This window comes from Methylophilaceae bacterium (assembly GCA_018398995.1).
Lineage (GTDB): Bacteria > Pseudomonadota > Gammaproteobacteria > Burkholderiales > Methylophilaceae.
This window is the reverse complement of record CP073759.1, coordinates 1,381,431-1,612,116: the sequence shown is the minus strand read 5'-3', so window position 1 is coordinate 1,612,116 and position 230,686 is coordinate 1,381,431. Positions and strand designations below refer to the sequence as shown.

Genomic DNA, 230,686 nt, shown 5'->3' with positions numbered 1-230,686 from the left:
GTTGTGCTTGGACGTCTGCCGACCAAACGGACATGGCATATTCTTTTGCCTGTTGGCTGAGCAAATCGCGTTTAGTGTGATCCTCTATCAGAGAAGCAACTTTATCTGAAAATTCAACGGCATCTTCGGTCGCAATTAATGCACCCTGCCCTTCATATAAAATAGAAGCAGTCCCTAATTCGGCGATACCTACCACTGGCGTGCCTTGTGCCATGGCTTCTAGCAATACCAAACCTTGCGTCTCACTTTTTGAAGAAAACACAAAAACATCTGCTGATTGGTAACAAGCATTAAGCTCGGTATCACGATCTAAATAACCAATAAATTTAACGTTATCTTCTATTTTTAAAGTAACGGCTAGCTGATGCAGTGACTGTTCTGCTGGACCTTCTCCTGCAACAACCAGCAATACATTAGGATGTCGCTCTGCAAGTTGTTTGGTCATTTGAAATAAAAAGGGAATATTCTTCTCAAACGCAACGCGCCCTACATAGAGCAACATTGGGCGTTTATGGTCAATCCCATGTTTTTTCTTAAACTGGAGCCCATCCGCTGGCGCAAAACTACCTGCTTGCAATCCAGTTGGAATCACGTTGGCGCTAGCATTAACACCATATTTTCTAAGCACATCCAACATAGGCTGTGATGGCACAACAATCGCATCAACCGCATTACACTGCTTTTTTGAGATATAACGTGCAAGACCTCTTGCTATACTTTGTGGTATCCAAGGCAAATAATGATGTAAATAATCTTCAAAAAATGTATGGTAAGTTTCAACACAAGGAATCTGTAATATCTTGGCTAGCTTGAGCCCTAAATAATGCGCAATAAATGGTGTATTAACATGAATAATGTCGTACTTTTGTTTTTTTAGCGCTGGCAACTGTTTTAAAGCAGCACCATATTTCATTAGCCTATCTTCAGGATCAAAATAAATACTTCTTGCTGGTATACGTTTAATATTAGGCGCATCGAATTGTTGTTCAACGTCATAATCAGGTGCAATCAAATCTACATGATGTCCCAATAACTGCAATTGATGCATAAATGTTTTGATTGAAGTCGAAACACCATTTACCCGTGGAAAATAAACATCTGATATAAATAGTATTTTCATATGTTAGTCATCAAATTTAAGATATGTTTTAAATATTATCTGCACATTGTGACACTTTGATGAATATGACAGTTCTTTCTTAATCACTTTAGCTTTTGTCATTTAAACTTCATAAAAACATGTCAAATTAGCGATATGAAAACACGTCAACTATTAAATGCTTGCTGGTGGTGTTTACCACTTAGTCTCTATTCGCTGGATGCTCATGCGTGGGGTCTCTATACGCACGTATATTTTGCCCAAACACTGTTTCTTGCATCCCCTCTATTAGATAAGCGTTTTAGAGAGGCCGTTAAACGCTTTCCTGAACTGGTGATGGCTGGCGCTTGCCTACCAGATCTAGCGGTTATTTCTAAGCAATTTAAAACCACGCATCAGTGGCGGCATGTTGAATTCTTAATTAATCATGCCACAAGCGATGAACAAACTGCTGTTGCCATTGGCTATGCAAGCCATCTCTATGTCGATGTGATTGCGCATAATCACTTTGTGCCAGCGCATGAAGCGCTGTGGCAACATGAGAGCATCTTTACCCATATAGCCGCAGAATGGGCGATGGACGTACATGTGCAACGATTATTGCACCAAACACCAGGGCAATTACTCTCAAAGCATGCCGCTTTTATTAGCCACTTTATCGCCCCGTGTTTTGATCAGCCCCAACGTTTAATTAACAGAAAGTTGCGAACACTAGGCTATGCCGACCAGCTGTTACGCGGCATTAAGTTACCGAATTTTATTCATCGGTGCATCCATTTCAATAACAATAAAAAACATAGACATTTTGATTATTACATGAACAAAACAGAAGCAGCCCTCAAAGATTTCCATAGGATTCTCAATGGGCACCTGCCTAACTGGCAACCAGAGGGAAGCGCTATTGATGATTTATCACGGGTAATGATGTGGCGTGAACATTGTCTAGCAACGCTGCATATGGACCATGCAGAACCTATTCGGTATTACAGTATTTGAATATTTTTCTGACTGAAATGTTGACAAAAAATACGTTAGGGTTGATTGTGTTTTAGATAGGTGGCAATCACTAGAACGCAATATTCATCGAGATGATAGACATCACGATTCCAATGACTGCACCAGCCAATACATCACTCGGATAATGCAATCCAAGTACAACACGAGACATAGCAACCATCATGCTGAACGGAATCACCAATAGTGCAAGTGAGGGAAAGTAAGCCAATGTCATACAAGTAAAAATAAGCGCATGCAATGTGTGTCCAGATGGGAAACTAAAATAATCCAAAGGCTTCCCAGTTAGCCAGACGTCTTGTAATACTTGATAGGGTCTTGGTCGCAATGTCTTACCTTTAAGCCATTTATAAACCAATGTGCCAGCCAAGCCAGTAATCATTATATGTAATACAGGCAACCAAGCAGACTCGCCTTGAATGACAACGATACCCAGCAACATGGTATACCAAAAGACACCATCACCTAAGCGACTCATCAATCTAAACCAGTCGCGTACGATAGGATACTGACTAGCATGACTCACTTTAATACATAAAGTACTATCTAAATGGTTCATACGATGAAGATAAACGCGCATTCTATTCGTCATCACAATCTCCTGTTGCAATTGATGTTTGCCGAAGAATGCGCTTCTAATATGACAATTTAATGAAGCTAGAATGAAGATTATATTAACTGATGAATAATAAAAACAACGCGTTATTATTATTTATTGGCTCAGCGCTTCGACCACTTTAGCAATACGCTCTGCTAACTGTTGTACTAATGCTGCATTCTGGCCTTCAACCATGACACGAATTTTTGGCTCTGTTCCAGAAGCGCGCAATAATACGCGACCCGCATCTTTTAATTCACTTTCCACCTCTTTAACCGCTAACTGAATCTCAGGTAGCTGCAAATCCAGCTTAGCTTTTGTGGTCACGTTAATTAACACTTGAGGATACAACTGCAATGCTTCACCCATTTGCGACAACGTTTTTCCACTTCGTTTCAACGCATGCAGCACTTGTAATGCCGCAATAATCGCATCGCCACTGGTGTGTTTATCCAAGGTTAAAATATGGCCAGAGTTCTCACCCCCCAATTGCCAATTTTTTTCTTTTAATAATTCCAATACATAACGATCACCAACCTTGGCACGATCAAATGGAATTTGGTGTTTTTGTAGCGCATGCTCCAACGCCAGGTTAGTCATGAGCGTACCAGCGACACCGCCTTTTAGCTTGCCTCTAGCATATAATCCCAAAGCAATAATATAGAGTAACTGATCGCCATCTAATAATTGTCCATTGGCATCAACCATCAACACGCGGTCACCATCACCGTCGAATGCAATGCCCAGATCAGCTTGATGCGCAACGACCGCTTTTTGTAGGGCTTGTGGATGGGTAGAACCAACATTTAAATTAATATTCAAGCCATCAGGCGCATTGCCAATAGCAATCACTTCAGCGCCAAGCTCATGAAATACTGGTGGCGCAACATGATAAGTCGCTCCATGAGCACAGTCGAGCACAATGGTTAAGCCACGTAAATCCATATCATTGGGAAAAGTGCTTTTGCAAAACTCAATATAACGACCAGCAGCATCATCAATGCGTTTTGCTTTACCTAATTTAGCAGACTCCATCACCTGCATCGGCTTATCAAGCTCAGCTTCAATCGCATGCTCGATTTCGTCACCTAACTTTTCGCCCTCGCTAGAAAAAAACTTAATGCCATTATCATCATAAGGATTATGTGAAGCAGAGATGACGATACCTGCCTGCGCACGAAGAGCACGTGTTAAATAAGCAATTGCCGGCGTTGGCATGGGCCCTGTTAACATGGCGTTCACGCCAGCGGCGGTTAGGCCTGCTTCCAAAGCCGCCTCTAGCATATAGCCTGAAATACGTGAGTCTTTACCAATTAAGACGGTTGGGTGTGCCCCTTTAGCCAAATTACCCCCTTGCAAGCCCACGAATACCCGTCCTGCTGCATAACCCAAACGCATTACAAATTCTGGTGTAATCGGATGCTCGCCTACTTTTCCGCGAATGCCATCAGTGCCAAAATATTTTTTTACCATCTCTAAGACTTTCTCATTTTAAGTTTATTGATAGGGGTTTTTCAGTCTCTACCAACTAGGTTGTAAACAAAACCCTCTTTTTTATTCAAGCCTATCTGCATCTAACGCCTATCATTCTGCAATGGCTGCAACTACTTTTAGCGCCTCAACCGTTGCCTTTACATCATGCACCCGCACTATGTTAGCGCCTTTCAGTACAGCAATCACAGCAGCAGCAACACTTGCATACAAGCGCGCTTCAACATGAGCGCCAGTTACTTGACCCAACACTGATTTGCGTGACAACCCAACTAAAAGCGGCAATTCTAATTGCATTAAAGCATCCAGTTGTTGTATCAGGGCAATGTTATGCGCACGCGTTTTACCAAAACCGAAACCAGGATCAATCATGAGTCTATTTTTAGTGATGCCAACTGCTAGACAAGCAGCTACACGCAATGATAAAAAGTCACTGACATCTTGCACCACATTGTTATAAGTTGGATTATCTTGCATCGTTTGTGGGTTGCCTTGCATATGCATTAGACATACGCCCACTTGCGCATTTGCCACCACGCTTAAAGCACCATCTTCTTGTAACGCTCTGACGTCATTCACAATACTGGCACCCGCATTAATGGCGGCACGCATCACCTCAGGTTTATACGTATCAATTGAGATAGGAATGTTGATCTGTTGTGCAACCAATCCCTCTATCACGGGAATGACACGGTCTAACTCTTGCTGTAAGCTTACTGGCACTGCGTTAGGCCGCGTCGACTCTCCGCCAATATCTAAGATATCAACACCCTCTTCTATTAAGCTAAGCGCATGTTGTATCGCAGTAGCAGTTTGAGAGTAATGACCACCATCAGAAAAAGAATCTGGCGTCACGTTAAGAATCCCCATGACACGAGGCCTGGTTAGATCTAACTTAAATTGTCCACAATGCAGCATCATAAAAATAAAGGGGCTGACTAATTAAGTTAGTCAGCCCCTTATTTTAACTCAAGCCTGATGTTGAAACTAAGCTTATTGTTTTTTTGCCGTTGGCTGTGGTTTTGGCGTAACCGATGATCCCGCGCTGCCACTGTCAGTCGGCTTTATTGGCGCTTGTCTTGGCTTAGGTTGGCGTACTGGAATACCAGCCATAATGTCATTAATTTGATCAGCGTCAATCGTTTCAAATTCCATTAAAGCAGCTGTCATCGCCTCAACTTTGTCACGGTTATCTTCAATTAATTTACGCGCTATTGCATATTGCTCATCTAAAATACGTCTAATTTCTGCGTCCACTTTTTGTTGTGTAGCCTCAGAAACTGTTTTAGAGCTCATGCTACCAAAGAACGAATCTTGCTCACTTCCCGCGTAAACCATAGTGCCCATGGAATCACTCATTCCATATTTAGTGACCATATCACGCGCCAATTTGGTGGCGCGTTCAAAGTCATTAGATGCGCCTGTTGACATTTGATTCACAAACACCTCTTCAGCAATACGCCCGCCAAATAAGATAGAAATCTCTTCTAACATTTTGTCTTTGTAGTTGCTGATACGATCAAATTCTGGCAATTGCCATGTTAATCCCAATGCCCAGCCGCGTGGCATAATAGTCACCTTATGCACTGGATCTGCTTTAGGCAGTAATTTGGCAACCACAGCATGTCCTGATTCATGATAAGCCGTGTTACGGCGCTCTTCTTCACGCATGACCATCGATTTACGCTCTGGTCCCATAAAGATTTTATCTTTCGCATCTTCAAAATCTTGCATATCGACCGTACGCTTATTGCGTCGCGCAGCAAACAAAGCAGCTTCATTCACAAGATTGGCTAAGTCTGCACCACTCATGCCAGGCGTACCTCTTGCCAAAATATCGGCTTTTACATCAGGATCAATTGGTACTTTACGCATGTGCACTAATAGAATTTGCTCACGTCCTTTGATGTCAGGCAAACCAACCATCACTTGACGATCGAAACGTCCAGGACGAAGTAATGCTTTGTCTAGCACATCTGCACGGTTTGTTGCCGCGATAACAATTACACCAGAACTTGCCTCAAAGCCATCCATTTCAACCAATAATTGATTGAGTGTTTGTTCGCGCTCATCATTACCACCGCCTGTGCCAGATCCACGACTGCGACCTACCGCATCAATCTCATCAATGAATATAATACAGGGGGAATTTTTCTTTGCGGTTTCAAACATGTCACGCACACGTGATGCACCCACACCAACAAACATTTCAACAAAATCTGATCCAGAGATCGTAAAGAAAGGGACTTTAGCCTCGCCAGCAATTGCACGCGCTAATAAGGTTTTACCTGTACCGGGTGGACCCACCATTAAAACACCACGTGGGATACGGCCACCTAGCTTTTGGAACTTACTAGGATCGCGCAAAAACTCAACTAGCTCAGTGACTTCTTCTTTTGCTTCGTCACAGCCAGCAACATCTGCAAACGTTGTTTGATTATTGCTTTCATCTAGTTGCCTTGCTTTGCTCTTACCAAATGAAAAGGGTCCGCCACCTTTGCCGCCACCTTGCATCTGGCGCATGAAAAAAATCCAAACACCAATTAACAATATCATAGGAAACCATGACATAAGAATTTCTAACAATACTGAGCGCTTTTCTTCAGCTTTCGCCTCAACTTCTACATTGTATTTAAGTAAATCACTCACCATCCACAAGTCATTAGGCGCATAGGTACTGAAAGGCGTATTATCGCGAGTTGTGCCATGAATAACACGACCATCAATCTGCACCTTTTGGACTTGTCCTTTTTTCACATTTTCCATAAATTGGGAATAGACAATTTGCGACCCTGCCTTGTTAGGGCTACCAAACTGCTGAAAAACAGTCATTAGTATTAATGCCACCGCTATCCAAATAGCAATATTTTTTGCGATATTATTCACTAGCTTCTTCCTTTTTTGAACACGGCCATTATTTGTCATGCTCACAAATAAATGCCAATAATTACATCTAAATACCTTACTTACGTCCTAATCCAAGCAAATAAGTTTCATTACTTCGCCCTCTTGAGGCTTTGGGCTTTCTTGTGACTACTTTATCAAACTCTAGACGCATACGTTTAATAATATCTTCAAATCCGACCCCGATAAATACTTTGACTAAGAAATTGCCGTGAGGTTTCAACCATTGTTGACTAAATTCCAATGCAAGCTCAGTTAAGTAAACAGCGCCTGCTTGATCTGCCTCTTTCACTCCACTGATATTGGGCGCCATATCAGCAATTACAAGATCAACAGGCTTTTTATCTAGCTTTTCTTCTAATTGGCTTAAGATATTGGCTTCACGAAAATCACCTTGAATAAACTCTACACCTGCAATAGGGTGCATGTCCAATAAATCTAGTCCAATAATACGTCCTTGACCTTTCAGTCGTTGTTTGACAACTTGACACCAACTGCCTGGAGCAGAACCCAAATCGACAACCGTCATGCCGGGCTTTATTAATTTGTCTTTGTCATCAATCTCAATTAATTTATAAGCTGCGCGAGCGCGATAACCTTCTTTTTGTGCGCGTTTGACATATTCATCGTTCAAATGCTCTTGCATCCATGCTTTACTACGGCTGCTGAGCTTCATGTTTTATTATATGAATTCATGATAAAATCCATTCCTTCTAAAGTTCTGAAAAAGCATGCCAATTCATGAAATTAAATCCAAAACAAATCAGTCATTTGCGTGGTTTAGCCCATACTCTCAGCCCTGTTGTAATGATTGGCAACCAAGGCTTAACAGACAATATTATTAAAGAAGTTGATATCAACCTTAATGCGCATGAATTGATTAAAATAAAAGTCGCTGGCGATGATCGTGAAGCACGCAAAACCATGTACCAGTCAATTTGTGAAACCACAAATGCCATTCCTGTACATCATATCGGTAAGCAACTGGTCATTTATCGTGCTAGTGACAGCATTAAAGAGAAAAACAAAATTCATATTCCCAAACTATAGCGCTTACTCACGCCAAGCAAGTATTACAAGCATCGCACCTAGCAAGCACTCAATCAGGTAAATAACCCCAGAAACACCGTGCCATGCGGCAAACTGTCCGGCATAAACGCTTTGCATGACATCAATCGGGTAAGCATTTTCTTTTAATTGAGCAAGGTGTGACTGAACACCAAAATAGCCGACTAATATAAGTAGGACCATGCTCATGATAATCCATACGTAACGTTGTGTAAGGCTTTGGACGCCAAACGCAATAAAACGTTGAGCAAGCAAAAGCAATCCGCTGGCTATTCCTATATAACTTACCATCTCAAATAATTGACCTGCAACATTGCCCGCTAACTGTCTGTCATCAATCGCATCAAACAAAATACTGGCAATTACCCCCGTTACCCATAGACCGCCAACCCAAAAAGTAATCAGCAGTGCTGTGAATTGACGTAACATAAGTTAGACGTACGACACTTCAATCACTTCGTATTCTTTAATACCGCCAGGCGCAGAGACTTCTGCAATATCGCCTTCATGCTTGCCAATTAATGCGCGCGCAATAGGGGAAGCAATTGATATTTTTCCTGACTTTATATCCGCTTCATCTTCACCAACGATTTGGTAGATTTTGACATCATTTGTATCCAAGTCTTCAAATCGCACTGTTGCGCCAAAAACAACACGGCCTTCAGCATTTAATGTAGAAGGATCAATAACCTGCATATTAGAAAGTTTACTTTCTAATTCTGCAATACGCCCCTCAATAAAACTTTGCTTTTCTTTAGCAGCTTCATACTCCGCATTTTCAGACAAGTCACCTTGCGCTCTGGCTTCTGCAATTGCTTGAATAACATTGGGTCTATCTTCAGACCTTAACCGTTGCAACTCTTCTTTAAGCAAGCCTGCACCACGTAGCGTTACTGGAATTTGATTCACTGCCATACAACAAACCTTTATAAAAAATAAACCACACTCGCCTGAGCGTGGTTTTTATACGATTGATTCAACTAGTTTATTTTACACAAGCTTTTTGTGCAAGTCTTGAATAGACTCTACTTGCAACTCTTGCATATACGCCATACCAATACAGGCAGCTTTTGCGCCTGCCAATGTAGTGTAATACGTGACTTTATTTTGCAAAGCACTATGTCGGATTTCGTATGAATCTGCCACAGCTTTTTTATCTTCTGTCACGTTGACAATAAAATCAACTTCATTGTTCTTAATCATATCCACCACATGCGGACGACCCTCTGCAACTTTATTAACTGCTTTGACCGACAATCCATTTTGCATCAAGGCTCTAGCCGTCCCCTTTGTTGCAAGCAATTCAAAACCTAACTGCTGTAAATCCTTTGCAATATCAACAACATTTTGATGATCTTCATTACGAACACTAATAAACGCTTTACCTGCTTGCGGTAATTTTATTGATGCGCCCAATTGAGATTTAACAAATGCTTCTGCAAAAGTAGCCCCAACACCCATTACCTCGCCAGTCGATTTCATTTCAGGACCCAAAATGGTATCTACACCTGGAAATTTAATGAATGGAAATACCGCTTCTTTAACTGAAAAATAAGGCGGTATTATCTCTTTGGTAATCCCTTGTGACTGCAAACTTTGTCCCACCATACAACGGGCTGCAATTTTTGCCAACTGCAAACCACAAGCCTTAGAAACAAACGGGACGGTACGTGAGGCACGTGGATTCACTTCTAACACATAAACCGTCGTACCTTGAATCGCAAACTGCACATTCATCAACCCTTTCACACCCAATGCTTTTGCCATCATCACCGTTTGCACACGCAACTCATCTTGTAATGCTTTACTCAAACTGTAAGGTGGTAACGAGCATGCAGAATCACCAGAGTGAACACCCGCTTGTTCAACATGTTGCATAATGCCGCCGATAACAACATTCTCACCATCGCAAATGGCATCAACATCAATTTCCAATGCGTCATTAAGAAATCGATCAAGTAAAACCGGTGAGTCATTAGAGACTTTTACTGCTTCACGCATATAGCGTTCTAACTGACTTTGCTCCTGGACAATTTCCATTGCACGGCCACCAAGCACATAACTTGGACGCACAACCAAAGGATAACCAATTTCAGCTGCTAGACGAAGCGCCTCTTCTGGTGCGCGTGCCGTACGATTAGGCGGTTGTTTCAGACCAAGCTCGCTTAACATTTTTTGGAATCGTTCGCGGTCTTCTGCACGGTCAATCGCATCAGGGCTTGTACCAATAATTGGCACGCCTGCTTTTTCTAAAGCGCGCGCCAGTTTTAACGGTGTTTGGCCACCGTACTGAACAATCACGCCCTCTGGTTTTTCTAGGTGAACAATCTCCAGCACGTCTTCCAATGTGACTGGCTCAAAGTACAATCGATCAGAAGTATCATAATCGGTTGAAACGGTTTCAGGGTTACAGTTCACCATAATCGTTTCGTAGCCATCTTCTCGCATTGCAAAAGCGGCGTGCACACAGCAATAATCAAACTCAATACCTTGACCAATACGGTTGGGCCCTCCGCCAAGCACCATGATTTTCTTCTTATCGCTCGGGTTTGATTCACACTCTTCTGCGTAACTTGAGTACATATAAGCGGTATTGGTGGCAAACTCAGCCGCGCAGGTATCAACCCTTTTATAAACTGGTCGCACATTTAGCGCTTGTCGATAAGCGCGAACTGCGTGTTGATCAGTATCTAACAATGTGGCTAAGCGTTTATCTGAAAAACCCGCCCTTTTGAGTTGATACAAGGCATCTCTGTCTAAATCAGCAATGTGTTTACCATGGAGTGCTTTTTCTTGTTTAATTAAATCTTCTATTTGCGCCAAGAACCAAGGATCAATTTTGGAAATATTATAAACGGCTTCTGCACTCATGCCTGCTCTAAACGCATCGCCCACATACCAAATACGCTCTGATCGTGGCTCACCCAGCTCTTTGGCAATTAAATCGATATCAGTTGTCAATGAATCTAATCCATCAACACCTACTTCAAGACCTCGCAACGCTTTTTGGAAGGATTCTTGGAAATGACCGCCAATTGCCATTACCTCTCCCACAGATTTCATTTGCGTTGTTAAACGGCTATCGGCTTGAGGGAATTTCTCAAAAGCAAAGCGCGGAATCTTGGTAACAACGTAATCAATGGAAGGCTCGAAAGAAGCAGGCGTTTGACCGCCTGTGATGTCATTCTTCAGTTCGTCCAATGTATAACCAACAGCCAACTTAGCTGCAACTTTGGCAATCGGGAAACCCGTAGCTTTGGAAGCCAACGCCGATGAGCGCGATACTCGCGGATTCATCTCAATCACGATCATTCGCCCATCATCTGGATTAATCGCAAACTGCACATTAGAGCCACCGGTATCGACACCAATTTCACGTAAAACTGCTAGTGAGGCATTACGCATGATTTGATATTCTTTATCAGTCAAGGTTTGCGCAGGCGCAACCGTAATCGAATCGCCAGTGTGCACCCCCATTGGATCCAAGTTTTCAATGGAGCAAATAATAATGCAATTGTCTGCTGAATCACGCACCACCTCCATCTCGTACTCTTTCCAGCCGAGCATCGACTCTTCAATCAGTAATTCATTGGTTGGCGATGCCTCTAAACCACGCTCACAAATCTCAACAAATTCTTCACGGTTATACGCAATACCACCACCGCTACCGCCCATTGTAAAAGAAGGACGAATAATAGCGGGATAGCCAATATTGGCTTGCACTTGCAGCGCTTCTTCCATACTGTGCGCAATCGCTGACTTGGCTGAACCCAACCCAATTTTGGTCATAGCCTCTTTAAACTTTTGCCGATCCTCTGCCTTATCAATGGCCTCTTTAGATGCGCCAATTAATTCCACCTGGTGTTTCTTTAGTACACCGTGCTTATCTAAATCTAATGCACAGTTAAGTGCTGTTTGCCCACCCATCGTTGGCAACAAGGCATCTGGTTTTTCTTTTTCAATAATCTTCTCAACCACTTGCCATGTAATTGGCTCAATGTAAGTAGCATCAGCCATTTCAGGGTCGGTCATGATGGTGGCTGGATTAGAGTTGACTAAAATAACGCGGTAGCCTTCTTCGCGAAGCGCCTTACATGCTTGCGCGCCTGAATAATCAAACTCACATGCCTGCCCAATCACAATTGGACCTGCACCAATAATTAAAATTGATTTTATATCTGTACGCTTAGCCATTAGCTAGCCTTCCTTTCTTGCATCATGCTAATGAAGCGGTCAAACAAATAAGACATTTCTGTTGGTCCAGGACTTGCCTCAGGGTGTCCCTGAAAACTAAAAGCTGGCTTGTCTGTCAGTGCAATGCCTTGCAAACTGCCATCAAATAAAGAGATATGTGTCACTTTTACATGAGCAGGCAAGCTGCTCTTATCCACCGCAAAGCCGTGATTTTGACTAGTAATATAGACGCGTTTACTCTCTACATCCTGCACTGGGTGATTAGCGCCATGATGTCCAAATTTCATTTTCATTGTTTTTGCGCCGCTAGCCAAAGCCAACAATTGATGCCCCAGACAAATACCAAACATTGGTAACTGTGCATTCAGCAAGTCACCAATTGTTTTAATCGCATAATCACACGGCTCAGGGTCTCCAGGGCCATTAGACAAAAAGATACCATCCGGTTGATAACTTAATGCATCATCAGCTGTTGCTTGTGCAGGCAAAACAGTCACTTTACAGCCGCGTGAAACGAGCATACGCAAAATATTTCGCTTAACCCCATAATCAAACGCCACCACATGAAAAGGTTTATTTTTGGGTGAAACAAAGCCCTCACCAAGCACCCACTCGCCATCTTGAAACTCATAAGCGGATTGACAGCTCACTACTTTCGCCAAATCCATACCAGCCAAACCTGGGAATGCTGTTGCTAACGAAAGTGCCTTTTCATTATCATCGCCAACCAAAATACAGCCCGCTTGCGCACCCTTCTCTCTCAATATACGCGTCAACTTACGCGTATCAATATCAGCAATCGCAACAATATTGTTTGCTGTTAAATAGGCTGAAAGCGTTTGCTCACTTCTAAAATTACTTGCTAATAAGGGCAGATCGCGAATCACTAGCCCAGATGCACATACTTGACCCGATTCTACATCTTCACTATTCACACCCGTATTGCCGATATGGGGATAAGTCAGGGTGACAATTTGCTCAGTATAGGAAGGATCGGTAAGAATTTCTTGATAACCTGTCATTGAGGTATTAAAAACCACCTCGCCAACGGTATGTCCTGAAGCGCCAATTGAAGTGCCTCGAAACACTGTTCCATCTGCCAACACCAGTATCGCTTGTGTCTTTTTTACAGGGCGTGTCTGCGACAATTGTGACTCCTTAATATTCAGTTTCGTTTTTTTCGCGCGCTTTGCAACAGTCAATCATGAATGCTGGCGCTAGACATGCAAAACGGGAAAAGTGGTGTACTCTTCCCGTTTCAAGAATTGCCGAATTATAGCGGAATTAGACTGCCCTTTCAAGCTTAGCAAGTTGTTGATTATGGCAACCATTCAGAAATATTTGTGCGCAAGCTGAACCCACTAGAGCAGTGAACATATCCCATTGTGTATCCCAGACATCGCCTTGTGTACCGAGAAAAGCCTCTGCTGACCCACCAGCAGCTACCGCAACCCACCATTCAATAAATTCATAACTGGCACTAATACTCAGACAAATGCAACAGACGATAAAAAATAACCAGCTTTCTTCTTTTACTACGCGTTTGCGCAACAAGACCTCACGCGCAATCATGGCAGGAATAAATCCTTGGGCAAAATGGCCTAGCCTATCGTAATAGTTGCGGCTTAAGTCGAAGTAATCTCTTAACCAATTAAATAAGGGCACTTCTGCATAAGTGTAATGCGCGCCAATCAGCAAAATAATGGCATGCACTAATATCAAGATATAGAGCAATGGTGTGAGGGGAAATTTTTGATAGGTAAGCAACAGCACTGGCAAAGCAATGAGTGTTGGCATTACCTCCAACAACCAGGTAAGCCGATCAAGCGGATAGATTGCCGACCAAACAAAGAAAATAAGAAATAGCACTGATAGCGATAGTAAAAAGTCAGCATATCGCTTTTTAGGTGGTGATAAATCAATGGTCAATTCAACACTTACCGTAAACCAAGTACATCTCTCATATCAAACAAACCTGTTGGCTTATCAGCCAAAAATTTAGCCGCTCTTAGCGCCCCCAATGCAAAGGTGGCTCTGCTGCTGGCTTTATGTGTAATTTCTACTCGCTCGCCAGTACCTGCATAAATGACAGTGTGGTCACCAACAACATCGCCACCGCGTAAGGTTGCAAAACCAATTTTTCCAGCCTCACGTTCGCCAGTCACGCCTTCACGCGCATACACTGCACAATCTTTTAGATCTTGACACAGGCCCTGAGCAGCCGCCTCACCTAAACGCAAGGCCGTTCCAGAAGGCGCATCAACTTTATGACGGTGATGCATTTCCACTACTTCAATGTCATATCCCTCATTTAATACCCGAGCGGCTTGCTCGACAAGATTAATCAATAAGGTCACACCCACACTCATATTTGGCGCAAACACTACTGCATTTTTATTTGAAGCGCCTTTAATAAGTGCTTTTTCCTGTTCGCTAAAACCCGTTGTACCAATCACCATTTTTACGCCAGCATGCTGACATGCTGCCAAATACTCCATGGCAGCTTCAGGGCGCGTAAAATCAATCAATACATCCGCATCTTGCAAGGCACCAGCTACATCGCTAGTAACTTTTACGCCCGTTGCCAGCCCAAATGAGGCCCCAGCATCTTGGCCAATCTGTGTACTATTTGGACGATCAATAGCCGCGTGTAAAGTAAGCCCTTCATCAGCAAAAATACCTTCTAAGAGCGCAACACCCATGCGGCCAGAAGCACCAGTAATAACAACTTTCATATTCATGTGCGATTAAAAACCTATCATTTTCAATGTGCGCTCAAAAAAACCTGGTTCTTCTTCATTTCGCAACGAATCTTGTTGTTTCTGAGCGCGTTGTTGCATCTTCGCTTTTTCTGAATTAGCCTCATCACCCATTACAGGCGGCGTTGGAATTGCAGATTGCGTAGGGGTGACACGATACCTCGACCTTACCTCAGGTGGCGCAGGAACCATGACTCTATCCATTTTTAGTTTAGGTCTCACAATATTTGTGGATTCCACTAACACCGGTACTGCACGCTCCGCTTCAGCCGCCATATCAACTTCTTGCATTGCCGATTCATAGCGCTTCTCTACGGGCGTATCAATTGGTGCGTCTAGATTTGTGCTCGCTTGCAAAGGTGTCGATTCAACTGTTGGTACGCTAGCAACAGGCATCTCAATCACTTCTTGCTCTGCTTGAACGACGGAATCGGCTGTCGCTTCAACTCTCTCCGTCTCGGCTAATGAGGACAGTTCCGGGTTGACAGCTGCTTCAGCCGCTTCCATAGTTGGCATCACCTCAGCAGTTGACTCCACTTTAGTGGCCTCTGTCACTGGTGCTACCGTTGCGCTTTCTGTCAAAATCGCTTCTGAGGAAGTCACTGATTGTTCAGATTCTATTAATGGCGCTTCTATTGGTGTTGTCACCAACCCTACATTTTCATCTGTTTCGGTAATGGGCATAGCTGGCTTAGGCGCAGATTGCGCTTGCTGCACAAGTGCGTCAATATTCGTTCCTTGTGGCACAACATCACCGCGCACACGCGCCAATGCGTCTCCATCAAAATCTAAAATAACACGCCGTTGACTCACAATCTCACCTTGCTTGCGTAATTGATAGAAGTAATCCCATCGGTCAGTGTGAAAGCTATCAACTAATAATGGTGTACCAAGAATAAATTGCACTTGTGATTTAGTCATGCCGGGTCGCAATTTGAGCAACATCTCGGAAGTCACGACATTCCCTTGTTGTATCTCCAGCTTAAAAGGCTTAATTGTACGTTCACCGCCACAACCAACAACTGTTACCATCATCAACAATGTGAGAAATTTTAGATTATTGTTCATAGTTTTCATCGTTTTAAATGTTAAGGGAGACAGATGCCTGAATTGCCGTTAATATAACACGATGGCGAAAAGCCTAAAACTAAAAAGTTCGAGAAATGAGTAAAATTATGCATGATCAAAAAGATTTAAAAAATGCCGGGCTAAAAGCAACACTACCTAGGCTAAAAATACTAGAGCTCTTTGAAAAAAGTGATGAACGGCATTTGTCTGCAGAGGATGTTTACAAGGTGTTACTGAATGCTGGTGATGATGTTGGTTTAGCCACTGTATATCGAGTGCTCACACAATTTGAAGATGCTGGACTACTCGTACGGCATCATTTTGAAAGTGGCAAAGCTGTTTTCGAATTAAACGCAGGCGGCCATCACGATCATATCGTTTGTGTTAAATGTGGAAAAGTAGAAGAGTTTTACGATGAAGAAATTGAACGTAGACAGCGAGAAGCAGCAGAGTCGCGTGGATTTAAAATTCAAGAACACTCACTGATTATTTATGGCGTTTGTAATGGAAATTCTGAGAACTGCTCGAAAGAATAAACCAAATAGCGAGATGAAAACAATCCCCTTTAAAAGGGCATTCTTCATCAAAGCGCAGTGCCAACAATATGCTAGGCTCGCAATTATTTTTATTGCATCACTTGTGTTGGTGAGTTGTGGTACCAATCCTGTCACCAAAAAAACAGAGTTCCAGTTTGTTTCTCAACAAAAAGAAATTGCAATTGGCACGCAAAACTACTCACCAACACGTCAGTCACAGGGTGGGGATTACATACTTGACCCAGAACTAACCGCTTATGTACAAAACATTGGCAAACGATTAGCCGCCGTTTCTGATCGCCCAGATTTGCCTTATGAGTTCGTGGTGATTAATGACTCTGTTCCAAACGCTTGGGCGATGCCTGGTGGCAAGATTGCATTTAATCGTGGACTACTTTACGAACTGAATAGCGAGGCAGAGCTTGCTGCAGTGATGGGGCACGAAATTGTACATGCTGCTGCGCGCCATGGGGCAAAAAGTATGGAGCGCGGCATCTTTTTACAAGGCGCTATGATTGCCGTTGGTATTGGTGCGCAAAATTCGGACTATGCTAACCTTATCGTTGGTGGTTCTCAGCTTGGTGCGCAGTTAATTTCCAGTAAGTATGGTCGCGATGCCGAGAGCGAATCTGACTTTTATGGCATGCAGTACATGAAAAAAGCAGGTTATGATCCTAGTGCCGCAGTGCGCTTGCAAGAAACGTTTGTCCGGCTTAGCCAAGATAAAAAAAGTGACTTTATTAGCGGTCTGTTTGCGAGCCATCCGCCGTCTCCAAAACGCGTAGTGGATAATCAAGCGACACTTGCCACGATAGGTGCGGGTGGAGAAATTGGTCAAGAAACTTATGCAAAAAAAGTGGCGTATTTAAAAGCAACGCAACCAGCTTATAAAGCTTACGACGAGGCTTTGCTGGCACTAAAAAAAGGTGATCTATCAACAGCGAGCGCATTAGCCAAAAAGGCGATTGCTGGTGAGCCACGTGAAGCGCGTTTTCAGGAGCTATTAGGGGATATTGCACTCACGCAAAATCAATCTGAAACTGCTTTGGGCTTCTATGCCAAAGCGATTAATATGCAGCCAGATTACTTCAAACCACACATTCAAAGTGGCATCGCATTATTTAATATGGGCAAAAAAAAAGAAGCAGAGCCCTATTTAAAGCGAGCAAATGAATTATTACCAACAGCGCCAGGCCATGCGTTTCTTGGTCAAATTGCAGAAGAACGTGGGGATACCCGTCTTGCACTACAGCATTATCAAGTGGCAGCAAGCTCCAATTCCGATATTGGCAAAGAGGCGTCTTTTCGGGCAATGCGTCTTGATTTCCCTCGCAACCCCAATCAATATTTACAATCTGGCGTGCTTGCGGATAACCGCGGCCATTTAATTGCCATCGTGCAAAACAATACTACACTTCCAATTGAAAACGTTCAGGTGCGTGTTATTCGGTATGACGCGCAAACGGGACGCGCCTTATCGCGGAGCAATCCCTTGCAAATTAGGGGGATAATTGAAGCGGGCAGACGTGGGCAAGTGAGCACGGGTATACGCATCAGTGAGCCAGAAGAAACAAGACTGTATAAAGTAGCAATTGAAGCGGCTCGTTTGGTGCAATAAATGATTAATAAAAGATTGGGTGAAAGATGAAATTGCTAAACGCCGTATTATTTATTGTCATTGTTACATTGTTTGTGTTTGCCGCTCTCAATTGGGCCGCCATTATCAACCCCGTACCACTCTCACTTTTGTTTACCGACATACAAGCGCCGCTAGGTCTTATTTTATTATCGTTAACAGGCATACTCACATTACTTTTTATTAGTTTTGTGGTCTATATGCAATCTTCAACGCTCATCCTTAGAAAACGCCTTAATCGTGAGCTAGAAACCCAACGCCAATTAGCCGATCAGGCAGAAGCATCTCGCTTTACTGAATTACGCAATTATTTAGAAACCGAATTACAACTGCTCAATACACAAAACATGCAAAGCCAGCAACAGCTTGAGGCTCAACTAGCTGAAACAGAAACAGCCCTTAGGGCGGCAGTAGAAGAAACAGGCAGAACACTCACAGCTTATATAGGCGAGTTAGAAGACAGGCTAGAAAATAAATAGCGGCTATTGATTCAATAATCCTAACATTTCTTTGGCATGGTTACGCGTTGCATCCGTAATCTCCAAACCGCCAGACATTCTAGCAATCTCTTCAATGCGCTCTAGTTCATTTAAACATCGAATATGACTGAGCGTCTTTTCATCGGTTTGTGTTTTACTTACCTGTAAATGCTGTTTGGCTTGTGCGGCTACTTGGGCAAGATGAGTAATCACCAACACTTGACGACTTTCACCGAGTTGTTTGAGTAACTTACCAACAACCTCTGCAACACCACCGCCAATTCCAACGTCCACTTCATCAAATATCATACAGGGCACACTGCCTTGTGCGGCTGTTGTAACATGCAAAGCCAAGCTGATACGTGACAGCTCGCCGCCTGAGGCAACCTTATTCAGTGGCCGCGCTTCTACCCCCGCATGACCTGCAACTAAAAAAGTAACTTGCTCTAAACCATTTACTGACTGCTCGCAAGGCTCAAGTGCCACTTGAAACTGACCGCCACTGAGGGATAAACGTTGCATTTCTGTGCTAATTTTGGCGCTTAACGCTTGTGCCGCTTTTAGCCGTATCGTACTCAATTGACTAGCTGATTGCCTGTAATGCTCTAATGCGGTACTAACCCGTTTTGCTAAATCACCATCATCGGCAAATGCAGCCAGTTCGGCCATACGCGTTTGCCATGTCTCTAACAATTGCGGCAACTCATCAGGTCGAACACGATATTTTCGCGCAACGCCGTGCACTGCCTGAATACGACTTTCCACTTCCGATAATCGTTCAGGATCCATATCATCACGTTGTAAATAGCGATTTAAGCTACGCGTCGCTTCTTGCAGTTGAATAACCGCCGAATCAATGGTTTCTGATGCCTCTGACAACTGGTTATCCAAAGCGACTAATGACAATAATTTTTGCTGCACATGCACCAGCATCGATAGTGCATCGTGCTCACCTTCGCTCAGCAAATGCAAACTTTCCTGTGCGCCTGCTATTAATTCTGCGCTATTACTCAGGCGCGCGTGCTCTAGCTGTAACGCATCCCACGCTTGCGCATCAAAATCTAATTGCGTCAATTCACGTAACTTATCGCGCAACTCTGCCAACTCATCGGCGTAAGCGGAGGCATTTTTTTCAATTTCAGCTTGCTGCATATGCAACTGATGCCAAATTTTATATTGTTCACCCACTTGTTTGGCCAACGTTGTACTGTCAGCAAATGCATCTAATATTTGTCGCTGCGTATTGCCATTTAATAAAGAATGATGCGCATTCTGGCTATAAATATCAACCAAATACTCGCCAATCTCTTTGAGTTGCCCTACCGTTGCCACAGCACCATTTATAAAGCCTCGACTACGTCCATCGCTATAAATAACGCGGCGCAAAATCACATCATTGGTCGCTTCCATCTCATTATCACTCAACCATAATCGAGCCAGCTGATTATCTTGAATGTCGACAGTCACACTGATATCGGCTTTATCACATCCTTTGCGAACCACCTCGCCCTCATTGCGCGCCCCCAACGCCAACGACAACGCATCAATTAAGATAGACTTTCCTGCGCCTGTTTCGCCCGTCAGTGTTGTAAAGCCTTGGCTAAACTCTAAATCTAGCTGCTCCACAATTACAAAATTTTGAATGGATAATGCTTGTAACATAGGTTAATTATTTAGTCTTTATATCATCGTTTTTAATAGATCAATTTAGTGCTTTTTTGCTTTAGCATGGCGTCAATCACAAGACAGCGAACCAAAGACAGCATGCCTCGTGTGGCAAGCCGAACTAAAGGCGCAACACCATACTAAGGCCAAAAATCAACCCCAGTGAAGTTTGTTGCGCAGCATATCATAATAACAATACTCGCTAGGATGCAACAATGTCACACTTTCGTCGGCACGCTCCACCTTCACACGATCACCCAAGCTAAGCACTAACTGCGATTGTCCATCAAAGCTAATCTGTGCATCATCTACCTGCATGACCGTAATCTCAATCTTGGCGTTACTGTTCACCGCCAATGGGCGATTGCTTAATGTGTGCGGACAAATCGGTACCAATGCAATTGCGTCCAAGCCAGGGTGTAAAATAGGGCCACCAGCCGATAAGGAATAGGCCGTCGTGCCCGTTGGCGTGCTGACAATCAAACCATCTGCCCGCTGTTTGTGGATAAATTGATTATCAATGGTGACTTCTAGCTCAATGAGGCGCAAACCACTTTTTAATACAATGTCGTTAAAAGCGTGATTCTGTAGAATCGTTGCACCATCTCTTATTACACTAGCATTCAGCACCATGCGCGACTCGGTTTGGTACTCTCCCGCTAGAATAGCATCAATTGATTGCAACATTTCTTCAGCGCGCAAATCCGTTAAAAAACCAAAGTGGCCGCGATTGATTCCAACCAATGGTACTGCACTATTCTTCAAGGCACGTGCTGCGCTCAGCATGGTGCCATCTCCACCCATCACAATCACTAAATCAGCTTTTTGCCCAATTTCATCAAGCGCTATGGTTTTAAAATGATCAATTTGCGCATGCTCAGCAGTATTTACTTCAAATAAAACGGTCATGTTTTTGGCTTGTAAATGCTGTGCTAAATCAGCCAAATCTTTGCGCATTAGCTGAACAGCAGACTCACGCATAAATTTTCCAATAATCGCAACGGTGTTAAATTGTGTTTGCATGTCAGAATTTAATCACAGATACGCAATTACAACCAGTAGCAACTACGCACTAAATCAGGCAAAATGCCAACTTAAGAGTCATTAGAGAATAACCAAGTTGGACGAACGCGCACAAATATTATTAAAAACCTTAGTTGAACATTATGTCAGTGATGGTCAACCGATGGGCTCAAACGCGCTGTTGCAGCACTCTGGCTTAGCCTTAAGTCCAGCAACGATTCGTAACATCATGAGCGATTTAGAAGCACATGGCTTTGTTACTAGTCCGCATACCTCAGCTGGCCGCATTCCAACCCAACGGGGCTATCGTTTTTTTGTTGATACCTTGTTGAGCGTTAAACCATTAGAGCTGCATCAAGTCAAACAACTGGAAAGCACCTTACAATCAACAGACCAAAAAGAACTCATTAACAATGCCGCCGACATGCTTTCACAGTTAACACAGTTTGCCGGCATGATATTGATTCCAAAGCGTAAAACGTTGGTATTTAAACAGCTAGAGTTTATGCCTTTGTCTGACAAGCGTATTTTGGTGATTATTGTTGCAACCGATGGCAGTGTACAAAATCGTATTATTTTTAGCGATACGTCATACTCAACTTCCGATCTGACACAAGCCAGTAATTATTTTAATACACATTATGCAGGTCAAACATTTGAAGAAGCCCGCCACAAGTTACATAGTGATCTTAAAAAAATACAAGCGGATATTAGTCGATTAATGGCTGCCGCACTGGATAGCGATGAGAAAAAAGACACCAAAAACAGAGATGATGTGATTATTTCAGGTGAGCGCAATTTATTAAATGTAGACGAGTTAGCCACTAACGTCACCACCATACGCAAACTATTTGATGTATTTGAACGTCGTACTTCACTGATGCAATTATTAGACAACAGCCAAAAGGCAGAAGGTGTGCAAATATTTATCGGCGGCGAAAGTGGCTACAGCCCGCTAGATGAATGCAGCATGGTCACCTCACCTTACAAAGTAGACGGACAAGTTGTTGGCACATTAGGCGTCATTGGCCCAACCCGCATGGCGTATGAACGTGTGATTCCAATTGTCGATATTACTGCTAAACTGTTGTCTAATGCATTATCAAAATAACGCACTTTTTTATTAATGAAATCTATATATGTCCTTTTACAATACTGAACCAGAATACACACATGGCGACCAACTAAAAGTAGGCATTCTGCTTGCCAATTTAGGTACGCCAGATGCGCCAACAGCGAAAGCATTACGGCCTTATCTAAAACAATTCTTAATGGATAGACGGGTAGTTGAGATTCCACGCATAATTTGGTGGTTGATACTCAATTGTATTATCTTGGTCATTCGCCCAAAAAAATCAGCAGAAAAGTACGAGCAGGTTTGGATGCAAGAAGGCTCCCCGCTACTGGTACATGCAAAAAATCAGACACAATTATTGCGCGGTTATCTGGCCCAAAAAATTAACTCACCATTTGCTGTTGAGTTAGGCATGAGTTATGGCAACCCAAGCATGCAAAGTGCAATTGAGCGATTGAAAACACAACACTGCAATAAAATATTGGTATTTCCTTTATACCCGCAATACGCGGCCAGCAGTACTGCGGCTAGTTTAGATGCTGTTTGGCAAACTTTACTGAAAATGCGTAACGTACCTGCAATCAGAACAATTAAGCATTACCACGATCATCCTGCTTATATTCAGGCGCTTGCTGCAAGTGTGAATGCGTTTTGGCAAACCAATGGTAAGCCAGAAAAATTAGTGATGAGCTTCCATGGCGTTCCAAAATTTCACCTAATGAAAGGCGACCATTATCACTGTGAATGTCATAAAACAGGCCGATTGCTGGCAGAAGCATTGGGTTTAAACGACAGTCAATATCAAATTGCCTTTCAATCACGTTTTGGTAAGCAGGAATGGCTAAAGCCTTATTTAGCCAGCACCTTAGAAACGCTTGGTAAACAAAAAATCAAACGAATTGATGTCATTTGCCCCGGATTTAGCAGTGATTGTTTAGAAACGCTAGAAGAAATTGCAATGGAAGGTCGGGAGATTTTCCAAAGTAATGGCGGCGGTGCATATCATTACATTCCAGCATTAAATGAAAATGAAGCGTGGATACACGCGATGACAACAATTGCATTAGAAAATTTGCAAGGCTGGGTCTCATCTGAATGGGATGCAGATGCTGCAAAACAAATGGGAAGAGACACCGCAGCTCGCGCAAAAACTTTGGGAGCAAATCAATAAACGGTATAATCCCCCAATTGATGTATTTATTTACTATTGAGGGTCTTTTATGGTTGTGATTACTGGTGGCGCTGGCATGATAGGTTCAATCGTTGCTTGGCATCTCAACACACAGTGCAAACAAGAAGATCTGGTCATTGTTGATGACATCACACACGAATCACAATGGCAAAATCTAGTCCACCGCAAATACAATACTTACCTAGATAAAGAGCAGTTATTCGATTGGCTATATGACAATGAAGGGGTAACAGCCGTTATTCATATGGGCGCTATTAGCGCAACCACAGAGCGCGATTTTAACAAACTCGTTGAATCTAATATTCATTATTCACAAGATTTGTGGTCATGGTGCGCTGTCAATAAAATCCCTTTTTTCTATGCCAGCTCTGCAGCCACTTATGGTGATGGCAATCAAGGCTATGATGACGCTTCTATCGAAAAGTTACGCCCATTAAATGGTTACGGCTATTCCAAACACTTTTTTGACCAATGGGTGTTAAAGCAAGTCGCAGATAATAAACCTTGCCCACCAAGCTGGGCTGGCTTTAAATTCTTCAATGTCTATGGTCCGAATGAATATCACAAAGAGCGCATGGCGAGTGTTGCTTTTCACACGTTCAACCAGTTTAGCGAAACTGGTACCGTGAAGCTGTTTAAAGGTACAAAAGCAGGCGTTGAAGATGGTATGCAAATGCGCGATTTTGTCTATGTCAAAGATGCCGCAGCCGTACTGGCACACTTTTACACCACAGCTTTAAGCGGCAAACCAACCGCGAATGGCATATACAATATTGGCACTGGCGAAGCGCGCAGCTTTAAAGATTTAGCTACCAACGTCATGAAAAGTATGGGGCACGAACCAGATATCACTTACATTGATATGCCGCAAGATTTGCAAGGCAAGTATCAATACTATACCGAAGCAACGATGCAAAAGTTACGCAATGCGGGATACACCAAAGCTTTTTATAGCCTAGAAGAAGGCATTAAAGATTATGTGCAACACTATTTAATGCAAGAGGATCAATACTGCTAATGGATTATATTAATTACCTCAAAGGTGAACATGCTGCGCACACCGACATGTTTAGCGCGCTAGGGCCACTTTTTCCGCACATTAGCGATGTTGGCATTGCTATGCAAAACTGTATCAAATCGGGCGGTAAAATTTTACTAATGGGCAATGGTGGCAGCGCCGCAGATAGTCAACATATTGCTGCCGAGATTGTTGGGCGCTTTAAAAAAGAGCGTAAGGGACTGCCTGCCATTGCACTCACAACCGACACTTCCATCTTGACGTCAGTTGGCAATGATTATGGCTATGACTATATTTTTGCGCGCCAGGTAGAAGCATTGTGTCGGCCAGAAGACTTGGTGATTGGCATTACCACATCAGGCAATAGTGCCAATGTAGTCAATGCGATGCAAGCGGCCAAAACAATCGGCGCGTTTACTGTCGGTTTAACTGGCGGCACAGGCGGCAAATTAACTGCTATTTGCGACTATAATTTAATCATGCCCTCTAGTGTTACCGCACGTATTCAAGAAGCCCATATTTTTATCGGTCATTGCTTGTGTGAAATCTTAGAGTCAGACGTATAACATCATGCTCCAACATTTATTAAACACTGTTAAATCGTTTGGTAGCCAAGCCGGCCACGCCCTTGTGATTGGTGATGTGATGCTAGATCGCTACCTAATAGGCAATGTTGGTCGTATCTCACCTGAAGCGCCAGTGCCTATTGTGCTATTAAATGAGCAAAACGAACGTGCCGGCGGCGCCGCAAATGTGGCAGCCAACTTAGCTTTGCTGGGTATTAAAACACATATTATTGGTTGCGTCGGTCACGATACAGAAGGCGACACCCTGCAAAAGCGCATAGCAGCGATTAATGTCGATACCAGCGGTATCGTGCGTTCACAACATCGCCCCACTATCGCCAAAACACGCATCCTTAGCGGCCATCAACAGATGCTGCGGCTCGATCAAGAACTTACAACTGCTTTCAATAGCGAAGAGAACGAGCAACTCATCTCGAGTATTGACAGTGCGCTTGCACGTCAGCCTAGCATCGTCGTCTTATCTGACTATGCAAAAGGCTTGCTGAGCAATGTGATTTGTCAGCATATTATTACCTACTGCCGCGCACACAACATTCCCGTATTGGTTGATCCAAAAGGGCTTGACTATAGTAAATACAAAGGCGCAACCGCGCTAACACCAAATAAAAAAGAAACGGCAGAGGCTTGTGGAACACAAATAGAAGACGCCGCTTTAATTGATAAAGCCATAACACTAAAAAATTGTTTGGGTATTGATTTTTTAGCTGTTACTCGTGGTGAAGAAGGTATTACGCTCATTGAAAATGAAACTCACCAAATTGCTGCAACTGCACAACAAGTATTTGATGTTTCTGGTGCTGGCGACACCGTTATCGCCACACTAGCCGCTGGTTTATTTTATGCACTGTCACCGTTAGAAAGTTTACAACTTGCAAACTTAGCTGCTGGCATTGTTGTTGGCAAAGTAGGCACGGTGCCTATTACCCGCGAAGCCTTAGTTGAAGCACTTGCCCTGCAACAAAACAGCACGCAAGTCCATAAAGTATGTGATTTGACTCAACTGATTGAACGAGTGATTAATTGGAGAAAAGCCAAGCAAAAGATTGTATTTACCAACGGCTGCTTTGATTTACTGCATGCAGGACATGTGACTTATTTAGAGGCCGCTAAAAAAAGAGGTGATAAACTTATTTTAGGGCTCAATACCGACCGCTCTGTGAGTGCGATTAAAGGGCCAACAAGGCCAGTAGTGAGCGAAACTGATCGAGCGCGCGTCTTGGCAGCACTCGAATCTGTCGATGCGGTGATTTTATTTGACGAAGACACACCACTGAACTTAATCAATGCCATTAAGCCCGATGTCATTGCCAAAGGGAGTGATTACAGTGCCAATCAAGTGGTCGGTGGTAAAGAAGTTGAATCTTGGGGTGGAGAAATTGCGCTGATTGATTTAGTCGCAGGCCGCAGTACTACCAATATCATTGAAAAACTCAATAGCTAACCAGTCTATGTCACCTGAGAAAATATTAGTAATGGGCCCTTCATGGGTCGGCGACATGGTCATGGCGCATAGCTTATTTCAATTACTTAAACAAAAAAATCCATCCATACAAATCGACGTTGCGGCACCCGCTTGGACATTACCACTGCTAGAGCGTATGCCTGAAGTGTCAAATAAAATTGCTTTGCCGTTCAAACATGGCAAACTCAGTTTAATCGCGCGCATTCGGTTTGGATATCGCTTAAAACGTGAGCATTACACCCAATCTATTTCACTAGTTAACTCTCTAAAATCGGCTGTTTTACCTTTCGCGGCTGGCATCCCAAAACGCACTGGTTTTTTAGGCGAGATGCGTTATGGACTATTAAACGATATTCGGCCATTAGATAAAAAAACATTACCCAAAACAGTAGAACGATTTGTTGCGTTAGGTTTAGATAATGGACAAGTCTTGTGCTCAATTCCACAGCCAACATTACTAGCGAACAAAGCGAATGCTCTCAACGCGCTGTCAAACTTAGGCATCAACATTTCTGATCAAAAAATCCTAGGTCTTTGTCCTGGCGCTGAATACGGGGAAGCCAAACGTTGGCCAGCTGAACACTATGCAGAGGTGGCCAGCCACGCATTACAAAACAACTGGCAAGTCATCTTATTTGGCTCAGATAAAGACATACCTGTGACCAGTCAAATCAACCAACTTACGCAAAATAAATGTATAGATCTGGGTGGAAAAACCAAACTTGGCGACGCCATCGACATCATGTCGCTATGCCATACCGTCATCAGCAATGACTCTGGATTAATGCATGTCGCAGCCGCATTAGATAAAAAGCTGATTGCCATTTATGGCTCAAGCGACCCGCACCATACACCACCCATGCATCCAGATGCCGTAATAGAGTATTTAGCATTGGAATGTAGCCCTTGCTTTAAACGAGAATGTCCGCTTAGCCATTTAAACTGCCTGAAACAAATAACACCTGAAAAAATCATCAAAGATCTGAACCAAGAATATGCAGAAAATGTTAGATAAATTAGAAAAAGCCTCGCTTAATCAGTTACATTTTTGGATTATACTATTGGGGATGCTCATCTGCGTGCAAGTACAATACATTCAGCATGGTGCGATAAGTCCTGATTCTGTATTGTATTTAGAAGCTGCCAAATTATTCAGCATGGGTGACTGGCAGGCAGGTTTTGAAATTTTTAACTGGCCTTTTTATGCCCTATGCATTGCACTAGTCAACAAAATTAGTCAATTGGGTGTACATAGTTCAGCACAACTATTAAACATCATCTTTTTTGGCATTGCCAGTTACAGCTTTGTAGCAATCGTAAAGCTTGCTGGTGGCAAACAAAAGCAAGTCATTGCAGCGGCGCTTATTTGGCTAAGCGCACAATATATGATTGGCAGTGTGCTAGAAATGCTGATACGTGATGAAGGCTTTTGGGCGTTCTTTTTATTGAGCATCGTGTTTTTTATTCGGTTTTACCAAGAGTCTCAGTTTAAAGATGCCTTACTCTGGCAACTATCCATTATCGTAGCAACCTTATTTAGAATTGAAGGGATTCTGTATTTGCTGTTTTTACCACTCTCTCTACTATTCCAAACAGAATGCAATATCAAACAAAAATGGGGTAAATTATTAACTGCCAATGTCATCAATATTGGCTTAGCAATGATTATTTTGCTCATTTTTGCATTTAATGATGGTCTATCTACAAAAATTTTAGGTCGTCTAAACGAGGTATTCACAATCAATTTATGGCAACAATTGACAGCTAACTTAAATGAAAAATCAGTAATTATGTCAACTCAAGTATTAGGAAAGTATTTGGAAGAGTTTGCAACTATTGGTCTATTACTCACTTTATTGTTTGCCATATTTGCTAAAACAATTAGTACCACTGGTTTCATAGTTGTATGCTTAAGCGCGTTTGGGATTAAAAATAATCAGCGTTTATTCAATCACCAATCTTTCCAAGTATTAAGCGCCGTTGCCATCATTGCAACTATCAGTATGGGTTTGATTATTACAAAAGTATTTGTATTATCTGGCCGCTACGTACTCGCGTTTAGTTTTATCTTAATGGTATTTGCCGCGTTTTACTTTGCAGAACTCTTATTTCAGAAAACAAAAAACAACAAAATGCACTGGTTAGCGCTACTACTCGTACTATTTATGTTTGGTGGCGGTTTAAAAAATATTCTGCCTAAAAAACAAGGGCATAACTTTATGCAAGAAGCAGTGGCTTGGGTAATTGCAGATAATGTCAACAATAAACCCGTTTTTTATGACCAGGCTAGAATGCGCTACTATGCAGGCGCCGACTTTATCGGCACTTTCGAGAACTTATCTTATATACAAAGCATGATTGATAATAATAGCATTACTCATCATGACTATCTTTTAATTGAATCGTCCAAAAAAGATAATAAAGCAAAAGTTCTGATTGAAAGTCAGTTACCTGACTATCAATTGATTAAACAATTTAATGACGCAAAAGCCAAGAAGAGTGTACTCATCTACCTCAAACAGGAAATGCGATAGCAAGATAATGCCTAATATTCAAGCACCTGTAATTAGCATTATTATCCCAGCTTACAATTATGCGCACACACTAGAGCGGGCAATTATATCCGCTCATAAGCAGTTAGATGAGAACTGTGAGCTAATCATTATAAACGATGGTTCTACCGACAAAACGGCGGATTTACTAGCTAGTTTAACTTTAAAATATAACAATATACTCGTAATAAATAAACAAAATGGCGGCCTAGCCTCAACTAGAAATGAAGGTATTCGTCTTGCAAAAGGGGACTATTTAATTTTTCTGGATGCTGATGATGAACTACACACCGACGCTATATATAACATTCGATTGCATTTAAAACAAAATCCAGAAAGTCGATTTGTGATTGGTGGGCACGTTTCAATCAATCAAAATAGCAAGAAAAAGATGCACCTTCCCAACCAATTACCAGAATCATCTTATGATAAATTAAAGGCATACCTGATAGACAAAACCATCAGCATCTCAAATGGTGCCTGTGTCATGCATAATTCAATATTCACCAATTACGTCTACCCAGAACATTTTAGGAATTCAGAAGATTTAGCTATGTTTGCCTATACATTGGTTAACTTTAATTGTAGCACTTTAAGTTTTCCACTAGCTAACATCCACAAACATGATGATAGCTTAAGGCATAACGTTGAATATTCAGAAAGTGTTGGTTTACACCTTGTAGAAGAAGTGTTTAACATTAATCGCATACCAAAAGCGTTACAATCATTAAAAAAACCATTTTTAGTTCAAAGGCTCCTATCACTATCTAGGGTGAGTCATGAAAGTAATAGGCATTTGCAAAATAATATTTTCTTTGTCCAAGCATTTAAGCTTGATAAATCAATTATTTTAAGATGGCCTTATTTTAAAAAGTTTATAATTTCTTTCTACAAACACCATCAAACAAAAGCAATATACTAAATACTGAAACCGACAAAATGAATTTATTGAGCAAATCTTTTACACTTAAACTTAAAGCCTTTCAAAAAGCCATCTCAAGCAAAGTACAGACTCGTTATTGCAATAAAACAGGGTTTTTATTTCAGATGGTGGGAAATAGTAGGGTCTATCTGAGAAATCATACCGAATATCTAAGCGAGAAAAGTCTTCATAAACTTTGCACACGCTACTATTATCAACATTACATGCCAAAAGAAAATGATGTTGTTGTCTGTGTAGGGGCTGGCCTAGGCCATGAGGCTATCTGGTTGGCTAATAAAGCGAATGATATTCGCTATATTGGTATTGAAGTACAGCCTTATTTATACGAGCTTTTAAGTAACACTTTCAATCAAAAAGACACTTACACTGCTTGTAATCTGGCAATAAATGCTAATCATGAGAGTTTGTTTTTAAATAGCGCAATTAATTACACTGCAGTATCTACCAGTGAAAGAGGATACATTGAAGTACAAAGCATCGATTGGCCTACATTTTTATCCAAATACCAAATTCAGGAAGTTGACTTACTTCAAATTAATATAGAAGGTGGGGAAAAATTTTTGTTACCGATGATAGCTGACTATAGTAACATTAAAAGGATCATTATTTCAGCCCATGATTTTCGCGCAGACCGCGGTGATGGCGAGCAATTTAGAACCCGTGAGTTTGTAAAAGACTTTCTCACCAGAGCTGGATATAAAGTTAGTCATTGCGGAGCCAAACCAAGACAAATGGATTGGATGTTTGCAGAAAAATTAACTGATCTTCAATAGTTACATTCAACCTAAAATACATCAATCAAAATATGATTCTAATCACAGGCGCAGCAGGTTACATCGGTTCGCATACTTGCATTGAGCTTTTAAATGCTAACGTTGAAATTGTGGCTATTGATAACCTCTGCAACAGCAAAGCTGAATCCTTAAAACGTGTGGAGTCGATTACTGGTAAAAAAATTATTTTTTACCAAATGGATGTGCGCGATAAATCTGCGTTACGCGAGGTGTTTAATAAGCATAAGATTGAAGCTGTCATTCATTTCGCTGGTCTTAAAGCGGTCGGTGAATCTATGGCCGAACCTTTAAAATATTACGATAACAATATCTTAAGTACGATTACACTATGCGAAATCATGGACGAGAACAAAGTGTTCAATTTGGTATTTAGCTCTTCTGCTACCGTATATGGGGCACCTAATAAAATGCCGATTAATGAAACTTCTGCAGTTGGGGCAACAACAAACCCTTATGGTACTAGCAAGCTGATGATAGAGAGAATACTGAATGACATACACCAATCAAATGCAAAATGGTCTATTGCTGTTTTGCGCTATTTTAATCCAGTAGGCGCTCATGAGAGCGGTCTAATAGGTGAAGATCCAAATGGTTTGCCCAACAACCTAATGCCATTTATTACTCAAGTAGCAATTGGAAAACATGACTATCTTAATGTGTTTGGTGGTGATTACGATACCGCAGATGGAACTGGTGTTCGAGACTATATCCATGTAGTAGATTTGGCTATTGGTCATTTGTCAGCACTTGATTATGCAACAAAGAATCATGGCATAGTGACACTCAATTTAGGTACCGGAATCGGTTATAGTGTACTTGACGTTATTCATGCTTTTGAGAAAGCCAGTAATAGAAAAATTGCATACAAAATATGTCCGAGGCGTCCTGGTGACATCGCCTCTTGCTACGCAGATGTCAATCTTGCAAAAGAGTTACTAAACTGGACTGCAAGGTTTGATATCCATCAAATGTGTAGAGATGCTTGGCGTTGGCAATTTAATAACCCTAACGGCTATCAATAATCTGTGTTATTTAAATGCAAGCGATTGATTGGTTGGCGCTTCGTGTTTTTCTCGCGCGTTACATTTTTAATTGTTACTGTGCACTAAAAGATAGATTCCTGACGACGTTGTCGCTGGTGTCGTTGCCACAATCAACTAGAAAGCACTTCAAAAAGCCGACATGTTTACTTCGTTAAAGCATTAATATTCTGTAGCACTTGAATACCATGTTCACTAGTGAACACTTTCCAGTCTGGCACATCTGTCCAGTCACTTAAAAAAACAAAATCTAACCCTGCGCGTTTGGAAGAGGCGTAATCGTATTTACTATCTCCGATAAATAATGCTGGAAAGACAATATTGCCACTTTCTATCTCGCGTGTGAGTATCGTGTCTTTATTATCGGGGCTGCCAAACAAACCACTATCAAACAAGTTGGCTAGCTCGCGTTTGTGGAACAAGTCTCGGATTTCTTGTTGATCGCCACCTGACACGACCAACCATTTGGTGTTTGGATACGCTTCGCGCAGCGCTTGTAAGCCATCCGCTATTTTGCAACGCATCAACCCTTTGCTCACTGCTAGACTAAATGCATCCAAATACTCTTGTACAAGCGCTTTTGTAGGCTCTTGTTTCAGCACTTCTGTAATATACCAAACAAACTTTGGATAACGTGAAATACCACCAAATTCGACATGATGATCCACTAAAGCCTGCGCTTGCGCATCCGTCGCACCTAATTTTTTGGCGGTTCGAAAATAAGAATCTATCTTTGTAATATTCGAATCTAATATAACGCCATCACAATCAAATACAATTGTTTTATATTTTCCTACTTCTACAGTCAAGGTGATTACCTCTACACAAAACAGCTTTGAAAATATATTTTTGTTTTTATTAAGAAAAAAGTTTTGTACCTTTTGGTACAAAACTTTTGTATTACCGTTGAGAAACTTAAGCAGCTTTAATTGCACTGGCCTCTTTGGCCAATTTGGTAATGTGTGCCCAGTCTTTATTCGCTAATGCGTCAGCTGGGGTTAACCAAGTGCCGCCGCATACAACCACATTCGGTAACGCTAAAAATTCTGGTGCAGATTCTACTTTAACACCGCCTGTTGGACAGAACATGACATCCGCAAATGGACCTGCAAAACCTTTAAGCAAATTAATGCCACCAACAGCCACCGCTGGAAATAGTTTTAAAAAGTAATAATCATCTGCATTTGCCATCATGATTTCTGAACCAGTTGAAACCCCTGGCAGCAACGGCAAGCCAATTTCACGTGCATACTGACCAAGTGCTGCTGTATAACCTGGACTGACCGCAAATTTGCAACCTACTTCTAGTGAGTTTTTCGCATCTTGCAAGCTGCGCACGGTTCCTGAACCCAAAATTGCATCAGGCACATGTTTAGCAATTTGCTCCATTGCTTGTAATGCGACTGGAGAACGTAGTGTTACTTCTAACACTCTGATACCCCCTTCAAGCAATGCTTCAGCCATTGGCACAGCATCTTCCACTTTGTTAATCACAATCACTGGGATAACTGGGCCTTCTTTTGCTAAATCTAATGTATTCATATTTCTCTCAATATTGATTTAATAAATTCTTTATAACCATTAAAGTAGTCGAATTAGCTTTAAAATCAATCGAGGCAAGGCACTTGAGCGAAGGCAGTACGATAAGTACGACTAGCGAATGCAATGCGGCATCAATTGTATTTTCAAGCTAATTATAGCCAGGTAATAGCGCCTTCTTCAGCAGACAATACATTTTTACGCATGCCACCAAATAGCTCGCGTCCGATCCCATGTTCGTTAGCATGACGTTTTTCATCGGAAAGTGCTTCGACTTCACGCTCTTCCCACACATCCTCATCCACCAACACATTGACCATACCAACTTTGGCATTCAAACGAATAATATCGCCAGTACGTACTTTTGCTAACGCGCCACCCGCAGAAGCCTCAGGTGTTAAATGAATTGCCGCAGGAATTTTTCCTGATGCACCACTCATGCGTCCATCTGTGACAATCGCCACCATAAAGCCTTTATTTTGTAAAACAGCCAAAGGTGGCGTTAATTTATGAAGCTCTGGCATTCCATTGGCTTTTGGTCCTTGGAAGCGGACAACCGCAACAAAATCTCTCTCAAGTTCACCTCTATCAAATGCTTCAAGCAATTCTTCTTGCGCATCAAATACAATGGCCGGCGCCTCGATAATGTGACGATCTTCTGGCACTGCTGAAATTTTAATCACACTTCGTCCAAGGTTGCCTTTCAGCAAACGCAAGCCACCAGAAGGGTCGAATGGATGTTCTGCATTGCGCACAATCAACTCATCTTTACTCTCTTTTGGTAAATCTTTCCACACTAATTTATTTTCTTCTTGAACTGGCAATTTGCCATAATCTCGCAACCCGCCATAAGAAACGGTAAATACATCTGGGTACATATAGCCTGCATCAATTAATTCACGAATTATAAATGCTGGACCACCGGCATCTTGAAACTGATTCACATCGGCTATCCCATTAGGATAGACCTTAGCAAGTAATGGCGTTGTTTTTGCCAAATGGTAGAAATCTGTCCAATCGATGATAATGCCTGCAGCACGCGCAATAGCCACCCAGTGAATTAAGTGATTGGTTGATCCCCCTGTCGCCAATAATGCCACCATGGCATTGACAATCACATGCTCATCGACCAGTTTACCAATCGGTGTGTAATGTTTTTGTTTGGTATTTTCCAACACCATTTTTACTGCCTCACGCGTCAACAGCTCTCGCATACCATCATGCGGGTGAATAAAAGCCGAGCCTGGCACATGCAAGCCCATAGCCTCCATTAACATTTGATTACTGTTTGCTGTACCATAAAAAGTACAGGTTCCAGCGCCATGATAAGCAGCAGATTCAGACGCCAATAATTCTTCTCTTCCAATTAAGCCTTGCGCATATTGCTCTCTCACTTTTGATTTTGAGGTGTTATCAATACCAGTACTCATTGGACCAGCAGGGACAAAAACACAGGGTAAGTGACCAAAGTGCAAAGCACCAATCAACAATCCGGGCACAATCTTGTCACAAACGCCTAATAATAAAGCGGCATCAAATACATCATGAGACAACGCAATGGCAGTGCTCATTGCAATGGTGTCACGGCTAAATAAAGATAATTCCATGCCAGGCTCACCTTGCGTAATACCATCACACATAGCAGGTACACCACCAGCTACTTGGGCGGTAGCACCCAACTTAGAAGCCTCATCTTTAATAATGCCTGGATATGACCAATAAGGCTGATGCGCAGACAGCATATCGTTGTATGCCGTCACAATACCAATATTTGGCGCTTTTTCTGCCACAACCTTAAATTTATCATTTGTTGGCATGGCCGCAAAAGCGTGTGCCACATTTGCGCAACCTAGTCGATCTGCACCTCTGTCGCGATTCGCTATTTCATCTAATCGTTGTAAATAGGCAGTACGAGTAGGACGGCTTACTTCAATGATGCGTTCTGTCACTTCTACATGGGATTGTTTCATACTTGATTCAACTCACTTATTTGATACTGCAAACTATGCAGAATTTAATTAATTAACGTCTGATTATCGCTTAAAAGAGGGATTTTCGTCAAATAACATAAATAATCAGATGCAATTTCTTTTTAAAAAATAACCACTTACATCTTAAAATAAATCATTTTTTTGTTACCAAAATATCTTCTAACATTAAATACTCTAAGTCACAGCCATAAAACATATTCAATGCATCAGTCGGACTACAAATCATAGGCTCACCACGGCGATTGAGCGAGGTGTTGAGAACAACGGCATTGCCACGTAACTTTTCTAGATGTTCGATTAATGCATAATAGCGCGGATTGGTCTCGCGTGTGACCACTTGCGCACGGGCAGTACCATCTTCATGCACAACCTCAGGAATGCGATCATTCCATGCCGGATTCACATCAAAGGTAAAGGTCATATAAGGTGCAGGATGGCTAGTTTGCAATAAATCCTCTGCCACCGTATCTAGCATACTGGGACAAAATGGGCGCCAGCGTTCACGGTATTTAATTTGTGCATTTATCCGATCAGCAACACCAGGGTAACTAGGGTCTCCTAGAATACTACGACAACCAAGTGAGCGTGGTCCAAATTCCATTCGCCCCTGAAACCAAGCCAGAGGATTGCCCGCTGCTAACAATTCAGCTGCTTTTTTAGGGCCCTCTTTAACACGGGTAAACACTGGTTTTTCTGGATGTGCTTCGCAAGCTGCAATACATTCTTCATTTGTAAACGAAGGGCCAAGATAAGCGTGTTCCATTTTATGGATAGTTTCGCCAGCCAAATGTGCCGCGTATGTGGCGGCACCAAGTGAAGTACCATTATCACCTGAAGCGGGTTGCACAAACAGCTCTTTGACATAGGGCAAGCTAATAATACGTTGATTGAGTTTCACATTCAGCGCCACACCGCCCGCCATTGCGATCTTGCCTGTTTCACGAATAATATCGCCTAGGTAATATTCAATCATTTCTAGCGCTAATTTTTCTAACAGCGCTTGAATAGAAGCCGCGTAATGGATATAGGGATCGTCAATTTCATCGCCATGCCGTTTTGGACCAAGGCGTTTGATGAGTTCTGGGGTGAAATAATAGCCTTTGCCATTTTCTTTGTAGCGACGTAAACCCACCACATTGACTAGTTTCGTATTAACAATCAACTCGCCATTTTCAAACTTAGCCAAATCAGATAAATCATACTTAGTTGGGTCGCCATACGGTGCCATCCCCATGACTTTAAATTCGCCGTCCAACATATCAAAACCTAAATATTCCGTCATCGCGCCATATAAACCGCCTAAGGAATCTGGGTCATAAAACTCTTTAATTTTGTGAATGTTGCCATGTTCACCGTAGCCAAAGAAGGTAGTCGCATATTCACCTTTACCATCAATGCCGATAATGGCGGTTTTTTCTGTAAAGCCACTTAAATGATAGGCACTAGAAGCGTGTGACAAATGATGCTCAACAGGTACAAATTTAGCATTGGTTAAGCCCAACTCTTTCATTAATGCAAGTGATTTATCACGATTACGTCTAAAACGGCGATTACCGTTAAAAATCGCATCTAAAGCGCGATCTGGCGCATACCAATGCCGCTTTGCAAAGTGCCAGCGTGCTTTGGTATTTAATGGAATTTCTGCATAAGGAAAAGCAACAATATCAACATCCTCAGGGTTCACACCCGCTTGCTTGAGACAAAACTTTGCCGCTTCGTATGGAAACTTATTTTTAGCATGTTTATCGCGAAGAAAGCGCTCTTCTTCTGCTGCTGCGATTATTTTTCCATCAACCAAAATAGCGGCAGATGCGTCATGGCTTAAAGCGCCAGATAAACCCAATACAATCATGTTATTTAACTCAGTGTGATTATTCTAAAATTTGTGCCATTCGCAATGGTGCGTGATCGACATAAACAACTTGAAATACTTTCATAAACGCATTATACAGTGAAGGCGTGTCTTTCCAATTTTGCATAAACCGCTTAATGTCGCGTGCATGATTTTTTTTTGCAAAAAAAGTATACCGATGTTGGCGCATACTATCTAAATCAATCAACAATGGCTTGCCATCTGACAGCACTTTTACATTACTTGCTTTCATGTCGCCATGCGATAGCTGTAATAAATACAGCCGATAAAACAATTGTACAGCTTGTTTAATTGCTTCTGATCGTAGCTGCTTATCCTGAGTATTTGCAAAAAAGTCTGCTATATCTGGAGCATCTACATATTCGGTCAAAAAATAAGCCTTATCTTTAAAGATGAATCTTTTTGTTTCTACCAAGGCTATCGGTCTTGCTGTAAGCAAACCTAACAGTTGCATGCGATGTGCGTTTGACCAAGAAATAGAGGCTCGAGAGCGCCTCAGTGTGCGGCTAATTCTGTGCCAAATATGCTTAATATTGTATCGTTTAATCACCACATCAAGCGCGCCTATTGGGGCAGATACGACTGTGCAAGTATTGCCATTTTTTATGAGATGCGCAGGCGTAAAATAAGCGTCTAGCGCTATTGCAGTTTGTGGAAAATCAGGCGTTATAGCGTCCGCACTGATCGCAACAAATGTACCGCTTCTATTACTGACAGTCACATCAGTACATTGTCTAAATACTTTTTTATCCGCATAAGCCGATGCTATTTTTTTTCTTGCCGCATCAATCAATAATTTAAGCTTATTCGGATTGATTGGTGGATGCCATGGTCGAGCATTTGCATACTGTTCTAACAAAGAAGAAAGGTGCCCATCAAGCGTTAACACATCAAATTTTGACAATAGCTGGCAAAGGTTATGATGCGTTTTCTTTAAAGACAACTTTTTAAAAGTACGAATACCATCCCCATCAATGGTGTAAATAGCATCATATTGAATTAAAAAGTTCTTCAAATACATATCCGTTTGTAATAAACCAGCTTCATGGTGTTGGGCTATAGTTTGTATTAGCTGATGCGCTAGTTCAATACGCACAAAATCGTTGGCATTTTTCCAAATGTCTTCTGCATTTTCTGAATGTGCAATAGCTTCAACAATAACGATATAGGCTTGATCATAAGCCAGCGCACCTTGCTTTAATATTGCCGGGGTTAATATTTTTGCTTTTTGAAGCGCCTCAATACCCTGCACATCTCGCAAAGCATAATGTGCAGCTTTTTGACCAAAAAAAAGCTTGGCATACACCGGCTTCCCACGCCAAATCGCCTTGCAAACACAACGACGTTTAGGCACATAACGTACCACTTCTAAAGCAGTTAAACTACTGGCATCATCTAAGGTAAGCATGGATGTGTGAATGCCAAAACTGGCTAACAAACTGGCATTCTCTTTTTTCGCTATTATCTGCATAGTATTTAATCAACTTTTAACATCATACTGTTCGCACTAGTGTAAGCATTTTTTTGTTGCGGCATGTTTTGTCGATTGATAAACAATCGTTCAATAATAAAATCCAATGACTGAATATTTAGCAATATCAACCGCCCCAAATCATGCATTTGATGTTGTGTAATAATTGCAAGTAATGTTCACACTGAAACGATGATTTCATCGCATATCTATTCTGATGTTGGCATTATATCAGCCATCAATCAGCAAATGATGCGTTAATCTTGTTTGCGCTTATAATGGCAAACGTATGTTGAGACTTATCCTTAAACCGTTATCCTTACTACCTTTATCTATATTGCATTTATTAGGCAGTGTATTGGGCCGCACGCTGTTTTTGTTTGCGCTAAAGGCAAAATCTCGCACGGTTAGTAATATTAAGCAAAGCCAGTTATTTTCAAATCAAATCAATACATCGGTCAAACAAAGCTTTATTGCAATCGGCAAAGCAATTTTAGAAACACCTTTTATTTGGTATAGCAATAATCAAAAAATTGCGCAATTGATGCGGCATGTTGAAGGTTGGCAACAGGTAGAGGCCGCAATAAAACGCAATAAAGGTATTATTTTCCTTACGCCCCACATGGGTTGTTTTGAGATTACTTCTTTGTATTATGCATTACATCACCCAATCACAGTCTTGTATCGTCCACCCAAAAAAAAATGGTTGGTCCCGCTTGTTAGCAATCGTAAACGCCACAACATCACCTTAGCAGAAGCCAATACCAATGGTGTAAGAAAACTACTTCAAGCCTTAAAAAAAGGAGAGGCGATTGGCATATTGCCCGATCAAATTCCAGCAGCCGGGGAAGGTGTTTGGGCAGATTTTTTTGGCAAACCAGCATACACAATGACATTAGCTAGCAAGTTAGCAGAAAAAACAGGCGCTACCGTCATCATGGCTTTCGGTGAGCGCCTATCCAATGGCAAAGGCTATATTTTACACTTAAGCCATGTAACCTCTATTGCAACCCCAGACTTACTGAACAAAGCGATTGAAACCCAAATAGCACAACATCCAAGTCAATATTATTGGAATTACAATCGTTATAAAATAAGTAGGAAATCTAAAGTGAATCGATGAACGCGCAATTGGGAATATAAAAAACCGAACACAATAAGTTCGGTTTTTTGTTTATTGAACATTTAATTAGTTGCTTGTGGCTTCTGATGTCACAGACTCTTTAACATAAATCTCAACACGGCGATTTTTAGCCATGTTCGCTTTTGTATCGTTCGCAACCAATGGTTCGCGCGAGCCACGTCCTTCTGTTGAGATGCGGCTAGATACAACGCCTTTAGTGCCCAAGTAATCTCGCACACTATTTGCGCGCCTTAATGATAGTGGATTATTAACAGCGTCTGAACCAGAGCTGTCTGTGTGCCCAATAATCGTGAGCGTTGTAACTGGATTTTGCACCAATCCTGCGGCAAAAGTATCTAGCACAATTTGAAAATTTGAATCCACTCGCGCACTACCAATTGCAAACGAAATATCACTCGGTATTTCAAGCTTCAATTGATTGTCCGCTGTTTGTGTGACTTGTACGCCAGTGCCCTGTGTTGCGGCCTCCATTTCTTGCTTCTGTGCTTCCATCTTTTTAGACCACACATTACCAGCAACAGCACCAACACCTGCACCTACCGCAGCGCCAATCGCAGCGCCTTTACCCTTACCAGCAACAGCGCCAACTACAGCACCAACACCTGCACCAATCGCAGCACCTTTAGTTGTTCCCTTTTGTGTTTCTGACATATTGGCACACCCTGTTAATGCAAATGCAGCAATAACTGTAGCGATGATTGTTTTGTTTACCATTTTGATACTTCTTTTAAGTTAATCTTATTTTTATCGCACACTCAAAACAATTAGATAACGCCTGCACCTTCAAAAAAGACGACTGACCACTCAATTTAATTTACTGCGCTGTTGCCTGAGTTTCTTTTGAAACTTTTCACTTTTAAATTTGAGATAAAGCTTGCTTGCTCTCGCTTCTACGGCATGCCAAAACTGACTCGATTGTTGCTGATAATACCGTTTGAAGCGAAGATAATCTCTCGCTGTCAAACCAGCATCTAAACTAGAAAAATATAAAGCAGCGATGTCTTTCATATTAGCTTTTATTGATGGTCTGTTGTGAATAATCACACGATGTAGATCTATCAAATAAAGCTTAATCTTTGTTAAATCTTGATCATGGATGTATTGAGCATCCAAGCAAAGATGACATAAATAAAAATCACGATGATTGACGCCGTTTTCATGAATAGTCTTTGCTAATTTAGCAGTGGCAATAATCAGCTTACGCTTTAATTCAGGCTCTGGTGGATTATTTTTCCAGTCGGCACATAAATCCTCTAAAGAAATAATATCCCCCAAATCTTCTGTCATCACAAAAGATTGTAGGCTTGCAGGACTGCAGCCACGCTGTCCATAAGCCACTAAAGGGGTTGTTGCAATACCTAAAGAAGTCACTTTTTGAATTGCCTCAACTTCAGTCATAGCACCTAAAATTGGTTTTTTAAATGATAGTATATTTTTAACTATCTCGCCCCAGCCCACGCCAAAATGTTGCTTGATAAAATAGTGCTTGCCCTGTAGCTTCACCTGACTGGTCTTGCGGCCTGGCACGTCACGAAATGCTTTGCCAGCTAATTTCATCGCTTTTTCGAAAGTGTCAGACGGTTGTCCGTTACCCAGTGCTTTACGCAAACTGATTGGCATTTCAAATCGTATTTTTTGCTGAAATCTCATTCTTTTATTCATGCGCCTTATTCAACTTCTTTTGCGCCAGATCGATTAGAATTCGCGCCTCTGCACTGCCATCATTTGCGGCCATAATAGCAGTCATGTATGTTAATCCGTTTTCTGCCCACTTTGGTCTAGATTTAACGTCCATGGCTAATGCTTCGCGCATCATCAACCATTCCGCATTAAATTGCTGCTGACTAAAAGGCATTTTAGACACAATACCTGCCTCTGCCGCCTCAACATGATTGGCATAGCCACAGCTCTCTGTCACCAACATAGGCGCACCACAAGCCATGCCTTCCAATATAACCAAACCAGTATTTTCTCGATAAGCTGGATGCACACAAACATCAGCACCTTGCATCAATCTTGGGATATCTGTTCGTCCTTTGGCGATAATCACGTTTGATTGCACACCCAGTTTTTTTGCCATATTGGCAAACTGCTTTGGATTATCTTGGCCAACAGCTACTAGCCTAGTGTTAATACGCAACTGTTCCGGCATTGCAGCTAAGGCTAGAATAGCGCGATCTAAGCCTTTTATTGAAAAGCCAGAGCCTGTTAATAAATACACAAAATCAGCGTCGCCAAAACCAAAAAGAGTTCGCAAATATTGTCGCATTTTCACTTTGTTTTCTAAGGCAAATCGCTCAGATGAAAGATAGGGTGGTATATAGTGAAATCGTTCGTCTTGCAAACCATACCATTGTTGAAAGTGGCGCTTTTCAGCCAGCGAAACTGCCAAAATATGTGTTACTGATGTCACTGAAAAAACTGCTTTTTCACATGCCAAAAACCACCGCGTCCTTGGTATTAAACGATATAAAAAACTACGTTGCGTGTGTGCCTTTTCAATAAAACAAGGGTCAGCCGCAAAGTGTGCATCCAGCCCCGCCATTCGGTTATAGCCAATAATATAGTCAAAGTTACCTTGTTGAATCCTATCAAAAGTGGCTTTAATAAATTTTTGATATCGCCGATAATTGAACCAACCAGTTTGCGGCAATAGGTGTACTGCCATCTTTTCAGGGACCTCTCCCTGCCAACTCAAAGTGAACACTTCCACTTTATGTCCACATTTAACCAGTTCATTAGCTGTACGTAGCATGTCGCGTTGCATGCCTCCGAACGGAAAGTACTTAAAAATTATGAATGCAAATTTCAATGACTCGTTAATCCAGCTAGAAAAGTATTGATTGTATGCGAAAATAGCGCCATGAAACGCATTTTACTGGTTAAAACATCGTCGTTAGGTGATGTTGTTCACAATTTACCTGTTGTGTCCGATATTTTAAAACAGCATCCTGATGCCCATATTGATTGGCTGGTTGAAGAGGCTTTTGCTGATATTCCTAGGTTGCATCCCGCCATTAAGCAGGTATTTACGGTTGCTGTAAGACGTTGGCGAAAACAATTGTTTAGTCAACAAACGTGGTGTGAGATAGCCAGTTTTAAGAAAAAACTATCTCAACAGCCTTATGATTTAATCATTGATACACAGGGATTGATTAAAAGTGCGCTTATGTCATCTTTTGCGCAAGGCCGTAAAAGTGGTATGGATAAATCTTCTGCACGTGAATCTCTGGCAAGTTACTTTTACGACAACCAGCATCCTGTCGCACGCGATCAGCATGCGGTGACACGCAATCGTGAACTGGCTGCACAAGCTTGCGGCTATCTGCTGGTTGATAACGCGCCCAACTATGGTATTACCGCGCCTAGTCATGTGTTTGATTTTGCTTTACCCCAATCATTTGCAATGGGCTTACACGGCACCAGTAAAGATAGCAAGCTTTGGCCAACTTCTCATTGGATAATGTTGGCGAATGCACTGTCAACGCAGCAGCTGTGTCTGGTGATGCCGTGGTCAACGGAAGCAGAACATCAGCGTGCGCAAACAGTGGCTAGCGCGACTGATAATGTTGTTGTGCTGCCAAAGCTGCGTATTGGGGAGTTGGCCAGCATTATTGAAAAGGCACGTTTGGCGATTGGTGTGGACACAGGGCTTTTACATTTAAGTGCTGCGCTAAATAAGCCAACTGTAGCTATTTATACGGATACAAATCCTGCACGCACAGGTGTTATGGCTTCCATTCATAGCAAGGCTATCAATTTAGGTGGCGTGCAACAAACGCCTTCTGTTGCTTCAGTACTAGAGGCTATTTTGAAAGTCACTGCCTAAAAAGTCATGCGTTATCAGCAATATCATCTTAGAACAAAATAATACTCACTATTTGCTTAGGTGTTTTACAACAAAATAAGCAAAGCCCAACATTGCAACAATGATTACGAGAATAACGATAAAGCTCATTAGTCCATAATCAGTTGATAATAAATCTAGCCATACTTTCATTTTATTTACCTCGTGGTTAAAAAATGTGACAGTAATTAATCATCCCACCGATGAAGAATCGACTATTTGACCTATAACAAATAATAGTGAAATAACTGAATCCTCTATTAAGCACATAAAAATGAGGTAACTGCCTTGAAATTAATGGTTGTATCTCCATATAAAAGTCAGGATTAATTTAAGAACAGGGAAACCAATGTCAGACGAACAAAACACACAAGACGAAAATATTGAATCACAAGCGGAAAACACCGAAACAGAGGCGCCTGAATTAACACTAGAGGCGCAGATTGAGGCATTAAAGGCAGAACTAGAAGAGGCAAAAGCGCAGGTGCTTTATGTAAAGGCAGAAGGTGAAAATATTCGCCGTCGTTCTTTTGAAGATGTGGATAAGGCACGTAAGTTTGCACTGGAGAAATTTAGTGGTGAATTGCTAGCAGTTAAAGATAGTTTGGATGCGGCGCTGGCAGTGGAAAGTGCAACAGTGGACAGCTATAAAAACGGTGTTGAGCTAACAGCAAAGCAATTACTCAGCGTATTTGAAAAATTTAATATCGCAGAGGTCAATCCGGTAGAAGAAAAGTTTGATCCGAATAAACACCAAGCGATTAGTACAATTGAATCTGAAGGCGAGCCTAATACTGTTTTATCGGTATTGCAAAAAGGTTATACGCTTAATGAGCGCGTGTTACGCCCTGCTTTGGTGGTAGTTTCAAAAGCAAAATAGCCCTGAATTAATGAGGGTCTTGAAAAAGAAAAAACCGACCCAATCTCTGATGCAGGGCAACAAAAAAGAATACCTATTTAACGAATACACATTATTAAATATAGCAATTTAGAAAGATAAGGAATAGAACATGGGCAAAATTATTGGTATTGACTTGGGCACAACGAACTCTTGTGTTTCAGTAATGGAAGGCGGCAAACCGCGTGTGATTGAAAACGCTGAAGGCACGCGCACAACACCATCAATTATCGCGTATCAGGAAGATGGCGAAATATTGGCGGGCGCACCAGCAAAACGTCAAGCTGTGACCAATCCAGAAAACACGCTTTATGCAGTAAAACGTTTAATTGGTCGCCGCTTTGATGAATCTGCGGTACAAAAAGACATTAAATTAATGCCTTACAAAATTGTTAAGGCAGACAATGGCGATGCATGGGTTGAAGTGCGTGGCGAAAAAATGGCGCCTCCACAAATATCTGCAGAAGTATTGCGCAAAATGAAAAAAACAGCTGAAGACTATTTGGGCGAAGAGGTAACAGAAGCTGTGATTACTGTACCCGCTTATTTTAACGATAGCCAGCGCCAAGCAACCAAAGATGCTGGTCGTATTGCAGGTTTAGAAGTAAAACGAATCATCAATGAACCAACAGCGGCGGCTCTTGCATTTGGTTTAGATAAACAAGAAGGTGACCGTAAGATTGCGGTGTATGACTTAGGTGGTGGTACATTTGATGTGTCTATCATTGAGATTTCTAGCATTGATGGTGAACATCAATTTGAAGTACTTTCAACCAATGGTGATACTTTCTTGGGCGGTGAAGATTTTGATAATCGCATTATTGACTTCTTGGCTGATGAATTCAAAAAAGACAATGGTGGTTTAGATTTACGTAATGACTTATTGGCGAAACAACGTCTTAAAGAAGCAGCTGAAAAGGCAAAAATTGAGCTTTCTTCAAGTACGCAAACAGAAGTGAACTTGCCTTACATTACTGCAGATGCAACAGGACCTAAACATTTAGTCGTGAAAATTACACGTACTAAATTTGAAAGTATGGTTGAAGATTTGATTGAACGTACCATGGCGCCTTGCACCACAGCCATGAAAGATGCCGGCGTTTCTGCTTCTGATATTACTGATGTGATTTTGGTTGGCGGTCAAAGCCGTATGCCTAAGGTACAAGCGAAAGTGCAAGAGATTTTTGGCAAAGAGCCACGTAAAGACGTGAACCCTGATGAAGCAGTTTCTGTTGGTGCTGCTATTCAAGGTGGCGTATTACAAGGTGATGTGAAAGATGTCTTGCTACTAGATGTTACGCCATTATCTTTGGGTATTGAAACACTGGGTGGTGTGATGACTAAACTCATTAAAAAGAATACAACCATTCCTACTAAGGCATCACAAGTATTCTCAACAGCAGAAGATAATCAAAATGCGGTAACGATTCAAGTGTTGCAAGGTGAACGTGAAATGGCAAATGCCAATAAATCACTTGGTCAATTTAATTTAAGTGACATTCCACCCGCACCGCGTGGTCAGCCACAAATTGAAGTGACTTTTGATATTGATGCCAACGGTATTTTGCATGTTTCAGCAAAAGATAAAGCAACAGGCAAAGAGAATAAAATTACGATTAAAGCCAACTCTGGCCTAAGCGAAGAAGAAATTCAACGTATGGAGCAAGATGCTGAAGCGCATGCTGAGGAAGATAAGGCATTACGCGAATTAGTCGATGCCCGTAACAGTGCTGACGGTATGATTCATAGTGTGAAAAAATCACTTGATGAATATGGTGACAAGCTTGAGGCTGATGAAAAAGCGAAAATTGAAGAGGCTATTAAAGATTTAGAGTCTGTAATTAAAGACGGTGATAAAGAAACGATTGAAGCTAAAAACAATGCGCTAATGGAAGCTTCTCAAAAACTTGGCGAAAAAATCAATGCGAATGCACAAGCAGAAGCCAACACAGAAAGTGCTCAAGCAAGCAAAGATGGTGAAAAAACGATTGATGCTGAAGTGGTTGATGCTGAGTTCGAAGAAGTGAAAAAAGAAGACTAAGGCATGATGTAGTCACTCGAGTCGTTAGCGTCATCATTGGTGCTAACGACTTTTATATTTAAAAATAATGTAAACAAAGTAGATACATATGGCTGAAAAAAAAGATTTTTACGAAATATTAGGCGTTAATAAAGATGCGTCGGCAGATGAAATCAAAAAATCTTATCGCAAATTAGCGATGAAGTATCATCCTGACCGCAATCCAGATAACGCTAAAGCAGAAGAGAAATTTAAAGAAGCGAAAGAGGCTTACGAGATTTTATCTGATGACCAAAAACGTGCGGCATATGATCAATATGGTCATGCTGGCATTGATCCGAGCATGGGTGGTGGCGGTGGATTTAGTGGCGCTGGCGGGTTTAATGATGCGTTCGGCGATATTTTCGGCGATATTTTTGGTGGTGGGCGCGGACAGCAACGCAGTAATGTCTATCGCGGCGCCGATTTACGTTACAACATGGAAATATCGCTTGAGCAAGCCGCTAAAGGAACCGAAACTAAAATTCGTATTCCTGTTATGGCCACTTGTGAAACTTGTAATGGCACTGGTGCAAAAGCCGGAAAATCAGCGTCAACCTGCAGTACCTGCGCCGGCCATGGGCAAGTGCGTATGCAACAAGGCTTCTTTTCTGTTCAACAAACGTGTCCTAAATGTCATGGCACAGGCAAAACCATTGCTAAAGCAGATGAATGTCCTAGCTGTCATGGAGATGGCCGCACAAAACAACATAAAACACTGTCTGTTAAAATACCTGCGGGTGTGGATGAAGGTGACCGTATTCGGTTATCAGGTGAAGGAGAAGCTGGCGTCAATGGTGGCCCAACTGGTGATTTATATGTGGTTGTCCACATCAAAAAACATGATATGTTTGAACGAGATGGTGGCAATTTACATTGTGAAATGCCGATTAGCTTCACCACTGCTACATTGGGCGGCGAAATTGAAGTGCCTACCTTAGGCGGCTCTGCTAAAATGAAAGTGCCTGCCGAGACCCAAACAGGCGCTGTATTTAGATTGCGTGGCAAAGGTATTAAACCACTGCGCGCTAGCGAACCAGGTGATTTAATGGTGCATGTTGTTGTGGAAACGCCAGTCAAATTAACCGAGAAACAAAAAGAGTTGCTGCGTGAATTTGAATTAAGCACACAAGCCGATGCTGGCAAGCACAGTCCCAAAAACAAAAGCTGGTTAGATAAAGCAAAATCGCTTTTTGAATAACTCAAGCTACAATGGGGCATAATCAATGCCCCATTTTTTTATCTTTACAAATCAGTTACATAGCTGTCATAAATCTGCAACAGCTTCTTGATATAGTGTTGACTCTTTCAACAAAAAGAGGAGTTTAAAAATGAATCAAAAGTTCATTAAAAAGCAATTAGTCAGTAGTTTAATGATTGGTTTATTTGCTTTTAGCAGTATCAATGCAAGTGCAATGGGATTTCAAAAAAATATCAATGATAATGGCACCGTTAATCTGAATGGTTTGGTTGTTTCTGATGTTGCATTCTATCAAATGCTAGAAAATACCAGTCCAGATAAAGTGTCACTAAAATTTGGTATCCCAGATAGCATGACTACCCTTAAAGCTGCCAATGGCGAGAAACAAGGTGTAGTTTGGACTTATAAAAATGCAGTCAAGAAAGATGCTGCTAACCTTGATGCAAACTTTGTGTTTGTAGCAGGTCAATTTAAATACGTTACGTTATCTAACAGCTAACCGAACAATTAGCTTATCCAGTAAAAAAAGCCTGTCCCTGCAGGCTTTTTTTATATTCATTTTAATGAGCGTTTAATACGGCTTGTATGGCGTTTAGTTCACTGATAGTGTCTGCATAGTCTGTATATTGTTTACCAGCGGTTTTTTGATACCAATAATTGCTATTCCACTCATCGCCTTCAACTTTATGAAGCAGTGCATGTATCCAATTTGCCGTAACATCAGAATGCGCTTGCACAATTTGATGGGCAGCATCCCATTCACCGTCTATCGCCAATGCGACTGCTTGCATTAATTGTGCTTTGTGATCACGCATGGTTGTTTAACGTGGATATGTCATTGTACCTTTTTGAATAAATTCAATTTTATAACCATCTGGATCTTCAACAAAAGCAATCACAATGGTACCGTGTTTCATAGGGCCTGCTTCGCGAACCACTTTTCCACCCTTGGCTTTCACTGACTCGCATGCTTGATAGGCATCTGCAACTTCAATTGCTATATGTCCGAAGGCATTGCCCATTTCATACGCGGTTGTTCCGTAATTGTAGGTGAGCTCTAATACCGTATGATCATATTCATTACCGTAACCAACAAAAGCCAATGTAAACTCGCCGTCGGGATAATCGTGTTGTCTAAGCAATTTCATGCCTAATACATTGGTATAAAAATCGATAGAGCGTTGCAAATCTCCCACGCGCAACATTGTATGTAACATTCTCATAGCGTCTCCCTAGTCTCCGACAATTCGTTTAAATTTTGCTAATAACTGTTCTTTTGTTTCTACCACATTGGGATTGAGCGGAATACAATCAATTGGGCACACAGTGACGCATTGTGGCTCATCAAAATGCCCAACGCATTCTGTGCATAAATTGGCATCAATTTCATAGATTGTGTGCCCCTGATAAATGGCATCATTCGGACATACTGGCTCACAAACGTCACAGTTAATGCATTCATCGGTAATCATTAAAGCCATGTGCGATTAACCTAGCTTCTTTTTAATCGCATTTTCAACATTGGGCGAGACAAACTGATGCACATCGCCACCCAAATAAGCAACTTCACGTACCAAGCTAGAGGATACAAACATATACTGCTCTGATGGTGTTAGAAAAATCGTCTCCAATTTAGGATACAGCTTACGATTCATGCCCGCCAACTGAAATTCATACTCAAAATCACTCGCCGCACGCAAGCCACGAATCACCATTTGCGCACCTTGGTCTTGCACAAACTGCATAAGCAAACCAGCAAAACCAACTACTCTCACATTGGGCGCATCAAAACTTGTTATTGCTAAAGCTACCCGCTCTTCAAGGCTAAAGAGTGTGGTTTTAGTAGTGCTACCTGCGACAGCGACAATGACTTCATCAAATAAATTGGCTGCGCGACGAACGACATCTTCATGTCCTAAGGTAATCGGATCAAATGTACCTGGGTATACTGCTATGCATTTTTTCATGGTTGTGCCTTAACTATTTGTCACATTTTAACAAATGATAATATACATTGCCTGCTTTACCTTGCTTGATTACATCCCATCCAACTGGTTCTGTTAGTCCATATTCTGCTTCTATATAGACACACCCTTCTGGTGATAAATGTGGACGCAGCAATGGCAACACTTTGTCCACCCAACCATGTGCATACGGGGGGTCGCAAAAAATAATGTCATACTGCTGTTGATTAACCGCTAAAAACTGCAAAACATCTAGTTGCATAATCTGTGCATTTGTTGCTTTAAGCTCACGCTGGTTATGCAGCAATGCCTGATATGGCATTTTGGCTAACTCCACCAATGTGGCAGACTTAGCATGACGCGATAAGGCTTCAAAGCCCATAACGCCCGTGCCGGCAAATAAATCCAAACAATGCTGATTGGTTAAATCTTGTCCTAGCCAATTAAATACTGTTTGTCTAACGCGATCGGGGGTCGGACGTAGGCCTTCTGCATCAGGAAACTTAAGTAAGCGGCTTCGCCATATGCCAGCGCCAATACGCACCGTATTCTTTGCCTGCATTTTTGGTGGTCTAAACTGTTTCAAAAAAGTATGTAGCGTTAATGGTAAACAGCTATTTTAGCGCAATACTGCTTACTTTGTTTCGCCACCACTTGTCAGTGATACAGTTGGTGATGGCAAAATAGAATAATGGGCATCATAGTCGCTAAAAGATACGCAGACGTTATTATGTCAATCGGATTTTCACCAACACACTTTTTTCATCAACACACTTTTTTGACCACAAAACTGGCGTCAGATGGCTGAGATTATTGCTACTCTTGCGCACCAACAATCACAGAAACGAATTGATTCAATTGTAAGCGTTTATTAAATGCCGCTTTAATTTGCGCTGCAGTGACTTTGTTCACTGCTTGATTAAAGTCATCTAAATAAGTGAGTGGCAATTGATAAAAACCAATCATCGCTAGATAACCAATAATCTTACGGTTGCTATCAATTCGCATTGGAAAGCCACCAGTAATATTAGATTTAGCCGCTTTTAATTCGGCATCTGTAATGCCTTTTTCCATGAATTGCGTCAGTGTTTGATTCACCACATTTAACGCCTCATCCGCTTGCTCTTTTTTGGTTTGCAAGCCGATAAGAAAAGGCCCTTGCTCCGCCATTGGCATAAAATAACTATACACGCTGTAGACAAGTCCGCGCTTTTCTCTCACCTCCTCTGTAAGTCTAGACACAAAACCACCACCGCCTAAAATGTAGTTACCAACATAAAGTGGAAAGTAATCCGGGTCACTGCGCTTAATACCAGGATAACCCATCAAAATATGGGCTTGGCTTGCGGGATGTGGAATCACTTGCTTAATTGCTTTCTGAGGCAAATTAACTGACTGTAGCGCTTGAACAGCTGGTGTTTGCGGAAGGCCCACTGACAGTTGTTCGGCAATAGACTCTGCTTGCGCTCTTGTCATATCTCCCATCAATGCAATGACAGCACTTTTTGCACTGTAATGTTGCTGATAAAAAGTTTGCAATGCTTCACGTTCGATTGCATTAATGCTGTTCACTTCACCGCCCTCGGCTATGCCATAAGGATGCGATCCATATAACGCTTGCATAAACACTTTTTTTGAAATGCTTTCAGGTTGCGTTTCCGCCTCTTGTAAGCCCGCAACAAAGCGCGACTTTTCGCGCGCCAACACATCCACAGGGAAATCGGGTTGATGCAATATTTTCTTAAAAACATGTAAGGCTTGATCTTGCTCACTGGTGAGTGTGCGCAACGTAAACGATGCCTGATCTGCATCCAAAGAACCGCCAGTTTGAGCACCAATATCAGCAAATGCATTGGTAATATCTTCCTCCCCCATACCGGCCGCGCCAAGACTCATCATATGTAATGTCATCTCAGCTAAACCTGCAGTATTACTCGTATTACGCGCACTGCCTGCAGGAAACCCAACACTCATATCGATAATAGGTAAATCATGATTTTCAACAAAGTAAACACGACTGCCAACACTGGTTTGCCAATGCGCTATATTCACCGCCGCATGACTAGTGCTTGCAATGACACTGGTGATTAACAAAATAAAAAAATGAAATGTCTTCATACTACACCTTAAAAAAATATCTTCACTATCAAAAAACCTAAGCCAATTTTAACAACGCAACCACGAAATACGCGGTGCATACGTGCTATTTAGCTTAGTGTGTATGGGGTATACCAACAGGCTTTGCATTCGGATCAATGGGCTGCGGATCCAATGTGGCAACGGTCATATTGTCTTCAATCAAATACTTTTTAGCGACTGCCTGAATTTGTTCGGAGGTAATGGCTTTCAACTTTTCTGGGTATTCTTTTGATAAGCGCCAGTCATAGCCCATGGTTTCCAGCTGTCCGATTTGCATACCTTGATAAAACATGGAATCACGCTCGTAAACATCTGCTGCAATCACTGCTGCTTTGACGCGATTCAGCTCTTGTTGCGTAACGCCATCTTTTTTAATTTTATCAATTTCAAGCAATAGTGCCTGCTCAAGCGCTTGCACTGTCTTACCTTGCGAAGGAGCGCCTACCAATTCAAATAGTGATGTACGCCCACGATTAGCACTGTCATAGCCAGCATCGACCTCAATCGCCAATGCTGTTTCTCGCACCAGCGTTTGGTTCAATCGCGCAGAAGCGTTTCCGCTTAATACACCTGCAAGCACATCTAATGCATAAGGCTCCCACGCATTTTCTGGTGTTGTTTCACTGTTTAAAGTTGGGGTATGAAAACCCATTGCCAAGTATGGTAACTTGGCTGGTGCTTTAATCACTGCGCGACGCACACCAATTTGTGCTGGCTCAACTTGCGGTTTACGTACTGGCAAGGCTTTTGGCTTCAGCGGTCCAAAATATTGCTTAGCCAATGCCAACACCTCTTTGGCCTTAACATCCCCAACCACCACCACCGTTGCATTATTGGGCGCATACCAATTGTCGTACCATTCTTGGGCATCTGATGCAGTCATGTTCTCTAAATCGTTCATAAAACCGACTACTGGTCGTCCGTATGGATGGGCTCTGTAGGTTAATGCTTGAAACTGCTCATTCACTTTCGATTGTGGTTTATCTTCTGTGCGCCATCTGCGTTCTTCCATGACCACTTTTATCTCTTTTGCAAACTCTTCTTTACTGATGATTAAATTAGCCATTCTATCGGCCTCTAACTTAAAAGAAAGCGGCAAATGCGATTTTTCTAACTGTTGAAAATAGCAAGTATAGTCCATGCCTGTAAATGCATTTTCTTTACCCCCGGCTGCCGCAATCATTCTAGAAAACTGACCTGCTGGCACTTTCTTTGTGCCTTTAAACATCATATGCTCTAGCACATGCGCTACACCAGTTTTACCATTTACCTCATCTAATGCACCTGCCCGATACCAAACTTGTGACACAACCACTGGCGAGCGATGGTCTTCTTTGACAATCAGCTTTAAACCATTATCTAACAAATATTCTTGCGTAGCTGTTTCTGCCAAACCAAGCGCAGGACTGATAAGTACCAATACTAATAAAGCTTTTATCAACAATTTATTTTTCTCCAGATAGTCTTTAATATTACACAAACTTGTTTAGTCATACACATTGTTATGTCATAGACAATGATAGACCAAATTGTTAATGATGTTGTGTGACCCTCAATCGCTTCAGCAAGTTCAAAGCAAAAGACATTGTATGCGTTCTTTAGCTAAATATAGCCAATTAATCTATAATCACAGCATTAATAGCATCCATTTGGCTATCAGTTTTTACTTAGCTACAAATTTAAACAATCATGAAAGCAACTTGATAAGATAGTTACTATGTTTGATTTCTTCAAAAAAGATAAAAAGCAAAAACAAGCATTGGCAGACAACACAGCCAAAGAGCAAGATATCAATACGTCTGATAATCGGCCTGTCTCTAGCCCTCCCACCCTTGAAGCTAATCTTCCTGAATCTAAATTAAGCTTTGCTGAGCGCCTTAAACAAGGCTTGAGCAAAACGCGTCAACAATTGGGTGGCCAGCTCAGTATATTATTGAATGGTGGCAAAATTGACGATGCAATTTATGAAGAGCTTGAGTCTATTTTATTGACTGCCGATGTTGGTATTGCCGCGACAGAGAAACTGTTAGACAAGCTAAAATCACGCGTAAAGAAAGAACGTTTAGAAGATACAGTTGCATTAAAAAGCGCACTTAAATCTGAATTGCTTGCCATATTATCACCGTTGGAAATCCCATTAGAAACACACACAGATACACCTTTTGTTATTATGCTGGCAGGCGTGAATGGTGCTGGTAAAACGACTTCTATTGGCAAACTCGCTAAGCGATTTCAATCGCAAGGAAAATCTGTTTTAATCGCTGCTGGCGATACATTTAGAGCAGCCGCCAGAGAGCAACTACAAGTATGGGGTGAGCGTAACAATGTCCATGTTGTGGCATCTGAAGGCGCTGATCCAGCCGCCGTTATTTTTGATGCGGTTAGTTCTGCCATCTCCAAAAAAATTGATATTGTCATTGCCGATACAGCAGGTCGGCTACCAACACAAATGCATCTGATGGATGAAATTGCTAAAGTCAAGCGCGTCATTAATAAGGCCCATCCGGGTGCACCTCACGAAGTCATATTAGTGCTCGATGCCAACACAGGTCAAAATGCAGTTAGTCAAGTTAAAACATTTGATGACGCACTTGGTGTGACCGGCTTGATTTTAAGTAAACTAGACGGCACGGCTAAAGGTGGTGTCGTTGCTGCGATTGCAGAAGCAAGGCCCATTCCTATTCGTTATATCGGTGTTGGAGAGGGAATAGACGATTTACGTCCATTTAGCGCCAAAGAATTTATCGATGCGCTGTTTGATGAATGACCTATAATATTCATATGACAATAGTGAGCTTGATGAATCAATGATTGTTTTTGATAACGTAACTAAGCGCTATCCTGGTAGCCAAGAAGCCTTAAGCAATGCAAGCTTTAACATAGCGCAAGGAGAAATGGTTTATGTCACCGGCCATTCTGGCGCTGGTAAAAGCACCTTGCTCAAGCTCGTTGCCGCCATTGAGCGTCCCTCCAACGGTACCGTTCTCATTAATAATCAAAATGTTAGTCAACTACGTGACGCTGCATTACCTTATATTCGCAGGAAATTTGGGCTCGTTTTCCAAGACCATAAGTTACTTTACGACCGTAATTGCTACCACAACGTTGCATTACCGTTAGCCATCAATGGTATTACTGGTGCTGATGCGGCAAAACGCGTTCGTGCTGCACTAGACAAAGTCGGTTTATTACATAAAGAAAAAGTCATGCCAATTACGCTCTCTGGTGGAGAACAGCAACGTCTAGCCATAGCGCGCGCAGTGGTCTCTCGGCCATCTATTTTGATTGCAGATGAACCAACAGGTAATTTAGATAAAAATTACGCAACTGACATACTTGATCTATTTAGCGCGTTTCAACAAGTAGGCGTCACTGTGATTATCGCCACGCATGATGCTTTAGGAACAACAGGCCACAACCATAAACTGCTGCGTTTAGATCACGGCAGATTAGTAACGACACAGGCAACAACCTCATGAACGCTTGGCTAACGCACCATTCCCAAGCGCTAAGATTGGTTATTACGCGCTTCAAAAACAATCTATTGGGCCATTTATTCATTACATTCACCATTGCAGTCAGTCTCGCTTTGCCGATGATTGTCTATCTCGTGTTGAGCAGTTTTAGCGGCCTTGTAAATGCAATTAAAAGTGACGCTCATTTAAGTTTATTCTTAAACACAGACGCAACGCCAACAATGATTGATAGCATCCACAACACCTTAGCCACCCGAGAAGCCATCAAACAATTTCACTTTGTATCCAAAGCAGATGCGCTCACGCAATTAATGCTCGACAATAATAATCATGATGTCCTGAGCACACTGTCGGAAAACCCACTGCCCGATGCTTTTTTTATTGAACCCAATTTATTAGATACAGCGATTATCCAGCAGCTAAAAGATGAGCTTAGTCAGCTTGATGGTGTAGAGCATGTACAAGTGGACGATGCTTGGCTTAAACGGCTAGGTTATTTACTTGCTCTTGGCAAAAAAGCTTTGTTTGTGCTTGCCATGTTACTAGGCTTTGCTTTGTTTACTGTGATAGGTAATACCATTCGCATGCAAATACTCACCCAACAAGATGAGATTGAGGTGAGTCAACTTATTGGCGCAACCCACAGTTTTATTAGACGGCCTTTTTTATACTCAGGTGCTATCTATGCTGTTATTGGCACTCTATTTGCCATGATGATTACTGCTATGGTGATTTGGCTATTGAACTTATCCATCCATGCATTAGCGATAGAATACCAAACAGACTTTAGCTTACATTTACCAGGTATGAGTGTCTTTTTAGTCAGTGGCATTACCGCCATGACTATTGGCCTTGTTTCTGCCTATATTGCCGTTTCTAAGTCTCTATTCAAATCGATTAATTAAGCACTAATTGCAACTTTTGCCAGCACTAGCACTCTCATACCAAGAGTGCTAAAATAAGATTTATATTAACAAGTTTAATAAGGAGTAGAATCATTACCGCTTTAACATTGCCTTCAATTTCATCGCTAGATAGTTACGATCAATACATGCGTACTATTAAAGCCTTTCCTATGCTCACCGCAGAGGAAGAATATGAGTACGCCACACGTTTAAAGAAATTTAATGATTTAGAAGCGGCGCAAAAGCTGATTGTTTCACATTTAAGGCTTGTCGCAAAAATTGCCCGTGGTTATGTGGGATACGGATTACCGCAAAGTGATCTTATTCAAGAAGGTAATATTGGCTTAATGAAGGCGGTAAAACGTTTTGACCCAGACCATGGTGTTCGCTTGGTTTCGTTTGCGATTCATTGGATTAAAGCAGAGATCCATGAATATGTGATTCGCAATTGGCGTTTAGTGAAAACAGCAACAACAAAAGCCCAGCGCAAATTATTTTTTAATTTACGTAGCATGAAAAATAGCAACAGCACGCTCAATCCTGATGAAGTCGCAGCGATTGCAGCCAAGCTTAATGTAAAGCCAGAAGAAGTAATGGAAATGGAATACCGTTTAAATGGGCAAGAAATTTCTTTAGATATGCCTGTCGATGCGGATGAAGATGATTCGTATAGTCCGCTTGCCTATCTTGAAGCTGACACACTAGAGCCTTCAGATTTCTTAGAAAATGAACAAAATGAGCGTTTACAATCAAGCGCATTAAGTCATGCTTTAGATAGCCTTGATGACAGAAGCAGACGCATTTTAGAAGCGCGATGGTTAAACGAAAAAGATAACAGCACGCTACATGACTTAGCTGGAGAGTTTGGTGTTTCTGCTGAACGTATTCGCCAGATTGAGCAAAAAGCCATGCAGAACGTAAAGAAATCAATGCTAGCCTCTAATTAACAGACGAGCGCAATAAAATAGCCGCTGAACGCGGCTATTTTTTTAACATTATCCGGCTTACGCTGCTTCTGATAACAAAAGACTTTCAAACGTTAAAGCATTAACGATATGCTGCTTTAAAAGCTGCAAATCATCTATTTGTATACGGATATTGTTCTCTATTGTTTCAAGCTCTAGAATTCGCTCTTCTAACGTATCAGTCGCTTTATAAATGCGCTTAATACTTTCTAAACGACGCCGCAGTTGTAATTGATGTTCGCGCACTTGAGATTCCATTGGTGAAATAACCGCTTTCAGCCAATGTTCAACATCTCGATTAGCCACTTCATACACATGCACAACACGATTAGCCAGCGTACCAAAAAACATAGTGGTTAAATTGACCTTCTCATGCATAATCATGTTAAAGGTGGTGTTAAATTGCTCTTTGTATGCAAGCTCAAGTTTTGCCAACTCTTTCTGATAACGTAGCGTTGAAAGCACTGGCGGCTCAGATTTAAGGAGTCCATGTTCTTTAGAAAACTTCTCATACATCACATCCATCATGGTTTTAATTTCACTAATTTGCGCATCTGAAGCAACCAATCGCGTCTTTAAATCGTCAAAAAAACTGTCAGTTGCATCACGCATGGTTTTAGTGAATTTAGCAGAAACCATTTTATGGCGGGTATCATGCACTTTAAGCTTCAGCGCATCCATGCCAAGCAAAGTAAATAGTTTGTTTGTTTGCTGTGAAAATACACTTCTTAAGGCCTGAAAACGCTGCAACCCTTTTTCAAAGTTCTCCTTATCTTGCTTGACCTTAGTCATCATATGTTCGACTACATCTTCATTTTTGCCACGTAAACCACGTAATTCCTCAATCTGCTCAATAATGCCAGACAAACGTGCTTGTAAAATCATATTGGCATTGTTCACAATATCGTCAACTTCACCCTGCACATTGTCATACAAAATGGCTTTTTTGGATGGAATCAGCTTCTCTGACAGTGCGTGCTCCAATGCCATTAATCGACTGCGCGCCAGCAATGCTTCATCATGATTAATTTTTGCTAACAACCCTTTTTGCGCAGAAGCAGGAAAAATATATTGCTTATCTAACCCCAATAGATCAGATGTGATATCAACCTGCTGAATCAATTCTGCTTCAACCTCAGACTCGGTCTTAAGTGCATCCCATAAACCATCAATTTTGTTCAATACAGCAATGCGGCCTTTTTGTTTCCAGCGCGTATCGCATATATATTGGCGCCAAATCTCAATTTCAGATTTGGTGACACCCGTATCTGCTGCTAATACAAATAAAACAGCGTGCGCATTGGGTAGCATATTTAGAGTTAGTTCTGGCTCAGTGCCAATCGCGTTTAAGCCAGGAGTATCAAAAATAACCAAGCCTTTTTTCTAATAGCGGGTGCGGTAGATTGATGACAGCATAACGCCAACATGGAATCTCTATTAAACCATCCTCATTGATATTCAATGCATCATCATCACTACTTGCATCAAACAGCTTGTATTTTTCTGCCTCTTCAATTGTCACATACCTTTTCTGACTCACCTGCTCGAAAGCAGTGGCCATACTTTCACTCGAATTAATATCGAATTCAATAACCGTCCACTCTTCAGGATAACGTTTATACTCTGTGGTGCTTGCATCAAATGCACGGGTAGCGATAGGGAGCAACTGAATGGCGTGCGGCTTTGAGGCATCATACAGCAGCTCAGTTGGGCACATCGTGGTGCGCCCAGCACTTGAGGGCAGCAGGCGCTGCCCGTACTCAGCAAAGAAGATGGCATTAATAAGTTCAGATTTACCGCGAGAGAACTCAGCAACAAAGGCCACAGTCAGCTTATCCTCATTAAGACGTGCTAGTAATGTATTGATACGCTGATCGATTTGCGCCTCGTTTAGATCCTGCTCGTTCAGCCAATTACGGTAATCGCCGATGCTATCAACAAGCCCAGCTCTCCATTCAGAATAGGCGCCTAGATGACTTTCTAAATTAGTATCTGCCATAATGAATATCCTTAACTGGCTTTATTATCATTACCACTCTATCATGACGGTCAATAAATTCAATCGATACCACCCCTTTTCAGCCGCATCCCATCTAGATTCTGACAAACGGTAGCTTTTCCGCGACAAATGGAGCTGACCAAGAATGATGGTACATAAACATGTGCAATACAAACTTGCCGTACAATGTTCTGCTATCATTCTATTTAATTCAACACATTACGGTAAAATAACCATGAGCGGTCTAGATGCTAACACGCCTAATCCAATAGATATCAAATTGCACCAAAGTTCTAAACTGTTAGAAATCAAATTTGATAACAATACCGAGTGCAAATTGTCATGTGAGTTTTTACGCGTTTACTCTCCGTCAGCAGAAGTGAGAGGCCATGGCGCAGGACAAGAAGTGTTACAAATTGGCAAAGAGGACGTCAATATCACGGCAATTGAGCCTGTTGGTAATTATGCAATTAAACTCATCTTCACAGATGGCCATGATACTGGTTTATATTCATGGGACTATTTGTATTATTTAGCAGAGCATTATGAAGCGCTGTGGTTAGAGTATATTGGTAAATTAGATGCCGCCGGCCATCAAAGAAAGCCAACAGCCTAAAAGGAAATGAGATGAGCGACAAAGAAACACATTTTGGCTTCCAGTCTGTTAAAGAGGCAGAAAAACAGAAAAAAGTAGGTGAAGTTTTTCATTCGGTTGCGCAAAAATATGACATCATGAATGATGTAATGTCAGCTGGCATGCATCGATTGTGGAAGCGTTTTACAGTCAATACCAGTGGCGTCAAAGCTGGCGATAGCGTGCTTGACATTGCAGGTGGTAGCGGTGACTTATCTAAGCTTTTTAGTCAAAAAGTGGGGCTTACAGGTCAAGTTATTCTGACAGATATTAATGCCTCCATGCTGGCAGTTGGTCGTGATAATATGGTGGATGCTGGCCTTCAAGTGCCTGCCGCACAATGTAATGCAGAGTTTCTGCCGTTTGCAGATCATTCCTTTGATTGTGTTATTGTTGCTTTTGGTTTGCGTAACATGACACACAAAGAGCAAGCATTAAAAGAAATGTACCGTGTGCTTAAAGTGGGCGGTCGGTTATTGGTGCTTGAGTTCTCAACAGTATGGGCACCCTTAAATAAAATCTACGATGCTTACTCTTTTAAATTGTTGCCCTTTATGGGAAAGCTCATTGCCAACGATGCACAAAGTTATGAATACTTGGCAGAATCTATTCGCATGCACCCTGACCAAGAAACACTCAAACAAATGATGACAGACGCTGGCTTGAGCAAGGTGGACTATTACAATTTAAGCGCTGGCATTGTCGCCTTGCATAAGGGCTATAAAGTTTAACTAACTGCCTATGTTTAAACCACTAGCCGCTGCATTTTTACAACATATAACCAACCAAAATAATTGGTCCAGACAGCATTTACTCGCCTTTTCTGGCAAAGTTGTACAGTTTAATATTGCCTTTATCTCAACCAGTTTGCTTATTTTAGAAGATGGCAGCTTGGGTATTGCAAGTAACAATGCAATTGCTGATGCAATTATTCATATTCCACCAAGTCTTGCTTTGCGCCTTTTGGCTAAGGATGAGGCCGCAAAAATGCTTATCAAAATTGAAGGTGATATGCACTTAGCTTCTGAGCTAAGCAAAATCTTGCAACACATGCGTTGGGACATTGAAGAAGACATGAGCAAGCTAGTGGGTGATATTCCTGCCAACAAAATTGCCTCATTGAGTAAAAAAACAGCAACGATAGCCAAACAGCAAGCAATAAATATAGCAGAAATGCTGACCGAATACTGGCAAGAAGAAAAACCCATATTGGCCAAAAAATGGCAAGTTGAACAGTTTAATGCCGACGTCGATACGATACGTAGCGACTTTGCCCGTTTACAGAAAAAACTAGAAAAACTAAAGAAAATGGTTCAAGAAAGCGGTTTATATTAAGATGCATTACCTTCGTCTAATTTACATTATCTGGGTAGTCCTTTGGTTTCGTCTTGACGAATTCATTCATCAAACAAATGGGTTTCAGCCTTTACTTTCGTTCGTTAAACTCTGTCTTTTTTGGCGTAGCAAGACGTTAGCACGTGGGGTGCGTTTACGCCTAGCCTTAGAAAAGCTTGGTCCTATTTTTGTAAAGTTTGGTCAAGTATTGTCTACGCGCAGGGATTTATTGCCAGAAGATGTTGCCAATGAGTTAGCAAAACTTCAAGACCAAGTCCCTCCAATTGCCTATGCAGAAATAGAAAAAACCATCACAACGGCATTTAATCAGCCGCTTGATGCAATTTACGCAGAGTTTAATGAAAATTGTGTTGCTAGTGCATCTATCGCACAAGTTCATTTTGCTCGTTTAATCAGCGGTGAAGAAGTAGCAGTAAAAGTATTGCGTCCTAATATTGACAAAGTGATTGAACAAGACTTATCCATTCTAAAGTCGCTGGCATGGTTAATTCAATGCATCTCTAGCGAGAGTAAACGTTTAAAGCCGCTGGAGATTGTTAATGAGTTTTCCCGACATACAAAACATGAATTAGACCTAACTTTAGAAGCGGCTAATTGCTCGCAATTAAAACGTAATTTTGGTCTGCATAAACGCAATAAACCACTTTTAATCCCTGATGTTTACTGGGACTACTGTCGCACATCCGTCATGACAATGGAGCGTATGCATGGCACATCGATACGAGACAAAAAAACATTATTAGCCAAAAATATCAGCCTGTCACAGCTGGCGCATGATGGTGTGGATATATTTTTCACACAAGTTTTCCGTGATGGATTCTTTCATGCAGATATGCACCCAGGCAATATTCAAGTGACAGACGACGGCAATTATATTGCGTTGGATTTTGGCATTATGGGTAACCTCAACGAGGCAGACAAGTATTATCTAGCCCGTAATTTTTTGGCTTTTTTTAACCGAGACTATCAAGATGTTGCGCAAGCACATATCGATTCTGGCTGGGTACCAAAAGACACTAATAAAGAAGAGTTAGAAATTGCAATTCGTGCAATTTGCGAACCTATCTTCAACAAGCCATTAAAAGACATTTCGTTTGGCCGCACTTTGCTGAGTCTATTTCAAATGTCACGCCGCTTTGGGGTTATCATACAACCGCAACTGATTATGCTACAAAAAACTTTACTCAACATCGAAGGTCTAGGTCGTGACTTGGATGAAAATATTGACTTATGGCAGACTGCACGCCCTTTTCTAAAACGATGGATGAGTGAACAATTAGGTTGGCGTAAGATAGCAAAATCAATCAAAGACGAATTGCCTTTTATCCTTAAAACTGCGCCAGAAATGCCACGTCTTGCATACCAATTTCTAACCCAGCAAACAAATGAGGAGCAAACATCTCCCTTGCGGGCAGAAATTAACGCATTAATCAAAGTACAAGAGCAACAAATTAAATGGCAAAAAATATTCACAGCCAGCTTAATCACTGTGGTCATTTCTCAATCTGCTTTTATTGTCTTCATCTTTCTAAGTTAATAACACGCTTTTAATCAACTTAATTTAATCTATTCCATTAGATAGACCTATCATTAGTTATGGTAAATTTATAAAAAAGATGGTGCATTTTTCTCTACAAATTAAAAAGAATAAAACAAAGTGGATGCAAAAGAACAATATATTCTCGCCAAAAAAATAAGGCTACTTTATTTAAATAGTTTGACTCCCGCCATCCTTAGTGGGGTTATTGGTATTTGTCTGGTCGCAACACTTTGGCAGAGCGTGAATCACATAGCACTATTAACTTGGTTATGCATTACCATTTCCCTGTCTTTGCTGCGCGTTTGTTTAATGATTGCTTTTGAAAACAGAGTGGTAAATGGTTCACAAACGCTCAAATGGGAAGCGCCCTATGCCATCTCTTTATTTGCTGTTGTTGTTAATTGGAGTATTGGTCTACTAATTATCCTGCCAAACGATAATATAAACGTTCTTTTTATTGTCAGTATTTTCTCGATTGGCCTTGGCTCAGCATCCACTTCTTGGTACAGAAAAATTCGTTATCTGCAGATGGGTACAGTCTGCCTTTTTTTTATGCCAATTATCATCTCGCTACTGACATATAACGCACATGAAACATTTTGGCTTGGCATTACTGCCTGCTTTATGTTTTTTGGTTGCCTTAGCACCAGCCATTTGTCTCAAAAAATATTGACTGACCATTTCGAGTTGGCTTATGAATTAAGGAAATCAATTAAGAAAACTAGAATTCTTGCGCATACAGATGTATTAACTGGTTTAAATAATCGCCGGGCATTCTTTGAAATGGCACCAAAGATACTCACAACATGTCAAATACATGCATTGCCTGTTTGCCTAGTGACTTTTGATATCGACTACTTTAAAAAAATAAATGATGCTTATGGGCATATCGCTGGTGATATTGCACTACAACGCATCGCATCATTACTGATTAAGAACCTACGATCTTCAGATGTTTGTTGTCGATTAGGCGGTGAAGAGTTTGCGATGCTGCTCCCCAATCTCAATCTCAAAAAAGCAATGCACACTGCTGAAACATTGAGAAAAATAATTGCAGGAATGTCTATTGCGCTTCCTCTTCAGAACCATATTGCAATTACTGCTAGCTTTGGCGTTTCAGATATCGGCGATACGATAGATGAATTACTTAACCACGCTGATCAAGCAATGTATAAAGCAAAAAATAGCGGACGCAATTTAGTACTAGCTTATACGCCAGAGCTAAGCGCGCGTTCTAATCAAATAAAAACCAGAAAGAATCTACGCCTTTAACTTCTGGCAATTTTGACAATAAAAAGTCGACCGTTGTCCTAACTTAATGTTGTTGATGCAATTGCCACATACTTTACAGGGTTGATTTGCACGACCATAAACAAAATAGCTTTGTTGAAAATAGCCAGACTTTCCATTGACAGCAATAAAATCTCGCAAACTACTACCACCAGCCTTCAACGCATCTGTTAATGTGGCTTTAATTTCAATAACAAGCTTCTCACATGCTTGTTGACTCAGTTGGTTGGCGGGACATTCTGGATGAATACGGGCACGGAAGAGTGATTCATTTGCATAAATATTGCCGATACCAACAACTAAATGCGCATCCATGATGGTATTTTTAATAGCAGCCTGACGTGAGCACATTTGCTGGCGCAAATATGTTGCATTAAATCCTTCTTCTAGCGGCTCAGGCCCCAACGCCTTCAATAAGACATGGTCATCTGGATTGGAGCCTGCCCATAAAACAGCGCCAAATCGCCTTGGGTCATTTAAACGTAATATGTATCCATTATGAAACTGAATATCAAAATGATCATGTTTTTCTGGCGGGTAGTTTCTATCAAGCAAAGTAATGTGCCCAGACATACCAAGATGAATAAGCAACGTACCATTTTCAAAGTGAGCCAATAGATATTTAGCACGGCGCTTTAAACCCATTAGCCGTTGATTACTCAAGGTATTAGGTAAATGATCTGGGATGGGCCAGCGCATTGACGGATTGCGTATCACAACAGCTTTAACTCTCTGCTCAACAAGTGGCAGCAAGCCTTGGCGCGTTATCTCAACCTCAGGCAATTCTGGCATTTAGCGAGGCTATTTGATATTAAGTGGGGGATTGAGCATCGTAAAACCCACGTCATTATTATAGTGATAAATTAATCCCTCATCAGGTCTTGCCAACAACAACTCTGGCGATTCCATCATTTTTTCAATACGCACTTTTTTACCATTGCGCATTTTAAGCGTCAAGGAAGGATAGCTTGCGTTGCGATCTGGTGTATAGGTTTCAACCTCTTTTGCAGGGTTTTGTTTCCAGCTAAATTCCAACCACTCATTTAAATCGTTTTGCGTAGGTTTAGCTTTTGCCACATTGGTTTTCCATTGACCATTATTATCCATATCAAGATTCAAATGCAACGCTTCCCACTGCTCTAATAGCGAGAAGTCAAAGCCTGTCAATTGCTTAGTCTCAGCAGGTGAAAGTATATTTTTATCCACCATTTCAATTGGCTGCGTACTGGCTGCTTCTGAATAACCCACACTTAGTAAATAAACGCCATCTTGGTAAGCAATATACTGTTCATTAGTCACTGTATTGTACGCACCATAACTAAACACTTCTTCACCACCTTCATTCGTAATTGTCACTCGAACCAATGGATTATCTAAACCAAATTTAGCTAAATCTGAGATGGGAAATTTATATTCACTTTTTGCTGCAATAATAGACAAAATGCGCTGAACTGATAGCTGATCAGCCCGCTGTTTGTATGGCGCTTTCATCAGCCAATACCCGTCCAACTTCTCAAACATCACTGGCGACTTTGCTGGAAACTCAACTTTAACCGCGCGGATATCTGCAAGTTTTAACTGAGAAACTTCATAATTGGCTTTTTCTTCAACATCTGCTTGAGGTCTTAAGTAAAGAAAAGCAACCAAGCCAGCCACTACGGCTAGCATGATGATGTTCAATATCCATCTTTTTTTCATTGTCTATTATGCAATCTATTGAAATTAACTATTAAGCTTTTCTGCGTCTCCACCATAGCCAAAAACCCGCAATGACAAAGCCCAGTGGAATGAAAAACTGAAAACCATGAAATACCGTCCATGCCACCATGCGGCCAGCATCAGTACTCGGTATGGCTATATTTGCATCTTTAAGTGGCATTGGTTGGATGGTAATTAGCTCATCATCACCAGCTAACCAATTAACAATATTGATACCAAAATCAAGGTTACCGCCATTGGTTACAAAGGTATTAGAGAGAAAATTAGCATTACCCATGACCACCACGCGTTGACCTTTTTTGCCGTAGATGCGCTCCAACGTAATACCAACGTTAATTGGACCGCGTTTATCTGTCTCAACATCAAAGCTGACTTTTTTATTTTGTACCCCAGCCTCTATTCTTTCAGACTCTAACCAACCATTGGGAGCAACATCAACCAAACGGCCCACCTTCCAACCTAACTCGTAAGAGGCTTGCGCATCCACTTCGTGTGCTTCAGGAAATAAGGTACGCAACTGAAAGTTACGCGTAATCGCATGATCGCCATACATACTATTGAACGCAACTTTCGCATCTGCACCATACTGAGTAGCTGACATATCAACCACAATACCAGGAGACACTTGAATGCCTAAATAGTCAGCCACTTCATCCAGTCCGCGCAGATTGTCATCATCAAGCAACCACAATAAGTTGCCGCCAGATTCGATGTAGGCCTTAATTTTTTTGGCCTCAACTTCACTGACATCCACCTGCGGACTGGCAATCACCAACATCGCACCGTTTCTTGGCACTTCTTGTGCAATCGTCAAATCAGGATTAGCAAACTTAAACCCTTTTGTTTCTAGCTGTTTACCAAACTCGCCTAAATCGTGGTTTTTAATCCCCTGCAAGTGGCGTTCGCCATGACCATCTAAAAACATCACTGGCTTGGTGTTCGTGCGCGACAAGCGAACCAGCAGATTCGTCATATCTTGTTCTACGATGGGCGGAAAAATATGTTCAGTCCGCTTGTTATACTCAACTACCACTTCGCCATCTTGCTTAATATTGGCTTCTTGAACCAGTTTAGGCTCTTCAGTTGGGTTAATAAAGGTGAGTGTAATGTCTTTTTTCTCACGCTGATAACGAGCAACAAAATCCAACATTCCCTTACGAAACGTATCGCCGCGACTAGGATCATCGTTTGTAGCAAATACCGTAATATTCACAGGATCTTTCATTTGCGCAAGCACCTCAATACTGCCTTGCGTCAAAAGATTACGGTTGGCTTGGGTAATATCAACAGCGTATCGATATTGGTGTGCAAGAAAACCTAAAATGATCACTAATGCGATGAATAAAATAACAAAAAACCAACTTTGCGCCAGCATCTGGAGCTTTAAACTGCGATTCATTTTCATACTGTAACCTGATTAGCCTCTTAAACGGTCTGCATCTAGCCGACGAATCGTTAAAATTAAAAAAGTAAGAATAAATAATAAAAAATAAACAACATCTGCTGTGTCAATTAAACCAGCAGCAAACGATTGAAAATGCTTCATAAAAGAAAGTTGCGCCATTGTACTGCTGGGATCACCAGCAAAAAAGCGATCTAAAATCATCAGCACAAACAAGGCAATAAAACTAAAAATAGCCGCCACAACAGGTTGCGAAGTTAAGCTAGAAAAATACAATCCTAAAGCGGAAAAACTAGCTATCAATAAAAACAAGCCAATAGAATTGGCGGCAATATAACCAAAATCAATATCTGACCAAAGATTAAGCGTAGAAAGCATGACAGCAATATAAATAATCAAAATACTTAAAAACGTTATCAAACCAACAAACTTACCAACCACGATTTCGATAATTGATAAGGGCGCACTAAAGAGGAATGGCAAGGTCTGATTACGGCGCTCTTCTGAAATCAAGCGCATTGATAGTAATGGCACTGCGAATAACATAATGAAAGACGCTAAACCATAAACATTTTGACCAACAAACTGGGTGACACCATAACGCTCAGCAGGCCGAATAGCGCCAGACATTACTTCAAAGTAATTATTGACTCCATTTAAATAGTAAGTGCCAAATGCAAACATTAGCAACGCTAAAATAATCCAGCCCATTGGGGATGCAAACATACTCTTTAATTCTTTTCTTGCAATACTAATAACCATGCTCAAATTCCTCCAAAGCAGCCACTTTAAGCAGCTTGTTCTTGCGAACTCTCTTGATAAGTGAGTTGAATAAATACATCTTCTAAGCTCGTTTGATCTGGCGCTATTTGATACAAGCCCCAACCATTTTTAACTGCGGCCTCTACAATTGCCTCATGTGGTTCAGCACCATCTTCTATCCGAATGCGAACCATATGATTGTCGGCCATCTCCACCTCAGCAACACCTTGAATACGCGCTAACACAGCAAGTTCGGGTAAGTGTTTAAAACCAACTAATAATTTATTACCCATCCGCTGGCGTTTTAGCACATCAATGTCACCATTGAATACTAATTTTCCTTGATCAATAATTTGCACATGATCACATACCATTTCAACCTCTGGCAGAATATGAGTAGAAACAATCACACTATGCTCTTGCCCAATTTCTTTAATTAATGCACGGATATCACGGATTTGTACAGGATCCAAACCAACCGTAGGCTCATCTAAAATCACCACCATAGGATTGTGAATAATCGCTTGTGCAATACCAACACGTTGTTGATAGCCATTTGATAAATTTTCAATCAAGCGCTTACTCATATGTCCTAAACCGCAACGCTCTTTCGCAATTTCAACTGCTTTTTTAATTTGCTTACGTTCCACATTGTGTAAGCGTGCCGCAATAGTCAAATATTCGTCTACGGTAAACTCTTTATATAATGGTCGCATTTCAGGCAGATAGCCGATGAGCTTTTTCGCCTCTTTGGGATTTTCCATCATATCAATCCCACAAATTTTAACGCTACCTAAGCTTGGTGCTAAATTGCCTGTTAGCATTTTCATGGTCGTCGATTTACCTGCGCCGTTGGGACCTAAAAAACCCAATACTTGACCCTTGGCAAGATTGAAACTCACATTACTGACCGCAGCGCGCCCACCATAAAGACGCGTTAATTCAATTGCTTCAACTGTAAAATGATTCATAAAGTCTAATCCACGATATTTTTTATTAATGCCTAATTGCATAAAACAAAATCACAGAACCTAAATCGCTGGATAAGTTTCATGCAAAAAGTTATAGTATGTTTAATTAAGCGCTGCTTTTTAAAGCCAAATACGCAACAACCTTTAATTATGGATGAACTTGTATGAACTGTCACGGACTAAACAAGACATTTATTTCAATGTGTTGAATATATTAGCAAAATGAAAAACATGAAAAAATTATTTTTAATGACGTGCATAGCCATAGCCAGCATTGGTTCTGTCTTTGCAGAAGCAGATGGCGCAGCCAACCCAACCATCACCACCGCAAATCCAGAATTTATCTATAAATACTTATTAGGTGAAGTGGCTGGTCAGCGTGGCGACTTATCTTTAGCCAGCCAACTATTTTTAGACCTTGCCAACAAAACCAGAGATGCGCGTTTAGCAGAACGCGCGGCTAAAGTGGCCGCTTATGGTCGCCATCAAAAACTTGCGCTAGATGCAACAACACTTTGGGCAGAGCTTGATCCCTCATCTTTAGAGGCACAACAAGCATCCAGCCAAATGTTGATTTCTACGGGTGATGTTGAAAGTGCAATGCCACATATCAAAAATTTGCTCAGCAAAGATGATACGCGCAGCAATACTTTTTTATATCTCAATGATTTACTCAGCAATCAAACAGACAAAAAACAAACCCTGGCTATTATCAAGAATTTAGCCGAGCCCTATCCAACATCAGCTGAAGGTCATTTTGCAGTTGCAAAAGCAGCTTGGCTAGCAGAAGACCCTATCATAGCTAAAAATGCCATTGCCACTGCGATAAAATTACGCCCTGATTGGGAGGTTGCTGCATTAGTAAAGGGTCAAATATTAGGACAAGAATCCTCAGACAAAGCCATTACTTTCTACAAACAATATCTAAAAAATAACGCCCAGGCGAATAATGTGCGTATGGATTATGCCAAATTGCTCGTCAGTTTGAAGCGCTATAGTGAAGCAAAGCCAGAGTTTATTAAACTGACCGATATCGAAAAAGACAATCCAGACACGAACGCCGTTGTAGGATTGTTGTCGTTAGAAGCAAATGAATTTGACATGGCCAATCAATATCTACAGCAAGCACTGGATAATGATTTTAAAGATCCAGAACAACTTTATATTTATCTTGGCATTATTGCTGAGCGCAAAAAAAATGATAGCAAGGCATTGGAATGGTATTACCAAGTACCAAAAAATAACCCCCATTTCTTAGATGCAAGACTGGCTGTTGCGAGCGTAATTGCACGTACAGAAGGCACAGATGCGGCAATTAGCATGTTAAACAAATTAGACGAATTAACATCAATGCAACAAATTACTGTTGCTCAGGCGCAAGCAAGTCTGCTCGCACAAGAGGACCGTCATCAAGAAGCGTTTAATCTCATCGAAAAAACAATAAACACTGTCTCCAATACACCACAATTAATTTACGACTATGCGATGGCAGCTGAGCGTATTGGCAAACTTGATTTAATGGAAAATGAATTGAGAAAAGTGATTCAGTTGCAACCAGACTTTGCCGCCGCCTATAACGCGCTAGGTTACTCTTTTGCAGACCGCAATATCCGTTTGAATGAAGCCAAAATATTGATACAAACAGCGCATAAATTGTCACCAAACGATCACTATATTTTAGATAGTTTAGGCTGGGTGGAGTATCGTCTAGGTAATTATGAATTAGCCATCGAATATTTACGCAAGGCGCACAGTATTCAACCAGATCCTGAGATATCAGCGCATTTAGGCGAGGTTCTATGGAAGCAAGGCTTGCAAGAAGAGGCAAAAAAAGTATGGAACGAGGCACTAAAACTGTTCCCAACCAATAATATCCTAGTTAGCACAGCTAAAAAATTCAAAGGTTAATCGCAAGCGTAAGACAACATGACAGCCTTTCACAGTAATACGCTTGTCTTGTGCTTTCTTGCGCTTTCATTTACTGGATGTGCTGCATTCAAAACCCAAAACACGCCCAGTACAACAACCACAGCCTCTGAGGCAGCTATTTTGCATGCGCATCATATGGTATTGGTTTCCAATATCGAGCAGTTTTCTATTACTGGCCGTTTAGGCGTCACAACTCACCCCAAAGGATTCTCGGGCAGAGTAGCATGGCAACACAAAGCAGATGGCGACAATATTGATATCTTCTCTCCAATAGGTGGAAAAGTTGCCCATATCATCAAAACAGATGACCAAATACTGCTGACTAATAGCAAAAATGAAACCATCACTGCACCTGATGCTGAAACACTAACAGCACAATCGCTCGGCTTTAAATTGCCATTAAGCGGATTAAGTTATTGGGCTTTGGGGCAACCTAGCACAATAGGCCTAGCTGCTTACATAACATGGGATGATGAAGGCCGAATTCAACATTTAAAGCAAGATGGCTGGGATATTACTTATCGAGACTATGTATTCAATGATGGTTATTTTTTACCTAAGAAAATAACATTACGATCAGACGAATTAATCATCAAGTTAATCGTTGAACAATGGTCTGACCTACAAAGTAGATAACGCAATGTCTGATTTTCACGATTTTCTTGCGCCCGCAAAAGTAAATGTATTTTTACATGTTACTGGACAACGTCCAGATGGCTATCACACCTTACAAAGCGCTTTTCAACTCTTAGATTTTTATGACACCGTTTCATTAAAACCAACCACCGGTAATCAGATTACACGCATTACACCTATGCATGGCATACCTGCACATGACGATTTATGTGTAAGAGCAGCACAAGCCTTGCAACAAGCATCGGGTTATCAACATGGTGTAGAAATTAAATTGGAAAAACATATCCCAATGGGGGGTGGCCTTGGTGGTGGTAGCTCAGATGCAGCAACGGTATTACTTGCGCTCAACCAATTATGGGGACTTCATTTAACACGTGACGCACTAATGAAAATTGGCTTATCATTGGGTGCTGATGTGCCATTTTTTATTTTTGGGCAAAATGCATGGGCAGAAGGCATTGGAGAAATCCTAACACCATTGACCTTACCAGCGGCATACTATGTTGTTTTAACACCGCAAATCCAAGTATCCACTGCTAAAATATTTACACATTCTAGATTGACAAAAGACACGAAACCATTGAAAATAGCGGACTTTTCAAACGGTGCAAATTCTAGTTTGTTTAGAAATGACCTTGAAAAAGTAGTTTGTGAAGAATTTACAGCAGTTGCGTCTACCCTTGAGTGGCTTAATCAATATGGTCAAGCGCGCATGAGCGGATCGGGTGCATCTGTATTTGTAGTGGTTGATTCACTAGCAAAGGCAAAGTCAATTTTTGCAAAAAAGCCAACCAGTGTACAAGGCTTTGTTGCAAAAGCGTTAAATCAGCATCCTTTGTATGAGTTAGCAACATAAAGTTTTTTGGGGAGTCGCCAAGTTGGTTAAGGCTCAGGGTTTTGATCCCTGCATGCGAAGGTTCGAATCCTTCCTCCTCAGCCAAGATTTAAACAGTCAAAAGCGTGTAGATTCATTAGATTTACACGCTTTTCAATTTTAATAAGGATGCATGTGGCAGCGAATAGCAACATGATGGTATTCACAGGGAATGCGAACCCAATTCTAGCCGAAGAAGTTGCTCAGAACCTTGGTATTGAGCTTGGCCGCGCAGACGTTGGCCGATTTTCAGATGGCGAAATTATGCTAGAAATCCTTGAGAATGTGCGCGGCCGTGATGTGTTCGTGTTGCAGTCAACTAGCCATCCAAATAATGATACCCTGATGGAAGTCATGGTCATGGTTGACGCCTTGCGTCGTTCATCAGCTGGCCGCATCACCGCCGCTATCCCCTATTTAGGCTACTCAAGACAAGACCGTCGTCCGCGCTCTGCTCGTGTAGCCATCACAGCTAAAGTAGTCGCCAATATGCTTACTAGTGTTGGCGTGAATCGTCTACTAACCATGGATTTGCATTCAGATCAAATACAAGGCTTCTTTGATATTCCTGTCGATAATATCTACGCAACTTCTATCTTGCTAGACGACTTAAAAAAATATCAATATAAAGATTTGGTCGTCGTATCGCCTGACATTGGTGGTGTGGTTCGTGCTCGCGCTGCCGCCAAACAATTAGGTGCAGATTTGGCCATTATTGATAAGCGCCGGCCTAAACCAAACGTGGCAAAGGTGATGAATATTATTGGTGAAGTAGCTGGCCGTACTTGCGTGATTATGGATGACATGGTCGACACTGCAAACACACTTTGCGAGGCAGCGGCAGCATTAAAAGAACAAGGCGCACTAAAAGTATTAGCTTATGCAACGCATCCCGTATTATCGGGTTCTGCTGCAGAACGCATTGCCAACTCTGCGCTAGATGAATTAGTCGTGACTAACACGATTCCATTGAGTGAGGCATCAAAAAGCTGTCAAAAAATCCGTCAGCTCAGTGCTGCCGTATTGTTAGCAGAAACCATTCGCAGAATTAGTAAAGAAGACTCTGTTTCTTCTTTATTTATGGATTAATGAGCATCGTTTTCCTGTTATCTGGTCGCGGATAACAGATTTTTATGTAGTAAATTAAGGAGCAATACAATGAGTATTAATATTAAAGCAACCAAACGTGACGTAAAAGGTACGAGTGCGAGCCGCCGCCTACGTCGCGCTGGCAGTGTTCCAGGTGTCATTTATGGTGGTGAGAGCCCAGCTATTCCATTATTATTTGATCATAAAGCGTTATTTATGGAATTTCGTCATGAAGCATTCCATGCGTCTATCCTAAACCTAGAAATTGATGGTAAAAAAGAAGATGTTTTATTGCGTGACTACCAATTACACCCAGTTCGCAACACCATTCAACACGTTGATTTTCAACGTGTTTCTGCAACTGAAAAAATTCACGTTAAGGTACCTTTCCACTTCATCAATGAAGAGACTTGCCCTGGCGTTAAAACAGGTGGCGGTAATATTGCCCACATCTTAAACGAAGCGGAAGTAAGCTGCTTAGCTAAAAACTTACCAGAGTTTATTGAAGTAGATTTAGGCGCACTAGAAGCAGGTGAATCAATTCACCTGTCAGAAATCAAATTACCTGAGGGTGTTGAGTTTGTGCAACTAGCACATGGCGCAGACCCTGCAGTGAGTTCAGTCAATAAACCACGTGGCGCTAGCGCAGATGGTGAAACAGCCGCAGCAGCACCAACAACATTGGTTGGTGGCGAAACAGCTGAGGGCGACACAGCTGCAGATGAAGCTGAGTAAGCAATAAGTAGTAAAATGACGCGTGCTCTAGTAATAGAGTACGCGTTTTTATTTGTATAGGCCATTAATTAACATCATGAAAAATGCCATTAAATTATTTGTAGGGCTAGGCAATCCTGGTGATCAATATATCACTACCCGCCATAACGCCGGCTTTTGGTGGGTTGATTTAATTGCTAATCAAACCAGCAGCAAATTAACATTAGATAGCAAAATGTTTGGCATGGTTGGCAAACTTAATCCTCATCGGGATAAATGGTTGCTTAAACCAAACACCTATATGAATGCAAGCGGAAAAGCCGTTGCCGCGCTGGCAAACTATTACCACATTACGCCAGAAGAGATTCTGGTGATTCATGATGAGCTCGATTTGCCAGCTGGGCAAAGCAAGCTTAAATTTGGCGGTGGGCATGGTGGGCATAACGGTCTAAGAGATATTCATGCCGCATTAGGCAACAGCAATTACTGGCGCTTACGCATTGGTATCGGCCACCCTGGCGATAAGCATGAAGTTGTCAATTATGTATTAAAAGCGCCAAATAAAGATGAGCAAAATGCAATAGACGAAAGTTTGATGCAAAGTAGCCAAGTGCTCAACGAGATTTTGAGCGGAGCGTTTGAAGCCGCCATGTTAAAATTGCACACCAAAAAATAACCGTCAGCTGTCATTCCGTGCGTGACACGGAATCCAGTGACTTGTAATGACGTAAGACGCTGGATTCCGACTTTCGTCGGAATGACGAGCTGGATAGCATGAAACTGCAATCTAAATGGAAACAAATTTCGTGCAAGGTCAAGACGAAGCCAACGCAGTAATCGATTGAAAGACAGAGAGAAAAGATATGAAATGTGGAATTGTTGGACTACCTAACGTAGGCAAAAGCACCCTATTTAACGCCATTACCAAGGCTGGTATTGCAGCTGAAAACTACCCTTTTTGCACAATTGAGCCCAATGTCGGCATTGTAGAAGTACCCGATCCGCGCATGCAAGCGCTGATTGATATTGTGAATCCACAAAATGTACAACCTGCCATTGTTGAGTTTGTAGATATTGCTGGTTTGGTTGCAGGCGCCTCAAAAGGCGAAGGTTTGGGTAACAAATTCTTAGCCAATATTCGTGAGACCGATGCCATTGCCCATGTTGTACGCTGCTTTGAAGACAGCAATGTTATCCACGTTGCTAATAAAATCGACCCGCTTTCTGATATTGAAGTGATTAATACAGAACTTGCACTAGCCGATATGGAAACAGTAGAAAAGACGCTACAACGTGAAAGTAAAAAAGCAAAATCTGGCGATAAAGATGCCATTGCAACCGTCAAACTATGTGAAAAAGTACAGACACACCTAGATTCAGGTGCGCCCGTGCGCACGTTAGACTTAGATGAAGACGAAAAACAACTACTCAAACCACTTTGCCTAATCACCGTAAAACCCGTGATGTATCTGGCCAACGTAGACGAAACTGGCTTTGAAAACAACCCGCATCTAGACAAAGTCGTCGAACTCGGTAAAAAAGAAAACGCCCCTGTCGTGTGCATCTGCGCAAAAGTTGAAGGCGAGATTTCAGAGCTAGACGAAGAGGACAAACTCCTCTTCTTAGAAGAACTAGGTCAAGAAGAACCTGGCCTAAACCGCGTCATTCGCGCCGCCTACAGCTTATTAGGACTAGAAACCTACTTCACTGCTGGCGTTAAAGAAGTACGCGCATGGACGATTAAAAAAGGCTTCACCGCCCCGCAAGCAGCCGGCGTCATCCATACCGACTTTGAACGTGGCTTTATTCGCGCAGAAGTCATTGCTTATGATGAATATGTAAAAAACAAAGGCGAAAAAGGCGCACAAGAAGCAGGCAAAATGCGCCTAGAAGGCAAGGAATATATCGTGCAAGATGGTGATGTGATGCACTTTAGATTTAACGTGTAATTACCCCAAGCCGCCAAACGCTAAATTATAGACAATTCATGGTTTTTACTTTGACAACTCGCCTTCAAAACACTAGAATTGCGGGCTTGCTGAAATCTAACAATTTCATAGCAAAACAGTTTCACGGTGATGTAGCTCAGCTGGTTAGAGCACAGGATTCATAATCCTGGGGTCGTGGGTTCAAGTCCCACTTTCACCACCAATACAAGCGGCTTACAGCAATGTGAGCCGCTTTTTTCTTTGTTGCACACTCGTTGCACATTTCTTATTGTTCTTTTTGTCATAAAAGCGCATAGTTAACATCATACTGTTTAAGCATGTATTTTTACTAAATGGCACAATTATCAGCTAGTTCTATACAAATATTAGATGGCAAAATTACGCTTACTAAGCGTAGTCACAGCAGTGCTTGGCAAATGCGCTACAAAATTGGCAGTATGTGGTTGCGACAAAGCACAAAAGAAATAGACTTAAAAGAAGCGAAAGCTGCAGCAGAAGAAGCATACGTTATTGCTAAAGTAAGGCATAAAGAAAACATGCCAATCATTAGTAAACGCTTTGACGCTGTAGCACGACTAGCAATTAATAAAATGCGTGTGCAGTTAGATGCAAAGCAAGGTAAAAAAGTATACGAAGACTACATACGTGTTACTAACAACTACCTTATCCCATTTTTTGGTAATCACAATATTACCAACATCACTTATCAACTAATCCATCAATACGCAGTTTGGCGTGATGAAAAGATTGGGCACAAAGCAAAAGCTAGCACCATTAGTACGCACAACTCAGCACTTAATAAAATATTTGACGAGGCGATGCTGCACAACTATATGAGCAAAGCGCAAATCCCACAGCTTGTTAATAAAGGCGAAAAAGGCACAAGACGCAGTGACTTTACATTAGACGAGTATAGATACTTGATTACGTTTATGCGCACTTGGGTTAATGAGTTTGAAGGTAAAAGAAAAAAAAGCATAGAGATGCGTGAGCTACTACGTGACTATGTATTAATACTTGCTAACACAGGAATGCGACACGGCACTGAGAGTTATGGACTTAAATGGAAGCACTTAAGTTGGCATAACAAAAATGGTAACCAAGCATTAATGTTAAGTGTTGATGGCAAAACAAATCAGCGTGAATTAGTAGCACGTAGGAATTGTATTGCATACTTCAAACGCATACACAGCAGAAGTGAAGATATACGACATTTAACATTTGAGGAATTGATGGAAAGTGGTATGGACAAATACGTGTTTAGGTTAAGTGATGGCACACGCACTAAAAACTTGTCACAAACTTTTGAAATACTAATGCGTGATAGTGATTTGCTAGTAGATAGAAGAACAGACACAAACAGAAGTTTATATAGTCTGCGTCATACATACGCTACATTTGCTTTGTTATATGAAGACATAGATGTGTTTACTTTAGAAAAGCAAATGGGCACTAGCGTTGAAATGATTAGAAAACATTATGCACATATTACCGCACGTATGTATGCAGATAAATTGAGTGGTACTGATTACGAAAAAATTAAACGTGAACGCGAAGAAGGGATTAGATTATTGAATGAAGCTGAAGAAGATGACAAAGCTGACTAAAAAATAAAATTTAATGCTAACTACTTTTTTCTAACCCCTACCACTTTTTAACAGCAATAAAAACTCAGTAGTTCGATTCAAATTAGCAATATATTGGTGGAGAATAAGACATATTCTTATCTGCACAGTATTGAATGATAAGGCATAGTTAAAATAGTCTACAACGCATTTGATTTTCAAACACTACTCAGCACTAGAATATTACTAAAATAATAGCTATTTGATAGCTTAATGTTAGCGACAGACTATTGAATTATTTAAATTAGTAGCGCATTATTTGATTAAAGCATTTCAACACTAACAAAAGGAGACATAACGTGGTAACACGCAAACGTAGAAGCATTGATGAATTGATTGCAGCACAAGAAGCAAAACTTAAAGAATTGAAAGCAGCTAAGCGTAATGCAGCTAAAAGTAAGAATAAAGAACTGACACGTGAAAGTGAAGGTATGGAAGCATTATTAGCAATGTTAGAACAAGTGGCTAGTGCTAACAAAGTTAAGAAGCCTATGCTGATACGTGCTATTGCGCAGTTTACACGTAGTGGTTTGAAGTTTGTTGATATTAAAACTAAATCAAATAATCAATAAATCTAAAATAATAGAAAGATAAAAATAAATGAAAATTAAAATTGGCAGTATTATTCTTTTATCTATTTTAATTTTTCTCACTGCTTGTAAGGGTGAACGAGACAAAGATGAATTAATATCTTTTGTACAAGATAATAAATTTAAAGGTTCACCAATTGTCTTTATGGAAAGATATGGGGAGTATTTAGATGAATGGTGGAAGGTAACAATATATTTTGGTTATGGTGATAATTATAATTGGGAGACTTGTTTAATGGATGCAGAACGCTTTAACTTGGAAGTTAAAAAAGACTCTTTTAGATGCGTCTTATCAAAATGATATTTGAATAATATTATTAATTTAATAACTCCTTATTTAATTTTTGATAAATTTTAACGGTTATTTTTTTATATTAATCATTAGTCTTAATGCCAAAAATAAACAACCTACATAAAACAGAACGATTGCAGCAGCGTATTCAACAGCTTAAAGATGGTGAAGATGTTGCGATAAGAGAAATAAACTCTTTGTTGTCTGCACAGCAACAGCAGTTAGTAGATAGCACTTGGCGTGAACACTTGGCACAGCGCAAAACAGATGCACTAGCAAAGAGTGAATATAAAACAATACGTGATATACGTATTGCAGTGCTGACTGACATATTGGATGAAATGCATTTGAATGCATTAGAAGATATTCAGCACTTACAGCATAAGGGTGAAGTGAAAGCAGCGAAGGTATTTTTAGATGCTTATTTTGAAGCTGAAAAGAATGGTAAGAACGCAATGTCAAGTGCAAACATTGCACTGCAGCGCAATCACTTCAACACTGTAAAGAAACGATGAAATTGCAGTTTAAGTAAATGCTGACTTTTTTGTGTTCGCTGTCCGTTTATTCAGTTGTTCGTTCGTTGTTCGTTCGTTGTTCTTTGTTCGTTCGCTGTTCGTTCGTTCACTTGTTCGCGCTGTTCGCGCTGTTCGCGAGCATTAGAAAAAAGTCTGCATTTCGATAAACCATCATTAAACTAACTCTACTGCTGCACGTTTCATATCAGCAGTAACATCAATGTAACGTTGTGTTGTCTGCAAGTTTCTATGTCCAACCATCTCCATCAACACTTTAAGTGGCACTGACTTGTTGCTGAGCTTAGTAATAAATGTTCTGCGTCCACTGTGACTGCTGCATCCATACAATCCACTGTGCTTATATAACATAGTCATAGTGTAAGTTAATGTGTTGGCACTAAAGCCTTCACTTTTTTGTGTCATAAACAATGGCTTGTTGTATATGTGGCTATATGCAACTGCAGTTAATTCCTTTTCACTAAATCTTGTCAATAAGTAATCTTTAATCTCTTTACGTAGCTTTTCAGCTAATACTACTGTGCGTGCAAATCGTCCCTTTGTTTGTTCAGCAGTCAAATTGATTTCATTCTTAACAGTGCCATCCACATTCACAACATCTTTAACATTAAGTGCAGCAACTTCACCAATACGCATACCACTCCAATATGTCAGCAATACTATAGCCCTATCACGTGCAGCATATTTACGAGTGCTGATGTATAGCAGAAGTAAGTTAAGTTCTTTATCATCTATAGTGCGTGCTTGTTTCATATCAACTCCTAATAAACAAATAATTTAGTAGTAGTTATTGTGTTTTCTTTGTTTCTTTTTTCCTACCACTATTTGTCATTGTATTTAGTAGTATTATTTCCTGTTTATATATAATAGGTTAGCTGTGATATTGGTTGATAAACAAAGGTATTGTAGAATAGCTTTGGTTTAAGTAAGAGCAAGCTAACGCTTGCTTGCTTGCACAAAAGCTATCGCTTTTGTTTAGCACTTATCTTCTTTCTTCTTACTCTTTTAGTAGGGCTCACAAGCCACGCCGTTATTACGGCGTAGCACATTGATTACCTTTTAGTTAGGTGTTACAACTGATATCACACAACTTGATTAAACAAGATAGGTAGGTTTTGCTATCACCTATTACGTGCACGTCATACGCAACACTAATGCAGCCATATCAGTAGCTATTGCATTTGTGTTTGTGGGTTAAATTGTGGCAATCCCACTCACTTCAGCTTTAAATTAAAGCCTATATTCATACATCTCTGTATTACCAACCATATACAACATCACAAACGTCATTGCACATAGGTGCTGCGTTTAAGGCATCCAAAAAGGGTAGTGTGATGAGGCTGAGTGCAAGCGACTCATTGCATACCGTCACACATTTAAGAACGGACTCTGCAGCACTATTACATTCGGCGTGCTAACCTTATGCTTACTGTTATGTTTATTTATACAAACAAAAGGAAATGTGAATTAAATTGGTTTTGGTAGGAATTAGTTTGTGCTGACACTACTATTTGTGATTTAGTGTGAGGGCAAATACTATGAACACGTATAAATGTTTAGTTAAAGTAGAAGTGACTAAAGTGATTAAGACAACTAAAGATGTGGTAATACAAGCTAATGATGCACACAAAGCAAAGCTGCAATTAGAAGCTATGTATGGACGAGTGAATGTTGTGACTTATCCAACATTAGTTAGGTAAGGTGGTTATGACTGAAGATAGATATATACGAATTAAAGAGCTTGCGATAATGCTAAGCATTTGAAGAAGCACAATATATAAACTAATGAAAAAAAATCAATTCCCACAGCGAATCAAACTTAGTGAAAGAACTGTTGTTTGGCGATTAAGTGTGATTAACGAATGGATAAAGGAAAGAGAAAAGTTAGATAGATAAATATTTGTATGAGATTTTACGAATTTACTATTAAGCCACTTACGCCACAAAAAGCACAAATTAATGCACTAAAGCAGCAGAAAGAAAGAGCGACAACTGCATTAAAGAATGAGCGAGTAAGGCAACAGAAACAAAAGGCTGTTGCTGCTATACAAAAAAATAATCAAACTATTGCTAAGCTAAACCGTAACGTCTAATTGTGCGTTTTTTCTGCATGTATATTACTGCATAATACTTGATTATTCATTACACATTCTATTACACACCATTTAATAATCACTTTTAAGTCAATTTAATTAAAGACTTATTACTAGTATTCGCAATTCATAATCCTGGGGTCGAGGGTTCAAGTCCCTCTTTCACCACCATTTTACGGGGCTTACAGCGATGTAAGTCCCGTTTTTCTTTGTTGCACACTCATTACACATTTCTTGTTGTTCTTTTTCTCATAAAAGCGCATAGTTAATATCATAACTTTTAATCACGTATTTTTACTAAATGGCACAATTATCAGCTAATTCTATACAAATATTAGATGGCAAAATTACGCTAACTAAGCGTAGTCACAGCAGTGCTTGGCAAATGCGTTTTAAGATTGGTAATAGATGGTTAAGGCAAAGCACTAAAGAAAAAGATTTGAAAGAAGCCAAAGCTGTAGCAGAAGAAGCATACGTTGTAGCCAAAGTTAGGCATAAAGATAATATGCCTATCATCAGCAAACGCTTCGATGCTGTCGCACGTTTAGCTAACAATAAAATGCGAGTGCAGTTAGATGCTAAACAAGGTAAAAAAGTATATGAAGATTACATACGTGTTACCAACAATTACCTTATCCCGTTTTTTGGTAATCACAACATTACCAACATCACTTATCAATTAATCCATCAATACGCAATTTGGCGTGATGAAAAGATTGGACACAAAGCAAAAGCAAGCACCATCAGCACACATAACTCAGCACTTAATAAAATATTTGATGAGGCGATGCTGCACAACTATATGAGCAAAGCGCAAATCCCACAGCTTATTAATAAAGGCGAAAAAGGTACTAGACGCAGCGACTTTACATTAGATGAGTATAGATACTTGATTGAGTTTATGCGCACGTGGGTTAACGAGTTTGAGGGCAAAAGACAAAAAAGTATTGAAATGCGTGAATTGCTACGGGACTATGTGTTGATATTAGCTAACACAGGTATGAGACACGGAACTGAAAGTTATGGACTTAAATGGAAGCATTTGAGTTGGCACAACAAAAACGGCAAGCAAGCATTGATGCTAAGCGTTGATGGAAAAACAAAGCAAAGAGAGCTTGTAGCACGTAGGAATTGTATTGCATACTTTAAGCGCATACACAGCAGAAGCGAAGACATACGACATTTAACATTTGAGGAATTGATGGAAGGTGGTATAGACAAGTACGTGTTTAGGCTAAGTGATGGCACACGCACTAAAAATTTGTCGCAAACTTTTGAAATACTAATGCGTGATAGTGATTTACTAATTGATAGAAGAACAGGCACAAACAGAAGTTTGTACAGCTTACGTCACACCTACGCCACATTTGCTTTGCTGTACGAAGACATTGATGTATTTACACTAGAAAAACAAATGGGCACTAGCGTTGAAATGATTAGAAAACATTATGCACACATCACTGCACGTATGTATGCAGATAAGTTAAGTGGCACTGATTACGAGAAACTAAAAGCTGAAAAAGAACGCGCGCTTGAAGTATTGAGTAAAAGTGAAGATGAAGAAGACAAAAAATAAGCGTCAAAAAAAGCAAATAAATTTCTGTCCATATACTCACACCAGCCAAACTATCAAAAAATAGTAATTTGACAGCCAAGCGCAAGCTATAGGAGTATATTGTTTATTATTTCTACGTCTAAATTAATCTATGCGTCAGCTAAACAAAACAAAACTAGAAAAGCTCATAGCTAAGCTGGACGCAGGCAAAGCTGTTAGCTTACGAGATTTAGAAAATGTATTAGGTTTGGACGGTTTGGTTGAATATGAACGACTTTGGAATGAAGAACTTGCTAGACGTAAGTTTTTTGAAGTAAAGCCAACAGCACTAGCAGACTACGAGGCAATGCTAAAACGTGCTGATTTACTGACTATACGTGCAGAAAAAACAGTTACAGTAAATAGTGCAAAAAATTTACGTGTATTGGCTAGTGCAGAATATGACGCTGCACTAGCACATTTGCAGGCTTATATTACAAAAAACGAGGCTGATAAGTTTTGGTTGGATAGAGATGCATTTGGGGTGTTTGGGGTACTTGGATTAATAAACCAAGTGCCACGTTTAGTTACTAGCAGAAGTGTACACAAGCTAACGGAAGGTGCTAGCGCAAAAACTAGCAAAGAGGATATTAAAAGGATTGTATTACAAACAGCATTAGATAAGATTGTGGCTGAACAAAAGACTTTTAGTGAAAGTGCAGACGGAATTAAGCTAAAGGCTATGTTGGCTAAGTTAATGAAAGACGGAAGGTGATACACGTTAAAATTTTGCACAGTTTACTGTATTTACTATTTGCAAACAGAGTGAAATAAGTTCAATATCATATTTACAATTAGCAATTGAATGCAGAATGCTGCATAAGATGAGGCAAAGTAAAACAGTGTTTGAGTTATATTTTAATAAATATTAAATCCTAAAAACCTAAAGCCATACAAAAACTTGCACGTGAGAGCTTAGCTAAAAATTTTAAGAATTGTAGAATAAACAAATGACTATGAAGAGAATAATAATATTTTTTGTGATAACAGTTTTTATGAGTATAAACGTCTATGCAGCAGATAGTACAGATGATGGTGAAAATGCTGTTTTAGACGGCGACTATGCGCGAGCAGCTAAGATATTTAAGCCGCATGCATTGAAAGGAGATGCTTTTGCACAATATATGTTGGGTACTTTGTATATTTTTGGACAAGGCGTTACGCAAGATTATGCGGAAGCTGTTAAGTTATTTATGTTAGCTGCTCAACAAGGACTTGCTCAAGCACAACATATGTTGGGTGATATGTATTATTTTGGACGAGGTGTTACACAGGATTACACTTTGGCGCATATGTGGTATAACTTATCGGGTGCACAAGGCACTAAACTGTCAATTGCTAATAGAGATTTAGTAGCTAAAAAACTTACCCCTCAACAATTAACTGAAGCACAAAAACTTGCACGTGAATGTGTAGCTAAAAACTATAAAGGTTGCGGCAGCTAAACTAATTCAACAGCAGCCCGTTTCATATCACTAGTAACGCTGATTTAGCGCATTGTAGGTAGATAATTGTATGCATATATGCTGTGATTTTTACAAGGAGATTGAAATTGTTAAAAAAACAATATTATTTGAATCTAATTTGGATATTTTTTTCTTTGCTAATAATAGGATGTGGAAAAAAGGCAGAACAAAACCAAGCAGAAAAGTCTGATGATAGGATTGATGTTAGAGCTATGATTGGAGAATATAGGCAATTGCAAGATAGGTGCAGGGGTGGTAGTGGCGATGATTCTAATACTATCCAAGCATGCAGAGAGCGTGACTCTATGTTCGAAAAAATTACTGCTGCTGGATGGTGCTATGGAAAAGAGGGGCAAGCTGAATATGAGAAAGATTGGCATTCTTGCAGTAATGACAAAAAAGACGTTAATACGCCTTCAAAATCAGCCAATAATTCATCTTCAAATAATGCCTCACAACTTTTAGATATGGATTGGTATGCTCCCAATAACATTACAAACGAATGCGAAAAAAATGAAGGGCCTAGCAAAACTATTGAGTTATTGTTAGCACTGCATAAACCATATACAGCCACAGATGAAGAAGTGGTTGCAGGTACTGTTACAGTTGTTAGAATAGATATACCTGAAGAGGGTGGTGGAGTTAGGTATTTAAGGGGAAAAGATAGGTGCAATGCTTATGTAAATGCTATTAAAAAATCCAACAAAGCAAAGGTTGACAAATACAAATAGTAAAATTTATTTCTTGCATGATTAGATTGTTACAACAAAGCAACAGCCGCACGTTTCATATCCTGCGTCACATTAATATAGCGCATTGTCGTTTGCGCTTGTCTATGCCCCGCAAGCTCCATCAGCACTTTAAGCGGCACTGACTTAGTGGATAAATGTGTTAAAAAACTACGTCTACCACTATGGCTACTTGCACCATCCAAAAAGCCAGCGTCTTTATATAGCATGTGTATTGTGTAAGTCAGTGTGTTTGCAGTAAACCCGTTATCGTTTTTCTGAGTAGTAAATAATGCTTTGTTGGCTAAATCGCTGTAAGTAATTGCAATCAGCTCAGCTTTACTAAAGCGCGTCAGTAAGTAATCCATCAGCTCTTTACGTAGCTTTTCTGCTAATACTACAGTCCTACCGTATTTGCCTTTTGTCTGTTCAGCTGTTAAGTTAATCTCAAGTTTAATTGTGCCATCTGCAGCTAAGATGTCTTTTATGCGTAAAGCTGCAACCTCACCAATACGCATGCCACCAAAATATGTGCATGCCAAAATAGCTCTATCGCGTGCTGCGTATTTGCGTGTGGCTACATATCTAAATAATGCGTTTAATTCCTTTTCGTTTAATACTCGTGCTTGTTTCATTTTCCGCCTCTTAAACCAATGTTTATCAATAACTGCAGCATAATTTCTTATGTTTATAATTCCTACCAGTTTTTGCCAAGTGTTTAGTAATTGCATTTTTATACCAATAATCAACTATTTAGCTTGATATAAGACTTGAAAACAAAGATATTATGTATTAGCTTTGGTTTAGTGTTTAAATTTGATAGTATGCTTGAAATGAAATATTAATAAGGGAGGGACACAAATGGAAACTAAAAGAATTTTTGCAATTATTGGTATGGTTGTTGGTGTTATATGGGCAATTTATATTTTAGTTGGATGGGCAGCTTACAATGAAATGAATCAATACAATACTCTGGCTATTTTTAAAGATGTGAGAGAAAAGGCATTTGTTGGCTTGATGTTACAAACAATAATTGATTTTGGTCTTATTCTTGTTTCTGCAATACTTCTTAAGCCAACCACAGCTTCGTCAAGCAATTGGCAAGAGGACAGTTATGATTTAAATAGCGATTCTTTTAAGATTTTTTTGACTAAAAAGTATGGTATTGAAAAAAATGAGGCATTAGGCAAAGTTATTTGTAACAATCAATTGTTTAATACAATTGATGAAGCACTAAAACATGCTGGAGAAATTGAACAGAAAAATCAAAATTCAAATACAACACTTTCCTCAGCGCCATTTATATTTTTTGTGATTGCTTACTTTGTTCTAGTAATCTTCATTCTTATTTAACTTTAAGGGTTGCTTCCAATTTAAAATTATTTAAGCAGCAAGCTAACGCTTGCTTGCTTTCACAAAAGCTATCGCTTTTGTTCAGCATTTTTTTAAGTTTTGTTTTTTGAATTGACTGGTTTTGGAAGCAAGCAACGGCTATGTCTTATTGTTTAAAAATAAGAACACGTCGTTGCTTTGTATAACTGGTTCAGTGTAGCTATACAACTGTAGATAGTTTTTACGTAAGACAATCGTATTAAAACTTACAACTCGCTTTAGCATTGATTTGCTTGGCAAGTAAACTTGCGGCACTTACTCATTTGTTATTCATCATCTACAGCAGCGAATAACGAGTGCGAGGGCATTAGCCGTTATATTCCACCTCGCGTTTTTGCACTTTGTTCAAGCAGTAGCTTATCTGCTTTTGTTAGCCTTAAATCCTTGTCGCCTAATCTTTGCGCCTATATTCATCACTTCATATGTCATTCGTTTTGTAATGCCTTGTCGCTGCTTGCTATTAAACATTAGCTGACAGAATGTCATTAGTTTTTGTATTTGTTCGTCTGTTAATAAGTTTGCTTTGTTTTTAAGTAAATTGTGTGCTGTCTTTTGTGCTTGTAGTTGCCATATTTCTGCCTTATTAAATTGCTTCTCTGTAATGCCATTATTTTTAAGCCAAGTGTTAGTTAATTTTTCAGTCTTGTTATTTTGCATATTTTTATTTATGCAGAAAAAACAAAGGAAATAATTAATTGGTTTTTTGCGCCAGTTGCACTAGCTGATGGCAGGTATATTGAGGTAGGAATTGTTTGCTACTGAAGTTAAACTAAAAGGTTAAGCTGAGGTTTGGCGACGATTAATAGAGGCATTAAAGGTAGGAAAAATGCACACAAGACTGTAACGTTTAGTTTTAGACTGAGGAGTTACAGCTATGAATACGTATCAATGTAAAGTTAAATTAGAAGTGACAAAGACGATAAAAACAACTACTAATGTGCAGGTGTCTTTAAGTTAATTTGCGCTTAAATCTTAGTTAAATTAGACTAAAGATTTAAGCTTAAAAATGATACATCACACTTATTTGAGTTGAGTGCATGTCGATGTTGTTGCGAAAATTACTATTGTAGATTGTTTCTCTGTATGTTTCTGTTCTAAAATCAACATAATTATACTCAACTCTAGCAGTTATATTTTGAGTCAAAAAATGTTCAATACCAACACCCAATAAATATCCATCCTGCCATTGTGAATTAGATCCACTTGGATCAAAGGCACTATCAACAGTCATGTTTTTGGTTTCTATTTTACCTGCTACGTAGCCAGCTGTTAGGAAGCCTAATGTTTGATTGTTATTAAATATATACCCTAATCGTGCTTTTAGTTCTGCACTTTGTTCTATGTTTGTCTCAACACTATAATCAGTGTTAACAATACCATTCAATTTCTCAAAATCTTCGCCATTAGCCCCATAAAAACTATAAGTTGCTTCAATGCCTAACAAAATATTCTTTGTAGTTACATAATTGAATCCAACAAATCCTCCTGCTTTGATACCTTCAGCTTTAATTTTTGACGTATAACCACTCTTCTCCCCATTCAAAATTTCAGCGTATTTACTATCTGCACTAACTGCGCCAACACCAGCGCCCACATAAAATCCTCCAAAATTACTTTGATTGGTTTCCGCAGATGCCGTGTGATTAGCTATTAGTAAAAGGCTAACTAGTATTATTTTGATAAGCTTCATATAAGCAAATTTCTATTTATGTAATTAATTAAAAAATAATTTTACGATGTCACTTATAGTTTGACAAGTAATTCAAAGATTAATACTAAATAACTACATGCGCATACAAGAAATAACCACCATAAAACCAATCAAACCGCTTACTCCACAGCAGTCAAAAATCAACACACTCAAACAACAAAAAGAACGTGCATCAATACAGTTAAAAACTGAACGCGATAGGCAGAAAAAGCAGAAAGCTTTAGCAAATATCAGTCAAAATAATCAAGTGTTAGCTAAACTGAATAATTACTAATAATTAGAGATTATTGATAGTAAATTGTGTGTTTTTTGAAAGAATATACGATGACACTTGATAGATATATTAGAATTAAAGAGTTAGCTGTGATGTTAGGCATTAGTAGAAGCAATATTTACAAACTAATACAGTTAGGTAAATTCCCTCAACAAATTAAGTTAGCAGAAAGAACTAGTGTGTGGCGTTTAAGCACTATTGAGCAATGGGTAAAAGATAGAGAAGTTAATAATTAGCCACCCCACTTTGTTACACATTTTATTACACATAATTTTATATCACGCTGTAAGCTATATTTAACAAGCATTCTTGTCTTAACTAAGCAATTCATAATCCTGGGGTCGAGGGTTCAAGTCCCTCTTTCACCACCAAATAAAGACGCCCCTTTCGAGAGATTGGGGCGTTTTTCATAGCATATTTTCAATGAGTGTATGCAGAACCTCACTAGGTTAATCTAGGAAATCACCGTATAATACTTGCTTGATTGCAAAATCAAATCGCCTTGGGGTGGCTTTACTGCCTGAGATCTCTTTTTTAGAGGGACCCAATGAACCTGATCCAGTTAATACTGGCGTAGGGACAGGCAGAGCATATTTCAAAAGCAAATTTTTTTGGTTGTTATTTTGATGCAACTTCATTAATACTTATCTCTCCTGTCCTTTTTATGATTGTTATAGAAAGGATAATCTTGAAACCGATTACCAAAAGTTTGTCGTTAATTGGTCTTTTATTTGCAACTCCTGCACTTGCCGCAGAGGGTATCGACATTAAGATCGCTGATGTGATTGTGAGTGCTGATTTTAGGCCTAGCACGGCGGCAGAGACGGCTGTTAGTTTGACAGAAATTGATGCAGAATCGATAGAGTCGCGTGGTGCGCAACACTTGGAAGAGGTGTTAAATCTTGCGCCAAATGTGAACATTTCTAGCGGTGCTTCTCGTGGTCAGTTTGTTCAGATTCGCGGTATTGGCGAGCGTAGCCAGTTTAGCGCGCCACTGAATCCATCGGTTGGTTTAGTGATTGATGGTATTGATTTTAGCAGAACGGGTGGTGCTGCAACTTTGTTTGATATTGATTCAATTGAAGTTCTGCGAGGTCCACAAGGTACTAAATTTGGTACTAATGCTTTAGCTGGTACCATTAATATGCGCAGTAAAGCGCCTACTGAAGCATTTGATATGCGTGTTGAAACAGGCTTAGCCGAATACAATACGCGCAACTTTGGTATTGCCGCTGGCGGTACGATTGTTGAAGATCAATTACTAGGCCGCGCTTCATTGTATAGCCACAAATCTGATGGCTATATGAATAACGATTTTTTAGGCCGTAACAATACGCAGAATCAAGATGAATTGACCTTTCGTAGCAAGTTTAAGCTATTGGCTACTGAAGACTTAACATTCGATTTTACTTATATGCACTTGGATATAGATAATGGTTATGATGCATTTACTTTAGACAATAGTCGTAATAGTCTCTCTGATCAGCCTGGTCAAGACAAACAAAGAACGAATGCATTTGGTGTGACAGCTAATTGGCAAGCTTCTGATGCCGTGATTATTCAATCTGAAGCCACCTATCTAAAATCCGATATTGTTTATGCTTATGATGCTGACTGGGGGTTTACAGGCCAGTTTGATCCGAGCCTGTTTCCATATTCAGCCACTGAGCGTTTTGACCGTGAGAGAGACAACTATTCTTTTGAGTTACGTGCATTATCTGATAAAGCAGGGCGTATTTTCAATGACTCGACTGATTGGACTGTTGGTTTTTTTCACCTAAACCAAGATGAAGCTTTTTTAGTCAATTCTGATTTTATTCCAGCACCATTAAAAGGTGATTATGATACTGAAAATACGGCGATTTATGGCCAGCTCGATTCACATTTGACTGACAAACTCACACTCGTTACAGGCGCAAGAGTTGAATATTTTTCGGCAATTTACGACGATTCAACCGCCTTGGGGATTAAGACCAATGAAACACTTTTTGGTGGGAAAGTTGGTTTAAATTATCAGGCAAATAAAAACCATTTGTTTTATACCAATTTATCTCGTGGCTATAAGTCTGGTGGCGTCAATAACGATCGTGCATTGGCTGCCAGTCAGCGTGTGTTTGATACTGAATATAACATTAGCTTGGAAGCTGGTGCCAAATCAAGTTGGATAGATGGTCGTCTAATTACTAACTTCGCTCTGTTTTATACTGACAGACGGAATGCGCAAGTCAAAAACTCTGTTCCAGTGGGGGTAGGTACTTTTGTTGATTTTATCGGTAATGCATCAACCGCTACACATAAAGGCATTGAAGCCAGCCTTGATTGGTTTGTGACTGATAAAGTACGCATACTGGGTGCGTTGGGTTTACTGGATGCAACATTTGATGAGCATGCGGTACAGGGCATTAACTTTGATGGTCGACAAGTTGCACATGCACCAAACTATACGTTTAGTTTAGGTACAGAGCTATATCCAACTAGCGCATGGACAATTCGTGCTAACGTAGAAGGTAAGGATGATTTTTACTTCTCTGATAGCCATAATGCTGAGTCTAACGCTTTTGCTGTTGTGAATGCTAGTGCAGATTATCGTCATAGCAAACATTGGAAAGTGAGCGTTTGGGCGCGGAACTTATTTGATAAAGACTATGCTACTCGTGGTTTTTTCTTTGGTAATAATCCAGCAAAAGACTATATCAATGAGACCTATGTACAACTCGCAGAGCCACGTGTTGCTGGCATGACAGTGACGTATGATTATTAAATAAAGGAAAACAATATGCGTATTTCAGTCGATATTAGTCTTTACCCATTAACCGAAGGTTATGAAAAACCTATCTTGGCGTTTATCGCTAAATTAGAAACCAATGCCAAATTGGTGGTTAAGCGCAATAGTCTTAGCACGCAAGTGTTTGGTGAGTATCGTGAGGTGATGGATTGTCTTGATGCGGAAATGGAAGCTGTTTTTGCCGTGTTGCCACATAGTGTGTTTGCCATCAAGTTTATTGGTACTGATCGTGCAGATGTTGTGGATGTTTGACCATTAAGCCAAACTACCGACAATGGAAAATATAACGCTCAGTAGTTTCATGACTGCTTTTAGCCAATTATCTGGCTGGGAAGTGACCGCCGCTTTAATGGGTGTGGCTTATATTTTATTGGCGGCAAAAGAGTCTCAATGGTGTTGGTTGTTTGCCTTTATTAGCACGGTAATTTATACCGTACTATTTTGGGAGGGGCAGCTTCCTATGCAGGCGTTGCTTAATTTTTATTATATTGGCATGGCCATATATGGTTTTTGTTTGTGGCAACAACATGGTAAAGCCGATGAGAATCTAATGATTACCAGTTGGCCCTACTCTAAACATCTGCTGTTTGTGATGATTGGTGTGGCTATTAGCGCTTTAGCAACTTATTACCTTGCGTTAACGCAGCAATCGCAAAGCCCTATGTTGGATGCCTATACCACAGTATTTGCGGTGATGAATACGTGGCTCATGGCGAGAAAGATTTTGCAAAATTGGTTGTATTGGGTAGTAATTGATGCTGCGGCAGTGGTGCTTTATATTCAAACAAACTATTACGCTACTGCCGTTTTATTTGTAATTAACACGATACTTGCTATTGCCGGCTATCTCAACTGGCTAAAGTTACATCAAAAACAGTCCGCCACTTTTTAACTGCTACGCTAGTTGATTCATCCAGCTTGATAATTTGGTTTCACCCAATACTTGCATCAAAAACAGTAGCAATTGATAACAAGCTTTTTGTTGGGTATATTCTGGCCAATCATTTTTTTCTGTATAGGTCGCTTTAAACAAAGCGAACTGTTGCGCTGTTAATACATATTCAAGCAATACCAGCTCTAAACTAGGCGGCCCAATCACAAAGGCATCCAAATCAATTAAAGCCAATGTATGGTCCTGGTCTAAACTTCTCAACTGATCCCACCGCAAATCAAGCATAATCGGCACAAAAGTGGTTTCTTTTATCATGCTAGCTTGATCAATGATGTCGTTAAGATGCTTGGCTGATATTGCAAATGCATTTTTTTGTTGGTGCGTTAACAATACTTGCTGCAAGCGTGAAGACCAATCTAGCGCGCTAAGTGCTGGTTTTTGAACATGGCCCCAGGTTGTATATTGGCACCCATGCAATTGGCTCACATGATTAGCAAGCTGTATCACCATTTGATTGCTAGCTTGGCTTTTATTGACATCAAAGCCAGCCAAAAATCGTGTCATTACAAATGTGTTTGCTTGGGATGCAATCAATTCTGGAACGCGTAACGTGCCCTTTTTTGCTAAATATGAATACGTTTTATCCGCCTGCTGTAAATTATTCGGGAAATCTGCCTCGAATAATAAATTCAGTATTTGCCAAAAACCTGATTGTGCAATTGCGTGATGATCACATACCTTTAACACCATCGCACCATCCTTCGTTTCACAATGCCAAAGCTGATGCGTACTATCATGAAACTTGCGCTGCATTACTTTTGGTTCAGCTACTAATGCCGGCAGCGCCAGCTGTTCATTGGCGGTTAGAGAGGGATAGGTCAGCATATAAAGTAGGTCATCAATAGGATTCATTGCCATGAATAATCAAAGCGTACACTCAGCGAATTGTGCCAAATACGCGTCTAAACTCCCCATTACTTGATGACTATTTTCTAGCACAAATTCACTTGGGTCTTTTAAATCTGGCACAACAACCACTTTTAGACCTGCTGCAATCGCAGCTCTGGCACCAGGCTCGCTGTCTTCAAACGCAACACACTCATCTATTGCCACGCCCAATCTTTCAATGGCGAGCAAATAAATATCAGGGCTAGGCTTACCATTAGTAACTTCTTGACCGCTAGTAATGCTACTAAAATATTGAAGCACACCAACACAACTTAAACGATGCTCAATATGTGCGATAGGAGAAGATGAGGCGACGCTACAAACGACCTTGTTTGCTTGATAATATTGCAATAACTCCACAACGCCAGACTTGAGCGGAAACACATGATTGCGGGCTTTTAATATTGCTTCTACTCCCTGCCCCATTTTAGCTACGTTTTCCGTACCGTTTAACTGTTCTGCCATGATGCGACTGGCGTCTTTTGATGACCGGCCAATCAGTTCGACAAACTCAGCTTGACTATAGGTGATGCCAATGTCTTTGGCAGCTTGAATACAGGCTTGCATAATGATGCGCTCTGAATCGATTAATAGGCCATCCATATCAAATATTGCTGCTTTTACTGCCAGTTTTGTCACAAGATACTTTCATGCAAAAAATGTGACTTTAACACAGACATATCATTATTAGCGCGCACAAAAAACCCCAGCATTTAGCTGGGGTTTGTATAAGCATGAAAGCTTATTTGTTCATTACGTACATTGTTACTTCAAAGCCAAAACGCATTTCAGTAGCTGCTGGTGTTGTCCACATAATATTTCTCCATGTATTAAATCGTTAAGTTTTTTAATTCAAACCTACATCATTGCTGATGTGTTTCTATGACTACAATCATATCGACATGTTTCATTAATCGCCTGCGTGTGTCACGTAAAAATCACTAATGATTTTACGTAATGCCGTTTTGCCTATTTATTTTATTGATGTATGTCAGCGCTTTAAACATCGATAGGCATGATATAGGTTTCTTCATAATGGCTTTTTTAATCATCTTCATCATCCAGAGCATCAATCTAATTTAAATGGCGCTCGCGCCTCAAGCTCTGTCGTATAGGCAGCGACACCACTTGCCTCTCTATCTAAAAAATCTTTAATGGCATGCTCAAAATCAGGATGGGCAATTTTGTGAAAAGAGCAAGTGGGGCGCGGCTTAAAGCCACGTGCTAGCTTATGCTCTCCTTGTGCCCCACCTTCAAAATATTGAATATTCTCGGCAATACAAAATTGTTGTGCTTGATAATAACAAAGCTCAAAGTGTAAACCCGAGATAAATTGCGTAGCGCCCCAATAACGACCATATAACGTATCATTGCTATAAAAATTGAGCGTACTAGCGACTCTTTCGCCAGCCACCGTTGCTATCATCAACAAAATAGATTGCGGCATGTTGCGACTAATTTCATCAAAAAAAGCGCGGGTGAGATAGGGTGTAGAGCGATGCTGCTCATAGGTGATGCAATAACATTCATAAAAAAAATCCCAATCCGCTTCGGTTGTATCTGCACCTTTAATCAACTGACAGCTAACACCGGCTTGTGCCACTTTTTTGCGTTCTTGATGAATCCTTTTGCGTTTGTTATGGCTTAGGTTTTGCAAAAAATCTTCAAAGTGTTGATAGCCCTCGTTTTGCCATCTAAATTGCACACCCATGCGCTTCATCCAGCCAGCATTCTCCAGCAAACTCGCATCCACCTCATCTGGGAATAACACATGTGCACTTGAGAGCTGATGCTGTTGCATCACTGTTTCTAGCGCTTCAATCAACAATTGTTTTGCTTGAGGGTTATTTGCCAGTAAGCGCGAGCTGGTAATGGGCGAAAATGGAATGGCTGCAAGTAACTTTGGATAGTAGCGCAAGCCATTTTGTGCATACGCGTCGGCCCAAGCCCAATCAAATACATACTCACCATAAGAGTGACTTTTGATATAAAGTGGTATGGCGCCGATTAACACATTGCGCTCTTGCATGACGATGATGCTAGGGGTCCATCCGGTACCCTCACCGACAGAACCTGATGCCTCTAATGCAGCTAAAAATGCATGCTTCAGCAACGGCATATCGGTCGCCAGCGCATCCCATTGCTGGGCATCTACTTCTTGAATAGAACCTATTATTTGAATCACAACTTGCGAAACATCATCCATGCGACAACTTTAGCGCATATGAGTCAAAAATCAAGGTAGTTTGTTTGAGAAAAATAAAGTGTGAATGAGCAAAGAAATGATGGTTGATGACTAACTTGGGTGTTGCCCTGCTGTGGCTGCTTGCTTGCTCTCTTTTGGCTGTGCTGCCTTGCTTTTAATTTCGGCTTCTGCTTCTTTAATACGTTGCAACTCTAATTTTGCTTCAGCCGCTTTGTGGCGCTCTCTCCATTTTGCTTGTGCTAATTCTAGCTCATCAAAAGTAATAACATTATTTTCATCAATATCGACAGCATTAAAGTGGCGTGCAATTTGTGGTAAACATTCGGTGACTTCTTGTCGATCTAATGAATCATCTAAATCTTTATTACACTGGGCAAATCGCTCTCTAAGACTGTCTCGCATTAATTGGCGTTGGCGTTTGATTTTAATATGCTCAGGATCATTATTTCTAGCATAATCTGTGAGTGCTTTGCGCAGAAGCGCACGATCAACAGGGCTAAAATTATACTCAAGTGTTTTTTGCAATCCATCATTCACTTCATCGAGCTCATCTGCTGTTGATGGTTCACTTGAGTTACCTGACTCTAGAGAGGCAATTGTTCCGGCAATTGAAGGAAAAACAAAAGCAGCGCTAGACATGAGTAGCACTAGAGTTTGTGACCATAAAAATACTTTATTTGTCAGCATATTAATTGTTTTAACTCCAAAACAAATCAACTCTCTCAGCAAGAGCGGAGGAGTATAATGAATCAACTTTGTAAGTGGAATGTTTCATCTACACATGGAATTGTAAAAAATTGTAACCAATTATGCAGTATTTTCACTTCTGACTTAGAGCTAACTTTTTGAATAAAAGTTCGCCTAATTCTAGATTTATGTATCACGAAGACCTATACTAATTCATTGTCATACGACGATACGAAAGTAACCTAATTTATAAAGAGCAATTAACATGGCTGATAACAAAAGAATATTAATGGTAGATGATGATTTGCGTATGCGTGAATTATTACAACGCTACTTAACTGAGCAAGGTTTTGATATTAAAGCAGTCTCTGACTCTAAAGAAATGGATACTGTTTTAGAAACAGAACAGTTTGACCTCTTTGTATTGGATTTAATGTTGCCTGGCGAGGATGGTTTAGCCATCTGCCGTCGCTTGCGCGGCAACAACATTATTACGCCCATTATTATGCTAACGGCACGTGGTGATGAAGTAGATCGCATTATTGGGTTAGAAATGGGTGCGGATGATTATTTACCAAAACCGTTCAATCCGCGAGAACTATTAGCACGTATCAATGCGGTCATGCGTCGTCATGAGCTCAGCCCAAATGCTAAGCAAGTAGCGAATCAAGATACGTTTAACTTTGGTGAATTTATTTTTGATGCTGCAAATCGCAGCTTAACAAAAAGTGGTGAGAATATTACGATTACTAGTGGCGAGTTTGCACTACTAAAAGTATTTACAGAGCATCCAAGACAGCCATTATCGCGTGATCGCCTTATGCAACTGGCGCGCGGCAGAGAGTTAGATGTTTTTGATCGTAGTATCGATGTGCAGGTCTCTCGGTTACGCCGTTTAATAGAACCCAATCCAGCGCAACCTCGCTTCTTAAAAACCATGTGGGGTTTCGGCTATGTATTTATTCCTGATGGCGAATCTAATCACTAATTGTTTAATGCGCATTGCTAAATGCGCTAAAAACAATCCAGCAAATTGAGACTACTCCCGCGTACAATTTTAGCAAGGCTCATGTTGCTTATTGCTATTTTATTGGCTATTAGTATTTATGGCTCGCTAAAAATATTTGATTATTTTGATCGCGAACCACGCGCTGAAATGGCGGCATTACAAGCAGTTACTATTGTTAATTACACCCGCGCTTCATTAATTGCATCTCATGAAAACAGAAGAGGTGCTTTGCTTTCTGAATTATCCGGTCGTGAAGGTGTACGCGTTTATGCGGCCGATTTCATGGAGCAAATTGAGCCCTTGCCAGAAGACCCATTTGTAGCGCTAATTGCAAGAAAAATTCGTGAGCGCTTAGGCGAAGAAACCATCATCACCATCAATCATTATGGCATTCCAGGTTTATGGATTAGCTTCAATGTTGAATTAGATGATTTTTGGGTTGTTATTCCTAAGATTCAAGTTGATAGGCCCTTCCCTTTGCATTGGCTTGGCTGGGCTGCATTAATTGGTCTTTTATCACTTGCGGGTGCTTACATTACTGCTGCCCGCATTAACCGCCCACTTAATTTATTAGCCTACGCTGCCGATAAATTACGTAATGGAGAACCCGCTCCCAAACTACCTGAAGATAGCTTGGATGAGTTGCGCGAAGTTAATCAAACCTTCAACGAAATGGCAGATGCTTTGGTCAGACTTGATAGTGAGCGGACACTACTGCTGGCTGGTGTATCTCACGATATCCGCACACCATTAGCACGTTTACGGCTTGCTGTAGAGCTGTTACCTGATAGTGAGTCGTCACAAATGAAAGAAGGCATGATTGAAGATATTGCAGACATGGATAATATCATTCATCAATTTTTAGATTTTGTGCGCGGCGTTGAAGGCGAGTCAACCAAAATGATGGATATCAACGTATTATTAAGATCATTAGCTGATCGTCAAGCGCGCGCCGGGCGAAAATTAGAAGTAAGGTTAAGTCCGACTTACTTTATTCCATTACGTCCGCTGGCAATGCAACGACTACTAGACAATTTAGTTGGCAATGCCTACGCCTATTCAAAAGGTGAGGTTATTGTAGAAAGTCGCATTACCGCACAAGAAATCATCATTAGCGTATTAGATCGTGGCCCGGGCATTCCTGCCGAGCAAGCCGAACGCTTACTTCGACCATTTGAGCGTTTAGATAGTGCGCGCACAAAAAATGAGGGGGGTAGCGGCCTAGGCTTGGCAATCTGCAATCGGATTGCCAAGTTGCATCAAGGTAAACTACAATTAATTAATCGCGAAGATGTGGGCTTAGAAGCCCGCCTATCACTGCCTATTCAACATCGTTAGTCTTGTTTTTAGTCATCTCGCCTAAAGGTTGCCCTTCTACACGGTTACGCCCACCTTGCTTAGCCAAATATAGCAGCCTATCTGCTTTTACCAACATCTCATCTATGTTTTTTCCAATATGACTACTGACTCCAATGCTACAGGTATATTGAATCATGTGTCCTTTGATATTTAAGCGTTGTTTTGCAATTTTTTCTCTAAAGAAGTGAATGCGCTCAAAACTGTGCAAATATTGTGAGTTGGTAGTTAATACAGCAAATTCTTCACCACCCATTCTGGCGACCACATCTTCAGAAAAGTGTTGCTGAAGCGCGTTCGCTATATTTTTAATTACCTCATCACCAACATCGTGCCCATAAACATCATTAATTATCTTAAAGTGATCTATATCAATCATCATCACTGTGAGCACATCCTCTTTTTTTAGCCCGCTCACAATTTGATTGCCGCGCTCAAAAAAGTAGCGCCGGTTAAACACATTGCTTAGGTAATCGATATTAGATAATTGTTTTGCATACTCTACAGCATCTAACATATCTAAATGTTGATTAATTCGACAGAGCAACATTTCATAATTAAATGGCTTATGAATAAAATCATTCGCACCTGCTTTAAGAAACTTTACTGCTAATCTATCATCGCTTGATGAAGACATGCCAATAATGAGCATTCTATCTTTTGGGTAATGCGCTCTCATTCTTTTGGCAAAGGTAATACCATCAATTAATTGCATATCATAATCAACCAATATCAGTTTGATATCTGGGTTTTTTTCTAACACGTCATCGGCTTCTGAGACGTTATTCACTTGCAATACTTGAAATTTTTGTAGGGCAAGCTCTCTAGCAATGACAAACTGTGAGACTTTAGAATCATCAACCACCAATACTTTAATGGCTTTATTTTTAAAGACACGGGTAACTAAATCACAAATATAAGCAGTATCTGTACTGGTTGTTTTAATCACATAATCCAATACATTCTTTTTTATTAACGCATCACGCAAAGCATCTTCAAATTGATCAATGATAGCAATGACAGGAAGATGAAATGATTGAAGCAAATCAATTTGCCTAAGATCTGCACTCACGCTACTGATACTCAAAAAGAATTTATGTGGATTTCTTTTTAGCAATAATCGCGCGGCACTTTGAGAGTGAACTATCACCACACTCATTGGTAAGCGCTTTTCTAAATTGATTTTAAGGCTATGCGCAAAGGCAATATCTCGCTCTAAAACCAACACAAAAAATTCTGCTGGTTTTTTTGGGCGGCTAAGCTTGCGCGTATGTTTTGCTACCATCGCTACACAATATGACTAAAACGCTATTCACTCGGCTGGATTGAACCAATTTAATTTTTCTCTCAATAAAACGACTTCACCAATAATAATAAGACAAGGCGCCTTCAGCTTCGCCAACTTCACTTTTTCAGGCATATCATCCAAAGTGCCTGTTACCACGCGCTGTCGTTGTGTTGTTCCCTGCTGAACAATGGCGATCGGCATACTTGCCGTCATACCGTTTTCAATCAATTGCTGACAAATACTTTCTAGGCCAATTAAACCCATATAAATCACCAATGTTTGCTTAGGGCGCACCATTGCAGCCCAATCCAAATCAACAGAACCATCCTTTAGATGGCCCGTGATAAACAAACAAGCTTGTGCATAATCGCGATGTGTTAGCGGAATACCCGCATAACTAGCCACACCACTGGCCGCTGTAATCCCTGGTACGACCTGAAATGGCACGTTATGTTGCATTAATGTCTGAATTTCTTCACCACCGCGACCAAATATAAAAGGATCACCACCTTTAAGCCGCAACACACGCTTACCCTCTAACGCCAATCTGGCCAATAATTGATTAATCTCCTCTTGCGGCAAGGTATGTTGATCACGGGCTTTCCCAACATAAATTAATTCTGCATCACGTCGCACCAGCTCCATTACTTCAGGGCTAACTAACTTGTCATACACACAAACATCACACTGCTGCATTAAGCGCAATGCCCGAAAAGTGAGTAAATCAGGATCGCCAGGCCCACCTCCGACCAAATACACCTCACCCTGCTGCTTTGTATTGTCAGCTTCTGCGATCTTATTTTGAAGAAACGTGCGCGCGGCTTGATCTTGGCCGGATAATACACGCTCTACTAAAGGGCCTTGCAAGATGCCTTCCCAAAAAATCCGCCTTGCCTGTGTTGTGGTAAATTTAGCTTTAACTTGCTCACGAAACTCACCTGCAATTTCAGCAATCCGACCATAAGCGGCAGGCAACATTGTTTCAATTTTTGCGCGCACATAGCGTGCCAAAACTGGCGCATTTCCTTCAGATGTAACCGCAATCACAATGGGACTGCGATCAATAATTGAGCCCATGGTAAATGTACATAATGCTGGCGCATCCACTACGTTCACTGGAATATTAGCCGCTTGCGCCGCCTTAGAGACGGCTTCGTTTATCCGTTCATCATCTGTGGCAGCAATGACTAAACGCGCACCAAGTATATGATCTGGTGTGAATGTTGTATTGATATGCTTTATTTTATCTCTATCAATCATGGCTTGCAGTTCGTGGCAAACCGCAGGCGAAATCAAGGTTATCGCCGCCTGCGCCTTGAGCAACATCATCACTTTGCGTGTTGCAACATCCCCACCACCAATCACAACACAATGCTGATTGACGATATTCATAAAAATAGGTAGCGCTTGCATATCAAAATTCACTTCAAAAAGATGTCATTATTTTACCTTGCTAATCGGGTTTCCCCTATCAATCAGCGATTGACAAAATGCGTAGATGCAGTAAATGCGTTAAAATAGTATTCTTATATCACTTTCTGTTAAGCCTATTTTTTGTGACAAAACCAAACGTTAAAAAGATATTTGTAAAATCCTTCGGCTGCCAGATGAATGTGTACGATTCGTCTCGGATGAAAGATATGCTAGCAGCTAGCGATGGCATGGTAGAGACCGACTCGCCAGAAGATGCAGATGTCATCTTACTGAACACCTGCTCCATCCGCGAAAAAGCAGAAGATAAAGTATTCAGCCATCTTGGACGGTTTATCCCATTAAAAGAAAAAAATCCAGGTTTAGTCATTGGTGTTGGTGGCTGCGTTGCTTCGCAAGAGGGCGATAACATCATCAAGCGTGCGCCTTATGTAGATGTTGTTTTTGGCCCGCAAACCTTGCATCGTTTGCCGCAAATGATTAAAAATCGCCAGCAAACTGGTGTATCTCAAGTCGACATTAGCTTTCCTGAAATAGAAAAGTTTGATCATTTGCCTCCCCCAAGAGTAGAGGGTGCAACCGCTTTTCTCAGCATCATGGAGGGTTGTAGCAAATATTGCAGTTTCTGCGTTGTGCCTTATACGCGTGGTGAGGAAGTTTCCCGACCTGTTGAAGATATCCTTACTGAATCCGTCCAATTAGCGCAGCAAGGTGTCAAAGAAATCACCTTACTCGGGCAAAATGTCAATGCGTATCGCGCTGAGTACGAAGATGTAGAAGCAGATTTGGCAATGCTAATAGAAATCATTGCTGAAATTCCACAAATTGAACGCATTCGCTTTACCACTAGCCATCCAAATGAAATGAGCGATCGTCTAATTGATTGTTTTAAACATGTGCCGAAACTAGCAGTCCAACTGCATCTACCTGTGCAGGCGGGTAGCGATCGCATCTTAATGGCCATGAAACGCAATCACACTGTTTTGCAATATAAAAGTATTATTCGCAAATTAAAAGCCGCCAATCCCAATCTCACCATTACGTCTGATTTTATTATCGGCTTTCCAGGAGAAACAGAAAAAGACTTTGAATCAACAGTTAAGTTGATGCAAGATGTTGGGTTTGATTATAGCTTTAGCTTCTTATACAGCCCGCGACCAGGCACCCCTGCTGCCTTTCTTGAAGACGACACACCACAACAGATAAAACTGGAGCGCCTTAACAAGTTACAAGCCATCAATAATTTACAAGGCGATGCGATTAGCCACGCGATGTTAGGTACAACGCAGCGAATATTGGTCGAAGGTGTTTCTAAAAAAGAGAGTACATTATTGGCTGGCAGAACGGATAATAACCGTATTGTCACTATTGCAAAAAATGAAGCCTTAATCGGCAATTTCGTGATGGTAAAAATCACCAATACAGATAACCCCAAACGCTTACAAGGTGAATTGATCGAATAGACAATTCAACACTATGGAAATTACATTACAACCAGAAGACAATACGCGCCTCGCCAACCTTTGCGGCCCTTTAGACGAAAATATCAAACAGATTGAAACAGCGCTTGAGGTAAATATTAACCGCCGTGGCGGCACATTAAGCATTACTGGCAAGCAGGAAAATAGGCGTATGGCAGCGCAACTGATTGAGAATTTTTATATTCGCGCAAAAAAACCAATTGAACTAGAAGATATTCAGCTGGGATTAGTCGAAATTGAAAAACTCAGCCCAGATGAAGTGGATACCAGTGCAGGTATGCCCGTACTCATGACAAGACGTGGCGATTTACATGGCCGCACACCCCGTCAAATTGAATATCTCAAACAAATTCAAGATTACGACATCACTTTTGGTATTGGACCAGCGGGAACAGGCAAGACTTATCTAGCCGTTGCTAGCGCAGTTGACGCAATGACGCGCGATCGCGTTAAACGCATCGTACTCGTTCGCCCCGCGGTGGAAGCGGGCGAACGCTTAGGCTTTTTGCCTGGTGATTTAAACCAAAAAGTAGACCCCTATTTACGACCACTATACGATGCTTTATATGATTTAGCCGGCTATGACACCGTCAATAAAATGTTTGAACGCAACGCCATTGAAGTCGCCCCGCTAGCCTACATGCGCGGTCGCACCCTTAACCAAAGTTTTATTATTTTAGATGAAGCGCAAAACACGACTCCAGAACAAATGAAGATGTTTTTAACCCGTATTGGCTTTGGTACGAAAGCGGTGATTACAGGCGACGTGACGCAAATTGACTTACAACGCCATCAAAAAAGTGGGTTAATTGAAGCGCAAAAAATCCTCAAAGATGTCAAAGGTATTGCCATGACACACTTTTTAGCAGCTGATGTTGTGCGTCACCCTTTGGTGCAAAAAATTATCAATGCCTATGAAAGTTACGAAGCCAATAACCAACCATAACGAGTCTCTATTCGGCAAAGGGCGTGAGATGATTCGCTTATCAATTACCCTTATCTCTATCTTAAAGTTAGATAATATGGTTTTTCGCACCAGTAGCATGTCTGCCTATTATTAAGATTAACGATCAGTATTAATTGGCAATGACTTTGATTTAAATTTCTGTATAAGCTTCTACACGATTTCTACCATTGTTTTTGGCCATATATAATGCAGCATCAGCCTGCATCATCAACGCTATCTCATCAGTATCTTGACTAGGCATTATATTACTCACGCCAATGCTTGCAGTCACAACGCTTTTATTGGCACTTGGAATAGCGAGCTGAGCGATTTTTTTGCAAAGCATTTTAGCGATGTTCATGGCTTCTACTAGCGATGTTTCACCCAATACGACCACAAACTCTTCACCTCCGAATCGCGCAGCTAAATCACTAGAACGTCTTGTACATGCTTTAATCACATCGCTAATGCGGATTAAGCAAATATCGCCGAGGATATGTCCAAATTCATCATTGTAACGTTTAAAATAATCAATATCGATTACCAAAATACTGAGCGATTTCTGACTACGCATACCGCGAGTCCACTCTTGATGCAGAAAATTATTCAAATGATGGACTTCCCAGAATTCAGTAGACATTCAATAATGTCGAAACTGAACTGGAGAGTAGTAAATGAGAGGTACAAGATATACAGCTGAATTTAAGGCTGAAGCAATAAAACAAATCACTGAGCGTGGTCATGGTGTCGTTGAAGTATCAAAGCGCTTAGGTGTTTCAGATATAAAGCCTATACGCTTGGCTTAAGCAAAGCCAACTAGGTGATTTACCAAACTCAAAAGATATTGTTGCACTCAAACAAGAGTTGCAAAGGATGAAAGCAGAGCTCAAGCGCACCACTGAAGAGCGTGACATCCTAAAAAAGGCCGTGGCGTACTTTGCCAAGCTGTCCGATTAAAGTACGCATTTATTGACCAGCATCGCCAAGTGTTTCGCTTAATGAGTATGTGTCGTGTACTAAAAGTGCATCGTAGTGGTTCATACGACTGGAAATTAAAGCCACTATCCAACCGAGCAATTGAAGACGCTGCACTACTTGTTGAAATCAAGCGATCCTACGAAGACAGCTATGGCATTTATGGCAGTCCACGTATTCACTACGATTTACGAGAGGCTGGCATTATATGCAGCGAGAATCGCGTGGCTAAAATCATACGTAATGCTAAGCTCAAATCTATTTGAGGCTATCGTAAGCCACACTATAAGTCTGGACGACCATCTATAGCATCACCGAATAGACTTGGGCAAGTGTTTACAGTACCGCAGTCTGACTTAACTTGGGTGACAGATATTACTTATATCCGCACCTATCAAGGCTGGTTGTATCTTGCTGTGGTGATTGATCTTTATTCAAGGTCAGTGGTTGGCTGGTCAATGAAGCCTACGACGGCAACAGAAATCGTATTAGATGCCTTAACGATGGCCGTATGGAGACGTAAACCAAAACAGCCAGTGATTATCCATTCCGATCAAGGCAGTCAATTTGGCAGTGATGATTTCATTAGATGGTGCAAAGACAATCGTTTAGAGCCAAGCATGAGTCGCCGTGGCAATTGTTATGATAATGCAGTAGCAGAATCCTTCTTTAGTAGCTTGAAGAAGGAGCACATCAAACGAAAGATTTACGTATCAAGGCAGGAAGCTAAATTAGAGATATTTGAATATATTGAAGTGTTTTATAATCGTAAACGTCGGCACAGTCATCTCAATCAGATGAGTCCGATGATGTTTGAAGAGTTACAAAAAGGAAACTAGAAAACGTCTACAATATTCTGGGAAGTCCAGTTTTTATTGTTAAGGGAAACATGATTCACTTGATTTATTGTTATTGCTTAGTGATTATTATGATTTACGACTGATATCTATGCAAGTTAAACGCTGTCCTGGTGCGGAAATCAAGCTGAAGATAAATTACGTTTTCGCGTGACACTATTGGCTATCAGAGAATGTATGTTTCATCTATTCATTGCCTCACGTTACCCTGTTTTAAGGTGTAACTCATATTGAGCAGCATATTGAAAAGTTTAATCAACGACGCGTTTGATTATATAATGTCAACACCCATGCCAAGTATTCAATTTAATCTACAAATTGCTAGCGAACAAAGCAATATCCCCACGTCATCGCAATTTAGAAAGTGGGCAAAAGCAGCATTGCGCGTAGATACTGAAGTGACTATTCGTATTGTTGATGCGCTAGAGGGGCGTGCACTTAATCTTGCCTATCGCGGTAAAGATTATGCAACCAATGTATTGACGTTTCCATTGGCAGAAGAGCCGCATTTAATGGGCGATATTATTATTTGTGCGCCTGTGGTTGAAGCTGAGGCAAATGCGCAAAACAAAAAAATTGAAGCGCATTATGCGCACTTAACCGTGCATGGTGTTTTACATTTGCATGGTTATGATCACGAAATTGAGGCGCAAGCGGCATTAATGGAGTCTATTGAGGTGACAACATTGATGCAATTGGGGTATCCTAACCCTTATCTCATTACATAGGGTGCCCTGCATGGCTTCCGACTCGGAAACAAGTAACAAACCAAGTTTATTAGAACGTTTAAGTCACTTTTTACTTCGCGAACCAGAAGACCGCGAGCAACTTGTGGAACTCCTGCACAGTGCTTACGAAAATCATTTAATGGATGGTGACTCGCTTGCGATGATAGAGGGTGTGTTACAAGTGAGCGAAATGCAAGTGCGGGATATTATGATTCCGCGATCGCAAATGGATGTAATTGATATCACCGATTCGCCAGAGACTTTTATTCCATATGTGATTGAAACAGCACATAGTCGTTTTCCTGTGATTGAAGATGATAAAAATGATGTGATTGGCATCTTACTCGCTAAAGATTTACTCCGTTATTATGCAGGTGAAGATTTTGAAGTGCGCGATATGCTTCGTCCTGCTGTTTTTATCCCAGAATCTAAGCGTTTAAATGTGCTGCTCAAAGAGTTTAGAAGCAACCGTAATCATATTGCGATGGTGGTGGACGAATATGGCGGTGTGGCCGGCATGGTAACGATTGAAGATGTGCTGGAACAAATTGTGGGTGATATTGAAGATGAGTATGACTATGATGAAGATGAGGACAATATTATTCAGCAATCTGCAAAGCATTATCGTGTAAAAGCGCTCACAGAAATTGCTGTTTTTAACGAGACAATGGGCACCACGTTTAGTGATGAAGAGTTTTCTACTATTGGTGGTTTAGTGGTGAATAAGTTTGGCCATATGCCAAAACGTGGCGACCATATTGTGATTGATAATTTAAGCGTTACAATTGTTCGGGCTGATAGTCGACGTTTACACGCAATTTTGGTTGAAATATTACCAGATACTGCTGATTTGGTTGAACCAATTTAAACCACCTAACTCTTAGTTTTACTATTTTTGGAGTAACCAATATGAAACGATTAACAGTACTTGCTTTATTGGCTTTTTGCACAGCTTGCTCATCAGTTAACACCAAGCCATCCGATTCAGCGCAGACAGATTCTCCAACAAGTGTTACTAGTGAATCGGCTGTTGTTAAGACATTGCCAACAGAAGAGCGCGCATTCGTTGATGCGATTGAATTGCTTGATAAAAAAGCAATTGTGGCGCAATTAGGCGAGCCGGCTAAAGCAGATGATGTGAAGATTAAAGGGACTAATCGTATTGTGGCTTCTATTTGGCATTACCACAACATTAATACAGATGAAAATGGTGTTTATTACCAAACAACAGAACTAGACTTTATTGATGACAAAGTCGTACAGGTTGTTTTTTTGAATAATGATGGTTCTGAAACAACTAAAGACCCCGAACGTACGTATGAATTACCCAAATAAAATCTCATACTAAAATGTTTGAAAGTGACAATAAAGGGCGAGTAAATCGCCCTTTTTTATTACTTATTTTATTGATCTAATGGCGCTTATTTTTTCTTTAGTGCATCACGTATTTCTGTCAGCAACACGATATCTTCTGCCGGCGCTGCTGCCGCTGGTGCTGGCTCAGCTTTTTTCAATTGGTTCATCACCCGTACCATTTGAAAAATGATAAAGGCCAAAATGATAAAGTTAATCGCAACTGTAATAAAACTACCGTAAGCTAATACAGGTACGCCGGCTTCTTTTAATGCCGCCAAATTATTGGCCAAGCCTGCTGGCATATCACCTAAAACAATATACATATTCGCGAAATCTAGGTTGCCAACAATACTACCCACAATAGGCATCATAATATCTTGAACCATCGAATCAACAATCTTACCAAATGCTGCCCCAATTATCACACCAACGGCTAAATCCATTACATTGCCTTTAAGTGCAAATTGTTTAAACTCTGAACACATACTCATTTTTTTACCCTCTCTATTTAGTTGTAGACTGCAGCGCAATAGTCTACTGTCATTAAATGAATGTCAAGAAAGATAGACCCAGTCGCAACTTCATTAACTTTTTTAACATTCTGCCGGTTTCACTTATACTGTGTAAGCTAAGCATTCATCAACCATCATCAACATCTATGCATAAACAACTTCAACCTTTATTGGCTTTTTCTCTTGGTGCGCTTGCAGTGCTCGGTTATGCGCCTTTTTACCTTTTTCCGGCAACCATTGTTGCACTTATCGGTATCATTTACTTATGGACAAAAGCGCCATCAGCAAAATCGGCTTTAATGCTTGGTTTCCAATTTGGACTGGGGTTATATACGGTTGGTATTTATTGGATTTATATCAGCCTGCATGATTTTGGTGGAATGCCTTGGTGGTTTGCAGGTTTTTGTACTTTTTGTTTATGTGCATTTATGGCTTTGTTTCCCGCCCTAGTTGGCTATTTGAGCAAACGCATCGGTTATTTAAGTGTGAGCACTGCCATCCTATGGGGATTATCTGACTGGGTGCGCGGCTGGATTTTTACCGGCTTTCCTTGGCTCACAATCGGTTACAGCCAAACACCATATAGTCCATTAGCCGGTTATATGCCGATTATTGGCGTCTATGGTGTATCAACGATAACAGTTGCTATTGCAGCTTGTATTGCCATTTGGTTTGCGAATCAACATCAAGCAATTAACTTCGTGTGGCGCCGAAACGTCATCACAGCAATCACACTGCTAATTGCAATCGGTGGCATAATAAAAGTCGTGCCATGGTCATCACCAATTGGTGAACCATTGAGCGTAAGCCTTATTCAAGGCAATATTCCGCAAGCCATTAAATGGTCGCCAGATTCGGCAGAACAAACCATCGCTCAATATATTGCCATGACGAAAAGTAGCCAAGCCGATTTAATTGTGTTGCCAGAAACAGCTTTACCAGTGATTGCGAGCCAACTCGACCCTCGCGTTAAAGAGACATTAAGCGCACATGCCAAACAGCTCAATAGCAATATTATTGTGGGTATGGTTGATTATAATCGAGATACACAAGAATACTTTAATAGTGCATTCAGTATCGGCACTGCACCAACCCAAAGCTACAGCAAAAATCACTTAGTACCTTTTGGCGAGTTTATTCCATTAAAACATATGCTTGGCTGGATATACCGTGATTGGCTCAACATGCCGCTCAGCGATTTGTCGCGAGGTGGCGCACATCAAACACCCATGTTATTAAACAAGCAAAAAGTCGCCGTTAATATTTGTTATGAAGATGTATTTGGTGAAGAAATCATTCGCCAATTGCCAGAAGCCACCCTATTAGTAAATATCAGCAACGATGCGTGGTATGGGCAGTCCTATGCGGCTGATCAACACATGCAATTTTCTCAAGCACGCGCATTAGAAACTGGCCGCATGATGCTGCGTTCGACCAATACGGGAGCAACCGCCGCAATTGACCAGCATGGCTATGTGATTGCGCATGCCCCACACGACACAACCACTACGCTCAATGTGATTGCGCAAGGCTATTCAGGTACAACGCCTTATGTGCTTTGGGGTAATTGGCCATTTATTATCTTCAGCTTTGGTGCAATTGCCTTTGTGATAAGTCGCAAAAAACAGTAAAATCAATCCTTTGCAATTTCAAAAGCATTCAGATGTTAACCTTTCAACAAATCATTTTAAAACTCCAAGATTATTGGGATAAACAAGGTTGCACCTTGTTACAACCTTACGATATGGAAGTGGGCGCTGGCACTAGCCACACCGCGACTTTCTTACGTGCATTAGGCCCAGAGCCTTGGAAAGCCGCTTATGTGCAACCAAGCCGCCGCCCAAATGATGGTCGTTATGGCGAAAACCCAAACCGTTTACAACATTATTATCAATTTCAAGTGGTACTAAAACCAGCACCAGCAAACATCATGGACTTATATTTAGGTTCGTTAGAAGCGCTTGGCTTTGACTTAAAACAAAATGATGTGCGCTTTGTAGAAGATGATTGGGAAAATCCAACCTTAGGCGCCTGGGGCTTGGGCTGGGAAGTATGGCTCAATGGCATGGAAGTGACGCAATTTACCTATTTTCAGCAAGTGGGCGGGATTAACTGCAAGCCCATCACCGGTGAAATCACTTATGGTTTAGAGCGTTTAGCGATGTATTTGCAAGGCGTAGAAAATGTATATGATTTGGAATATTCACCTGGCGTGAAATATGGCGATGTATTTTTACAAAATGAAAAAGAACAATCTGCCTACAACTTTGAGCATTCTGATGTTGAATTTTTGCTAGTTGCCTTTAATGCGCATGAGAAACAAGCGCAACATTTAATGACAGAAAAACTAGCACTTCCCGCTTATGAGCAAGTATTAAAAGCAGCGCATACCTTTAATTTATTGGATGCACGTGGTGCAATTTCTGTAACGGAACGCGCCGCTTACATTGGCCGCATTCGTAACTTAGCACGAAGCGTTGCTGCGAGTTATTTAGATAGCCGTGCGCGTTTGGGCTTCCCGATGGCGCCTAAAGCTTGGGCAGATGAAGTGTTGACAGAGATAAAGAAAAAACAAGCGGCATAATCGTCATTCCGACGAAAGTCGGAATCTAGCGACTTTAAAGACAAAACTAAAGACACTGGATTCCGTGTCGAGCACGGAATGACAGTAGTAAATATATGGAAACTAAATGACCACGCAAAACTTATTAGTCGAATTATTTTTAGAAGAACTGCCACCTAAAGCGCTTAGAAGGCTGGGTGAGTCCTTTGCAAGAGTAATTGCCGAGGAATTGTTTAATCAAGGGCTATCAGCAAAACCGGTAGCAGACTCCAGGTCAGATGGCATTAAAAGAGAAGCTGTTGGCTCCTCAGAACTATCATTAATTACAGTATATGCTTCACCTCGTCGACTAGCAGCACATATTACTAACGTTTCAGCCAAGGCCTCAGACAAGCAAGTCGCGCAAAAACTTATGCCCGCCAGCGTTGGTTTGGATGCCAGCGGTAACGCAACACCTGCGTTGGTGAAAAAATTAGAAGCCCTAGGTTCGACCGCACAAGATGTTAGCAAATTGCGCAAAGAAAACGACGGCAAGGCAGATATTCTATTTTTGGATGCCACGCAAACAGGCGCGACTTTGCAAGAAGGCTTGCAAAAAGCTTTGGAAGAAAGCTTGGCAAAGTTGCCGATTCCAAAGGTCATGACTTACCAAATCAATGATGGTTGGGAAACAGTCAATTTTGTGCGTCCTGCGCATGGTTTAGTGGCGTTGCATGGTAGCGATATTGTGCCTGTCAGCATCTTAGGCTTAAACGCTGGCAACACAACAACGGGCCACCGCTTTGAATCAAACAAAGCGGTCATTGCTATCAATGACGCAGACAGCTACGAACAGCAACTAAAAACAGAAGGTAGCGTGATTGCCAGCTTTGAAGCACGCAAGGCCGATATTGCTGCCCAATTAAAAGTAGCGGCTGATAAAGAAGGCTTAACTGCGATTGAAGATGAAGATTTATTAGACGAAGTAACGGCATTAGTCGAGCGACCTAATGTGTTGCTTGGCCAATTTGAACCAGCGTTTTTGGCAGTGCCGCAAGAGTGTTTGGTATTGACCATGAAGTCTAACCAAAAATACTTCCCATTATTAGATAGCAAGGGCAAGCTCACCAACAAATTCTTAATCGTTTCCAATATTCACCCTTCTGACCCAAGTGCGGTGATTGGTGGCAATGAGCGTGTGGTGCGCCCGCGTTTAGCTGATGCAAAATTCTTTTTTGATCAAGACCGTAAAAAGACCTTGGAAAGCCGCATTGCGCACTTAGATAAAGTGGTTTATCACAACAAATTGGGTTCACAGGGTGAACGCAATCAGCGTGTGGTTGCCATTGCAAACGCCATCGCCAGTCAGTTAGGTGATGCCAGTTTGGTGGCAAAAGTAGCGCAAGCCGCTCGCTTATCAAAAGCTGATTTAATCACCGATATGGTGAATGAATTTCCAGAGTTACAAGGGATTATGGGGCGTTATTATGCGCAGCATGAAGGCTTGGATGATGATGTCGCTTTTGCGATTGAAGACCATTACAAACCGCGTTTTGCCGGAGACGATTTGCCTAGTAGCAAAGTCGGTATTTGTGTTGCATTAGCCGATAAACTTGAAACATTGGTCGGCTTATTTAGTATTGGCGAAAAGCCAACGGGCGATAAAGACCCTTTTGCACTACGCCGTCAGGCTTTAGGCATCATTCGGATGTTGATTGATGCCAAACTGCCATTGCCATTTGATAATTTAATCAAGCTAGCATTACAACCATTTGATGCTGATGCAGCAGTATTAGCATCGATTAAATCTTTCTGCTTCGACCGTTTAAGTGTCAATTTAAAAGACCAAGGTGCAAGCGTTCAAGAAGTAGATGCGGTCGTATCACTAGCGCCTACGTTATTACTTGAAATTCCTCAACGGCTTGCAGCTGTAAAAACATTTGCTACTTTACCTGAAGCCCCTGCCCTTGCCGCCGCCAATAAGCGCGTCGGTAATATCTTGCGTAAGGTTGAGGGTGAAGTTGCAGCTAAAGTAGACAATGCATTACTACAAGAGCCAACTGAAATCGCATTAGCTGCGGCGCTCAACACGTCAAAAGCAGAAGCGGATAAACTATTTGAAGCAGGTGATTACACTGGTTCATTACAAGCGTTAGCCGTACTAAAAGCGCCTGTTGATGACTTTTTTGATAATGTCATGGTGAATGCAGAGGACCCCGCACTTAAAGCCAATCGTTTAGGTTTGCTGGCAATCTTGCACCAAACCATGAACCGCGTTGCGGATTTATCTAAACTAGCGAGTTAGACACTTAAAATGAAACTGGTGATTCTAGACCGTGATGGCGTCATCAATAAAGACAGCGATCACTTTATTAAAAATCCTGATGAATGGATACCGATTCCAGGTAGTTTAGAAGCCATTGCGTTGCTTAATCAACATGGCTTCCGCGTGGTAGTTGCCACGAATCAATCTGGGGTTGCTCGCGGTTTATTTGATATGGTTACCTTAAATGCCATTCACGATAAAATGCACCATGCAGTTGCGCAAGTGGGCGGCCATATTGATGCGATTTTTTATTGTCCGCATGCGGCTCTTGATAACTGTGAGTGTCGAAAACCAAAAAGCCAAATGATAGAAGATATTGGTCATCGCTTTTCAGTCGATTTACACCACGTATTTGCTGTGGGAGATGCTTTGCGAGACTTGCAGGCTTTTGCCAATGTCGGTTGCCAACCAATATTAGTTAAAACAGGCAAAGGTAAGGCTACACTAGCCGCTGGTAATATGCCAAAAAATACCTTGGTTTTTACTAATTTAGCCGAAGCTGTTGACCATATTATCGATCATCAATAAAGACAAAAATGGTTTATTTTCGCTCGTTTATCTTTAATCTTGGTATGTGGATATTCACTATTCCCTTTACTACCATTGGTCTGCTTACGTTTCCTCTCGCTCCACCAACACGTTATCGCTTTCTGAGTTTATGGGCGCGTTGTATGTTGTGGTGGTTACGCATCAGTTGCGGCTTAAGCTTTGCCGTCAAAGGTCGCGAGAATATCCCTAATAGCCCAAGTATTATTCTGTGTAAACATCAATCCGCTTGGGAGACATTAGCATTACAACTGATTTTTCCACCACAAGTATGGGTACTCAAACGTTCACTTTTACGCATTCCATTCTTTGGTTGGGCACTGGCCTTAACGTCACCAATTGCGATTAACCGTGCCGCAGGTCGTGAAGCATTAAAACAATTGGTGTCGCAAGGCAAAGATCGTTTGGCCAAACAGTTTTGGGTAGTGATTTTTCCTGAAGGCACGCGCACCGCGCCTGGCGAACGTGGAAAATATCATATTGGTGGCGCTTGGTTAGCCACGCACACACAAACACAAGTAGTGCCAGTCGCGCATAATGCCGGCGTGTTTTGGCGTAAAAACTCTTGGTTGAAACATCCAGGCGTCATTCAAGTGAGCATTGGCAAACCAATTCAATCTGCAGGTTTAAAACCTGAAGCACTGAATCGGCAAGTGGAAGATTGGATTGAAACTGAGATGCTAACCTTTTCGCAATAATGGCAAAAAAATCTGTTCAATTGAGTAATGGTAAAACCATTGCTTATCAACTAGAACGTAGAGCGCGTCGGACTGTTGGTCTAAAAATTACGGCAGATGGTTTGATTGTTCATGCACCTCAATACATTTTAGAATTTCAATTAAAAAAACTCATCCAAGAAAAATCAAATTGGATTCTAAGCAAACTAGCAGCACGAGAACAAAATGCTGTTCAACCAATGAGTTGGCGAGATGGAGAAACGTTACAATTGCTAGGCAATACAATCAGCTTGCAGGTTATAAAAGATGCAAAAAACAAACAAGCACAATTTAATCACACGAGTTTGGTTATCACCTCACCCCAAGCTGATGATGAAATCCTTATCAAAAAAAAGGTTATTCAATGGTATAAAAAGCAAGCCGAACTTGATTTTGGCAGACGCTTGGCGATTTTGGCAGCAAAGTTAAACGTCAGCACACCACCGCTTAAACTATCCAGCGCTCAATCACGCTGGGGCAGTTGTAGTAGCCGAGGCGATATTCGCCTGAACTGGCGTTTATTACAAGCTCCACCCTCGATTATCAACTACGTAGTCTGCCACGAGTTAGCACATTTAAAAGAAATGAATCACTCAGCCAAATTTTGGGCAGTCGTTGCCAGCATTTATCCAGATTACAAACTGGCAGAAAAAGAATTGAAACAACTATCTTCTCAGTTGCACCGAATATAAAGCATATCCAATAATAGCAAGTGCTATTCAGTCAACTGGCTGGTTAATTTATAGTAGCTTTTGCACATCACTCGCAATATCTTCTGCTTTTTGTCCGTAGCCTAAATACAACCTGGCTTTACCTTGTTTATCAAAGGCATACATGCCTGCACTATGATCAATCGAGTAATCGTTTTCGCTATTACCTGGCACTTTTGCATAATAGATTTTAAAATTTTTCACTGTCTCTGCTGTTTGTTGCATATCTCCTCGCAGGCCAATAAAACGGCTATCAAAAGAGGGTACAAACTTAGCTAACACTGCTTGCGTATCTCGCTCTGGATCAACTGTAACAAACAATACTTGCACTTGATCTGCTTGATCCCCGATAAGTTTCATGGCATTTTTTAAATCTAACATTGTCGTCGGACAAACATCGGGGCAATGGGTAAAGCCAAAAAACAATAAGACTACTTTCCCCTTAAAATCAGCCATGGTACGTGCCTTACCCGTATGATCAGTGAGTGCAAAAGATGTGGAGAAATCTGCGCCGGTAATGTCTGTAGCAACAAAGCCCTTGCCAACCGGATTTGCATCACACGCAACTAATAAACTCAATGTGATCATGAGCAATATCGTTCGACCTAGGTTAAAAAATGAGGAAAACATAGCAAAAGCTCCAATAAATATAATATTTTGATTTTAACATGCTGAGAAAATACCAGCCTTTAGTTTACAATAGGGTTTTATGTATATTTAAGGTAGTCGCAACATGGCAATACCAACCTCGATGTCTGACCGTGATGGTTTTATTTGGTACGATGGTCAATTAGTAAACTGGCGCGATGCCACCACCCATGTGTTAACGCACACTTTGCATTATGGCATGGGCGTATTTGAGGGTGTGCGGGCTTATGAAACAGATAAGGGCACGGCAATTTTCCGCTTGCAAGACCACACGGATCGATTATTCCGCAGCGCGCATATCCTAGGCATGAAAATGCCATTTGATAAAGCAACCATTTCAGAAGCGCAAAAAACAGCGGTGCGGGAAAACAAATTAGCCTCAGCGTATATTCGACCGATGGCTTTTTATGGCTCAGAGGCAATGGGCATTTCTGCCAAAACGTTATCAACACACGTCATTTGCGCGGCGTGGAGCTGGGGCGCATACATGGGTGACGAAGCGCTCACCAAAGGCATCCGTGTTAAAACATCCTCTTTTTCACGTCATCATGTGAATATCACCATGTGTAAAGCCAAAGCCAATGGTAACTATATGAACAGCATTCTTGCCCATCAAGAAGCGGTGCAGGATGGTTATCATGAAGCACTTTTATTAGACGTTGATGGTTTTGTTGCTGAAGGTTCTGGTGAAAATGTTTTCATTGTGCGTCGTGGTAAGTTGTATACCCCTGATTTAACCAGCGCGCTAGAAGGTATTACAAGAGATACTATCGTGCAACTTGCGGCTGAAATTGGCTTAGAAGTGGTTGAAAAACGCATCACGCGCGATGAAGTGTATAGCGCTGATGAAGCGTTTTTTACCGGAACAGCGGCGGAAGTGACCCCCATTCGTGAATTAGATAATCGTGCGATTGGTAACGGCTCGCGCGGCCCAATTACTGAACAATTGCAAACCATGTATTTTGATATAGTCAAAGGAAAATCAGCTAAGCACGCAGATTGGCTAACGCTGGTTTAAATAGACACCACATAAAAAGGATGTTTTGATGTCTGATGTTAAAGAATTTGAAGTTACGGCAAAACAATTACCACTACATTGCCCAACTAAAGAAGTGGCGCTTTGGGCATCGCATCCGCGTGTTTTTTTAGATATTGCAAAAACAGGGGAAGTCACTTGCCCCTATTGCGGTACAAAATATAGACTTAAAGCGGGTGAGGTTGTTGGCCAACATTAATTGCTATATGGTCAATTGTTGAATGTTAACTGGGTGGCCATACAACGTTTGCATCACAGTTACCGCTGTTGCTAATTGACTATTTGTCCAAAAAACGACCTCTGCATCATGATTGTTTTGTACCAATAGTTTTTTTTCTGCTAATTTTTTCTGAAGTTGTAGGCTAACCGCATCACCCGTATCAATCACGGCAATATCTGATCCGACAATCTCTTCAATTAATGGGCGTAAAAATGGGTAATGTGTACACCCCAATACAATAGTATCTGCATTATTATCTAATAAAGGCTGTAGGTAACGTGCTAACAACTGACGCGTAGATGCTGTTGCTAGCGCTCCACGTTCAACACACTCAACCAATCCGACACATGCTTGCGCTAGCACAGTAACGCCAGTGCCATAATTGGCTAATAGTGCCGCATACTGCGCGCTTTTAATGGTGCCAACCGTTGCCAATACACCAATCACTCCATTACGACTTGCATTCACAGCAGGTTTCACTGCTGGCTCCATACCGATAATAGGTAAATCATATTGCTCTCGCATGGCTTGAATGGAGGCAGCAGTTGCTGTGTTGCAAGCAACCACTAACGCTTTAACACCTTGAGCAATCAGAAAATCGCCAATAGCAAAACAGCGCTCAGTAATTTCTGTAGCGGATTTGTTACCATAGGGTGCATACAAGCTATCGGCAACATAATAAATAGATTCATTTGGCAATCGTTTGCGAACGTGATGCAGTACGGAAATGCCGCCCACGCCAGAGTCCATGATACCAATCGGAAGAGAATATGATGGTTTATTGTTCAATAAATGGTTATGCATGATTTATAATGACCGATTATATTAGAAATGCAACCAATGGGTAATCGATTAAGTAAGATTTACACACGCACTGGAGATGATGGCACAACAGGGCTAGGCGATGGCACTAGAGTGGCAAAAAACAGTTTACGGGTGCAAGCAATGGGCGATGTGGATGAGCTGAATGCAGTCGTTGGCCTTCTGCTCACAGAGCCTGTCTCAGACAGTATTCACGCTTGCCTGACAGAAGTGCAGCATGATTTGTTCAATCTTGGTGGTGAAATCTGCATGCCAAACATGACGCTAATCAAAGCTGAGCGAATTGAAGCATTAGAGGCACAGTTAGATTCTTGGAATGAGCAACTGACTCCACTGAAGGAATTTATTTTGCCAGGCGGTAGTCGCGCGGCTGCCTATTGTCATCTTGCTAGAACGGTTTGTAGACGTGCAGAGCGCACCATGCACGCACTTGATGCAGAAGAAAAGTTGACTGGTGTTTCTTTACAGTATATCAACCGTTTCTCAGATTTATTGTTTGTCTTATGTCGCGTTTTAAATAAGGAGGCAGGCATCAATGACGTACTATGGAACAATACGGCCAATCAATGATTAAAAAATTTCTTAATCGCGTATTCAAAAAAAAGGGGAATGCAGCAGTCGCTATTAATGAAGCCGACCTACGCTTATCCAATACTGCAAAGAAAATTTCTGTTAAGCAACACAAACTTAATCAAAATTTAATCAGTGATGCAGCGCTTAATACATGTGAAGCGCTACAAAACGCTGGTTTCGATGCCTATATTGTTGGGGGTGCAGTTCGTGATTTATTGCTAGATTTCAAACCTAAAGATTTTGATGTGGCCACCAATGCAGAGCCAGAGCAAGTGCACAAGCTATTCCGTCGCTCGCGTATTATTGGCAAGCGATTCCGCCTTGTGCATGTATTATGGGGCAGAGAAACCATTGAAGTCTCCACATTCCGTGGTCACCATGATAATAAAGGTGACGCATCAACAAATGATACTGGTCGCATTCTGCGTGATAATATTTTTGGTAGCTTAGAGGATGATGCCGTCAGGCGCGACTTTACCGCGAATGCACTCTATTACAATCCTAAAACGCAAGAAGTGCTCGATTTTCATCATGGCGTTGCTGACGTCAAAGCCCGATTATTGCGCATGATAGGTGAGCCAACAATTCGTTATCAAGAAGATCCTGTGCGTATGCTTCGCGCGGTAAGGCTATCAGCTAAACTAGGATTGAAAATTGATAAAGCCACAGAAAAGCCGATTGCTGAATTAGCCCATCTGCTTCAAGACGTACCACCAAGTCGCTTATTTGATGAAATGCTAAAGCTGTTTTTATCTGGGCATGCCATCGAAAGTATTAATATTTTGCGTGAGCAACATTTACATCACGGGTTATTACCGTTATTAGATGTGGTCTTAGAACAGCCGCTAGGCGAAAAATTTGTCATGTTGGCGCTTAAAAATACAGATGACCGCATCATGCAAGGTAAGTCATCCAACCCGAGCTTTTTATTTGCCACTTTACTCTGGCACGAAGTACTCAAGGCATGGCAAGTGCATCAGCAACAGGCGCCCATCATTCCCGCTTTGTACCATGCGATGGATGAAGTGATTCAGTTACAAGCTAATAAATTAGCCATTCATAACCGGTTTGTTTCTACCATGAAAGAAATTTGGGCAATGCAACCACGTTTTGAACAGCGTGCTGGCAAGCGCCCTTTTGCACTCATTGCCCACCCACGCTACCGCGCCGCTTATGATTTTATGTTATTACGTTGCGAGTCGGGTGAGATTGCAACTGAAATTGGTGAGTGGTGGACAACATTTGCCCACGCCAATACTGAACAGCGAACAGCCATGTTATTGCCAGAAACCAATCCACACAAAAGACGTAGACGAAAACCAAAAAAACCTGCGCTTAAGGGCCTTGATGGTGCATAGAGCCTATGTCGCACTTGGTAGCAACTTATGCGAGCCAGCATCACAGGTCAAGCACGCACTTATTGCGCTAGAAAAAATCCCTCAAACGATGGTATTGCAACACTCCAGTCTTTATCAATCAGAACCTGTTGGCTATGATAACCAGCCTGATTTTATTAATGCAGTAGCTGAACTTGACACTGACTTATCGCCAGAGTCTTTGCTAAGTGCATTACTTGATATTGAGCAGGCATTTGGGCGTGAACGTCCTTTCCCAAACGCGCCTCGCATTCTTGATTTGGATTTACTGCTATATGACCACCTTGTCAAGCAAACAGATTTTTTAACCTTACCGCATCCACGTATGCATGCACGTGGTTTTGTTTTATTACCGCTAGCAGAGATTGTTCCCACCATGGTGATTAACCACAGTGATGTTATTCCTAAAGACACTAATGTTGTAAAATTAGCAGAAGCTTTTCAAAACCAAGGCATCCAAAAACTGAGCAATGATTGAGCATGAGCATTTTTAACAAATATCCATTTATTGTTGTTGAAGGACCTATTGGTAGCGGGAAAACGACTCTTGCACGTATGCTATCAGAAAAATTTTCAACACAATTACTGTCAGAAAAAGCAGAAGAAAATCCTTTTTTGGCGCGTTTTTACCACGATCCAAAACGTTACGCTTTACAGACACAAATCTTTTTCTTATTTCAACGCGCACGTCAAATTGCTGACATCAGCCAAATTGATATGTTTTCGCAGCCCATTACCGCTGATTTCTTTTTGGAAAAAGATCCGCTTTTTGCACGCTTAAATTTAAATGATGAGGAATATGCGCTCTATCACCAGATTTATCATCACTTACAATTAGAATCACCTAAACCCGATTTAGTGATTTATTTACAAACGCCTAGTGCGACATTGCTGGATCGTATTGCAGAACGTAATATTGATTATGAATCGAATATGCCGCCACAATATATTGAGCGCTTATCTAGTGCATATAGTGAGTATTTTCATAGCTATGATGCAGCACCAGTGTTGATTGTTAATAACGAAAAACTCAATATTATTAAAGATGCGGCAGCACTGGATTTATTAGTCGACCGCATTCATCAATTTCAAGGTCGCCGTGAATATTTCAATCCCAATTTCGAATAATGCCTATGCAATCGACCCATAGCAATAAGCTAGACAAACTGAACAAGTTAACCTCAATTGGCGAGAAAATTGCTATGTTAACTTGCTATGATGCGACCTTTGCCAAATTAATGGCGCTAGCTGATATTGATGTTTTACTGGTTGGCGACTCTTTAGGTATGGTGTTACAAGGGGCGGAAAATACGCTCAATGTCAGCATGCACCACATGACTTACCATACCAAAAACGTGGCTGCAGGTGCGCCCAATACACTCATTGTTGCTGATATGCCATTGGGCAGTTATGAGCATGACAATGAAGCGGCGCTTAAAAATGCGCAGTGGCTGATTAAGTCTGGTGCGAGCATGGTGAAATTTGAAGGCGGTGGCAACCGCATTGAAACTGCACGATATTTAGTATCTCATGGTGTGCCTGTCAGTGCGCATTTGGGCTTTACCCCACAGTCTGTGAATCAACTTGGTGGTTATAAAATACAAGGCAAAACCCAAGAATCGGCCCAACAAATGATCAACGATGCAAAAGCCATGGATGCGGCAGGCGTGAGTATGGTTGTGCTGGAAATGGTACCAGCTGCGCTTGCCGCACAAATTACCAATCTCATCAAAGCGCCTACGATTGGCATTGGTGCTGGGGTGGATTGCGATGGTCAAGTGCTGGTGTTGCAAGACTTACTTGGCATCTATACCGGCCCAGCAAGCAAGTCTCCTACAGCGTTTAAATCACCTCGTTTTGTGCGTAATTTTTTGCAAGAAAACAATAGCATACAAGAAGCAATTACAGCTTATATTCATGCAGTTAAAGACCAGTCATTTCCTGGACTTGAACACAGTTACTAATGCAGCTACAGACTAGTACACGTTAATCAGATGCAAATTGTTCACACCAGTGCAGCACTAAAAAACTGCTTAAAAGATTACGCTAAGATTGCCCTTGTGCCCACAATGGGCAATTTACATGCGGGTCATTTACAATTAGTCGAACTCGCCAAACAACAAGCTGATTGTGTGGTTGTGAGTATTTTTGTGAATCCTCTACAGTTTGATTCCCTCATTGATTTAGAGAAATATCCACGTACTTTAGTAGACGATTGCAAACGGTTAGAACAAGTTGGTGCTTCAATTGTTTTTGTACCCTCTGTAGAAGAAATGTACCCTGATTTTGATGGTCAATCGCTCAATCAAAGCATGATGGTGACACCGCCACCAATTGCAGCTGAGTTATGTGGCGCTAGCCGCCCCGGTCACTTTACAGGTGTCACAACTGTAGTGGCAAAATTATTTCATATGGTGCAACCTGATATTGCTATATTCGGTAAAAAAGATTTTCAACAGCTATTCATTATTCGGGAGCTAGTTAAGCAACTTAACTTTGCCATTACAATTATTGCAGGTGATATTGTGCGAGAAGCGAGTGGACTTGCGATGAGTTCACGCAATGGTCACTTTAATACGCATCAGGCAACACAAGCTGCCCAGCTGAATCATGCTCTGAGAATGGCCGTCAAGCATGCACAATCATCTAACATTGATTACTCAACTATTGAAACCAAAACAGCTGAAGCGCTGATAAAGCAAGGCTGGCAAATTGATTACATCTCAATCCGAGATGCTTTATCTCTAAAACCAGCCACAAAATATGACACGCAATTAGTCATTTTGGCTGCCGCTACCCTTGCCAATGTTCGTTTAATTGACAACATTGAGTTTTGCGCTAAACCTTTCAATTGATTACAATGCTACCTTTGTAAGATTGATTGGTCATACCTAATGCAAAGAACGATGCTTAAATCTAAACTTCACCGTGTCCATGTGACGCATAGTGAACTGCATTATGAAGGCAGTTGTGCGATTGATGAAGTACTGCTAGAAGCCGCTAACATTAGCGAATACGAAAGAATTGAAATCTATAATGTAACTAATGGGGAGCGTTTTAGCACTTATGCAATTCTTGCTGACCGGCATTCAGGCATCATCTCAACTAATGGTGCAGCAGCGCATAAAGCCAAACCTGGTGATATTGTCATTATTGCTACCTATGCAGAATATAGTGCTTTAGAACTTGAAACATACCATCCAGAGTTGGTGTATGTTGATGAACAAAATCGAATAAAAGCAATCAAAAATAAAATCCCAGCGCAAGCTGCTTAATCCATTATCTAAAGGTCATCATTTGTCAGATTTAATCGCAATGAAAGATGCGGTCGTTAACGCAATCGAAAATATCAAAGGTTTTGATATCACTGTTTTGGATGTTTCAAAACTCACCTCCATGACCAATTACATGATTATTTGCAGCGCAAATTCCACACGTCAAACAAAAGCCATCGCCGATAATATCTATGTCGAACTGAAAGCAAAAGGTTATCACCCTCGCGGTTTAGAAGGCGAAAAAGATGGTGAGTGGGTGCTGGTTGATTTAGGTGAAGCGATTGTTCATATCATGATACCGACCACGCGTGCTTACTATAACTTAGAGCAATTATGGGGCGGCGAAGCCAAACACGTCAAAGCCGATAAGCTAAATCCAGCTTCGGCATAACCCCCGTTTTACCATCGCATGAAACTCAAAATTATCTCAGTTGGGCATAAAATGCCAAGCTGGGTAGAGGTTGCTTGTGCTGAATATACCAAACGGATGCCGCGTGAATTAACCATAGAAATCATTGAAATAAAGCCAGACAAACGTGCTGATGGTAAGAAAAATCCTGCAGTGCAAGCGGCTGAAGCCGATCGCATACTTAAGGTGGCCAATAAAGATTATCTGATTGCCTGCGACGAACATGGTAAAGCAACAACCACAGTGGAGTTAGCAACCATGATGCAATCTTGGCAAGAGATGGGTCGCGATGTCAGTATTGTGGTTGGTGGCGCTGATGGTTTAGACCCCGCGTTAATTAAGCAAGCCGATTTTTGCTGGGCTTTGTCCAAACTCACATTGCCGCATGCCTTCGTACGGGTTTTATTAGCAGAGCAACTCTATCGCGCCTATACAGTCATACAAAATCATCCTTATCACCGAGAGTAATCTAAGGCCCCAAAACCGATGCAATATATCAACTCTTTAGTTTGGTTTCGCCGAGATTTGCGCGATTTTGATCACGCTGCGCTTTATCATGCATTAAAAGCATCGCAGCAAGTCTATTGTGTGTTCGTTTTTGATACTGAAATTTTGGATGCCTTAACTAACAAAGCAGATCGACGTGTCGAATTTATTTGGGAAAGTATTCGCGAACTTAAATTAGCACTACAACAGCGAGGCGGTGACTTACTGGTGCTGCATGGTAAAGCAACTGACCTAATTCCCATCTTGGCAAAACAGTTAGCCATTGACGCCATTTTTGTTAATCATGATTATGAGCCCAGCGCGATAGCAAGAGATGAAACAATTAAAACAATACTAAAAGCCAGCCAAGTAGATTGGCATGACTTTAAAGATCAAGTGATCTTTGAAAAAGATGAAATACTTAATTTAAGCAATAAACCATACCGTGTATTCACGCCTTATCGTAATGCGGCAATTAAAAAGCTGAATGATTTTTATCTAAAAGCCTATGCTGTTGATCGCTATTTCAATCATTTGGCGAAAACAACACCTACCGAGTTACCCAGTTTAGAAAACTTAGGCTTTAAACCAACCAATTTAAAAAGTATGCAATTACCTACCGGGATGTCTGGTGGCAAGCAATTATTAGACGATTTTATTGCTCGTATAAGCCAATACAAAACAGCAAGAGATTTTCCCGCAATTAAAGGGGTGTCTTACCTATCAACTCACTTGCGATTCGGTACTGTTTCTATCCGCCATTTAGCACGCACTGCGCGGAATATGGACAATCTTGGCGCTGAGACATGGTTAAATGAGCTTATTTGGCGTGACTTTTATTTTCAAATTTTGCACCACAATCCAGAACTGGCATTTGGTCGTGCTTTTAACCCCCAATTTGAACAGTTAGCATTTCCTAATAATCAGCAATATTTTGCTGCTTGGTGCGAAGGAAAAACCGGCTATCCACTAGTTGATGCAGCCATGCGGCAAATCAATCAAACAGGTTATATGCATAATCGTTTACGCATGATTGTTGCTAGTTTTCTAGTCAAAGACTTGCTGATTGATTGGCGCTGGGGAGAGCGTTATTTTGCAGAACATTTAATTGATTTTGATTTCAGCGCCAATAATGGCGGTTGGCAATGGGCAGCGTCTACTGGCTGTGATGCGCAGCCTTGGTTTCGTATCTTTAATCCAGTAACGCAAAGTCAACGATTTGATTCTAAAGGGAACTTCATCAGAAAATACATTCCCGAACTAGCAAAGTGCAATGATAAAGAAATACATGAACCATGGAAAATACCGCCTTCACGCCAACAAATATTGATGATAAAAATGGGTGATGACTATCCTGAACCTATTGTGGATCACCCGCAACAAAGAGCACTAGCACTAGCGCTATATCAGGAAGCGAATGATGCCATCTTGCCTCCATAAAGAGGAGCAAAATGAAATTTATTTTGCACTGGATAGAAAAAGTTGTTTTTTTACAACAGTTATAATCTGATAAAAATAGACCTTGCTTATTTGATAGACAGCAATCGCAGTATTAAGGATAATCATCCTTGTTCGGGTATGCAGGGCTTCAAAAAATCCGCCTGTAGTAAAATTATAATCGAAAGATAGCAAATACATATGCAGTCAACACTCATCAAGTTATTATTCAGCTGCCTGTTAGTCATCGTAGCAACTGGTTGCGCCACACTTGACAATAAAGATCCATTAGAATCCTTTAACCGTGGTGTTTACAAATTCAATGATGTAGCTGATAAAGCAGTCATAAAGCCAGTAGCGACGGCTTATAAATCCGTCACCCCATCTTTTTTTAGAAAAGGAGTTAGTAATTTCTTTTCTAACCTGTATTCAGTAACATCGGTATTAAACAATATACTGCAATTAAAATTTGCCAATGCATTTTCCGAAGCAGGTCGATTTGTGATTAATAGTACCTTTGGTATCGCAGGGCTAATTGATGTTGCCAGTATGGATAATATTCCGCGTTATCGCGAAGATTTTGGGCAAACCCTAGGTCATTGGGGCGTTAGTAACAATACTTACTTAGTGTTACCTCTGCTTGGGCCGAGCACCCTACGTGACGCTACTGGTATTATTGTTGATAGTATTACCACCGATCCAATCACTTATACCCACAATATTGGTCAAATCCGATTACATAATCAATTACGATCAGCACAACTGATTGATCAACGCACGCAGTTATTAGATGCTTCAGATATTTTGGGTAATGCTTCACTAGACCCTTATGCATTCATAAGAGATGCTTATTTACAGCGCCGAGCCAGTCAGGTACAAGACGGCTTGGTACCATTAAGCCTTTTAAACGATGAGTTCGAGCCGGCAGATGAAGACGCCACCGAATCCCCTAAAGCGCCCTATTTACCAGCGTTAATCCCTTAGCAATATCACTATCATCAGCCTCTATAAAGAGGCTGATATATTTAATTCTTAATACAATCACCCACCTGCAACGGTCATACTCTCGATGAGTAGCGAGCCAGTCTGCTTAGCACTTGGCACCACCGCATCATTGCCGACAGCAATAATTTGATTCAACATTTGTTTTAGATTGCCTGCAATTGTAATTTCTTCAACTGGATATGCAATAACGCCATTTTCAACCCAGAATCCTGCAGCACCACGTGAATAGTCACCTGTTACCATATTAAGACCATGACCCAAGAGCTCAGTCACAACTAAACCTGTGCCCATCATCGCCAATAGCGCCGCAAATGATTGCCCTGTAGGTTGCACGACTAAATTATGTGCACCACCAGCATTACCTGATGTTTGCATGCCTAACTTGCGCGCAGAATAACTAGATAAAATGTAGCCTTGCAATACGCCATTTTTGACTAACATACGCGGCTGGGCGACGACGCCTTCATTATCAAATGGACTACTTGCCAAGCCTTTTTGTACATGTGGCAGCTCTTCAATATTCAGCAATGAAGAAGCAACCTGCTTTCCCAAGCTGTCTAGTAAGAACGAAGATTTTCGATATAAATTACCGCCTGAGATAGCACTCACTAATGAAGAGATAATGCCGCTAGCTAGGGGCGCTTCAAATAAGACTGGGTATTGTCCTGTTTTGATCGGACGAGATCCTAAACGTCGCACTGTTCGCTCACCAGCTAACTGACCAACAAATTCAGGCGTTCGCATATCACCAATATCTCTTGCTGACGTATACCAATAATCGCGCTGCATAGCGCCTGCTTCCTCTGCAATCACCGAACAACTGATACTGTGTCGAGAGCTAGGATAGCCGCCAACAAAACCATGTGTGTTGGCATAAACAAATAGCCCTTCATTAGTCGAAACACTGGCGCCTTCTGAGTTGGTGATACGCTTGCTATCAACAGCCAATGCTGCTGCTTCACAACGCTTTGCAATCTCACTGGCCTCTTCTACAGGCAAAGACCAAGGGTGATATAAATTTAGATCAAGAACCGTTTTAGCCATTAAATGTGCATCAGCAAGGCCACAAAATGAATCTTCTGCTGTAAATTTTGCAATATTACAAGCCGCATCAACTGTGTCTTTTATTGCCTGACTGCTAAAATCAGAACTGCTGGCATAGCCCTTTTTATGTCCAAAATAAACGGTGACGGAAATACCTTTATCTCGATTGTATTCTATGTTCTCAGTTTCACCTTTGCGTACAGAAACCGTTTGTCCTGTACCAAAGCTCACATCGACTTCTGCATGTGATGCCCCCGCTTGTTTGGCTAATTTAAGCGCATCTTCAGTCATTTGTTTTAAAGCGTCTTGGTTCATCATATCTCGACTATTACAGCAATCCATTATAAGTAATCATTAAAACTGTTATCATACCGTGCATCGGTAGCATCCAAAGCAAAGTTATTAAAAACATGCAAGAAAAAGATCTCGAACAAACCTTTATTAGCAAAACCAAGCGTAAAGCTGAAGCAGATGCGCAGCAAATGGTGGGTAAAAAATTAATAGCGCTAACAAAAGGGCAAATTCATCAATTAAACCTAGAGGAACGTTTATACGACGCGGTAATAGAAGCTAAACGCCTGACTGCCAATGGTGCAATCCGCCGTCAATTGCAATATATTGGTCGCCTAATGCGCGATACCGATATTGAGCGAATTGAGGCGCAACTTGCGCGCTGGGAGGGCAAAAATAATGAAGAAAATGCTCGCTTCCATCAATTAGAGCGCTGGCGAGATCGATTAATAGAAGAATCATCTGAACCGCAATCAGACGCGCTGCAAGCGTTTCTAACCAGTTATCCTGATGCTGATGTGCAACAAATTCGCACCTTGTGCCGCAATGCGCACAAAGAAAAACAAAATAATAAACCGCCCAAAAGCACAAGAGAGCTATTTAAGTTGCTGCGTCAAATAACAGAATCAGCATAGCCATACGACATACTGGAACGTATGGCTAACGACTCGCTCGCGATTAATGTACTTTTAATGTTGCTGTCGTGTCCGCTAACACATCATTTCTACTATAAATAATCTTAACCGTCTTCCCTTTATGTTGACCAACCAATTGCGAAAGTTGCGATGGTGTCTCTAGTGCAACATCGCCTATTTTTAGCAATACGTCACCGCGTTTTAAGCCCGCTTTAAATGCCGAAGAGCCTTTAATAACAGCCAACACCTTAAGACCCTCATCCTCAACTATTTCACCACTCTCTTTTTGTTTATGTTTTAGTTTAAGCACATGCAAGCCAAGTAACGGCATGGGTAATTTCGCCCAATAACTTGCGTAGTATTTATACTGCTCTTCATCACCCGCCAGCGCTTCGGGGTCAATTTCACCCGTTGTTTTTGCAGCCTCTTTAATGGTTTGTAATTTAGAAAGTGGTGATTTTTTAGCAGCGTATTTACTGTAAACCAAAACAACATCCGCTTTAATGGCTTTAGCATGCGCTAATGCTAAATCAGGGGCAATACTGCCGGCTTCAAAGCCACTACTACCCATCATGTCATAACCACTTTCCAACATACTGATGTTGTCATCATCAAAATGATTGCTGACATACATTTTAGTGTCAGGGCTGGCTTGCATCGACTTTAAGTGACCACTATTTTGTTCCTTATAATTTTTTTCATACAAATTTTCAGTGGCATATGCTGTTTGCATGCACAACGTTACCAAAACCACATACAACATTTTTTTCATCATCGTTCCAAGTCCTTGAGTATTTATCGTGATAATCTATCACTGTCATTGACACAATATTAAACAAACAATTCACATGCAAGACAAAATAATCAAAATCGGCTTAGTTTCCATTAGCGATCGCGCATCCCAAGGTGTGTATGAAGATCAAGGTATACCAAATTTGCAACACTGGCTTAAACAAGCGTTAATCTCACCTTTTGTTACAGAGCCCCGTTTAATAGCGGATGAGCAAGCCACTATAGAGGCTTGCTTAATTGAATTGGCAGATGTAACAGCTTGTCAATTGATATTAACAACGGGCGGCACAGGACCGGCTTTACGTGACGTGACGCCAGAAGCAACGCTGGCTATTGGTGATAAGATCATGCCAGGATTTGGTGAACAAATGCGTCAAATTAGTTTGCATTTTGTGCCAACCGCCATTTTGTCGCGCCAAGTTGCGGTCATTCGCAAGCAATGTTTAATCATCAACTTACCAGGCCAGCCAAAAGCCATTGCACAAACACTTGAAGGACTAAAAGATGACGATGGCAATACCTTGATTCATGGGATTTTTGCCGCTGTACCTTATTGTTTAGATTTAATTGGTGCCCCTTACATCGAAACAAATGAAACGATTGTGAAAGCATTTCGTCCCAAGAGAAAATAGGGCATGCAATACGCTTTGTTATATTTATAATATTGTTTTATAACAACAAATCAATTCTACTATCACTGCATGATGTCGACAGAGTTTAATCTTATTAAGCAATATTTTACGCGTCCCACAGCGCAAACAGCGTTAGGTATCGGTGATGATGCTGCGCTTATTCAAACTAGCACAGATCACCAATTAGCAATATCAAGCGACATGTCTGTGGTGGGCACTCATTTTTTTCAGAATACCGCGCCTTATGACATTGGATGGAAGTCACTTGCAGTGAACGTTTCAGACCTAGCAGCCATGGGCGCCAATCCAAAATGGGCCACATTGGCAATTGCCCTACCTGAAATAAACCCAGATTGGCTCAGCGCTTTTTCAGCTGGTTTTTTTGATTGTGCTGATGCATTTAACATCGACTTAATCGGAGGCGATACAACGCGTGGCCCTCTCAATATCAGCATCACGATCATGGGCGAAGTGCCCATGGGCAAAGTGCTAACTCGTCGTGGTGCACAACTAGGTGATGACATTTGGGTAAGCGGTTATTTAGGCCATGCAGCATTAGGATTAGCGCATTTACAACTAAAAATTAAATTACCTGACGAGATTCGCGATACCGCGATTGCCGCATTGCATCAACCGCAACCTTGTGTGGCTTTGGGTTTAGCCTTGCGTGACGTTGCCAACAGCTGCATTGATATTTCTGATGGATTACTGGCAGACTTAAGCCATATACTAAAAGCATCTCGCGCTAATCTAACGGGCAATGAGGCGATGGGTGCCACCTTGCAATTAGAAAAAATCTCCTGCTCAGCTACGCTACAAAATCGCTTACAAGAGCCCATAATACAACAAGCGATATTAGCTGGTGGTGACGATTATGAACTGTGCTTTACTGCCTCATCCAATCAAAGAAACACAATCGCAGCGATTGCAAAGCAATTAGATATCAACTTAACGCGTATTGGCGAAATAAATGAAAGTGGCAATCTAACCGTACAGTTTGAGCAACAAAACATCAATATAACCACATTAGGATATGACCATTTTGCCTAAACAACCCGACTTTAACTTTTTAATCACACACCCCGCACATTTTTTAGCGCTTGGTTTTGGTAGTGGCTTAGCGCCAAAAGCGCCTGGCACCATTGGCACAATCGTAGGATTGCCTTTGTTTTACTTAATTGCCAATGACGCGATATACCTACAAATCATGATTATTACGGTTTTGTTTATCATTGGCATTTATTGCTGCGATGTAGCAGGAAAAGCCTTAGGCGTTAGCGATCACGGCAGTATTGTTTGGGATGAAATCGTGGCGATGATGTTGGTGCTTACTATCACACCCAATCAATGGTGCTGGTGGTTGATCGCTTTTGCTCTATTTAGACTATTTGACATTTGGAAGCCTTTTCCCATCCGCCAATGTGATGCCAAACTAAAGGGTGGCTTTGGCGTCATGTTTGATGATCTGTTAGCGGCCATTTATGCCGTGATTAGTTTAAAGGGCTTGCTATGTATAACCTCATAACCCTCAGTACACAGCTAGGTCAATCCCTCAAAGAAAAAAATGCCATGCTGGTGTTGGCTGAATCATGCACAGGCGGATTAGCTTGTGCAACAATGACTGACATCGCAGGCAGCTCCGCATGGTTTGACCGTGGGTTTATCACTTACAGCAATGCTGCCAAACAAAGCATATTAAACGTCACCAACCAAACCCTCACCCAGTTTGGTGCGGTGAGTGAAGAAACCGCAAAAGAAATGGCATTAGGGGCACTCAATAATAGTGATGCAGATATTGCAGGTAGTATTACTGGAATTGCCGGTCCTGATGGCGGCACAATTGACAAACCAGTCGGCACAGTCTGTTTTGCCTACGCGACGAAAAGCGGTTATTTAACGACCATGACCAAACATTTTATTGGCAATCGCCAACAAATTCGACAGCAGTCTGTTATCCACATCATGAATGGGCTAATCTCATTAGCATCCAATCATTTAAATAAGTAAGCTAGTGCCCGCCTCGACCACTTTCGCCTAGACGATGTTGGTATAAGCCACCATCTCGGCGAACAGGTGGCAGATTGTTAACATTTGGTTGGTTTTGTTGATAAAGCAACTGATCATCATTGTAGGGAATGAATGGCATCATATAAATAATAGCTTGCTCGGCTTGGGTCCCAATTTCACCATTGTTTCCAAATAGTATTGGCGCACTGCGATGAGTGCCAATCGAATGCGGCGGATAGGCCGCTCTATTTTCTTCATCTTTTTCTGCACGCTCAAGAATATGTTCAGATGTACCTTGCGCAAGTGCCGTTGATGTTATCGCAACCGTCATAACCACTAGCGCAAGTGTTTGAATGATTTTCATCTGATGCCCTCCTTATCTGTCGCTGCAAACCTAGTGACTAAACGGTGAACGATTGATATCGTTGACATTGTTGACTGCATATCGATTACACCCCATGAATGATATTATCTTCTCATACCAAGCCACCAACACACAACCTTAACGCTTACCTTAAATGACAAACTGTGAAATAATTACACGTTAATTAAAGTCGCTAAAACAAAGGGAAAAGCACATGGATGATAATAAAAGCAAAGCACTGGCAGCCGCGCTTTCTCAAATTGAAAAACAATTTGGTAAAGGCTCCATTATGCGTATGGGGGATGGCGAGATTGATGCAGATATTCAATCTGTATCAACAGGTTCACTAGGCTTGGATATTGCTCTTGGCATTGGTGGTTTACCGCGCGGTCGTGTGGTTGAAATTTATGGTCCAGAATCTTCTGGCAAAACAACCCTCACACTGTCTGTGATTGCACAAATGCAAAAAGCGGGGGGCACTGCTGCTTTTATTGATGCAGAACATGCATTAGATCCACAATATGCGGCCAAATTAGGGGTCAATGTGCCCGATTTGCTGATTTCTCAACCTGACACTGGTGAGCAAGCATTAGAAATTGCGGATATGCTTGTGCGCTCAGGTTCAGTGGATATTGTGGTGGTGGACTCTGTTGCCGCATTAACGCCACGCGCCGAAATTGAAGGCGACATGGGCGATTCGCACATGGGCTTACAAGCACGTTTAATGAGTCAAGCTTTGCGTAAGCTCACTGGCAATATCAAACGCACCAATACCTTGGTTATTTTTATTAACCAAATTCGGATGAAAATTGGCGTGATGTTTGGTAATCCAGAAACAACAACTGGCGGTAATGCACTGAAGTTCTACTCATCTGTACGTTTAGATATCCGCCGCACTGGTGCCATTAAACGTGGCGATGAAGTGGTTGGTTCAGAAACCAGAGTGAAGGTGATTAAAAACAAAGTAGCGCCCCCATTTAAACAAGCTGAGTTTGATATTCTGTATGGCGAAGGCATTTCACGTGAGGGTGAAATCATCGAATTAGGCGTCAATCTAAAATTTGTCGAAAAAGCGGGTTCTTGGTACAGCTATAACGGTGAAAAAATTGGCCAAGGCAAAGATAACGCACGCCAATTTTTAAAAGAAAATCCAGATATTGCCAATGAGATTGATGCAAAAATTCGTAGCAATGCTAAAGTTTTGTTGGATGGCATGATTGCCCCACGCGAAGAAGGTGACGAATAAGCTGAAACAGCCGCAACAAAAATCGTTGCGCCAACGTGCACTTGAGTATTTAGGTAAACGCGAATACTCAGCGATTGAACTGGGACAAAAGCTTAAACATTACGCAGAAGAATCAGATGACATCCCTGCATTATTGGCCGATTTTAAAACCCGCGGCTGGCTGTCTGATGCAAGATTTACTGAGCAACTGATTAATGCCAGAAAAGTAAAGTTTGGTAGCAATAAAGTAGCGCATGAATTAAGAGAAAAAGGCATTGCAGATGATTTAATTATTGATGCAGTATCTGCAATGCAAGAAACAGAATTGGAACGTGCGACAGAAGTTTGGCGCAAAAAATTTAACCAAGTAGCAACTGACCGTAACGAATGGGCAAAACAAGCCCGATTCTTACAAAGCCGTGGCTTTAGCTTCGATACGATAAAAAAAGTACTCAGTAAACAAGATAATGACGATTAAATTAAGCAACAACCCAAGTAGCAATGAAATCAGAAAAGCCTTTCTGGACTTTTTTGTCTCTAAAGGTCACACAGAAGTACCGTCTAGCTCACTTGTGCCGCATGACGACCCTACGCTGCTATTTACCAATGCGGGCATGAATCAGTTTAAAGATGTGTTTTTAGGCTTTGATAAACGTCCTTACACCCGTGCAACCACCAGCCAAAAGTGCGTGCGCGCTGGCGGCAAACACAATGACTTAGAAAATGTTGGTTACACCGCCCGCCATCACACTTTTTTTGAGATGTTAGGTAATTTTAGCTTTGGTGACTATTTCAAACGCGATGCAATCAAATACGCTTGGGAATTGCTGACAGAAGTATACCAATTACCAACAGAAAAACTCCTAGTCACTGTTTATGCCGAAGATGATGAAGCCTATGATATCTGGCTAAAAGACATTGGTGTGCCTGCTGAAAAAATCATTCGCATTGGTGATAACAAAGGCGCACGTTATGCATCGGATAATTTCTGGATGATGGGCGATACTGGCCCTTGCGGCCCCTGCTCCGAGATTTTTTATGACCATGGAGCGCACATTCCAGGTGGCCCGCCAGGCAGTCCAGAAGAAGATGGCGATCGCTTTATTGAAATTTGGAACAATGTATTCATGCAATTCAACCGCGATGAAGCGGGCGTGATGCACCCATTACCAAAACCAAGCGTGGATACTGGCATGGGCTTAGAGCGCATTTCAGCCATCTTACAGGGTGTGCATGCCAACTATGAAATTGATTTATTTCAAAAGCTGATTAAAGCAGCGGCGCGAGAAACCAAAACCACCGACTTAGACAGTCCAAGCCTTAAAGTATTAGCCGATCACATTCGTGCTTGCTCATTTCTAATTGCCGATGGCGTCATTCCTGGCAATGAAGGCCGTGGTTATGTGTTGCGCAGGATTATTCGCCGTGCGATTCGACATGGTTATAAATTAGGTGCTCGTAATGCATTTTTTTATAGCATGCTAGCTGATTTAGTTAGCGAAATGGGTGACGCTTATCCTGAGCTAGTGAGTGAACAAAAGCGTATTAGCGCAACATTAAAGCAAGAAGAAGAACGGTTTTTTGAAACCATTGAAAACGGGATGGCAATTCTTGAAGCTGAACTTAAAAAAACCAAAGCTGCATTTGATGGCGAAACTGCATTTAAACTACACGACACGTATGGTTTTCCATTAGATTTAACTGCCGATATTTGCCGCGAGCGCAATGTTACTGTTGATACTGTTGGTTTTGACGCCGCCATGGCCCGCCAAAAAGAACAAGCCCGTGCTGCTGGGAAATTTAAAATGGCGGCCAACTTAGAATACGATGGTGTTGCGACTACTTTTTATGGTTACGAACAACTAGAGACCAACGGCAAAGTGACCGCTTTATACAAAGATGGCGTATCTGTTTCGCAACTGACAGAAGGCGAGCAAGGCGTAGTCATTCTTGATAACACGCCATTTTATGCCGAATCTGGTGGTCAAATTGGTGACTGCGGCGAGCTTAAATTGACCAGTGGTTTGTTTGCTGTAGAGGATACACAAAAAGTGCAAGCCACTGTCTTTGGTCATCATGGTATTGTAAAAACGGGTTCATTAACGGTCGGTGATAGCGTTGTGGCAAAAGTGAATATGGCCGCGCGAACAGCAACCATGCGCAATCATTCCGCCACGCATTTGATGCACAAAGCCTTACGCGAGGTATTGGGTGAGCATGTGCAACAAAAAGGCAGTTTGGTCGATACCGAAAAAACCCGTTTTGACTTTGTGCATAATGCGCCCATGACGAATGAGCAAATCCGTGAAGTGGAACGTATTGTGAATGCAGAAGTATTTGCAAATCTTGAAACACAAGCGCGTGTAATGGATATTGATGCCGCAAAACAAACGGGCGCCATGATGTTATTTGGCGAAAAATATGGCGACGAAGTACGTGTATTGGATATTGGCTCATCTATTGAGCTTTGCGGTGGTACACATGTAAAACGTACTGGCGATATTGGTTTATTCAGCATTGTTGCTGAAGGTGGCGTTGCAGCCGGCGTTAGGCGTATAGAAGCGGTAACTGGCTTAAATGCATTACATTATCTACAAAATATGGAAACCACTTTAGGTGGAGTTGCTGGCACATTAAAAGTATTGCCTGCCGAAGTCGCAAACCGTGTCGATCATTTAATTGATCAAGTGAAAAAGCTTGAGCGCGAATTAGCTGTTGCTAAAGGTAAACTAGCCTCATCTCAAGGTGATGATTTGGCAACGCAAGCAATCGACATTAATGGCATTAAAATATTGGCAGCCACATTGGAAGACGCGGATGCCAACACTTTGCGCGAAACCATGGATAAACTAAAAGATAAACTCAAATCTGCTGCGATTGTATTAGCGACTGTCAATGGCGATAAAGTCAGCATGATTGCTGGCGTGACAAAAGACTTAATCACACAAATAAAGGCGGGAGATTTGGTCAATCATGTAGCAAATCAAGTTGGCGGTAAAGGCGGCGGCAAGCCTGATATGGCAATGGCAGGCGGCACCGATGCAAGTCAATTACCCTCAGCACTCAATAGTGTAGAACATTGGGTCAAACAAATCATTCAACCTTAATCACAGCACAAATTACTCATTATTTAAATTATGGCTTTAATTGTACAAAAATATGGCGGCACCTCGGTTGCAAATGCAGATCGCATTCGCAATTTAGCAAGCAGAGTTGGGCGTTTTAAGAAAAAAGGACATCAAATTGTTGTCGTGGTGTCTGCCATGTCTGGCGAAACCAATCGTTTAATTAATCTTGCCCACGAAATCACCGCCAACCCAGATCCGCGTGAGTTGGATGTGATTGTATCAACAGGTGAGCAAGTGACGATTGGCTTAACTTGCCTTGCATTGCAAGAGCTTGGCTTTAAAGCAAAAAGCTATACAGGCACACAAGTAAAAATTTTAACCGATGACGCCTTTGGTAAAGCCCGTATTATTGATATTAATGGTCAAAATATGCAAAGAGACTTAGATGATGGCTATGTGGTTGTCGTGGCGGGGTTTCAAGGGTGCGATGCAAACGGCAACATTACCACGCTAGGACGAGGTGGCTCCGATACCACTGGCGTGGCTTTAGCAGCCGCACTTAAAGCAGAAGAGTGCCAAATTTACACAGATGTTGATGGCGTTTACACCACCGATCCGCGCATTGTGCCGGAAGCAAGACGATTGGATAAAATTACATTTGAAGAGATGCTAGAACTAGCCTCTCAAGGTAGCAAAGTATTACAAACCCGCTCCGTCGAGTTTGCTGGTAAATATCAAGTTAAATTGCGTGTACTTTCTAGCTTCCAAGAAGAAGGCGAAGGCACACTCATTACATTCGAAGAAGATAGCAAGGATAACAACATGGAAGAACCCCTTATTTCTGGTATTGCGTTTAATCGTGACGAAGCAAAAATAACTGTACTTGGCGTGCCAGACAAACCAGGCATTGCTTATCAAATTCTAGGGCCTGTTGCAGACGCCAATATTGATGTTGATATGATTATCCAAAATCAAGGTGCCGATGGCACCACCGACTTTACGTTTACTGTGCATAAAAACGAAATGAAAAAAGCACTTGAGATTTTACGTAACAAAGTGCAACCTGGCATTCATGCACGCGAAATAACTGGCGACGATAATATTGCAAAAGTTTCTGTAGTGGGTGTTGGCATGCGATCACATGTTGGCGTTGCCAGCCAAATGTTTCGTACACTTTCAGAAGAAGGCATTAATATACAAATGATTTCTACCAGTGAAATAAAAATAGCCGTCGTGATTGAAGAAAAGTACATGGAGCTTGCAGTACGCGCTTTACACCAAGCATTTGAATTAGAACAAGCATCAAGCATTGCCTGATTTTTTCATTGATTTTAATGCAGGTTTCGCGTAACATCGCGCCCTTGTAAAGTAATAAAAAAGTGTTAAAACGGAGAGCTGGCCGAGTGGTCGAAGGCACTTCCCTGCTAAGGAAGCATACGGGGTAGACCTGTATCGAGGGTTCGAATCCCTCGCTCTCCGCCAAAATAAGAAAGCACCCTATTGGGTGCTTTTTCTTTGAATAAAGGCGTGGCAAGCCGCTGCAACAACAGAGATTTAACTCACTACTTGAGGAATTGGTTAAGCAAGCTAGCTGCAAACATTTTGCCAATTGCCGTTTACCTGCATATATTCACATTTTGAAGTGCCAAGTGGCGGCAATTCTAAAGATGGAAGTGGTTTTATTTCTATTGATGGAAGAGGTCTGAGTGGAGCAATGTCTACAGATGGTAAATCAAGTGCACTGTCACATATGTCTTGGGCACTACAATTGTTTCCATAGTCATCGCAAACCTGAGACATCCTGCAAGCAGCAGATGAAATGTTGACGAATGCAAAAGCCATCATCATTGCAAATAATGTTTTCATAATACATTTCATCTTATCGCTCATCTTTCTTTAATATGCAAAATTCCAAAGCGTACTATGCCGTTAATCGTTTTAAGTCAAAAGCGACATAGTGCTCAAAAACCTAAGGACGTGTATTACTTTTAGACCGCCTAAAATTCCATGGTTCAATAGGGGCTTCATCAACCCATAAACCTAGTTTATTCGCTTTAGCTTCTTGTTCTGCTAAAGCATAATCAGCTTGATCTTGAATGGGTTGTTGTTTTTGATATTGCCGATAAAACCACGCCATGCCTGCTTTAATTTGTTCAAGATTCATATCGACGTCATCAAGCATTACTTTTCCAACAATGCGGCCATAGCTGTCACGTTTTTGCCAGTGAATAATGACTGCTCTATTAAAAATAAGATTTGATAGCGACTGCTTTGAGGCAGTACCAAACGGTTGCTTCTTCTCTGGCGCATCAATGCCAGACAAACGAATCTTATACAGTTCATTTGATGCGTCTAACACCGTGATTGTATCGCCATCAGCAACACCAACCACGCGACCAGCAATCTCATTAGCACCAACATGACTGGCCAATAGAAATAAGAATAATACCAGTAAGGATTTAACCATCCACCCATCCTTTATTAGTCAAATAATAGATTAATTCTAAAGTCACATGAAACACTATTTTAGATTGCTTTAGCTTGGTTGTAATTTAATACAATTAAAAGCGGCATCATGTATAGGCATACTAACTTGTTGCAATTAAAAAAGTCAGCCAGACCCCACGCTAAAGATTGCGTATTAATCCAATTTTAATCTTCTATGCCGAACCGCTGAGGCAATAATGAGCCTAGTATCATGCTGACCATGCTGACAGCTAGACCAAATAATTGCGCTGGGATTAATAAGGTTTCAGCCCAGATTAGTTCTATTAACAACCAACTAGCAATGCCAAAAACAATGGCAAATAATGCGCCTTGACTAGTCGATTTTTTCCAAAATACGCCAAATACTAATGGCACAAAAGCGCCCGCCAGGGTGACTTTATAGGCAGACTCCACCATGCCAAAAATAGAAAGATCAGAGTTAAGCGCATAAATTAAAACACAAATGGCAAAGCCGATTAAACTTAAACGCATGACTTTTAACATTTCACTATCCGTCAAATGGGGCATTAAATCTTTGACGATGTTCTCAGAGAATGTCACAGAAGGCGCCAATAAAGTTGCAGATGATGTACTCATAATGGCGGCTATCACAGCACCAAAAAAAACAACCTGTGCGAATAAAGGCGTGTGTTGCAAAATAATAGTCGGCAATACGCGTTGTGAATCATCTGCTGCTAGCTGACCGAACACAGCCGGATCGATAATGGTCGCGGCATAAGCAATAAACATTGGAATAAACGCAGAACAAAAATAAAGCGTTGCGCCAATCACTGATCCCCATAAAGCAACTTTTGCACTTTTTGCCGAGGTAATACGCTGAAATACATCCTGCTGTGGAATAGACCCTAGCATCAGAGTCAACCAACCGCCAATAAAAGTTAAATACATCGCAACGTCTGCATGATCAGGAAAGAAATCTAACTTACCAGCCGCTTCTGCATGCGCGACAACTGGTGCCACACCCCCTGTCATACCTGCCACAATATATGCAATGTATAGCAAGCCTGCAATAATCACGATCATTTGCACAAAATCTAATATCGCAATAGAAAGCATCCCGCCCAAAGTAGTATACGTAAGCACAATTAAAGTGCCAATTACCATCCCCATCTCTTGACTCACAGCACCTTGCGTTAAGATATTAAACACCAGCCCAAGTGCAGTAATCTGTGCCGCAACCCAGCCTAGATAAGAAATAACAATGGCAATAGTTGTCAGAATTTCCACTGTGCGGTTATAGCGCATGCGGTAAAAATCACCCAAGGTAATGATATTCAGCTTGTATAGTTTAGTAGAAAAAAATAAGCCTGCGACAATCAAACACATACTGGCACCAAAAGGATCCGCCGCTAATCCGTTAAAGCCCTCTTGCACAAACGTAGCCGATACACCAAACACAACTTCGGCACCAAACCAAGTAGCAAAGACTGTCGCAATCACTATCGGTAACGGCAAATGCCTGCCTGCAACCGCATAATCTTTCACATTATGGACACGCCTAGCAGCGAACAAGCCTATCGCCACTGAACCGATGAGATAAGCAATTACAAACCAAATGAGCACGTGCCAACTCCAAGCAAATTAATAAAATGATTCAACAGCGAATTATTCCATAAATATATTTATCAATCTATGCAGAATAAACGCTTAACTTAATTCTTTTTTATTGTATAATGCACGCCTCAACGCGCCCGTAGCTCAGCTGGATAGAGTACTTGGCTACGAACCAAGGGGTCAGGAGTTCGAATCTCTTCGGGCGTACCAAACAAAACAAAGGCTTACAGTTTAACGACTGTGGGCCTTTTTGGTTTTTTCAAGCCTATGCGCTCATCATGGCTACACTGCAAGAAAGCTAGTCATCTTATTCTCGCTCAAGTGTTCTCGTTCATTCACGCGGGCAAATTTGGCATTGAATCATTACTCACGGTCATGATTTTAATGAGGCTTATCTCATGAAGAGCAATAGTATTGTTTTTGGTTGTTAATGTACTATAAACATATCGACAAGCAAGGTGCTTGTTAATTAAACAACTGAGGAGATTTATTATGTGGACAACACCAGCAGCTACTGAAATGCGTTTTGGCTTTGAAGTTACTATGTACGTAATGAACAAGTAATCTAGCGTAAAGAATACATAAGGGAGCTTAGGCTCCCTTTTTTGTTATATAGAATTCACAATCAGATCTGGCAGTTCTCTTGAGCAATTAGTTATGTTTTGGATTTAATCTGAATCCATCTGCGGTATCTGAATAATCTCCGGATTTTTCTTATTCAATGTTTTAAGTATGAGTTTGTAACTATCCAAATCAAAAGCAAAGACCGTCTTCATTTGCATCATTTCATCAAAGTCGGCTTCGTTATTCACTGTGCCTAAATGACACCATTGATCAAAGACATGAATGTCTGTTAGCCCAGTGACAGCGCTGTGTTCTCTAATGCCAATCTTATGTTGATAAGGCCACCGTTTAAGACGATCTTTAGCAAGCGCTTGTTGAAGCTTTAAATGGTGAATGACTTTATCTTCTTTGTCACAACAGGCGCCACTGCATCGCTTGAGTTGTGAAGCAAAGCAAGGACCTTTGCCAGATTCTAATCCTAAGAGTTTTTGGCAGAGTTGATACTCCGTTGCGATGTTTCTTAATGCTTCTGTGGCTTGTTTTTTGGATCTAAATGTTCCAAACAAATCGCCCATCATTTCAGGAGACATCTCGTCTTGATTAATCAGTTTGACTAATGGAACTGCAAATGGATCAGTACTGATTTGCCAAGCGCATAACTGGCGCTGACGTCGTAATTGTCTGTTATGAATAGGTAGACGCTCTTTTACCAAACGTGACTCTAATAACAATGCACCAAGTTCACCTGCTGTTTCAATCCACTCGATGCGTTTAAGTTCTTGTGATAAACGCATCTCTTTGGTAGAGGCGTGATCACTACTGAAGTGAGAGAACACCCGCTCTCTAATATTAATACTTTTACCTACATACAGTAGACAATTGCTCTCGCCATAAAATAAATACACGCCACTACTTTCAGGCAAGTCATCTAGCATGGCAGGGTCAATACCAACAGGAACACTCGGTTGCTTTACTAGCTGCTCAGCAGTGCTTTGTACTTTCTCAAGTCCAAGTTCATGCTGTGCTACCTTAACAAAGCCGATCATCAGTTCCACATCACCCATGGCACGATGGCGCATTTCTGTCGTGAGATGATGTCGCTCCATAATCGCATTAAGACTATGTTTGTGATATTGCGGATAGAGCTGTCTTGACAGCTTAACCGTACACAAGACTTTTTGTTTTAAGGTATGCCCTAGTCTTCGGTATTCACTTTTTAAAAAGCCTAAATCAAATCTGACATTATGTGCAGCCATGACTGAGCCTTCTAAGTAGAGCGCTAATTCATCTGCCACTTCTGCGAAGGTCGGTGCATCTTGCACCATCTCATTCGTAATGCCAGTTAGACCCTGAATAAAGGATGGAATTGTGGTTTCTGGGTTGACCAAGGTTTGCCAGCGACATACTTCAACCCCATGCTCAAAGCGTACCAATCCAATTTCAGTAATACGATCGTTAAGTGGCGTAGCACCTGTTGTTTCTAAGTCTAAAAAAGTAATGATAGGTAGCATAAATAGATTGTAACGGTATATTGATTATTGTTACAATAATCAAATGAATAATGCATCTACAACACAATCAAATCGAGGCGGTAAACGCGCTAATGCTGGTCGTAAAACAGGTACAGGTAAGTTTGGTGAAGCAACAGAGGTGCTACGTGTTCCCGCCAGTCAAAAGCCTGTCATTGTTGATTTCTTAGCAGCATATCAGCATAAGCAACAATTAGAGGACGTCATTGATATTAGTTCATTGATGTTACCAGCTTTAAACCAAAAAACGCTCAATATTCCGCTGTTTAATTCAAAAGTACCAGCAGGCTTCCCTTCGCCAGCCGATGATCATGTCGAAAAAAGATTAGATCCTAATGAGTTTCTGATTGATCAAGCTGATGCTACTTTCTTTGTGACGATACAAGGTGAGTCTATGGTTGATGTTGGTTTAATGCCTGGTGACAAAGCCGTTGTGGATCGGTCTAAAACGCCGACTATTGGCGACATTGTATTAGCGGTTGTTGATGGTGACTTCACCATTAAAATTCTTAATCGCAAGAAGGATGGTAGTCCAAGGTTATTGCCTGCGAATCAATCAGGCAAATATCAACCAATCGAAATCAAAGAGAATATGACTTTTGAAGTTTGGGGTGTTGTGACAGGTTCATTTAGACGTTTTAAATAAAACCAACCATATAGAACAACATCATGCGTAGCATTGCTTTAATTGATGTAAACAACTTTTACGTTAGTTGCGAGCGCGTATTCAATCCTAAACTAATCAACAAACCTGTCGTCGTTCTATCAAATAATGATGGCTGTGCAGTTGCGCGCAGTAATGAAGTGAAAGCATTGGGTGTGGCCATGGGAGCACCTTGGTTTAAGCTCAAAGACCTAGCAAAGCAGCACAATATTTTAGCTTACTCATCAAACTATGCGCTCTATGCTGATATGAGTAATCGGGTGATGTCGATACTCAATCATTACTCACCCGATCAAGAAGTCTATTCAATCGATGAATCATTCTTAGACCTCACTGCATTTAAATCAAAAGATTTAGTTGAATATGGTCAAGACATGCGACAGCGGATTAAACAATGGACAGGGCTTCCTGTTTGCGTCGGTATCGGTTCAACTAAAACCTTATCAAAGCTGGCTAATCATTGTGCAAAAAAGCGTCCAGCATTTAATGGCGTTTGCAATTTTAATAGCATGGCATCTGAAGCAGTTAACCAAATATGTAGCGAAATTGATGTTGCAGAAGTCTGGGGTGTTGGCAGAAAGCTTGCACCAAAACTAAATGCGCTTGGCATCAATACCGTATTAGATCTCAAACGGGCTAATCCAGAACGCCTACGCGAGCAATTTAGTGTTGTGATGGAAAAGACTATTCGTGAACTCAATGATACTGTTTGTATTGAGCTGGAAGAAATAGCGCCGCCCAAAAAACAAATACTAAGCTCAAGAAGCTTTGGTTATCCTGTGACTGATTACAATAGTTTGGCTGAATCAATCACGCTCTATATGAGTCGTGCTGCTGAGAAATTGAGACGACAACAATCTTATGCTGGATCGGTTTACGTTTATATTAGAACAAGCCCATTTAAAGAAAATGAACGCTTTTATAGTAATGGCAGAACAATCGCATTGCCCAGCCCAACCGATGACACCAGACAATTGGTAAACGTCGCACTATGGGTCTTAAAACAGATATATGTGCCCCATTTAAACTATGCGAAAGCAGGTGTTATGCTGGGTGAACTTGCTTCACTACAGGGAATACAAACTGACTTGTTTTGCATACAATCCACTTCGCCTAAATCGGATCAGTTAATGGCTACGTTGGATAGCATTAATAAGAAGATGGGTAAGGAATCAATCAAGTTGGCCAGTGAAGGATTTAAAAGGCCGTGGAAGATGAAGCAAGAGAACAAGAGCCCGTGTTATACGACTAATTGGCGTGATGTTATTAGCGCCCAATGAGTGATAAGAAACCGCTAGAAACAAGCGCTAAATAGCCATGTTCCTATTCCAATCTTATTCTCGTTCATTCACGCGGATAAATTTGGCATTGAATCATTACTCACGGTCATGATTTTAATGAGGCTTATCTCATGAAGAGCAATAGTATTGTTTTTGGTTGTTAATGTACTATAAACATATCGACAAGCAAGGTGCTTGTTAATTAAACAACTGAGGAGATTTATTATGTGGACAACACCAGCAGCTACTGAAATGCGTTTTGGCTTTGAAGTAACAATGTACGTAATGAACAAATAATTCTTTACCCGTTAAAGATACCAAAGGGAGCTTAATCGCTCCCTTTTTTGTTATACCGAACATACGAATTACCCGCCGTTTTATGATTAGTCCATTTTCGGCTCTGATTGGAAAAGTCATCATCACCGCAGCCCAACCAATCGTCTCCCTAGTGCCTCTGCAGACAATCCCATTGTAATGGCAGTAGCACACGCAATATTGACGGCAAAAAAAGATTTACTCGGTTGAACTGGTGCATTGATGATAATGTCCTAGGTGTTGTAATGCTTTGAACGGTTAGCGATAGGGTGCTAGATGAAGGTATTGCAGCATTACACGTAATAGCGCGCACCAGCTAAACCAACAATTACATTAAACCCGCATTTACTTTAACACGCGCTAATGTTAAGTTAAGTGCACGTCAATGATTAGGTTGCAAAATGAAAGCCTTAGTTAAAAAACATCCAAAAGAAGGATTGTGGTTAGAAGACATGCCTATGCCAGAAGTAGGCAATAATGACGTATTAATTAAAATTAAAAAAACCGCTATCTGCGGCACCGATATTCATATTTATAATTGGGATGAGTGGGCGCAAAAAACCATCCCCGTACCGATGATTACCGGCCATGAATATGTAGGTGAAATTGCCGATTTTGGTTCAAATGTAGATGGTCTTCAGGTGGGTGATATCGTTTCTGGTGAAGGCCACCTGACTTGTGGACGTTGCCGAAACTGCTTAGGTGGCCGTACGCACTTGTGCCCAAACACCATTGGTGTTGGTGTGAATCGACATGGTGCTTTTGCAGAATATTTGGTCATTCCGGCCAAAAACGTATTTAAACCAAGCCGCCCAATTGATACCGATTTGCTGTCATTTTTTGATGCATACGGCAACGCGGTACACACTGCACTTTCATTTAATATGGTGGGTGAGGATGTACTGATTACTGGTGCAGGGCCTATTGGTAGCATGGCAGCTTTGGTCGCCAATCATGCTGGCGCACGTAATATTGTCATTACTGATGTCAATCAATATCGCCTCGATTTAATTAAAAGTATTTTACCCAGCATTGTCACTGTGAATGTTGCCAAAGAAACCATCACAAAAGAAATGATGGATGCTTTGGGTATTTTTGAAGGGTTTGATGTTGGCTTAGAAATGTCTGGCTCACCCAAGGCGTTTGGCGATATGTTAAGCAAAATGATTAATGGCGGCCATATTGCTATGTTAGCGATTATGCCAACTGGATCTGGGATTGATTGGGATATGGTGGTGTTTAAAGGTCTTACGATTAAAGGGATATACGGTCGTGAGATTTTTGAAACGTGGTATAAAGGCTCGATGATGGTACAAAGCGGATTGCCTTTAGACAACATTATCACGCATCGTTTTCATTACACCGACTTCCAAAAAGGCTTTGATGTGATGCGCTCTGGCGAGTCTGGTAAAGTGATTTTAAATTGGGAAGATTAAAGGTAAAACATGAGCTTTAAGCATGCAAAAGCGAGTATCGCAGCAGATTTAGCCGACATTAAAACAGCTGGATTATGGAAAACAGAGCGATTCATTAGCTCTGACCAAAAAAATAATATTACGCTAGCTGATGGTAGTGAAGTACTGAATATGTGCGCTAACAATTATCTTGGCTTAGCCAATGATCCCGATGTGATTGAAGCTGCTAAAACCAGCTTAGATAGATGGGGATTTGGCTTAGCGTCTGTACGGTTTATTTGCGGCACACAAACATTGCATAAAACCTTAGAACAAAAAGTCAGTGACTTTTTGGGTATGGAAGACACTATTCTATATGCCGCTTGTTTTGATGCAAATGGTGGTTTATTTGAATCCATCTTAGGCGCAGAAGATGCCGTGATTTCGGATGAATTGAATCATGCTTCTATTATTGATGGTGTACGCTTATGTAAAGCAGCGCGTTATCGCTATAAAAATAACGATATGGCAGATTTACGTAGCAAGCTAGAAGAAGCAAAAGCCAACAAAGCTCGCCGTATTTTAATTACCACCGATGGCGTATTCTCTATGGATGGCACAATTGCTCAGCTCAATCACATTTGTGATTTGGCTGATGAGTTTGATGCCATGGTGCATCACGATGACTGTCATGCAACTGGGTTTATAGGCAAAACAGGACGTGGCGTACATGAGTACTGCGGTGTGATGGATAGAGTTGATATCATAACCAGCACCTTTGGCAAAGCGTTAGGTGGTGCATCTGGTGGCTTCACCTCTGGACGCAAAGAAATCATTGATATGTTGCGCCAACGCTCTCGCCCTTATTTATTCTCTAACACGGTTGCACCTGTAATTTGCGCTGCTTCATTATTGGTATTAGAACGGCTTGAGCAATCAACAGCACTGCGCGACAAATTAGAACACAATACCTATTACTTTAGAAAAGGCATGCAAGCCGCTGGCTTTGCTGTTGAGGATGGCGACCATCCAATCGTACCCGTTATGCTTGGAGATGCCCACCTAGCGCAAGAAATGAGCAAGCGACTGTTAGAAAAAGGTATTTATGCGATTGGTTTCTTTTTTCCTGTTGTGCCAAAAGGCAAAGCACGCATTAGAACGCAAATTTCAGCTAAGCATACCTTGGAAGATTTGGATAAAGCGATTAAAGCCTTTAGTGAAACGCGAGACGAGATGGCTATATAAGTTAGTTCTTGGTCAGCTTCAGCGCGCGATACCCCACGCCAGCTATACTTATTCACACATAAGTAGCTGTTCTAGATCTTGCGCATGTTGACAAACCAACCAATGGGGTTGCAATGCCTTCACTGCTTGATCGGCATAACCCCATGTCACCATGGCAAATGCCAGCTGATTATGATCGGCCGCTACACCATCCTCATAACGATCGCCAATATAAATCGCTTGTGCTGGATCAATTTGATGATCTGCCATGATTTTCGCCACCATCAATGCCTTTGAGGCTAACGGGGGTTGATAGCTATCTAAAGCAAACACACCATTAAAATAATGATGCCAATTGAGATATTGTACTAATTTTTGCGTTGGGAAATCACGCTTATTGGTTGCAATATAAAGTGTGTATTTTGCTTGCTGAAGCTTGTCAAGTAGGTGTTGGATACCAGGATATACAGTCGCTTTTTGGTAAGCCGCACAATCATAATGTGATTTAAATTGAGTCGCCAAATTTTGTAACAATAGTGCATCATGCTCACCCGCGAGTATGGCCAATGTAGGCATAAGGGGCGGTCCGATTAGCTCAGCTGTAATGGCTTTAGATGGCACGATACGCAGCGAAGAGAATGCGTACTCAAAACTTTCTACAATACTGGGGGCCGAGTCAATTAAGGTGCCATCTAAATCAAATATAATAGTGTGCTTCATCAAATGCTTTATTTCTCTACCAACTTAAACCTAACATCGTATCACATCATCATGCTATTTTAAGCCCCCTGATAGAAGAGCGCGCACAAGTACCCGAGTTAGTGAAAGCAGCATTATTGAATGGCATGGTCACTTTAAAGCAAGATGGTATTAAAAAAGTGCTACAGGGGAAAAACGGATATCGCACAAGTACGTGCAATCTGTTCCTAGCCAGATATTGCATGGTATGCCTGATGAAAAGCGCAATCTAGCCAGACTTAACATGGCACTCACTTTAAACAACAACACCGTCAGCTACGAAAACGCATTTGGTCAGCTCGTTAGCGCTGTTGGTAATAAAACTAACGAACTAAAAGTAACAGGCGCAGCAGCACGATCATTGATGCAACAAAGGCAAGCTGCCCAGCAAGCCGAATCTGGCGTCAATTTAGATGAAGAAGCAGCCAACCTGTTACGTTACCAACAAGCCTTCCAAGCCGCCGGTGAATTCATGCAAATTGCCAGTACACTATTCGAAACATTGCTCACCATAGGTCGATAAGTAGTGATCATGCGCATCAGCACCAACACAATTTACCAAACAGCAATAGGCAAAATAAGCGAGTTACAAGCTGGACAATCAAGATTGCAACAACAAATTGCAACTGGCAAACACATCCTAACGCCATCAGACGACTCTATTGCAGCATCACGCGCACTTGAAATTACCAAATCGGCAAGCATGAATGCCCAATACGCCAGCAACCGCCAAATAGCAAACACACACTTAACTGGCTTAGATAACTCACTAGCGACTATCACTGAATTATTGGTGAGCTCACGCACCCCCCCTTGTTGGCAACGCCGGCACCATAAGCACAGGTCAACGCGTTGCGCTTTCAACCAATTTAAAAGCCACATTAACCCCTAGTTGGCTACGCCAATATAAAAGACGCGCTAGGCAACTATATGTACGCCGGCTTCCAAAGTGATAGCAAACCATTTACCGCCACAGCAACAGGCGCAAGCTACTATGGCGACAGCATATTTCAAGCAGGTGGTAACGATATTTTTAACACCTACAGCGATTTAATAGCAATCTTAGACAACCCAGCCTCAACCGACACCGATGTTACCAACGCCGTAGCCGCCGCGCTCAGCAGCATAGACTGCGGCATCAGCACCGTCAATAACACCCGATCCGCAGTAGGCACCAAACTCAACGAACTCGATGCACTCAACGAATCTGGCGAAAGCCGTAAATTACAATACGCCTAAGCACTATCTGAATTACAAGATGTAGATTACGCACAAGCACTATCCGATTTATCACGACAACAAACCATCCTAGAAGCCGCACAAAAATCATTCATACAAACCACCGGCCTATCGCTGTTTAACTTTATTAGATAAACACTCTCCCCATATCAAACTCGTCACTGCGAGCGTAGTGCGGCAGTCTATACAACCCTTCATCTTGCATCAAATAACAGGATAAAACCGTTACCTTACAATCAAATATATATATTGATCAGATTTGTTCAGTGCTTTTTTCTGAGGCAATAATCGTGTCTGACCCCATTTTTGCTATTCTAGTAACAACACTAGACAACTAGCCTAAAATTACCGAACGGTAATATTACTTGCAACAGAATACCAAAAGACTACAAAAGTTACCTAACGGTAACTTTTTATTGCAATGTGGCAAAAATAATGTAATATATTACCGTTCGGCAACATAGGGATGAAGTGATGGTAAACCAACCAACCAACAAGAATCTCTCTAAAAAAATAAGAACAACAAATGATTTAGGCGAGTTTGTTCGTGAATTTAGAAGCGCTCAAGGAATGACACAGATAGATATTTCAGGCTTAGCCAATACAGGCAACCGCTTTATTATTGAACTAGAGAATGGAAAACCTACAATACAACTTCAAAAGACATTAGATGTATTGGATGCACTTGGTTTAGAAATGGCAATCCAAAAAAAAGGCACCCTCTAAATGAGTGAAGCTAAGAAGCTGGATATTTATAGAGATCACCAACTTGTTGGTACGCTATTCAATCAGGAGCCTATAAAGTTTGTGTACAGCTCATCTTATAAAGATAAGGGACTTTCGCCCAACTTACCTTTATCAGAAGCAGTGCATTCAGGACTGGCGGTAGAGTCCTTTTTCGAAAACCTACTACCTGAGTCCACTATTCGAGATGTATTAAAGCTAAGGCATCAAGTGACCACTACATTCGGACTTCTTAGCGTCATTGGTGGAGACACTGCAAGTGATTTAACTATTCTAACTGAAGGTGAAACACCTCAACCATCACAATCAAAACCAATTACTTGGCAAGATGTTGCGGATGAGTTTGCCCAAGAACAAGGCGTCATTCAAGAAGTTCGTGAAGAAGATCGAGTGAGAATATCACTAGCAGGCGCACAAAGAAAACTCAGCATTTGTATTGATGCCAATGGAGACCCACAACTACCACTTGGAAACTCACCATCCACTTATATTCTTAAACCTGATATTAAAGGTATTGAAGGCGTTTGGGCTTCTGCAATTAATGAAACTTTTGTGATGACACTAGCGGATGAAGTATCGCTTGGTGTGGCTAAAGTAAGCTATCAACCACTTGCAAAAGCCTGCATGATCAAAAGGTATGACAGAGTAGAAGGTAATGATGGAATTATTAAAAGATTACATCAATTGGATTTATGCCAGTTAGACGGAAAACCATCTACAGTTAAATATGAATCAGATGGTGGGCCAACCTTGTTAAGGTGTCGAGAGTTACTCAATGAAAATGGCGTGATAGCAGCTGATATGAAGCGCTTTATTCAATGGATATTTTTCAATCTATTCGTAGGCAACAATGACAGCCATGCAAAAAATATATCCATCTATTTTCTACCAAATGAAGGTGTCAGAATCACACCATTTTACGATCTAATCTCCACCTCACTTTATTCTGGATTATCTCGTAAATTTGCATTCAAAATTGGTGATGAAAACATCCCGTCGAATATCACAAAAGAACATATTACTGCCATGTCTGAATCGCTTGGTTTTAAACCTAAATATGTGCAAAAAATAGCTGAAGAAACTTCAAATACTATACTTGCCTCACTAGAAGAGACCGCAGAAAAAATAAATGGAATAGCAACACCTGGAACTGAAAAAACAATGGTTAAAAGATTACATCATTATATCCTTAGCAATACAAGACGAATCCAAAACCGTTTATTTACAAACCAAAGCAACATTAGCTCAAAGTCATTAAAACCCTATTAAAGCAGTACCCGTTGCAGGTGAACACGTACCTATTACTAAAAAAGCATCCAACCAGATTTCTAGTAACAACACTAGATAACTGGCCACCTTTATCAGGCCAGATGGACAACATCATTGTCTAAGCAACATAGGAGATAAAACTTACCTATGCAACTTATCAAACTAAGCCCACCATCTTTAACGCCTTTATTTCACGCTAACAGTCTGGACCACTGCAATGCTTGGAGGGCATAAGCCCTCTTTAATAGCTGTCTCACTAATGGGGAAGTTGACAGCTAACACTTGTTGCATAAATTGATGCAAATCTGCATAGTCAATATAGCGATACTATTAAGTAGAGCATGCGTTATTATGAGAAAAAAATGGCAAAGTTGATGCCAAAATAAAAGCTAGAAAAGTAGCTTAATTAGGCCAAGGGATTAATCGACAAGATTATTTTTGATTGCATAATGGGTAAGATCTGCATTATGTTTGAGTTGCATTTTTTCGAGCAATCTTGTGCGGTACGTGCTGATTGTTTTAACAGATAAGGACAATTTATCTGCGATTTCGCTAACTGAAAAACCAGAAGCAATTAATATTAATGTTTCATATTCGCGATTAGACAAGCTTTGATGTAATGCTTTATCGCCTACACCAAGAACCTGATTAGCCAAAATTTCGGCGACAGCGCTACTGATATACTTTTTCCCTGTTGCCACCACATGGACAGCACCTACCAACTCACCCGAGGCGCTTTGTTTGCATAAATAACCAGAAGCGCCTGCTCTTAAAGCCCGTAAGGCGTATTGATCTTCACGGTGCATCGACAGCATCAGCACAGATATGTGTGGATTATCTTTTTTAATATATTGCAAGGCCTCAATGCCACTTCGATCAGGTAGCGAAATATCAAGCAAGAGCACATCAACATCAAGCTCTCGGCACTGCCAAATAGCCTCATTGGCTGTGCCAGCCTCTCCAATGACTTCAATATCCCCAGCCTCAGACAGCACTTGCTTCAGACCTGCCCTCAAAATGGCATGGTCATCCACAATGATAATATTAATTTTCTTTTCCATAGCGCTTTACTTAATCAGTCAGCCATTCGTTTGATGGCAGTCCATCGGATTGAATATTGGGTAAAACAACTGTCACACGCGTTCCTTGCGTTGGCAGCCGTTCAATCAAAAACTTTCCTTGCAATGCGGCAACACGCTCCTCCATCCCGCGCAATCCAAACGCATCAGCTTTCATCACATCACTCGGCTTAATACCAACACCATCATCGGTAATCAATAACTGAATTGCATCTGAGCTAAACAATAACGCGACATCTACTTTGCTTGCTTGTGCGTATTTTGCAATATTAGACATTGCTTCTTGGCATATCCTAAACAATGTTGTGGCTTGCTCTGTTGTGCCTTTTTCATCATGGCGATCTGTATTAAATGAACAAGGAATATCAAACTGCTTCTCAAATTCTTTTGTCTGCCACTCTAATGCAGCAACAATACCGAGCTCTAAAATATTGGGTCTTAAATCACCAGAAATACGATGCACCGACTCAAAGGTTGCATCTACAATAGATTTTAATTTTTGGGTTTTTTCAACTAATAGGGCTTGATCATCAGGCAAATGCTTATGTAATGATGCCAAACCAATTTTAATGACTGTTAAATTGCCACCCAAATCATCATGTATTTCACGGGCAATTCTAGTGCGCTCCTGCTCTTTTACAGAATTTAAATGCGCAGATAGTTCCGCCAAACGTTGACGAGATTGTTCCAGCTCAATTTTTTCAAGCTTGCTCTGCGTGATATTCGTCATAATGCCAGACCATTGAATAACGCCATTCGATAGCTTGGTAGGGCTCGCTCTCAGATTGACCCATTTGGTATCTTGCCATTCATGAATCCAAAATCGCCCTTCCCAATTCAACATTGTTAGACTCGTGACAGAGGATTGAATATCGGCTTTTAGTCGTGCGAGATCGTCTTTATCCATAAAGTCAAAAAATTGTTGAGGCGATTGTTTTAACGCGTTTGCTTCCATCCCCAATAGCGCCCTGCAACCATCACTTAAGTAATTAAAACTGATGCCATCATGTTCATCCATCTGAAACTCAAACACCAAACCCAGTGTATTTTGTACTAATACTTTAAAACGACTATCGTTTTCATCTACAGTCGCATTGTGTGCTTCATCACTACCCGATTTAATCAATAGCAAGTATTGACGATGATGCTCTTCAATGAAGGTGATATTAAAACGGTCAAAAACAAGAAAATGGGGGTTGCTGGACGTGCCAGAAGAAAATGCCTTGATGAATGATGGCGACTGCACAAAAGCCAACAGCGCCTGCTTGCTAACGCCAAGCGTTTGCTCAAGTGGTTGCTGTTGCAAGACTTTTAATTCACCATCTAGTACCACGCAAGCACGGTGACTGGCGGAAATCAATTGCATGAATCTGGCATCTAGCAAGAACACTTGATCTTGCGTACCCAACATCAACCCAGCCAATAATCGGTTGCTAGCTAATTCGTGTAACAAATCATTCACCTTTAGCTAGCACCAAAGCTTGGCGTTCGAGATTAGTCACATATTGCTGAACAGGTCTTTCTTGTTCACGAGACAATCCAACAAAAGCAAATCCTACTCGGAATTTTTTGGTGCCATTTAACAGCATCGTCTCGGTAATATGCTTCACGCACAAACTGAAGTGAAGCACGCCAAAATGAGGTAATGTGATCATGCAATTTGAGAACACTTTTTCCACCGCCAGCAAAGAAAACAAATGATCAGAGATAGTACCAATACCACCTAAACTGGCATCTACTATCGTTATCGCTAAGCTTTCTTGGGCATGATCAATAGGATTGACATAAGGGATATAACAAATAATAGGCTCAATTGTTGGTGTTAACGATCGGAAGAACTCTCTGCGCTGAAAGCGATATAGCTGAGTAGGCAAGGCCATCTTAAGTGCTTCACCATCTTTTAAGCGCACTTCAGTTAATTGCTTGGTATGCCACCTCATTTTAATACCATCAGTTTTAGAAAAGGCAATCGAATCACTATTTAACAATCGTTGGTTAAACCCAGGATCCAAACTTTTATCCATATAAACAAATTTTTTATCTCGACTCACACCAATAACAGTGGTCAAGCCTTGGTCTTTGCCATAATTAAATGACAAATTTAAAGTTGTTTTTTTCTAGCTCAGTCAATATTTGCGCAATTTCTACTGAATGATGGATTAAGAACTTATCATCATTGTGTACAGTTTTTTGATTTGCCATTGGCTCAACATTTCCTTTTCAATCGTTATTCCGTCTCAAGGGCTTAAACCCATATCACTATTCTAAATCAAGATCGCTCGAAATGCAGATATAAAGAGACTTTCAAATATTATTTGAATCAGAATAACCCGCAGTTTGACGACATGCAAATTTAAAACAACTTTAATCAAAAACGAAGTAATTATGATTGAAACGCTTATAATACTGTTCCATTTTTACCCCTTTAAAATACGAAGCAACCATGATTAAAACCCTCTGGAAAAGTGTAGGCCTTTTTGGTCCTTATGCGCCATTTATTGCCATGTATATAATGGCATTGCCCCTACTGTCACTCACGCGCATCGGGCTATTACTGTGGCAAGCAGAGCGCGTCGCCGCTACCGGCGCTTGGGCAAATATCCTATTGCAAGGTGTAAGAGTCGATGTCATTCAACTTGGCTTGCTTACGATTATTCCATTAATGATTGCCCCAATTTTCTTTCATCAAAGCATGTGGCATCGATGGAAAAAACTGTGCTATATCTGGGTGTTTTTATCGCTGGTATTATTGATTTTCTTAGAAGCAGTATCACCCGCGTTTATCGCAGAATATGCAACGCGTCCAAATCGTTTATTTATTGAATACTTGCAATATCCCAAAGAAGTCATTCCAATGCTTTGGAATGGCTTTCGCCTAGCCGTATTGAGTTGTGTCAGCGTCAGTATTGTAGCGATATTTTGTATAAAAAAATGGTTGCAGCCATGGCTAAGTCAGCCTCGTCCATCACCCATGTTGCGCCATTGGGTAGCGCTACCATTCGTCATTTTGCTGGTGGCATTGTCAATCCGTTCAACCACCAATCACAGGCCAGCTAACCCAGCCATGTTTGCAATTACCAATGATACTTTGGTGAATTCACTCACCATCAATTCAACGTGGTCTGTTTTTCATGCGATTTATAATTTAAAGCATGAAAGTAAATCGAGTGAGATATACGGCAAAATGCCGCTTGAAGACATCATGCAGCAAGTACAGATGACGCGTGACAAGCTACAAGATAAACGCCCTTTGCTTAAGCATACTGATATCCCCACACTCACGCAACAAGTGGCGAGTGTGCAACGCGACAAACCACTCAATCTGGTGATTGTATTAGAGGAAAGTTTAGGCGCCACATTTGTGAAGTCTCTTGGTGGCCTGCCAGTTACGCCAGAATTAGAAAAGCTAAAGGCTGAAGGCTGGTGGTTTGAAAATTTATACGCCACTGGCACACGTTCGGTCCGTGGCATTGAGGCTGTCGTGGCCGGCTTTCCTCCTACACCAGCACAAAGCACAGTTAAATTATCTTTATCCCAACAGCATTTCTTCACACTGGCAAGCTTACTGCGTAAACACGGTTACACCAGCGATTTTATTTATGGCGGCGAAGGCCACTTTGATAACATGCGTAACTTTTTTCTTGGCAATGACTTTAACAGTGTTGTGGATCAAGACGACTACACCAACCCAATTTTTACTGGTAGCTGGGGCGTATCAGATGAGGATCTTTTTAATAAAGCACATGAACAACTGATGCAACACCACGCAGATGGCAACCCATTTTTTACCTTGATTTTTAGCTCCAGCAATCACACCCCTTTTGAATTTCCAGATGGACGTATTGACTTACACGAACAACCCAAAGCATCAGAAAACAATGCTGTCAAATATGCGGATTATGCTTATGGTGAATTTTTCAAAAAAGCAAAAGTCAGTCCTTATTGGAAAGACACCCTATTTTTAATCGTTGCTGACCACGACATTCGCATCAGAGATGATGATCTAGTGCCAATTGCAAACTTTCATATCCCTGGATTGATTGTAGGTGCAGATATTCAACCACGCACGATCAACACAGTCGCCAGCCAAATTGATTTACCAACCACACTCATCTCACTCATGGGGATTGATGCCCAACACCCCATGATAGGACGTGATATTAGCTCAGAACCAGATGAGATAGCGGGTAGAGCCATGATGCAATATCAAGACAATTATGCTTGGATGGAGGGTGAGCAAGTGGTCGTTTTAAGAGAAGATAAACAACCTTATCATGCTACTTATGATCGCACTATTAAACAACTAGTGCCAACCAAAAAACCCAGGAATGCTTCTCAGATCTATCAAAGAGCATTGAGCCACGTATCTCTTCCTTCATTGCTCTATAGAAAGCAAAAATATAGTTTGCCAAAAGAGTAATATTGTAATTCTGTCTTGATGTCAAAATGGTCAATCTTAAAGTAGCGGTGCGGCAAATACACACCGAGATGCATGCGACATATGGTAGCCGCAAAATGCGTGCTGAGCTCAACGCACAACGCTTTACTGTTGGACGCCACAAAGTACGCAGTTTAATGCGCACACTATCGCTGAAGGCTAAGCGACCTAAGTAACACCGCTATCCTGTTGCAGGTAAGCCTAGTGCGGTTGCGCCTAATGCACTCAATCGGCAATTTAATCCACCCATGGCGAATGTTAATTGGGCAGATGATATTGTCAACTTCCCCATTAGTGAGACAGGTTTAAATTAGAGTTTTCCATTTTTGCGCGATACACCGCTGGCGGTAAATCGCCCAAACTTTCATGTGGTCGCTCTTCGTTATAATCAAGCCGCCACACCCACGCCATCTCTCGTACCTGCGATAGCGTTTCAAATAAATACACATTTAGGAACTCGCGGCGGAATGAACCGTTAAATCTTTCCACGAAACCATTTTGTTGCGGCTTGCCTGGTTGGATATAAACTACATCAATACCATGGCTCTCACACCAATCGTGAAACTCAGCAGCAATTAATTCAGGACCATTATCAACGCGGATTTGTTGCGGTAATCCGCGCTCGTGTTTTAATTGCTCCAGCACGCGAATCACTCTTGCAGCAGGCAGACTCGTATCAACCTCTATCGCTAAACATTCACGTGTGCCTTCGTCAATAATATTCAGTGTGCGAAACCGTTTTCCACAATACAGTGTGTCATGCATAAAATCTAAAGCCCATTGATGATTCGGATACAAACTTACCTCAAGCGGTTGTGCAATCCGCTTTGGCAATACTCGTTTAGTACGTCTGCCCAAATTCAAGCCCATCTGGCAATAAACACGGTAAACACGCTTGTGGTTGAATATATATCCAGCACGACGTATACGCTGATAGCATTTCCAGAACCCCGCACGTGGCGACTTCTTTAATTGTTGATTAAGCGCATCAATGACAGCCGCATCTGCTATACGCCAGTTGCGTGGTGCTCGGTAATAACTCGCACGACTCAAGCGTAAAGTGGCACAGGCCTTGGCAATTGATAGTCCAAATTGCACTAGATCAACCACTGCATCGCGTTTTGCGTCTGTCACCAACCCTTTTTTTCGATTAAGCCTTTTAACGCTGCATTTTCTAAACTCAGATCAGCAAACATCCTCTTGAGCTTGTCGTTTTCTTCTTGCAGCTCACGTAGCTTCTTAACATCAGAAGCCTCCATACCACCGTATTTGCTTTTCCAGTTGTAATAAGTGGCGTTACTAATACCATGCTTGCGGCATATGTCTTCTACCTTAAATCCAACATCAACTTCTTTTAATATCGATACAATCTGTATTTCCGTAAATCTTGCTTTCTTCATCTATAGTCTCCTGAGTTATTGATATCTTCTCAGAATACTCTAATTAGTTGTGTCTCAGTTTATGGGGAGTTGACACTGTGAGCTTGATGTGGTAAGGCCTGAAAATATTATACACTTTTTATGTTACAAATTACTCTAGACATAAAAAGGAAGAATCATGGCAAAAGGCATTCGTTACACAGACGAATTTAAACAAGAAGCAGTCAATCAAATTATCAAACACAGCTATGACATAGCTGAAGTTTCCAATAGGCTGGGCGTCAGCACCAAGAGCCTCTATAAATGGAAGCAAGCTTTTTCCAAGCCACCCAAAGCCCGCGAATCGGAACCAGATCTGCAGGGGTAATCCCCCCAGCAAAAAGTAACGAATAAAAGTAGAGCTTAGGCAACACGTTGTAATTTCTGCATTGGAGTCATGCCACCGATGCCCATGTTTGGCCTTTCATGATTGTATGTCCAAAGCCAATGTGTAGCAAACGCCTGCACTTCTTTAATCGTATCAAACAACATATGTGCCAACCAATCATAACGGACTGTACGATTGTAACGTTCTATATAGGCATTTTGCTGTGGGCTACCTGGCTGAATATAATCAATCCTAATCCCTCGCCTTGCCGCCCATTCTGTTAGCGTTGCACTGATATACTCAGGGCCATTATCACAACGGATGATATTTGGTCTGCCACGCCATTCAATAATCTGATCTAGCGAGCGCACCACACGCGCTGAGGGTAATGAAAAATCAACTTCAATGTTAAGCCCCTCGCGGTTGAAATCATCAATTACGTTAAATAGCCGAATACTACGCCCATCCGATAGCTGATCATGCATAAAATCCATTGACCACACCTCATTGATGCGCCCAGGTACAGTCAGTGCCAAGGGCTTCTCTCTAACTAGCCGCTTACGCGGCTTAATACGCAGATTAAGCTCTAAAAGACGATAGATGCGATATACACGCTTATGATTCCAGCCAAAGCCTTTCACATTGCGCAAGTATAGAAAACATAAACCAAAGCCCCAGTTACGCTGGTGCTGCGTCAATCGTAGTAACCAATCTGCAATGTCATCATTCTCTGTGGATAGCATAGCGCTATAGCGGTAGCAGCCTTCACTTAGGGCAAAGGTATTGCAGGCCAATCGAATACTCAGACTTTTATGCTCAACCACCCAGCGTGCCATCTCTCGACGCTGAGATGGCTTCACCACTTTTTTTGCATCAACTCTTTGAGTACGTCTGCTTGAAGCTGAACTTCGGCATACATTTTTTTAAGGCGTCGATTCTCATCTTCGAGCTCTTTCATGCGAGACACCATGGACGCATCCATGCCACCGTATTTAGCACGCCATTTATAAAATGTGGCGGAGCTCATTCCATGCTCACGGCACAAATCAGGTACTGGCGAACCGGATTATGCCTGTTTCAATATGTTGATGATCTGACTCTCGGTAAATCTTGATAGCTTCATGTAAAAATTCCTTTAAATCTAATTAAGAAAATTCTACTTCTAAATGCTACTTTTATGCGGGGGGATCCTATCAAGGCTCAAGAAATTTTCTAGTTCTGTGACTTTAAAACTTCGTTTAAATAGCTCTTGATCAATAAACCTTCTATTAGTTGTAACCAAGTCAATCAACAGCAACTTATTAGTACTTGTGTGTACGTAAATAGAGTTTTCAGACAATTCTACAGCTTCCATATTGGGAACCTGATATTGATACACTCTACCTGTGACTCTATTGACAACTATAAAAAAACAAGTGGATAGGCAAACTTTCTTCAATTTCCATGGTGAACCAACTTGTATTTTCATAATGAATCATCCAGTCAAACAATTAATCTAGTTAACATATTGATTTTAGTTGTAAAATATTACAATAATTTTATTATTTTTACTATATTTTTAATGTGAAATATTTAAATACAAAAACCTGAACCACATCGACCTGTCCCTAATAACACTGGACTTCCCAGAATTCAGTAGACCATTACAAGTGGTACTTCTGGATCTGTACAGCCGTCAGGCGGTTGGCTGGCAGATGAGTACGCGCATTGACCGCAAAGTAGTATGCGATGCTTTGCATAATGCAATAATCACACGCGGCAAACCAGAAGGTGTGATGGTGCATTCCGATCAAGGGTCGCAATATGCGTCGAAAGATTACCGCGCACTTATCACGCAATACAAACTCACACAAATCATGAGTCGTCGCGTTAATTGTTGGGATAACGCCGTGGCGGAAAGCTTATTTGCAACATTGAAGAAGCAAGCCATTTTATGGTGTACGTTTTTTAACCAAGCAAGAGGCGCAACAGCATATATTTGAGTATATTGAGTGTTATTATAGTCGTGTACGCAGAAACTCAACAAACGGCTGGCTTAGCCCGGTCGATTATGAGGCAGAGTATTATAATTAAATCGAGGGGATGCCTATTCATTTAATTGACTAGGTCCACTCAAGAACTAGCCACCAAACGGCTTTGGACTTAAAATAATTAGCAACCTCACCAGATATTGGCGGCGCACCTCCAAGACGCTTAATTGAGCCTAGTTTAAGCCCTAGTTTTAGTTGAGAATAATAGTTGGGGGATTACAATTTTTTAATATCAATCAAGATTATGAATCTTGGTTATAATATTTAAGTTTGAATACATGATGAGAAAGAAAAGTCTACAATCCATATCCAAACAAAAAGTTTCCGAAAAATCAAAACGTTCACTATCAGTGCATACTTCAATTGAGGAGGCTTTAATTGATCTGGTAAATTTATATCGTCTACTAAAATTTCGAGAGGTTACTGATAAAGCAGCCGATCTAGTAAAAAACCATCCAAAATCATTAGGGCTTTTGAATATCTACGGAGCAGCACTTTTATCATCTAATAAAGTAAATGAGGCACAAGAAGTGTTTCAGCAAGCACTTAGGCTAGCGCCAGATATACCAGAAATACATAATAATATTGGTTTATGTAAGCAAAAACTAGGGGACTTCTTAAATGCCCTTGATGCATATAAACGAGCGATAAAAATTAAACCATCTTATGTTGATGCAATATTTAATCTTGGGAATCTTTTGCACGACACTGGAAAGTTTTTTGGTGCCATAAAAGCTTATAAAAAGGCATTAAAACTTGAGCCAAAACATAATAGCTCACTAATTAATTTAGCAATTTTATTTTCGGATCTAGGTTACATAAAAAAATCAATCGAAATATATAAGCAGTTACTTCAAAATGAGCCTAATAACTCCCAGTCATATGTAAATTTAGCCGGAGTTTACAGCAAATCAGGACAAGACTCTGATGCAATAAAATGTTATGAAAAAGCCATTTCACTTGATCTTTTGAATGAAAATGCAGTTTGCAAGAAGGGTGACTTTCTACAGAAAAAGGGGGACTTTCAGCTTGCAATCGAGTGTTTTTCTAAGGCACTAAAAATAAACAAAGATTTTGAATATGCAAAAATTCAACTATATTTTTTTAAAAGATACATCTGTAAGTGGAGCAAAGCTGTCAATAATAGAGTTGATTTAAAAATTTCAAATAATATCGAAAAAGCGGCTTCACCATTTTCAGCGCTAGCCCTCGAGGATAATCCAAACAATCAGCGCATTAGATCAGAGCTTTGGGCTAAAAGGAGATACAATAAAAAATACAATACACTCAATTTAACACTCTCTGCAAATAATAAACTAAGAGTAGGAATATTTAGCGCTGATATTCACGATCATGCAACTTTATATTTAATTTCTGGATTATTTAGATCTTACTCAAGTTTAAGTATCGAGCTCTACCTTTTCAGCTATGGGCAATTTAAAAATCTTACAGTTCGTGAAGAGCTTCAAAGAATTGTGACAAAATTTTTTGATTGTTCAACTACATCAGACATCGGTATTGCAAGGATTGCATCTGAGCTTGAATTATCAATTGCAATTGACCTAAAAGGCTATACACAATTTACAAGAACAGAGATATTTCAATATCGACTTGCGCCAATTCAGATCAACTATCTAGGCTACCCTGGTACAATGGGCGCTGAATTTATCGACTACATTATTGCCGATCCAATTGTAATTCCTGCTGAACAACGGAAATTTTACACTGAAAAAGTTATTTACTTACCACACACCTACCAGCCTAATGATAATACAAGGGCTATTGCACAGCTTCTCCCAAGTCGTGAAACTTTATGTCTTCCTGAAAATAGTTTCATTTTTTGCTGCTTTAACAATAACTACAAAATTAGCCCATCAGAATTTGATATATGGATGCGCATTTTGCGAAAAATACCTAACGGTGTCTTATGGCTATTAAAGTCTAACAAGTGGGCGGAAAGTAATTTACGAAATGAAGCTAAAAATCACGGCGTTAATCCGGCTAGAATCATCTTTGCCGAAAGAGTGCCACACGACGAACATCTAGCAAGACACAAATACGCCGACCTATTCCTAGACACGTTTAACTACAACGCTCACACTACGGCTAGTGATGCTTTATGGGCAGGGCTGCCGATTGTTACTAAGCAAGGAAAGCAGTTTGCCGCCAGAGTCGCCTCCAGCCTACTACACGCCGTCGGGCTTCCCGAGTTGGTCACCACTACCGAAGAGGAGTACGAAGCACTCATTCTCGAGCTAGCAACTAATCCGGAAAAACTACAGACAATCAAAACAAAGCTGGAACAAAATCGCCTAAAAGAGCCGTTGTTCGACACCCATCAGTACACCCGAAACTTCGAAAAAGGTCTTTGGCAGGCCCACCAACTCTACTTACAAGGCAAACCAGCACAGGATATCTGGGTTGAAGACTCTAGTATTTCTGAAGTTTTTCAAGCCTCTGAAGTGGGTTCAAATAATACGCAGAAGAAAATACAAATTACCCATTCGAGCACGGCAACAAAAGCGGAGCGCAATCCACCTAAAGAGATATTGGATGATCTCATTACGCTATTCGGAAACAGACGCTATGAGCAGGTTATTCTAGAATCGAGAAACCTGCTTAAGGACTTTCAAGACTCGCCGCTACTCTGGAATATTTTTGGTGCAGGGAATCAAGCTATCGGTAACTTAGATGAAGCGGAAAAAGCATTTCAAAAATCTATTGAACTAAACCCAGAACTCCCGGAAGCATACAATAATCTCGGCATTATTCTTAAAACAAAGCACCAATATCCGGAAGCGGAAGAAGCTTTCAAACAGGCCATCCGTAAAAAACCGAACGACTATGATTCCTACAACAACTTAGGAAATGCCTACTTTGATCAAGGCAAATACGAAAAGGCAATCAAAACCTACGAAAAAGCTATTGAGCTCAAGCCAGACTCTGTTGTTCAGTATATCAATATAGGTAATGTTTTTCGTACTTTGGGCAGATATGTCGAATCGATGAGCTCTTACGAAAATGCTCTCAAAATTGATCCTAATTGCGCTGAAGCACTTGAGAAAATTGGGCATTTATACTACGATAATCGTGGCTTTGAGAAGGCGCGAGCTGTATATAAAAAATTAATTGACATTGGATGGGAAAAAGTAGATGTGTATCTTAGTCTTGGTAATTCCCTAGAGGAACTTGGTAGATCGTCTGAGGCAATACAAGCCTATGAGAAAGAGATTGAACTCTATCCAGACAATTACAAAACGTATAGCAATCTAGCAAATATATATAAAGACACGGGAAACCTATCAAAGGCTATTAAGCACTATAGTCGATCAGTTAGCTGTAACCCCACTTTTTCTCCTGCGAAAGCAATGCTCCTCCATGTTTGTGGGCAGACTTGTGATTGGTCAACACTACAGCAATTCTCTGTCGAGGAAAGGTTCCTGGGCATAAAGACGAGTGCAATATCACCTTTTCTAATGCTGTCGGTTGAGGATGATATGGAGAGGCAGCTGCTAAGATCCAGGAACTGGGTGAAGGAAAAGCTTAAGGCGGAACCCCTACCTATTCAACCGTCTTCAAGAGTGAAGAAAGATTATCTGAGAGTTGGGTTATTCAGCGCTGACTTTAATAATCATGCAGTGATGGAAGTTTTGCAGGGTTTTTTAAGGGTACACAACAAAAAATCTGTCGAAATTTTCTCTTATAGCTTCGTCAGTAAAGTTGATGAAATGCAACAAAAAGCTCAAGCGTTTTCAGATAATTTTTTTGATGTTTCTAAAATCTCAGATATGGAAGTTGTAGAGCATGCCAGAGCAGATCAGTTAGATATTGCGATTGATCTAATGGGATATACAAGCAAAAACCGATCCGAGATATTCCAGTACCGGCTTGCGCCAATTCAAATAAATTATCTGGGATACCCTAGCTCAATGGGCGCTGATTTTATGGATTACATTATTGCCGATCCAATTCTCATTCCAACAGAACAGCGAAAGAACTATCACGAAAAGGTTATTTATCTTCCACACAGCTATATACCCAGTGATAATGAGCGTGCTATTGGATCTACTTCTACTAAACGCTTAGATTTTGGGCTTCCTGAAACGCATTTCGTCTTCTGTTGTTTTAACAACAGCTACAAAATTAGTCCGCACGAATTTGATATATGGATGCGCCTGCTTCAAAAAGTACCAAACAGTGTTCTGTGGCTTTCAAAATCGAACGAAAGTGCAGAAACAAACCTACGTAAGGAAGCTGAATTAAGAAGCATCAGCCCATCCCGACTTATATTTGCTGAGAAAATACCCGATATAAAAGAACATCTCGCTAGACTAAAACATGCGGATCTTTTCATTGATACGTTTAACTACAACGCTCACACTACGGCTAGTGATGCTTTATGGGCAGGGCTGCCGATTGTTACTAAGCAAGGAAAGCAGTTTGCCGCCAGAGTCGCCTCCAGCCTACTACACGCCGTCGGGCTTCCCGAGTTGGTCACCACTACCGAAGAGGAGTACGAAGCACTCATTCTCGAGCTAGCAACTAATCCGGAAAAACTACAGACAATCAAAACAAAGCTGGAACAAAATCGCCTAAAAGAGCCGTTGTTCGACACCCATCGGTACACCCGAAACTTCGAAAAAGGTCTTTGGCAGGCCCACCAACTCTACTTACAAGGCAAACCAGCACAGGATATCTGGGTTGAAGACTCTAGTATTTCTGAAGTTTTTCAAGCCTCTGAAGTGGGTTCAAATAATACGCAGAAGAAAATACAAATTACCCATTCGAGCACGGCAACAAAAGCGGAGCGCAATCCACCTAAAGAGATATTGGATGATCTCATTACGCTATTCGGAAACAGACGCTATGAGCAGGTTATTCTAGAATCGAGAAACCTGCTTAAGGACTTTCAAGACTCGCCGCTACTCTGGAATATTTTTGGTGCAGGGAATCAAGCTATCGGTAACTTAGATGAAGCGGAAAAAGCATTTCAAAAATCTATTGAACTAAACCCAGAACTCCCGGAAGCATACAATAATCTCGGTATTATTCTTACCGACAAGAGAAGTTTTGAAGAAGCTCAGAGCCTTTATGAAAAAGCCATAGATCTTAAACCCAATTATATTGATGCGTATTTCAACCTAGGGCGTCTTTTTTCCTTAGCAGGTCGCGACTTCAACGCATTATTAACTTATAAAAAGGCGCTAGAGCTTGACGAGAATCATCATGACTCTTTATTCAATATTGGGGTCATTCTTCATCAAGTCGGAAACATTGACAGTGCAGTTTCATTCTACCAGCAAGCTTTTAAGATCCGACCGTATAATCCTTTTACCCTAAGCTATCTTCTTTTCTTAGAAATGAAGAGATCCAATTGGAGCTCTTGCTGCGAACTGCTGGAACAGTACCGAAGCAACCAGAACAAAGATGCACCAATATTACCTTTTCTAATGCTGTCGATTGAGGATGATATGGAGAGGCAGCTGCTAAGATCCAGGAACTGGGTGAAGGAAAAGCTTAAGGCGGAACCCCTACCTATTCAACCGTCTTCAAGAGTGAAGAAAGATTATCTGAGAGTTGGGTTATTCAGCGCTGACTTTAATAATCATGCAGTGATGGAAGTTTTGCAGGGTTTTTAAGGGTACACAACAAAAAATCTGTCGAAATTTTCTCTTATAGCTTCGTCAGTAAAGTTGATGAAATGCAACAAAAAGCTCAAGCGTTTTCAGATAATTTTTTGATGTTTCTAAAATCTCAGATATGGAAGTTGTAGAGCATGCCAGAGCAGATCAGTTAGATATTGCGATTGATCTAATGGGATATACAAGCAAAAACCGATCCGAGATATTCCAGTACCGGCTTGCGCCAATTCAAATAAATTATCTGGGATACCCTAGCTCAATGGGCGCTGATTTTATGGATTACATTATTGCCGATCCAATTCTCATTCCAACAGAACAGCGAAAGAACTATCACGAAAAGGTTATTTATCTTCCACACAGCTATATACCCAGTGATAATGAGCGTGCTATTGGATCTACTTCTACTAAACGCTTAGATTTTGGGCTTCCTGAAACGCATTTCGTCTTCTGTTGTTTTAACAACAGCTACAAAATTAGTCCGCACGAATTTGATATATGGATGCGCCTGCTTCAAAAAGTACCAAACAGTGTTCTGTGGCTTTCAAAATCGAACGAAAGTGCAGAAACAAACCTACGTAAGGAAGCTGAATTAAGAAGCATCAGCCCATCCCGACTTATATTTGCTGAGAAAATACCCGATATAAAAGAACATCTCGCTAGACTAAAACATGCGGATCTTTTCATTGATACGTTTAACTACAACGCTCACACTACGGCTAGTGATGCTTTATGGGCAGGGCTGCCGATTGTTACTAAGCAAGGAAAGCAGTTTGCCGCCAGAGTCGCCTCCAGCCTACTACACGCCGTCGGGCTTCCCGAGTTGGTCACCACTACCGAAGAGGAGTACGAAGCACTCATTCTCGAGCTAGCAACTAATCCGGAAAAACTACAGACAATCAAAACAAAGCTGGAACAAAATCGCCTAAAAGAGCCGTTGTTCGACACCCATCGGTACACCCGAAACTTCGAAAAAGGTCTTTGGCAGGCCCACCAACTCTACTTACAAGGCAAACCAGCACAGGATATCTGGGTTTGAAAGTAATCTTTTGCATTCTCTTGGGTTAAATAACTAACCCAAGAGAAAATATTTACACTGGCGCAAATGGCGAGAGCATGATCTGTTCGTCTTCCATTATTAAAGTGGATGTAGCCACATCAAGCAACATCAACCCTATATCGCCTGCTGGATTACCTTGAAAAACAAAGCTCCCTGCATCATTACCTGCTCCAAAATTAAAGTTAAATACAACAGCCTCATTATCAGCTATAACACCATCATTAGCTAGGTATCGCAAAGCATTTTCAAGCTTCGCGGAGCTATCGATGAAAAGCTGAGTGCTGTCATCAAGTCCAAAGAAACTTAGCACCCCTCCACTCACCGTAATCATCCCGATTGAACTTGCGGCAGTTGTGACGTCATCCACAACAGAGTCTTGTCCATAATTGCCATTCAACTTAATCACTGAAGAAGTATCAATAGATAAGGTATCGAAAAATGGTTGAAAATTAGTTACAACATCATACTGATTAAGAAGCGCCGGTGAGTCATTGGCACTTATAGAAAAAGTTGTTCCTGAACTATCTGCCGTTATGATGAATACGTCGGCAGTAACGCCATTCGATGCTGACACAGGCTCAGAACCAAGTGTGATTGCATTTACTAAAGCATCTCGAATCTGTTCAACTGTATCTCCAGGAAGCACATCATAAATAAATTCAGTACCATTAATCGAAACCGATATCGAGTCATCTGGGACCTCGAGAATTGTTACCTGAACTTGCTGTTGACTTGATCCAACGTTCCCGGTGTTAACTTCCGACAAAAACGCCGTTCCTGGGGCGGTGGCTGTTAAGGTAACTGTCCGATCTGTCACACCCGCAGCGGCAGTCACTATCGGTGCGACCGTGCCTGAGTTGTTGATCTCTGTAATTAGGTTGGCGCGGATATTATTTAGCGCGGTTGTACTATTACCCGCCACAGGGCCGCCTGTGCCATCACCATTTGCGCTCAGATCCTGCAGCACTACGGTGTAAGTCACAGTATTTCCATTGACCGTTACCTGGATCGCATCACCGATCTCATAGGTACCAGACAGGGTAATTGTGTCGAATTGAGCTATATCTTGCGCATTCTGCGCCTGCACCGATAAAGTAATCACAATACCAACTTGTTTAGCAGTTAGCGTAATACCTCCAACCCCACCTGATGCCGAAGCAGTTACATCGCTCGAACCAGTAACGGGATCATTAATCACATCAATCAAACCGTTACGTACTTGGGTTAGCGTCTGGCCAGCAGAGCTTGTATAGGTATAAGCCACCCCATTGATCGTTGCGGTGTATGTGTCTCCTGCCTCAACATTTCCCGCAATTGAAATCAGATCAATCTGTTCCGTACCCGCACGGTTACTATCCGTTGCCGTTGCCGTAAAGGCTGTGCCCGGAGAGTCTGCCGTCAGCGTCACAACACCAGCACCGCCCGTTGCCGCCGTCGCCGTTACAGGCAACGACGTGTTGGCATTAATCAGTCCGATCAATCCATCGCGAACCGCATCCTCATTCGCATCACCTGCCGTAGCCGTATACGTAAAGGCTGTGCCGTTGACGGTGATCGTAAATGAATCACCCTCCTCAATGTTACTAATCGTCACCGTATCAACCTGCTCTAACGCCGCACGGTTACTATCCGTTGCCGTTGCCGTAAAGGCTGTGCCCGGAGAGTCTGCCGTCAGCGTCACAACACCAGCACCGCCCGTTGCCGCCGTCGCCGTTACAGGCAACGACGTGTTGGCATTAATCAGTCCGATCAATCCATCGCGAACCGCATCCTCATTCGCATCACCTGCAGTAGCCGTATACGTAAAGGCTGTGCCGTTGACGGTGATCGTAAATGAATCACCCTCCTCAATGTTACTAATCGTCACCGTATCAACCTGCTCTAACGCCGCACGGTTACTATCCGTTGCCGTTGCCGTAAAGGCTGTGCCCGGAGAGTCTGCCGTCAGCGTCACAACACCAGCACCGCCCGTTGCCGCCGTCGCCGTTACAGGCAACGACGTGTTGGCATTAATCAGTCCGATCAATCCATCGCGAACCGCATCCTCATTCGCATCACCTGCCGTAGCCGTATACGTAAAGGCTGTGCCGTTGACGGTGATCGTAAATGAATCACCCTCCTCAATGTTACTAATCGTCACCGTATCAACCTGCTCTAACGCCGCACGGTTACTATCCGTTGCCGTTGCCGTAAAGGCTGTGCCCGGAGAGTCTGCCGTCAGCGTCACAACACCAGCACCGCCCGTTGCCGCCGTCGCCGTTACAGGCAACGACGTGTTGGCATTAATCAGTCCGATCAATCCATCGCGAACCGCATCCTCATTCGCATCACCTGCAGTAGCCGTATACGTAAAGGCTGTGCCGTTGACGGTGATCGTAAATGAATCACCCTCCTCAATGTTACTAATCGTCACCGTATCAACCTGCTCTAACGCCGCACGGTTACTATCCGTTGCCGTTGCCGTAAAGGCTGTGCCCGGAGAGTCTGCCGTCAGCGTCACAACACCAGCACCGCCCGTTGCCGCCGTCGCCGTTACAGGCAACGACGTGTTGGCATTAATCAGTCCGATCAATCCATCGCGAACCGCATCCTCATTCGCATCACCTGCCGTAGCCGTATACGTAAAGGCTGTGCCGTTGACGGTGATCGTAAATGAATCACCCTCCTCAATGTTACTAATCGTCACCGTATCAACCTGCTCTAACGCCGCACGGTTACTATCCGTTGCCGTTGCCGTAAAGGCTGTGCCCGGAGAGTCTGCCGTCAGCGTCACAACACCAGCACCGCCCGTTGCCGCCGTCGCCGTTACAGGCAACGACGTGTTGGCATTAATCAGTCCGATCAATCCATCGCGAACCGCATCCTCATTCGCATCACCTGCAGTAGCCGTATACGTAAAGGCTGTGCCGTTGACGGTGATCGTAAATGAATCACCCTCCTCAATGTTACTAATCGTCACCGTATCAACCTGCTCTAACGCCGCACGGTTACTATCCGTTGCCGTTGCCGTAAAGGCTGTGCCCGGAGAGTCTGCCGTCAGCGTCACAACACCAGCACCGCCCGTTGCCGCCGTCGCCGTTACAGGCAACGACGTGTTGGCATTAATCAGTCCGATCAATCCATCGCGAACCGCATCCTCATTCGCATCACCTGCAGTAGCCGTATACGTAAAGGCTGTGCCGTTGACGGTGATCGTAAATGAATCACCCTCCTCAATGTTACTAATCGTCACCGTATCAACCTGCTCTAACGCCGCACGGTTACTATCCGTTGCCGTTGCCGTAAAGGCTGTGCCCGGAGAGTCTGCCGTCAGCGTCACAACACCAGCACCGCCCGTTGCCGCCGTCGCCGTTACAGGCAACGACGTGTTGGCATTAATCAGTCCGATCAATCCATCGCGAACCGCATCCTCATTCGCATCACCTGCAGTAGCCGTATACGTAAAGGCTGTGCCGTTGACGGTGATCGTAAATGAATCACCCTCCTCAATGTTACTAATCGTCACCGTATCAACCTGCTCTAACGCCGCACGGTTACTATCCGTTGCCGTTGCCGTAAAGGCTGTGCCCGGAGAGTCTGCCGTCAGCGTCACAACACCAGCACCGCCCGTTGCCGCCGTCGCCGTTACAGGCAACGACGTGTTGGCATTAATCAGTCCGATCAATCCATCGCGAACCGCATCCTCATTCGCATCACCTGCAGTAGCCGTATACGTAAAGGCTGTGCCGTTGACGGTGATCGTAAATGAATCACCCTCCTCAATGTTACTAATCGTCACCGTATCAACCTGCTCTAACGCCGCACGGTTACTATCCGTTGCCGTTGCCGTAAAGGCTGTGCCCGGAGAGTCTGCCGTCAGCGTCACAACACCAGCACCGCCCGTTGCCGCCGTCGCCGTTACAGGCAACGACGTGTTGGCATTAATCAGTCCGATCAATCCATCGCGAACCGCATCCTCATTCGCATCACCTGCAGTAGCCGTATACGTAAAGGCTGTGCCGTTGACGGTGATCGTAAATGAATCACCCTCCTCAATGTTACTAATCGTCACCGTATCAACCTGCTCTACCGCCGCACTATTCGTTGCCACAGCACTGCCAGTAAAAGGCGTATTATCCGCATCTGCAAGCAGCTCGATCTGCCCTAAACCACCTGGAGATGATGCAGTTACCGGCACCACTCCTGGACTGTCATTGTTTATTCTGTCAATTAATGCGTCACGAATGTTGTTTAACCCATCGCCAGCAATCGCCGTATAAGAGAAAGTTACTGCATCAATCGTAATACTAAATACGTCCCCGGCCTCAACAACACCCGAGATCGACACAAAACTCCTCTGCTGATCACTAACGCCTGCTGCAGTATCAAGAACATAAGTTGCTGTTTGAGTGCCATCCGAACCCGCAGCAACATTCGCTACCGAAGTTGCCTGCACCGCATCCTGATTAGTAGCTCCAGCTGTGACATTGGCGACCGAAGTTGCCTGAACCGCATCTTGGTTAGTAGCCCCAGCCGTAACATTAGCGACCGAAGTTGCCTGAACCGCATCTTGGTTAGTAGCCCCAGCCGTAACATTAGCGACCGAAGTTGCCTGAACCGCATCTTGGTTAGTAGCCCCAGCCGTAACATTAGCGACCGAAGTTGCCTGCACTGCATCTTGGTTAGTAGCTCCCAAAGTAACGTTGGCCACTGAAGAAGCACGTGACGCCTCTTGGTTATCTGACGCACCGGCCGTCACATTGGCTACCGAAGTTGCCTGCACTGCATCCTGGTTAGTCGCACCCAAGGTAACATTGGCCACTGAGGTTGCCTGCACCGCATCTTGATTAGTAGCCCCAGCCGTAACATTAGCTACTGAAGTTGCCTGCACCGCATCTTGATTCGTCGCACCCAGCGTAACGTTTGCCACCGAGGTTGCAAGCAATGCCTGCTGATCAGTCGCTCCCGCAAGCGTCGCAGGTGTCGAACCCAAAAACGCCATCACCTGCGTGTCGTCAATACCAAGAGCGGCACGATTAACCGATGTAACAGAAGCTGTAAACGCCGTTCCTGGGGCGGTGGCTGTTAAGGTAACTGTCCGATCTGTCACACCCGCAGCGGCAGTCACTATCGGTGCGACCGTGCCTGAGTTGTTGATCTCTGTAATTAGGTTGGCGCGGATATTATTTAGCGCGGTTGTACTATTACCCGCCACAGGGCCGCCTGTGCCATCACCATTTGCGCTCAGATCCTGCAGCACTACGGTGTAAGTCACAGTATTTCCATTGACCGTTACCTGGATCGCATCACCGATCTCATAGGTACCAGACAGGGTAATTGTGTCGAATTGAGCTATATCTTGCGCATTCTGCGCCTGCACCGATAAAGTAATCACAATACCAACTTGTTTAGCAGTTAGCGTAATACCTCCAACCCCACCTGATGCCGAAGCAGTTACATCGCTCGAACCAGTAACGGGATCATTAATCACATCAATCAAACCGTTACGTACTTGGGTTAGCGTCTGGCCAGCAGAGCTTGTATAGGTATAAGCCACCCCATTGATCGTTGCGGTGTATGTGTCTCCTGCCTCAACATTTCCCGCAATTGAAATCAGATCAATCTGTTCCGTACCCGCACGGTTACTATCCGTTGCCGTTGCCGTAAAGGCTGTGCCCGGAGAGTCTGCCGTCAGCGTCACAACACCAGCACCGCCCGTTGCCGCCGTCGCCGTTACAGGCAACGACGTGTTGGCATTAATCAGTCCGATCAATCCATCGCGAACCGCATCCTCATTCGCATCACCTGCCGTAGCCGTATACGTAAAGGCTGTGCCGTTGACGGTGATCGTAAATGAATCACCCTCCTCAATGTTACTAATCGTCACCGTATCAACCTGCTCTAACGCCGCACGGTTACTATCCGTTGCCGTTGCCGTAAAGGCTGTGCCCGGAGAGTCTGCCGTCAGCGTCACAACACCAGCACCGCCCGTTGCCGCCGTCGCCGTTACAGGCAACGACGTGTTGGCATTAATCAGTCCGATCAATCCATCGCGAACCGCATCCTCATTCGCATCACCTGCCGTAGCCGTATACGTAAAGGCTGTGCCGTTGACGGTGATCGTAAATGAATCACCCTCCTCAATGTTACTAATCGTCACCGTATCAACCTGCTCTAACGCCGCACGGTTACTATCCGTTGCCGTTGCCGTAAAGGCTGTGCCCGGAGAGTCTGCCGTCAGCGTCACAACACCAGCACCGCCCGTTGCCGCCGTCGCCGTTACAGGCAACGACGTGTTGGCATTAATCAGTCCGATCAATCCATCGCGAACCGCATCCTCATTCGCATCACCTGCAGTAGCCGTATACGTAAAGGCTGTGCCGTTGACGGTGATCGTAAATGAATCACCCTCCTCAATGTTACTAATCGTCACCGTATCAACCTGCTCTAACGCCGCACGGTTACTATCCGTTGCCGTTGCCGTAAAGGCTGTGCCCGGAGAGTCTGCCGTCAGCGTCACAACACCAGCACCGCCCGTTGCCGCCGTCGCCGTTACAGGCAACGACGTGTTGGCATTAATCAGTCCGATCAATCCATCGCGAACCGCATCCTCATTCGCATCACCTGCAGTAGCCGTATACGTAAAGGCTGTGCCGTTGACGGTGATCGTAAATGAATCACCCTCCTCAATGTTACTAATCGTCACCGTATCAACCTGCTCTAACGCCGCACGGTTACTATCCGTTGCCGTTGCCGTAAAGGCTGTGCCCGGAGAGTCTGCCGTCAGCGTCACAACACCAGCACCGCCCGTTGCCGCCGTCGCCGTTACAGGCAACGACGTGTTGGCATTAATCAGTCCGATCAATCCATCGCGAACCGCATCCTCATTCGCATCACCTGCAGTAGCCGTATACGTAAAGGCTGTGCCGTTGACGGTGATCGTAAATGAATCACCCTCCTCAATGTTACTAATCGTCACCGTATCAACCTGCTCTAACGCCGCACGGTTACTATCCGTTGCCGTTGCCGTAAAGGCTGTGCCCGGAGAGTCTGCCGTCAGCGTCACAACACCAGCACCGCCCGTTGCCGCCGTCGCCGTTACAGGCAACGACGTGTTGGCATTAATCAGTCCGATCAATCCATCGCGAACCGCATCCTCATTCGCATCACCTGCAGTAGCCGTATACGTAAAGGCTGTGCCGTTGACGGTGATCGTAAATGAATCACCCTCCTCAATGTTACTAATCGTCACCGTATCAACCTGCTCTAACGCCGCACGGTTACTATCCGTTGCCGTTGCCGTAAAGGCTGTGCCCGGAGAGTCTGCCGTCAGCGTCACAACACCAGCACCGCCCGTTGCCGCCGTCGCCGTTACAGGCAACGACGTGTTGGCATTAATCAGTCCGATCAATCCATCGCGAACCGCATCCTCATTCGCATCACCTGCCGTAGCCGTATACGTAAAGGCTGTGCCGTTGACGGTGATCGTAAATGAATCACCCTCCTCAATGTTACTAATCGTCACCGTATCAACCTGCTCTAACGCCGCACGGTTACTATCCGTTGCCGTTGCCGTAAAGGCTGTGCCCGGAGAGTCTGCCGTCAGCGTCACAACACCAGCACCGCCCGTTGCCGCCGTCGCCGTTACAGGCAACGACGTGTTGGCATTAATCAGTCCGATCAATCCATCGCGAACCGCATCCTCATTCGCATCACCTGCAGTAGCCGTATACGTAAAGGCTGTGCCGTTGACGGTGATCGTAAATGAATCACCCTCCTCAATGTTACTAATCGTCACCGTATCAACCTGCTCTAACGCCGCACGGTTACTATCCGTTGCCGTTGCCGTAAAGGCTGTGCCCGGAGAGTCTGCCGTCAGCGTCACAACACCAGCACCGCCCGTTGCCGCCGTCGCCGTTACAGGCAACGACGTGTTGGCATTAATCAGTCCGATCAATCCATCGCGAACCGCATCCTCATTCGCATCACCTGCCGTAGCCGTATACGTAAAGGCTGTGCCGTTGACGGTGATCGTAAATGAATCACCCTCCTCAATGTTACTAATCGTCACCGTATCAACCTGCTCTAACGCCGCACGGTTACTATCCGTTGCCGTTGCCGTAAAGGCTGTGCCCGGAGAGTCTGCCGTCAGCGTCACAACACCAGCACCGCCCGTTGCCGCCGTCGCCGTTACAGGCAACGACGTGTTGGCATTAATCAGTCCGATCAATCCATCGCGAACCGCATCCTCATTCGCATCACCTGCAGTAGCCGTATACGTAAAGGCTGTGCCGTTGACGGTGATCGTAAATGAATCACCCTCCTCAATGTTACTAATCGTCACCGTATCAACCTGCTCTACCGCCGCACTATTCGTTGCCACAGCACTGCCAGTAAAAGGCGTATTATCCGCATCTGCAAGCAGCTCGATCTGCCCTAAACCACCTGGAGATGATGCAGTTACCGGCACCACTCCTGGACTGTCATTGTTTATTCTGTCAATTAATGCGTCACGAATGTTGTTTAACCCATCGCCAGCAATCGCCGTATAAGAGAAAGTTACTGCATCAATCGTAATACTAAATACGTCCCCGGCCTCAACAACACCCGAGATCGACACAAAACTCCTCTGCTGATCACTAACGCCTGCTGCAGTATCAAGAACATAAGTTGCTGTTTGAGTGCCATCCGAACCCGCAGCAACATTCGCTACCGAAGTTGCCTGCACCGCATCCTGATTAGTAGCTCCAGCTGTGACATTGGCGACCGAAGTTGCCTGAACCGCATCTTGGTTAGTAGCCCCAGCCGTAACATTAGCGACCGAAGTTGCCTGAACCGCATCTTGGTTAGTAGCCCCAGCCGTAACATTAGCGACCGAAGTTGCCTGCACTGCATCTTGGTTAGTAGCTCCCAAAGTAACGTTGGCCACTGAAGAAGCACGTGACGCCTCTTGGTTATCTGACGCACCGGCCGTCACATTGGCTACCGAAGTTGCCTGCACTGCATCCTGGTTAGTCGCACCCAAGGTAACATTGGCCACTGAGGTTGCCTGCACCGCATCTTGATTAGTAGCCCCAGCCGTAACATTAGCTACTGAAGTTGCCTGCACCGCATCTTGATTCGTCGCACCCAGCGTAACGTTTGCCACCGAGGTTGCAAGCAATGCCTGCTGATCAGTCGCTCCCGCAAGCGTCGCAGGTGTCGAACCCAAAAACGCCATCACCTGCGTGTCGTCAATACCAAGAGATGAATTAATCCTAGTTATTGCGATCGTAACATCTTCATCTTCTCCACCAGCTAAAATGTTTTGGTTCAATTGCGTATAGGCTCTTGCAGCAATCTGAGAATCTTCACCAAGCACTACATTGTCTACTAAAAAGTTAATATCTACGTTTTCAGTTCCAATTACAATTCTATCTTCTCCGCTATCTTCTCCGAGATTAATCTGATCCGCCCCGAAACCTGTTTCGATTATAGACCCCCCGTTATTAAAAATATTTAACACCTGAGAATTAGGACTGCCTAGCATCTCTAATGATCCTGGACCATCAAAAATTGCATTATCAGCATCATCAGCATTTATGATGAAGTTCAATCCTTGAGCAACAGAAGTAGTTTCCGCTGCCGCCAAATGGAAAGATTGACTAAAGGGATTGCTTTGATTTCCGGCCGCATCAGTTGAGATTGCTGTTAAGGTATTGTTCCCACCAAATATTACGTTTAAAGAGCCAGAAGTTGGTGGTATCTCCGACGTATTTACAGACCAGACACCAAAGTTAGAGGTAATGGCGGAATAGGTAGCTCCGGAAATTGTTAAGGTAACAACTGAATCAGCCTCGGCTGTACCAGTTATAATTGGAGAAATTTGATTACTGAGATCCACAACCGTAATTGCAACAGTCGGTGATACAGTGTCCACAGCATAGCTATTTGAGGTACCCGTACCTGTGCCCAAATTGCCCGCAGCATCAGTAAAGTTTGCACCCGTCAGACTAACAACATTCGCAGTATCTTCAATAGTAGCATCCGGTGTTAGCGTTAAGGTCGCAGACAAACGATCTTCCGCTACCGACAGATCGCTTAGCACACCATTCTCAGCAGAAAAATCTTGCAATACCAGCGATTCAGGAGCAATCGCCTCCGAAAAACTACCGTCACAGTCGTCGTTTCACCAATTATCAGGCTCGAGTCAGCAACCGTAATCGAGGTCACTGTCGGTGCAATCGTATCGGCACTAGATCCATTAGAAACTGAAGACAACGTTTGAGATGCAGCTGGATTACCGACAACATCAGTAACCGAGTTAACCGCACCTGCATTAGCTGTATAAATCAGGTTAGTCACTACGCTACCAGATTGAATCGGAGAAGACAATGTTAGCGTAACCTTATTAGCGTCAGAATCAGTTCCAATAACTGCAGCATCAATGGTCCCAGAGTAAGCTTGACCATCGATTGTCACAGCATAGTCAGCGGGCTCCAGTGTACCACCAACTAACTCGCTGTATGTAATGACTATACTCAAACCGTTCGAAGACACCACAGCCGAATTCATCGTAGGTGATACAGTGTCCACAGCATAGCTATTTGAGGTACCCGTACCTGTGCCCAAATTGCCCGCAGCATCAGTAAAGTTTGCACCCGTCAGACTAACAACATTCGCAGTATCTTCAATAGTAGCATCCGGTGTTAGCGTTAAGGTCGCAGACAAACGATCTTCCGCTACCGACAGATCGCTTAGCACACCATTCTCAGCAGAAAAATCTTGCAATACCAGCGATTCAGGAGCAATCGCCTCCGAAAAACTACCGTCACAGTCGTCGTTTCACCAATTATCAGGCTCGAGTCAGCAACCGTAATCGAGGTCACTGTCGGTGCAATCGTATCGGCACTAGATCCATTAGAAACTGAAGACAACGTTTGAGATGCAGCTGGATTACCGACAACATCAGTAACCGAGTTAACCGCACCTGCATTAGCTGTATAAATCAGGTTAGTCACTACGCTACCAGATTGAATCGGAGAAGACAATGTTAGCGTAACCTTATTAGCGTCAGAATCAGTTCCAATAACTGCAGCATCAATGGTCCCAGAGTAAGCTTGACCATCGATTGTCACAGCATAGTCAGCGGGCTCCAGTGTACCACCAACTAACTCGCTGTATGTAATGACTATACTCAAACCGTTCGAAGACACCACAGCCGAATTCATCGTAGGTGATACAGTGTCCACAGCATAGCTATTTGAGGTACCCGTACCTGTGCCCAAATTGCCCGCAGCATCAGTAAAGTTTGCACCCGTCAGACTAACAACATTCGCAGTATCTTCAATAGTAGCATCCGGTGTTAGCGTTAAGGTCGCAGACAAACGATCTTCCGCTACCGACAGATCGCTTAGCACACCATTCTCAGCAGAAAAATCTTGCAATACCAGCGATTCAGGAGCAATCGCCTCCGAAAAACTACCGTCACAGTCGTCGTTTCACCAATTATCAGGCTCGAGTCAGCAACCGTAATCGAGGTCACTGTCGGTGCAATCGTATCGGCACTAGATCCATTAGAAACTGAAGACAACGTTTGAGATGCAGCTGGATTACCGACAACATCAGTAACCGAGTTAACCGCACCTGCATTAGCTGTATAAATCAGGTTAGTCACTACGCTACCAGATTGAATCGGAGAAGACAATGTTAGCGTAACCTTATTAGCGTCAGAATCAGTTCCAATAACTGCAGCATCAATGGTCCCAGAGTAAGCTTGACCATCGATTGTCACAGCATAGTCAGCGGGCTCCAGTGTACCACCAACTAACTCGCTGTATGTAATGACTATACTCAAACCGTTCGAAGACACCACAGCCGAATTCATCGTAGGTGATACAGTGTCCACAGCATAGCTATTTGAGGTACCCGTACCTGTGCCCAAATTGCCCGCAGCATCAGTAAAGTTTGCACCCGTCAGACTAACAACATTCGCAGTATCTTCAATAGTAGCATCCGGTGTTAGCGTTAAGGTCGCAGACAAACGATCTTCCGCTACCGACAGATCGCTTAGCACACCATTCTCAGCAGAAAAATCTTGCAATACCAGCGATTCAGGAGCAATCGCCTCCGAAAAAACTACCGTCACAGTCGTCGTTTCACCAATTATCAGGCTCGAGTCAGCAACCGTAATCGAGGTCACTGTCGGTGCAATCGTATCGGCACTAGATCCATTAGAAACTGAAGACAACGTTTGAGATGCAGCTGGATTACCGACAACATCAGTAACCGAGTTAACCGCACCTGCATTAGCTGTATAAATCAGGTTAGTCACTACGCTACCAGATTGAATCGGAGAAGACAATGTTAGCGTAACCTTATTAGCGTCAGAATCAGTTCCAATAACTGCAGCATCAATGGTCCCAGAGTAAGCTTGACCATCGATTGTCACAGCATAGTCAGCGGGCTCCAGTGTACCACCAACTAACTCGCTGTATGTAATGACTATACTCAAACCGTTCGAAGACACCACAGCCGAATTCATCGTAGGTGATACAGTGTCCACAGCATAGCTATTTGAGGTACCCGTACCTGTGCCCAAATTGCCCGCAGCATCAGTAAAGTTTGCACCCGTCAGACTAACAACATTCGCAGTATCTTCAATAGTAGCATCCGGTGTTAGCGTTAAGGTCGCAGACAAACGATCTTCCGCTACCGACAGATCGCTTAGCACACCATTCTCAGCAGAAAAATCTTGCAATACCAGCGATTCAGGAGCAATCGCCTCCGAAAAACTACCGTCACAGTCGTCGTTTCACCAATTATCAGGCTCGAGTCAGCAACCGTAATCGAGGTCACTGTCGGTGCAATCGTATCGGCACTAGATCCATTAGAAACTGAAGACAACGTTTGAGATGCAGCTGGATTACCGACAACATCAGTAACCGAGTTAACCGCACCTGCATTAGCTGTATAAATCAGGTTAGTCACTACGCTACCAGATTGAATCGGAGAAGACAATGTTAGCGTAACCTTATTAGCGTCAGAATCAGTTCCAATAACTGCAGCATCAATGGTCCCAGAGTAAGCTTGACCATCGATTGTCACAGCATAGTCAGCGGGCTCCAGTGTACCACCAACTAACTCGCTGTATGTAATGACTATACTCAAACCGTTCGAAGACACCACAGCCGAATTCATCGTAGGTGATACAGTGTCCACAGCATAGCTATTTGAGGTACCCGTACCTGTGCCCAAATTGCCCGCAGCATCAGTAAAGTTTGCACCCGTCAGACTAACAACATTCGCAGTATCTTCAATAGTAGCATCCGGTGTTAGCGTTAAGGTCGCAGACAAACGATCTTCCGCTACCGACAGATCGCTTAGCACACCATTCTCAGCAGAAAAATCTTGCAATACCAGCGATTCAGGAGCAATCGCCTCCGAAAAAACTACCGTCACAGTCGTCGTTTCACCAATTATCAGGCTCGAGTCAGCAACCGTAATCGAGGTCACTGTCGGTGCAATCGTATCGGAAGGTGATGGACTAGAGCCGCCTCCGCCTCCGCCTCCGCCGCCAGCAGCAGCGCCTATACCAACAACCCCAAGAGCACCCAAGCCTAATAAACCATAAGACGTAGATGAGTCGGACTCAACACCCTCATTTTCATCATCCTCATTTTCTTCTTCTTTAACATTGTCACTAGCTGTATCCGCTGTCATTGCATTTTCTGCTTCTGCTAACAATATAATCTCTGAATCAAAAATTTGATCTATTAGACCATCTTCCGACCCTTTTGGATGCTGATTATATTTAATAGGTTCTTTAGCTGTTATTTTCTTTGGATTTTTAGCTGGAGTTAAATCACCAACCTCATAGTTTTGGGTTGATATGTTTGATGTAACATCATTCGAGCTAGAAGAAATGTCGAGAAGTTTTGTTGCAAGTAATTTAATATAATCAAACATTGTGCGAACCTAAAAAATAAATATTTGTATAACATTATATATTGAATAAAATTTTTTGTGTAAATCATTTAATAGTTAGTTCCATCTGTCAATTCTTTCGCAACAGATTGTTAGGTCATTACATCATTCTCATTTTAATGGAATGAGCCGGCGTGTGAAGATGTCAGGCGCAAAATACTCTAAGCGGATACAAAATCGTAGTCTATTTATATGCATTTACTGGACGATAAAGCCAATCTCGATAGCCGCTAGAGCTGAAAATCAATGCTTCGCACAGCGATTCAACCCGGTATTGCGTGATGAGTTGTTCCATGAATGTCTACTTTATCAGCCTTGGTTGTTAATGAAGTAAACATGCGGCTTTTTTGGCACCTCGTTGAATGAAGTCGAATTAGAAACCAGCTTTTCTAATTAGCGCATGCGTTGCTGTTCTGTGCTCTTCAATTCTTACTTTTCAACACCCATACTTTTAAGGCAGTGACGAAGCCAACTATCTAAAATACTAATATATTTTAACCAAAGCCTAAATGTGAACCTACACCAATATTTCGGGCCGTTTAAAAGTAGAATTTTCGATTATATTAATGCCATATTAAAGGAGACGCGGCATGAAGAAGTCGAGATTTACCAAGGAGCAAATTGCATTTGCACTTAAACAAAATGAATTGGGTGTATCTGTTGAAGAAGTAAGCCGCAAGATGGGCATCAGCGAAGCGACTTTTTACAATTGGAAACAGAAGTATGGTGGATTAGGCCCATCTGAACTCAGGCGACTCAAACAACTGGAGGAAGAGAATAGTAAGCTGAAGCGTTTAGTAGCTGACCTATCATTAGATAAAGCGATGCTACAGGATGTCTTATCAAAAAAGCTTTAACGCCCGACCGTAAGCTAGGATTAATCGCTGATTTAATGGCACGATTTGGTGCCAGTCAGCGTAAAATTTGTAGCCTAATAGGTTTATCACGCAGCAGTTGGCACTATCAGTCGATTGCACGCGATAGCAGTGCCTTACAAATGCGTATCAAAGAAATCACGGAAACACGTAGGCATTATGGATATAGACGCGTCCATGTCATGCTCAAGCGTGAGGGCTGGAAAGACAATCACAAACGGGTATATCGTTTGTATCAAGAAATGCGGCTATCACTAAGGCTAAAACGTCCGCGCAGACATAAATCGTGTCAGGAGCGACTTCCAAAATATGTTGCTCAACACCCGAATGAAGTGTGGAGTATGGACTTTGTAGCAGATAATCTGTTTGACGGACGTAAGCTACGGGCATTAACAGTGGTAGATCAATATAGCCATGAGTGTCTTGCGATTCATGTAGGACAGCGTTTAACAGGAGAAGATGTGGTTCAAGTGATGCAGCATGTGGCATTCAAGCGAGGACGTCCAAAGTTTATAAAAACTGATAACGGCTCGGAGTTTATTTCCAAAGCTTTAGATAAATGGGCTTATGAGAACCAAGTGACAATGGACTTCTCAAGACCAGGCAAGCCAACTGACAATGCGTTTATCGAATCATTTAATGGCCCCCTGAGGCAAGAGTGTTTAAATAGCCATTGGTTTTTATCGTTAGATGATGCAAAATTCAAAATTGAAGCATGGCGCAGGGAGTATAACGAGAGTCGACCCCACTCATCATTGGATTGGATGACACCTTCTGAATACGCCCAAAAATACTTGAAATCAACCCAAAATGCCATTGCTATTAAGGCCGAAATTTCTATTTAAGTTTGGCTCGGTTATTGGTGCAGGGTCAATTATTATATTATGTAATTAATTTTTCTCTAATTTTTGTTATGTTAGACTGATATTAAAATATTGTATCATATAGCAGTAAAATGGATTGTAGCTTTAATGCGTCTATGGGCTTTACTTAACCATTTATCTAGATCATTATACTGACAGCAAAACCTAGAGCAATTATAAAATACATTCTATTTTATTAATATAACAGAATTTTATTAATCATAAAAAGTTGGGTCTAGATGATTTATTTGCCATTTATTTTTACACTAACCATCAATTTAACACCTAACTATATGAACATTTTGGATTACTGCCTAAAACAAAAAAGAATATTCTTCGCATTTCTGTTATGTTGCAATAGCTTATTAAGTCATGCAGAGCTTGCGACCCTTCAGGGAGTTTTGCTTCAAGCTGTTAGTAATAACCCCCAAATTGTTAACAAAAGAAATGCCTTAGTATCGGCTGGCTATTTGCTTGATAGCGCTGAATGGGGTCGATTTCCATCATTTAGTACAGATATTAATACACTGGAAACTGGCGGTAGCAATACTACTATCCGAATTGAGCAACCTTTGTGGACAGGAGGAAGAATTACCGGTCAGATTGGTTTAGCAGAAGCTACTTTAGAAGCAGCTCGTGCGTCTCTAGGCGATACCGAGCAAAAAATTTTATTAGAAACCGCCACAGCTTATTTCGATGTTTTACGATTTGAAGCGAAGCTCAAAATAGCATTACAAAACGAGATAGAACATCTTCGCTTGGTTGAAAGTATGTCTAGACGTGTGGAGTCTGAAATTAGCCCTAAAGCAGATCTCATACAAGCAGAAACACGTTTACGTCAAACAACCGCAGAACGAATTCAGCTAGAAAATCAAGTAGCGGTTTCACGTATTACGCTAGAACAACTAACTGGCTTTCGTGTTGAAGAGATTGAAAGACCCAGTAGATTTAATACAGAAATAGGTACTATTACGGAAATTCTAGAGACTGCCATAGCATTTTCTCCAGAGCGCGCTCGACTTGTATTTGAAGCGACAATTGCAGAAGAAGAAATTAAATTGAACCGCTCGCAAGCTATGCCAAATGTTGTTCTTGGTTATCAGCGTCGCATGGGCACAGTCTTTTTTACGCCAGACAACAACCAATTATATTTGGGATTGCGTCTTGCGCCTGGCGCTGGCCTTTCTAGCCTTTCTAACATTAACGCTGCAAAAGCAACAAAAGATGCCGCTTTAAATGTGATTGAATCATTTGATCGAAGGGTTGCAAAGGAGGTGCAGTCTGTCTGGTCTGAAAGAAATGCACTACTATCTCAAGCAAAACAGGTCCGTGCATCGGTGATGGGGGCGGATGAAGTCATAGAATCCTACTTACGCCAGTTTCAAGTGGGTAAGAAAAATTGGTTAGAAGTGCTCAATGCCCAACGAGAAAAGGCAGTGGCATATTATGCTTACACCGATGTGGAATATCCATTAGAATTAATGTCCATACACCTATTGATTTTAACTGGTCAACTACAGGCTAAGCAGCTAGATATGTCCAAATTTTTTAGCCGTGATGTACCGATTGAGCAAGAGCAAAAGAAATTCGACTTCAATATTATTATGAATCAATCTACCATTCCTAGCGTAAACAATGCGACCTTCAGTTCAAAAACTAAAAAAAATATTGAAAAAAAGCCATGGCTTGAAGTATTTAAGCCTACACTCACTAGAAAACTACTCAACGTAAAATAAGAAGGCAAAAGTAGAATGAACAATATTGACCAAACTACACCTCTGGAACCTGAACTTAGTCATACTGACTACGCTTTTGAGGAAATGATTGAAAATTTGGCAGTTTTATTGTCAAAAATTTCTACTCACCAAGGTATTTCCACACCAACGCACCGCTTTTCTATGATGGATAAAACACAAGATGGTGTTGCGTTAAAAGATTTATCGCTAGCAGAGCAAGCGCAAGCGATGTGGTTGTCACGCTTTAAACATGGTTTAGTAAGTGAATTGACGTTTGATGCATTGAGTCGCAAGGACTTTCCTATTCTTTGGGTTAGCCAAGCGCAGGATGAGTCGCTGCTGATTAAAGGACGTTTGAGTAATGGTAAATTAGCATGCGAGGATGTGGCTGGAAGTGCGCGAGAGTTAGAGCCAGATGGCATATTAAATGGCAATCTATTGCGTTTTAAAACTGAACAATTAGATGCCGATGATCAAATTGTATTTCCTGTTACTGCACGCGATTGGTTTAGTTATACGCTGCGTAAGCATCGCCGTATTTTTGGTGAGGCAATTTTTGCCACCTTTATGATTAGCAGCGTGGGTTTGTTTTCAGCAATGTATACCATGCAAGTGTATGATCGTGTTGTTCCAACAAAAGGCTACTCGACTCTTTGGGTATTAACCATTGGCGTGGTGATTGGCGTATTAATTGAATTTACAATTAAGCAAGTTCGTGCACGAATGCTTGATCGCACTTCCAAAGCCATTGATTTGGAATTATCATCGGTGTTTTTTGGTAAGGCGATGGATATTCGCATGGATGCGAGGCCAAAGACTGTAGGCACATTTGCCTCTCAAATTCGTCACTTTGAGTCTGTTAGAAACTTTATGGCATCAAGCACGCTTTATATTTTGGCTGATGTGCCTTTTGCCGTTTTATTTATCGGCGTTATCGCTTTTTTAGCTGGCCCTATTGCTGTAGTGCCGATTATATCGTTGTGCCTTTCTTTAATCTCTGGCTTTTACTCGCAAAAAGAAATAGAACAACTTACTCAAGAAAATATGACTGAATCTAATAAGAAAAATGGTCTGCTGATTGATTCAATTGATGGTATTGAGTCAATTAAGGCTTCTGGTGGTGAATGGAAGATGTTAGATAAGTATCAATCCTTAACCAACACAATGGCAAAAAACGAGCTGGCTTTGAAATTCATCTCAACTCGTGCAGCTAATATGGCACAATCCATACAGCAGTTTAATTATATTTGCATTATTGCAGTGGGAGCTTTACTAATTGGTAACGGCGATCTCAGTATGGGGGCATTAATTGCCTGCTCTATTATTTCTGGTAGAGTATTTAATCCTATTACCCAATTACCAAACATGATTATGCAATGGAAAAATGCAATAATTGCACTGAAGTCATTAGATGACATTATGTCTATGCCGAGCGATAGAAGTCATGATCAGCGCTTGGTCATCCCTGAGTCCTGTAAAGGCAAACTGCAATTGCAAGATGTGTCTTTCTCTTATCAAGAAGATATGCTGTCTATTGAAATAGAAAACCTTGTATTTCAGCCTGGAGAACGTGTTGCAATCATAGGTGCCGTGGGTTCTGGAAAGTCCACACTAATTAAAATGTTGTCAGGCCTTTATAAACCACAAAAAGGAACTGTTTTTTTAGATGACATAGACATATATCAGCTTGCACCAGAATTTGTGCGTGAGCATATTGGGTATTTGCCGCAGGATGTAAGACTCTTCAACGGCACCTTAAGAGAAAATCTGACCATCGGCATGCCTACACCAAGTGATTCTAAAATTCTTGAGGCTGCATCGTTAACAGGACTAGATAACCCAATCAGACAACACCCCAAGGGGTTGGAGCTAGAGATTAGCGAGGGAGGACGCGGCCTTTCTGGTGGCCAACGCCAATTGGTAGGACTGACGCGACTGCTGATTGCGAAGCCAAAAGTAATTTTATTAGATGAGCCAACTGCTTCGATGGACATGCAACTCGAGTCCAAGGTAATGAAGCACTTGTTTGAAAAAATTCCCAAAGACCACCTTATCATTGTCGTCACACATAAGTTTTCTCTATTGCCCAAAGTTGACAGAGTGATTGTTATCGACAATGGAAAGATTGCAATAGACGGTCCAAAAGAGAAAGTTCTATCAATGTTTAAAAACGTCAAAGACAAAAATACTCAGGAGCAAAATAAAGCTACAATCCAAACTGAAAGTGCGCCTGTCGATCTAACTCAGCCTAATACAACTTTGGATATAAAGAAAAAGAAAGTATCATGAATTTATTCTGGTTTCTGACTAAAAATGAAAAAACATCAAAACAAGCGCTTTCATTTGAGGAAAATCGTGGCTCAAGATGGGTTTTATGGTTGACTTTTATCACAGTAGGCACTTTTTTACTTTGGGCATACCTTGCTGAAATTGACCAGATTACTCGAGCCCCGGGCAAAATTATTGCCAGCTCACGAACACAGATTATCCAATCTCAAGATGGTGGTGTACTTGAGGAACTATTAGTAAAGGAAGGCAGCAAAGTTGAAGCTGGTGATGTCTTATTTAGAACTAATCGTACACGAGCTGAAGCGGCTTTTATGGAAATTCGCGCTAAAACAGTTGCGCTTTCGGCAACTGCAGCCAGACTGAGAGCGGAAGTATTTGGTGGAAATCCTATTTTTGAGCGCGAAGTCGATAATTATCCCGGCTATAAAATGAATCAGCTTTTATTACTTAAAAAACGCCGTGATGCTTTAAATCAAGAACTTGCATCGTTAGAGAAAATGCGTGTCTATGTTGTTCAAGAGCTAGATATGAATTTACCTCTGGTGACGTCTGGAGATGTGAGCCGTACTGAGGTGCTTAGACTGCAGCGACAAATTGCCGATTTAGACGCGCAAATAAATAATAAACGGAACAAGTATTTTCAAGACTCTCAGTCAGAGTTAAGTAAGGCGGAAGAGGATCTAAACGGTGCAAGACAAGCGCTTGCACAAAAAAAAGATCAACTACTACAAACTGAAATACTTGCCCCAGTAAAAGGTATTGTTAAAAATGTACAAATCACGACCCTAGGAGGCGTGATTAGGCCTGGAGACGAGGTAATGCATATTGTGCCAGTTGACGATGAATTAGTCATAGAGGCGAAAGTTTCCCCTGCAGACATAGCTTTCTTAGAACTTGGCCAAGAAGCAACTGTAAAAATAGATACTTATGACTTTACAGTGTATGGTGGCATGATGGGGGAGCTTGTGTTCATCAGCGCAGATACATTAAGTGAAAGATTACACGAAAATGAAGAGCCCTTCTATCGCATTCATGTGCTTATAGCAAAACCTATATTTAGTGCTAAACCTGACGTGAAACTCGAAATATTACCTGGTATGACAGGTATGGTGGAAGTTAAAACTGGTAGAAAAACAGTGCTGCAATACTTGACAAAACCAATCGTTAAAACAATTAGCGAATCACTAGGTGAAAAATAAAGAGCAAAGCAATACTAACTAAATGACCCACTTCATGTAATGGTCTAACTAAATGATGGACTTCCCAGAATTCAGTAGACATTCAATAATGTCGAAACTGAACTGGAGAGTAGTAAATGAGAGGTACAAGATATACAGCTGAATTTAAGGCTGAAGCAATAAAACAAATCACTGAGCGTGGTCATGGTGTCGTTGAAGTATCAAAGCGCTTAGGTGTTTCAGATATAAAGCCTATACGCTTGGCTTAAGCAAAGCCAACTAGGTGATTTACCAAACTCAAAAGATATTGTTGCACTCAAACAAGAGTTGCAAAGGATGAAAGCAGAGCTCAAGCGCACCACTGAAGAGCGTGACATCCTAAAAAGGCCGTGGCGTACTTTGCCAAGCTGTCCGATTAAAGTACGCATTTATTGACCAGCATCGCCAAGTGTTTCGCTTAATGAGTATGTGTCGTGTACTAAAAGTGCATCGTAGTGGTTCTTACGACTGGAAATTAAAGCCACTATCCAACCGAGCAATTGAAGACGCTGCACTACTTGTTGAAATCAAGCGATCCTACGAAGACAGCTATGGCATTTATGGCAGTCCACGTATTCACTACGATTTACGAGAGGCTGGCATTATATGCAGCGAGAATCGCGTGGCTAAAATCATACGTAATGCTAAGCTCAAATCTATTTGAGGCTATCGTAAGCCACGTTATAAGTCTGGACACGTGGTAAGGCCTGAAAATATTATACACTTTTTATGTTACAAATTACTCTAGACATAAAAAGGAAGAATCATGGCAAAAGGCATTCGTTACACAGACGAATTTAAACAAGAAGCAGTCAATCAAATTATCAAACACAGCTATGACATAGCTGAAGTTTCCAATAGGCTGGGCGTCAGCACCAAGAGCCTCTATAAATGGAAGGTAATCCCCCCGCATAAAAGTAGCATTTAGAAGTAGAATTTTCTTAATTAGATTTAAAGGAATTTTTACATGAAGCTATCAAGATTTACCGAGAGTCAGATCATCAACATATTGAAACAGGCATAATCCGGTTCGCCAGTACCTGATTTGTGCCGTGAGCATGGAATGAGCTCCGCCACATTTTATAAATGGCGTGCTAAATACGGTGGCATGGATGCGTCCATGGTGTCTCGCATGAAAGAGCTCGAAGATGAGAATCGACGCCTTAAAAAATGTATGCCGAAGTTCAGCTTCAAGCAGACGTACTCAAAGAGGTGATGCAAAAAAGTGGTGAAGCCATCTCAGCGTCGAGAGATGGCACGCTGGGTGGTTGAGCATAAAAGCCTGAGTATTCGATTGGCCTGCAATACCTTTGCCCTAAGTGAAGGCTGCTACCGCTATAGCGCTAAGCTATCCACAGAGAATGATGACATTGCAGATTGGTTACTACGATTGACGCAGCACCAGCGTAACTGGGGCTTTGGTTTATGTTTTCTATACTTGCGCAATGTGAAAGGCTTTGGCTGGAATCATAAGCGTGTATATCGCATCTATCGTCTTTTAGAGCTTAATCTGCGTATTAAGCCGCGTAAGCGGCTAGTTAGAGAGATGCCCTTGGCACTGACTGTACCTGGGCGCATCAATGAGGTGTGGTCAATGGATTTTATGCATGATCAGCTATCGGATGGGCGTAGTATTCGGCTATTTAACGTAATTGATGATTTCAACCGCGAGGGGCTTAACATTGAAGTTGATTTTTCATTACCCTCAGCGCGTGTGGTGCGCTCGCTAGATCAGATTATTGAATGGCGTGGCAGACCAAATATCATCCGTTGTGATAATGGCCCTGAGTATATCAGTGCAACGCTAACAGAATGGGCGGCAAGGCGAGGGATTAGGATTGATTATATTCAGCCAGGTAGCCCACAGCAAAATGCCTATATAGAACGTTACAATCGTACAGTCCGTTATGATTGGTTGGCACATATGTTGTTTGATACGATTAAAGAAGTGCAGGCGTTTGCTACACATTGGCTTTGGACATACAATCATGAAAGGCCAAACATGGGCATCGGTGGCATGACTCCAATGCAGAAATTACAACGTGTTGCCTAAGCTCTACTTTTAGCGGCTACTAAAAATGGGGGGATTACCATGGGAAATGCTAAAAAACTAGCTGCTAATTAGTTTCGTTCTTAATAATAAACAATACGGCTATTCTAAAGTGTAGCTCAATGAAAGGTAATCTAACCTAACTATTAGTTGAAACTTAGGGGAATTTCGTGCTATTTTTTTTATGAATAACCTCACCACCTATAGAGGAGCCCTGCTGTATTTTGATACTTGCATATTGAATGACGCCATCAACATTGGAACCAGAATTTAGGGTCAAATCTTCGCATAAGACCTCCCCTTTAATTTCACCAAACACAACCACAGTATTGGCTTGAAACGTGCCATCCAGTACGCCGTTTTTGCCAACCGTTATTTTATCCACTTTAATGGTGCCCTTGAATTTACCATCGATATGCAGCGTGCCATCAAATACTAGTTGTCCTTCAAATAATGCACCTTCACTGATGATGGTTGGTTTTTGTGCAATGTTCATAATTTTACTTGGCAAAATGCTAGTCGATACATCGTTACTTTCCGCTGTTAATTCATTCAAGTGCTCATCAAAATTGTTTGAGGAGTCGGTTTTAGCTGTTTTGCGTTTATTGAACATTTTTTGCCATCGCTGTAATAATTGAAGGGTTTACTTTTACGCCATCAACGGATACTTCGTAGTGCAGGTGCCTGCCAGTTGAAAATCCGGTATTGCCTATCTTGCCTATTGATTGACCCGCTTGCACTTTTTGTCCATGCTCAACAAAAATACTATCGAGGTGAGCATAGAGTGTTCTGACATTATTTGGATGTAAAATAACCACCATATTGCCATACCCAATAGATGAATGTTGCACCTTCTCAACCACGCCGTTGATGACTGCTTTAGCGTTAAAATCTATAGTAGGCATAAAATCAATGCCTTCATGTTTTATTTTTCTATTCGTAATAGGATGAACTCTAACACCGTATTGGGAAGTAGAAATTGCATTATTGGCTGGCTTACGACTAGGAAAAATTAATAATACATTCTTCAATTTCTGCAATTCATCTAAGTTTTTTTTATAATTGACTAATACTTCTGTATTAACACCTGCCGATTTGATAGATTCTATGTTGACAGCTAGCTTTGTGTTGGTATTAGCGTTGTCTTTTTTTAGCTTCTTGATCATGCTTGGTGTAATGCCAGAAACTTTGAGGCCTTCTTCCAACGCACGCGAAGCAAGCTTTAGTTCTTGTGTAGAGTAGTTAACTAATAGCTCTAGTTTTTGTAAACGTTCACGATAGCGATTCGTTACGCCCAGTAACTCAGTCTCAGTAATACCTTCGTCTAGTAAGGCACCAGAATCTGACAAAGAAGCTATTGCAGATAATGCTTGTTGACGCTTTTTTTCCGTCTCAGCCTTTGATAACTCAAGTGCATTGTAGCGCCAAACAGTAACGCAACTATGAAAACTAAGCCCTAATAATATACACATTAAAGTTAGTACAGTTATTAGTATCGCTCGCGTAATAAAGAGTTGAGCTTTGGCCCACACAAGAAAATAATGCAACTCATCAGATTGCTCAAGAATTAATCTGAAATCTTGGAATTCATAATTCCATACTCGCTTTATAAAAGATAAGGGCTGCAACATTACAGGAAGAAGAATAGAAGCAAGAGACCGCACAATTATATAACAGGTTCAATGTTATCAAGTTGATGAGTTGCTGGGGTTAAAGGAGCTTTACTTTTTACAATATTGCCGTCAATAATACCACCAAGCTCAATCTCTAAAGACTGATATGATGTAGTGCCAGAAATTTTACCAGTAGACCTGACAATTAATGTATCTCTTACTTCAATGGAATTGGTCACCTCTCCCTTTATATCGGCAATGTTGACTTTAATCTCACCATGCACCTTGCCTGTTTCGCCAATATAAATTTCATTTGCTATAATTTCACCATTAACGTTGCCATGCACATGCACAACTCCCTGCACTGAAATATTGCCAGTGATGTTAACTCCATCACCTAATAACAAACTGTCTTTGATGTTTTCCATAGCCACCTATTTAATTAATTATATATGCGCAAAAAGTACAAAACTTTATTTGTTAATGATTAACTTCAATATTAAAGTAGTTCAACAATAAATAGCCCTTACACTTTAACAATATTACATAGAAAGCATTATAGAATTAATGTATACAATAGTTATATATATACTTTTACTCATAATATAATACCATTTTTTTAATATATATATCAATATCATTGATATAACTGAGAACAGTATGTAATAGCTTCTTTCACTTTCTTCATAAACATAAAAAATCTCTTATATGGGTAATCCCCCCATTTTTAGTAGCCGCTAAAAGTAGAGCTTAGGCAACACGTTGTAATTTCTGCATTGGAGTCATGCCACCGATGCCCATGTTTGGCCTTTCATGATTGTATGTCCAAAGCCAATGTGTAGCAAACGCCTGCACTTCTTTAATCGTATCAAACAACATATGTGCCAACCAATCATAACGGACTGTACGATTGTAACGTTCTATATAGGCATTTTGCTGTGGGCTACCTGGCTGAATATAATCAATCCTAATCCCTCGCCTTGCCGCCCATTCTGTTAGCGTTGCACTGATATACTCAGGGCCATTATCACAACGGATGATATTTGGTCTGCCACGCCATTCAATAATCTGATCTAGCGAGCGCACCACACGCGCTGAGGGTAATGAAAAATCAACTTCAATGTTAAGCCCCTCGCGGTTGAAATCATCAATTACGTTAAATAGCCGAATACTACGCCCATCCGATAGCTGATCATGCATAAAATCCATTGACCACACCTCATTGATGCGCCCAGGTACAGTCAGTGCCAAGGGCATCTCTCTAACTAGCCGCTTACGCGGCTTAATACGCAGATTAAGCTCTAAAAGACGATAGATGCGATATACACGCTTATGATTCCAGCCAAAGCCTTTCACATTGCGCAAGTATAGAAAACATAAACCAAAGCCCCAGTTACGCTGGTGCTGCGTCAATCGTAGTAACCAATCTGCAATGTCATCATTCTCTGTGGATAGCTTAGCGCTATAGCGGTAGCAGCCTTCACTTAGGGCAAAGGTATTGCAGGCCAATCGAATACTCAGGCTTTTATGCTCAACCACCCAGCGTGCCATCTCTCGACGCTGAGATGGCTTCACCACTTTTTGCATCACCTCTTTGAGTACGTCTGCTTGAAGCTGAACTTCGGCATACATTTTTTAAGGCGTCGATTCTCATCTTCGAGCTCTTTCATGCGAGACACCATGGACGCATCCATGCCACCGTATTTAGCACGCCATTTATAAAATGTGGCGGAGCTCATTCCATGCTCACGGCACAAATCAGGTACTGGCGAACCGGATTATGCCTGTTTCAATATGTTGATGATCTGACTCTCGGTAAATCTTGATAGCTTCATGTAAAAATTCCTTTAAATCTAATTAAGAAAATTCTACTTCTAAATGCTACTTTTATGCGGGGGGATTACCCCTCCAATATTGCATGCGTAACTATTGACTAACCCATCATCCACTCTGCACGTTTTTTTATAAGCTTTTGCGACTATTGCAATTCAATAGTTTACCCACTCATTAATTGCGCAGTATAAAATTTAAGAGTAATCAAATATAACCAAGTTTCGTAAGCTGAATTAGATTGATGCGAGTACAGAGCTCAACATGGTGTTTTTCCATTTTCTCTTGCCAAGGTTTTCCTTCTTTATTTACGAACTTCCCATCGCTTATTTTATCTCTGGGCATCATTTTATTGTTTAAAACTTCCACACCAAGAAAATTCGATAATTTAATTAAAGATTCATCTAAATTATCTCTTAAATCTTCGTACTTTAGAATAAGCTTTTGCTCTGAAGTATCACGCGTCCAATTTTCTACATGATCTGCCCAAATTCCCCAGCGATGTTTCCCTTTTATAACATCCTCTAACGATATCTCATAATTAAAAAATTTGTGCAGGCTTAACATAACTGAATATGCGTCCCGTACCACATAGATCGATTTAGCGTCAGTATGATTAAGTTCATGAGTTTTGATTAAAAAAGGCTTATTTAGAAAGGGCTTAGTGGTAATCTTTCCATTCTCTATGAGCTCAACGTGACCAACCAATTTTTCTAAAGCTGCATTATCGGCTAGATCATTTGGATAGACAGACGCAGATTTTAAGTCGAAACATTGATTTAAAATAGTCCTTAAGTATGTGTTCCCAGATCTAGGGTATGACGCAAGGAAAAGAGGTTTCATTTCTTTTTGCATCCTTCAGCAAGCATACCCTGACAAGCCCTTAGTTTTCTAAAACTTAATAGACTCTCAAAATAAAGTTTATCGGTTTCATTAGGCGATTTTCTGAAGTGGTAGGTAGCTTTGGCTGTAAAGTCCAACACATCCAAAGGACTGCAAATGCCCAAAACGACTCTCAAGTTCTTTTCGTGTTGGCTACTTTTTTTTGTCCCATGTAACAACTCAGACAAAGTAATTACCGAGATAGCCTTACGACTAGCACTCTGGTTGAAGACTTCCATGACCTCTACCGGACGACGCTTAATGACGTCAATCACCATATTGGTATCAAGCAAATACTTAATCACCTAGAGTGTCTCTCTCGCCGATTGCTCTTGCGTGGCACGTATTACCATAAAGTCTGCCGTTGCCACCAGATCAATATCAGCTGCAAAAAAACTAGTCCAAGTTTCTGTAAGCGGCGAAAGAATACGATCTCGACCAAGAACTCTTACTTGAACCTTTTTAACTACCTCTGGCAAACTTAATTCCACAGGCAATCTCACCGCCTGCGTGCGATTATTAATTAGAATGGTAAATGTTGCTATAATCCCCTCCAACACTTAACTTCTATACAGCTCTAGCTGTAGCACATTTTTAAAAAAATACTGTAAAAATGCAGTAAATTTGAGTAAATTCTTTATAAAAAACTGCATAACGTCATGATCCACATCATTAAGTTTAAACCTTTATCAAACCTAGCTTGTATTAAGATTACCTGAGTCAAATTTGAATGCAATATAACAAACAAAGTTTAAATTATCTATTTTCATTTAATATAACACATATATAAAATAAATTTGAAATCAACCTTATGGTATCAAAAAATATTCATTTCCAAAAAATTAAAATTTCACAGGAAGATCGTGAAAAACTCAAGTCTCAAAAAGGGACTGTTATATGGCTTACAGGCTTATCTGGAGCAGGGAAGTCTTTTCTTGCAAATGCCCTGGAAAATAAATTACATCAATTAGGCAAGCATACCTATCTTCTAGATGGTGATAATTTAAGATTAGGTATAAATAAAGATTTAGGATTTAGCGAAGGGGATAGAAAAGAAAATATTCGACGTGCTGCAGAAATATCTAGACTTATGGTGGATGCTGGTTTGATTGTTATTGCAGCATTTATTAGCCCATTTCGAGCCGAACGAAAGATGGCAGGAGATTTAATCGGCAAAGACCACTTTATCGAGGTATTCTTAGATACTCCTTTGGAGATATGCGAACAGCGTGATCCAAAAGGTTTATACAAAAGAGCCCGAACTGGGATGATTCCAAACATGACAGGCATTAATAGTCCTTATGAACCGCCTACTAATCCAGACTTTATATTTAAAGAGAGTAGTAAAGTTAAGGATTTAATTAAGTTAATTGAGACGAGGGTTGGTACGGCCTGAGTTTTCTAAACACTTTCTAGATTCTCAAAATAAAGTTAATCGGTTTCACTAGGCGATTTTCTGCCATTGTGAGTATGCCGACGTTTGGATTATAAAACAATTCGATGTAATTTGACCTGCCCCGGTAATCCCCCCAGCAAAAAGTAACGAATAAAAGTAGAATTTCTAGTAATAGGAGATCTACAAAATGAAGCACTCGAAATTCACAGACAGTCAGATTATTGATGCATTAAAACGTGTAGAAAGCGGTCTACCGGTTCCTGAGCTTTGTCGAGAAGTTGGTATTAGCTCAGCTACTTTTTACAAATGGCGTGCAAAATATGGCGGCATGGAAGTTTCCATGATGTCACGCATGAAAGAGCTTGAGCTTGAGAATGCGCGCCTTAAAAAGATGTATGCAGAGGAGAGGTTAAAGTCAGAGATACTGCAAGAAGCCATCACAAAAAAGTGGTGAAGCCATCTCTGCGACGTGAGATGGCGATGAAGGCGGTGATTGAGAAATCAGTATCGATACGCTTGGCTTGTACCATTTTCTGTATCAGCACAAACTGTTACCGCTATCAGCCATTACTCGATGCTGAAAACCAATCGATTTCGGATTGGCTAATAAAGCTCACGGATAATAATCGCAACTGGGGCTTTGGTTTATGTTTTTTATATTTACGTAACGTCAAAGGCTATTGTTGGAATCACAAACGTGTCTATCGTATTTATAAGGCACTGGAGCTCAATTTAAGGATTAAGCCAAGAAAGCGGCTCAAGCGTGACAAGCCAGACGCATTGATGGTGCCGATTAGCATAAATCAAGTGTGGTCGATGGACTTTATGCACGATCAGTTGCAAGATGGCAGAAACTTTAGATTGTTTAATGTGATTGATGATTTCAATCGGGAGTCACTGGGTATTGAAATTGACCTATCCCTACCGTCAGAAAGAGTTATTCGCGCATTAAATCAGATCATTGAGTGGCGAGGTAAGCCAAGAACGCTGCGCTGTGATAACAGTCCAGAGAACATCAGTGGTGTTATTCAAGCTTGGGCTGCAAGACATGGGGTAATCCCCCCGCATAAAAGTAGCATTTAGAAGTAGAATTTTCTTAATTAGATTTAAAGGAATTTTTACATGAAGCTATCAAGATTTACCGAGAGTCAGATCATCAACATATTGAAACAGGCATAATCCGGTTCGCCAGTACCTGATTTGTGCCGTGAGCATGGAATGAGCTCCGCCACATTTTATAAATGGCGTGCTAAATACGGTGGCATGGATGCGTCCATGGTGTCTCGCATGAAAGAGCTCGAAGATGAGAATCGACGCCTTAAAAAAATGTATGCCGAAGTTCAGCTTCAAGCAGACGTACTCAAAGAGGTGATGCAAAAAAAGTGGTGAAGCCATCTCAGCGTCGAGAGATGGCACGCTGGGTGGTTGAGCATAAAAGCCTGAGTATTCGATTGGCCTGCAATACCTTTGCCCTAAGTGAAGGCTGCTACCGCTATAGCGCTAAGCTATCCACAGAGAATGATGACATTGCAGATTGGTTACTACGATTGACGCAGCACCAGCGTAACTGGGGCTTTGGTTTATGTTTTCTATACTTGCGCAATGTGAAAGGCTTTGGCTGGAATCATAAGCGTGTATATCGCATCTATCGTCTTTTAGAGCTTAATCTGCGTATTAAGCCGCGTAAGCGGCTAGTTAGAGAGATGCCCTTGGCACTGACTGTACCTGGGCGCATCAATGAGGTGTGGTCAATGGATTTTATGCATGATCAGCTATCGGATGGGCGTAGTATTCGGCTATTTAACGTAATTGATGATTTCAACCGCGAGGGGCTTAACATTGAAGTTGATTTTTCATTACCCTCAGCGCGTGTGGTGCGCTCGCTAGATCAGATTATTGAATGGCGTGGCAGACCAAATATCATCCGTTGTGATAATGGCCCTGAGTATATCAGTGCAACGCTAACAGAATGGGCGGCAAGGCGAGGGATTAGGATTGATTATATTCAGCCAGGTAGCCCACAGCAAAATGCCTATATAGAACGTTACAATCGTACAGTCCGTTATGATTGGTTGGCACATATGTTGTTTGATACGATTAAAGAAGTGCAGGCGTTTGCTACACATTGGCTTTGGACATACAATCATGAAAGGCCAAACATGGGCATCGGTGGCATGACTCCAATGCAGAAATTACAACGTGTTGCCTAAGCTCTACTTTTAGCGGCTACTAAAAATGGGGGGATTACCCATCACTGAATTGAACAAATGCAAAAATCATTAGTGTCTGACAAGACTTAATGTGGCAACACACATGATTTATGTCACGTAATAGTAGATTACATTATTCACCTGGATCATTATGGAGTTTAAATAAAACAACAAACTCTCAACCACTTTAGTCCCAAACTAGTTGCCAAGTTCAGACAAACCTTAGATACTTGATTTATTCATTGCAATTTCAATGTCCCTTAATATAGCACTACCAAGTCGACTCAATCTTCCATGTTTTCTTATCACCGTGAGGGAGTCATTGAAGGATAAAGTTGAATCTGCTAAAGTGTCTTTAAAATATAAATCTAACCAATCAAAACCTGATTCCTTTTTTTTCTCACAGGAATTACTAATAATTTTTCTCATCGCTAATGCCTCTCGTGCCGAAACGAACGCAGCGTGATAAATACCATCAATCGGCCTTAATTCTTGTCTCAATGGTGAATAGTACCGCTCACTTGGGTCATTTAATACTAGCGGTTCATTTCTTGCAATTCCAAAAAGTAAGTTATGTGAGTACTCGTGTATAAGCCGCGGAATATAGAGCCACCAATATGGATGCGCCTCAGAATTCAAAGCGAGCGCGCCCCATAGTAAGAATGACGAAGCACCACCAAAGGTTAATTTTTCATTCCCAGATGGCTTTGCGAAAATTATTTCAGATGTAATTGCAATCATTTCCTCCATAAAATCAGGTAATAAAGTTTCTATAACATTCAGTGCTCTGTGGAGATTTTCGGACGCCTGAGCCAGCTCTCTATCGTCAAGAGCTATTAAGTTCATTTGATTTTCTGGCTCCATATCAAGCCATCTAATGATACAATCGATCTCTTCAGAATTAAACCAAGGCGTCCTAAGGGTAGTAATTTTTAATCTGTTGTTTTTCTTGTCAAAAAACATAAACTGTGATGCGTAAGGACTAAAATTATCATTTAAACGTTTTAATATATATGGATAAGTGCCTGTATTAAAGGGCTGATTGCTATGAACAGATAATAGCAAATCGTAATACCAACCAAAATCCACGGGCCTGGCATTCCAGCTATCATAAGGAAGATGTAATAGTGAAGTGATTTTATTTTGCTTTGCTAGCCAACTTAGACTATCAGCCAAAGAAGTCCTCACTTCATTGTTAATTAAGCTTGCAGTTTTTCCAGAAGGCACACTGAAATCAACCATAACATTTGAAGGTTTCTTTCATAATTGATTTCAGTTATATTACTTAAGATAATTACTTAGCAACTTTTACTGTTGGTTTAGCGCCAACTTTTGTGGATAACATAAGGTATTTAAGTGAACCATATGGGGCTAACATTTTTACTATAGACATGAAAAACTCCTAAAATTTATGAAAAAATCAGAAAACATAAAAGCAACAAACTTTAATAATAAATACCAAATATTTCCATCATATTACCTTGGATTGAAGCAACTGTCCATACCAATAAATGTTGAATTTATTTTACCGGATTCCTTAAATTTGACAGAACTCAGGGAGGAGTTTCAAGAGCGTTTTAATATGGACTATTCACCCATCAATACATTAATTGTACGCAAATTAAGTAATGATGAGTATACGGCTCAAGATTTTTTTTGGTTAGCAATGTTACTCTCGAGAAGTCTGCTGCAGGCATTAAAAATTCCTTCGATTTCCGCAGGTCTTATTAACGAAATAAAGACTATCGATAAAAACAAACATTCCTATTTAATAGCATGTCGTTTTCCCTTTGTCGAAAATCATTCACTTTCTATTATCTACAAATCCTTAGAAATTGCATGTCGCTTAATTAAATACTTCTCTAATACTACTTTGACTGAAACAGATATATCAGCTCAATTTGAAGAATTGCATGAAAAATTCATAATTACAGCCAAACAACAAGTGCCTGGAGGAGAGTCAACAATACCAATCTTAAAAACTGCATTTAACCTAGATATTCCTTTTATGCATATAGGAAAAGGCGTTTACCAGCTGGGGTGGGGTTCTAGAAGGTGCATGTCTCATCGAAGTACGACGGAGCTTGATTCAGCAATTGGTTCAAAGTTGAGCCAAAATAAGGTAGCTTGTTCAGAGGTTTTAAGATTAGCGGGATTACCAGCTCCATTCCACTATTCAGTCGCCACATTTAATCAGGCACTAGAAGCAGCCAATCTGATTGGCTATCCAGTAGTAATAAAACCTGCTGATAGAGACCGTGGTGAAGGTGTAACTACAAGCATTAATAATTCTAAATTTCTTAGTCATGCATTCAATCATGCTTCAAAATTCTCAAAAAATATCTTGGTAGAACGTCAGGTTTCTGGCGTCTGTCATCGCATTCTCTTAGCAGGTAATTTACATCTGTATACTGTTGCTCGGCTTCCAAAATCTGTTAAAGGTGATGGAAAGCATACGGTAAAAGAACTGTGTATGCTTGAAACAGCAAAGGAAAGTCGTAAGGCTAAGCACCTTCGAAAAAAGCCCTGTTTACTGGATGAACTAACAGAGAAAACATTAAAAGATCAAGGGTTAAATTACCACTCCATTCCTGAATCTGAACTATTAGTTTTTTTACGCCCTATTGAGTCCACTGAATGGGGCGGGTCTCCCAATCTTTTAACTGAGCAAATACATCCTGAAAACATTAGAATAGCCTTCCAGGCTGCACAACTTATGAGCTTGAATATTGCAGGAGTTGATCTAATTACAGAAGATATCAGTAAGCCTTGGTACGAAAATGGAGCAATAATCAATGAAGTAAACTTTGCACCTTTTTTAGACCAACGATATGATTATCAACGTAAAGGTGTTGAGGCACTGGTACAAAGTCTTGTTAGCGGTGGAGGGCGCATACCGATTGAGGTTTTCATTGGAAATGACCAAGCTTTGAATAGAGCACGTCTCCGTCAACAGGAGCTTGCTTCCGAAAGTCAGGAGAGTTTTTTGACCACTCATTTACAAACATTTGACGTTTCAAATGAAATTATATTCGCACTTCCTAGTGTGGGATTATTCGATCGTTGCAGAATGTTGTTAATGAATAAAGATGTAGAATATTTGCTAATAGTTGTGCAAAATGATGAGCTCCTCTATACTGGTTTACCAGTCGATTCGATAAATGCGATTACTTTGGTTAACAATAACTTATTTACAAAAATACCTTTAACTCAGCATTCAAGAGAAAATACTGCGGAAATGATAGTGGGGCTACTAGAACCATATTGCAAAACCTAAAATAGTATAGAGACGTACCTCACCTCATATACATAAGGATCTTTTACTATTAAATACTTTTTTGTAATTTCCCGTTAAAATTAGCCGCATTTATAAATAAAAAATCTCGTAAAAAATTAAAAGTTTATTCTAGCAGCGATTGAGCCAGTATGACTTTCAAAACCATTACTTGCATCCAAATCATAGCGCACCTGAATTGTTGTTAACTGACTAGCTTCAACATTTAAACCAAGGCCTAGATTCACAAAATTGCGACCAATATAATCCGTACCAGGCGTCACAAATTTCTCCCCGCCGCCAATATATGATGCAACTACGTCTTTATTAAGTGTTCCCGTATCTCTATACCAACCTAAGTCAATTTCTGGGCGATAAATTATTTCAGTGCCAAGTTTAGTTGTTAACCTACCACCAAGACCATATCGAGTACGACTATAGGACTGACTGTCTACATTTAATCCAATAGCACCTGCATCTTTTTCAGTATAAGCATCTTGCTCTAATCGACTGTACTCAATGGAGGCCATTGGAATAAATGTCGTATTATTACCTAAACTAATCTTATATCCTGCACCCAACCTACCGCCATATTGATTCCCGTCAAAGTCATAGCGGGCATTTCTTCCAACTGCAGTTGCTCTATCGCCTCTGTATTTATTTTCAGTATAGTTTATGACACCCTCTACATAAGCCTCATTACTAAGATTGTAACTACCATAAATCATGCCAGAATAGTTGTTGATTCGAGCATCATCAGCACTACGGAAATCATGTTGATCAACTCTTGCAGTCACAGCAGCAAGACCAAACCCAAGAATGAGGTCATCTGTGACATTATGATCCAATCCAAAAGCAGCTCCATAAGTATTAGTTCTATAACCATCATAGCTCTTACGTTGATCTTGCTTAGCAGTTGAGCCAAGCGCCCTCATCCAAAAAGCTGAATCAGGCTGTGCATTCCCGGATGATATACCAGTCAAACTATTAGCCAATACTATATCTCCACGTAATCCAGCCATACGCGAATTTGCAACATCAAGCGCCAATGTATTAGCAGCGACAGCTGACCTGGTTAAGGATCCATTTGAAATAGGAGCCAACCTCTTAACCTCATTTGCTAAATTAGCTTGATTATTACCATAACCCCACTGATCAAGATCTAGCTGATTAAATACGACTTGCATATCACTACTATAACCAGTACCTAAAGCACCAAGGCCAGCAAGCGTAGTTGCAGCGTTATTAGAGAAATGACCAAGTGTATTGGATTTATTTACATAGGTATTCTCATCACGACTAGTTGTTAAAACTAAATCACCATTTGAACGAGACAGTATAGTGTCAATTACGTAGCTGTTGTCAATAAGCGTTGCGGCTTGATTTGCATTAGTATCTCCACTTGCAACATCAATTAATGTATATGAAACATTATTACGCAAACTGCCAAGTAAGCTAATGTTAACTTTCTCATTACCGTTCATTGCTAAAGTCGACCCTGTACCACCGCTAACTTTACTTGATTGCGTGACGTCCGAGCTTAGCTGCCCCCCGCCAAAACTATTATTGTAAGCTTCACTAGCCACCGCAAAATTTAATGTACCGCCATTTGTAGTAAATACACTTTCTCCAAAAGTTGACTGTGTGACAGTTGCAACATTAGTCAAAGTTCCATCTGCATTTTTACTATGATTAAACACAACGCTGCCACTTAATGCATCAACAGAACCAGCTGTATTTAAGGTGGTAGTGGAAGTTGATACAGTTGTTCCTGCAGACAGTGTTAATGCGTTACCCAAGAATACATTCGCCGTAACATCACCAACAGTTGCATATCCAAGATCATTACCAATCGTTGTAGTGGTGGCGTAAATATTTTTATTAAGTGTTTGCGTTACTGAACCCACATAAAGTGGACTGTTTGTAGTATCACTCGTTGTGTTGTGAAAGTTAGCCGCTAAAATATATGCACTTGATGTACCAACATCCCCAGAAAGCGTTGTCCCACCCACGAAATTGACTGTACCTTTACCTGCTGAAGAAGTGCCGTAAGAGGTCACTTGCGGGCCACTTGAAACAATAATAGATTTATTATTAGCAATATTTACGGATCCTTCAGAAGGACTGTCAAACGTTAATGGACCGTACAAATCGCCACCTAGGTTAACCACACCATCTCCTGTTACGTGGAATGTTGATGCACTCACATAAACATCACCCAAGAAGGTTACAAACTTGCCAGTCACACCCGCGTTAATAGTTTTGAAAACGTTATTATCATCATTTCCTGCGCTACCAATATTGCCTGTCACAGTGCTTGAACCATTAAACGTTAGCGTTGCATTATTAGCATCTTTGAAGTTAATTCCAGTTGCACCCGTTGTTAAATTTACACCATCACCAACTTCTAAAGTTCCTGTGTCTGTGATTGCATTAGTTCCAAAATCTACAGTTCCTTTTAATCCCGCAACAGGATTTGCACTGTTTGTTCCGTTTAGTACGACTGTACCGTTACCGGTAAACTGAAGGGTATCGGCATACGTCATACCATTTAGCGTTGTGGTAGAACCGGTGGCACCTGCATTGACCGTAGTCAGAGGCGCGCCATCTGAACCGATAGTGCCACTGACTTGCTGTTCGCCACCAATCATTGTCAATACGCCTTGGCTGTAGCCAGAAGCTCCCGTAGTTACATTACCAATTAAATTTTTACCACTTGCAATTGTAACTGTGCCATTCTCAGACGATACGTTATTAACATAGTCCAAGTTCCCAACCAAACCTCCAGAAAGATTGACTAAACCATTACCAGTCACTTCCAATGTATTGGCATATACTGCAGCGGTATTGGTAAAGTTAGTTGTCGCCCCATCAGCACCTGCTGTGATTTTATTTAAACCCAATGAGGCTGCGCCTACCGTTGCATCAACAGTTTGAGTGCCACCCAACATATTCAGATAGCCAGTCCCATCGGTTGTTGTTGAAATAGCAGTTCCTACAAGGTTTTTATCTGCTGCCACATTGACTGTTGCATCATTTCCAGCATAATCAATGTTGGTAAATGTCATTCCTTGATTAAGATTGGCCGTACCATTACCAGTAAAATTTAAATTAGTGCTCGAGGTTGTACCACCTACAGTATTGAAATGTCCTGTACCTGTTCCAATTCTTGTGGTAGTTGCATTCACTGACTGATTGAAATAAGACGTACCAGCATCAACGTTGATATTAGTTGCAGTCACATTACCGTTGAAATTAGATGTGCCAGAACCAGTATTCGTCACATTAACTGAGTAAACATCGCCTGTAATGGTTGAATTTGCAGAATCAGCGCCGGAATTTACTGTATTTAGCCAAGCACCACTAGCGCCAACACTAGCTGTAACAGTCTGATCGCCACCTTGCAAAGTTAAAATACCTTTATTAGCATCAGCTGTTGTGACAGAAGTACCTGTAATATTTTTCCCAGTTGCTAAAATCAATTCAGAACTTGCAACAGATGAGTTATTTAAAACAGTGCTAGTAGCAAACACATCACCATTGACGGTTGTAGTTGAATACACATCGGTAGACACATCAAAACCTAAGCCTGTATTAGCACCGCCGATGTTTAAAGTATTAATTTTGTTTGAATCGGTACCAATCTGCCCGTTCATTGATTGCGCGCCAGATACAAAAGTTAAGGTACCAAGATTGTTTGCGCTGTTGATAACATCGCCATATAAAGAAGAGTCATTACCAATTTGTACAGTACCGTTGTAGTTTCTAAAATTCACGAGGCCGTTATCGCTGTCAGAAAAACGGGTATCCAATCCTCCGCCAAAAGCGACTGTACCTGCAGCATAAAGATTGACCTCAGTTGCGTTTGTTAAGCCGTTAATTTGCACAACACCTGTACCATTAGCACTGACCTCTTCAATTGCTGAGGTAGAGCCAATAGAACCAGTCACAATACTATTATTTTCAAAAACTACTGACCCAGTCCTGCTTGAAGATGTATCGATGCTACCAGCAACATCACTTCCATCACTTAAAGTCAAAAGACCATTATAGCCACCAAAGTTAATATTTCCCGTAACATCACCGCCACCAGCAACCGTGAGTGAACCCGCATTGTTAAAAGTTATGTTGGCATCAACATCACCATTCATAAAATTACCAGAACCTAGAACATTAACACCACTATCAGCACGCGTATCACCATTAATGTAGTTACCCCCATTCAAAGCAAGAGATCCAGATGTTTCAACAGCATAGGAAGTAACAGTCGATGAACTACCAATACTGCCAGTCCAATCTGTAAAAGTATTGGTGACTGTGTAAGAAGCCTTACCTATTGTACGAATTTCATAACCTGCACCTAAAACTACCGTCCCACCAACAGTTTCACCAGAATTAGGAGTTAAACCTGTGTAAAGAGAAGAAGTTCTTGCAGAATAACACGTATAAGCACCAAATGGATCGCATGTAAATGGACTACCAGAACCGTAAGTAGAAACAGTACCCAGAGGAGTTGTAGTTGTAAAAGAAGCAGGACCACCAGAAGTTCCGTTAAGATATTCATTACTTGACCAATCAACATCGAGACCTGCAGTCAGCACCATGTCTCTAACGTAACGATTCATTAACTCAGAATAATAATAGAGCGTCGGACTATACTGGCCGGAAGCAGGTGTGCCAGTGGTTATCGAATTAACAACAACTCCAGAGCCCAATACAAAACTATCGCTTCCAGTAAATTCCCCACCACTAACTCCAAGAGCAGCAAAATTGTTGACGGTAAAATTGGATTGACGTATTGAACCAGTTAAGTAGGTTGTATCCTGATATACACTATTTTGAATAGTGGTTTGCGGCGTACCAAGCAACGACCCATAATTATAAGATTGAACATTTGAGTTATAAATTGTTGAGCCAATTGAATCACTACCGGCTATAGTTGTTCCCAGTTCGTACGTAGCCGCAGATAATGATGATGAAAAAGCAGCAAACGCAAAGAATGCAGCAGAAATTACTACATGCCCGATCTTAATAAATTTAAATGTAAGAGATTTTTTTTCCATCATTATTCATTCTTATAAAATTAAAAAATTAAAAAATTAAAAGTTTATTCTAGCAGCGATTGAGCCAGTATGACTTTCAAAACCATTACTTGCATCCAAATCATAGCGCACCTGAATTGTTGTTAACTGACTAGCTTCAACATTTAAACCAAGGCCTAGATTCACAAAATTGCGACCAATATAATCCGTACCAGGCGTCACAAATTTCTCCCCGCCGCCAATATATGATGCAACTACGTCTTTATTAAGTGTTCCCGTATCTCTATACCAACCTAAGTCAATTTCTGGGCGATAAATTATTTCAGTGCCAAGTTTAGTTGTTAACCTACCACCAAGACCATATCGAGTACGACTATAGGACTGACTGTCTACATTTAATCCAATAGCACCTGCATCTTTTTCAGTATAAGCATCTTGCTCTAATCGACTGTACTCAATGGAGGCCATTGGAATAAATGTCGTATTATTACCTAAACTAATCTTATATCCTGCACCCAACCTACCGCCATATTGATTCCCGTCAAAGTCATAGCGGGCATTTCTTCCAACTGCAGTTGCTCTATCGCCTCTGTATTTATTTTCAGTATAGTTTATGACACCCTCTACATAAGCCTCATTACTAAGATTGTAACTACCATAAATCATGCCAGAATAGTTGTTGATTCGAGCATCATCAGCACTACGGAAATCATGTTGATCAACTCTTGCAGTCACAGCAGCAAGACCAAACCCAAGAATGAGGTCATCTGTGACATTATGATCCAATCCAAAAGCAGCTCCATAAGTATTAGTTCTATAACCATCATAGCTCTTACGTTGATCTTGCTTAGCAGTTGAGCCAAGCGCCCTCATCCAAAAAGCTGAATCAGGCTGTGCATTCCCGGATGATATACCAGTCAAACTATTAGCCAATACTATATCTCCACGTAATCCAGCCATACGCGAATTTGCAACATCAAGCGCCAATGTATTAGCAGCGACAGCTGACCTGGTTAAGGATCCATTTGAAATAGGAGCCAACCTCTTAACCTCATTTGCTAAATTAGCTTGATTATTACCATAACCCCACTGATCAAGATCTAGCTGATTAAATACGACTTGCATATCACTACTATAACCAGTACCTAAAGCACCAAGGCCAGCAAGCGTAGTTGCAGCGTTATTAGAGAAATGACCAAGTGTATTGGATTTATTTACATAGGTATTCTCATCACGACTAGTTGTTAAAACTAAATCACCATTTGAACGAGACAGTATAGTGTCAATTACGTAGCTGTTGTCAATAAGCGTTGCGGCTTGATTTGCATTAGTATCTCCACTTGCAACATCAATTAATGTATATGAAACATTATTACGCAAACTGCCAAGTAAGCTAATGTTAACTTTCTCATTACCGTTCATTGCTAAAGTCGACCCTGTACCACCGCTAACTTTACTTGATTGCGTGACGTCCGAGCTTAGCTGCCCCCCGCCAAAACTATTATTGTAAGCTTCACTAGCCACCGCAAAATTTAATGTACCGCCATTTGTAGTAAATACACTTTCTCCAAAAGTTGACTGTGTGACAGTTGCAACATTAGTCAAAGTTCCATCTGCATTTTTACTATGATTAAACACAACGCTGCCACTTAATGCATCAACAGAACCAGCTGTATTTAAGGTGGTAGTGGAAGTTGATACAGTTGTTCCTGCAGACAGTGTTAATGCGTTACCCAAGAATACATTCGCCGTAACATCACCAACAGTTGCATATCCAAGATCATTACCAATCGTTGTAGTGGTGGCGTAAATATTTTTATTAAGTGTTTGCGTTACTGAACCCACATAAAGTGGACTGTTTGTAGTATCACTCGTTGTGTTGTGAAAGTTAGCCGCTAAAATATATGCACTTGATGTACCAACATCCCCAGAAAGCGTTGTCCCACCCACGAAATTGACTGTACCTTTACCTGCTGAAGAAGTGCCGTAAGAGGTCACTTGCGGGCCACTTGAAACAATAATAGATTTATTATTAGCAATATTTACGGATCCTTCAGAAGGACTGTCAAACGTTAATGGACCGTACAAATCGCCACCTAGGTTAACCACACCATCTCCTGTTACGTGGAATGTTGATGCACTCACATAAACATCACCCAAGAAGGTTACAAACTTGCCAGTCACACCCGCGTTAATAGTTTTGAAAACGTTATTATCATCATTTCCTGCGCTACCAATATTGCCTGTCACAGTGCTTGAACCATTAAACGTTAGCGTTGCATTATTAGCATCTTTGAAGTTAATTCCAGTTGCACCCGTTGTTAAATTTACACCATCACCAACTTCTAAAGTTCCTGTGTCTGTGATTGCATTAGTTCCAAAATCTACAGTTCCTTTTAATCCCGCAACAGGATTTGCACTGTTTGTTCCGTTTAGTACGACTGTACCGTTACCGGTAAACTGAAGGGTATCGGCATACGTCATACCATTTAGCGTTGTGGTAGAACCGGTGGCACCTGCATTGACCGTAGTCAGAGGCGCGCCATCTGAACCGATAGTGCCACTGACTTGCTGTTCGCCACCAATCATTGTCAATACGCCTTGGCTGTAGCCAGAAGCTCCCGTAGTTACATTACCAATTAAATTTTTACCACTTGCAATTGTAACTGTGCCATTCTCAGACGATACGTTATTAACATAGTCCAAGTTCCCAACCAAACCTCCAGAAAGATTGACTAAACCATTACCAGTCACTTCCAATGTATTGGCATATACTGCAGCGGTATTGGTAAAGTTAGTTGTCGCCCCATCAGCACCTGCTGTGATTTTATTTAAACCCAATGAGGCTGCGCCTACCGTTGCATCAACAGTTTGAGTGCCACCCAACATATTCAGATAGCCAGTCCCATCGGTTGTTGTTGAAATAGCAGTTCCTACAAGGTTTTTATCTGCTGCCACATTGACTGTTGCATCATTTCCAGCATAATCAATGTTGGTAAATGTCATTCCTTGATTAAGATTGGCCGTACCATTACCAGTAAAATTTAAATTAGTGCTCGAGGTTGTACCACCTACAGTATTGAAATGTCCTGTACCTGTTCCAATTCTTGTGGTAGTTGCATTCACTGACTGATTGAAATAAGACGTACCAGCATCAACGTTGATATTAGTTGCAGTCACATTACCGTTGAAATTAGATGTGCCAGAACCAGTATTCGTCACATTAACTGAGTAAACATCGCCTGTAATGGTTGAATTTGCAGAATCAGCGCCGGAATTTACTGTATTTAGCCAAGCACCACTAGCGCCAACACTAGCTGTAACAGTCTGATCGCCACCTTGCAAAGTTAAAATACCTTTATTAGCATCAGCTGTTGTGACAGAAGTACCTGTAATATTTTTCCCAGTTGCTAAAATCAATTCAGAACTTGCAACAGATGAGTTATTTAAAACAGTGCTAGTAGCAAACACATCACCATTGACGGTTGTAGTTGAATACACATCGGTAGACACATCAAAACCTAAGCCTGTATTAGCACCGCCGATGTTTAAAGTATTAATTTTGTTTGAATCGGTACCAATCTGCCCGTTCATTGATTGCGCGCCAGATACAAAAGTTAAGGTACCAAGATTGTTTGCGCTGTTGATAACATCGCCATATAAAGAAGAGTCATTACCAATTTGTACAGTACCGTTGTAGTTTCTAAAATTCACGAGGCCGTTATCGCTGTCAGAAAAACGGGTATCCAATCCTCCGCCAAAAGCGACTGTACCTGCAGCATAAAGATTGACCTCAGTTGCGTTTGTTAAGCCGTTAATTTGCACAACACCTGTACCATTAGCACTGACCTCTTCAATTGCTGAGGTAGAGCCAATAGAACCAGTCACAATACTATTATTTTCAAAAACTACTGACCCAGTCCTGCTTGAAGATGTATCGATGCTACCAGCAACATCACTTCCATCACTTAAAGTCAAAAGACCATTATAGCCACCAAAGTTAATATTTCCCGTAACATCACCGCCACCAGCAACCGTGAGTGAACCCGCATTGTTAAAAGTTATGTTGGCATCAACATCACCATTCATAAAATTACCAGAACCTAGAACATTAACACCACTATCAGCACGCGTATCACCATTAATGTAGTTACCCCCATTCAAAGCAAGAGATCCAGATGTTTCAACAGCATAGGAAGTAACAGTCGATGAACTACCAATACTGCCAGTCCACTCATAACCAATACCATCAAATATAGCGCTATATTGCCCTGATGCTGCAGAGCCTAACGTAACAGAATCAACAACAACTCCAGAGCCCAATACAAAACTATCGCTACCAGTAAATTCCCCGCCACTGACCCCAAGCGCAGCGAAGGTGTTGGGGGTGTAGTTAAACTGGCGGATGGAGCCAGTGAAATTGGTGGTGTTACCATAAATATTAATTATCAGTGTGCTTGGGGCACCCAACAACGACCCATAATTATAAGATTGAACATTTGAGTTATAAATTGTTGAGCCACTTGAATCACTACCGGCTATCGTTGTTCCCAGTTCGTACGTAGCCGCAGATAATGATGATGAAAAAGCAGCAAGCGCAAAGAATGCAGCAGAAATTACTACATGCCCGATCTTAATAAATTTAAATGAAAATGTTCTGGATAGCATATATTAGGTCTCTCTTTTTTCTTGATTAATTGATTTAAAAAGAAAAAATTTAGTTAAAAAAATATTTTTTTTATATTATCTTAAAAAATATCTGAAAGATACTATTTTGTAATAAAACTAAAAATTAATTCTTAAATTATTCAAAAAAAATTGTAATGATCAGATCCTCCTATTAAGATCACTTCAATATTGGCAAAACCTGTACTTTTTTCTATGTAATTCTTGAAATATTTAGAGAACAGCTTTATGAAACCCAGTCAAACAATGCCTCTCGGGTAAATTTGTAATTTTCTTAGCAACATCGAGAAGATTTAATGAGCCAAAGAGGACTGGAAAGAAATGAAATTTATTCAATGCATTTGGGTCGGTACCCCCCCATTTTTATCATTAAATAAAAGTAGAGTTAAGCGGCTATAGCCAACCGCTGTATTGGTTTTATCCCGCCCAAGGCCATGTTTGTACGTTCGTGATAATAGCGCCAAATCAATTGTGTGGCATATTCTTACCTCACCTAAATCTTGCCAGTGATATTGCGATAGCCATTCATAACGCACTGTATGGTTAAATCGCTCAACATAAGCATTTTGCTGTGGACTGCCTCTTTGAATATAGCTCATGGCAATTCCACGCCTTGCTGCCCAAACTTGAATCACATTGCTGATATAGTCAGGGCCGTTATCACAGCGCAACGTGCTTGGCTTACCTCGCCATTCAATAATTTAATTTAATGCGCGAATGACTCTTTCAGAAGGGAGGGACAAGTCTACTTCAATCCCCAATGATTCCCGATTAAAATCGTCAATCACATTAAATAACCTAAAGCTCCTGCCATCTTGTAGCTGATCATGCATGAAATCCATTGGCCATACTTGGTTAATCTTAAACGCTACAGCCAATGCGGCTAACTTTTCTCACTTAAGTAGCTTTCTTGTGACCTGCCCCCAATAACACTACCAGTTTATTCTGTAAAAAGTCCGTTTAAAAATCATTTAAATTGCCTAAGTTTTTGCGCATAGATTGCTGGTGGGATTCGGCCGCAGGTAATCTTTGCTTGTTGTAAATCCAGATGGATATTGCGATAGCCATAGTGACCACCGCTCTCAAGCCAAAACTGTTTGATGTAACGCAATAAATGCTAGTCTTCTTTTGTTCGTAAACTTAAAGGGGATTTTAACCAGGCATAGTAACCACTAGGATGAATGTCTAATGCAGAACACAGCAACCTAACAAGATAGGCATTGCTAAGAGCTTTTATGAACACATAGCGTTCTTTGACTCGTTTGCAAAGAAAACTGCGGCCTCCTTTAATATATCCCTTTCTTGTTGAACTCGCTTGAGCTCACGTTTCAATCGAGCTACTTCCACCTGCAGATCTGGTTCCGATTCGCGGGCTTTGGGTGGCTTGGAAAAAGCTTGCTTCCATTTATAGAGGCTCTTGGTGCTGACGCCCAGCCTATTGGAAACTTCAGCTATGTCATAGCTGTGTTTGATAATTTGATTGACTGCTTCTTGTTTAAATTCGTCTGTGTAACGAATGCCTTTTGCCATGATTCTTCCTTTTTATGTCTAGAGTAATTTGTAACATAAAAAGTGTCTACTGTTCTCAGGCCGTACCAGTATTAAAATACGGTTAGACCACACCGTTTCAATGGTGGGCAAATACCCACTAAAGTCGAGGCGCTTTATTATCAATATCGCCTCTTAAGTTGTGTCCTGATTTAGTAAGCTATTACAGATGACCAAAAAGTGCAAGCGGGAGGAATCAAAAAGCTAAGCCAGCTGTATCTTGCTGTTACATTAATCAAATACTCAGCTCTATCGGCACTTATAAAAAAAGTAAGTCCGTTCACCAAACACTTTTGACCCTCCCTTCACAATGGTATCTGCATTGGCTTCTACTGCAGAATTGCGCGCCATTTGTAAAAGATTCTGCTCAACACTTTCTTTACCACGGTTAATAAACCAAACCTTAGCCAACACGCTGGCAGTCATTCTACCTTTTGATTCACAGCCCAAAACTTTATTAGCATCTACAACCGCCACCCCCTCCGAACCTACTTTTTTTTCAATTAGCGTACTAGCACAACCAGATAGCAACACTGCAGAAACCAATGACATTACTACTAACCCTTTAAAAGATATTGGCATCAATCGCCCTTTCATAATTATTGAATGAATCGGTAAAATTTATTTTAGTATTATACATCTGCGAACCCATCTAACCATCCCCTCTACACACTGACAATAACAATACACATGCGCAGAAAACTACTAGAGCCACTGTGTTATTTTTTGATTATGAGGTGGTTTATGAACCCTAATTTATTGACGATAATTTAAACAAGCTAATAGCAGGACAGATATCTAAAATATCTAAATAATAAAAAATAGGCTACCCTCTCACGTAACTGCTTTGTTTAATAAAAATAAGCATTGATGATTGTTAGTTAGAAAACTACTTATTCGTCCCTAACAACAAAAATATACTATTTTCACTATTCTTAAATACTTCAAAAGGTCGGCTAGATTTTTGAGCATTAAAACTGCTAGAACTCACGTTAATATTAAAAATAATATACTCAAAAATAAAAAAATAGTAAAAGTAGTAATTAAGTTTATCTGCTAGTGTTGTAGGGGCAGATCAGTTGTCTCTCAGTTGGCGGGAAGTGGACATAAACACCTTTCAGAAAGCCTGTTCAGTACCTTAGCCAAGTCTTGTTGACCTAAATAAATAAGTTCTTCATTTTCACTATCACTTTTATATTTGATGACATCTTTAGCAACGGTGTGCAGTGGGTATGAAGTATTTTTTTGACAAAAAATAGGTGACAACTGCTTGTAAGCTATTGTTTTAATAATAAATTGGTTAGGGAGTACGCAGATAGAACACGCGAAAAACGGATTAAACGTGTCGAGGCGCTGCTCTAGCGTGCACTACTTGATTCAAATTTTGGTATTGATTGAACCGTGCTAAAAAGTGCTCTAAATTGCCACCTATCCTTGCGCTGGATTTTGAGAGCGTCAGCGCCTGATTTTAATCGTAAGATTTCAGTTGGTTTAAGCGCCTGTTTTCGGGGCGTTAAAAGGTGTGCGGATAGGATTGTAAACAACAAAATCAGGCGGCCATTCTTTTGACGCTCATTGACTACATCAAGGTTGGTTGAAGGTATAGCCTGCTTCTCGTTGATGCCTAATAGCCAAAATCAAAATAACATTCTTATGATCTTCAACACTATAGAGTGCGACGTATCCAGTTGCACCCCTTGAGATCACAAGCTCCCTGATTTCCTCGTCAACAATTCGACCAATAAGCGGATGACGATCGAGAATACTGACAGCTTCCTCGATAAGATCTACAGTCTCTGAAGCGCCCTTAATGTCTGCCGCAATAAGAAAGTCTGTTAATCGAATAAGATCGTTAACAGCATGTTGAGAATAAACGATTTTTACCAAGAGTTAGCTTTTAGTGATGTTACTTGTTTACCAGCAATACGTGATCGCAAATGATCAAACACATCTTTAGATTGGTAAATTTCCTTATTTTTAAGCGTCGCTTCTCTTGAAGCTCTAGCTTCAGCAATAAACTCACTACGGTATTCTGTGTTTATTGATGCCTGTCTAATTGCTTCAACCATAAAAGCGTGCGCCGAAATACCGAGCTCCTTGGCAGCGTTAGCAGCTTTCGCTTTTATTTCATCCGATAATTTTAGTGAAGTAGTACTCATGACAAAGTCCTTAAGGTGTTACTAAAGTAACACTAACTCTAATAGGCATTAAAGACATTGTCAATCAATATCAGAGAAGTTTGATGCCCAACCTAACGTCGACTTAAAACATCTAAAAAAGCCCCACCGTGACATTAAGATAATAATGTTTAACTGAGCAAGGTTTGTCGCGAAAAATGCCCGCAAAAATAGACGTAAAAAAAGCTTATCAATTGTTAAGCTTTTAATTTAATTAGTGCAGGAGAGAGAATGGAGCTCTCACGCTTTTACCAGCGCCTGATTTTAATCGTAAGACTTCAGTTAGTTTAAGCGCCTGTTTTCGGGGCGTTGAAAGGTGTGCGGGTAGGACTGTCATCAGTTTTTACGCAGTAATAATATGAGCAAAGTTCGATTCCCAAACTAGGCGTCAATTGTTTTGACAGTGTCTTGATGAACAATCGTGATTCCCAACCATTTAGATTTGTCGGAAATCACGTCAAGTGACATTAAACCAACACCTGCAGCAAACAAAACTAGGCGGGGTTAAACAGTCGATCAAGTCAAAGCTGCTACGTATGCAGCTTTTTTAGCTGCGCTAGTGCGTTAAATCAAGCGTTATTTACAATAACAAATAGGGAGTGCTTCAAATCAAGGCTTCAAATCAAGGCTTAAAAGAGGTCTAATAGAGTAGAGGAGGTTCAGTGCACAAACAATTGACTGACATTGCCTCAAACTTTTTTAACTGTGTTTATTTTCTTAAAAAATAGATAAACTGCGGCCTTAATATTTACTTATGAATTGGAGTTGAAAATGAAGCATCTATTGTCAATGCTATGGATTAGCTTCTTAATACCGACATTAGCGCAATCAGCCGATGCACATCCAGTAGAAACTGGAATCAAAGTGACTCAGATACTTAAAGCCACTAAACAGTGGGACGGTAGCCTGCTACCGCCTTACCCACTAAACAATCCGGAAATCACTATTTTGCAATATGAAATAGCACCAGGGACAAAATTGCCAATGCATAAACATCCAGTCATTAATGCGGGCATGATGCTTGAAGGGGAGCTAACCGTTAATGCTGAAGATGGCAAACAATTGATTCTTAAAGCTGGAGATACCATTGTCGAGCTGGTTGACAAGTGGCACTTTGGTATCAATCAAGGAACAACAACTGCAAAACTCATCGTGTTTTATGTGGGCGAAGTTGGCGTTCCTTTAAGTTTCTGATCACCGATATTGCATGGCGTTTGGTACGAGAATGCCATATAGAAGTTAATATCTTCAATGTTTGCACATCAATAATTTGCTGAGCCATGAATGGCATAGTAAACCAAAGAATGTGATGTCTACTTCCCCATTAATGAGACAGCTCTAAATTAAAGTTTTCCATTTTTGCGCGATATACCGCTGGTGCTAACACGCCTAAACTCTCAGTTCCAGTGGTGAAATACACCCAAGGATAGTTGGTTTTAAATCTGACCTGTTAGCGGCTACTGCGCGGTCTTTTGTAAAAAGTAGCTCCATCTAAAATGAATGTTGTTTCGGGCAATAGCTTCACAGAAACGAGTTGAGTTTCTTGATTGGGGATTGGACAATCTATCAATTTTAAAGCAAATGATTTAAAGTTTGCCTATGAAAATATAGGCTAGCAATCATGTTTGATCATAACTCAGTAAACAATATAGGCAGTCTATCGGATCAATTAACGAATAAGTTTAAGAATAATTCTCGTCAACCATCAGGGCTAAAAGTCATATTTTTTGCAGAAATGTGGGAGCGCTTTAGTTACTACGGCATGCGCTCACTTCTTGTTTTATATCTGATTAACTCACTTTCTTATACAAGAGATAATGCGCTTGCATTATATGGGATTTATACAGGCCTTGTTTACCTTACCCCAATTTACGGCGGGGCAATTGCTGATAAGTATTTAGGCAAAAGAAGAGCCATGTTAATTGGCGCTTTTTTAATGGTGCTCGGACATTTTTGTATGGCTTTTGAGTCATTGCTATATGTGGCCTTAGGTTTGCTGATTGTGGGTAATGGATTTTTTAAGCCAAATTCATCATCACTGGTCGGTGATCTTTACGGTCCTGGGGAAGAGGGTAAAAGATCTGCTGGTTATTCTATCTTTTATATGGGCATTAATTTGGGCGCCTTTTTGGCTCCTTTAGTTGCTGGCACCTTGGGTGAGAAAGTCGGTTGGCATTATGGTTTTGCATGCGCAGGTGTAGGCATGACAGTTGGCGCTATTCAACTTCTGATGGGACAGGATAAGCTTGGCCGCGCAGGATTAAAGGCGCATCAAAATCCAGTTGATTTTTCTGATACCAAATTAATTTTGGCATGGGTGGGTGCTTCAGTCGCTTTTGTTTGCGCAGTCATTTACGGCTTCGCGTTTTTTAGTCCATGGTTGGATTTACTCTCTAAAACCCAAAAGGTGATCCTTGAGTTATCGTTACTTGGCGGCGTCTTAGTTTATTTGCTTAATTCAAAATCAAATTCTCCTCCAACACTCTCTTCGAATAATCCTGAATCAAACGACACAATGAGCAAATCAGATTGGTCTAGAGTGATTGCTATCTTAATTGTCATGCTTTTTGTGATTATCTTTTGGACAGGGTTTGAGCAAGCTGGCGGCACCATGACCCTATTTGCAGATAAAAATACAGATCGGGAATTATTTGGTTTTTTAATTCCAGCATCATCATTTCAAGCCATAAACCCTGCTTTGATTATTTTGTTGGCACCTCTGTTTTCAATCATATGGACCACGTTAGATAACAGTAAATACGCATTAAGTGATGTCGGTAAACAATCCCTTGGAATGATTGTTCTTGGCCTTGGATTTGTGGTCATGTCTCATGCTCAAAACCTATCGGATACGTTGGGGCGCGTAGGACCTGAGTGGCTTTTGATGGTTTATGCAATACACACACTTGGGGAATTAATGCTCTCACCGATAGGCTTAGCTATGGTATCAAGAGTGGCACCCGCCAAATTAAGTGCATTGTTAATGGGAGTTTGGCTTCTTTCTAGTGCTGTTGCGGGCTACATGTCTGGCACACTTGAATCCATTCTAAGAAATACGGACTTCTCTTTGTATCCTTTTCTTGCCACCATCAGCATATCGGCTGGTGTAATTCTGTTTATGTTAAGTCCCTTCTTAAACAGAATGATGAATAGTGACAATGCTAGATAACGCTTTTATTGCCAAGATCAAAACTGCCTGGATAGCAATAGCTATGCTCTACGCTATAACGAGACATATCTTTGGTTGTGCGATGATTGAGTATTTTTAATACCAATTCAGTAGAATGATCATAGACCAATCTAAATATTGAAAGTCGAATATTTGACGCGCAAGTTGAAAGCTGTGAATCCCGACAAGACGGTGTGCAGTTGTTGTGTATTGAAATTACGGACAAAAAAATAGGTTACAATTTCTTGTAACCTATTGTTTTAATACTAAATTTGGTAGGGAGTACGCGGATCGAACGCGTGACAAACGGATTAAAAGTCCGCTGCTCTACCAGCTGAGCTAACTCCCCATTTTTACTAACGATTTTGGGTTGTTGCCCAAAAATGCAAGACCGCGATTATGATGCAAACACGCCATCAGGTCAAGATCGTTTAGCCATTAATCTTTGATTTTCTGAAAAAAATATTATTCATATTGGTCTATTGAGAGCAATTATCGCATCCCTGGCAGTTTTCCACCCATTAGGCCGCCCATGCCGCGCATCAGCTTAGCAATACCGCCTTTACTAAACATTTTCATCATTTTCTGCGTCTCTTCAAACTGTTTAAGCAGACGATTCACTTCCTGCACTTGTACACCACTACCGGCAGCAATGCGCTTTTTACGCGTGGCTTTAATCAACTCAGGTTTACGCCGCTCTAAAGGCGTCATACTATTAATAATGCCTTCTATGCGGCGTAAAGATTTCTCTGCCTCATCGCTGCTGACTTTTGACGCCATTTCAGCTACTTGTGATGGCATTTTATCCATCAGCGCACTCATACCGCCCATTTTACGCATTTGTACCATCTGCGCTTTAAAGTCCTCTAAATCAAATTTACTACCTGATTTGATTTTATCAGCGACTTTTTTCGCTTCATCCATATCGACATTTTTATGCGCTTGTTCAATCAAACCCAGCACATCGCCCATGCCTAAAATGCGGCCTGCCATGCGATCGGGGTGAAATGGCTCTAAACCATCAACCTTCTCACTAACACCTATAAATTTAATTGGCTGACCAGTCACGTGGCGTACAGATAGCGCTGCGCCGCCACGCGCATCACCATCTAGTTTAGTGAGGACTACCCCAGTAAGTGGCAATGCTTCACCAAAAGCTTTGGCGGTATTCACAGCATCTTGACCTTGCATGGCATCAACTACAAATAAGGTTTCTGCTGGTTTCAGTTGTGCGTGTAAGGCTTTAATTTCAGCCATCATGGCTTCATCAATACCCAATCGACCCGCAGTATCGAAAATCACCACATCATAGTAATTGACTTTGGCATACGCTATTGTTTTCTCGGCAATTTCGGCAGGTTTTTGCTCAATATGACTGTCAAAACAATCAACCTCTAATTGATTCGCCAGCGTTTGCAATTGGGTAATTGCGGCTGGACGGTAAACATCTGCACTAGCAAGCAACACTTTTTTCTTATCCGCTTTAAGCAATTTAGCTAACTTGGCGCAAGTGGTTGTTTTACCTGAGCCTTGCAACCCCGCCATTAAAATCACTACCGGCGGAACAGCGGCCAGATTAAGTGCGACATTTGCCTTACCCATCAACGCCGTTAGTTCTTCGTTAACAACTTCAATAACCGCCTGTCCTGGGCTTAAACTTTGTAACACCGCTCGGCCATTAGCGCGTTCTTTTACTTTTGCAATAAAGTCTTTAACCACTGGCAACGCCACATCTGCCTCTAGTAAAGCCATGCGCACCTCACGCATCGCATCGGCTATATTGTCTTCTGTTAACCGTGCTTGCCCACGTAGATTTTTAATAACGCCCTGCAAGCGTCCTGTTAAATTGTCTAACATTTGTTCACTGTCCTAATCGGCTCGTTTGAATATGAACCATTGAATTAATTTGGGCTAATTTTACATCATGCTATGCGATTGACGCGAGTTTTGACATAATTGCATGATGTTACATTTAATCCCTTATTTAGTTGTTGCGTTTATTTATCTTGCGGTCGCCTTTGATTTTTGGCGAATTGCCAAGTTAAGCAACGCTTCTAATGAACAAGCACAATCGCTAAAATTACATTCAGCCATGATTGCATTAGGTTTAGTGCTTCATGCGGGATTGTTGTATACCGATATATTTGCCGTGGGTAATTTCAATTTTGGACTATTTTACGCAATTTCTGCCATTCTGTGGCTGACCGCACTTATTTATTGGTTGGCCAACTTGAAGCATAAGATTGATATTTTACAGTGCTTTGTTTTGCCACCTGCCGCTTTGTTTGTTCTACTTTCAGCACTATCCATTCATGATTATATTGCGCCTTACAACGAAGCTTCTTGGTTTATGGCGCATGTCGCTATTGCCATATTGGCCTATAGTTTGTTTACCTTTGCTGCCATGCATGCCTTAATTATGGCGATTGCTGAGCGCAGCTTACACAACAAGGCCACTTTCATCCAATTGCCAAGCTTCCCACCACTGATGGTGATGGAAAGTTTATTGTTTAAAGTCATTACATTAGGCTTTATCTTACTCACATTAACCGTTGGCAGCGGTATGATTTTCTCAGAACAGATTTTTGGCAAACCATTAGCGTTTAGCCATAAGGTTATCTTTTCTATTGCATCGTGGTTTATTTATGCAGGGCTTTTATATGGCCGTTATCGCCATGGTTGGCGTGGCTTAAAAGCTATCCGCTGGACACTGGTTGGCTTTGGATTGCTGGTGTTATCTTATATCGGCTCAAGAGTGGTTTTAGAATTACTCCTGCACCGTCAATATTAAAATCAGCAATATTACAAACAACCTTACTAACGCAAGCTCATTAACGGCCAATCATGATTTTTTGCATATTCGGTTAGTTGCGGATCAGCATCAACAGCCACTGGGTTCGTCACTAGTTTCATCAATGGTAAATCATTGTGTGAATCACTATAAAAATAGCTTACAGCAAAATCTGCTAATGTTTGCCCACGCTCTGCAAGCCATGCATGTAATCGGGTCACTTTCCCTTGCTGGAAACTTGGCTCGCCACTGACATTACCCGTAAACTGTCCATTGACCATTTCAGGATCTGTACCAATTAAATACTCAATGCCAAAAGCAGTGGCAATGGGCCGGGTCACAAAACTATTGGTTGCTGTAATCACCATACATAAATCACCATTCGCCTTATGTTGATTGACCAAAGCTTGGGCTTTTTCCGTCATCATTGGACGAATCACTGTTTGCATATATTGAATATGCAATTCATCTAAGAATGTCTTGGGATGTTGCGATAATGGTTGCAATTGAAATTTTAAGAACGCAAAAATATCTAAACAACCATTTTTATAATCTTGATAAAACTGCTCATTTCTATCGTGATGCGTTTTCGCATCCAACAAGCCTTTATTAATCAGGAACAAACTCCAGTTATAATCACTGTCACCAGCCAGCAAAGTATTATCTAAATCAAATAAAGCTAAATGTTGTGTCATATTCGTTTTTATACTTTCTATCTACTATTTAATCTCGTCTATATTCTTTGACGTTAAAATCAAAGCCACGCCGATTAAAATAACCGCCAAGGCAATATACTCATTCTGCTTAATCTGTTCATTGGCAAACCAAATACCAACCGCGAATGCCACAATCGGATTCACAAACGTATTACTACTAGCGACCATTGGGCGCACCGTTTTCAATAAATATTGGAATGCACTATAGGCAATCAGTGAAGAAAGTACAATCAAATATAGCATTGCACCCCAAGATTTCACTGATACTTCACTAGGCCATGACTCATTGAAGTAAGTGCTTGCTATCATAAGAAATAAACCACCTGAAATCATCTGGCAAGCTGCGCTCATCAAGCCTGTTGGCATTACCATGTGTTTACTCCAGATTGAGCCTAGCGACCAACTGGCGGCCGCAAAAATCAATAATAAAGCACTGATATAATCGCCATGCAAACTTCCCCCGATATTGAGCAAGCCAATGCCAAAAACACCAAGAAAAATACCCAGCCATTCCTGACGTGTAATATGATGCCCCCAGGCGCCAGCAAAAATCGCCATCCAAATTGGTGTCGTTGCTATGGCTAACGCCGCCACGCTAGAGCTGACGGTTTGCTGCACATAGCAAACCGTTCCATTACCCAACGCAGGGAGTAATAATCCGACAATCGCTGCACCTTTCCACTCTGTCCATGTTGGATTTTTACTGCCTAAAAAACGTAAGACGGTGTACAGAATCACGCCAGCCACTAAAACACGCCCACCTGCCATTAAAAAAGGGGGGAAACTTTCAAGACCAAAACGTATCGCTAAATAAGTGGAGCCCCAAATGAAGTGGGTGCAAAACAGGGCTGCGACAATCAGGATTGTTTGGTTTTTAGTCGGCATTTAGAGGCTCAAAAGTATACAAGCACAATGAGTCATTATTCTTTATATTTTTTATTCAATTGAGCAAAAAAAAGCGCACTGACGCTGACAGCGCGATTAATACGGCAATAACGTCCAACACCAAATTAGCCCGATTTTACACAGCGTTAAACTTGCGGATTGAGCTTTTCGGACTTGGTGTATAACTTATTCAAGCCATTCAAATAAGCCTTAGCCGATGCAATCACAATATCGGTATCTGCACCTTGCCCATTCACAATTCGGCCACCTTTTGATAGACGCACAGTCACTTCACCTTGTGCATCTGTTCCACTGGTAATATTGTTCACTGAATAGAGTTGCAACTCCGCGCCACTATTAATCATTTTTTCAATTGCTTTAAAGGTCGCATCCACCGGACCGCCACCATCGGCTTCATCACGTTTTTCAATGCCATCTGCTGATAAAGCAATCTCCGCATGAGGCGTTTCACCTGTTTGCGAAGCGACATGTAAATAAACCAATTTGAAATGCTCACTGGTTTCGCTATCAAACTCATCGCTAACCAAAGCATGTAAATCTTCATCAAAGATTTCAGACTTTTTATCAGCCAATGCTTTAAAACGTGCAAACGCAGCATTCAAGGCATCTTCGCTACTTAACTCAACACCTAGCTCTTTTAGGCGCGTTCTAAATGCATTGCGTCCAGACAATTTACCCAAAGTTAACTTATTGGTATTCCAGCCCACATCTTCAGCGCGCATAATTTCATAGGTTTCACGATGTTTTAATACACCATCCTGATGAATACCGCTTTCATGTGCAAAGGCATTGGCACCCACAATTGCTTTATTTGGCTGTACTGGATAACCCGTGATAGTAGACACTAATTTTGAAGCTGGCACAATTTGCGTCGTATCAATACGCGTATCTACATTAAAGTAATCACGGCGGGTTTTGATTGCCATTACCACTTCCTCTAAACTCGCATTACCCGCACGCTCGCCTAAACCGTTGATGGTACATTCCACTTGACGCGCACCATTGGCAACAGCTGATAACGAGTTGGCGACAGCCATGCCTAAGTCATTATGACAATGCGTACTCCACACCACTTTATCTGCATTTTTAACCCTTTTGATTAAGCTTGCCATACGCTCGCCCCATGGTTCTGGAATACTATAACCAACCGTATCAGGCACGTTAATCGTGGTAGCACCAGCCGCAATCACCGCATCAAAAACTCGGACTAAAAAATCTTCCTCTGAGCGCACAGCATCTTCTGCAGAGAACTCAACATCATGCGTATATTCCAACGCCCATTTCACCGCTTGCACTGCACGTTCGACTACTTGATCTTCCGTCATCCGCAATTTGTTTTCCATGTGAATTTTGCTGGTAGCAATAAACGTATGGATACGCCCATTTTTTTCTGCATGTTGCATGGCTGGTGTGATCGCTTCCCCTGCACGGCGCACATCATTCTCACTCGCGCGTGCAAGTGAACAAACGGTAGATTTGGTGATTAAACCGGCAATGGCATGGATAGAGTCGAAGTCGCCTGGACTTGCTGCAGCAAAACCTGCCTCAATCACATTCACACCTAATTTTTCTAATTGGCGCGCAATCCGAATTTTTTCTTCTTTAGTCATGGCTGCGCCAGGACTTTGCTCGCCATCACGCAAGGTGGTATCAAAGATAATAACTTGGTCTTGTTTCATGTTGTATTCCTAAATCAATGCACTAGATTATAAATGGTTTTACTCGTGGCATGTGATATGCGCGAGCAAGTTGAGGCTATCGGGGAGGTAAAATTAATGTGCGCTGACGCGCAGCAGTAGTGCTAGGTTTGCGCATAACAAACCTAATAATGAAGTAAAGAATCGAACTGTGAAATCAACTATCATGATTTTATTATAATCACTTTTTCAATTTTTTCAACAAGTTAAACGACTATTTGAGTGCTTTGGTTTTCAGCGATTTGAACCACAAATAATAGCCTGACAATGCATAAACAAAAACAACCGTAAATAATACTTCAGGCGGACTGTATGAAACCAATACAAAAGCCAACATAATGGCTAAAACGGCAACAAATGGTACACTTTTTTTCAAGTTAATGTCTTTGCCACTGTAAAAAGCCAAGTCACTCACCATAGAACCCGCAGCAAAAACGGTCAAACCCCAAGCCAGCCACTTAATTTTAATCGCGCCAAAAAATATTTCTTTACCAGAAATACCATATTCATAAGACACCCATACAAACCCTGCTAACAATGCTGCTGCGGCTGGACTAGGCAAGCCTTGAAAAAAACGCTTATCTTGAAACGGATCGTCTAATTTTGTATTGAACCTTGCTAGTCTTAATGCTGCGCAGGCGCAGTAAATAAAGGCAGCAATCCAGCCTATTTTACCTAATGGTTTCAGCGCCCATACATACATAATGAGCGCAGGCGCCACGCCAAAAGAGACCATATCCGATAGGCTATCATATTCGGCACCAAATGCACTTTGCGTGTTAGTTAAACGTGCAACGCGGCCATCCAACCCATCTAATACCATTGCAACAAAAATGGCTATTGCCGCTTGTTCATAGTTAGCATTCATTGCACTAACAATGGCGAAAAAACCAGAAAATAAAGCGGCAGAAGTAAACAAATTGGGCAGTAGATAAATACCTCTCACTCGCAAGCTTGGATTGTCTATATGATCTTCTTCTCGTCTTGTTAAGTTTGTTGGTTGTTTTGCCATATTATCCAGTTACCAGAACGTATTAGCTTTAGTATAACAAAAGCAGACCAATTATTAAGTTGTATTTACAGCACTTTCATCCCTTCATTATCTAATGATACAAATAGAAAGTGTTATTCGCCTTTAATCGTTCAATAAAAATAGCTGGGGTTTCCGTATGCTATTGGTTCGTCATATGAATGATGGAATAACGAATTGATGGAACAACAATATAGTCCCACTGAAATTGCTAGACGCACACTTGTTCAGCTAGCCAAGGAAAGCTTGCCCCCAACACCCAAAAACTATGAGGCTACCTACAATAAAATCATTGGCAAAACAACCGACACGACTGCAATTGTCAGCCAAGCATTAATGCTGGTTTTGGCAAATACAAACAAAAAAACTGCCACTTTTATTGCACAAGAAAAAAAATATTAGGCGCTATTGAAAATCAAGACTGGGGTGTTTTTGAAAGCGAATTACAACTACTGCTTGGCCAAAGCAGCCCTAATCCAACCATGCAGACTAATTGGGCGCTATTGATTCGCGCACTGCTGCGACAATTGGAAGTCAGCCATAAAGGCACAACATTAACCCGTAAAAAAGAGGGGCTTAACCGTGTATTAACAAGCTTTGCAAAAGACCCTGCTGTATTATCTGAAAAAATCCAAGCCTTAATCAGCTCCTGGGGTAATGAAACCACCACGATAGACGTTCAAATAAGGGATACCACCCATCCTACATACCCTGGTCAAATGACATCGCCAGCCACCAATCTGACGACGTCGGCAGAAAACAACACTGCCACTCAACTAAGGGACATGCTAATGAGGACAGTCAACCTAGTATTAATACCGCTAGTTAGTGAGGTTCCTAGCGCGCATCAAAATGCGCAAGCGTTGCTGAGAGAATTACGGAGCGAGGATACACAACCATTATCAAATAAAAGTCTGGCGTCATTAAAAAATATTTTATTCACAATAGAAACTGAGCGAGAAAATCAACAGAGTATTTATCAAACACTCATTGATTTACTCAAACTCTTGGCAACAAGCATGTCAGGTCTCACGATTGAGGACACATGGCTTCAATCACAATTGGCAATTGTTAGCGATGTATTAAGCAAGCCTATCGATATCAAAAGCTTAGATAATGCGGTCGCCAGTTTAAAAGCGTTAATACACAAACAATCCAACTTAAAACCAGCCATCAACGATGCGCAGGATTTAATCAAGAAAATGGCTGAAACATTCATTTCAAGACTGGTCGATATGACTGAATCGACTGATGAGTATCATCACAAAATTGAAAGCCATCAAAATAAATTAAGTGATGTCAGTAGTATTGATGAATTAAATAATGTACTAAACAATGTTCTTGAAGACACCCGCATGATCGGTTTGACGGTACAGCGGACACGAGAAGAATTCAATGACAGCAAAGCAAAAGTCACGCAAGCAGAACTAAAAATCCAAGAACTCACCTCAGTGCTTGCGTATATTAATGAAGTGGCTAATGAAGATTATTTAACTGGTACACTTAATCGCCGTGGCATGGAGCAAGCATTGGAGCGTGAGTTTAGTCGTGCCGATCGCCATAACACTGCTCTTTGTATTGCGATGATTGATATTGACCACTTCAAAAAACTGAATGATTCACTCGGCCATAGCACTGGTGATGAAGCCCTCACCTACTTTGCCAACGTCATTAAAGATGTTAAACGAACGACTGATGTGCTTGCTAGATACGGCGGTGAAGAATTTATTATCATCCTACCAAATACGATACAAGATGATGCAGTAAAAGTGATTGAACGCGTGCAGCGCAAGCTCACTAAAGCATTTTTTATGCATAGCGATGAACGGGTGGTAATTACCTTTAGTGCTGGTGTGGCGCAACGTATAGCGGGAGAAACACCAGAAGAAATCATCCCGCGTGCAGATGCAGCGCTGTATGCTGCCAAACATGCTGGTCGCAATAGAGTGTTAGCAGCTGATCATATCGAGCCAGAGCCAATCAAATCGCTCAATTAACCCCCTCTTAAAAAACACCTTAGCATTATCTGCTTAGCATGATTAAGCTTGTGTTAATATCTTGCCAAATCAATCTGTTTTAAACTTACCCTTTTATGAAATTCAGCTTACACCACACGGATGGTCAGGCCCGTCGCGGTACTGTGCACCTTAAACACGGTAATGTGGAAACTCCCGCCTTTATGCCAGTTGGCACTTATGGCACCGTTAAAGCCATGTCGCCATTAGAACTGGATGACATTAATGCACATATTGTCCTTGGCAACACCTTTCATTTATGGCTGCGTCCTGGTTTAGATGTGATTGCAGCACACGGTGGCTTACATCAGTTTATGGGCTGGGACAAACCCATTTTGACAGACTCTGGCGGCTTTCAAGTATTTAGTTTAGGGGCCATGCGTAAAATTAGCGAAGAAGGTGTGAAATTTCAAAGCCCCATTAACGGCGACACTTGTTTTTTAACACCAGAGGAATCAATGCGTATTCAGCAAGTATTAAATGCTGATATTGTGATGATTTTTGATGAATGTACGCCTTATCCAGCTACGCATAAAGAGGCTGAAGACTCCATGCAATTATCATTGCGTTGGGCACAACGGAGTAAAGATGCACATCAAGGTAATGACAATGCTTTATTTGGCATTATTCAAGGAGGCATGTATGAAGATTTACGTGACATCTCACTGAACGGCTTGACCGCGATTGACTTTGATGGCTTTGCTATCGGCGGCTTGTCGGTTGGTGAACCCAAAGAAGATATGAAACGTATTCTTGCCCACACTGCACCTAAAATGCCAGTTAACAAACCGCGCTATTTAATGGGTGTTGGTACCCCTGAAGATCTTGTCAATGCAGTGAGTCAAGGTATTGATATGTTTGATTGTGTGATGCCAACACGAAATGCGCGTAATGGTTGGCTATTTACCCAATATGGCGATGTTAAAATCAAAAATGCTACTTATAAAATGGATATGCAGCCATTAGACGCTGATTGTACATGCTACACCTGCCAACACTTTACACGCGCTTACCTACATCATTTACACAAAGTAGGCGAAATATTAGGCGCCCGTTTAAATACCATTCATAACTTACATTATTATCAAGTGCTCATGCAAAGCATGCGTGATGCAATTGAAGCCAATCAATTTGATGCCTTTAAAGCTGACTTTATCAAAAAACGCGCACAAATCACAAGCTAACTAGGAATGATTGCTATTGGCGTTATCATTAAAATTCCATTTAAAATCAATAACTAACGATAAATTTTGATTGCCTTTTTTATCAAGTTTACGTAGCATAGTCAGTTATTGGAAAAGGAGAGTTTTAATGAAGGGCGATAAAAAAATAATTGATGTTTTAAATCACCTGCTTACTGGCGAGTTGTCAGCGAGCGATCAATATTTAATCCATGGCGAAATGGTTTCTGATCTGGGTTTACCACAGCTAGCCGCACACATGTTACATGAATCAGAACATGAACACCTGCATGCAAAATTGATTATTCAACGTATTTTGTTTCTAGAAGGCACGCCCAATATCGCGAAGCGCGAGCCGTTGAATATTGGTAAAACCGTTCAAGAAATGCTTGAAAACGATTTAGCGTTGGAATATAGCGTAGTAAAGCATCTAAAAAAAGCGATTGAAGCCTGTGAAAAAGCAGAAGATTTTGTAACACGCGAGATGTTAGTGTCGCAATTGGATGATACGGAAATGGATCATGCATATTGGCTAGAAAAACAACTTAAATTGATCAAACTAGTTGGTTTAGAAAACTATCAGCAAAGTCAAATGCAAGCCAAACAAGGAGTCTAAATGAAAGTTGATAAAAAAATACTTGCTACTTTAAACACAGTTTTAAAAAACGAGCTCACTGCAATTAATCAGTATTTTTTGCATGCGCGTATGTTTCGTAGCTGGGGATTAGAAAAGCTTAACGATTACCAATACAAGCAATCAATTCGCACCATGAAAGAAGCAGATAAAGTCATTGAGCGCATTTTGTTTTTGGAGGGCTTACCTAATTTACAACTATTAGGGAAATTGCTTATTGGTGAGAATGTGGTCGAATGTCTAGTTGGCGACTTAACTTTAGAGCGAGATATTCATCGCCCAGCTTTAGTTGAGGCAATTGCCTTGTGCGAGGAAATGCAAGATTTCGTTACTCGTGAATTATTCGAAGAATTGCTAGCGGCATCGGAAGAGGCAATAGACTGGCTAGAAACTCAACAGACACTGATTAATGATGTCACCTTACCTAACTACCTACAATCACAAATTGAATCTGATGATTGATTGGCTTTAGGTTTCGCATGTAGTATGAATGAATCAAGCCGCGCCAGCGGCTTTTTTCTTTGTTAGCAAATAACAATGCTATTGCAAAATTGTCTTGACAACAAACTTATAAACGATAATAATTCTCAATATCGTTCCTGTTTATGGAGTTGTCAATTGTACGTTTGTATATGTAACGCGGTGACTGAACATGAAGTTAGCATAGCGATTGATGCTGGCGCAACCACAGTTAAAGCACTCAACCGCCAGCTGGGCATTGGGACCCAATGTGGCGCGTGTGTCAGCTGCGCTAAGGATTGCTTGTCTAAAAAACAGTCACTACATACCCACTATCATGCAATGCCAATCAATAACGTATTCCCTATCATCAAACAAGAGCAAGCCGCATAAATACCCTTTTTAATATTGGGAAAATTTCACAATATCTTGTTGATTTAACTGCTTCATAAGCAAACCCTTCACACAGCATGCCCAGCCTGATAAGTCTGTGTTAAAATCCTGCCTTAATTTTAGTTACCCATTTCATTTTTTAGGAATCTAACATGTTCATTTCTAACGCGTATGCAGCAGCAGCTGCTCCAAGTAGCGACTTATTTAGCCTGGCACCAATGTTAATTATTTTTGTTTTATTTTACTTTATGTTGATTCGCCCACAAATGAAACAAGCCAAACAGCATAAAGCCATGATTAGCGCATTAAAAGTAGGTGATGAAGTAGCAACAACTGGTGGCGTTATTGGCAAAGTGACTAAAGTCAGTGATCACTTTATTGCGATTGAAATCGCGACCAACACGATTATTAATGTGCAAAGACATGCTGTGCAAACATTATTGCCACCTGGCACATTAAAATCCGTATAAATATTAACATACACTATTTTTCATTTTAAAAGCATGAAGCGAGCCTCAACATGAACCGCTATCCTACGTGGAAATATATTTTAATCGCTGCATCTATCATCATTGG

207 protein-coding genes, 5 tRNA genes, 12 pseudogenes and 1 riboswitch (2 of these 225 only partly in view) are annotated in these 230,686 nt (G+C 41.4%); of the genes and pseudogenes, 133 read left to right on the top strand and 91 right to left on the bottom strand.

Annotated features, from left to right (window positions below; genetic code table 11):
- Positions 1-1,120, bottom strand: partial view of a glycosyltransferase gene (locus KFB94_08250; protein QVL45239.1) — the 5' portion only. It extends 83 nt beyond the left edge of the window; 1,120 of the gene's 1,203 nt are visible here — the first part of the coding sequence; it begins with the start codon at positions 1,118-1,120; its stop codon lies beyond the left edge, outside the window.
- 135 nt (positions 1,121-1,255) lie between these two features.
- Here KFB94_08250 and KFB94_08245 point away from each other — a divergent pair, with 135 nt between their 5' ends.
- On the top strand, positions 1,256-2,095 hold the full coding sequence (locus tag KFB94_08245; protein QVL45238.1) for a zinc dependent phospholipase C family protein: 840 nt from the start codon (positions 1,256-1,258) through the stop codon (positions 2,093-2,095).
- A 70-nt stretch (positions 2,096-2,165) separates the two neighbouring features.
- Here the strand turns inward: KFB94_08245 and KFB94_08240 are convergent, their stop codons facing one another.
- The 5 genes from KFB94_08240 to KFB94_08220 form a co-directional block, all read right to left on the bottom strand.
- Positions 2,166-2,705, bottom strand: a complete 540-nt coding sequence (locus KFB94_08240; protein ID QVL45237.1) for a phosphatase PAP2 family protein — start codon at positions 2,703-2,705, stop codon at positions 2,166-2,168.
- Positions 2,706-2,825: 120 nt separating this feature from the next.
- Positions 2,826-4,184: a phosphoglucosamine mutase gene (gene glmM / locus KFB94_08235; GenBank protein ID QVL45236.1), complete on the bottom strand. Its 1,359-nt coding sequence runs from the start codon at positions 4,182-4,184 to the stop codon at positions 2,826-2,828.
- Between the two features lie 111 nt (positions 4,185-4,295).
- The gene (gene folP, locus KFB94_08230; protein QVL45235.1) at positions 4,296-5,123 is read right to left on the bottom strand and encodes a dihydropteroate synthase; all 828 of its coding nucleotides are present in this window, start codon (positions 5,121-5,123) and stop codon (positions 4,296-4,298) included.
- Between the two features lie 72 nt (positions 5,124-5,195).
- Positions 5,196-7,088: an ATP-dependent zinc metalloprotease FtsH gene (gene ftsH, locus KFB94_08225; GenBank protein QVL45234.1), complete on the bottom strand. Its 1,893-nt coding sequence runs from the start codon at positions 7,086-7,088 to the stop codon at positions 5,196-5,198.
- A 76-nt stretch (positions 7,089-7,164) separates the two neighbouring features.
- Positions 7,165-7,782 (bottom strand): RlmE family RNA methyltransferase, encoded by a 618-nt coding sequence (locus KFB94_08220; GenBank protein QVL45233.1) that lies wholly within the window; start codon positions 7,780-7,782, stop codon positions 7,165-7,167.
- 65 nt (positions 7,783-7,847) lie between these two features.
- On the opposite strand from KFB94_08220, the gene yhbY reads away from it, so the two are divergent.
- Complete coding sequence (yhbY, locus tag KFB94_08215) at positions 7,848-8,156, top strand: ribosome assembly RNA-binding protein YhbY (GenBank protein QVL45232.1); 309 nt, start codon at positions 7,848-7,850, stop codon at positions 8,154-8,156.
- Positions 8,157-8,159: 3 nt separating this feature from the next.
- Here the strand turns inward: yhbY and KFB94_08210 are convergent, their stop codons facing one another.
- The 7 genes from KFB94_08210 to bamE form a co-directional block, all read right to left on the bottom strand.
- Entirely contained in the window at positions 8,160-8,603 is a 444-nt protein-coding gene (locus tag KFB94_08210) for a DUF4149 domain-containing protein (GenBank protein QVL45231.1), read from the bottom strand.
- A gap of 3 nt (positions 8,604-8,606) precedes the next feature.
- A complete protein-coding gene (gene greA, locus KFB94_08205; protein ID QVL45230.1) occupies positions 8,607-9,089 on the bottom strand; it encodes a transcription elongation factor GreA in 483 nt (160 codons plus the stop codon).
- Positions 9,090-9,164: 75 nt separating this feature from the next.
- The gene (gene carB / locus KFB94_08200; protein ID QVL45229.1) at positions 9,165-12,368 is read right to left on the bottom strand and encodes a carbamoyl-phosphate synthase large subunit; all 3,204 of its coding nucleotides are present in this window, start codon (positions 12,366-12,368) and stop codon (positions 9,165-9,167) included.
- On the bottom strand, positions 12,368-13,516 hold the full coding sequence (gene carA, locus KFB94_08195; protein ID QVL45228.1) for a glutamine-hydrolyzing carbamoyl-phosphate synthase small subunit: 1,149 nt from the start codon (positions 13,514-13,516) through the stop codon (positions 12,368-12,370). Before carA ends, carB begins: the two co-directional genes overlap by 1 nt.
- A 136-nt stretch (positions 13,517-13,652) precedes the next feature.
- Positions 13,653-14,165: a DUF2238 domain-containing protein gene (locus tag KFB94_08190; GenBank protein ID QVL46636.1), complete on the bottom strand. Its 513-nt coding sequence runs from the start codon at positions 14,163-14,165 to the stop codon at positions 13,653-13,655.
- A 140-nt stretch (positions 14,166-14,305) separates the two neighbouring features.
- Positions 14,306-15,109 carry a 4-hydroxy-tetrahydrodipicolinate reductase gene (gene dapB, locus KFB94_08185; GenBank protein ID QVL45227.1) on the bottom strand — a complete coding sequence of 268 codons (804 nt, stop codon included), beginning with the start codon at positions 15,107-15,109 and terminating at the stop codon, positions 14,306-14,308.
- Between the two features lie 6 nt (positions 15,110-15,115).
- Positions 15,116-16,195, bottom strand: coding sequence for an outer membrane protein assembly factor BamE (gene bamE / locus KFB94_08180; protein QVL45226.1), 1,080 nt, complete (start codon positions 16,193-16,195; stop codon positions 15,116-15,118).
- Positions 16,196-16,302: 107 nt separating this feature from the next.
- On the opposite strand from bamE, the gene fur reads away from it, so the two are divergent.
- The 3 genes from fur to KFB94_08165 are packed head-to-tail and all read left to right on the top strand — an operon-like array spanning position 16,303 to position 18,846.
- A complete protein-coding gene (gene fur, locus KFB94_08175; protein ID QVL46635.1) occupies positions 16,303-16,731 on the top strand; it encodes a ferric iron uptake transcriptional regulator in 429 nt (142 codons plus the stop codon).
- A 13-nt stretch (positions 16,732-16,744) separates the two neighbouring features.
- The gene (locus KFB94_08170) at positions 16,745-18,349 is read left to right on the top strand and encodes a M48 family metalloprotease (GenBank protein QVL46634.1); all 1,605 of its coding nucleotides are present in this window, start codon (positions 16,745-16,747) and stop codon (positions 18,347-18,349) included.
- Positions 18,350-18,375: 26 nt separating this feature from the next.
- Complete coding sequence (locus KFB94_08165; protein ID QVL45225.1) at positions 18,376-18,846, top strand: LapA family protein; 471 nt, start codon at positions 18,376-18,378, stop codon at positions 18,844-18,846.
- Between the two features lie 3 nt (positions 18,847-18,849).
- On the opposite strand, the gene recN is transcribed toward KFB94_08165, so the two are convergent.
- Both recN and KFB94_08155 read right to left on the bottom strand, forming a co-directional pair.
- Entirely contained in the window at positions 18,850-20,508 is a 1,659-nt protein-coding gene (gene recN, locus KFB94_08160; GenBank protein QVL45224.1) for a DNA repair protein RecN, read from the bottom strand.
- Positions 20,509-20,664: 156 nt separating this feature from the next.
- Positions 20,665-21,534: an NAD(+) kinase gene (locus KFB94_08155; protein ID QVL45223.1), complete on the bottom strand. Its 870-nt coding sequence runs from the start codon at positions 21,532-21,534 to the stop codon at positions 20,665-20,667.
- Between the two features lie 97 nt (positions 21,535-21,631).
- Between KFB94_08155 and hrcA the strand changes: the two genes are divergently transcribed.
- From hrcA to galE, 10 genes are read left to right on the top strand one after another with little or no spacing between them, the layout of a single operon-like run.
- Positions 21,632-22,645: a heat-inducible transcriptional repressor HrcA gene (hrcA, locus tag KFB94_08150; GenBank protein ID QVL45222.1), complete on the top strand. Its 1,014-nt coding sequence runs from the start codon at positions 21,632-21,634 to the stop codon at positions 22,643-22,645.
- Between the two features lie 28 nt (positions 22,646-22,673).
- A complete protein-coding gene (locus KFB94_08145; protein QVL45221.1) occupies positions 22,674-23,780 on the top strand; it encodes a ferrochelatase in 1,107 nt (368 codons plus the stop codon).
- A 49-nt stretch (positions 23,781-23,829) separates the two neighbouring features.
- Positions 23,830-24,819 carry an ADP-glyceromanno-heptose 6-epimerase gene (rfaD, locus tag KFB94_08140; protein QVL45220.1) on the top strand — a complete coding sequence of 330 codons (990 nt, stop codon included), beginning with the start codon at positions 23,830-23,832 and terminating at the stop codon, positions 24,817-24,819.
- Positions 24,819-25,385 carry a D-sedoheptulose 7-phosphate isomerase gene (locus tag KFB94_08135; protein ID QVL45219.1) on the top strand — a complete coding sequence of 189 codons (567 nt, stop codon included), beginning with the start codon at positions 24,819-24,821 and terminating at the stop codon, positions 25,383-25,385. The genes rfaD and KFB94_08135 overlap by 1 nt, the downstream gene beginning before the upstream one ends.
- A 4-nt stretch (positions 25,386-25,389) precedes the next feature.
- Positions 25,390-26,847 carry a D-glycero-beta-D-manno-heptose-7-phosphate kinase gene (gene rfaE1, locus KFB94_08130; protein ID QVL45218.1) on the top strand — a complete coding sequence of 486 codons (1,458 nt, stop codon included), beginning with the start codon at positions 25,390-25,392 and terminating at the stop codon, positions 26,845-26,847.
- A gap of 7 nt (positions 26,848-26,854) precedes the next feature.
- On the top strand, positions 26,855-27,883 hold the full coding sequence (gene waaF, locus KFB94_08125) for a lipopolysaccharide heptosyltransferase II (protein ID QVL45217.1): 1,029 nt from the start codon (positions 26,855-26,857) through the stop codon (positions 27,881-27,883).
- Positions 27,864-29,402, top strand: a complete 1,539-nt coding sequence (locus KFB94_08120; protein QVL45216.1) for a hypothetical protein — start codon at positions 27,864-27,866, stop codon at positions 29,400-29,402. Before waaF ends, KFB94_08120 begins: the two co-directional genes overlap by 20 nt.
- Positions 29,403-29,409: 7 nt before the next feature.
- Positions 29,410-30,342: a glycosyltransferase family 2 protein gene (locus tag KFB94_08115; GenBank protein QVL45215.1), complete on the top strand. Its 933-nt coding sequence runs from the start codon at positions 29,410-29,412 to the stop codon at positions 30,340-30,342.
- 17 nt (positions 30,343-30,359) lie between these two features.
- Positions 30,360-31,136, top strand: a complete 777-nt coding sequence (locus KFB94_08110; protein ID QVL45214.1) for an FkbM family methyltransferase — start codon at positions 30,360-30,362, stop codon at positions 31,134-31,136.
- A gap of 32 nt (positions 31,137-31,168) precedes the next feature.
- Complete coding sequence (galE, locus tag KFB94_08105; protein QVL45213.1) at positions 31,169-32,179, top strand: UDP-glucose 4-epimerase GalE; 1,011 nt, start codon at positions 31,169-31,171, stop codon at positions 32,177-32,179.
- A gap of 164 nt (positions 32,180-32,343) precedes the next feature.
- On the opposite strand, the gene KFB94_08100 is transcribed toward galE, so the two are convergent.
- The 5 genes from KFB94_08100 to KFB94_08080 all read right to left on the bottom strand — a co-directional run bounded on the left by KFB94_08100 (position 32,344) and on the right by KFB94_08080 (position 39,071).
- Complete coding sequence (locus KFB94_08100; protein ID QVL45212.1) at positions 32,344-33,006, bottom strand: HAD family hydrolase; 663 nt, start codon at positions 33,004-33,006, stop codon at positions 32,344-32,346.
- 106 nt (positions 33,007-33,112) lie between these two features.
- Entirely contained in the window at positions 33,113-33,739 is a 627-nt protein-coding gene (gene eda / locus KFB94_08095; protein QVL45211.1) for a bifunctional 4-hydroxy-2-oxoglutarate aldolase/2-dehydro-3-deoxy-phosphogluconate aldolase, read from the bottom strand.
- Positions 33,740-33,891: 152 nt separating this feature from the next.
- Entirely contained in the window at positions 33,892-35,706 is a 1,815-nt protein-coding gene (gene edd / locus KFB94_08090) for a phosphogluconate dehydratase (protein ID QVL45210.1), read from the bottom strand.
- Between the two features lie 154 nt (positions 35,707-35,860).
- Positions 35,861-37,579, bottom strand: coding sequence for a carbamoyltransferase (locus KFB94_08085; protein ID QVL45209.1), 1,719 nt, complete (start codon positions 37,577-37,579; stop codon positions 35,861-35,863).
- Positions 37,580-37,598: 19 nt separating this feature from the next.
- A complete protein-coding gene (locus tag KFB94_08080; protein QVL45208.1) occupies positions 37,599-39,071 on the bottom strand; it encodes a hypothetical protein in 1,473 nt (490 codons plus the stop codon).
- Between the two features lie 289 nt (positions 39,072-39,360).
- Between KFB94_08080 and KFB94_08075 the strand changes: the two genes are divergently transcribed.
- On the top strand, positions 39,361-40,194 hold the full coding sequence (locus KFB94_08075) for a lysophospholipid acyltransferase family protein (GenBank protein ID QVL45207.1): 834 nt from the start codon (positions 39,361-39,363) through the stop codon (positions 40,192-40,194).
- Between the two features lie 66 nt (positions 40,195-40,260).
- On the opposite strand, the gene KFB94_08070 is transcribed toward KFB94_08075, so the two are convergent.
- From KFB94_08070 to KFB94_08060, 3 genes are all read right to left on the bottom strand, one after another.
- Positions 40,261-40,929, bottom strand: coding sequence for an OmpA family protein (locus KFB94_08070; GenBank protein ID QVL45206.1), 669 nt, complete (start codon positions 40,927-40,929; stop codon positions 40,261-40,263).
- A gap of 90 nt (positions 40,930-41,019) precedes the next feature.
- The gene (gene rfaP / locus KFB94_08065; GenBank protein ID QVL46633.1) at positions 41,020-41,835 is read right to left on the bottom strand and encodes a lipopolysaccharide core heptose(I) kinase RfaP; all 816 of its coding nucleotides are present in this window, start codon (positions 41,833-41,835) and stop codon (positions 41,020-41,022) included.
- A gap of 34 nt (positions 41,836-41,869) precedes the next feature.
- The gene (locus tag KFB94_08060; protein QVL45205.1) at positions 41,870-43,027 is read right to left on the bottom strand and encodes a glycosyltransferase family 4 protein; all 1,158 of its coding nucleotides are present in this window, start codon (positions 43,025-43,027) and stop codon (positions 41,870-41,872) included.
- 51 nt (positions 43,028-43,078) lie between these two features.
- Here KFB94_08060 and waaC point away from each other — a divergent pair, with 51 nt between their 5' ends.
- On the top strand, positions 43,079-44,044 hold the full coding sequence (waaC, locus tag KFB94_08055; GenBank protein QVL45204.1) for a lipopolysaccharide heptosyltransferase I: 966 nt from the start codon (positions 43,079-43,081) through the stop codon (positions 44,042-44,044).
- Positions 44,045-44,092: 48 nt separating this feature from the next.
- Here waaC and KFB94_08050 read toward each other — a convergent pair whose 3' ends face one another.
- Positions 44,093-44,215 carry a DUF3149 domain-containing protein gene (locus KFB94_08050; GenBank protein QVL45203.1) on the bottom strand — a complete coding sequence of 41 codons (123 nt, stop codon included), beginning with the start codon at positions 44,213-44,215 and terminating at the stop codon, positions 44,093-44,095.
- Between the two features lie 196 nt (positions 44,216-44,411).
- Between KFB94_08050 and grpE the strand changes: the two genes are divergently transcribed.
- The 4 genes from grpE (at position 44,412) to KFB94_08030 (ending at position 48,719) form a co-directional block, all read left to right on the top strand.
- Positions 44,412-44,942, top strand: a complete 531-nt coding sequence (grpE, locus tag KFB94_08045) for a nucleotide exchange factor GrpE (protein QVL45202.1) — start codon at positions 44,412-44,414, stop codon at positions 44,940-44,942.
- A gap of 130 nt (positions 44,943-45,072) precedes the next feature.
- Positions 45,073-47,001, top strand: coding sequence for a molecular chaperone DnaK (gene dnaK / locus KFB94_08040; GenBank protein ID QVL45201.1), 1,929 nt, complete (start codon positions 45,073-45,075; stop codon positions 46,999-47,001).
- Positions 47,002-47,089: 88 nt separating this feature from the next.
- Positions 47,090-48,220, top strand: coding sequence for a molecular chaperone DnaJ (gene dnaJ, locus KFB94_08035; protein ID QVL45200.1), 1,131 nt, complete (start codon positions 47,090-47,092; stop codon positions 48,218-48,220).
- Between the two features lie 130 nt (positions 48,221-48,350).
- Complete coding sequence (locus tag KFB94_08030; protein QVL45199.1) at positions 48,351-48,719, top strand: hypothetical protein; 369 nt, start codon at positions 48,351-48,353, stop codon at positions 48,717-48,719.
- Between the two features lie 61 nt (positions 48,720-48,780).
- Here KFB94_08030 and KFB94_08025 read toward each other — a convergent pair whose 3' ends face one another.
- The 7 genes from KFB94_08025 to KFB94_07995 form a co-directional block, all read right to left on the bottom strand.
- Positions 48,781-49,035 carry a hypothetical protein gene (locus KFB94_08025; protein QVL45198.1) on the bottom strand — a complete coding sequence of 85 codons (255 nt, stop codon included), beginning with the start codon at positions 49,033-49,035 and terminating at the stop codon, positions 48,781-48,783.
- A 6-nt stretch (positions 49,036-49,041) separates the two neighbouring features.
- Positions 49,042-49,443 carry a lactoylglutathione lyase gene (gloA, locus tag KFB94_08020; GenBank protein QVL45197.1) on the bottom strand — a complete coding sequence of 134 codons (402 nt, stop codon included), beginning with the start codon at positions 49,441-49,443 and terminating at the stop codon, positions 49,042-49,044.
- A gap of 9 nt (positions 49,444-49,452) precedes the next feature.
- Positions 49,453-49,701 carry a YfhL family 4Fe-4S dicluster ferredoxin gene (locus KFB94_08015; protein QVL45196.1) on the bottom strand — a complete coding sequence of 83 codons (249 nt, stop codon included), beginning with the start codon at positions 49,699-49,701 and terminating at the stop codon, positions 49,453-49,455.
- A 6-nt stretch (positions 49,702-49,707) separates the two neighbouring features.
- On the bottom strand, positions 49,708-50,187 hold the full coding sequence (gene coaD, locus KFB94_08010) for a pantetheine-phosphate adenylyltransferase (protein QVL45195.1): 480 nt from the start codon (positions 50,185-50,187) through the stop codon (positions 49,708-49,710).
- A 13-nt stretch (positions 50,188-50,200) separates the two neighbouring features.
- On the bottom strand, positions 50,201-50,746 hold the full coding sequence (gene rsmD, locus KFB94_08005) for a 16S rRNA (guanine(966)-N(2))-methyltransferase RsmD (protein ID QVL46632.1): 546 nt from the start codon (positions 50,744-50,746) through the stop codon (positions 50,201-50,203).
- Positions 50,747-51,000: 254 nt separating this feature from the next.
- Positions 51,001-52,302, bottom strand: a complete 1,302-nt coding sequence (locus KFB94_08000; GenBank protein QVL45194.1) for an insulinase family protein — start codon at positions 52,300-52,302, stop codon at positions 51,001-51,003.
- Between the two features lie 94 nt (positions 52,303-52,396).
- Entirely contained in the window at positions 52,397-53,767 is a 1,371-nt protein-coding gene (locus KFB94_07995; GenBank protein QVL45193.1) for an insulinase family protein, read from the bottom strand.
- 273 nt (positions 53,768-54,040) lie between these two features.
- On the opposite strand from KFB94_07995, the gene ftsY reads away from it, so the two are divergent.
- From ftsY to rpoH, 4 genes are all read left to right on the top strand, one after another.
- A complete protein-coding gene (gene ftsY / locus KFB94_07990) occupies positions 54,041-55,090 on the top strand; it encodes a signal recognition particle-docking protein FtsY (GenBank protein QVL45192.1) in 1,050 nt (349 codons plus the stop codon).
- A 40-nt stretch (positions 55,091-55,130) separates the two neighbouring features.
- A complete protein-coding gene (gene ftsE / locus KFB94_07985; GenBank protein ID QVL45191.1) occupies positions 55,131-55,802 on the top strand; it encodes a cell division ATP-binding protein FtsE in 672 nt (223 codons plus the stop codon).
- The gene (locus KFB94_07980) at positions 55,799-56,704 is read left to right on the top strand and encodes an ABC transporter permease (protein QVL45190.1); all 906 of its coding nucleotides are present in this window, start codon (positions 55,799-55,801) and stop codon (positions 56,702-56,704) included. Before ftsE ends, KFB94_07980 begins: the two co-directional genes overlap by 4 nt.
- An 89-nt stretch (positions 56,705-56,793) precedes the next feature.
- On the top strand, positions 56,794-57,651 hold the full coding sequence (gene rpoH, locus KFB94_07975; GenBank protein ID QVL46631.1) for an RNA polymerase sigma factor RpoH: 858 nt from the start codon (positions 56,794-56,796) through the stop codon (positions 57,649-57,651).
- 57 nt (positions 57,652-57,708) lie between these two features.
- Here rpoH and KFB94_07970 read toward each other — a convergent pair.
- A pseudogene (locus KFB94_07970) lies at positions 57,709-59,668 on the bottom strand (dynamin family protein).
- A gap of 235 nt (positions 59,669-59,903) precedes the next feature.
- Here KFB94_07970 and KFB94_07965 point away from each other — a divergent pair.
- The 5 genes from KFB94_07965 (at position 59,904) to KFB94_07945 (ending at position 64,470) form a co-directional block, all read left to right on the top strand.
- Positions 59,904-60,284, top strand: coding sequence for a DUF971 domain-containing protein (locus KFB94_07965; GenBank protein QVL46630.1), 381 nt, complete (start codon positions 59,904-59,906; stop codon positions 60,282-60,284).
- Between the two features lie 11 nt (positions 60,285-60,295).
- Positions 60,296-61,033 (top strand): bifunctional demethylmenaquinone methyltransferase/2-methoxy-6-polyprenyl-1,4-benzoquinol methylase UbiE, encoded by a 738-nt coding sequence (gene ubiE, locus KFB94_07960; GenBank protein ID QVL45189.1) that lies wholly within the window; start codon positions 60,296-60,298, stop codon positions 61,031-61,033.
- 10 nt (positions 61,034-61,043) lie between these two features.
- Positions 61,044-61,637, top strand: coding sequence for an SCP2 sterol-binding domain-containing protein (locus KFB94_07955; protein QVL45188.1), 594 nt, complete (start codon positions 61,044-61,046; stop codon positions 61,635-61,637).
- 1 nt (position 61,638) lies between these two features.
- Positions 61,639-63,195: a ubiquinone biosynthesis regulatory protein kinase UbiB gene (gene ubiB, locus KFB94_07950; GenBank protein QVL45187.1), complete on the top strand. Its 1,557-nt coding sequence runs from the start codon at positions 61,639-61,641 to the stop codon at positions 63,193-63,195.
- A 120-nt stretch (positions 63,196-63,315) separates the two neighbouring features.
- Positions 63,316-64,470 (top strand): GGDEF domain-containing protein, encoded by a 1,155-nt coding sequence (locus KFB94_07945; GenBank protein QVL45186.1) that lies wholly within the window; start codon positions 63,316-63,318, stop codon positions 64,468-64,470.
- Here KFB94_07945 and mutM read toward each other — a convergent pair.
- The 5 genes from mutM to KFB94_07920 are packed head-to-tail and all read right to left on the bottom strand — an operon-like array spanning position 64,459 to position 69,342.
- Positions 64,459-65,280 (bottom strand): bifunctional DNA-formamidopyrimidine glycosylase/DNA-(apurinic or apyrimidinic site) lyase, encoded by an 822-nt coding sequence (mutM, locus tag KFB94_07940; GenBank protein ID QVL45185.1) that lies wholly within the window; start codon positions 65,278-65,280, stop codon positions 64,459-64,461. The genes KFB94_07945 and mutM overlap by 12 nt on opposite strands.
- Positions 65,281-65,289: 9 nt before the next feature.
- A complete protein-coding gene (locus KFB94_07935; GenBank protein ID QVL45184.1) occupies positions 65,290-66,186 on the bottom strand; it encodes a DUF4340 domain-containing protein in 897 nt (298 codons plus the stop codon).
- Positions 66,187-66,217: 31 nt separating this feature from the next.
- Entirely contained in the window at positions 66,218-67,612 is a 1,395-nt protein-coding gene (locus KFB94_07930) for a GldG family protein (protein QVL45183.1), read from the bottom strand.
- Positions 67,613-67,624: 12 nt separating this feature from the next.
- Positions 67,625-68,371: an ABC transporter permease subunit gene (locus KFB94_07925; GenBank protein ID QVL45182.1), complete on the bottom strand. Its 747-nt coding sequence runs from the start codon at positions 68,369-68,371 to the stop codon at positions 67,625-67,627.
- Between the two features lie 26 nt (positions 68,372-68,397).
- Complete coding sequence (locus KFB94_07920; protein QVL45181.1) at positions 68,398-69,342, bottom strand: ATP-binding cassette domain-containing protein; 945 nt, start codon at positions 69,340-69,342, stop codon at positions 68,398-68,400.
- 222 nt (positions 69,343-69,564) lie between these two features.
- On the opposite strand from KFB94_07920, the gene KFB94_07915 reads away from it, so the two are divergent.
- The 13 genes from KFB94_07915 (at position 69,565) to KFB94_07855 (ending at position 79,555) form a co-directional block, all read left to right on the top strand.
- On the top strand, positions 69,565-71,250 hold the full coding sequence (locus KFB94_07915; GenBank protein QVL45180.1) for a tetratricopeptide repeat protein: 1,686 nt from the start codon (positions 69,565-69,567) through the stop codon (positions 71,248-71,250).
- 18 nt (positions 71,251-71,268) lie between these two features.
- Positions 71,269-71,907 (top strand): outer membrane lipoprotein LolB, encoded by a 639-nt coding sequence (lolB, locus tag KFB94_07910; protein QVL45179.1) that lies wholly within the window; start codon positions 71,269-71,271, stop codon positions 71,905-71,907.
- A 4-nt stretch (positions 71,908-71,911) separates the two neighbouring features.
- Positions 71,912-72,763 carry a 4-(cytidine 5'-diphospho)-2-C-methyl-D-erythritol kinase gene (gene ispE, locus KFB94_07905; GenBank protein QVL45178.1) on the top strand — a complete coding sequence of 284 codons (852 nt, stop codon included), beginning with the start codon at positions 71,912-71,914 and terminating at the stop codon, positions 72,761-72,763.
- Positions 72,764-72,770: 7 nt separating this feature from the next.
- Positions 72,771-72,847: transfer RNA gene (locus tag KFB94_07900), tRNA-Gln, on the top strand.
- A gap of 87 nt (positions 72,848-72,934) precedes the next feature.
- Positions 72,935-73,870, top strand: coding sequence for a ribose-phosphate pyrophosphokinase (locus KFB94_07895; protein QVL46629.1), 936 nt, complete (start codon positions 72,935-72,937; stop codon positions 73,868-73,870).
- 69 nt (positions 73,871-73,939) lie between these two features.
- Positions 73,940-74,605, top strand: a complete 666-nt coding sequence (locus tag KFB94_07890) for a 50S ribosomal protein L25/general stress protein Ctc (GenBank protein ID QVL45177.1) — start codon at positions 73,940-73,942, stop codon at positions 74,603-74,605.
- A 76-nt stretch (positions 74,606-74,681) separates the two neighbouring features.
- Positions 74,682-75,260, top strand: a complete 579-nt coding sequence (pth, locus tag KFB94_07885; GenBank protein ID QVL45176.1) for an aminoacyl-tRNA hydrolase — start codon at positions 74,682-74,684, stop codon at positions 75,258-75,260.
- Positions 75,261-75,447: 187 nt separating this feature from the next.
- Positions 75,448-76,533, top strand: a complete 1,086-nt coding sequence (ychF, locus tag KFB94_07880; GenBank protein QVL45175.1) for a redox-regulated ATPase YchF — start codon at positions 75,448-75,450, stop codon at positions 76,531-76,533.
- Positions 76,534-76,658: 125 nt separating this feature from the next.
- Positions 76,659-76,735, top strand: a tRNA-Met gene (locus KFB94_07875).
- 130 nt (positions 76,736-76,865) lie between these two features.
- Entirely contained in the window at positions 76,866-78,140 is a 1,275-nt protein-coding gene (locus tag KFB94_07870; protein QVL45174.1) for a hypothetical protein, read from the top strand.
- 317 nt (positions 78,141-78,457) lie between these two features.
- Positions 78,458-78,730: a hypothetical protein gene (locus tag KFB94_07865; protein QVL45173.1), complete on the top strand. Its 273-nt coding sequence runs from the start codon at positions 78,458-78,460 to the stop codon at positions 78,728-78,730.
- Positions 78,731-78,758: 28 nt separating this feature from the next.
- Positions 78,759-79,049: a hypothetical protein gene (locus tag KFB94_07860; GenBank protein ID QVL45172.1), complete on the top strand. Its 291-nt coding sequence runs from the start codon at positions 78,759-78,761 to the stop codon at positions 79,047-79,049.
- 89 nt (positions 79,050-79,138) lie between these two features.
- Positions 79,139-79,555, top strand: coding sequence for a hypothetical protein (locus tag KFB94_07855; GenBank protein ID QVL45171.1), 417 nt, complete (start codon positions 79,139-79,141; stop codon positions 79,553-79,555).
- Between the two features lie 174 nt (positions 79,556-79,729).
- On the opposite strand, the gene KFB94_07850 is transcribed toward KFB94_07855, so the two are convergent.
- Positions 79,730-80,326 (bottom strand): site-specific integrase, encoded by a 597-nt coding sequence (locus KFB94_07850; protein QVL45170.1) that lies wholly within the window; start codon positions 80,324-80,326, stop codon positions 79,730-79,732.
- 785 nt (positions 80,327-81,111) lie between these two features.
- On the opposite strand from KFB94_07850, the gene KFB94_07845 reads away from it, so the two are divergent.
- The 7 genes and pseudogenes from KFB94_07845 to KFB94_07815 all read left to right on the top strand — a co-directional run bounded on the left by KFB94_07845 (position 81,112) and on the right by KFB94_07815 (position 85,457).
- A complete protein-coding gene (locus KFB94_07845; GenBank protein ID QVL45169.1) occupies positions 81,112-81,273 on the top strand; it encodes a hypothetical protein in 162 nt (53 codons plus the stop codon).
- A 7-nt stretch (positions 81,274-81,280) separates the two neighbouring features.
- A pseudogene (locus KFB94_07840) lies at positions 81,281-81,469 on the top strand (AlpA family phage regulatory protein).
- Positions 81,470-81,477: 8 nt separating this feature from the next.
- A complete protein-coding gene (locus KFB94_07835) occupies positions 81,478-81,666 on the top strand; it encodes a hypothetical protein (GenBank protein QVL45168.1) in 189 nt (62 codons plus the stop codon).
- 301 nt (positions 81,667-81,967) lie between these two features.
- Positions 81,968-83,242 (top strand): hypothetical protein, encoded by a 1,275-nt coding sequence (locus KFB94_07830; protein ID QVL45167.1) that lies wholly within the window; start codon positions 81,968-81,970, stop codon positions 83,240-83,242.
- 130 nt (positions 83,243-83,372) lie between these two features.
- Positions 83,373-83,975 (top strand): hypothetical protein, encoded by a 603-nt coding sequence (locus tag KFB94_07825; GenBank protein QVL45166.1) that lies wholly within the window; start codon positions 83,373-83,375, stop codon positions 83,973-83,975.
- Positions 83,976-84,255: 280 nt separating this feature from the next.
- Positions 84,256-84,705, top strand: a complete 450-nt coding sequence (locus KFB94_07820; protein QVL45165.1) for a sel1 repeat family protein — start codon at positions 84,256-84,258, stop codon at positions 84,703-84,705.
- A 107-nt stretch (positions 84,706-84,812) separates the two neighbouring features.
- Positions 84,813-85,457, top strand: coding sequence for a hypothetical protein (locus KFB94_07815; GenBank protein QVL45164.1), 645 nt, complete (start codon positions 84,813-84,815; stop codon positions 85,455-85,457).
- A 29-nt stretch (positions 85,458-85,486) separates the two neighbouring features.
- On the opposite strand, the gene KFB94_07810 is transcribed toward KFB94_07815, so the two are convergent.
- Complete coding sequence (locus KFB94_07810) at positions 85,487-86,089, bottom strand: site-specific integrase (protein QVL45163.1); 603 nt, start codon at positions 86,087-86,089, stop codon at positions 85,487-85,489.
- A 226-nt stretch (positions 86,090-86,315) separates the two neighbouring features.
- On the opposite strand from KFB94_07810, the gene KFB94_07805 reads away from it, so the two are divergent.
- The gene (locus KFB94_07805) at positions 86,316-86,807 is read left to right on the top strand and encodes a hypothetical protein (protein QVL45162.1); all 492 of its coding nucleotides are present in this window, start codon (positions 86,316-86,318) and stop codon (positions 86,805-86,807) included.
- Positions 86,808-87,203: 396 nt separating this feature from the next.
- Here KFB94_07805 and KFB94_07800 read toward each other — a convergent pair whose 3' ends face one another.
- Positions 87,204-87,503, bottom strand: a complete 300-nt coding sequence (locus tag KFB94_07800) for a hypothetical protein (GenBank protein ID QVL45161.1) — start codon at positions 87,501-87,503, stop codon at positions 87,204-87,206.
- 343 nt (positions 87,504-87,846) lie between these two features.
- The gene (locus tag KFB94_07795; protein QVL45160.1) at positions 87,847-88,536 is read right to left on the bottom strand and encodes a porin family protein; all 690 of its coding nucleotides are present in this window, start codon (positions 88,534-88,536) and stop codon (positions 87,847-87,849) included.
- A 97-nt stretch (positions 88,537-88,633) separates the two neighbouring features.
- Here KFB94_07795 and KFB94_07790 point away from each other — a divergent pair, with 97 nt between their 5' ends.
- The 5 genes from KFB94_07790 (at position 88,634) to pnuC (ending at position 92,508) form a co-directional block, all read left to right on the top strand.
- On the top strand, positions 88,634-88,831 hold the full coding sequence (locus KFB94_07790; GenBank protein ID QVL45159.1) for a hypothetical protein: 198 nt from the start codon (positions 88,634-88,636) through the stop codon (positions 88,829-88,831).
- 50 nt (positions 88,832-88,881) lie between these two features.
- A complete protein-coding gene (locus KFB94_07785) occupies positions 88,882-89,067 on the top strand; it encodes an AlpA family phage regulatory protein (GenBank protein QVL45158.1) in 186 nt (61 codons plus the stop codon).
- A 257-nt stretch (positions 89,068-89,324) separates the two neighbouring features.
- Positions 89,325-89,429, top strand: a riboswitch (TPP riboswitch).
- A gap of 90 nt (positions 89,430-89,519) precedes the next feature.
- Positions 89,520-91,592, top strand: a complete 2,073-nt coding sequence (locus tag KFB94_07780) for a TonB-dependent receptor (GenBank protein QVL45157.1) — start codon at positions 89,520-89,522, stop codon at positions 91,590-91,592.
- 15 nt (positions 91,593-91,607) lie between these two features.
- Positions 91,608-91,868 carry a hypothetical protein gene (locus KFB94_07775; GenBank protein ID QVL45156.1) on the top strand — a complete coding sequence of 87 codons (261 nt, stop codon included), beginning with the start codon at positions 91,608-91,610 and terminating at the stop codon, positions 91,866-91,868.
- Positions 91,869-91,890: 22 nt separating this feature from the next.
- Positions 91,891-92,508, top strand: coding sequence for a nicotinamide riboside transporter PnuC (gene pnuC, locus KFB94_07770; protein QVL45155.1), 618 nt, complete (start codon positions 91,891-91,893; stop codon positions 92,506-92,508).
- A 3-nt stretch (positions 92,509-92,511) separates the two neighbouring features.
- On the opposite strand, the gene KFB94_07765 is transcribed toward pnuC, so the two are convergent.
- The 5 genes from KFB94_07765 to KFB94_07745 all read right to left on the bottom strand — a co-directional run bounded on the left by KFB94_07765 (position 92,512) and on the right by KFB94_07745 (position 96,349).
- Positions 92,512-93,393 carry a hypothetical protein gene (locus tag KFB94_07765; protein ID QVL46628.1) on the bottom strand — a complete coding sequence of 294 codons (882 nt, stop codon included), beginning with the start codon at positions 93,391-93,393 and terminating at the stop codon, positions 92,512-92,514.
- 39 nt (positions 93,394-93,432) lie between these two features.
- A complete protein-coding gene (locus KFB94_07760; GenBank protein QVL46627.1) occupies positions 93,433-94,059 on the bottom strand; it encodes an HAD family phosphatase in 627 nt (208 codons plus the stop codon).
- Between the two features lie 139 nt (positions 94,060-94,198).
- Positions 94,199-94,270, bottom strand: a complete 72-nt coding sequence (gene pqqA, locus KFB94_07755) for a pyrroloquinoline quinone precursor peptide PqqA (GenBank protein QVL46626.1) — start codon at positions 94,268-94,270, stop codon at positions 94,199-94,201.
- Positions 94,271-94,525: 255 nt separating this feature from the next.
- Positions 94,526-95,662 (bottom strand): N-acetyltransferase, encoded by a 1,137-nt coding sequence (locus KFB94_07750; protein ID QVL45154.1) that lies wholly within the window; start codon positions 95,660-95,662, stop codon positions 94,526-94,528.
- A gap of 90 nt (positions 95,663-95,752) precedes the next feature.
- Complete coding sequence (locus tag KFB94_07745) at positions 95,753-96,349, bottom strand: hypothetical protein (GenBank protein QVL45153.1); 597 nt, start codon at positions 96,347-96,349, stop codon at positions 95,753-95,755.
- A gap of 265 nt (positions 96,350-96,614) precedes the next feature.
- Here KFB94_07745 and ompR point away from each other — a divergent pair, with 265 nt between their 5' ends.
- Positions 96,615-97,337, top strand: a complete 723-nt coding sequence (ompR, locus tag KFB94_07740) for a two-component system response regulator OmpR (protein QVL45152.1) — start codon at positions 96,615-96,617, stop codon at positions 97,335-97,337.
- An 81-nt stretch (positions 97,338-97,418) separates the two neighbouring features.
- Positions 97,419-98,696: a HAMP domain-containing protein gene (locus tag KFB94_07735; GenBank protein ID QVL45151.1), complete on the top strand. Its 1,278-nt coding sequence runs from the start codon at positions 97,419-97,421 to the stop codon at positions 98,694-98,696.
- On the opposite strand, the gene KFB94_07730 is transcribed toward KFB94_07735, so the two are convergent.
- Positions 98,680-99,999 carry a diguanylate cyclase gene (locus KFB94_07730; GenBank protein ID QVL45150.1) on the bottom strand — a complete coding sequence of 440 codons (1,320 nt, stop codon included), beginning with the start codon at positions 99,997-99,999 and terminating at the stop codon, positions 98,680-98,682. The two genes, KFB94_07735 and KFB94_07730, sit on opposite strands and share 17 nt — an antisense overlap.
- 27 nt (positions 100,000-100,026) lie before the next feature.
- A complete protein-coding gene (gene cobA / locus KFB94_07725; protein ID QVL46625.1) occupies positions 100,027-101,415 on the bottom strand; it encodes a uroporphyrinogen-III C-methyltransferase in 1,389 nt (462 codons plus the stop codon).
- Positions 101,416-101,492: 77 nt separating this feature from the next.
- On the opposite strand from cobA, the gene miaB reads away from it, so the two are divergent.
- Together miaB and KFB94_07715 are read left to right on the top strand one after the other, a co-directional pair.
- On the top strand, positions 101,493-102,896 hold the full coding sequence (gene miaB / locus KFB94_07720) for a tRNA (N6-isopentenyl adenosine(37)-C2)-methylthiotransferase MiaB (GenBank protein ID QVL45149.1): 1,404 nt from the start codon (positions 101,493-101,495) through the stop codon (positions 102,894-102,896).
- 13 nt (positions 102,897-102,909) lie between these two features.
- On the top strand, positions 102,910-103,860 hold the full coding sequence (locus KFB94_07715) for a PhoH family protein (GenBank protein ID QVL45148.1): 951 nt from the start codon (positions 102,910-102,912) through the stop codon (positions 103,858-103,860).
- Positions 103,861-104,011: 151 nt separating this feature from the next.
- Here KFB94_07715 and KFB94_07710 read toward each other — a convergent pair whose 3' ends face one another.
- The gene (locus tag KFB94_07710) at positions 104,012-104,500 is read right to left on the bottom strand and encodes a GGDEF domain-containing protein (GenBank protein ID QVL45147.1); all 489 of its coding nucleotides are present in this window, start codon (positions 104,498-104,500) and stop codon (positions 104,012-104,014) included.
- A 34-nt stretch (positions 104,501-104,534) separates the two neighbouring features.
- On the opposite strand from KFB94_07710, the pseudogene KFB94_07705 reads away from it, so the two are divergent.
- From KFB94_07705 to KFB94_07690, 4 genes and pseudogenes are all read left to right on the top strand, one after another.
- Positions 104,535-105,674, top strand: a pseudogene (locus KFB94_07705) (IS3 family transposase).
- 308 nt (positions 105,675-105,982) lie between these two features.
- A complete protein-coding gene (gene ybeY, locus KFB94_07700; protein QVL46624.1) occupies positions 105,983-106,420 on the top strand; it encodes an rRNA maturation RNase YbeY in 438 nt (145 codons plus the stop codon).
- 10 nt (positions 106,421-106,430) lie between these two features.
- A complete protein-coding gene (locus KFB94_07695) occupies positions 106,431-107,288 on the top strand; it encodes a CBS domain-containing protein (GenBank protein QVL45146.1) in 858 nt (285 codons plus the stop codon).
- 41 nt (positions 107,289-107,329) lie between these two features.
- A complete protein-coding gene (locus tag KFB94_07690) occupies positions 107,330-107,755 on the top strand; it encodes a hypothetical protein (protein ID QVL45145.1) in 426 nt (141 codons plus the stop codon).
- Positions 107,756-107,841: 86 nt separating this feature from the next.
- On the opposite strand, the gene mscL is transcribed toward KFB94_07690, so the two are convergent.
- Positions 107,842-108,267 (bottom strand): large conductance mechanosensitive channel protein MscL, encoded by a 426-nt coding sequence (mscL, locus tag KFB94_07685; protein ID QVL45144.1) that lies wholly within the window; start codon positions 108,265-108,267, stop codon positions 107,842-107,844.
- A 167-nt stretch (positions 108,268-108,434) separates the two neighbouring features.
- Between mscL and lnt the strand changes: the two genes are divergently transcribed.
- The 6 genes from lnt to KFB94_07655 all read left to right on the top strand — a co-directional run bounded on the left by lnt (position 108,435) and on the right by KFB94_07655 (position 115,110).
- Positions 108,435-109,919, top strand: coding sequence for an apolipoprotein N-acyltransferase (gene lnt, locus KFB94_07680; protein ID QVL45143.1), 1,485 nt, complete (start codon positions 108,435-108,437; stop codon positions 109,917-109,919).
- Between the two features lie 32 nt (positions 109,920-109,951).
- A complete protein-coding gene (gene glyQ, locus KFB94_07675; GenBank protein ID QVL45142.1) occupies positions 109,952-110,872 on the top strand; it encodes a glycine--tRNA ligase subunit alpha in 921 nt (306 codons plus the stop codon).
- A gap of 106 nt (positions 110,873-110,978) precedes the next feature.
- Positions 110,979-113,135 (top strand): glycine--tRNA ligase subunit beta, encoded by a 2,157-nt coding sequence (gene glyS / locus KFB94_07670; protein QVL45141.1) that lies wholly within the window; start codon positions 110,979-110,981, stop codon positions 113,133-113,135.
- A gap of 9 nt (positions 113,136-113,144) precedes the next feature.
- The gene (gene gmhB, locus KFB94_07665; GenBank protein ID QVL45140.1) at positions 113,145-113,684 is read left to right on the top strand and encodes a D-glycero-beta-D-manno-heptose 1,7-bisphosphate 7-phosphatase; all 540 of its coding nucleotides are present in this window, start codon (positions 113,145-113,147) and stop codon (positions 113,682-113,684) included.
- 8 nt (positions 113,685-113,692) lie between these two features.
- The gene (locus KFB94_07660; protein QVL45139.1) at positions 113,693-114,400 is read left to right on the top strand and encodes a 1-acyl-sn-glycerol-3-phosphate acyltransferase; all 708 of its coding nucleotides are present in this window, start codon (positions 113,693-113,695) and stop codon (positions 114,398-114,400) included.
- Positions 114,400-115,110, top strand: a complete 711-nt coding sequence (locus tag KFB94_07655; GenBank protein ID QVL45138.1) for a M48 family metallopeptidase — start codon at positions 114,400-114,402, stop codon at positions 115,108-115,110. The genes KFB94_07660 and KFB94_07655 overlap by 1 nt, the downstream gene beginning before the upstream one ends.
- A gap of 48 nt (positions 115,111-115,158) precedes the next feature.
- On the opposite strand, the gene KFB94_07650 is transcribed toward KFB94_07655, so the two are convergent.
- Entirely contained in the window at positions 115,159-115,758 is a 600-nt protein-coding gene (locus KFB94_07650) for an SCO family protein (protein ID QVL45137.1), read from the bottom strand.
- A gap of 121 nt (positions 115,759-115,879) precedes the next feature.
- Between KFB94_07650 and KFB94_07645 the strand changes: the two genes are divergently transcribed.
- Positions 115,880-116,794: a branched-chain amino acid transaminase gene (locus KFB94_07645; GenBank protein ID QVL46623.1), complete on the top strand. Its 915-nt coding sequence runs from the start codon at positions 115,880-115,882 to the stop codon at positions 116,792-116,794.
- 28 nt (positions 116,795-116,822) lie between these two features.
- A complete protein-coding gene (locus KFB94_07640) occupies positions 116,823-117,011 on the top strand; it encodes a zinc-finger domain-containing protein (GenBank protein ID QVL45136.1) in 189 nt (62 codons plus the stop codon).
- Between the two features lie 3 nt (positions 117,012-117,014).
- On the opposite strand, the gene KFB94_07635 is transcribed toward KFB94_07640, so the two are convergent.
- Positions 117,015-117,836 (bottom strand): glutamate racemase, encoded by an 822-nt coding sequence (locus KFB94_07635; GenBank protein ID QVL45135.1) that lies wholly within the window; start codon positions 117,834-117,836, stop codon positions 117,015-117,017.
- Between the two features lie 36 nt (positions 117,837-117,872).
- Here KFB94_07635 and KFB94_07630 point away from each other — a divergent pair, with 36 nt between their 5' ends.
- The 11 genes from KFB94_07630 (at position 117,873) to KFB94_07580 (ending at position 126,394) form a co-directional block, all read left to right on the top strand.
- Positions 117,873-118,424 (top strand): cob(I)yrinic acid a,c-diamide adenosyltransferase, encoded by a 552-nt coding sequence (locus tag KFB94_07630; protein ID QVL46622.1) that lies wholly within the window; start codon positions 117,873-117,875, stop codon positions 118,422-118,424.
- The gene (gene pcnB / locus KFB94_07625; protein ID QVL45134.1) at positions 118,421-119,785 is read left to right on the top strand and encodes a polynucleotide adenylyltransferase PcnB; all 1,365 of its coding nucleotides are present in this window, start codon (positions 118,421-118,423) and stop codon (positions 119,783-119,785) included. The genes KFB94_07630 and pcnB overlap by 4 nt, the downstream gene beginning before the upstream one ends.
- Positions 119,775-120,281, top strand: coding sequence for a 2-amino-4-hydroxy-6-hydroxymethyldihydropteridine diphosphokinase (gene folK / locus KFB94_07620; GenBank protein QVL46621.1), 507 nt, complete (start codon positions 119,775-119,777; stop codon positions 120,279-120,281). The genes pcnB and folK overlap by 11 nt, the downstream gene beginning before the upstream one ends.
- Positions 120,282-120,283: 2 nt before the next feature.
- The gene (locus tag KFB94_07615; protein QVL45133.1) at positions 120,284-120,931 is read left to right on the top strand and encodes a deoxynucleoside kinase; all 648 of its coding nucleotides are present in this window, start codon (positions 120,284-120,286) and stop codon (positions 120,929-120,931) included.
- 5 nt (positions 120,932-120,936) lie between these two features.
- The gene (panB, locus tag KFB94_07610; protein ID QVL46620.1) at positions 120,937-121,767 is read left to right on the top strand and encodes a 3-methyl-2-oxobutanoate hydroxymethyltransferase; all 831 of its coding nucleotides are present in this window, start codon (positions 120,937-120,939) and stop codon (positions 121,765-121,767) included.
- Between the two features lie 30 nt (positions 121,768-121,797).
- On the top strand, positions 121,798-122,658 hold the full coding sequence (panC, locus tag KFB94_07605; GenBank protein QVL45132.1) for a pantoate--beta-alanine ligase: 861 nt from the start codon (positions 121,798-121,800) through the stop codon (positions 122,656-122,658).
- 39 nt (positions 122,659-122,697) lie between these two features.
- Complete coding sequence (locus tag KFB94_07600) at positions 122,698-123,078, top strand: aspartate 1-decarboxylase (GenBank protein ID QVL45131.1); 381 nt, start codon at positions 122,698-122,700, stop codon at positions 123,076-123,078.
- Between the two features lie 40 nt (positions 123,079-123,118).
- Complete coding sequence (rsfS, locus tag KFB94_07595) at positions 123,119-123,469, top strand: ribosome silencing factor (GenBank protein QVL46619.1); 351 nt, start codon at positions 123,119-123,121, stop codon at positions 123,467-123,469.
- Between the two features lie 18 nt (positions 123,470-123,487).
- A complete protein-coding gene (gene rlmH, locus KFB94_07590) occupies positions 123,488-123,955 on the top strand; it encodes a 23S rRNA (pseudouridine(1915)-N(3))-methyltransferase RlmH (GenBank protein ID QVL45130.1) in 468 nt (155 codons plus the stop codon).
- Between the two features lie 18 nt (positions 123,956-123,973).
- Positions 123,974-125,413, top strand: a complete 1,440-nt coding sequence (locus tag KFB94_07585; GenBank protein ID QVL45129.1) for a deoxyribodipyrimidine photo-lyase — start codon at positions 123,974-123,976, stop codon at positions 125,411-125,413.
- 198 nt (positions 125,414-125,611) lie between these two features.
- Entirely contained in the window at positions 125,612-126,394 is a 783-nt protein-coding gene (locus KFB94_07580; protein ID QVL45128.1) for a VacJ family lipoprotein, read from the top strand.
- Positions 126,395-126,451: 57 nt separating this feature from the next.
- On the opposite strand, the gene pmbA is transcribed toward KFB94_07580, so the two are convergent.
- Positions 126,452-127,774: a metalloprotease PmbA gene (pmbA, locus tag KFB94_07575; protein ID QVL46618.1), complete on the bottom strand. Its 1,323-nt coding sequence runs from the start codon at positions 127,772-127,774 to the stop codon at positions 126,452-126,454.
- Between the two features lie 95 nt (positions 127,775-127,869).
- Here pmbA and KFB94_07570 point away from each other — a divergent pair, with 95 nt between their 5' ends.
- Positions 127,870-128,385 carry a DUF615 domain-containing protein gene (locus KFB94_07570; protein ID QVL45127.1) on the top strand — a complete coding sequence of 172 codons (516 nt, stop codon included), beginning with the start codon at positions 127,870-127,872 and terminating at the stop codon, positions 128,383-128,385.
- A gap of 43 nt (positions 128,386-128,428) precedes the next feature.
- On the opposite strand, the gene KFB94_07565 is transcribed toward KFB94_07570, so the two are convergent.
- The gene (locus KFB94_07565) at positions 128,429-129,160 is read right to left on the bottom strand and encodes a PDZ domain-containing protein (GenBank protein QVL45126.1); all 732 of its coding nucleotides are present in this window, start codon (positions 129,158-129,160) and stop codon (positions 128,429-128,431) included.
- A gap of 73 nt (positions 129,161-129,233) precedes the next feature.
- Here KFB94_07565 and mog point away from each other — a divergent pair, with 73 nt between their 5' ends.
- The 4 genes from mog (at position 129,234) to KFB94_07545 (ending at position 131,816) form a co-directional block, all read left to right on the top strand.
- On the top strand, positions 129,234-129,809 hold the full coding sequence (gene mog / locus KFB94_07560; GenBank protein ID QVL45125.1) for a molybdopterin adenylyltransferase: 576 nt from the start codon (positions 129,234-129,236) through the stop codon (positions 129,807-129,809).
- Positions 129,810-129,881: 72 nt separating this feature from the next.
- Positions 129,882-130,859: a thiamine-phosphate kinase gene (gene thiL / locus KFB94_07555; protein ID QVL45124.1), complete on the top strand. Its 978-nt coding sequence runs from the start codon at positions 129,882-129,884 to the stop codon at positions 130,857-130,859.
- Positions 130,843-131,334, top strand: a complete 492-nt coding sequence (locus tag KFB94_07550; protein QVL45123.1) for a phosphatidylglycerophosphatase A — start codon at positions 130,843-130,845, stop codon at positions 131,332-131,334. Before thiL ends, KFB94_07550 begins: the two co-directional genes overlap by 17 nt.
- On the top strand, positions 131,319-131,816 hold the full coding sequence (locus KFB94_07545; GenBank protein ID QVL45122.1) for a nicotinamide-nucleotide amidohydrolase family protein: 498 nt from the start codon (positions 131,319-131,321) through the stop codon (positions 131,814-131,816). The genes KFB94_07550 and KFB94_07545 overlap by 16 nt, the downstream gene beginning before the upstream one ends.
- A gap of 1 nt (position 131,817) precedes the next feature.
- Here KFB94_07545 and KFB94_07540 read toward each other — a convergent pair whose 3' ends face one another.
- Positions 131,818-132,180, bottom strand: coding sequence for a hypothetical protein (locus KFB94_07540; GenBank protein QVL45121.1), 363 nt, complete (start codon positions 132,178-132,180; stop codon positions 131,818-131,820).
- Positions 132,181-132,394: 214 nt separating this feature from the next.
- Between KFB94_07540 and recA the strand changes: the two genes are divergently transcribed.
- From recA to KFB94_07515, 5 genes are all read left to right on the top strand, one after another.
- Complete coding sequence (gene recA / locus KFB94_07535; protein QVL45120.1) at positions 132,395-133,426, top strand: recombinase RecA; 1,032 nt, start codon at positions 132,395-132,397, stop codon at positions 133,424-133,426.
- A gap of 1 nt (position 133,427) precedes the next feature.
- Positions 133,428-133,883: a recombination regulator RecX gene (recX, locus tag KFB94_07530; protein QVL46617.1), complete on the top strand. Its 456-nt coding sequence runs from the start codon at positions 133,428-133,430 to the stop codon at positions 133,881-133,883.
- Positions 133,873-136,512: an alanine--tRNA ligase gene (gene alaS / locus KFB94_07525; protein QVL45119.1), complete on the top strand. Its 2,640-nt coding sequence runs from the start codon at positions 133,873-133,875 to the stop codon at positions 136,510-136,512. The genes recX and alaS overlap by 11 nt, the downstream gene beginning before the upstream one ends.
- Before the next feature lie 30 nt (positions 136,513-136,542).
- A complete protein-coding gene (locus tag KFB94_07520) occupies positions 136,543-137,790 on the top strand; it encodes an aspartate kinase (GenBank protein QVL45118.1) in 1,248 nt (415 codons plus the stop codon).
- Between the two features lie 72 nt (positions 137,791-137,862).
- Positions 137,863-137,955 (top strand) — tRNA-Ser (locus tag KFB94_07515).
- 105 nt (positions 137,956-138,060) lie between these two features.
- On the opposite strand, the gene KFB94_07510 is transcribed toward KFB94_07515, so the two are convergent.
- From KFB94_07510 to KFB94_07500, 3 genes are all read right to left on the bottom strand, one after another.
- Positions 138,061-138,339, bottom strand: a complete 279-nt coding sequence (locus tag KFB94_07510) for a hypothetical protein (protein QVL45117.1) — start codon at positions 138,337-138,339, stop codon at positions 138,061-138,063.
- Between the two features lie 103 nt (positions 138,340-138,442).
- Positions 138,443-138,940 (bottom strand): thermonuclease family protein, encoded by a 498-nt coding sequence (locus KFB94_07505; protein ID QVL45116.1) that lies wholly within the window; start codon positions 138,938-138,940, stop codon positions 138,443-138,445.
- A gap of 185 nt (positions 138,941-139,125) precedes the next feature.
- Complete coding sequence (locus tag KFB94_07500) at positions 139,126-140,544, bottom strand: sodium:solute symporter family protein (protein QVL45115.1); 1,419 nt, start codon at positions 140,542-140,544, stop codon at positions 139,126-139,128.
- A 124-nt stretch (positions 140,545-140,668) separates the two neighbouring features.
- On the opposite strand from KFB94_07500, the gene KFB94_07495 reads away from it, so the two are divergent.
- Together KFB94_07495 and pqqA (KFB94_07490) are read left to right on the top strand one after the other, a co-directional pair.
- Positions 140,669-140,745: transfer RNA gene (locus KFB94_07495), tRNA-Arg, on the top strand.
- A gap of 282 nt (positions 140,746-141,027) precedes the next feature.
- Positions 141,028-141,099: a pyrroloquinoline quinone precursor peptide PqqA gene (pqqA, locus tag KFB94_07490; GenBank protein QVL46616.1), complete on the top strand. Its 72-nt coding sequence runs from the start codon at positions 141,028-141,030 to the stop codon at positions 141,097-141,099.
- A gap of 104 nt (positions 141,100-141,203) precedes the next feature.
- Here pqqA (KFB94_07490) and KFB94_07485 read toward each other — a convergent pair whose 3' ends face one another.
- The gene (locus KFB94_07485) at positions 141,204-142,610 is read right to left on the bottom strand and encodes a GIY-YIG nuclease family protein (protein ID QVL45114.1); all 1,407 of its coding nucleotides are present in this window, start codon (positions 142,608-142,610) and stop codon (positions 141,204-141,206) included.
- 43 nt (positions 142,611-142,653) lie between these two features.
- Here KFB94_07485 and umuD point away from each other — a divergent pair, with 43 nt between their 5' ends.
- The 5 genes from umuD to kbl all read left to right on the top strand — a co-directional run bounded on the left by umuD (position 142,654) and on the right by kbl (position 147,526).
- Entirely contained in the window at positions 142,654-143,274 is a 621-nt protein-coding gene (umuD, locus tag KFB94_07480; protein ID QVL45113.1) for a translesion error-prone DNA polymerase V autoproteolytic subunit, read from the top strand.
- A gap of 23 nt (positions 143,275-143,297) precedes the next feature.
- A complete protein-coding gene (locus tag KFB94_07475) occupies positions 143,298-144,572 on the top strand; it encodes a Y-family DNA polymerase (GenBank protein ID QVL45112.1) in 1,275 nt (424 codons plus the stop codon).
- A gap of 225 nt (positions 144,573-144,797) precedes the next feature.
- Complete coding sequence (pqqA, locus tag KFB94_07470; GenBank protein ID QVL46615.1) at positions 144,798-144,869, top strand: pyrroloquinoline quinone precursor peptide PqqA; 72 nt, start codon at positions 144,798-144,800, stop codon at positions 144,867-144,869.
- A gap of 419 nt (positions 144,870-145,288) precedes the next feature.
- Positions 145,289-146,323: an L-threonine 3-dehydrogenase gene (gene tdh, locus KFB94_07465; GenBank protein QVL45111.1), complete on the top strand. Its 1,035-nt coding sequence runs from the start codon at positions 145,289-145,291 to the stop codon at positions 146,321-146,323.
- Between the two features lie 9 nt (positions 146,324-146,332).
- Entirely contained in the window at positions 146,333-147,526 is a 1,194-nt protein-coding gene (gene kbl, locus KFB94_07460) for a glycine C-acetyltransferase (protein ID QVL45110.1), read from the top strand.
- A 48-nt stretch (positions 147,527-147,574) separates the two neighbouring features.
- Here kbl and KFB94_07455 read toward each other — a convergent pair whose 3' ends face one another.
- Complete coding sequence (locus tag KFB94_07455; GenBank protein ID QVL45109.1) at positions 147,575-148,225, bottom strand: HAD hydrolase-like protein; 651 nt, start codon at positions 148,223-148,225, stop codon at positions 147,575-147,577.
- Positions 148,226-148,451: 226 nt separating this feature from the next.
- Between KFB94_07455 and KFB94_07450 the strand changes: the two genes are divergently transcribed.
- The 4 genes and pseudogenes from KFB94_07450 to KFB94_07435 all read left to right on the top strand — a co-directional run bounded on the left by KFB94_07450 (position 148,452) and on the right by KFB94_07435 (position 151,495).
- On the top strand, positions 148,452-148,766 hold the full coding sequence (locus tag KFB94_07450; protein QVL46614.1) for a hypothetical protein: 315 nt from the start codon (positions 148,452-148,454) through the stop codon (positions 148,764-148,766).
- A 9-nt stretch (positions 148,767-148,775) separates the two neighbouring features.
- A pseudogene (locus tag KFB94_07445) lies at positions 148,776-149,617 on the top strand (flagellar hook-associated protein 3).
- 339 nt (positions 149,618-149,956) lie between these two features.
- A complete protein-coding gene (locus KFB94_07440) occupies positions 149,957-150,208 on the top strand; it encodes a helix-turn-helix transcriptional regulator (protein QVL45108.1) in 252 nt (83 codons plus the stop codon).
- A complete protein-coding gene (locus KFB94_07435) occupies positions 150,209-151,495 on the top strand; it encodes a type II toxin-antitoxin system HipA family toxin (GenBank protein ID QVL45107.1) in 1,287 nt (428 codons plus the stop codon).
- Positions 151,496-151,914: 419 nt separating this feature from the next.
- Here KFB94_07435 and KFB94_07430 read toward each other — a convergent pair whose 3' ends face one another.
- Genes KFB94_07430 through KFB94_07420 form a run of 3 tightly spaced genes read right to left on the bottom strand, consistent with a single transcriptional unit; the run spans position 151,915 to position 154,673 of the window.
- Complete coding sequence (locus KFB94_07430; protein ID QVL45106.1) at positions 151,915-152,556, bottom strand: response regulator transcription factor; 642 nt, start codon at positions 152,554-152,556, stop codon at positions 151,915-151,917.
- A 10-nt stretch (positions 152,557-152,566) separates the two neighbouring features.
- On the bottom strand, positions 152,567-153,985 hold the full coding sequence (locus KFB94_07425) for a histidine kinase (GenBank protein ID QVL46613.1): 1,419 nt from the start codon (positions 153,983-153,985) through the stop codon (positions 152,567-152,569).
- A 43-nt stretch (positions 153,986-154,028) separates the two neighbouring features.
- Positions 154,029-154,673, bottom strand: coding sequence for a flagellar brake protein (locus tag KFB94_07420; GenBank protein QVL45105.1), 645 nt, complete (start codon positions 154,671-154,673; stop codon positions 154,029-154,031).
- A gap of 344 nt (positions 154,674-155,017) precedes the next feature.
- Here KFB94_07420 and KFB94_07415 point away from each other — a divergent pair, with 344 nt between their 5' ends.
- Together KFB94_07415 and KFB94_07410 are read left to right on the top strand one after the other, a co-directional pair.
- Complete coding sequence (locus tag KFB94_07415) at positions 155,018-156,994, top strand: LTA synthase family protein (GenBank protein QVL45104.1); 1,977 nt, start codon at positions 155,018-155,020, stop codon at positions 156,992-156,994.
- Positions 156,995-157,041: 47 nt separating this feature from the next.
- Positions 157,042-157,188 carry a transposase gene (locus KFB94_07410; protein ID QVL45103.1) on the top strand — a complete coding sequence of 49 codons (147 nt, stop codon included), beginning with the start codon at positions 157,042-157,044 and terminating at the stop codon, positions 157,186-157,188.
- 115 nt (positions 157,189-157,303) lie between these two features.
- Here the strand turns inward: KFB94_07410 and KFB94_07405 are convergent.
- Positions 157,304-158,412 (bottom strand): IS3 family transposase gene (locus tag KFB94_07405; GenBank protein QVL45102.1). Its coding sequence is split into 2 segments (ribosomal slippage): positions 157,304-158,160 and positions 158,160-158,412, totalling 1,110 coding nucleotides; the frame shifts between segments, so codons are not numbered across the junction.
- A 157-nt stretch (positions 158,413-158,569) separates the two neighbouring features.
- Here KFB94_07405 and KFB94_07400 point away from each other — a divergent pair.
- The gene (locus KFB94_07400; protein QVL45101.1) at positions 158,570-158,758 is read left to right on the top strand and encodes a transposase; all 189 of its coding nucleotides are present in this window, start codon (positions 158,570-158,572) and stop codon (positions 158,756-158,758) included.
- Between the two features lie 35 nt (positions 158,759-158,793).
- Here KFB94_07400 and KFB94_07395 read toward each other — a convergent pair.
- Positions 158,794-159,881, bottom strand: a pseudogene (locus KFB94_07395) (IS3 family transposase).
- A gap of 526 nt (positions 159,882-160,407) precedes the next feature.
- Here KFB94_07395 and KFB94_07390 point away from each other — a divergent pair.
- The 4 genes and pseudogenes from KFB94_07390 to KFB94_07375 all read left to right on the top strand — a co-directional run bounded on the left by KFB94_07390 (position 160,408) and on the right by KFB94_07375 (position 167,466).
- Entirely contained in the window at positions 160,408-160,740 is a 333-nt protein-coding gene (locus KFB94_07390) for a DDE-type integrase/transposase/recombinase (GenBank protein QVL45100.1), read from the top strand.
- Positions 160,688-160,831, top strand: a pseudogene (locus KFB94_07385) (IS3 family transposase). The gene KFB94_07390 and the pseudogene KFB94_07385 overlap by 53 nt, the downstream one beginning before the upstream one ends.
- 235 nt (positions 160,832-161,066) lie before the next feature.
- Positions 161,067-166,427 carry a tetratricopeptide repeat protein gene (locus tag KFB94_07380; protein QVL45099.1) on the top strand — a complete coding sequence of 1,787 codons (5,361 nt, stop codon included), beginning with the start codon at positions 161,067-161,069 and terminating at the stop codon, positions 166,425-166,427.
- A gap of 121 nt (positions 166,428-166,548) precedes the next feature.
- Entirely contained in the window at positions 166,549-167,466 is a 918-nt protein-coding gene (locus tag KFB94_07375; GenBank protein QVL45098.1) for a hypothetical protein, read from the top strand.
- 52 nt (positions 167,467-167,518) lie between these two features.
- On the opposite strand, the gene KFB94_07370 is transcribed toward KFB94_07375, so the two are convergent.
- Genes KFB94_07370 through KFB94_07350 form a run of 5 tightly spaced genes read right to left on the bottom strand, consistent with a single transcriptional unit; the run spans position 167,519 to position 181,413 of the window.
- Positions 167,519-177,580 (bottom strand): hypothetical protein, encoded by a 10,062-nt coding sequence (locus KFB94_07370; protein QVL45097.1) that lies wholly within the window; start codon positions 177,578-177,580, stop codon positions 167,519-167,521.
- Positions 177,547-178,236 (bottom strand): hypothetical protein, encoded by a 690-nt coding sequence (locus KFB94_07365; protein ID QVL45096.1) that lies wholly within the window; start codon positions 178,234-178,236, stop codon positions 177,547-177,549. The genes KFB94_07370 and KFB94_07365 overlap by 34 nt, the downstream gene beginning before the upstream one ends.
- Positions 178,203-178,892, bottom strand: a complete 690-nt coding sequence (locus KFB94_07360) for a hypothetical protein (GenBank protein QVL45095.1) — start codon at positions 178,890-178,892, stop codon at positions 178,203-178,205. Before KFB94_07360 ends, KFB94_07365 begins: the two co-directional genes overlap by 34 nt.
- Positions 178,859-180,205, bottom strand: a complete 1,347-nt coding sequence (locus tag KFB94_07355; GenBank protein QVL45094.1) for an Ig-like domain-containing protein — start codon at positions 180,203-180,205, stop codon at positions 178,859-178,861. Before KFB94_07355 ends, KFB94_07360 begins: the two co-directional genes overlap by 34 nt.
- Positions 180,172-181,413, bottom strand: a complete 1,242-nt coding sequence (locus tag KFB94_07350; protein QVL45093.1) for an Ig-like domain-containing protein — start codon at positions 181,411-181,413, stop codon at positions 180,172-180,174. The genes KFB94_07355 and KFB94_07350 overlap by 34 nt, the downstream gene beginning before the upstream one ends.
- 608 nt (positions 181,414-182,021) lie before the next feature.
- On the opposite strand from KFB94_07350, the pseudogene KFB94_07345 reads away from it, so the two are divergent.
- The 8 genes and pseudogenes from KFB94_07345 to KFB94_07310 all read left to right on the top strand — a co-directional run bounded on the left by KFB94_07345 (position 182,022) and on the right by KFB94_07310 (position 190,464).
- A pseudogene (locus KFB94_07345) lies at positions 182,022-183,151 on the top strand (IS3 family transposase).
- 419 nt (positions 183,152-183,570) lie between these two features.
- Positions 183,571-184,905 (top strand): TolC family protein, encoded by a 1,335-nt coding sequence (locus tag KFB94_07340; protein ID QVL45092.1) that lies wholly within the window; start codon positions 183,571-183,573, stop codon positions 184,903-184,905.
- Positions 184,906-184,920: 15 nt separating this feature from the next.
- Positions 184,921-187,194, top strand: coding sequence for a type I secretion system permease/ATPase (locus KFB94_07335; protein QVL45091.1), 2,274 nt, complete (start codon positions 184,921-184,923; stop codon positions 187,192-187,194).
- A complete protein-coding gene (locus tag KFB94_07330; protein QVL45090.1) occupies positions 187,191-188,393 on the top strand; it encodes an HlyD family type I secretion periplasmic adaptor subunit in 1,203 nt (400 codons plus the stop codon). The genes KFB94_07335 and KFB94_07330 overlap by 4 nt, the downstream gene beginning before the upstream one ends.
- A 116-nt stretch (positions 188,394-188,509) precedes the next feature.
- Entirely contained in the window at positions 188,510-188,641 is a 132-nt protein-coding gene (locus KFB94_07325; protein ID QVL45089.1) for a transposase, read from the top strand.
- Positions 188,642-188,832: 191 nt separating this feature from the next.
- Positions 188,833-189,075: a transposase gene (locus KFB94_07320; GenBank protein ID QVL45088.1), complete on the top strand. Its 243-nt coding sequence runs from the start codon at positions 188,833-188,835 to the stop codon at positions 189,073-189,075.
- A gap of 102 nt (positions 189,076-189,177) precedes the next feature.
- Positions 189,178-189,339 (top strand): transposase, encoded by a 162-nt coding sequence (locus tag KFB94_07315; GenBank protein ID QVL45087.1) that lies wholly within the window; start codon positions 189,178-189,180, stop codon positions 189,337-189,339.
- A 39-nt stretch (positions 189,340-189,378) separates the two neighbouring features.
- Positions 189,379-190,464: pseudogene (locus KFB94_07310) on the top strand (IS3 family transposase).
- A gap of 154 nt (positions 190,465-190,618) precedes the next feature.
- Here the strand turns inward: KFB94_07310 and KFB94_07305 are convergent.
- The 7 genes and pseudogenes from KFB94_07305 to KFB94_07275 form a co-directional block, all read right to left on the bottom strand.
- Complete coding sequence (locus KFB94_07305) at positions 190,619-191,074, bottom strand: polymer-forming cytoskeletal protein (protein QVL45086.1); 456 nt, start codon at positions 191,072-191,074, stop codon at positions 190,619-190,621.
- Complete coding sequence (locus KFB94_07300; protein QVL45085.1) at positions 191,064-192,092, bottom strand: M23 family metallopeptidase; 1,029 nt, start codon at positions 192,090-192,092, stop codon at positions 191,064-191,066. The genes KFB94_07305 and KFB94_07300 overlap by 11 nt, the downstream gene beginning before the upstream one ends.
- A gap of 35 nt (positions 192,093-192,127) precedes the next feature.
- The gene (locus KFB94_07295) at positions 192,128-192,502 is read right to left on the bottom strand and encodes a polymer-forming cytoskeletal protein (GenBank protein ID QVL45084.1); all 375 of its coding nucleotides are present in this window, start codon (positions 192,500-192,502) and stop codon (positions 192,128-192,130) included.
- Positions 192,503-192,824: 322 nt separating this feature from the next.
- A pseudogene (locus KFB94_07290) lies at positions 192,825-193,909 on the bottom strand (IS3 family transposase).
- 202 nt (positions 193,910-194,111) lie between these two features.
- Positions 194,112-194,759: a sulfotransferase domain-containing protein gene (locus KFB94_07285; GenBank protein QVL45083.1), complete on the bottom strand. Its 648-nt coding sequence runs from the start codon at positions 194,757-194,759 to the stop codon at positions 194,112-194,114.
- Complete coding sequence (locus KFB94_07280) at positions 194,744-195,079, bottom strand: PIN domain-containing protein (protein ID QVL45082.1); 336 nt, start codon at positions 195,077-195,079, stop codon at positions 194,744-194,746. The genes KFB94_07285 and KFB94_07280 overlap by 16 nt, the downstream gene beginning before the upstream one ends.
- 12 nt (positions 195,080-195,091) lie before the next feature.
- Complete coding sequence (locus KFB94_07275; GenBank protein QVL46612.1) at positions 195,092-195,331, bottom strand: AbrB/MazE/SpoVT family DNA-binding domain-containing protein; 240 nt, start codon at positions 195,329-195,331, stop codon at positions 195,092-195,094.
- Positions 195,332-195,597: 266 nt separating this feature from the next.
- Here KFB94_07275 and cysC point away from each other — a divergent pair, with 266 nt between their 5' ends.
- The 3 genes and pseudogenes from cysC (at position 195,598) to KFB94_07260 (ending at position 198,392) form a co-directional block, all read left to right on the top strand.
- Positions 195,598-196,182: an adenylyl-sulfate kinase gene (gene cysC, locus KFB94_07270; protein ID QVL45081.1), complete on the top strand. Its 585-nt coding sequence runs from the start codon at positions 195,598-195,600 to the stop codon at positions 196,180-196,182.
- 187 nt (positions 196,183-196,369) lie between these two features.
- Positions 196,370-197,229: pseudogene (locus KFB94_07265) on the top strand (IS3 family transposase).
- Positions 197,230-197,304: 75 nt separating this feature from the next.
- A pseudogene (locus KFB94_07260) lies at positions 197,305-198,392 on the top strand (IS3 family transposase).
- A gap of 222 nt (positions 198,393-198,614) precedes the next feature.
- Here the strand turns inward: KFB94_07260 and KFB94_07255 are convergent.
- A complete protein-coding gene (locus KFB94_07255; GenBank protein ID QVL45080.1) occupies positions 198,615-199,634 on the bottom strand; it encodes a hypothetical protein in 1,020 nt (339 codons plus the stop codon).
- A gap of 169 nt (positions 199,635-199,803) precedes the next feature.
- On the opposite strand from KFB94_07255, the gene KFB94_07250 reads away from it, so the two are divergent.
- A complete protein-coding gene (locus KFB94_07250; protein ID QVL45079.1) occupies positions 199,804-201,669 on the top strand; it encodes a hypothetical protein in 1,866 nt (621 codons plus the stop codon).
- Positions 201,670-201,785: 116 nt separating this feature from the next.
- On the opposite strand, the gene KFB94_07245 is transcribed toward KFB94_07250, so the two are convergent.
- The 7 genes from KFB94_07245 to KFB94_07215 form a co-directional block, all read right to left on the bottom strand.
- On the bottom strand, positions 201,786-206,732 hold the full coding sequence (locus tag KFB94_07245; GenBank protein ID QVL45078.1) for an autotransporter domain-containing protein: 4,947 nt from the start codon (positions 206,730-206,732) through the stop codon (positions 201,786-201,788).
- Between the two features lie 33 nt (positions 206,733-206,765).
- Entirely contained in the window at positions 206,766-211,376 is a 4,611-nt protein-coding gene (locus tag KFB94_07240) for an autotransporter domain-containing protein (GenBank protein QVL45077.1), read from the bottom strand.
- 350 nt (positions 211,377-211,726) lie between these two features.
- On the bottom strand, positions 211,727-212,065 hold the full coding sequence (locus tag KFB94_07235) for an integrase core domain-containing protein (GenBank protein QVL45076.1): 339 nt from the start codon (positions 212,063-212,065) through the stop codon (positions 211,727-211,729).
- A gap of 562 nt (positions 212,066-212,627) precedes the next feature.
- On the bottom strand, positions 212,628-212,924 hold the full coding sequence (locus KFB94_07230; GenBank protein ID QVL45075.1) for a transposase: 297 nt from the start codon (positions 212,922-212,924) through the stop codon (positions 212,628-212,630).
- Between the two features lie 267 nt (positions 212,925-213,191).
- On the bottom strand, positions 213,192-213,494 hold the full coding sequence (locus tag KFB94_07225; protein ID QVL45074.1) for a hypothetical protein: 303 nt from the start codon (positions 213,492-213,494) through the stop codon (positions 213,192-213,194).
- A gap of 1,032 nt (positions 213,495-214,526) precedes the next feature.
- Positions 214,527-214,820, bottom strand: coding sequence for a type II toxin-antitoxin system RelE/ParE family toxin (locus KFB94_07220; protein ID QVL46611.1), 294 nt, complete (start codon positions 214,818-214,820; stop codon positions 214,527-214,529).
- A 2-nt stretch (positions 214,821-214,822) separates the two neighbouring features.
- Positions 214,823-215,101 (bottom strand): hypothetical protein, encoded by a 279-nt coding sequence (locus KFB94_07215; protein ID QVL45073.1) that lies wholly within the window; start codon positions 215,099-215,101, stop codon positions 214,823-214,825.
- 789 nt (positions 215,102-215,890) lie between these two features.
- Between KFB94_07215 and KFB94_07210 the strand changes: the two genes are divergently transcribed.
- Both KFB94_07210 and KFB94_07205 read left to right on the top strand, forming a co-directional pair.
- Entirely contained in the window at positions 215,891-216,313 is a 423-nt protein-coding gene (locus KFB94_07210; protein QVL45072.1) for a cupin domain-containing protein, read from the top strand.
- Positions 216,314-216,740: 427 nt separating this feature from the next.
- Complete coding sequence (locus KFB94_07205) at positions 216,741-218,288, top strand: peptide MFS transporter (protein QVL45071.1); 1,548 nt, start codon at positions 216,741-216,743, stop codon at positions 218,286-218,288.
- 273 nt (positions 218,289-218,561) lie between these two features.
- Here KFB94_07205 and KFB94_07200 read toward each other — a convergent pair.
- Together KFB94_07200 and ffh are read right to left on the bottom strand one after the other, a co-directional pair.
- Positions 218,562-218,637: transfer RNA gene (locus KFB94_07200), tRNA-Lys, on the bottom strand.
- Between the two features lie 143 nt (positions 218,638-218,780).
- Positions 218,781-220,145 (bottom strand): signal recognition particle protein, encoded by a 1,365-nt coding sequence (ffh, locus tag KFB94_07195; GenBank protein ID QVL45070.1) that lies wholly within the window; start codon positions 220,143-220,145, stop codon positions 218,781-218,783.
- A 106-nt stretch (positions 220,146-220,251) separates the two neighbouring features.
- Between ffh and ccsA the strand changes: the two genes are divergently transcribed.
- Positions 220,252-221,079 carry a cytochrome c biogenesis protein CcsA gene (gene ccsA / locus KFB94_07190; protein QVL46610.1) on the top strand — a complete coding sequence of 276 codons (828 nt, stop codon included), beginning with the start codon at positions 220,252-220,254 and terminating at the stop codon, positions 221,077-221,079.
- A 26-nt stretch (positions 221,080-221,105) separates the two neighbouring features.
- Here the strand turns inward: ccsA and KFB94_07185 are convergent, their stop codons facing one another.
- The 4 genes from KFB94_07185 to pssA all read right to left on the bottom strand — a co-directional run bounded on the left by KFB94_07185 (position 221,106) and on the right by pssA (position 225,410).
- Positions 221,106-221,774 (bottom strand): HAD family hydrolase, encoded by a 669-nt coding sequence (locus KFB94_07185; GenBank protein ID QVL45069.1) that lies wholly within the window; start codon positions 221,772-221,774, stop codon positions 221,106-221,108.
- A 24-nt stretch (positions 221,775-221,798) separates the two neighbouring features.
- Positions 221,799-222,680, bottom strand: coding sequence for a drug/metabolite exporter YedA (gene yedA / locus KFB94_07180; GenBank protein QVL45068.1), 882 nt, complete (start codon positions 222,678-222,680; stop codon positions 221,799-221,801).
- Between the two features lie 146 nt (positions 222,681-222,826).
- Positions 222,827-224,380 carry a 2-isopropylmalate synthase gene (locus tag KFB94_07175; GenBank protein QVL45067.1) on the bottom strand — a complete coding sequence of 518 codons (1,554 nt, stop codon included), beginning with the start codon at positions 224,378-224,380 and terminating at the stop codon, positions 222,827-222,829.
- 232 nt (positions 224,381-224,612) lie between these two features.
- Positions 224,613-225,410: a CDP-diacylglycerol--serine O-phosphatidyltransferase gene (gene pssA, locus KFB94_07170; protein QVL45066.1), complete on the bottom strand. Its 798-nt coding sequence runs from the start codon at positions 225,408-225,410 to the stop codon at positions 224,613-224,615.
- 198 nt (positions 225,411-225,608) lie between these two features.
- Between pssA and KFB94_07165 the strand changes: the two are divergent.
- The 7 genes and pseudogenes from KFB94_07165 to secD form a co-directional block, all read left to right on the top strand.
- Positions 225,609-227,425 (top strand): annotated as a pseudogene (locus KFB94_07165) (diguanylate cyclase).
- 95 nt (positions 227,426-227,520) lie between these two features.
- Entirely contained in the window at positions 227,521-228,627 is a 1,107-nt protein-coding gene (tgt, locus tag KFB94_07160; GenBank protein QVL45065.1) for a tRNA guanosine(34) transglycosylase Tgt, read from the top strand.
- A gap of 127 nt (positions 228,628-228,754) precedes the next feature.
- Complete coding sequence (bfr, locus tag KFB94_07155) at positions 228,755-229,240, top strand: bacterioferritin (protein QVL45064.1); 486 nt, start codon at positions 228,755-228,757, stop codon at positions 229,238-229,240.
- Positions 229,241-229,720, top strand: a complete 480-nt coding sequence (bfr, locus tag KFB94_07150) for a bacterioferritin (protein QVL45063.1) — start codon at positions 229,241-229,243, stop codon at positions 229,718-229,720.
- Between the two features lie 156 nt (positions 229,721-229,876).
- Positions 229,877-230,110, top strand: coding sequence for a (2Fe-2S)-binding protein (locus KFB94_07145; protein ID QVL45062.1), 234 nt, complete (start codon positions 229,877-229,879; stop codon positions 230,108-230,110).
- Positions 230,111-230,262: 152 nt separating this feature from the next.
- Positions 230,263-230,580 carry a preprotein translocase subunit YajC gene (gene yajC / locus KFB94_07140; GenBank protein QVL45061.1) on the top strand — a complete coding sequence of 106 codons (318 nt, stop codon included), beginning with the start codon at positions 230,263-230,265 and terminating at the stop codon, positions 230,578-230,580.
- 50 nt (positions 230,581-230,630) lie between these two features.
- Positions 230,631-230,686: the start of a protein translocase subunit SecD gene (gene secD / locus KFB94_07135; GenBank protein ID QVL45060.1), read on the top strand. It continues 1,810 nt past the right edge of the window; 56 of the gene's 1,866 nt are visible here — the first part of the coding sequence; its start codon is at positions 230,631-230,633; its stop codon lies beyond the right edge, outside the window.

Excerpts from the sequence above, each read along its gene's own strand:
- folP (QVL45235.1), bottom strand. The coding sequence starts at position 5,123 with ATGATGCTGCATTGTGGACAATTTAAGTTAGATCTAACCAGGCCTCGT.
- KFB94_07915 (QVL45180.1), top strand. The coding sequence starts at position 69,565 with ATGAAAAACATGAAAAAATTATTTTTAATGACGTGCATAGCCATAGCC.
- KFB94_07895 (QVL46629.1), top strand. The coding sequence starts at position 72,935 with ATGATGGTATTCACAGGGAATGCGAACCCAATTCTAGCCGAAGAAGTT.
- panC (QVL45132.1), top strand. The coding sequence starts at position 121,798 with ATGCAAATTGTTCACACCAGTGCAGCACTAAAAAACTGCTTAAAAGAT.
- thiL (QVL45124.1), top strand. The coding sequence starts at position 129,882 with ATGTCGACAGAGTTTAATCTTATTAAGCAATATTTTACGCGTCCCACA.
- ompR (QVL45152.1), top strand. The coding sequence starts at position 96,615 with ATGGCTGATAACAAAAGAATATTAATGGTAGATGATGATTTGCGTATG.
- KFB94_07285 (QVL45083.1), bottom strand. The coding sequence starts at position 194,759 with ATGCAAAAAGAAATGAAACCTCTTTTCCTTGCGTCATACCCTAGATCT.
- KFB94_07800 (QVL45161.1), bottom strand. The coding sequence starts at position 87,503 with ATGCAAAATAACAAGACTGAAAAATTAACTAACACTTGGCTTAAAAAT.
- KFB94_08135 (QVL45219.1), top strand. The coding sequence starts at position 24,819 with ATGGATTATATTAATTACCTCAAAGGTGAACATGCTGCGCACACCGAC.
- KFB94_07630 (QVL46622.1), top strand. The coding sequence starts at position 117,873 with ATGGGTAATCGATTAAGTAAGATTTACACACGCACTGGAGATGATGGC.
- ubiE (QVL45189.1), top strand. The coding sequence starts at position 60,296 with ATGAGCGACAAAGAAACACATTTTGGCTTCCAGTCTGTTAAAGAGGCA.
- KFB94_07640 (QVL45136.1), top strand. The coding sequence starts at position 116,823 with ATGTCTGATGTTAAAGAATTTGAAGTTACGGCAAAACAATTACCACTA.
- KFB94_07965 (QVL46630.1), top strand. The coding sequence starts at position 59,904 with ATGAGCGGTCTAGATGCTAACACGCCTAATCCAATAGATATCAAATTG.
- carB (QVL45229.1), bottom strand. The coding sequence starts at position 12,368 with ATGGCTAAGCGTACAGATATAAAATCAATTTTAATTATTGGTGCAGGT.
- bfr (QVL45063.1), top strand. The coding sequence starts at position 229,241 with ATGAAAGTTGATAAAAAAATACTTGCTACTTTAAACACAGTTTTAAAA.
- KFB94_07930 (QVL45183.1), bottom strand. The coding sequence starts at position 67,612 with ATGAAAATGAATCGCAGTTTAAAGCTCCAGATGCTGGCGCAAAGTTGG.
- KFB94_07545 (QVL45122.1), top strand. The coding sequence starts at position 131,319 with ATGTATAACCTCATAACCCTCAGTACACAGCTAGGTCAATCCCTCAAA.
- KFB94_07455 (QVL45109.1), bottom strand. The coding sequence starts at position 148,225 with ATGAAGCACACTATTATATTTGATTTAGATGGCACCTTAATTGACTCG.
- KFB94_08070 (QVL45206.1), bottom strand. The coding sequence starts at position 40,929 with ATGGTAAACAAAACAATCATCGCTACAGTTATTGCTGCATTTGCATTA.
- KFB94_07980 (QVL45190.1), top strand. The coding sequence starts at position 55,799 with ATGAACGCTTGGCTAACGCACCATTCCCAAGCGCTAAGATTGGTTATT.
- KFB94_07850 (QVL45170.1), bottom strand. The coding sequence starts at position 80,326 with ATGAAACAAGCACGCACTATAGATGATAAAGAACTTAACTTACTTCTG.
- alaS (QVL45119.1), top strand. The coding sequence starts at position 133,873 with ATGACGATTAAATTAAGCAACAACCCAAGTAGCAATGAAATCAGAAAA.
- KFB94_07245 (QVL45078.1), bottom strand. The coding sequence starts at position 206,732 with ATGATGGAAAAAAAATCTCTTACATTTAAATTTATTAAGATCGGGCAT.
- waaC (QVL45204.1), top strand. The coding sequence starts at position 43,079 with ATGAAACGCATTTTACTGGTTAAAACATCGTCGTTAGGTGATGTTGTT.
- ffh (QVL45070.1), bottom strand. The coding sequence starts at position 220,145 with ATGTTAGACAATTTAACAGGACGCTTGCAGGGCGTTATTAAAAATCTA.
- KFB94_08220 (QVL45233.1), bottom strand. The coding sequence starts at position 7,782 with ATGAAGCTCAGCAGCCGTAGTAAAGCATGGATGCAAGAGCATTTGAAC.
- KFB94_07540 (QVL45121.1), bottom strand. The coding sequence starts at position 132,180 with ATGAAAATCATTCAAACACTTGCGCTAGTGGTTATGACGGTTGCGATA.
- KFB94_07615 (QVL45133.1), top strand. The coding sequence starts at position 120,284 with ATGAGCATTTTTAACAAATATCCATTTATTGTTGTTGAAGGACCTATT.
- mscL (QVL45144.1), bottom strand. The coding sequence starts at position 108,267 with ATGAGTATGTGTTCAGAGTTTAAACAATTTGCACTTAAAGGCAATGTA.
- KFB94_08120 (QVL45216.1), top strand. The coding sequence starts at position 27,864 with ATGCAGAAAATGTTAGATAAATTAGAAAAAGCCTCGCTTAATCAGTTA.
- KFB94_08115 (QVL45215.1), top strand. The coding sequence starts at position 29,410 with ATGCCTAATATTCAAGCACCTGTAATTAGCATTATTATCCCAGCTTAC.
- KFB94_07820 (QVL45165.1), top strand. The coding sequence starts at position 84,256 with ATGAGTATAAACGTCTATGCAGCAGATAGTACAGATGATGGTGAAAAT.
- KFB94_07935 (QVL45184.1), bottom strand. The coding sequence starts at position 66,186 with ATGAAAAAAAGATGGATATTGAACATCATCATGCTAGCCGTAGTGGCT.
- ccsA (QVL46610.1), top strand. The coding sequence starts at position 220,252 with ATGTTACATTTAATCCCTTATTTAGTTGTTGCGTTTATTTATCTTGCG.
- KFB94_08245 (QVL45238.1), top strand. The coding sequence starts at position 1,256 with ATGAAAACACGTCAACTATTAAATGCTTGCTGGTGGTGTTTACCACTT.
- KFB94_07520 (QVL45118.1), top strand. The coding sequence starts at position 136,543 with ATGGCTTTAATTGTACAAAAATATGGCGGCACCTCGGTTGCAAATGCA.
- KFB94_07335 (QVL45091.1), top strand. The coding sequence starts at position 184,921 with ATGAACAATATTGACCAAACTACACCTCTGGAACCTGAACTTAGTCAT.
- ispE (QVL45178.1), top strand. The coding sequence starts at position 71,912 with ATGTCTGATTTTCACGATTTTCTTGCGCCCGCAAAAGTAAATGTATTT.
- KFB94_08190 (QVL46636.1), bottom strand. The coding sequence starts at position 14,165 with ATGCCAACACTCATTGCTTTGCCAGTGCTGTTGCTTACCTATCAAAAA.
- bamE (QVL45226.1), bottom strand. The coding sequence starts at position 16,195 with ATGAACAATAATCTAAAATTTCTCACATTGTTGATGATGGTAACAGTT.
- rlmH (QVL45130.1), top strand. The coding sequence starts at position 123,488 with ATGAAACTCAAAATTATCTCAGTTGGGCATAAAATGCCAAGCTGGGTA.
- KFB94_07750 (QVL45154.1), bottom strand. The coding sequence starts at position 95,662 with ATGGATGATGTTTCGCAAGTTGTGATTCAAATAATAGGTTCTATTCAA.
- eda (QVL45211.1), bottom strand. The coding sequence starts at position 33,739 with ATGAATACATTAGATTTAGCAAAAGAAGGCCCAGTTATCCCAGTGATT.
- KFB94_08025 (QVL45198.1), bottom strand. The coding sequence starts at position 49,035 with ATGCGTGATCACAAAGCACAATTAATGCAAGCAGTCGCATTGGCGATA.
- KFB94_07505 (QVL45116.1), bottom strand. The coding sequence starts at position 138,940 with ATGGTTAAATCCTTACTGGTATTATTCTTATTTCTATTGGCCAGTCAT.
- KFB94_07210 (QVL45072.1), top strand. The coding sequence starts at position 215,891 with ATGAAGCATCTATTGTCAATGCTATGGATTAGCTTCTTAATACCGACA.
- KFB94_07325 (QVL45089.1), top strand. The coding sequence starts at position 188,510 with ATGAGAGGTACAAGATATACAGCTGAATTTAAGGCTGAAGCAATAAAA.
- ybeY (QVL46624.1), top strand. The coding sequence starts at position 105,983 with ATGCCAAGTATTCAATTTAATCTACAAATTGCTAGCGAACAAAGCAAT.
- KFB94_08210 (QVL45231.1), bottom strand. The coding sequence starts at position 8,603 with ATGTTACGTCAATTCACAGCACTGCTGATTACTTTTTGGGTTGGCGGT.
- KFB94_07790 (QVL45159.1), top strand. The coding sequence starts at position 88,634 with ATGCGCATACAAGAAATAACCACCATAAAACCAATCAAACCGCTTACT.
- KFB94_07730 (QVL45150.1), bottom strand. The coding sequence starts at position 99,999 with ATGGTAGCAAAACATACGCGCAAGCTTAGCCGCCCAAAAAAACCAGCA.
- KFB94_07580 (QVL45128.1), top strand. The coding sequence starts at position 125,612 with ATGCAGTCAACACTCATCAAGTTATTATTCAGCTGCCTGTTAGTCATC.
- KFB94_08170 (QVL46634.1), top strand. The coding sequence starts at position 16,745 with ATGAAAACAATCCCCTTTAAAAGGGCATTCTTCATCAAAGCGCAGTGC.
- ftsE (QVL45191.1), top strand. The coding sequence starts at position 55,131 with ATGATTGTTTTTGATAACGTAACTAAGCGCTATCCTGGTAGCCAAGAA.
- mutM (QVL45185.1), bottom strand. The coding sequence starts at position 65,280 with ATGCCAGAATTGCCTGAGGTTGAGATAACGCGCCAAGGCTTGCTGCCA.
- rfaP (QVL46633.1), bottom strand. The coding sequence starts at position 41,835 with ATGCCAATCAGTTTGCGTAAAGCACTGGGTAACGGACAACCGTCTGAC.
- KFB94_07860 (QVL45172.1), top strand. The coding sequence starts at position 78,759 with ATGAAAATTAAAATTGGCAGTATTATTCTTTTATCTATTTTAATTTTT.
- dnaJ (QVL45200.1), top strand. The coding sequence starts at position 47,090 with ATGGCTGAAAAAAAAGATTTTTACGAAATATTAGGCGTTAATAAAGAT.
- KFB94_07320 (QVL45088.1), top strand. The coding sequence starts at position 188,833 with ATGAGTATGTGTCGTGTACTAAAAGTGCATCGTAGTGGTTCTTACGAC.
- dnaK (QVL45201.1), top strand. The coding sequence starts at position 45,073 with ATGGGCAAAATTATTGGTATTGACTTGGGCACAACGAACTCTTGTGTT.
- KFB94_07565 (QVL45126.1), bottom strand. The coding sequence starts at position 129,160 with ATGATGAAAAAAATGTTGTATGTGGTTTTGGTAACGTTGTGCATGCAA.
- KFB94_07255 (QVL45080.1), bottom strand. The coding sequence starts at position 199,634 with ATGGTTGATTTCAGTGTGCCTTCTGGAAAAACTGCAAGCTTAATTAAC.
- KFB94_07920 (QVL45181.1), bottom strand. The coding sequence starts at position 69,342 with ATGAATCATTTTACAGTTGAAGCAATTGAATTAACGCGTCTTTATGGT.
- waaF (QVL45217.1), top strand. The coding sequence starts at position 26,855 with ATGTCACCTGAGAAAATATTAGTAATGGGCCCTTCATGGGTCGGCGAC.
- kbl (QVL45110.1), top strand. The coding sequence starts at position 146,333 with ATGAGCTTTAAGCATGCAAAAGCGAGTATCGCAGCAGATTTAGCCGAC.
- coaD (QVL45195.1), bottom strand. The coding sequence starts at position 50,187 with ATGAAAAAATGCATAGCAGTATACCCAGGTACATTTGATCCGATTACC.
- rfaD (QVL45220.1), top strand. The coding sequence starts at position 23,830 with ATGGTTGTGATTACTGGTGGCGCTGGCATGATAGGTTCAATCGTTGCT.
- KFB94_08145 (QVL45221.1), top strand. The coding sequence starts at position 22,674 with ATGTCCTTTTACAATACTGAACCAGAATACACACATGGCGACCAACTA.
- KFB94_07795 (QVL45160.1), bottom strand. The coding sequence starts at position 88,536 with ATGAAGCTTATCAAAATAATACTAGTTAGCCTTTTACTAATAGCTAAT.
- KFB94_07430 (QVL45106.1), bottom strand. The coding sequence starts at position 152,556 with ATGGAAAAGAAAATTAATATTATCATTGTGGATGACCATGCCATTTTG.
- cobA (QVL46625.1), bottom strand. The coding sequence starts at position 101,415 with ATGCAAGCGCTACCTATTTTTATGAATATCGTCAATCAGCATTGTGTT.
- KFB94_08085 (QVL45209.1), bottom strand. The coding sequence starts at position 37,579 with ATGATTGTATTGGGTTTATCTGGCGCTTTAAGCCATGACGCATCTGCC.
- KFB94_07735 (QVL45151.1), top strand. The coding sequence starts at position 97,419 with ATGTTGCTTATTGCTATTTTATTGGCTATTAGTATTTATGGCTCGCTA.
- KFB94_07425 (QVL46613.1), bottom strand. The coding sequence starts at position 153,985 with ATGTTGGGTACGCAAGATCAAGTGTTCTTGCTAGATGCCAGATTCATG.
- KFB94_07775 (QVL45156.1), top strand. The coding sequence starts at position 91,608 with ATGCGTATTTCAGTCGATATTAGTCTTTACCCATTAACCGAAGGTTAT.
- KFB94_07185 (QVL45069.1), bottom strand. The coding sequence starts at position 221,774 with ATGACACAACATTTAGCTTTATTTGATTTAGATAATACTTTGCTGGCT.
- yajC (QVL45061.1), top strand. The coding sequence starts at position 230,263 with ATGTTCATTTCTAACGCGTATGCAGCAGCAGCTGCTCCAAGTAGCGAC.
- ubiB (QVL45187.1), top strand. The coding sequence starts at position 61,639 with ATGCATTACCTTCGTCTAATTTACATTATCTGGGTAGTCCTTTGGTTT.
- ychF (QVL45175.1), top strand. The coding sequence starts at position 75,448 with ATGAAATGTGGAATTGTTGGACTACCTAACGTAGGCAAAAGCACCCTA.
- KFB94_07330 (QVL45090.1), top strand. The coding sequence starts at position 187,191 with ATGAATTTATTCTGGTTTCTGACTAAAAATGAAAAAACATCAAAACAA.
- lnt (QVL45143.1), top strand. The coding sequence starts at position 108,435 with ATGCATAAACAACTTCAACCTTTATTGGCTTTTTCTCTTGGTGCGCTT.
- KFB94_07475 (QVL45112.1), top strand. The coding sequence starts at position 143,298 with ATGCGTAGCATTGCTTTAATTGATGTAAACAACTTTTACGTTAGTTGC.
- KFB94_07295 (QVL45084.1), bottom strand. The coding sequence starts at position 192,502 with ATGGAAAACATCAAAGACAGTTTGTTATTAGGTGATGGAGTTAACATC.
- miaB (QVL45149.1), top strand. The coding sequence starts at position 101,493 with ATGCGTAGATGCAGTAAATGCGTTAAAATAGTATTCTTATATCACTTT.
- KFB94_07870 (QVL45174.1), top strand. The coding sequence starts at position 76,866 with ATGGCACAATTATCAGCTAGTTCTATACAAATATTAGATGGCAAAATT.
- KFB94_08110 (QVL45214.1), top strand. The coding sequence starts at position 30,360 with ATGAATTTATTGAGCAAATCTTTTACACTTAAACTTAAAGCCTTTCAA.
- recA (QVL45120.1), top strand. The coding sequence starts at position 132,395 with ATGGATGATAATAAAAGCAAAGCACTGGCAGCCGCGCTTTCTCAAATT.
- KFB94_07375 (QVL45098.1), top strand. The coding sequence starts at position 166,549 with ATGGAAGTTGTAGAGCATGCCAGAGCAGATCAGTTAGATATTGCGATT.
- yhbY (QVL45232.1), top strand. The coding sequence starts at position 7,848 with ATGAAATTAAATCCAAAACAAATCAGTCATTTGCGTGGTTTAGCCCAT.
- tdh (QVL45111.1), top strand. The coding sequence starts at position 145,289 with ATGAAAGCCTTAGTTAAAAAACATCCAAAAGAAGGATTGTGGTTAGAA.
- gmhB (QVL45140.1), top strand. The coding sequence starts at position 113,145 with ATGAAACTGGTGATTCTAGACCGTGATGGCGTCATCAATAAAGACAGC.
- KFB94_07765 (QVL46628.1), bottom strand. The coding sequence starts at position 93,393 with ATGCTGACCTATCCCTCTCTAACCGCCAATGAACAGCTGGCGCTGCCG.
- KFB94_07300 (QVL45085.1), bottom strand. The coding sequence starts at position 192,092 with ATGTTGCAGCCCTTATCTTTTATAAAGCGAGTATGGAATTATGAATTC.
- tgt (QVL45065.1), top strand. The coding sequence starts at position 227,521 with ATGAAATTCAGCTTACACCACACGGATGGTCAGGCCCGTCGCGGTACT.
- KFB94_07570 (QVL45127.1), top strand. The coding sequence starts at position 127,870 with ATGCAAGAAAAAGATCTCGAACAAACCTTTATTAGCAAAACCAAGCGT.
- KFB94_07175 (QVL45067.1), bottom strand. The coding sequence starts at position 224,380 with ATGAAACAAGACCAAGTTATTATCTTTGATACCACCTTGCGTGATGGC.
- KFB94_07225 (QVL45074.1), bottom strand. The coding sequence starts at position 213,494 with ATGTCATTGGTTTCTGCAGTGTTGCTATCTGGTTGTGCTAGTACGCTA.
- glyQ (QVL45142.1), top strand. The coding sequence starts at position 109,952 with ATGTTAACCTTTCAACAAATCATTTTAAAACTCCAAGATTATTGGGAT.
- KFB94_07315 (QVL45087.1), top strand. The coding sequence starts at position 189,178 with ATGGCAAAAGGCATTCGTTACACAGACGAATTTAAACAAGAAGCAGTC.
- KFB94_07825 (QVL45166.1), top strand. The coding sequence starts at position 83,373 with ATGCGTCAGCTAAACAAAACAAAACTAGAAAAGCTCATAGCTAAGCTG.
- KFB94_07645 (QVL46623.1), top strand. The coding sequence starts at position 115,880 with ATGTCTGACCGTGATGGTTTTATTTGGTACGATGGTCAATTAGTAAAC.
- KFB94_07600 (QVL45131.1), top strand. The coding sequence starts at position 122,698 with ATGCAAAGAACGATGCTTAAATCTAAACTTCACCGTGTCCATGTGACG.
- yedA (QVL45068.1), bottom strand. The coding sequence starts at position 222,680 with ATGCCGACTAAAAACCAAACAATCCTGATTGTCGCAGCCCTGTTTTGC.
- KFB94_07715 (QVL45148.1), top strand. The coding sequence starts at position 102,910 with ATGGAAATTACATTACAACCAGAAGACAATACGCGCCTCGCCAACCTT.
- pth (QVL45176.1), top strand. The coding sequence starts at position 74,682 with ATGAAAAATGCCATTAAATTATTTGTAGGGCTAGGCAATCCTGGTGAT.
- KFB94_07550 (QVL45123.1), top strand. The coding sequence starts at position 130,843 with ATGACCATTTTGCCTAAACAACCCGACTTTAACTTTTTAATCACACAC.
- KFB94_07925 (QVL45182.1), bottom strand. The coding sequence starts at position 68,371 with ATGGTTATTAGTATTGCAAGAAAAGAATTAAAGAGTATGTTTGCATCC.
- KFB94_08075 (QVL45207.1), top strand. The coding sequence starts at position 39,361 with ATGTTGAGACTTATCCTTAAACCGTTATCCTTACTACCTTTATCTATA.
- rsmD (QVL46632.1), bottom strand. The coding sequence starts at position 50,746 with ATGCAGGCAAAGAATACGGTGCGTATTGGCGCTGGCATATGGCGAAGC.
- KFB94_07350 (QVL45093.1), bottom strand. The coding sequence starts at position 181,413 with ATGTTTGATTATATTAAATTACTTGCAACAAAACTTCTCGACATTTCT.
- greA (QVL45230.1), bottom strand. The coding sequence starts at position 9,089 with ATGGCAGTGAATCAAATTCCAGTAACGCTACGTGGTGCAGGCTTGCTT.
- KFB94_08015 (QVL45196.1), bottom strand. The coding sequence starts at position 49,701 with ATGGCTTTAATGATTACCGATGAATGCATTAACTGTGACGTTTGTGAG.
- KFB94_07205 (QVL45071.1), top strand. The coding sequence starts at position 216,741 with ATGTTTGATCATAACTCAGTAAACAATATAGGCAGTCTATCGGATCAA.
- pmbA (QVL46618.1), bottom strand. The coding sequence starts at position 127,774 with ATGAACCAAGACGCTTTAAAACAAATGACTGAAGATGCGCTTAAATTA.
- KFB94_07485 (QVL45114.1), bottom strand. The coding sequence starts at position 142,610 with ATGCTACCTATCATTACTTTTTTAGACTTAGAAACAACAGGTGCTACG.
- KFB94_07835 (QVL45168.1), top strand. The coding sequence starts at position 81,478 with ATGAGATTTTACGAATTTACTATTAAGCCACTTACGCCACAAAAAGCA.
- umuD (QVL45113.1), top strand. The coding sequence starts at position 142,654 with ATGAATAATGCATCTACAACACAATCAAATCGAGGCGGTAAACGCGCT.
- panB (QVL46620.1), top strand. The coding sequence starts at position 120,937 with ATGCAATCGACCCATAGCAATAAGCTAGACAAACTGAACAAGTTAACC.
- KFB94_07785 (QVL45158.1), top strand. The coding sequence starts at position 88,882 with ATGACACTTGATAGATATATTAGAATTAAAGAGTTAGCTGTGATGTTA.
- KFB94_07650 (QVL45137.1), bottom strand. The coding sequence starts at position 115,758 with ATGTTTTCCTCATTTTTTAACCTAGGTCGAACGATATTGCTCATGATC.
- KFB94_07845 (QVL45169.1), top strand. The coding sequence starts at position 81,112 with ATGAACACGTATAAATGTTTAGTTAAAGTAGAAGTGACTAAAGTGATT.
- KFB94_08165 (QVL45225.1), top strand. The coding sequence starts at position 18,376 with ATGAAATTGCTAAACGCCGTATTATTTATTGTCATTGTTACATTGTTT.
- KFB94_07805 (QVL45162.1), top strand. The coding sequence starts at position 86,316 with ATGGAAACTAAAAGAATTTTTGCAATTATTGGTATGGTTGTTGGTGTT.
- edd (QVL45210.1), bottom strand. The coding sequence starts at position 35,706 with ATGAAACAATCCCATGTAGAAGTGACAGAACGCATCATTGAAGTAAGC.
- KFB94_07400 (QVL45101.1), top strand. The coding sequence starts at position 158,570 with ATGGCAAAAGGCATTCGTTACACAGACGAATTTAAACAAGAAGCAGTC.
- KFB94_07955 (QVL45188.1), top strand. The coding sequence starts at position 61,044 with ATGTTTAAACCACTAGCCGCTGCATTTTTACAACATATAACCAACCAA.
- folK (QVL46621.1), top strand. The coding sequence starts at position 119,775 with ATGGTGCATAGAGCCTATGTCGCACTTGGTAGCAACTTATGCGAGCCA.
- KFB94_07415 (QVL45104.1), top strand. The coding sequence starts at position 155,018 with ATGATTAAAACCCTCTGGAAAAGTGTAGGCCTTTTTGGTCCTTATGCG.
- grpE (QVL45202.1), top strand. The coding sequence starts at position 44,412 with ATGTCAGACGAACAAAACACACAAGACGAAAATATTGAATCACAAGCG.
- KFB94_08050 (QVL45203.1), bottom strand. The coding sequence starts at position 44,215 with ATGAAAGTATGGCTAGATTTATTATCAACTGATTATGGACTAATGAGC.
- KFB94_07710 (QVL45147.1), bottom strand. The coding sequence starts at position 104,500 with ATGTCTACTGAATTCTGGGAAGTCCATCATTTGAATAATTTTCTGCAT.
- fur (QVL46635.1), top strand. The coding sequence starts at position 16,303 with ATGCATGATCAAAAAGATTTAAAAAATGCCGGGCTAAAAGCAACACTA.
- KFB94_08000 (QVL45194.1), bottom strand. The coding sequence starts at position 52,302 with ATGAAGACATTTCATTTTTTTATTTTGTTAATCACCAGTGTCATTGCA.
- cysC (QVL45081.1), top strand. The coding sequence starts at position 195,598 with ATGGTATCAAAAAATATTCATTTCCAAAAAATTAAAATTTCACAGGAA.
- KFB94_07230 (QVL45075.1), bottom strand. The coding sequence starts at position 212,924 with ATGGCAAAAGGCATTCGTTACACAGACGAATTTAAACAAGAAGCAGTC.
- KFB94_07655 (QVL45138.1), top strand. The coding sequence starts at position 114,400 with ATGGCAAAAAAATCTGTTCAATTGAGTAATGGTAAAACCATTGCTTAT.
- glyS (QVL45141.1), top strand. The coding sequence starts at position 110,979 with ATGACCACGCAAAACTTATTAGTCGAATTATTTTTAGAAGAACTGCCA.
- pnuC (QVL45155.1), top strand. The coding sequence starts at position 91,891 with ATGGAAAATATAACGCTCAGTAGTTTCATGACTGCTTTTAGCCAATTA.
- KFB94_07660 (QVL45139.1), top strand. The coding sequence starts at position 113,693 with ATGGTTTATTTTCGCTCGTTTATCTTTAATCTTGGTATGTGGATATTC.
- KFB94_07215 (QVL45073.1), bottom strand. The coding sequence starts at position 215,101 with ATGAGTACTACTTCACTAAAATTATCGGATGAAATAAAAGCGAAAGCT.
- KFB94_07745 (QVL45153.1), bottom strand. The coding sequence starts at position 96,349 with ATGCTGACAAATAAAGTATTTTTATGGTCACAAACTCTAGTGCTACTC.
- KFB94_07250 (QVL45079.1), top strand. The coding sequence starts at position 199,804 with ATGAAAAAATCAGAAAACATAAAAGCAACAAACTTTAATAATAAATAC.
- galE (QVL45213.1), top strand. The coding sequence starts at position 31,169 with ATGATTCTAATCACAGGCGCAGCAGGTTACATCGGTTCGCATACTTGC.
- dapB (QVL45227.1), bottom strand. The coding sequence starts at position 15,109 with ATGAATATGAAAGTTGTTATTACTGGTGCTTCTGGCCGCATGGGTGTT.
- KFB94_07830 (QVL45167.1), top strand. The coding sequence starts at position 81,968 with ATGGCACAATTATCAGCTAATTCTATACAAATATTAGATGGCAAAATT.
- KFB94_07305 (QVL45086.1), bottom strand. The coding sequence starts at position 191,074 with ATGTTCAATAAACGCAAAACAGCTAAAACCGACTCCTCAAACAATTTT.
- KFB94_07810 (QVL45163.1), bottom strand. The coding sequence starts at position 86,089 with ATGAAACAAGCACGAGTATTAAACGAAAAGGAATTAAACGCATTATTT.
- lolB (QVL45179.1), top strand. The coding sequence starts at position 71,269 with ATGACAGCCTTTCACAGTAATACGCTTGTCTTGTGCTTTCTTGCGCTT.
- pcnB (QVL45134.1), top strand. The coding sequence starts at position 118,421 with ATGATTAAAAAATTTCTTAATCGCGTATTCAAAAAAAAGGGGAATGCA.
- rfaE1 (QVL45218.1), top strand. The coding sequence starts at position 25,390 with ATGCTCCAACATTTATTAAACACTGTTAAATCGTTTGGTAGCCAAGCC.
- KFB94_08240 (QVL45237.1), bottom strand. The coding sequence starts at position 2,705 with ATGACGAATAGAATGCGCGTTTATCTTCATCGTATGAACCATTTAGAT.
- KFB94_07450 (QVL46614.1), top strand. The coding sequence starts at position 148,452 with ATGCCTGATGAAAAGCGCAATCTAGCCAGACTTAACATGGCACTCACT.
- recN (QVL45224.1), bottom strand. The coding sequence starts at position 20,508 with ATGTTACAAGCATTATCCATTCAAAATTTTGTAATTGTGGAGCAGCTA.
- KFB94_08080 (QVL45208.1), bottom strand. The coding sequence starts at position 39,071 with ATGCAGATAATAGCGAAAAAAGAGAATGCCAGTTTGTTAGCCAGTTTT.
- KFB94_07760 (QVL46627.1), bottom strand. The coding sequence starts at position 94,059 with ATGGATGGCCTATTAATCGATTCAGAGCGCATCATTATGCAAGCCTGT.
- pssA (QVL45066.1), bottom strand. The coding sequence starts at position 225,410 with ATGGCAAAACAACCAACAAACTTAACAAGACGAGAAGAAGATCATATA.
- KFB94_08155 (QVL45223.1), bottom strand. The coding sequence starts at position 21,534 with ATGCAAACACAATTTAACACCGTTGCGATTATTGGAAAATTTATGCGT.
- ftsY (QVL45192.1), top strand. The coding sequence starts at position 54,041 with ATGTTTGATTTCTTCAAAAAAGATAAAAAGCAAAAACAAGCATTGGCA.
- mog (QVL45125.1), top strand. The coding sequence starts at position 129,234 with ATGCAAGACAAAATAATCAAAATCGGCTTAGTTTCCATTAGCGATCGC.
- KFB94_07240 (QVL45077.1), bottom strand. The coding sequence starts at position 211,376 with ATGCTATCCAGAACATTTTCATTTAAATTTATTAAGATCGGGCATGTA.
- KFB94_07855 (QVL45171.1), top strand. The coding sequence starts at position 79,139 with ATGCCAAAAATAAACAACCTACATAAAACAGAACGATTGCAGCAGCGT.
- KFB94_07890 (QVL45177.1), top strand. The coding sequence starts at position 73,940 with ATGAGTATTAATATTAAAGCAACCAAACGTGACGTAAAAGGTACGAGT.
- KFB94_07435 (QVL45107.1), top strand. The coding sequence starts at position 150,209 with ATGAGTGAAGCTAAGAAGCTGGATATTTATAGAGATCACCAACTTGTT.
- rsfS (QVL46619.1), top strand. The coding sequence starts at position 123,119 with ATGAAAGATGCGGTCGTTAACGCAATCGAAAATATCAAAGGTTTTGAT.
- glmM (QVL45236.1), bottom strand. The coding sequence starts at position 4,184 with ATGGTAAAAAAATATTTTGGCACTGATGGCATTCGCGGAAAAGTAGGC.
- bfr (QVL45064.1), top strand. The coding sequence starts at position 228,755 with ATGAAGGGCGATAAAAAAATAATTGATGTTTTAAATCACCTGCTTACT.
- gloA (QVL45197.1), bottom strand. The coding sequence starts at position 49,443 with ATGAGAATGTTACATACAATGTTGCGCGTGGGAGATTTGCAACGCTCT.
- KFB94_08030 (QVL45199.1), top strand. The coding sequence starts at position 48,351 with ATGAATCAAAAGTTCATTAAAAAGCAATTAGTCAGTAGTTTAATGATT.
- KFB94_07690 (QVL45145.1), top strand. The coding sequence starts at position 107,330 with ATGAAACGATTAACAGTACTTGCTTTATTGGCTTTTTGCACAGCTTGC.
- KFB94_07510 (QVL45117.1), bottom strand. The coding sequence starts at position 138,339 with ATGAAAACATTATTTGCAATGATGATGGCTTTTGCATTCGTCAACATT.
- KFB94_07585 (QVL45129.1), top strand. The coding sequence starts at position 123,974 with ATGCAATATATCAACTCTTTAGTTTGGTTTCGCCGAGATTTGCGCGAT.
- KFB94_07695 (QVL45146.1), top strand. The coding sequence starts at position 106,431 with ATGGCTTCCGACTCGGAAACAAGTAACAAACCAAGTTTATTAGAACGT.
- KFB94_07440 (QVL45108.1), top strand. The coding sequence starts at position 149,957 with ATGGTAAACCAACCAACCAACAAGAATCTCTCTAAAAAAATAAGAACA.
- KFB94_07380 (QVL45099.1), top strand. The coding sequence starts at position 161,067 with ATGATGAGAAAGAAAAGTCTACAATCCATATCCAAACAAAAAGTTTCC.
- KFB94_07635 (QVL45135.1), bottom strand. The coding sequence starts at position 117,836 with ATGCATAACCATTTATTGAACAATAAACCATCATATTCTCTTCCGATT.